Origin of the sequence: Neobacillus niacini, assembly GCF_031456445.1 — a bacterium.
Classification (GTDB): domain Bacteria; phylum Bacillota; class Bacilli; order Bacillales; family Cytobacillaceae; genus Neobacillus; species Neobacillus niacini_I.
The window spans coordinates 1-226,077 of record NZ_JAVDUQ010000004.1; the positions used below are offsets into that span (position 1 = coordinate 1).

187 protein-coding genes, 14 tRNA genes, 2 rRNA genes, 11 pseudogenes and 1 riboswitch are annotated in these 226,077 nt (G+C 39.8%); of the genes and pseudogenes, 73 read left to right on the forward strand and 141 right to left on the reverse strand.

What is annotated here, in order from left to right; genetic code table 11:
- A partial coding sequence (locus J2Y67_RS05915; protein ID WP_157761917.1) for an IS3 family transposase occupies positions 1-87 on the forward strand: 87 nt, incomplete at its 5' end.
- A gap of 69 nt (positions 88-156) precedes the next feature.
- Here the strand turns inward: J2Y67_RS05915 and J2Y67_RS05920 are convergent.
- Complete coding sequence (locus J2Y67_RS05920; protein ID WP_310171748.1) at positions 157-1,542, reverse strand: 4Fe-4S binding protein; 1,386 nt, start codon at positions 1,540-1,542, stop codon at positions 157-159.
- Positions 1,526-1,915 (reverse strand): hypothetical protein, encoded by a 390-nt coding sequence (locus J2Y67_RS05925; RefSeq protein WP_310171751.1) that lies wholly within the window; start codon positions 1,913-1,915, stop codon positions 1,526-1,528. The genes J2Y67_RS05920 and J2Y67_RS05925 overlap by 17 nt, the downstream gene beginning before the upstream one ends.
- A 237-nt stretch (positions 1,916-2,152) precedes the next feature.
- Here J2Y67_RS05925 and J2Y67_RS05930 point away from each other — a divergent pair, with 237 nt between their 5' ends.
- The gene (locus J2Y67_RS05930) at positions 2,153-2,851 is read left to right on the forward strand and encodes a response regulator transcription factor (protein ID WP_310171753.1); all 699 of its coding nucleotides are present in this window, start codon (positions 2,153-2,155) and stop codon (positions 2,849-2,851) included.
- 55 nt (positions 2,852-2,906) lie between these two features.
- Here J2Y67_RS05930 and J2Y67_RS05935 read toward each other — a convergent pair whose 3' ends face one another.
- On the reverse strand, positions 2,907-3,836 hold the full coding sequence (locus tag J2Y67_RS05935; protein WP_310171755.1) for a F510_1955 family glycosylhydrolase: 930 nt from the start codon (positions 3,834-3,836) through the stop codon (positions 2,907-2,909).
- A 175-nt stretch (positions 3,837-4,011) separates the two neighbouring features.
- Here J2Y67_RS05935 and J2Y67_RS05940 point away from each other — a divergent pair, with 175 nt between their 5' ends.
- A complete protein-coding gene (locus J2Y67_RS05940) occupies positions 4,012-5,376 on the forward strand; it encodes a sensor histidine kinase (RefSeq protein ID WP_310171757.1) in 1,365 nt (454 codons plus the stop codon).
- Between the two features lie 223 nt (positions 5,377-5,599).
- Here J2Y67_RS05940 and tnpA read toward each other — a convergent pair whose 3' ends face one another.
- The gene (tnpA, locus tag J2Y67_RS05945) at positions 5,600-6,061 is read right to left on the reverse strand and encodes an IS200/IS605 family transposase (protein WP_310172120.1); all 462 of its coding nucleotides are present in this window, start codon (positions 6,059-6,061) and stop codon (positions 5,600-5,602) included.
- 345 nt (positions 6,062-6,406) lie between these two features.
- On the opposite strand from tnpA, the gene J2Y67_RS05950 reads away from it, so the two are divergent.
- The 3 genes from J2Y67_RS05950 to J2Y67_RS27910 all read left to right on the forward strand — a co-directional run bounded on the left by J2Y67_RS05950 (position 6,407) and on the right by J2Y67_RS27910 (position 9,163).
- Entirely contained in the window at positions 6,407-6,781 is a 375-nt protein-coding gene (locus tag J2Y67_RS05950) for an HTH domain-containing protein (RefSeq protein ID WP_310171760.1), read from the forward strand.
- 704 nt (positions 6,782-7,485) lie between these two features.
- On the forward strand, positions 7,486-8,823 hold the full coding sequence (locus J2Y67_RS05955; RefSeq protein WP_310171763.1) for a C1 family peptidase: 1,338 nt from the start codon (positions 7,486-7,488) through the stop codon (positions 8,821-8,823).
- An 88-nt stretch (positions 8,824-8,911) separates the two neighbouring features.
- The gene (locus J2Y67_RS27910; protein WP_396954048.1) at positions 8,912-9,163 is read left to right on the forward strand and encodes a GNAT family N-acetyltransferase; all 252 of its coding nucleotides are present in this window, start codon (positions 8,912-8,914) and stop codon (positions 9,161-9,163) included.
- A 66-nt stretch (positions 9,164-9,229) separates the two neighbouring features.
- Here the strand turns inward: J2Y67_RS27910 and gmtX are convergent.
- The 5 genes and pseudogenes from gmtX to J2Y67_RS05980 form a co-directional block, all read right to left on the reverse strand.
- Positions 9,230-9,736 (reverse strand): annotated as a pseudogene (gmtX, locus tag J2Y67_RS05960) (gamma-mobile-trio protein GmtX); the annotation flags it as partial.
- Between the two features lie 252 nt (positions 9,737-9,988).
- The gene (locus tag J2Y67_RS05965) at positions 9,989-10,141 is read right to left on the reverse strand and encodes a helix-turn-helix domain-containing protein (RefSeq protein WP_310171766.1); all 153 of its coding nucleotides are present in this window, start codon (positions 10,139-10,141) and stop codon (positions 9,989-9,991) included.
- A 318-nt stretch (positions 10,142-10,459) separates the two neighbouring features.
- A complete protein-coding gene (locus J2Y67_RS05970) occupies positions 10,460-11,386 on the reverse strand; it encodes a cation diffusion facilitator family transporter (protein WP_310171769.1) in 927 nt (308 codons plus the stop codon).
- Positions 11,387-11,526: 140 nt separating this feature from the next.
- Positions 11,527-13,602 (reverse strand): heavy metal translocating P-type ATPase, encoded by a 2,076-nt coding sequence (locus J2Y67_RS05975; RefSeq protein ID WP_310171770.1) that lies wholly within the window; start codon positions 13,600-13,602, stop codon positions 11,527-11,529.
- Positions 13,603-13,638: 36 nt separating this feature from the next.
- Positions 13,639-14,022: an ArsR/SmtB family transcription factor gene (locus J2Y67_RS05980; protein ID WP_310171772.1), complete on the reverse strand. Its 384-nt coding sequence runs from the start codon at positions 14,020-14,022 to the stop codon at positions 13,639-13,641.
- Positions 14,023-14,676: 654 nt separating this feature from the next.
- On the opposite strand from J2Y67_RS05980, the gene J2Y67_RS05985 reads away from it, so the two are divergent.
- Positions 14,677-14,829 carry a hypothetical protein gene (locus J2Y67_RS05985; protein ID WP_310171775.1) on the forward strand — a complete coding sequence of 51 codons (153 nt, stop codon included), beginning with the start codon at positions 14,677-14,679 and terminating at the stop codon, positions 14,827-14,829.
- Here J2Y67_RS05985 and J2Y67_RS05990 read toward each other — a convergent pair.
- Positions 14,822-16,222, reverse strand: coding sequence for an amino acid permease (locus J2Y67_RS05990; protein ID WP_310171777.1), 1,401 nt, complete (start codon positions 16,220-16,222; stop codon positions 14,822-14,824). The two genes, J2Y67_RS05985 and J2Y67_RS05990, sit on opposite strands and share 8 nt — an antisense overlap.
- Positions 16,223-16,918: 696 nt before the next feature.
- On the opposite strand from J2Y67_RS05990, the gene J2Y67_RS05995 reads away from it, so the two are divergent.
- Positions 16,919-17,104, forward strand: a complete 186-nt coding sequence (locus J2Y67_RS05995; RefSeq protein WP_310171779.1) for a hypothetical protein — start codon at positions 16,919-16,921, stop codon at positions 17,102-17,104.
- Between the two features lie 232 nt (positions 17,105-17,336).
- Here the strand turns inward: J2Y67_RS05995 and J2Y67_RS06000 are convergent.
- The 3 genes and pseudogenes from J2Y67_RS06000 to J2Y67_RS27915 all read right to left on the reverse strand — a co-directional run.
- Positions 17,337-17,528, reverse strand: a pseudogene (locus J2Y67_RS06000) (family 4 glycosyl hydrolase); the annotation flags it as partial.
- Positions 17,529-17,658: 130 nt separating this feature from the next.
- Positions 17,659-18,063: an FAD-dependent oxidoreductase gene (locus tag J2Y67_RS06005; protein ID WP_396954052.1), complete on the reverse strand. Its 405-nt coding sequence runs from the start codon at positions 18,061-18,063 to the stop codon at positions 17,659-17,661.
- A gap of 30 nt (positions 18,064-18,093) precedes the next feature.
- Positions 18,094-18,399 (reverse strand): Lrp/AsnC family transcriptional regulator, encoded by a 306-nt coding sequence (locus J2Y67_RS27915; protein ID WP_396954053.1) that lies wholly within the window; start codon positions 18,397-18,399, stop codon positions 18,094-18,096.
- Here J2Y67_RS27915 and J2Y67_RS27920 point away from each other — a divergent pair.
- Positions 18,385-19,603 (forward strand): annotated as a pseudogene (locus J2Y67_RS27920) (MDR family MFS transporter). The gene J2Y67_RS27915 and the pseudogene J2Y67_RS27920 overlap by 15 nt on opposite strands.
- Before the next feature lie 277 nt (positions 19,604-19,880).
- Here the strand turns inward: J2Y67_RS27920 and J2Y67_RS06020 are convergent.
- The 9 genes from J2Y67_RS06020 to secA form a co-directional block, all read right to left on the reverse strand.
- Positions 19,881-21,077, reverse strand: coding sequence for a PDZ domain-containing protein (locus tag J2Y67_RS06020; RefSeq protein WP_310171785.1), 1,197 nt, complete (start codon positions 21,075-21,077; stop codon positions 19,881-19,883).
- A 268-nt stretch (positions 21,078-21,345) separates the two neighbouring features.
- Complete coding sequence (locus J2Y67_RS06025; protein ID WP_310171787.1) at positions 21,346-22,785, reverse strand: S41 family peptidase; 1,440 nt, start codon at positions 22,783-22,785, stop codon at positions 21,346-21,348.
- Positions 22,786-22,996: 211 nt separating this feature from the next.
- The gene (locus J2Y67_RS06030; protein WP_310171789.1) at positions 22,997-24,265 is read right to left on the reverse strand and encodes a murein hydrolase activator EnvC family protein; all 1,269 of its coding nucleotides are present in this window, start codon (positions 24,263-24,265) and stop codon (positions 22,997-22,999) included.
- An 88-nt stretch (positions 24,266-24,353) separates the two neighbouring features.
- The gene (gene ftsX, locus J2Y67_RS06035; protein ID WP_310171791.1) at positions 24,354-25,247 is read right to left on the reverse strand and encodes a permease-like cell division protein FtsX; all 894 of its coding nucleotides are present in this window, start codon (positions 25,245-25,247) and stop codon (positions 24,354-24,356) included.
- On the reverse strand, positions 25,237-25,923 hold the full coding sequence (gene ftsE / locus J2Y67_RS06040) for a cell division ATP-binding protein FtsE (RefSeq protein ID WP_310171793.1): 687 nt from the start codon (positions 25,921-25,923) through the stop codon (positions 25,237-25,239). Before ftsE ends, ftsX begins: the two co-directional genes overlap by 11 nt.
- Before the next feature lie 293 nt (positions 25,924-26,216).
- The gene (cccB, locus tag J2Y67_RS06045) at positions 26,217-26,579 is read right to left on the reverse strand and encodes a cytochrome c551 (protein ID WP_310171795.1); all 363 of its coding nucleotides are present in this window, start codon (positions 26,577-26,579) and stop codon (positions 26,217-26,219) included.
- A 51-nt stretch (positions 26,580-26,630) separates the two neighbouring features.
- Positions 26,631-27,497 (reverse strand): YitT family protein, encoded by an 867-nt coding sequence (locus J2Y67_RS06050; RefSeq protein ID WP_310171797.1) that lies wholly within the window; start codon positions 27,495-27,497, stop codon positions 26,631-26,633.
- 895 nt (positions 27,498-28,392) lie between these two features.
- Positions 28,393-29,494, reverse strand: a protein-coding gene (prfB, locus tag J2Y67_RS06055) for a peptide chain release factor 2 (RefSeq protein ID WP_310171799.1) whose coding sequence is annotated in 2 segments (ribosomal slippage) — positions 28,393-29,421 and positions 29,423-29,494 — 1,101 coding nt in all. Because the reading frame shifts where the segments join, the coding sequence is not laid out codon by codon here.
- Between the two features lie 411 nt (positions 29,495-29,905).
- Positions 29,906-32,419 carry a preprotein translocase subunit SecA gene (gene secA, locus J2Y67_RS06060; RefSeq protein ID WP_310171801.1) on the reverse strand — a complete coding sequence of 838 codons (2,514 nt, stop codon included), beginning with the start codon at positions 32,417-32,419 and terminating at the stop codon, positions 29,906-29,908.
- A gap of 450 nt (positions 32,420-32,869) precedes the next feature.
- Here secA and J2Y67_RS06065 point away from each other — a divergent pair, with 450 nt between their 5' ends.
- The 6 genes from J2Y67_RS06065 (at position 32,870) to J2Y67_RS06090 (ending at position 41,117) form a co-directional block, all read left to right on the forward strand.
- Positions 32,870-34,249, forward strand: a complete 1,380-nt coding sequence (locus J2Y67_RS06065; protein ID WP_310171803.1) for a cytochrome c3 family protein — start codon at positions 32,870-32,872, stop codon at positions 34,247-34,249.
- Positions 34,250-34,274: 25 nt separating this feature from the next.
- A complete protein-coding gene (locus tag J2Y67_RS06070; RefSeq protein ID WP_310171806.1) occupies positions 34,275-35,435 on the forward strand; it encodes a cytochrome c3 family protein in 1,161 nt (386 codons plus the stop codon).
- A gap of 33 nt (positions 35,436-35,468) precedes the next feature.
- Positions 35,469-36,176: a tetratricopeptide repeat protein gene (locus J2Y67_RS06075; RefSeq protein ID WP_310171809.1), complete on the forward strand. Its 708-nt coding sequence runs from the start codon at positions 35,469-35,471 to the stop codon at positions 36,174-36,176.
- 17 nt (positions 36,177-36,193) lie between these two features.
- On the forward strand, positions 36,194-37,159 hold the full coding sequence (locus J2Y67_RS06080) for a 6-bladed beta-propeller (protein WP_310171811.1): 966 nt from the start codon (positions 36,194-36,196) through the stop codon (positions 37,157-37,159).
- 112 nt (positions 37,160-37,271) lie between these two features.
- Positions 37,272-38,942, forward strand: a complete 1,671-nt coding sequence (locus tag J2Y67_RS06085) for a cytochrome c3 family protein (RefSeq protein ID WP_310171813.1) — start codon at positions 37,272-37,274, stop codon at positions 38,940-38,942.
- Between the two features lie 420 nt (positions 38,943-39,362).
- On the forward strand, positions 39,363-41,117 hold the full coding sequence (locus J2Y67_RS06090) for a cytochrome c3 family protein (protein ID WP_310171816.1): 1,755 nt from the start codon (positions 39,363-39,365) through the stop codon (positions 41,115-41,117).
- Between the two features lie 162 nt (positions 41,118-41,279).
- Here the strand turns inward: J2Y67_RS06090 and hpf are convergent, their stop codons facing one another.
- A complete protein-coding gene (gene hpf / locus J2Y67_RS06095) occupies positions 41,280-41,828 on the reverse strand; it encodes a ribosome hibernation-promoting factor, HPF/YfiA family (protein ID WP_310171818.1) in 549 nt (182 codons plus the stop codon).
- Positions 41,829-42,100: 272 nt separating this feature from the next.
- Between hpf and J2Y67_RS06100 the strand changes: the two genes are divergently transcribed.
- Positions 42,101-42,595 (forward strand): spore coat protein, encoded by a 495-nt coding sequence (locus J2Y67_RS06100; RefSeq protein ID WP_310171819.1) that lies wholly within the window; start codon positions 42,101-42,103, stop codon positions 42,593-42,595.
- 39 nt (positions 42,596-42,634) lie between these two features.
- Here J2Y67_RS06100 and J2Y67_RS06105 read toward each other — a convergent pair whose 3' ends face one another.
- From J2Y67_RS06105 to J2Y67_RS06125, 6 genes and pseudogenes are all read right to left on the reverse strand, one after another.
- Positions 42,635-43,351, reverse strand: coding sequence for a ComF family protein (locus tag J2Y67_RS06105; RefSeq protein WP_310171821.1), 717 nt, complete (start codon positions 43,349-43,351; stop codon positions 42,635-42,637).
- 15 nt (positions 43,352-43,366) lie between these two features.
- A complete protein-coding gene (locus tag J2Y67_RS06110; protein ID WP_310171823.1) occupies positions 43,367-44,839 on the reverse strand; it encodes an ATP-dependent helicase ComFA in 1,473 nt (490 codons plus the stop codon).
- Positions 44,840-45,319: 480 nt separating this feature from the next.
- A pseudogene (locus J2Y67_RS27925) lies at positions 45,320-45,466 on the reverse strand (DegV family protein); the annotation flags it as partial.
- Positions 45,462-45,662: pseudogene (locus tag J2Y67_RS27930) on the reverse strand (DegV family protein); the annotation flags it as partial. The pseudogenes J2Y67_RS27925 and J2Y67_RS27930, both read right to left, overlap by 5 nt.
- A gap of 204 nt (positions 45,663-45,866) precedes the next feature.
- Entirely contained in the window at positions 45,867-46,550 is a 684-nt protein-coding gene (locus J2Y67_RS06120) for a response regulator transcription factor (RefSeq protein WP_310171825.1), read from the reverse strand.
- A gap of 91 nt (positions 46,551-46,641) precedes the next feature.
- The gene (locus J2Y67_RS06125; protein ID WP_310171827.1) at positions 46,642-47,775 is read right to left on the reverse strand and encodes a sensor histidine kinase; all 1,134 of its coding nucleotides are present in this window, start codon (positions 47,773-47,775) and stop codon (positions 46,642-46,644) included.
- A gap of 288 nt (positions 47,776-48,063) precedes the next feature.
- On the opposite strand from J2Y67_RS06125, the gene J2Y67_RS06130 reads away from it, so the two are divergent.
- Positions 48,064-48,696: a YigZ family protein gene (locus tag J2Y67_RS06130; RefSeq protein ID WP_310171829.1), complete on the forward strand. Its 633-nt coding sequence runs from the start codon at positions 48,064-48,066 to the stop codon at positions 48,694-48,696.
- 185 nt (positions 48,697-48,881) lie between these two features.
- Positions 48,882-49,889, forward strand: a complete 1,008-nt coding sequence (locus J2Y67_RS06135) for an LCP family protein (protein ID WP_310171831.1) — start codon at positions 48,882-48,884, stop codon at positions 49,887-49,889.
- 62 nt (positions 49,890-49,951) lie between these two features.
- On the opposite strand, the gene J2Y67_RS06140 is transcribed toward J2Y67_RS06135, so the two are convergent.
- From J2Y67_RS06140 to J2Y67_RS06155, 4 genes are all read right to left on the reverse strand, one after another.
- Positions 49,952-50,137 carry a hypothetical protein gene (locus J2Y67_RS06140; RefSeq protein WP_310171833.1) on the reverse strand — a complete coding sequence of 62 codons (186 nt, stop codon included), beginning with the start codon at positions 50,135-50,137 and terminating at the stop codon, positions 49,952-49,954.
- Positions 50,138-50,274: 137 nt separating this feature from the next.
- Positions 50,275-51,327, reverse strand: a complete 1,053-nt coding sequence (locus J2Y67_RS06145) for a glycosyltransferase family 4 protein (protein WP_310171835.1) — start codon at positions 51,325-51,327, stop codon at positions 50,275-50,277.
- A gap of 206 nt (positions 51,328-51,533) precedes the next feature.
- Positions 51,534-52,640: a glycosyltransferase gene (locus J2Y67_RS06150; protein WP_310171838.1), complete on the reverse strand. Its 1,107-nt coding sequence runs from the start codon at positions 52,638-52,640 to the stop codon at positions 51,534-51,536.
- Positions 52,641-52,772: 132 nt separating this feature from the next.
- Positions 52,773-53,495, reverse strand: a complete 723-nt coding sequence (locus tag J2Y67_RS06155) for a WecB/TagA/CpsF family glycosyltransferase (protein ID WP_310171840.1) — start codon at positions 53,493-53,495, stop codon at positions 52,773-52,775.
- 47 nt (positions 53,496-53,542) lie between these two features.
- Here J2Y67_RS06155 and murJ point away from each other — a divergent pair, with 47 nt between their 5' ends.
- On the forward strand, positions 53,543-55,117 hold the full coding sequence (murJ, locus tag J2Y67_RS06160) for a murein biosynthesis integral membrane protein MurJ (RefSeq protein WP_310171843.1): 1,575 nt from the start codon (positions 53,543-53,545) through the stop codon (positions 55,115-55,117).
- 30 nt (positions 55,118-55,147) lie between these two features.
- Here murJ and J2Y67_RS06165 read toward each other — a convergent pair whose 3' ends face one another.
- The 7 genes from J2Y67_RS06165 to J2Y67_RS06195 all read right to left on the reverse strand — a co-directional run bounded on the left by J2Y67_RS06165 (position 55,148) and on the right by J2Y67_RS06195 (position 65,028).
- Positions 55,148-56,458 carry an O-antigen ligase family protein gene (locus J2Y67_RS06165; RefSeq protein ID WP_310171845.1) on the reverse strand — a complete coding sequence of 437 codons (1,311 nt, stop codon included), beginning with the start codon at positions 56,456-56,458 and terminating at the stop codon, positions 55,148-55,150.
- A gap of 62 nt (positions 56,459-56,520) precedes the next feature.
- Positions 56,521-57,321 carry a teichoic acids export ABC transporter ATP-binding subunit TagH gene (tagH, locus tag J2Y67_RS06170; protein ID WP_310171846.1) on the reverse strand — a complete coding sequence of 267 codons (801 nt, stop codon included), beginning with the start codon at positions 57,319-57,321 and terminating at the stop codon, positions 56,521-56,523.
- 18 nt (positions 57,322-57,339) lie between these two features.
- Positions 57,340-58,170 carry an ABC transporter permease gene (locus J2Y67_RS06175; RefSeq protein WP_310171848.1) on the reverse strand — a complete coding sequence of 277 codons (831 nt, stop codon included), beginning with the start codon at positions 58,168-58,170 and terminating at the stop codon, positions 57,340-57,342.
- 181 nt (positions 58,171-58,351) lie between these two features.
- Complete coding sequence (locus tag J2Y67_RS06180; protein ID WP_310171850.1) at positions 58,352-59,554, reverse strand: CDP-glycerol glycerophosphotransferase family protein; 1,203 nt, start codon at positions 59,552-59,554, stop codon at positions 58,352-58,354.
- A complete protein-coding gene (tagD, locus tag J2Y67_RS06185; protein WP_310171852.1) occupies positions 59,547-59,945 on the reverse strand; it encodes a glycerol-3-phosphate cytidylyltransferase in 399 nt (132 codons plus the stop codon). Before tagD ends, J2Y67_RS06180 begins: the two co-directional genes overlap by 8 nt.
- A 216-nt stretch (positions 59,946-60,161) precedes the next feature.
- Complete coding sequence (locus tag J2Y67_RS06190) at positions 60,162-62,390, reverse strand: SH3 domain-containing protein (RefSeq protein WP_310171854.1); 2,229 nt, start codon at positions 62,388-62,390, stop codon at positions 60,162-60,164.
- A gap of 139 nt (positions 62,391-62,529) precedes the next feature.
- On the reverse strand, positions 62,530-65,028 hold the full coding sequence (locus J2Y67_RS06195; protein WP_310171856.1) for an SH3 domain-containing protein: 2,499 nt from the start codon (positions 65,026-65,028) through the stop codon (positions 62,530-62,532).
- A gap of 317 nt (positions 65,029-65,345) precedes the next feature.
- Here J2Y67_RS06195 and J2Y67_RS06200 point away from each other — a divergent pair, with 317 nt between their 5' ends.
- The 4 genes and pseudogenes from J2Y67_RS06200 to J2Y67_RS06215 all read left to right on the forward strand — a co-directional run bounded on the left by J2Y67_RS06200 (position 65,346) and on the right by J2Y67_RS06215 (position 69,466).
- A complete protein-coding gene (locus tag J2Y67_RS06200) occupies positions 65,346-66,551 on the forward strand; it encodes a right-handed parallel beta-helix repeat-containing protein (RefSeq protein WP_310171857.1) in 1,206 nt (401 codons plus the stop codon).
- 185 nt (positions 66,552-66,736) lie between these two features.
- Complete coding sequence (locus J2Y67_RS06205) at positions 66,737-68,959, forward strand: bifunctional glycosyltransferase/CDP-glycerol:glycerophosphate glycerophosphotransferase (RefSeq protein WP_310172124.1); 2,223 nt, start codon at positions 66,737-66,739, stop codon at positions 68,957-68,959.
- Between the two features lie 139 nt (positions 68,960-69,098).
- A pseudogene (locus J2Y67_RS06210) lies at positions 69,099-69,284 on the forward strand (IS5/IS1182 family transposase); the annotation flags it as partial.
- Positions 69,284-69,466, forward strand: a complete 183-nt coding sequence (locus J2Y67_RS06215; protein ID WP_310171858.1) for a hypothetical protein — start codon at positions 69,284-69,286, stop codon at positions 69,464-69,466. The pseudogene J2Y67_RS06210 and the gene J2Y67_RS06215, both read left to right, overlap by 1 nt.
- Here J2Y67_RS06215 and J2Y67_RS06220 read toward each other — a convergent pair.
- The 7 genes and pseudogenes from J2Y67_RS06220 to J2Y67_RS06250 form a co-directional block, all read right to left on the reverse strand.
- The gene (locus tag J2Y67_RS06220) at positions 69,423-69,926 is read right to left on the reverse strand and encodes a LysR substrate-binding domain-containing protein (RefSeq protein ID WP_310171859.1); all 504 of its coding nucleotides are present in this window, start codon (positions 69,924-69,926) and stop codon (positions 69,423-69,425) included. The two genes, J2Y67_RS06215 and J2Y67_RS06220, sit on opposite strands and share 44 nt — an antisense overlap.
- Before the next feature lie 34 nt (positions 69,927-69,960).
- Positions 69,961-70,053, reverse strand: a pseudogene (locus J2Y67_RS27935) (PhnA domain-containing protein); the annotation flags it as partial.
- Positions 70,054-70,085: 32 nt separating this feature from the next.
- On the reverse strand, positions 70,086-72,182 hold the full coding sequence (locus J2Y67_RS06230; RefSeq protein WP_310171862.1) for a sigma-54 interaction domain-containing protein: 2,097 nt from the start codon (positions 72,180-72,182) through the stop codon (positions 70,086-70,088).
- 232 nt (positions 72,183-72,414) lie between these two features.
- Positions 72,415-73,539 (reverse strand): M20 family metallopeptidase, encoded by a 1,125-nt coding sequence (locus J2Y67_RS06235; RefSeq protein WP_310171864.1) that lies wholly within the window; start codon positions 73,537-73,539, stop codon positions 72,415-72,417.
- 32 nt (positions 73,540-73,571) lie between these two features.
- Positions 73,572-75,017: a YfcC family protein gene (locus tag J2Y67_RS06240; protein WP_396954054.1), complete on the reverse strand. Its 1,446-nt coding sequence runs from the start codon at positions 75,015-75,017 to the stop codon at positions 73,572-73,574.
- A 669-nt stretch (positions 75,018-75,686) separates the two neighbouring features.
- Positions 75,687-76,577, reverse strand: coding sequence for a DMT family transporter (locus tag J2Y67_RS06245; RefSeq protein ID WP_310172127.1), 891 nt, complete (start codon positions 76,575-76,577; stop codon positions 75,687-75,689).
- 27 nt (positions 76,578-76,604) lie between these two features.
- The gene (locus J2Y67_RS06250; RefSeq protein WP_310171869.1) at positions 76,605-76,847 is read right to left on the reverse strand and encodes a hypothetical protein; all 243 of its coding nucleotides are present in this window, start codon (positions 76,845-76,847) and stop codon (positions 76,605-76,607) included.
- A 75-nt stretch (positions 76,848-76,922) separates the two neighbouring features.
- Here J2Y67_RS06250 and J2Y67_RS06255 point away from each other — a divergent pair.
- Together J2Y67_RS06255 and J2Y67_RS06260 are read left to right on the forward strand one after the other, a co-directional pair.
- Positions 76,923-77,111: pseudogene (locus tag J2Y67_RS06255) on the forward strand (IS4 family transposase); the annotation flags it as partial.
- A gap of 364 nt (positions 77,112-77,475) precedes the next feature.
- Positions 77,476-78,159, forward strand: coding sequence for a GntR family transcriptional regulator (locus J2Y67_RS06260; RefSeq protein WP_310171871.1), 684 nt, complete (start codon positions 77,476-77,478; stop codon positions 78,157-78,159).
- A 187-nt stretch (positions 78,160-78,346) separates the two neighbouring features.
- Here the strand turns inward: J2Y67_RS06260 and J2Y67_RS06265 are convergent, their stop codons facing one another.
- The 3 genes from J2Y67_RS06265 to J2Y67_RS06275 all read right to left on the reverse strand — a co-directional run bounded on the left by J2Y67_RS06265 (position 78,347) and on the right by J2Y67_RS06275 (position 80,038).
- A complete protein-coding gene (locus tag J2Y67_RS06265) occupies positions 78,347-78,607 on the reverse strand; it encodes a hypothetical protein (protein ID WP_310171873.1) in 261 nt (86 codons plus the stop codon).
- Between the two features lie 68 nt (positions 78,608-78,675).
- On the reverse strand, positions 78,676-78,933 hold the full coding sequence (locus tag J2Y67_RS06270) for a hypothetical protein (RefSeq protein WP_310171875.1): 258 nt from the start codon (positions 78,931-78,933) through the stop codon (positions 78,676-78,678).
- 889 nt (positions 78,934-79,822) lie between these two features.
- On the reverse strand, positions 79,823-80,038 hold the full coding sequence (locus J2Y67_RS06275) for a hypothetical protein (protein ID WP_310171877.1): 216 nt from the start codon (positions 80,036-80,038) through the stop codon (positions 79,823-79,825).
- A gap of 165 nt (positions 80,039-80,203) precedes the next feature.
- Between J2Y67_RS06275 and J2Y67_RS06280 the strand changes: the two are divergent.
- Positions 80,204-80,677 (forward strand): annotated as a pseudogene (locus J2Y67_RS06280) (transposase); the annotation flags it as partial.
- Between the two features lie 142 nt (positions 80,678-80,819).
- Here J2Y67_RS06280 and J2Y67_RS06285 read toward each other — a convergent pair.
- The 7 genes from J2Y67_RS06285 to J2Y67_RS06315 form a co-directional block, all read right to left on the reverse strand.
- The gene (locus tag J2Y67_RS06285) at positions 80,820-83,483 is read right to left on the reverse strand and encodes a bifunctional glycosyltransferase/CDP-glycerol:glycerophosphate glycerophosphotransferase (protein WP_310171878.1); all 2,664 of its coding nucleotides are present in this window, start codon (positions 83,481-83,483) and stop codon (positions 80,820-80,822) included.
- Positions 83,473-84,648, reverse strand: coding sequence for a glycosyltransferase (locus J2Y67_RS06290; RefSeq protein ID WP_310171879.1), 1,176 nt, complete (start codon positions 84,646-84,648; stop codon positions 83,473-83,475). The genes J2Y67_RS06285 and J2Y67_RS06290 overlap by 11 nt, the downstream gene beginning before the upstream one ends.
- 23 nt (positions 84,649-84,671) lie before the next feature.
- Complete coding sequence (gene galE, locus J2Y67_RS06295; protein ID WP_310171883.1) at positions 84,672-85,712, reverse strand: UDP-glucose 4-epimerase GalE; 1,041 nt, start codon at positions 85,710-85,712, stop codon at positions 84,672-84,674.
- Between the two features lie 40 nt (positions 85,713-85,752).
- Positions 85,753-87,906, reverse strand: coding sequence for a bifunctional glycosyltransferase/CDP-glycerol:glycerophosphate glycerophosphotransferase (locus J2Y67_RS06300; protein WP_310171885.1), 2,154 nt, complete (start codon positions 87,904-87,906; stop codon positions 85,753-85,755).
- A gap of 193 nt (positions 87,907-88,099) precedes the next feature.
- The gene (locus J2Y67_RS06305; protein ID WP_310171887.1) at positions 88,100-89,542 is read right to left on the reverse strand and encodes a glycerophosphodiester phosphodiesterase family protein; all 1,443 of its coding nucleotides are present in this window, start codon (positions 89,540-89,542) and stop codon (positions 88,100-88,102) included.
- Between the two features lie 331 nt (positions 89,543-89,873).
- Complete coding sequence (locus J2Y67_RS06310; RefSeq protein ID WP_310171889.1) at positions 89,874-91,466, reverse strand: WG repeat-containing protein; 1,593 nt, start codon at positions 91,464-91,466, stop codon at positions 89,874-89,876.
- 23 nt (positions 91,467-91,489) lie between these two features.
- Entirely contained in the window at positions 91,490-92,557 is a 1,068-nt protein-coding gene (locus tag J2Y67_RS06315; protein ID WP_310171891.1) for a serine hydrolase, read from the reverse strand.
- A 530-nt stretch (positions 92,558-93,087) separates the two neighbouring features.
- On the opposite strand from J2Y67_RS06315, the gene tagU reads away from it, so the two are divergent.
- On the forward strand, positions 93,088-94,017 hold the full coding sequence (gene tagU / locus J2Y67_RS06320; protein ID WP_310171894.1) for a polyisoprenyl-teichoic acid--peptidoglycan teichoic acid transferase TagU: 930 nt from the start codon (positions 93,088-93,090) through the stop codon (positions 94,015-94,017).
- 42 nt (positions 94,018-94,059) lie between these two features.
- Here tagU and J2Y67_RS06325 read toward each other — a convergent pair whose 3' ends face one another.
- A complete protein-coding gene (locus J2Y67_RS06325; RefSeq protein WP_310171897.1) occupies positions 94,060-96,453 on the reverse strand; it encodes a S8 family serine peptidase in 2,394 nt (797 codons plus the stop codon).
- Positions 96,454-96,792: 339 nt separating this feature from the next.
- On the opposite strand from J2Y67_RS06325, the gene J2Y67_RS06330 reads away from it, so the two are divergent.
- Positions 96,793-97,788, forward strand: a complete 996-nt coding sequence (locus J2Y67_RS06330; protein WP_310171899.1) for a hypothetical protein — start codon at positions 96,793-96,795, stop codon at positions 97,786-97,788.
- A gap of 61 nt (positions 97,789-97,849) precedes the next feature.
- Entirely contained in the window at positions 97,850-98,416 is a 567-nt protein-coding gene (locus J2Y67_RS06335) for a hypothetical protein (RefSeq protein WP_310171901.1), read from the forward strand.
- A gap of 63 nt (positions 98,417-98,479) precedes the next feature.
- Here the strand turns inward: J2Y67_RS06335 and J2Y67_RS06340 are convergent, their stop codons facing one another.
- Together J2Y67_RS06340 and J2Y67_RS06345 are read right to left on the reverse strand one after the other, a co-directional pair.
- Positions 98,480-99,334: a CPBP family glutamic-type intramembrane protease gene (locus tag J2Y67_RS06340; RefSeq protein WP_310171903.1), complete on the reverse strand. Its 855-nt coding sequence runs from the start codon at positions 99,332-99,334 to the stop codon at positions 98,480-98,482.
- 320 nt (positions 99,335-99,654) lie between these two features.
- Positions 99,655-99,795, reverse strand: a complete 141-nt coding sequence (locus J2Y67_RS06345) for a hypothetical protein (protein WP_310171905.1) — start codon at positions 99,793-99,795, stop codon at positions 99,655-99,657.
- Between the two features lie 309 nt (positions 99,796-100,104).
- Between J2Y67_RS06345 and J2Y67_RS06350 the strand changes: the two genes are divergently transcribed.
- The gene (locus J2Y67_RS06350) at positions 100,105-101,190 is read left to right on the forward strand and encodes a multicopper oxidase domain-containing protein (protein ID WP_310171908.1); all 1,086 of its coding nucleotides are present in this window, start codon (positions 100,105-100,107) and stop codon (positions 101,188-101,190) included.
- 1,075 nt (positions 101,191-102,265) lie between these two features.
- On the opposite strand, the gene wecB is transcribed toward J2Y67_RS06350, so the two are convergent.
- On the reverse strand, positions 102,266-103,411 hold the full coding sequence (gene wecB / locus J2Y67_RS06355; RefSeq protein ID WP_310171910.1) for a non-hydrolyzing UDP-N-acetylglucosamine 2-epimerase: 1,146 nt from the start codon (positions 103,409-103,411) through the stop codon (positions 102,266-102,268).
- Positions 103,412-103,707: 296 nt separating this feature from the next.
- Between wecB and J2Y67_RS06360 the strand changes: the two genes are divergently transcribed.
- On the forward strand, positions 103,708-104,511 hold the full coding sequence (locus J2Y67_RS06360; RefSeq protein WP_310171912.1) for a M15 family metallopeptidase: 804 nt from the start codon (positions 103,708-103,710) through the stop codon (positions 104,509-104,511).
- 55 nt (positions 104,512-104,566) lie between these two features.
- Here J2Y67_RS06360 and J2Y67_RS06365 read toward each other — a convergent pair whose 3' ends face one another.
- Both J2Y67_RS06365 and J2Y67_RS06370 read right to left on the reverse strand, forming a co-directional pair.
- Positions 104,567-105,745 (reverse strand): toxic anion resistance protein, encoded by a 1,179-nt coding sequence (locus J2Y67_RS06365; protein WP_310171914.1) that lies wholly within the window; start codon positions 105,743-105,745, stop codon positions 104,567-104,569.
- Positions 105,742-106,398: a 5-bromo-4-chloroindolyl phosphate hydrolysis family protein gene (locus J2Y67_RS06370; protein WP_310171916.1), complete on the reverse strand. Its 657-nt coding sequence runs from the start codon at positions 106,396-106,398 to the stop codon at positions 105,742-105,744. Before J2Y67_RS06370 ends, J2Y67_RS06365 begins: the two co-directional genes overlap by 4 nt.
- A 295-nt stretch (positions 106,399-106,693) precedes the next feature.
- Here J2Y67_RS06370 and J2Y67_RS06375 point away from each other — a divergent pair, with 295 nt between their 5' ends.
- Positions 106,694-107,452: an IclR family transcriptional regulator gene (locus J2Y67_RS06375; RefSeq protein ID WP_310171917.1), complete on the forward strand. Its 759-nt coding sequence runs from the start codon at positions 106,694-106,696 to the stop codon at positions 107,450-107,452.
- Positions 107,453-107,524: 72 nt separating this feature from the next.
- Here J2Y67_RS06375 and accC read toward each other — a convergent pair whose 3' ends face one another.
- From accC to pxpB, 4 genes are read right to left on the reverse strand one after another with little or no spacing between them, the layout of a single operon-like run.
- Complete coding sequence (gene accC, locus J2Y67_RS06380) at positions 107,525-108,883, reverse strand: acetyl-CoA carboxylase biotin carboxylase subunit (protein ID WP_310171920.1); 1,359 nt, start codon at positions 108,881-108,883, stop codon at positions 107,525-107,527.
- A gap of 1 nt (position 108,884) precedes the next feature.
- On the reverse strand, positions 108,885-109,340 hold the full coding sequence (gene accB / locus J2Y67_RS06385) for an acetyl-CoA carboxylase biotin carboxyl carrier protein (protein WP_310171922.1): 456 nt from the start codon (positions 109,338-109,340) through the stop codon (positions 108,885-108,887).
- Between the two features lie 14 nt (positions 109,341-109,354).
- Entirely contained in the window at positions 109,355-110,347 is a 993-nt protein-coding gene (locus tag J2Y67_RS06390; RefSeq protein ID WP_310171924.1) for a 5-oxoprolinase subunit C family protein, read from the reverse strand.
- A complete protein-coding gene (gene pxpB / locus J2Y67_RS06395; RefSeq protein WP_310171926.1) occupies positions 110,344-111,078 on the reverse strand; it encodes a 5-oxoprolinase subunit PxpB in 735 nt (244 codons plus the stop codon). The genes J2Y67_RS06390 and pxpB overlap by 4 nt, the downstream gene beginning before the upstream one ends.
- 299 nt (positions 111,079-111,377) lie before the next feature.
- On the opposite strand from pxpB, the gene J2Y67_RS06400 reads away from it, so the two are divergent.
- Genes J2Y67_RS06400 through J2Y67_RS06410 form a run of 3 tightly spaced genes read left to right on the forward strand, consistent with a single transcriptional unit; the run spans position 111,378 to position 114,216 of the window.
- Positions 111,378-112,139: a LamB/YcsF family protein gene (locus J2Y67_RS06400; protein ID WP_310171929.1), complete on the forward strand. Its 762-nt coding sequence runs from the start codon at positions 111,378-111,380 to the stop codon at positions 112,137-112,139.
- A gap of 16 nt (positions 112,140-112,155) precedes the next feature.
- Positions 112,156-113,400 carry an NRAMP family divalent metal transporter gene (locus J2Y67_RS06405; protein WP_310171931.1) on the forward strand — a complete coding sequence of 415 codons (1,245 nt, stop codon included), beginning with the start codon at positions 112,156-112,158 and terminating at the stop codon, positions 113,398-113,400.
- A 24-nt stretch (positions 113,401-113,424) separates the two neighbouring features.
- A complete protein-coding gene (locus tag J2Y67_RS06410) occupies positions 113,425-114,216 on the forward strand; it encodes a putative hydro-lyase (protein ID WP_310171933.1) in 792 nt (263 codons plus the stop codon).
- Positions 114,217-114,284: 68 nt separating this feature from the next.
- Here the strand turns inward: J2Y67_RS06410 and J2Y67_RS06415 are convergent, their stop codons facing one another.
- Positions 114,285-114,449 carry a hypothetical protein gene (locus tag J2Y67_RS06415; RefSeq protein ID WP_310171935.1) on the reverse strand — a complete coding sequence of 55 codons (165 nt, stop codon included), beginning with the start codon at positions 114,447-114,449 and terminating at the stop codon, positions 114,285-114,287.
- Between the two features lie 78 nt (positions 114,450-114,527).
- On the opposite strand from J2Y67_RS06415, the pseudogene J2Y67_RS06420 reads away from it, so the two are divergent.
- Positions 114,528-115,063, forward strand: a pseudogene (locus J2Y67_RS06420) (N-acetylmuramoyl-L-alanine amidase family protein); the annotation flags it as partial.
- Between the two features lie 182 nt (positions 115,064-115,245).
- The gene (locus tag J2Y67_RS06425; RefSeq protein WP_310171936.1) at positions 115,246-116,604 is read left to right on the forward strand and encodes a S1C family serine protease; all 1,359 of its coding nucleotides are present in this window, start codon (positions 115,246-115,248) and stop codon (positions 116,602-116,604) included.
- A gap of 88 nt (positions 116,605-116,692) precedes the next feature.
- Here the strand turns inward: J2Y67_RS06425 and J2Y67_RS06430 are convergent, their stop codons facing one another.
- Positions 116,693-117,598, reverse strand: a complete 906-nt coding sequence (locus J2Y67_RS06430) for an ATP-binding protein (protein WP_310171938.1) — start codon at positions 117,596-117,598, stop codon at positions 116,693-116,695.
- Between the two features lie 493 nt (positions 117,599-118,091).
- Here J2Y67_RS06430 and J2Y67_RS06435 point away from each other — a divergent pair, with 493 nt between their 5' ends.
- Entirely contained in the window at positions 118,092-118,361 is a 270-nt protein-coding gene (locus J2Y67_RS06435) for a hypothetical protein (protein WP_310171940.1), read from the forward strand.
- Between the two features lie 264 nt (positions 118,362-118,625).
- Here the strand turns inward: J2Y67_RS06435 and J2Y67_RS06440 are convergent, their stop codons facing one another.
- A complete protein-coding gene (locus J2Y67_RS06440; protein WP_310171941.1) occupies positions 118,626-124,595 on the reverse strand; it encodes a lamin tail domain-containing protein in 5,970 nt (1,989 codons plus the stop codon).
- 227 nt (positions 124,596-124,822) lie between these two features.
- Between J2Y67_RS06440 and J2Y67_RS06445 the strand changes: the two genes are divergently transcribed.
- From J2Y67_RS06445 to J2Y67_RS06465, 5 genes are all read left to right on the forward strand, one after another.
- A complete protein-coding gene (locus J2Y67_RS06445) occupies positions 124,823-126,031 on the forward strand; it encodes a HupE/UreJ family protein (protein ID WP_310171943.1) in 1,209 nt (402 codons plus the stop codon).
- Between the two features lie 325 nt (positions 126,032-126,356).
- Positions 126,357-126,839 carry a sigma-70 family RNA polymerase sigma factor gene (locus J2Y67_RS06450; RefSeq protein WP_310171945.1) on the forward strand — a complete coding sequence of 161 codons (483 nt, stop codon included), beginning with the start codon at positions 126,357-126,359 and terminating at the stop codon, positions 126,837-126,839.
- 369 nt (positions 126,840-127,208) lie between these two features.
- The gene (locus J2Y67_RS06455) at positions 127,209-127,781 is read left to right on the forward strand and encodes a 3D domain-containing protein (RefSeq protein ID WP_310171947.1); all 573 of its coding nucleotides are present in this window, start codon (positions 127,209-127,211) and stop codon (positions 127,779-127,781) included.
- 228 nt (positions 127,782-128,009) lie between these two features.
- Positions 128,010-130,037: a molybdopterin-containing oxidoreductase family protein gene (locus tag J2Y67_RS06460; protein WP_310171949.1), complete on the forward strand. Its 2,028-nt coding sequence runs from the start codon at positions 128,010-128,012 to the stop codon at positions 130,035-130,037.
- Between the two features lie 196 nt (positions 130,038-130,233).
- Positions 130,234-130,995, forward strand: a complete 762-nt coding sequence (locus tag J2Y67_RS06465; RefSeq protein WP_310171953.1) for an SH3 domain-containing protein — start codon at positions 130,234-130,236, stop codon at positions 130,993-130,995.
- 456 nt (positions 130,996-131,451) lie between these two features.
- Here J2Y67_RS06465 and J2Y67_RS06470 read toward each other — a convergent pair whose 3' ends face one another.
- Positions 131,452-131,985 (reverse strand): GbsR/MarR family transcriptional regulator, encoded by a 534-nt coding sequence (locus J2Y67_RS06470; protein WP_310172129.1) that lies wholly within the window; start codon positions 131,983-131,985, stop codon positions 131,452-131,454.
- Between the two features lie 247 nt (positions 131,986-132,232).
- Here J2Y67_RS06470 and J2Y67_RS06475 point away from each other — a divergent pair, with 247 nt between their 5' ends.
- Genes J2Y67_RS06475 through J2Y67_RS06485 form a run of 3 tightly spaced genes read left to right on the forward strand, consistent with a single transcriptional unit; the run spans position 132,233 to position 135,218 of the window.
- Positions 132,233-133,477: a quaternary amine ABC transporter ATP-binding protein gene (locus J2Y67_RS06475; RefSeq protein ID WP_310171956.1), complete on the forward strand. Its 1,245-nt coding sequence runs from the start codon at positions 132,233-132,235 to the stop codon at positions 133,475-133,477.
- 7 nt (positions 133,478-133,484) lie between these two features.
- Positions 133,485-134,336, forward strand: a complete 852-nt coding sequence (locus J2Y67_RS06480; RefSeq protein WP_310171958.1) for an ABC transporter permease — start codon at positions 133,485-133,487, stop codon at positions 134,334-134,336.
- Positions 134,337-135,218, forward strand: a complete 882-nt coding sequence (locus tag J2Y67_RS06485) for a glycine betaine ABC transporter substrate-binding protein (protein WP_310171960.1) — start codon at positions 134,337-134,339, stop codon at positions 135,216-135,218.
- A 59-nt stretch (positions 135,219-135,277) separates the two neighbouring features.
- On the opposite strand, the gene J2Y67_RS06490 is transcribed toward J2Y67_RS06485, so the two are convergent.
- The gene (locus J2Y67_RS06490) at positions 135,278-135,991 is read right to left on the reverse strand and encodes a DUF421 domain-containing protein (protein WP_310171962.1); all 714 of its coding nucleotides are present in this window, start codon (positions 135,989-135,991) and stop codon (positions 135,278-135,280) included.
- Between the two features lie 195 nt (positions 135,992-136,186).
- On the opposite strand from J2Y67_RS06490, the gene J2Y67_RS06495 reads away from it, so the two are divergent.
- Positions 136,187-136,342 carry a hypothetical protein gene (locus tag J2Y67_RS06495; RefSeq protein WP_310171965.1) on the forward strand — a complete coding sequence of 52 codons (156 nt, stop codon included), beginning with the start codon at positions 136,187-136,189 and terminating at the stop codon, positions 136,340-136,342.
- 607 nt (positions 136,343-136,949) lie between these two features.
- Here J2Y67_RS06495 and J2Y67_RS06500 read toward each other — a convergent pair.
- The 22 genes from J2Y67_RS06500 to J2Y67_RS06605 all read right to left on the reverse strand — a co-directional run bounded on the left by J2Y67_RS06500 (position 136,950) and on the right by J2Y67_RS06605 (position 162,662).
- On the reverse strand, positions 136,950-137,342 hold the full coding sequence (locus tag J2Y67_RS06500) for a VOC family protein (protein ID WP_310171967.1): 393 nt from the start codon (positions 137,340-137,342) through the stop codon (positions 136,950-136,952).
- 167 nt (positions 137,343-137,509) lie between these two features.
- Entirely contained in the window at positions 137,510-138,676 is a 1,167-nt protein-coding gene (locus J2Y67_RS06505; RefSeq protein ID WP_310171969.1) for a Gfo/Idh/MocA family protein, read from the reverse strand.
- 35 nt (positions 138,677-138,711) lie between these two features.
- Positions 138,712-139,635, reverse strand: a complete 924-nt coding sequence (locus J2Y67_RS06510) for a sugar phosphate isomerase/epimerase family protein (protein ID WP_310171972.1) — start codon at positions 139,633-139,635, stop codon at positions 138,712-138,714.
- Between the two features lie 241 nt (positions 139,636-139,876).
- Positions 139,877-140,731 carry an AraC family transcriptional regulator gene (locus J2Y67_RS06515; RefSeq protein WP_310171973.1) on the reverse strand — a complete coding sequence of 285 codons (855 nt, stop codon included), beginning with the start codon at positions 140,729-140,731 and terminating at the stop codon, positions 139,877-139,879.
- A complete protein-coding gene (locus J2Y67_RS06520; RefSeq protein WP_310171975.1) occupies positions 140,728-141,777 on the reverse strand; it encodes a Gfo/Idh/MocA family oxidoreductase in 1,050 nt (349 codons plus the stop codon). The genes J2Y67_RS06515 and J2Y67_RS06520 overlap by 4 nt, the downstream gene beginning before the upstream one ends.
- A 96-nt stretch (positions 141,778-141,873) precedes the next feature.
- Complete coding sequence (locus J2Y67_RS06525) at positions 141,874-142,839, reverse strand: ABC transporter permease (protein ID WP_310172132.1); 966 nt, start codon at positions 142,837-142,839, stop codon at positions 141,874-141,876.
- Between the two features lie 66 nt (positions 142,840-142,905).
- Positions 142,906-144,393, reverse strand: coding sequence for a sugar ABC transporter ATP-binding protein (locus J2Y67_RS06530; protein WP_310171977.1), 1,488 nt, complete (start codon positions 144,391-144,393; stop codon positions 142,906-142,908).
- A 79-nt stretch (positions 144,394-144,472) separates the two neighbouring features.
- Positions 144,473-145,441 (reverse strand): sugar ABC transporter substrate-binding protein, encoded by a 969-nt coding sequence (locus J2Y67_RS06535; RefSeq protein ID WP_310171980.1) that lies wholly within the window; start codon positions 145,439-145,441, stop codon positions 144,473-144,475.
- A 410-nt stretch (positions 145,442-145,851) separates the two neighbouring features.
- Positions 145,852-147,093 carry an MFS transporter gene (locus J2Y67_RS06540; protein WP_310171982.1) on the reverse strand — a complete coding sequence of 414 codons (1,242 nt, stop codon included), beginning with the start codon at positions 147,091-147,093 and terminating at the stop codon, positions 145,852-145,854.
- Between the two features lie 77 nt (positions 147,094-147,170).
- Positions 147,171-147,935 (reverse strand): DeoR/GlpR family DNA-binding transcription regulator, encoded by a 765-nt coding sequence (locus J2Y67_RS06545; protein ID WP_310171984.1) that lies wholly within the window; start codon positions 147,933-147,935, stop codon positions 147,171-147,173.
- Between the two features lie 124 nt (positions 147,936-148,059).
- Entirely contained in the window at positions 148,060-148,938 is an 879-nt protein-coding gene (gene fba / locus J2Y67_RS06550; RefSeq protein ID WP_310172135.1) for a class II fructose-1,6-bisphosphate aldolase, read from the reverse strand.
- A gap of 41 nt (positions 148,939-148,979) precedes the next feature.
- Positions 148,980-149,819, reverse strand: a complete 840-nt coding sequence (gene iolI / locus J2Y67_RS06555) for a 2-keto-myo-inositol isomerase (RefSeq protein ID WP_310171985.1) — start codon at positions 149,817-149,819, stop codon at positions 148,980-148,982.
- 116 nt (positions 149,820-149,935) lie between these two features.
- The gene (locus J2Y67_RS06560; RefSeq protein ID WP_310171986.1) at positions 149,936-150,799 is read right to left on the reverse strand and encodes a sugar phosphate isomerase/epimerase family protein; all 864 of its coding nucleotides are present in this window, start codon (positions 150,797-150,799) and stop codon (positions 149,936-149,938) included.
- A gap of 39 nt (positions 150,800-150,838) precedes the next feature.
- On the reverse strand, positions 150,839-151,876 hold the full coding sequence (iolG, locus tag J2Y67_RS06565; RefSeq protein ID WP_310171988.1) for a bifunctional inositol 2-dehydrogenase/D-chiro-inositol 1-dehydrogenase: 1,038 nt from the start codon (positions 151,874-151,876) through the stop codon (positions 150,839-150,841).
- A gap of 60 nt (positions 151,877-151,936) precedes the next feature.
- Positions 151,937-153,370, reverse strand: a complete 1,434-nt coding sequence (locus J2Y67_RS06570; protein WP_310171990.1) for a sugar porter family MFS transporter — start codon at positions 153,368-153,370, stop codon at positions 151,937-151,939.
- Between the two features lie 19 nt (positions 153,371-153,389).
- Positions 153,390-154,283 carry a myo-inosose-2 dehydratase gene (gene iolE / locus J2Y67_RS06575; protein ID WP_310171992.1) on the reverse strand — a complete coding sequence of 298 codons (894 nt, stop codon included), beginning with the start codon at positions 154,281-154,283 and terminating at the stop codon, positions 153,390-153,392.
- A gap of 15 nt (positions 154,284-154,298) precedes the next feature.
- Positions 154,299-156,209 (reverse strand): 3D-(3,5/4)-trihydroxycyclohexane-1,2-dione acylhydrolase (decyclizing), encoded by a 1,911-nt coding sequence (gene iolD / locus J2Y67_RS06580; protein ID WP_310171994.1) that lies wholly within the window; start codon positions 156,207-156,209, stop codon positions 154,299-154,301.
- Between the two features lie 3 nt (positions 156,210-156,212).
- A complete protein-coding gene (iolC, locus tag J2Y67_RS06585) occupies positions 156,213-157,208 on the reverse strand; it encodes a 5-dehydro-2-deoxygluconokinase (protein WP_310171995.1) in 996 nt (331 codons plus the stop codon).
- 16 nt (positions 157,209-157,224) lie between these two features.
- Positions 157,225-158,040, reverse strand: coding sequence for a 5-deoxy-glucuronate isomerase (gene iolB / locus J2Y67_RS06590; RefSeq protein WP_310171997.1), 816 nt, complete (start codon positions 158,038-158,040; stop codon positions 157,225-157,227).
- A 118-nt stretch (positions 158,041-158,158) separates the two neighbouring features.
- The gene (locus J2Y67_RS06595; RefSeq protein ID WP_310171999.1) at positions 158,159-159,634 is read right to left on the reverse strand and encodes a CoA-acylating methylmalonate-semialdehyde dehydrogenase; all 1,476 of its coding nucleotides are present in this window, start codon (positions 159,632-159,634) and stop codon (positions 158,159-158,161) included.
- Positions 159,635-160,194: 560 nt separating this feature from the next.
- Positions 160,195-161,829 carry a M20/M25/M40 family metallo-hydrolase gene (locus tag J2Y67_RS06600; protein ID WP_310172001.1) on the reverse strand — a complete coding sequence of 545 codons (1,635 nt, stop codon included), beginning with the start codon at positions 161,827-161,829 and terminating at the stop codon, positions 160,195-160,197.
- A gap of 71 nt (positions 161,830-161,900) precedes the next feature.
- On the reverse strand, positions 161,901-162,662 hold the full coding sequence (locus J2Y67_RS06605) for a dimethylarginine dimethylaminohydrolase family protein (protein ID WP_310172003.1): 762 nt from the start codon (positions 162,660-162,662) through the stop codon (positions 161,901-161,903).
- Between the two features lie 184 nt (positions 162,663-162,846).
- Between J2Y67_RS06605 and J2Y67_RS06610 the strand changes: the two genes are divergently transcribed.
- The 6 genes from J2Y67_RS06610 to J2Y67_RS06635 all read left to right on the forward strand — a co-directional run bounded on the left by J2Y67_RS06610 (position 162,847) and on the right by J2Y67_RS06635 (position 168,621).
- Positions 162,847-163,581, forward strand: coding sequence for an IclR family transcriptional regulator (locus tag J2Y67_RS06610; protein ID WP_310172004.1), 735 nt, complete (start codon positions 162,847-162,849; stop codon positions 163,579-163,581).
- A 494-nt stretch (positions 163,582-164,075) separates the two neighbouring features.
- A complete protein-coding gene (locus tag J2Y67_RS06615) occupies positions 164,076-164,345 on the forward strand; it encodes a CD3324 family protein (RefSeq protein WP_310172007.1) in 270 nt (89 codons plus the stop codon).
- 144 nt (positions 164,346-164,489) lie between these two features.
- Entirely contained in the window at positions 164,490-165,140 is a 651-nt protein-coding gene (locus tag J2Y67_RS06620) for a FusB/FusC family EF-G-binding protein (protein ID WP_310172009.1), read from the forward strand.
- A gap of 195 nt (positions 165,141-165,335) precedes the next feature.
- Positions 165,336-165,839 (forward strand): Lrp/AsnC family transcriptional regulator, encoded by a 504-nt coding sequence (locus J2Y67_RS06625; RefSeq protein ID WP_310172011.1) that lies wholly within the window; start codon positions 165,336-165,338, stop codon positions 165,837-165,839.
- Entirely contained in the window at positions 165,836-167,029 is a 1,194-nt protein-coding gene (locus J2Y67_RS06630; RefSeq protein ID WP_310172013.1) for an aminotransferase, read from the forward strand. Before J2Y67_RS06625 ends, J2Y67_RS06630 begins: the two co-directional genes overlap by 4 nt.
- A gap of 110 nt (positions 167,030-167,139) precedes the next feature.
- Positions 167,140-168,621 (forward strand): GGDEF domain-containing protein, encoded by a 1,482-nt coding sequence (locus J2Y67_RS06635; protein ID WP_310172015.1) that lies wholly within the window; start codon positions 167,140-167,142, stop codon positions 168,619-168,621.
- A 98-nt stretch (positions 168,622-168,719) separates the two neighbouring features.
- Here the strand turns inward: J2Y67_RS06635 and J2Y67_RS06640 are convergent, their stop codons facing one another.
- Positions 168,720-169,637 (reverse strand): phosphatidylinositol-specific phospholipase C/glycerophosphodiester phosphodiesterase family protein, encoded by a 918-nt coding sequence (locus J2Y67_RS06640; protein WP_310172017.1) that lies wholly within the window; start codon positions 169,635-169,637, stop codon positions 168,720-168,722.
- Positions 169,638-169,948: 311 nt separating this feature from the next.
- Here J2Y67_RS06640 and gpmA point away from each other — a divergent pair, with 311 nt between their 5' ends.
- Positions 169,949-170,719 carry a 2,3-diphosphoglycerate-dependent phosphoglycerate mutase gene (gpmA, locus tag J2Y67_RS06645; RefSeq protein ID WP_310172019.1) on the forward strand — a complete coding sequence of 257 codons (771 nt, stop codon included), beginning with the start codon at positions 169,949-169,951 and terminating at the stop codon, positions 170,717-170,719.
- A gap of 64 nt (positions 170,720-170,783) precedes the next feature.
- On the opposite strand, the gene J2Y67_RS06650 is transcribed toward gpmA, so the two are convergent.
- A complete protein-coding gene (locus J2Y67_RS06650) occupies positions 170,784-171,260 on the reverse strand; it encodes an acyl-CoA thioesterase (protein ID WP_396954051.1) in 477 nt (158 codons plus the stop codon).
- A gap of 72 nt (positions 171,261-171,332) precedes the next feature.
- On the reverse strand, positions 171,333-173,621 hold the full coding sequence (gene metE, locus J2Y67_RS06655; RefSeq protein WP_310172021.1) for a 5-methyltetrahydropteroyltriglutamate--homocysteine S-methyltransferase: 2,289 nt from the start codon (positions 173,619-173,621) through the stop codon (positions 171,333-171,335).
- 35 nt (positions 173,622-173,656) lie between these two features.
- On the opposite strand from metE, the gene J2Y67_RS06660 reads away from it, so the two are divergent.
- The 3 genes from J2Y67_RS06660 to J2Y67_RS06670 all read left to right on the forward strand — a co-directional run bounded on the left by J2Y67_RS06660 (position 173,657) and on the right by J2Y67_RS06670 (position 175,523).
- Positions 173,657-174,454, forward strand: a complete 798-nt coding sequence (locus J2Y67_RS06660; protein WP_310172023.1) for a hypothetical protein — start codon at positions 173,657-173,659, stop codon at positions 174,452-174,454.
- Between the two features lie 138 nt (positions 174,455-174,592).
- Positions 174,593-174,789: riboswitch (cobalamin riboswitch) on the reverse strand.
- A 127-nt stretch (positions 174,790-174,916) separates the two neighbouring features.
- On the forward strand, positions 174,917-175,216 hold the full coding sequence (locus J2Y67_RS06665) for a hypothetical protein (protein WP_310172025.1): 300 nt from the start codon (positions 174,917-174,919) through the stop codon (positions 175,214-175,216).
- 127 nt (positions 175,217-175,343) lie between these two features.
- On the forward strand, positions 175,344-175,523 hold the full coding sequence (locus J2Y67_RS06670; protein ID WP_310172028.1) for a small acid-soluble spore protein H: 180 nt from the start codon (positions 175,344-175,346) through the stop codon (positions 175,521-175,523).
- Between the two features lie 273 nt (positions 175,524-175,796).
- On the opposite strand, the gene J2Y67_RS06675 is transcribed toward J2Y67_RS06670, so the two are convergent.
- The 5 genes from J2Y67_RS06675 to J2Y67_RS06695 all read right to left on the reverse strand — a co-directional run bounded on the left by J2Y67_RS06675 (position 175,797) and on the right by J2Y67_RS06695 (position 182,806).
- Positions 175,797-177,737 (reverse strand): bifunctional 2',3'-cyclic-nucleotide 2'-phosphodiesterase/3'-nucleotidase, encoded by a 1,941-nt coding sequence (locus J2Y67_RS06675; RefSeq protein ID WP_310172139.1) that lies wholly within the window; start codon positions 177,735-177,737, stop codon positions 175,797-175,799.
- A gap of 144 nt (positions 177,738-177,881) precedes the next feature.
- Positions 177,882-179,360: an APC family permease gene (locus J2Y67_RS06680; RefSeq protein WP_310172030.1), complete on the reverse strand. Its 1,479-nt coding sequence runs from the start codon at positions 179,358-179,360 to the stop codon at positions 177,882-177,884.
- A 334-nt stretch (positions 179,361-179,694) separates the two neighbouring features.
- On the reverse strand, positions 179,695-181,740 hold the full coding sequence (locus tag J2Y67_RS06685; protein WP_310172033.1) for a peptidoglycan recognition protein family protein: 2,046 nt from the start codon (positions 181,738-181,740) through the stop codon (positions 179,695-179,697).
- Positions 181,741-181,928: 188 nt separating this feature from the next.
- The gene (locus tag J2Y67_RS06690; RefSeq protein ID WP_310172036.1) at positions 181,929-182,117 is read right to left on the reverse strand and encodes a Spo0E family sporulation regulatory protein-aspartic acid phosphatase; all 189 of its coding nucleotides are present in this window, start codon (positions 182,115-182,117) and stop codon (positions 181,929-181,931) included.
- A 551-nt stretch (positions 182,118-182,668) separates the two neighbouring features.
- The gene (locus tag J2Y67_RS06695; protein ID WP_310172038.1) at positions 182,669-182,806 is read right to left on the reverse strand and encodes a hypothetical protein; all 138 of its coding nucleotides are present in this window, start codon (positions 182,804-182,806) and stop codon (positions 182,669-182,671) included.
- Positions 182,807-183,249: 443 nt separating this feature from the next.
- Here J2Y67_RS06695 and J2Y67_RS06700 point away from each other — a divergent pair, with 443 nt between their 5' ends.
- Positions 183,250-183,729, forward strand: coding sequence for a hypothetical protein (locus J2Y67_RS06700; RefSeq protein WP_310172039.1), 480 nt, complete (start codon positions 183,250-183,252; stop codon positions 183,727-183,729).
- 36 nt (positions 183,730-183,765) lie between these two features.
- Here J2Y67_RS06700 and J2Y67_RS06705 read toward each other — a convergent pair whose 3' ends face one another.
- The 4 genes from J2Y67_RS06705 to J2Y67_RS06720 all read right to left on the reverse strand — a co-directional run bounded on the left by J2Y67_RS06705 (position 183,766) and on the right by J2Y67_RS06720 (position 186,835).
- Entirely contained in the window at positions 183,766-184,119 is a 354-nt protein-coding gene (locus J2Y67_RS06705; protein ID WP_310172041.1) for a 2Fe-2S iron-sulfur cluster-binding protein, read from the reverse strand.
- A 13-nt stretch (positions 184,120-184,132) separates the two neighbouring features.
- Positions 184,133-184,981: a family 1 encapsulin nanocompartment shell protein gene (locus J2Y67_RS06710; RefSeq protein ID WP_310172045.1), complete on the reverse strand. Its 849-nt coding sequence runs from the start codon at positions 184,979-184,981 to the stop codon at positions 184,133-184,135.
- A 12-nt stretch (positions 184,982-184,993) separates the two neighbouring features.
- On the reverse strand, positions 184,994-185,563 hold the full coding sequence (locus J2Y67_RS06715) for an IMEF encapsulin system ferritin-like cargo protein (protein ID WP_310172047.1): 570 nt from the start codon (positions 185,561-185,563) through the stop codon (positions 184,994-184,996).
- Between the two features lie 159 nt (positions 185,564-185,722).
- Entirely contained in the window at positions 185,723-186,835 is a 1,113-nt protein-coding gene (locus J2Y67_RS06720) for a PepSY-associated TM helix domain-containing protein (protein ID WP_310172050.1), read from the reverse strand.
- A 379-nt stretch (positions 186,836-187,214) separates the two neighbouring features.
- Here J2Y67_RS06720 and J2Y67_RS06725 point away from each other — a divergent pair, with 379 nt between their 5' ends.
- Positions 187,215-189,431 (forward strand): glycerophosphodiester phosphodiesterase family protein, encoded by a 2,217-nt coding sequence (locus J2Y67_RS06725; protein WP_310172053.1) that lies wholly within the window; start codon positions 187,215-187,217, stop codon positions 189,429-189,431.
- A gap of 54 nt (positions 189,432-189,485) precedes the next feature.
- On the opposite strand, the gene kynB is transcribed toward J2Y67_RS06725, so the two are convergent.
- From kynB to kynU, 4 genes are all read right to left on the reverse strand, one after another.
- Positions 189,486-190,109 carry an arylformamidase gene (gene kynB / locus J2Y67_RS06730; protein ID WP_310172055.1) on the reverse strand — a complete coding sequence of 208 codons (624 nt, stop codon included), beginning with the start codon at positions 190,107-190,109 and terminating at the stop codon, positions 189,486-189,488.
- 174 nt (positions 190,110-190,283) lie between these two features.
- Entirely contained in the window at positions 190,284-191,123 is an 840-nt protein-coding gene (kynA, locus tag J2Y67_RS06735) for a tryptophan 2,3-dioxygenase (protein ID WP_310172057.1), read from the reverse strand.
- Between the two features lie 23 nt (positions 191,124-191,146).
- Complete coding sequence (locus J2Y67_RS06740; protein WP_310172059.1) at positions 191,147-192,535, reverse strand: amino acid permease; 1,389 nt, start codon at positions 192,533-192,535, stop codon at positions 191,147-191,149.
- A 193-nt stretch (positions 192,536-192,728) separates the two neighbouring features.
- On the reverse strand, positions 192,729-194,003 hold the full coding sequence (kynU, locus tag J2Y67_RS06745) for a kynureninase (RefSeq protein WP_310172061.1): 1,275 nt from the start codon (positions 194,001-194,003) through the stop codon (positions 192,729-192,731).
- Positions 194,004-194,150: 147 nt separating this feature from the next.
- On the opposite strand from kynU, the gene J2Y67_RS06750 reads away from it, so the two are divergent.
- Complete coding sequence (locus J2Y67_RS06750; protein ID WP_310172063.1) at positions 194,151-194,768, forward strand: TetR/AcrR family transcriptional regulator; 618 nt, start codon at positions 194,151-194,153, stop codon at positions 194,766-194,768.
- 73 nt (positions 194,769-194,841) lie between these two features.
- On the opposite strand, the gene J2Y67_RS06755 is transcribed toward J2Y67_RS06750, so the two are convergent.
- Complete coding sequence (locus J2Y67_RS06755) at positions 194,842-195,462, reverse strand: NAD(P)H-dependent oxidoreductase (RefSeq protein WP_310172065.1); 621 nt, start codon at positions 195,460-195,462, stop codon at positions 194,842-194,844.
- Between the two features lie 120 nt (positions 195,463-195,582).
- On the opposite strand from J2Y67_RS06755, the gene J2Y67_RS06760 reads away from it, so the two are divergent.
- The gene (locus J2Y67_RS06760) at positions 195,583-196,011 is read left to right on the forward strand and encodes a MarR family winged helix-turn-helix transcriptional regulator (RefSeq protein WP_310172067.1); all 429 of its coding nucleotides are present in this window, start codon (positions 195,583-195,585) and stop codon (positions 196,009-196,011) included.
- Positions 196,012-196,106: 95 nt separating this feature from the next.
- On the opposite strand, the gene J2Y67_RS06765 is transcribed toward J2Y67_RS06760, so the two are convergent.
- Genes J2Y67_RS06765 through J2Y67_RS06780 form a run of 4 tightly spaced genes read right to left on the reverse strand, consistent with a single transcriptional unit; the run spans position 196,107 to position 201,206 of the window.
- Entirely contained in the window at positions 196,107-197,453 is a 1,347-nt protein-coding gene (locus tag J2Y67_RS06765; protein WP_310172069.1) for a glutamine synthetase family protein, read from the reverse strand.
- 4 nt (positions 197,454-197,457) lie between these two features.
- The gene (locus tag J2Y67_RS06770; protein ID WP_310172070.1) at positions 197,458-198,636 is read right to left on the reverse strand and encodes a M20 metallopeptidase family protein; all 1,179 of its coding nucleotides are present in this window, start codon (positions 198,634-198,636) and stop codon (positions 197,458-197,460) included.
- A gap of 42 nt (positions 198,637-198,678) precedes the next feature.
- A complete protein-coding gene (locus J2Y67_RS06775; RefSeq protein WP_310172073.1) occupies positions 198,679-200,019 on the reverse strand; it encodes an APC family permease in 1,341 nt (446 codons plus the stop codon).
- Between the two features lie 32 nt (positions 200,020-200,051).
- Positions 200,052-201,206 carry an amidohydrolase family protein gene (locus J2Y67_RS06780; RefSeq protein WP_310172074.1) on the reverse strand — a complete coding sequence of 385 codons (1,155 nt, stop codon included), beginning with the start codon at positions 201,204-201,206 and terminating at the stop codon, positions 200,052-200,054.
- 312 nt (positions 201,207-201,518) lie between these two features.
- Here J2Y67_RS06780 and J2Y67_RS06785 point away from each other — a divergent pair, with 312 nt between their 5' ends.
- Both J2Y67_RS06785 and J2Y67_RS06790 read left to right on the forward strand, forming a co-directional pair.
- Positions 201,519-203,270, forward strand: a complete 1,752-nt coding sequence (locus tag J2Y67_RS06785; RefSeq protein ID WP_310172076.1) for a sigma 54-interacting transcriptional regulator — start codon at positions 201,519-201,521, stop codon at positions 203,268-203,270.
- Positions 203,271-203,544: 274 nt separating this feature from the next.
- The gene (locus J2Y67_RS06790; protein ID WP_310172077.1) at positions 203,545-204,054 is read left to right on the forward strand and encodes a DoxX family protein; all 510 of its coding nucleotides are present in this window, start codon (positions 203,545-203,547) and stop codon (positions 204,052-204,054) included.
- A gap of 100 nt (positions 204,055-204,154) precedes the next feature.
- Here J2Y67_RS06790 and J2Y67_RS06795 read toward each other — a convergent pair whose 3' ends face one another.
- Complete coding sequence (locus J2Y67_RS06795; RefSeq protein WP_310172079.1) at positions 204,155-206,425, reverse strand: TOTE conflict system archaeo-eukaryotic primase domain-containing protein; 2,271 nt, start codon at positions 206,423-206,425, stop codon at positions 204,155-204,157.
- A 275-nt stretch (positions 206,426-206,700) separates the two neighbouring features.
- Between J2Y67_RS06795 and J2Y67_RS06800 the strand changes: the two genes are divergently transcribed.
- Complete coding sequence (locus J2Y67_RS06800; RefSeq protein WP_310172081.1) at positions 206,701-207,210, forward strand: DoxX family protein; 510 nt, start codon at positions 206,701-206,703, stop codon at positions 207,208-207,210.
- 409 nt (positions 207,211-207,619) lie between these two features.
- Positions 207,620-208,444, forward strand: a complete 825-nt coding sequence (locus J2Y67_RS06805) for an aldo/keto reductase (protein WP_310172083.1) — start codon at positions 207,620-207,622, stop codon at positions 208,442-208,444.
- An 860-nt stretch (positions 208,445-209,304) separates the two neighbouring features.
- Here the strand turns inward: J2Y67_RS06805 and J2Y67_RS06810 are convergent.
- Positions 209,305-210,108: a prohibitin family protein gene (locus J2Y67_RS06810; protein WP_310172084.1), complete on the reverse strand. Its 804-nt coding sequence runs from the start codon at positions 210,106-210,108 to the stop codon at positions 209,305-209,307.
- 198 nt (positions 210,109-210,306) lie between these two features.
- Between J2Y67_RS06810 and J2Y67_RS06815 the strand changes: the two genes are divergently transcribed.
- The 4 genes from J2Y67_RS06815 (at position 210,307) to J2Y67_RS06830 (ending at position 211,961) form a co-directional block, all read left to right on the forward strand.
- Positions 210,307-210,501: a hypothetical protein gene (locus J2Y67_RS06815; protein WP_310172087.1), complete on the forward strand. Its 195-nt coding sequence runs from the start codon at positions 210,307-210,309 to the stop codon at positions 210,499-210,501.
- A gap of 4 nt (positions 210,502-210,505) precedes the next feature.
- The gene (locus J2Y67_RS06820) at positions 210,506-210,703 is read left to right on the forward strand and encodes a YwbE family protein (RefSeq protein ID WP_310172089.1); all 198 of its coding nucleotides are present in this window, start codon (positions 210,506-210,508) and stop codon (positions 210,701-210,703) included.
- Positions 210,704-210,915: 212 nt separating this feature from the next.
- A complete protein-coding gene (locus tag J2Y67_RS06825; protein WP_310172092.1) occupies positions 210,916-211,239 on the forward strand; it encodes a BC1872 family protein in 324 nt (107 codons plus the stop codon).
- A 284-nt stretch (positions 211,240-211,523) separates the two neighbouring features.
- Complete coding sequence (locus J2Y67_RS06830; protein ID WP_310172093.1) at positions 211,524-211,961, forward strand: universal stress protein; 438 nt, start codon at positions 211,524-211,526, stop codon at positions 211,959-211,961.
- A 310-nt stretch (positions 211,962-212,271) separates the two neighbouring features.
- On the opposite strand, the gene J2Y67_RS06835 is transcribed toward J2Y67_RS06830, so the two are convergent.
- On the reverse strand, positions 212,272-212,607 hold the full coding sequence (locus J2Y67_RS06835; RefSeq protein ID WP_310172095.1) for a PilZ domain-containing protein: 336 nt from the start codon (positions 212,605-212,607) through the stop codon (positions 212,272-212,274).
- 127 nt (positions 212,608-212,734) lie between these two features.
- Between J2Y67_RS06835 and J2Y67_RS06840 the strand changes: the two genes are divergently transcribed.
- Positions 212,735-213,019, forward strand: coding sequence for a hypothetical protein (locus J2Y67_RS06840; protein ID WP_310172097.1), 285 nt, complete (start codon positions 212,735-212,737; stop codon positions 213,017-213,019).
- Between the two features lie 106 nt (positions 213,020-213,125).
- On the opposite strand, the gene J2Y67_RS06845 is transcribed toward J2Y67_RS06840, so the two are convergent.
- From J2Y67_RS06845 to J2Y67_RS06860, 4 genes and pseudogenes are all read right to left on the reverse strand, one after another.
- A complete protein-coding gene (locus J2Y67_RS06845; RefSeq protein ID WP_310172099.1) occupies positions 213,126-213,893 on the reverse strand; it encodes a TSUP family transporter in 768 nt (255 codons plus the stop codon).
- A gap of 89 nt (positions 213,894-213,982) precedes the next feature.
- Positions 213,983-214,687: pseudogene (locus J2Y67_RS06850) on the reverse strand (NAD-dependent epimerase/dehydratase family protein).
- 463 nt (positions 214,688-215,150) lie between these two features.
- Positions 215,151-216,365 (reverse strand): RNA-guided endonuclease TnpB family protein, encoded by a 1,215-nt coding sequence (locus tag J2Y67_RS06855; RefSeq protein ID WP_310172102.1) that lies wholly within the window; start codon positions 216,363-216,365, stop codon positions 215,151-215,153.
- A gap of 351 nt (positions 216,366-216,716) precedes the next feature.
- On the reverse strand, positions 216,717-217,127 hold the full coding sequence (locus J2Y67_RS06860) for a hypothetical protein (RefSeq protein WP_310172103.1): 411 nt from the start codon (positions 217,125-217,127) through the stop codon (positions 216,717-216,719).
- 442 nt (positions 217,128-217,569) lie between these two features.
- Between J2Y67_RS06860 and J2Y67_RS06865 the strand changes: the two genes are divergently transcribed.
- Positions 217,570-218,136: a DUF6241 domain-containing protein gene (locus J2Y67_RS06865; RefSeq protein ID WP_310172105.1), complete on the forward strand. Its 567-nt coding sequence runs from the start codon at positions 217,570-217,572 to the stop codon at positions 218,134-218,136.
- Between the two features lie 45 nt (positions 218,137-218,181).
- On the opposite strand, the gene J2Y67_RS06870 is transcribed toward J2Y67_RS06865, so the two are convergent.
- The 3 genes from J2Y67_RS06870 to J2Y67_RS06880 form a co-directional block, all read right to left on the reverse strand.
- A complete protein-coding gene (locus J2Y67_RS06870; protein WP_310172107.1) occupies positions 218,182-218,754 on the reverse strand; it encodes a transposase in 573 nt (190 codons plus the stop codon).
- Between the two features lie 140 nt (positions 218,755-218,894).
- The gene (locus J2Y67_RS06875; RefSeq protein WP_310172110.1) at positions 218,895-219,872 is read right to left on the reverse strand and encodes a DUF5776 domain-containing protein; all 978 of its coding nucleotides are present in this window, start codon (positions 219,870-219,872) and stop codon (positions 218,895-218,897) included.
- A 145-nt stretch (positions 219,873-220,017) separates the two neighbouring features.
- A complete protein-coding gene (locus J2Y67_RS06880) occupies positions 220,018-220,461 on the reverse strand; it encodes a VanZ family protein (RefSeq protein ID WP_310172113.1) in 444 nt (147 codons plus the stop codon).
- A gap of 300 nt (positions 220,462-220,761) precedes the next feature.
- Between J2Y67_RS06880 and J2Y67_RS06885 the strand changes: the two genes are divergently transcribed.
- Together J2Y67_RS06885 and J2Y67_RS06890 are read left to right on the forward strand one after the other, a co-directional pair.
- Positions 220,762-221,094 (forward strand): hypothetical protein, encoded by a 333-nt coding sequence (locus J2Y67_RS06885; protein WP_310172115.1) that lies wholly within the window; start codon positions 220,762-220,764, stop codon positions 221,092-221,094.
- A gap of 300 nt (positions 221,095-221,394) precedes the next feature.
- Entirely contained in the window at positions 221,395-222,354 is a 960-nt protein-coding gene (locus J2Y67_RS06890) for a S8 family peptidase (RefSeq protein ID WP_310172117.1), read from the forward strand.
- Between the two features lie 1,336 nt (positions 222,355-223,690).
- On the opposite strand, the gene J2Y67_RS06895 is transcribed toward J2Y67_RS06890, so the two are convergent.
- The 16 genes from J2Y67_RS06895 to J2Y67_RS06970 form a co-directional block, all read right to left on the reverse strand.
- Positions 223,691-223,764, reverse strand: a tRNA-Arg gene (locus J2Y67_RS06895).
- Positions 223,765-223,848: 84 nt separating this feature from the next.
- A tRNA-Asn gene (locus J2Y67_RS06900) sits at positions 223,849-223,923 on the reverse strand.
- Positions 223,924-223,968: 45 nt separating this feature from the next.
- Positions 223,969-224,045: transfer RNA gene (locus J2Y67_RS06905), tRNA-Ile, on the reverse strand.
- Positions 224,046-224,051: 6 nt separating this feature from the next.
- Positions 224,052-224,136 (reverse strand) — tRNA-Tyr (locus tag J2Y67_RS06910).
- Between the two features lie 30 nt (positions 224,137-224,166).
- Positions 224,167-224,242 (reverse strand) — tRNA-Phe (locus J2Y67_RS06915).
- Between the two features lie 26 nt (positions 224,243-224,268).
- Positions 224,269-224,345, reverse strand: a tRNA-Asp gene (locus J2Y67_RS06920).
- Between the two features lie 3 nt (positions 224,346-224,348).
- Positions 224,349-224,422 (reverse strand) — tRNA-Met (locus tag J2Y67_RS06925).
- A 30-nt stretch (positions 224,423-224,452) separates the two neighbouring features.
- Positions 224,453-224,545 (reverse strand) — tRNA-Ser (locus J2Y67_RS06930).
- Positions 224,546-224,583: 38 nt separating this feature from the next.
- Positions 224,584-224,660, reverse strand: a tRNA-Pro gene (locus J2Y67_RS06935).
- A gap of 8 nt (positions 224,661-224,668) precedes the next feature.
- Positions 224,669-224,745, reverse strand: a tRNA-Arg gene (locus tag J2Y67_RS06940).
- A gap of 14 nt (positions 224,746-224,759) precedes the next feature.
- Positions 224,760-224,835 (reverse strand) — tRNA-Lys (locus J2Y67_RS06945).
- A 10-nt stretch (positions 224,836-224,845) separates the two neighbouring features.
- Positions 224,846-224,918 (reverse strand) — tRNA-Thr (locus J2Y67_RS06950).
- Positions 224,919-224,956: 38 nt separating this feature from the next.
- Positions 224,957-225,032, reverse strand: a tRNA-Val gene (locus J2Y67_RS06955).
- A 39-nt stretch (positions 225,033-225,071) separates the two neighbouring features.
- Positions 225,072-225,146 (reverse strand) — tRNA-Glu (locus J2Y67_RS06960).
- A 46-nt stretch (positions 225,147-225,192) separates the two neighbouring features.
- Positions 225,193-225,309: ribosomal RNA gene (gene rrf / locus J2Y67_RS06965) — 5S ribosomal RNA — on the reverse strand.
- Positions 225,310-225,388: 79 nt separating this feature from the next.
- Positions 225,389-226,077: ribosomal RNA gene (locus J2Y67_RS06970) — 23S ribosomal RNA — on the reverse strand; the annotation flags it as partial.

The window sequence follows — 226,077 nt, forward strand, 5'->3', positions numbered from 1 at the left end:
ATCTATTACAATCACTATAGATACCAATGGAATTTAAAAAAGATGACCCCTGTTCAATACAGAGATCATCTTCTTAAAACTGCCTAGGCTTTTTTTAAAATGTCCTTTACAAAGGGTACATTTTAATTGATCTTGTGGCTAAGGTTTTTTTTAGTTTTAGACCCGGTGCATCATTGGAAGGGAGAACAAATAAATATTTGCCACCGCAAGTACTACCATTAATGTGTAGTATGGCATTAACGCTTTAAATGATCCTTTATTACCAATTCGATAAGCTGTATAGATGGAGCCAATCATACCAATCACGATAATGATATACTGCAGCATTTGAACAGATGAAGCAGGTGCGAAGGCAAGATCCCCTCTTGTCACATTCACTCCAAATAATGCCGCGGTGTTATACCAGATGGCTTTTCCTTCTGTAATGATGTGGAATAAGTTATGCGCAAGGTGCCCCGCTAAATCAAGTGGAATAATCGCATAACCGAACCGGATAAAGTTTTTCTTTACCTTCTCAACAGAACCACCTGTTAAAGTAGCAATTTTTGCTGTTGCAAATAAAAGCCCAACCGGGATAGCCATTGAAATAATAAAGGCAACCGTAAAGTTTACATTATAATTATCTGTTCCCGTTACGGCACCAATTGATTTTAAGATATCCTGCCAAATGGCGACCATTGTTATGTTTTGAACAAACACAATTCCCATAATAACTGCGGCTAAGAAGGTATGTTCAATCATTGGCTTTTTAATTCCCCACAATTCGGATGTGGGTACCCTTGGAGAAATCCGTATAGAGTTATTTGGACAAGATTTCACACAGTTTCCGCATAAGTTACAGTCTGCCGATGAATCCATGGTACGGACAAATTGAAACATTGGACACCCTTCAGCCTTATCACTTCCTTTAAAACAGGCCTGAGTTTTACACGTCTTACAAATCTCCGGTGTCCCACGAAGTTCTAGTGAGCCGGAGCGTGAATAGTTACCTGATAATCCTCCTAGGAAGCAAAGAGTCTTACAAAATGTTCTTCTTTCATAGAAAACCGAAGTCCCTACTACCATCGTCACAAGTAAAAGGAGTAAATAACCGGAGCCTCTTGGTGATTCCACAATCCCCCAAATATGATCGCTATAGGTTATGGCGATAAAGAAAAGGTCGATCATCCAAAGCCCGTATTTTCTTAAAAACTTCGGCATCGGTCGATTGCTGCCAATCGTTTTTCGAACGATGTCGCTCAATTTGCCAAATGGACAAATCGCACACCAAAACCTTCCTATTATCAAGAAAAAAATCGGGATTAATGGCCACCATAAAACCCAGGTTAGCGAAGTTCCGACATTTCGCGTTGGATCAACCGTTCCAGCTACTAATTCATAAACAATAACGGAAAAAACGATGAGGACAATCCATTGAAAAATGCCTGGATACCACTGGCTTTGAATAAATTTTTTGACGATGGGTATGGTTAATAGATTATAAGGCTGTTTTTCTTCCATCCTTTTTTTCTCTTTAGCTAATTGATTATTTGGAATTGCCATTGGAACCATCCTTTCTTCTAAACCACTTATTCCATATTCCAATCACAATAAAGGAAAGGTTAACAGCACCATAAGTACCCAAAACCTTTAGGTTGGCCGGTTTTTCAATTACCGGTCCATGTGAGTGACCACTGCCTTCCATATCATGACCATCCGTGCTATGGTCCCCGCTCATGTCCATTCCTTCCATATCGTGACCATCACTGCCGTGGTCCCCGCTCATATCCATTCCTTCCATGTTGGTTTCGGAATGCTCATTTCCATTAAGGCTTGATGTTGATGGCATCTTTTGGTCCCCTTCATGAGCCATAGCCATTCTTCCGCCCGAAAATACAATAACCAACATAATCATCAACAACCATTTAGCTTTCAAAACCATTCACCTCATTCCCAAAATGTTTAAAATAAGATTATTGATTAACATGGTTTCACTTTAATGGAAAAATGTGCAGAAATTATGGTTTTTCCTTGGACAAAATTTGTCTTTTATGAAGACTGAGCTAATTGACACAAAATCGAAATAAAATGATTAAAAAACACTTAAATCTGCAAAGTTTCTTCCTATTTTTTTCTATTATAATGATAGTAACAAGAGTAAGGTGGGAGAGAGATGAAGACAATTTTACTAGTGGATGATGAAACCCGTATGCTCGACCTTTTATGTCTATATTTAGCACCTTATGATTTTAGATGTATAAAGGCTGAATCAGGGAAAGTGGCTTTAACTCATATTAAGAAGGAAAACGTCGACATCGTACTCCTTGATGTGATGATGCCTGAAATGGATGGGTGGTTGACCTGCCGAAAAATTAGGGAATTTTCAGATGTTCCAATTATCATGCTAACGGCTAGAAGTGAAACAGCCGATGTCATCAAAGGATTAAAATATGGTGCCGATGATTATGTTACGAAACCATTTCAAGAAGCTGAGTTATTGGCCAGGATTGAAGCATTGTTAAGAAGAACTAGTCATTCAATCGATCATCATCATAAGCTTGTTTTTAATGGATTAGAATGGAATGAAGAAACGGTGGAGTTAAAATTTCAAAAACAACTTATTCCACTAACACCGAAGGAATTTGCATTAATTGGATTGTTTTTAAAAAGTCCGCAAAAAGTGTACTCCCGAGATCATTTAGTGACAGCCATTTGGGGGATAAATTCAAATATAGATGACCGAACGATAGATTCTCATATTCGAAATTTAAGAGAAAAATTAAGAAATGCAGGATTTCCGATTGACAACCATCTCTTCACCGTTTGGGGAATAGGGTATAAATGGGTAAAAGGAGATCCGGAATTACATTAATAAAACCACTTGAAAAAGCAGCGATTATGAATGCATAATCACTGCTTTTTTTCATTTATTTTAACTTACCGGCTTTAATCATTTGATTCCAATCCTGTCCCTCGTCTTTCGTTTCATATAACGAGGTACTAAAAGTGGAAACAGCTATCTGTTTTTCGTCCTTTTGATTTACAGAAATGGAGGAAGCAGCATCTTCACCTAAATCCAAACCTATTTTCGACCAAGTTTGACCACTATCCTGACTAATCATAACACCAGAAACCATATTGCTCATTGAATAAGCAATAATGTCTTTACCATTAGGCATGACAGTCATAGCAGTGATAAGCCGGGTATCATCAAACATATCCCAATTTTCCCCGCCATCTTTTGAAATCATCACGCCCATTTCAGTACCTGCTAATAAAGTGTCTTTATTGTCTGGTAAAACAAGAAGAGAATAAACCTTCATGAGGTCATTAGGCAATCCTTTTGGTTCTACCTTGGTCCAATTTTTACCTTCATCAGTGCTTTTATAAATACCAGCCCCATATTGTCCCGTACCCATTTGATTTAGTCCATAGATAATATTAGAATCATGATGATAGGTTGTGAGAATATGGAAGTCAATTTTACCAACATACTCTAGCTTTTTCCAATGTAACCCGTTGTCTCTACTCATTAATATCCCGATTGGATTTGGATATTCCGAGTTTGTACCTGGATGTCCACTCGTCATCATCGTTCCGTCAGATCGTAAATGGAATCCCATTAAATCATCCTTTGTTGAGCCGACTTTATTCCATGTTTTCCCTACGCCTTTTGTGGAGAAAAGCCCTTCATGGGTGGCAACATAGGTTGTCCCATCATTTGATACACCTACTCCGTGAATATCTTCAATCCTTTTCCCGCTTTTTACTGGGGTAATTTTAGACTCCTCAGTTGAACTACATGCGGAAAGAAGTAAACTTAAGGACAAAACGGATAATACAACAACTTTTTTCATTACGTTCACCTCAAACAGACTATTTATCTTTAGAAAAAAATTAAATTCTTTATGTGAATAATTTATCAAAAAAGTATCGAGAAATTATGCATTTTATTTCATCGTCACAAATTCTGCAAATTTCCTTCACATGAATAGTTTAAAATGATAGTAATTAAAACAAGAGGTGGCTGGCATGAAGATTTCCATTAAATTAGGCTTATGGTTTTTTTTCTGTATATTGGTGATTGAAATTTTTTCAATGTTTTTTTTACACAACAATTTAGTCCATTCCCAGGTTCATCAGGAGCTAAATTCACTTCAGGCAAGAGGCAATAGTCATCGAGCTGTCTTGGAAATCAATTCAGATGCAGCCACACTTCATCATATTGGATTAATGGAATCCCATACAGATACAGAAGTTGTCATCACAAATACAACCGGTGATGTCCTGCTTTCCTCTAGTAAAATTAACCGGAGCATGAGGGCTATATTAAATAAATCGATCAATAACCTTCCGAGAAATGGACGAGTTCTGCAATCTGATTGGCAAAAGGAACAATATATTGTAACTGTTACAGCCTTTAATAAAAATGGAGAAAAAGCCGGATATGTCTATATGTTCAAGAACACAGATGAAGTTCAAAAGCTAATCTCCCAATTAAATAGACATTTTCTGTTAGCCTCATTGTTAATATTATTCTTTATGATCATTACGATTTTCCTTTTATCGAAAGCTTTAACTAAGCCGCTAATCTCCATGAAGGAAGCGACCAAAAAAATAAGCAAGGGCAATTTTTCTGTTACCCTTTCCTCCCCTTCTCATGATGAACTGGGGGAATTATCGCAATCCATTCAGACTCTGGCAAATGATTTAAATTATTTAAAACAGGAAAGAAATGAATTCCTTGCAAGTATTTCTCATGAACTTCGAACACCTTTAACCTATATTAAGGGCTATGCGGATATTGCGAAAAGAAAGGAATTAGAGGAAACAGACCGTGCCAAATACCTGGATATTATCCAAGAGGAAGCAGACCGCGTCAGCCGATTACTTAAGGAGTTATTTGATCTCGCAAAATTGGATCAAAATACCTTTTCCATTTCGAAAGAACAGGTTGACCTTCATGATTATTTACAATCTATCTTAGAAAAAATTTTACCGGCCTTTAAGGATAGAAACATCCAATTGAAGCTGGAATGCCCTAAAAATTTATCTTTTGATTTGGATCCCATACGGTTCGAGCAAGTTCTTTTAAACCTGTTGGATAACAGCCTTAAATACTCAAAAGAAAATACAACTGCTCTAATAAAAGTTTTTGAAGAAAATGAAGCCGTTCATATGATGATGAATGACCAAGGGCTAGGCATCCCGCAAGAGGACCTTCCGCATATTTTTGACCGTTTATACAGAGTGGATAAATCCCGTTCCAGATCGACCGGGGGTTTTGGATTAGGTCTTGCGATTGTGAAACAATTAGTGGAAGCGCATGGAGGGGAAATATCAGTTAAAAGCGAGTTTGGGAAAGGAACATGCTTTAAAATCATTTTGAAAAAATAAGTAAGCAAAAAAACAACGAGTCATTAAATATATAGTAATATCTATAACAAAACGCAATTGAACCATGATATTACTGGTTTTAGGTTTTGGTATATGTACGAAAACATTTACGAAATCTTATTAAGTAAGTATCCGCCCGTAGAACGGGCGGTTTTAATTTCGCCCTATAAGGGCACTTTACCAACAAAGGGGCCTTAAAATTGACCGTCAACCGTTTACTCTCCTATTTATCTTTGAATGGGTCGACATATTCTCGCTTGCTCATGTTGTCTCGCAAACGGTCCTCTGCTTCTTGCTCTCGAATATATTTTGTGATTGTCTTTTCATTTAAGCCAACCGTACTTACATAATAGCCTTTTGCCCAAAATGTTCGATTTCCATGATTGTATTTCAAATTTGCATGTCTATCGTGGATCATTAAAGAGCTCTTGCCTTTTAAATATCCCATAAAATACGAAACTGACATTTTGGGTGGTATTTTGACTAACATGTGAATATGGTCTGGCATTGCATGTGCCTCAATAATTTCTACATCTTTCATATCGCATAGTTTTCTTAAGATGGCACCTATATCTCTTCTTAATTTCCCGTACACAATTTTCCTTCTATACTTTGGAATGAATACGATATGGTACTTACAATTCCACCTTGTATGTGATAAACTATTGTCGCTCGATTTGAGCAGGACTCCTCTCGTTATTTGAAGTTGGTTTGACGGCCATCTTCTATTATAACGATTGGAGTTTTTTTCTGGTACAACTCTACAAGTTTCGTTTGCACACAGGCAGAGCCTGTGGTTTAAAAAGACTAATAAAAAAGAAACTCGTCATTACGACGAGTTTTTTGTTTTACATAAGATTGAATCTGAATAATAATGCAGCTACGATAATAAGTATTATGATGATAGCAATACTTGCCCCTGAACCAACCATCATGTTATAAAGACAGAAAGAACAATGAGGAAAATAACAGACGAAATAACTACTATGTAAATGTCTTTCTTCTTCTTCATAACTAGCCATCTCCCTTATTGGTTGTTATTTCCATCGTATCAGAAAAAACCCGTCCTGAGACGAGTTTCCTCTATTTAATAAATAAGATTTTATATAAGAATGAAACAGTGTATCCCTATCATCCATTAGAAATTAGTTCTTTCTTGGCACATATTGACGATATAGATGATACACGAAGAATATGTTCCATTATAGATTCATTGCATAGAATTATTGGTATAAGTTATGAGACGTTAGCCGTTTTTGGTGAAGTAGAAACGACAGACTTGGAAGAGTTATTACGAAATCCAGATTCTTTAACAGAAAAGAAAAAGTTTGTATTAGCTGTTAGATTAATGTATCTGTATTTTGTTTTGAAGGAAAAATATACTGTTGACACTAATTCTGATTAAACGCTGTTATTCGTATATGAAGGAGTTTTGTTTAAGTTTGTGAAACATTGTACTTAAACAAACGGGTGCGTTTATGGAGTAATGAAAAATGCGCAATTTCTCAATTTTAATGCTGAGGAATTGGTCTTTTTAATATTGGAATATACTTAACGTTGTAACTGGAGCTTCCTGACGCTACCCCTTATCATAAAATCCCTATTTTATCTACAAAAAAAGATAAAACAGGGATTTATTTCATAACTTTTAAAAAAATGGAATTTGATTATAAATTTTAATGATTGTATTGGGAACCGGATCGAGAAATAAGCTACCACTTTACTAACCAAAATCCCCACAATTACACTTCAACTATATCAAATGGATAATGATGACAAACATATAAATGAGAAATATCAGTTAAAATTGCTAGTGCGAGTAATTCTAATCCTATTTTTCGTTGACGAAATAGAACTGCTAATGCAAGTGAGAATGCACCAGTTGTATGATTAATTGGAAAAGATGCATCTTCTGCGTGTTTAATTAATACATGAACCTAAGTTTTAGAGAGGGGTATCGGATTTGGATACGGGAAAATGAGAAACACAGGATATGATAGTCAAGGTATTTTAATTTCAAACCGGGATGTACTATAACAAGGATCAGAATATTTATTCCTTAATAAACCACTATATAAATAAAGCATAAAAAAAGGTGGTGTTAGTGGCATGAAAGATATTTCTGAAAAAGACATTGAAAAGTTTGCAGAGGGGGTTGACATAACAAGAGAGAATAAAGCATTAAAAGATGCCATTATAGCAAATGGAATTAATGGTGCAACTCTCAATAATCATGCAATTGTAGAAATGAATTATGTATTTTCAGAAGAAATAGAAACTGGAAAAGTCGTAAATCAAAAAAAGAGTGGAAGATGCTGGATTTTCGCGGCCCTTAATACGTTTCGACATAGAATGAGTGAAAAATTGAACATTAAGGACTTTGAGTTATCACAAAATTACATGATGTTCTGGGATAAACTCGAAAAATCGAACTTTTTTTTAGAAAGTATTTTAAAAACATTGGACGAACCCCTGGAAGGAAGACTTGTTTCTTGGCTTTTAACCCAGCCACAACAAGATGGAGGCCAATGGGATATGTTAGTTTCCCTTGTAAAAAAATACGGTGTCGTTCCAAAACAAGTGATGCCAGAATCATACCAAAGCAGCGATTCTCCAGAATTAAATTCAATTCTCAATGCGAAGTTACGGGATTGTGCATTTGTTTTACGAAGTATGCATCAAGATGGAAGAACTGAACATGAGTTAGAAGAAGACAAACTTAACATGCTAGGTGATATTTACAAAATATTAGTGTTTTTACTCGGAGAACCACCAAAGACATTTGATTTTGAATACCGAAATGAAAAAGGTAAATTCCATAGAGAAACAAAATTAACGCCACACACATTTTTTGAGAAATATGTTGGTCTAGATTTAGATGACTATATCAGCATTATTAATGCTCCAACAAAAGATAAATCACTTGGAAAAACTTTTACAGTTAAGTATCTTGGGAATGTCATAGATGGAAGACAACTGAAATACCTCAATGTTGACATGCCGACACTGAAAAGTCTAGCTATTCAACAAATTAAAGATGGAGAAACAGTTTGGTTTGGATCCGATGTTGCAAGATATTCTGATCGTAAGGTGGGGATACTTGATCCAGATCTTTTTGATTATGAATCAGCTTTTGGAATTCGCTTTAATCTTACGAAAGCTGAGCGTTTAGATTATAAAGAAAGCAGTTTAACTCATGCTATGGTTCTAACCGGAGTGAATCTTGTCGATGGGGAACCGAACCGATGGAAAGTGGAAAATAGTTGGGGAGAAGACGTGGGAAATAAAGGCTATTTTGTCATGAGCGACAAATGGATGGATGAATATGCTTACCAAGTTGTTGTACATAAGAAATACTTGAGTAAGGATTTAGTTGAAGCGTATAACCAAGATCCGATTGAACTTCAGCCATGGGATCCAATGGGCTCGCTTGCTTTAGTAAAATAAGCAGATTTTCCGTAGTTTGGATAGGACCGAACACTTTTACCACAACTTCAAGAAAGAGTTCAGGAAGGAATGGTGATAGTAATTCATTGTGGTTTACGAAGATAATCCCAATGAAGGTCCTGCTAAACAGGTTGGTTTTGCTAGGGTTGTATCTGACCTTGTTAGATTTTCTTGGATCGGTGATGTTTTTATACTTCCTGAATATAGAGGTCGTAGACTGAGCAAATGGTTAATTCGTATCAATACAGAGCACCTCTTGAATGGCAATTTGTATATGAGGGTTATAAAATGCAAAAATAACAAAACCAGGCTTTATTTAACGAAAGGGTGCTTTAGTTAAATATGGAATAATTAAAAGAACCTCGAAAGAGGTCCTTTTCTTTTGTACAAAAATCAATATCATTGTTTAACAGAGCCTTAACTTTATTATCAGTTCGAGTAATTTGAAATGATTTTTTTTTGCTGTGACATATCCAGCTTTATATATAGTACGACCTTTATACTTGACTCGCCCTTGTTCATCAGTTGTATAACCCCATTCCGTAAAAAATTCATCGGATATTGCATTTTGTAGTGCTGTAATTTCCAAAGGAAGGAGACTACTTATTTGTGGTAATGCCTCAGTGTTTTCATTGGCATTTAACAAAGGTCGAGCAGGAGCTCTCATATCAATTGTAAGTTTTGTTTGCTGTTTAAGCAGTGAATTCTCACGCTTTAGTTTGCGGTTTTCAGCTAAAACAACGCCAACTAATGCTCGAATGGTCGGGTCAGATATACCTGCAAGTATTTCGTCTAATGTAGTATTTTCTTGTTTGTTTTTTGTTTTTTTCATGGTACCGTTAGCATAATCTGCCCAGCATTGCATCAAAGCCCTATAACCTTCACCCTCCTTATTACGAGTAGTTTGTATGGACGGTCCCTTTTTTACAACTGATCCCCCCTATGGTGATTATAGAAAAGTCCTTGCTGCCACGGTCAAATTGTTCTTTACATATATTATGAATTATTTATTAATTGCTCTGTTCGGGGATGAGGGTGAAAAATATTGGTCGTTTCCCATTCATAGCGAAAGTTGGGTCCAATATCTAACTTCTTTGTAGGACAGCCTTACTTGCATCGGTTTCTGGAAATATTGCTGCACCATTACAAACAGTTTGTATCTGGCTCAGCTTAACGGGTACATCCTCTGAATTCTCCATCCTTCCTTATCGCTGTTTCTGTACGAGTTCGGCAACTTACCTGACCGAATCCATCGCTTGACAGTTTCTTCATGTTTTCCTACAAGTTGGGCTTCTTCTTTAACACTATATTCTTTCATTCGTTGCCTCCCTAAATTCAAACGCTTGTTCCCGGAATATTCGTTCTTATTTTAGCACACCATTATATTGTTGTGAATAATTAGCTTTTTTGGTTTGTTGTGGTAGTAAAATGAGGTCATTTTATAGGTATGTATTAGTAATCATATAACAAATAGTAATCGTATTTGGTATATATTTTGCTCAATATTTCGTTTAATGTTGGAATAAAAAACAGCCCCTTTTATTCCAAAAGAGGCTGTTTTAGCTCATTATTATTAAGTTTTAGTATAAATATTTGCTCTCTATATAGTCATTCGTTGTTTTTTTTTGCTTAGCGATTAAATAGAATCAACCGGGGCTTGGGTACAGTTGAATGTACCTTTTTCAATTTGAATGGTGGTATGTTCAATTCCAAATTGGTCATGAAGCTCTTTATTCAACTGTTGTAGCAATTGATCATTATCCGTAATTTCCGAACGGACAAGGTGTACGGTTAAAGCAGGCTCCGTCGTACTCATTCCCCAAACATGCAAATCATGTACTTCCAAAACCGTTGGTAAATTTTTTAAATAACGATTAACTTTATCGACATCTATGCCATTTGGAACGGCATCAAGAGATAAATTTAATGATTCACTTAATAGGCCCCATGTACCAATGAAAATAACGATGGCAATGATCAAGCTGACAAGCGGGTCAATCCACTGCCAACCAGACCACAGCATAATAAAACCTGATATGACAACACCTAGTGACACTACAGCATCAGCCATCATGTGTAAATAGGCCCCACGAATATTTAAATCATTTTTTCTTCCTGACATAAATAGTAATGCGGTTATTGTGTTTATTACGATGCCTATAAGAGCAACAATGATGACAGTCTTCCCGGCAACAGGAGCAGGAGCTGAAAATCTTTGAATCGCTTCCCAAGCGATAGCACCAATTGCTACAAGTAAAAATACTGCATTAAAAAGGGCAGCAAGAATGGAACTTTTTTTAAATCCATACGTTCGTTTAGAGGTCGGTGCTTTTTTTCCTAACCATACTGCAATCCATGCAATGACCAGTCCGAGAACATCACTTAAATTGTGTCCCGCATCCGCAAGTAATGCTAACGAGTCGCTGATGATTCCATAAATGACCTCAATCAGGATAAAAATTACATTTAAGGTAATCCCACAGCCAAAAGCAAATCCATAATTGGCTGGTTGGTGATGGTGGTGGTGTCCATGATCATGTCCGTGGTGATGGTGATGTCCCAATTTAGTCCCCCCTAAGAGCTCTCAATTACTGTATGATGTAAAGGGCCCTTTTGTTATCTGCACTTCGATTATGTTATTTTTTTCTGATCTATCTTTTTCGATACATCTCACGAAACGCCTTACTAGAAGGAGACCCGCAGCTAATCCTTTACTCTTAGCAGCCTTAGTCCATTCAAAGTAACCAATAGAGTTGTCCCCATATCAGCAAATATTGCAATCCATAGAGTAAGCCAGCCAGGGACGACCAGTAGTAGCGCAACTACTTTAATCACAATCGAAAACGTAATATTTTGCTTAATAATCTTTAATGTTTTACGGCTAAGGTGAATCGTGAATGGAAGCTTCGTCAGGTCATCGTTCATTAAAGCGATGTCCGCCGTTTCGAGAGCTGTGTCCGTACCTGCTCCGCCCATGGCAATCCCGATCGTTGCTGATGCCAATGCCGGCGCATCATTGACGCCATCCCCTACCATGGCAACCCGGCCAAACTGGTGTTTAAGCCTTTTGATAAAATTCAATTTATCCTCTGGAAGCAGTTCAGCTTCTATTTTTTTAACGCCAGTATTTTGCCCAATTGCTTCAGCCGAGGCTTGATTATCCCCAGTCAGTAAAATCGTCTGTTCGATTCCAAGTTGATGGAGTCGGGAAATGACTTCACGGCTGCTGTCACGAACCACATCTGCTACCGCAATCAATGCTAGAACTTCTTTTTGAGCCCCGACCATCATCACCGTTTTACCTTGGCTTTGGAGAACAGTGATTTTTGCCCGAACCTCATCCGGAATCATCTCAAAGAGTTTCGTGTTACCAACCTTGTATTCAACTCCCTCGATTATTCCGATGATCCCTTTGCCTGTATAGGATGTAAACTTTTCAACAGCTATATTCTGATACATCAGTTGATCTGCCTTTTTAAGGATGGCAGCTGCAAGCGGGTGCTGGGACCGGCTTTCAAGTGCAGCAATGATGGCGAGTACTTCATTAGGTTCCTTTTCACAAAAGCTGATAAAATCGGTAACGGTTGGAGTTCCTTTGGTTAAAGTTCCCGTTTTATCGAAGGCAATGGCCTTGATGGCTCCAGCTTCTTCTAGAAAGCTGCCGCCTTTAATCAGCACGCCCTTTCTTGCCGCGTTTCCGATGGCGGTCACGATGGAAACAGGGGTCGAGATGACGAGTGCGCACGGGCAGCCGACGACTAATACGGCAAGCCCCTCATAGATCCACTCTTTCCAATCCCCATGAAATAGAAGCGGCGGGAGGACGGCTGTCAAGGCAGCTATCAGGATAATCACTGGTGTATAGTATTTTGCAAAGCGGTCCACAAACCGCTGGGACGGTGCCTTTTCTCCTTGCGCCTCTTCGACTAAATGAATGATTTTTGCTATGGTTGTATCTTCGCTTAATTTGGTTACCTTTACTTTTAAAAAGCCTTCTTCATTCAGTGTCCCAGCAAACACTTCGTTCCCAACCGTTTTTTCAATTGGAACGGACTCACCGGTGATAGCTGCTTGATTGACTGACGATAGGCCTTCAACCACCACCCCATCCATGGCAATCCGATTCCCGGGTTTGACAGCCATGATGTCCCCTACTTCAATATCCTCTGCCTGGAGGGTGATTTCTACATTATTACGAATAATCAATGCCTCTGTTGGAGCTATTTGCATTAAAGAACGAATGGATGATCGCGCTTTATCCATGGAATAGCTCTCAAGCACTTCGCTAATCGCAAATAGGATAACCACGACTGCCCCTTCCTGCCATTCACCGATGATAGCGGCACCAATGATGGCAATGGTCATGAGGGTTTTCATGTCAAAATCAAGATGGAGTAAATTCTTCAATCCTGTTTTAAAAAGTGAAAATCCTCCTAGTAAGATTGCCGCTGCAAACAGAAGGTTTTCGGAAAAAATATATCCAGTCAGGAGGAAAAGCAATGATAGACTGATTGAAATATATCGTTTCCAAAATGGGATCTTAGGTGCAGGCTGCTGTTTTTCTTTTTCAGGATAAAGGCTTAGTTTTTCAAAAGCTCCGGCTTGTTCCAATTCTTCAATACTGGCATTTCCATAGACTGTTAGCTTGGATGCGCCAAAATTTACACTTGCGTCAACAACACCATCCAGGTGTTTTACGTTCTTTTCGAACTTAGCGGCGCAGCTTGTTCAGGAAAAGCCTTGCACACGGTAAACACTTTTTTCTATTGTTTCACTCATAGCAGTTCACCTCTTTTCTCTGTCATGATTAGGCATTTACTTAACTGAAATGGATTCACGGCCGGCCACCTCTTCCTGATGGGCAAAGGCGATGTGAATGAGCTGTTTTACATGACCGTCATCAAGGGAATAATAAACAAGCTTGCCCTCTTTTCGATATTTTGCAAGACCTAAGCCTTTTAAATGGCGTAGGTGATGGGAAGCTGTTGCGGTTGTTGCTCCCACAATATTCGCCACATCACAAACACAAAGTTCTTCCTCTAAGGTTAGGGCAAAAGCAATTTTCATTCTCGTTTCATCGGCTAACGCTTTAAAGATTTTCGTAACTTCAACGATACTTCGATTTTGCAGATGCTGTTGAATACGGGTAGTTTTTTCGGATTCCACACAGGTTATTTCGCAAACATCCTGTTCCTTCATGCCTTCACCTTCTTATATTCAAATGTTCGTTTGATTATATAATATTCAAATCATCGTTTGAATGTCAAATATTTTATTTGGAGGTTTTCACCTTGGAAAATCTTCAATAAAAACGCTTTAAACCGACAAAACTTTTAAAAACATGTGAAATTTGTAGAAAATACGAGAAAGGGCGAGAAAACCTATTAAAATAACTATAAATCTGAATTTTTAGAGTATTTACAATATAGTGACTTTTTAATATGATTAGGACAAGCAATACATCATACATAGAAAGGAGGTTAAAGAAAAACAAGAAAGAAAGAAGGTGATTCCAATGAAATGAGAAAGGCGAAAGCGTGTTACAAAGACGCTGGGTATTCACACAAGTTATCTTTTTATTAAGTATTTTCCATGTATGCTAAAAAACGCCCCCTTTTCTTTAATATAACGTAACCAACTATGGCAATAGGTAGAAAGGTTAGTAAAAAATAATGAATGAAGAAATAGTATAAGCGGCCTTGTGATTTATAATGGATGCACAAGGCCGCTTACTGTCATTATAACCCATTTTCAATAAAAGAACGATGACCCGCCAATCCCCCTAAATCGAAATTCCGATTTTTCGGACCAATGATTAAGATAAAAAACACTTTAATGTAAAAGATGAACAATATGTCAACATTCCAAGATAAACTTAAGGGTATGATCGGTAAAACAATTATCATAAAAGGGTCTGTCTATCGAGAATTGTTAGAACCCAAAATAAAAATGGAGCTTGTGGCTCCATTTGTCGTAATAGAGGCTTCTATTGTCCTCTTTACTTGATATTTTTGTTTGATAGAAGACTATTTTTATATCCGTAACTCGTATACAATACAAGACCGATGATGAACCATATTGCAAAACCAAGCCATGTTAGGGATGAAAGGTTAACCATTAAGTAGCCGCAGGATAAAATCGATAAGATAGGCAATACAGGTGAGAACGGTACTTTAAACGAGCGCTTTAAGTCCGGATGTGTTTTCCGCAGTACGATGACACCGATTGATACGACGATAAAAGCGAACAGAGTACCGATATTCGTCAAATCTGCTAAATGATTAATAGGAACAAGTCCTGAAAAGATGGAAGCCATTAAAGCTGTTAACCAGATGCTTTTCACCGGCGTCTTTGTTTTCGAATTCACTTTAGACAACCCCTTAGGAAGCAAACCGTCGCGGCTAATAGCAAAGAAAAGTCTAGTTTGTCCATACATCATAACAAATAATACCGTTGTAATCCCGATAATGGCGCCGAGAGAAATAAAACCGGCAATCCAATCTTGGTGAACATATTGAAGTGCAAACGCAACCGGATTTTTCACATTTAATTGTGTATAAGGCACCATCCCTGTCAGAATAGCGGATACGCTCACGTACAGGACTATACAAATGAGTAATGACGAAATAATTCCAATGGGCATATTGCGCTGCGGATTTTTTACCTCTTCTGCAGCTGATGAAACAGCGTCAAACCCGATATAAGCAAGAAATGCGGTAGCTGCCCCGTTCACAACTCCCGAAAAACCAAATGGCATAAACGGTGTCCAGTTTCCCGGCTTCACATACTTTACACCTACAATTATAAATAAAAGTACAACAGCGATCTTCAATAACACCATAACATTGTTTAAACGCGTCGATTCCTTTACTCCTCGAGTTAAGATGAAGGCAAGAATCAAGACGATTACGATAGCCATAACATCGACATATGTTCCCTGTGAGGGATTATAAGCGCTGCTGATAGCAGCCGGCAGATGAATACCAAACCCTGTAAGCAGCCCTTGGAAATAACCGGACCATCCGCTGGCAACAACTGCACAGGCTAGTCCATATTCCAGGATCAGATCCCATCCAAGAATCCAAGCGAGTAATTCTCCAAATACCGCATAACCATACGTATAGGCACTTCCTGATACAGGCACAGCAGAAGCGAATTCAGCATAGCAAAGGGCAGCAAATACACAAGCTAAGCCTGACAAGATAAAAGAAAGAATAATAGCCGGACCTGAATGCTGTGCAGCAACGACACCAGTCAGGACGAAGATCCCGGTCCCAATAACAGCACCGACTCCCAACATCGTTAAATCAAAGGCGCCAAGTGCTTTTTTCAAACTTGTTTCTTTTTGTTCTGCATTAGCAAGTAAACTGCTAATGGATTTTTTACGAAAAAGATTCATTCATGCATCTCTCCTTGATGTTCTTTTATTTTCAAAAATTCAGAAAATTTAAGTCTTACAGTCTCACATTATAGATTTACCAAATCCTAATTATACAAAAATTTTTCGTTTTGGAAGTCCCTCTCTTATCTTGTCCTCCCTATTTAGAGGTCATCCGTAATATAAAAAAACTACATTATTCGACAAAAACACTACAAAAAAAATTTTAAAAGGTTTTTGTGGAAAGGATAGGTATTACAAGAAATCTGTACTACTTGGACTTGGGAATATTTTTAATTCCTTCGGTATTCCGACATTCATTAGATTTTCTCCCCTTTGATTTATCTTATTGCATTCCGATTATAGAATGTTCGAAATATTTTTTCAACCTTAGAAAAGGAGAAAAATACGGTATCCTTTTGTGGAATTTCACAAAAAGATGCCAATTTTGCCGAGGGCACTGAAAATCCTTCGGATTTTTTGGAGGGATTATAGAAGTGGATCAAAAAACGACCCAGAATTTGAATTTCTGAGTCGTTTTTTGTGTGATTGGGGGTCTATATCTCCCTTATTAATGATTCATTAGCTTCAATATTCTTTTTAGATTTACTGTAAATATAGCCATTGCACCCGTTTGCATAATTTTTTACACAACTGACATATTCGTAACATTCAAGTAATATAATTTATCAATCACATCTAAAGGAGGTGGAAGCAATGGATAATCGGTTTTTCTTATTCTTTGTAACGATATTATCTGGTTTTGCACTTATTAAACTTCCTTTAACTGATTCATTTCTTGAAAGCATTTCCCCAGTCACTAATATCCTTGGCATACTTACTGTTCTAGTCTTCTCACTCGTTTTAATTTATAAAGGGGTAAAAAATTTGTTCAGTAAGTGAAGCGAATTCATAAGGAAAGCACTCAATATTAAGCAGTTTTGTGGAGAAACATTGGAAAGAGCATATTAATTTGAAGACCAAATCGCATATGATTTGGTCTTTTTAAATTCCTTGTTATATCCCTTATGTTTGTGAATATTCATTTAAAATCTGCGTCCACTGCTCTATATTATGAAGCAAATAAAATTGTTTAGCTAGAAAAGATGGCGTATACGGCATGACGTGTAATCGGAATGAATGGATAGAGATCCTCACCATTTCTTTTTACTTCCAACAGCCATGCCATATGGTTAATCCCTGCAATCTTTTCCTCAACACCTTCAGAATCCATGCCCAATGATTTGAATAATTCTTTTGTACAAACCTGAACACTGTGGCATAGGCCCACAGTTTTTATAGCTGTAAAACGATTCATCACACCTGTAGTCCAAACCTTCCTAACCTATAGTTTCAGCTTATCAGGATTCCTCATTCATCACTGCGAGTCAATTAAACTAGCGAGATTCCAAGTAAAGTCTCTCATCTTGACACCAATTTTACCTGAAAGAACAAAATCAATGCCCCATTTTTGCGCCCAGACGACCCCATCCGTTGGTCTGAGGCCAATGCAATAAAAGCTTTGAAAATCTCCAGCTATCAATAAGTATTTTACCATTATTTTCTAATGGAAGTCCTAATTTTTGCAGACATGGTTGTGATTTTAATCCAACCGTCCAAATACTATAATGGGATAAAATTTCAGAACCGTCATGTCCTACAATTTTATTCTTTTCGACATGATTCACCTTTACCTTATGGAGAATTCTTACACCCAATTTATTCAACCTTTTTTCAATTTGGCAGCTTACTTTTTTAGGAAGATAAGGAAGCAATCTGGATTGCTGATTAATTAAGACAACCTCTGCACTCGGAGTCTTCAATCCTTTTTGATCTGCCATGTTTTTTACCCATGTGGCGATTTCTGCATAACGCTAAATGATTATCCTTTATTATTCCATAGGGAACTCCGGAAGCATAACTTTCTGTTCAAAACGCGTAGATAAAACCATTATAATTGTTGGGATACCCAATTTGTTGCATGAGTCGCTAAAAGCTTCTAATGTCTCTGGAGACTTTGTGACCACTTTCATCAAATAGTTATATTGACCGCTGATCCTGTATAGATCAATGACATCAGGTGATTGTCTACAAAAGTCTACAAACTGATTACAATTACTAGCTTGGAAGAGAATAAACGCAGTTATTCCCTTTCCTAGCTTTTGTTGAGAGAGAGTTGCCCGATAATTTGTGATAATCCCCTTGCTTTAAATATCATATTAGGGACATTTTTTGCTAGAATGGCAACTTCTATGAGTATTTCTTTTTTAGCTATTTATCTTACAACAACAAAGTCAATATCTCCCCAAACCACAGGTATCATTATAGGAAATAGTTCCCTTGCAGCGGTATTTACTAGTTTTTTCGGTGGGAGTTTATCTGATCGATATGGGAGCAAAAAAATTATATTGAGCTCAATGACAGCATGGATCATTGTTTTTATAAGTTATGGAATAGCGACAAGTATGCTAACATCCCTTGTCCTAAGTGCCTTAAATGGTTGTTGTAGATCCTTCTTCGAACCAGCATCGAAGGCCTTACTTGCTGATATAACAATTCCGGAAGACCGTCTGTTGGTCTTTAACCTTCGCTACGGAGCCATTAACGCAGGTGCTGTAGTTGGTCCTTTAATTGGTCTACAAATAGGAAGTGCGGAAAGTGGCCTGCCATTCTTCGTAGCGGCACTTATATACTCTATATATATGATGAGTTTAATCATTCAGTTTAGAGCTTTTAAAAATACCTGATGACCATAAAAAACAAATCTCACGTATTACAATTAAAAATTCCCTAAGCGTTATCAGTCAAGACAAAGTCTTTCTATTAGCATTACTCGGAATGATATGTATATACGCAGGGTTTTCACAATTGAGCTCAACTGTACCTCAATATCTAGCATTATCAACGAACTCTGGTAAAGGTACAAAATTATTTTCTCAAATAATCATGTTAAACGGTGTAACAGTTTTATTTGTTCAGTACCCACTAACTCGTATTGGAAAGAAATATTCCGCCTCAGTGTCTATCATGTTTAGCGCTCTAATAATGGGTACGAGGTTAATCGGATTTGGGATTTCCGAACAATCTTGGCAAGTGTATGTAGCAACTATTATATTTACAATTGGAGAGGTACTTATGTTTTCCATGTGGGATATATTTATTGATGAAGTAGCTAAGCCTGAACTTAAGGGAACCTATTTTGGAGCTGTAGGATTTTCAGAACTTGGAGGAGTAATAGGGCCATTGGCAGGCGGAATACTTTTAAATTATTATGGTTCTAGTCAAGGAAATATTATGTTTTCTATTCTTTCGGGAATATGCATTCTCGGTTTTCCAATCATGTATTTCGTAGCAATATTTATAAAAAAAAGATCAAAAACTTTAGGCAAAATTTATTCTTAAAATTCTACTAGCCAGTTTTTAAAAAAACTATACGCTGAATATAACCTGTTATACTCTAATTTTCAAAAGTTTTTTCAAAACATAATAAATAATTATTATTCATATATTAACCGCCCAATAAAAACAGCGAGAGAAACAATTCTCTCGCCTAATATTCGATTAACAAATTCGATTGATAATGAAGAATAATCCGAAGAAATATGAAAATTCGAGAGATTTTAGACAAATCAGTTCCGGTAATCTATGAAAGCATTCCGCTTATTTATGAAAATTTCCACTAGCCAATTTTCTCATTCTCAAACTTCCGCTCATCCTGAACAAAAAGGATTCCCAGTTCGTGATGATCGCCATCGTATAAGGCTCTCTGGACGAAGCGTATTTCTCCGTTTGTATCGAGGACCTCGAGTTTACAATGAGCCCGATTTTTTTGCAGTGCTTCATAAAAGGCCTTTTCGTCGTGGGTGGCAACACTATTAACTTTGGTCACAAGCTCTCCAACCTTCAGTTCCATTTTACTTGCTGGGGAATCCGGAATGATTCCAAGAATCATCAAACCATTATTCTTTCTTGAAAAATAAAATGGAAGACCATCATCTTTTAATTTTTGGATTAACGCTAATGATTCACGGCTAATCACGGCTATTGCCGCTACAATAATGGAAATAAGCGGATACCACCAGCCGACTATGGATAGAATTGCGATAATCGAGCCAAGGACGATCACCCGTCTGCCATAAAGCTGAATGGTCGCTTTTGGAAGCATCCCTTGAACTTGCTGTTGAAACCCGATTGCAAATGGAACCAGCATGAGTGAGTACTTTTCAGCACCAACATGAAAAACAGGCCACCAGTCAAACGGAAGGCTAAGGGCATTTCCTGGTACGAGAAGAAACATTGGCAAAAACCATAATCGTTTTACCTCGTGGGCCCCAACACGCTGCCCCCGCTTACTTTTTACAAGTTTAGGAGAGGTTCCTTTGCTGCCGTTTTTTACAATCATTACTCCCTCGGCAATAAATAAGAGAGCCAATAAAACAGTTACTGAAGGATATACCTTCTGATCAAGCGACTCAAAGGATCCCGTAAATATCGGAATGGACCATTTGTTTTCAGCCATGATGATTAAAGTAAAAAATGTAGCCCCAACTGTATATACAGGCGACATCAACCGAATATTAGCCGTAAAGCTCCATAAAAATGTAAAGGCAGCAATTAGAAGAATTGCAGCAAACGGAACCGCGATCCCGGCTACGATCGACACAATCGAAAGCGCGAGACCTACAACCGTTCCCAGAGGAAAAAGCTGCCGAAGCTCAAAATAAGCATCATGAGCCCGAACATGGAAATTTTTCCGTTCCCGCTTTACTCTCATTACCCCTAAAATTCCTGATAAAAATAGAAGATAGTAGAAAATGGGATGAAGAAATAACTTGCCAATTCCTTTTAGCAGTTCTATAACCCATATTTGCGCCAATTTTTTGTCACCTGCCTTTATAAATAGTTCTGCAAAATCTCTTAAACTATATTTTATCAAATTGCAGCTGTAAAACCTATTGCTAGTTTTTTGAAATTGGACAAAAAATACAATTTAGCAGAAATTCAATAGTATTTTGGACAGTTAGGAGTTTAATCGATCAACTCGTTACTATTTCCGCGGAAATTCCCTATAATTCCGCAACAATTTGCGGAATTGTCAGAATTTGTTCACACACAACAAAAACAACGACCAGGGTCGCTGTTTCTCATTTCGCTGCAATTCTTAAGGCAATTTGAAGCTGCAGATCATTTTTCTCTTTTTTCTTTTCCTTAATTGCTGATTCTTCAAGTTTTGCTGCTGTTATCGAATCAATTTTTCCTGATGGCTGTAAACCATTAAATTGCTGGAATCCCTTTACAGCATTGGTAGTTTCAGCACTAAAATATCCATCGTTGCGTCCTGGAGAAAAGCCCAATCCTGTTAATATTTCTTGAGCATTCTTTACTTGTTCATTATTCATATCCTGCTCTAGCGGCTCAGTAACCTGAAGTGGATGGGTATTGAAAATTTCCGGCTGTTTCATTTCGACATCGGGCTTGATTCCTTTTTTATGAATCCAATTTCCATCGGGGGTCAGCCACTTAAATAGGGTTAATTTTATATTGCTGCCATCCCCCATCGAAACAGGCTGTTGAACCGTTCCTTTTCCAAAAGTGGTTTCCCCCACCAGTTGATACCCATCTGCCTCTTTTAAAGCCCCAGCTAGAATTTCGGATGCTGATGCGCTGCCTTTATCAACAAGAACAACCACAGGATAATCCTTTTTCTCTTTTAATGAAGAGAAAAATCGTTCTCTTTTGCCATCTCTCTTTTGTATTTGGACCATTGGCTTATCCTTTGGCACAAATTCTTTTAAAATATCTTCAACGCTGTTTAAATAACCGCCAGGGTTACCGCGGACATCAATAACCAGTCCATTAATATGCTTGTCTTCAAGCGAACTCAATTCCTTTTTAAAATCGGCTGCCGTATTTTCAGAGAAAGAGGTTACCTGAATATAGCCAATTTTTTTCCCGTCCTGATCCTTTGTTGATGCATGTACGGTTTCTAGGGGAATTTCATCCCTCATGACTTCAATTGTAATCGGGGCTCTAAGTGTCTGTCTGGCAATTTCTAATTTTACAGTCGTACCTTTTTTACCGCGGATTTTTAGGGTAGCTTTGTTCAGGTCAAGCCCTTGGACACTCTTCCCGTCAATTTTTAATATTTGATCATTCGGTTTTAAACCGGCTTTTTCAGCCGGAGAATTTTTAAATGGAGAAACGATGACAATTTTTCCATCCTCCATTCCAACCTCCGCACCAATACCTTCAAAAGAAGAATCCAATGTTTGACTAAATTGTTTTGCGGTTTCTTTGTCCATATAAACTGAATAAGGATCATTTAATGTTGAAAGCATCCCTTGAATAGCTCCTTCAACCAGTTTATTTCGATTTACCTTTTCAACATAGCGATTTAATATCAATTCATAGGCCTGATCTACCTTTTGTAAGTTTTCAGTATTATTTGTTACCGATGCATAATCAATGGTATCAAGGACAGAATTCCCCTTTGGCTTTTCTACCCATTGCATTGCAGCATATGTTCCGCCTGCCCCCGTCAGGAGCGATCCCGTCATCATTAAGGCAATCCATTTTCGATTCAAGCTTGTCCCTCCTTTGGCGAAAAGTGCATGTCCTTTTTACAATTTCAAAGCACCCACTGCCTAATGATTAACTTATATGTTAGAAAGGGACGAGATATGAATTTAGATATCAAGAAACCAAAGAAAACTCGCCAATTGGCGAGTCCTCAAGGACGAAACTTAGAAAAGTTACCTATTAGCTAAAAAAATGGAAGAAGCATAGCTTCTTCCATTATAGTGGAACAATACCAACAGGATTGATGGCGTTATGACGGTCCGGTACCCATTGCCCTCGATGAAGTTCAAAATGCAAGTGCTGGCCGGTAGAATCGCCCGTACTTCCCATGATTCCAATTTGTTGGCCCTTCTTCACGACTGCACCTGTCCCTACTAAACGTGCTTCCATATGGGCATAAACCGTCGTATAAACTTGTCCATTAATTGAATGTGAAATGAAGATGCAGTTTCCATAACTGCTAGAATAATAGGAACGAATCACGACCCCATCTGCAGCTGCAAGAATCTGTACATTCGATGCATGGTTGGCAATATCAACACCGAAGTGGAATTCACCTGGACGGAATCCAGGGCGTGTCCCAAATCCGGAGCTTATAATACCCGCAGCCGGTCTTGTAAAGGTACCGCCAGAAATCGCCGGTGCCTTACCAGCACCACCACCACTCGGAGTTGGTGTCTTTGCTGGCGCGGCAGCTGCCGCCTGACGCTCTTTCTCTAATTGGATGGCTTTTTGAATAGCTGCCTCCTGCCCGGCAAGAATCTGCTCCTGCTCCTCTAAAGCTAGTTTTCCTTCATGAACTTCCTCTTCTTTTCGAACAAGTTTTGAAAGCAATTTATTCTTAGCTGTCCGCTGTGAACTCAATTGCTTATTCATTTGTTCTAATTCGCTCTTCATCTCTTGGAGACTAGCCAAATCTTTTTCTACCTTAGTCCGTTTTTCTACCAATTCTTTTTTATCCATATCCGCTTGTTTTAATAATTCCTGATCGGCTTCCATAATCGTTGCAACGGCATTGGCTCTGTCAATAAAATCACTAAAGTTTTTTGCACCCATCAACACATCAATGTAATTGACCATTCCGCCTGTTTCTTGATAATTACGTGCACGCTCTTTTAATAAATTATTGCGCTTTTCCATCCGCTTCACGATTACCTCAATTTCTCCCTGAAGCTGATTGACTTTGCTTTGGGTCTCAACAATTTTAGCTGTCTTATCGTGAATCTTCGCATTGGTATCTCCAATGGCAAAATCAAGGCGTTTCATCTCAGACTTCACATTTGCTTGCTGACCTTGTAAAACATTAATTTTTGTATTTGCATCATTAATATCGGATTTTAAATTTGAACGTTTATTGTGAATTTCATTTTGTTTATCTTTTAGATTTGAAATGGTGGCCGCTTCCGTTACAATGGAACTCCCCGTAAATAAACTGCCCAGCCCCATCGAAGCAGCAACAGTAAGTGCAACAACTGTTTTTTTCATTGTCCGGTCTCTCCTTTCCCCTGAAAATTATGTAAATTTAGTTATCAAACAGGAAGGAAGGGTTACAAAGAACCCTTCCTCTGGATATCTAAACTTTTAAAAATTTTCTTACAGACATAACGCTTCCCCAAATACCAATTAACGCACCCATGAGGATGAGAATACCGGATACTTGGTAGATAAATGGTTCGTACGGAAGAATCTGCATAAAATTGCCGGCAAGTTTTGGAGCCAGATAATCATATGCGTTATAGTAAGCAATCGAGATCAGGATAATCGGCAAAATTGAGCCTAATATTCCCAGCCATAGACCTTCCAAGAAAAATGGCCAGCGAATAAAATTATTCGTTGCTCCTACTAGTCTCATAATCTTGATTTCTCTTCTTCTCGCAACAATGGTAATTTTTATTGTATTTGAAATTAAGAAGATAGCCGTAAAGAATAGACCTAGGATTAAGACGACACCGACGTTTCGGCTTGCCTTAATAAATTTAAATAATTTTTCCACGCTGCCCTGCCCATATTTTACTTTTGCAACAAAATTAAATTTTTCAATTTTTTTGGCAGCCAACATGGTGTCAGTTGGATTTTTTGTTTTTACGATAAAAACATCATTAAGTGGATTATCCTGTTCAAAAAGCTTAAATGACTGTCCTTCCTCACCAAGACCTTTGATTAGGTCCTTTAATTCCTTTTCTTTTGGTGAAAATGTAACACTTTTAACCTCAGGAATGCCCTCAATTTCGCTCTGTAATTTTTGCTGATCTACTTTATTTGCAGCAACATCAATATGAACACGGATTTGAACATCTTCTTCAATGGTTTGGGCAACTTTATTAAGATTCATCATAATCACAAAAAAGACACCGACTAAAATGAGGGTTACTGTTACAGCACTTACAGATGCGAATGTCATCCATGCATTCCTGCCGAGACTTTTTAAACTTTCGCGGGCATGACGGCCAATGGTTCTAATTTTCATAACCGTAGTCACCTCTTTGCTCATCACGAACAATTTTTCCGCCTTCAATAGCGATAACGCGATGTTGGATTGTATTAACAATTTCTTTGTTGTGGGTCGCCATGACAACGGTTGTTCCACGCTTGTTTATTTCTTCGAATATTTTCATGATTTCCCAAGAGGTTTCAGGGTCCAAGTTTCCCGTCGGCTCATCGGCAATGACAACCTTCGGAGAATTCACAATGGAACGGGCAATCGAAACGCGCTGCTGTTCTCCACCGGAAAGTTCAGTTGGCAGCATTCTAGCTTTATGCTTTAAATTAACGAGATCCAATACTTCCATGACTCGTTTTTTAATAAACTTTGGCTGTGCCTCAATAACTTCAAGTGCAAAGGCAACATTTTCATAAACGGTCAAGGTAGGCAAAAGTTTATAGTCTTGAAAGACAACGCCAAGATTCCTGCGAAAAATTGGAACCTTTTTCATTTTTAATTTTGCTAAATTGACACCATTCATGGTGATGGTGCCGGAGGTCGGAATTTCTTCACGATACATCATTTTAATGAAAGTAGATTTTCCCGCACCGCTGGGACCTACCACATAAACAAATTCACCTTGATTAATTCGAACATCAATCCCATTAATGGCGGATACACCGTTTGGGTATTTCTTGTATACTTCTTGCATTTCTATCATTTAATCACCTGTATGAAAGTTATTGTGGACGAAGTAAATTCGACAATAATCTTTTATTTTTTGCAAAAGGCTGCAAAATACTTTACGAACCGTGCAAAATTTCGCATAGCCCTATTATAACATCATCAAACACTAAAAAAAGCGATAAAAATATTACAGTTTCTTTTCAAAGAATACAAAAGCAGACGTTTTTCCCGCTAATTTCACGATTTCAAACGTAACAAACTTCGACAATTTTCTGCTTTTTCTACAAAAAAAAACGTTCTGTGTTAGAACAGAACGTTTTTTTCCATTTACTTTCTAGAGGCAAGCCATGTTGCTACTTGGTCAGCATCATCGCCGGAAATTAAGCCAGCAGGCATTCCGCCGGATTTACCCTTTTTGAGGATGTCTAAAATTTGATCTTTTGAGTACTTAGAGCCAATCTTTGTTAAATCTGGACCTACTGCCCCTTTAAGGTTTTCACCATGGCAGCTTGAGCATTTTTGAGCTGTGATTTTCTCAGCTGCTGCGGCAACATCATTTCCCCCGCCGCTTGTGTCTGTAGTTTTGTTCGTTGTGTCTTTGTCTTTAGATGTGTCCGATCCGCCGCCACAAGCAGCAAGTCCCATTACTAGGGAAGTTCCTAATAATAATGTAAGTAGCTTTTTCTTCACTGCTACTCCCCCTTCAGAAAATTTTACCATTACTTAACTAGTATACCAAGACTACGCGCGTTTGAAACCCTCTCCCAATACTTCCGCAGCATCCATAACCACGATAAATGCAGATGGGTCAAGGGTTTTGACCAATTGTTTCAATTTTGTGAACTCCGTTTGGTCAACCACACACATAAGAACTGGGCGTTCATGGTCAGTAAATCCACCATATGCTGATAGTTTTGTCACACCTCGGTCAATTTTATTCAAAATTCCTGAGCGAACTTCTTCTTGCTTACTAGTAATAATCATGGCCATTTTTGAACGGCCAAAACCAACTTGAATTAAATCAATGGTCTTGCTGGTCACATACAAACCAATGAGTGCATAAAGCCCTTTTTCAATATCGAATACAATTGCAGCGGTTAGTACAATGAACCCATCAATGAGTACGACACATGTCCCAAGTGTAAATCCCGTGTATTTATTAATAATTTGGGCTGCGAGGTCCGTTCCTCCTGTTGAAGCTCTCCCTCTAAAAACAATTCCTAAACCGAGACCAACACCAATTCCTCCAAATAAAGCTCCAAGTAAAGCGTCATGGGTCCAAGGTTCCATATTTTTTGTAAAATAAACAACGAGTGGTAAAAAAATGGTACCGGCAAGTGTTTTTGCGCCAAACTGTTTTCCTAATAAAATTACGCCGGCAATAAACAATGGAATATTGAAGGCCCATTGAACATAGGCTGGCTCCAAACCAAGAACAGTATGTAAGATCGTGCTTATGCCGCTTACTCCACCGGAAGCAATTTGATTGGGCAGTAAAAAGACATTAAAAGTAATCGCAATAATAGCTGAACCAATGAGAACAAATACATAATCAACGGCTGCTTCGATTTTCGGATTCGTTTGTGTAAGTTCCAGAACTTTATTCATTTCGTTATTCCCCTTGTTTTTCTCAATTTCGAGTGTGAGTATAGCATGGGTATTTTTTGGTGTAAATAGCATTGAACTGCCGCGTTGAAGTGAAAATCGGGTAACAGCGGTAAATTAGAGAAATTTCTTCTTCTCAATAATTTTGTCCCAAAAAAACCTTTTTTATAGGCGGTTTGCTTGAGCAAGGTTCTATGCGACTGAATCTGGAGAAGTATCCCTTCCACGGTAGCGTAGCCGGGGTCTATGCGACCGAATCTGGAGAAGAATCCTATCCACGGTAGCGTAGCCGGGGTCTATGCGACCAAACCCAGAAAAGTATCCTATCCACGGTAGCGTAGCCGGGGTCTATGCGACCAAACCCAGAAAAGTATCCTATCCACGGTAGCATAGCCGGGGTCTATGCAACCGAATCTGGAGAAGTATCCTATCCACGGTAGCGTAGCCGGGGTCTATGCGACCGAATCTGGAGAAGAATCCTTTCCACGGTAGCGTAGCCGGGGTCTATGCGACCGAATCTGGAGAAGAATCCTTTCCACGGTAGCGTAGCCGGGGTCTATGCGACCGAATCTGGAGTAGTATCCTTTCCACGGTAGCGTAGCCGGGGTCTATGCGACCAAACCCAGAAAAGTACCTTTCCACGGTAGCGTAGCCGGGGTCTATGCGACCAAACCCAGAAAAGTATCCCTTCCACGGTAGCCTAGCCGGGGTCTATGCGACTGAATCTGGAGTAGTATCCCTTCCACGGTAGCGTAGCTCCCGGTGGCATTTGTTTTTTACTACCCTTCTGTCCTTAAAATTGCTTTATAGAACATTTTGCATAGTAATCCACAGTATTTTGCCCCATAAAAAACAGAAAAGCCTTTGCCGTGTCGTCCGGCAAAAGCTTTTTCATTCATTACGAAATTCTCGATCTTAGATAAGCATCAATAAACGGATCAATTTCTCCATCCATAACAGCTTGGACATTGCCTGACTCAGTATTGGTACGATGGTCTTTTACCATGGAATACGGATGGAACACATAAGAGCGGATTTGACTCCCCCAGCCAATTTCTTTTTGCTCGCCGCGAATTTCCAAAAGCTCTTTTTCCTGTTGCTCAATTTCACGTTGATAAAGTTTTGCTTTTAACATTTTCATCGCTGATTCACGGTTTTTAATTTGGGAACGCTCTGTCTGGCACGTCACCACTACCCCAGTTGGAAGATGGGTAATCCGTACAGCTGAGTCGGTTGTGTTGATATGCTGACCACCGGCACCACTAGCACGATACGTGTCAATTTTTAAATCCTCTGTGCGGATATCGATTTGAATTTCGTCGTTAAACTCCGGCATAACCTCGCATGAAACAAAGGAGGTATGACGGCGGCCCGAGGAATCAAATGGTGAAATCCGAACCAAGCGATGAACCCCTTTTTCCGCCTTCAAATAACCGTACGCATTATGCCCTTTGATCGCTAAGGTTACACTTTTAATTCCTGCTTCATCCCCAGGAAGATAATCAAGCGTTTCCACCTTGAAGCCCTTTTTCTCCGCCCATCTGGTGTACATCCGGAGAAGCATGGAACCCCAGTCTTGAGATTCTGTACCGCCTGCACCCGGGTGGAGCTCCAAAATGGCATTATGTTTATCATACTCTTCACTTAACAGGAGCTGTAATTCAAATTGATTTAAGCGTTCTGTTAGCTGCCCCAGCTCATCTTCCAATTCTGCTTGTAATTCCTCATCACTTTCTTCTTTCACGAGCTCATAGGTCAGCTCCAAATTTTCGTACGTTTCATTTAAATCAGAAAATTCATTTACCTGATCCTTTAATGCGTTCGCTTCACTGATCACGACCTGAGCCGCTTGCTGGTCATTCCAGAAATCAGGATGAAGCATTTGATCGTCTAATTCAGCGATTCTTGCTTCCTTATTTTCAAGGTCAAAGAGACCCCCTAAAGTCCGCTAAACGTTTAGCTGTTTTTTCTAATTCATTGCGAATTTCTGCTAATTCCATTTTGGTCACCTCTATAAAAATTCAGTTTGTATCATAAATATATGCAAATAATTTAGGTCAGTCCTCATCTATTATAACGGCATACCATCGAAAAATCCAAAACTAGCCGTTTTAATAATTTTGGGGATAACTTCTAGACGAATGAAGAAATGGATTGTGGATAACCGAATAATCTAAATTTTTTATCAACATAATAGATTTATTTATCCACATATCCAGTTAGTTATTAACAAATTAACAAAAGATATAAACAATTCAATAAACAATATCCACAGTAATAAAAAAGTTATTCACAATCCTTAAAATAGGAACCCAAACAAAAACAAGAAGCGAAATCTCATATGATTTCGCTTCTTATGAATAAATTCCTAATCGAAACAACGATCCAGCCGGCTTTGTTTCAAAAATCAATTATTTTCCTGCTCCACAGCAGTTTTTGTACTTTTTACCGCTGCCGCAAATGCATGGATCATTTCGTCCTACATCAATTTGCTTCACTTTTGGTTTCGGCTTAACCGGTTCTCCATCCTCCTTCGGATGAACCGCTTGGCCTTTTGCCACTTCTTGACGCTCTAAATTGTTGCGGATTTCTGCCTTCATGATGTACATAGCAGCTTCTTCTTCAATCGAAGTAACCATTGCTTCAAACATGGCAAAGCCTTCCGCCTGGTACTCGCGAAGCGGGTCCGTCTGTCCGTATGCACGTAAGTGGATTCCATCACGAAGCTGATCCATTGCATCAATATGGTCAATCCATTTTGAGTCTACAGAGCGAAGGGTAACGACCTTTTCAAATTCACGCATTTGCTCTGAGAAAAGCAGCTCCTCTTTTTCATCATAACGCACCTTCACTTTTGCAAAAATAGCCTCAGTCATCTCTTCAGGGTCTTCACCTTTTAGATCGTCCAAGGTGATATCCCCTTCAGGAAGAAGATTGGCATGGACAAAGTCCACAACCCCCTGGAGGTTCCAATTTTCTTCATCATCCGCCATTGACGCATGTGCCTCAACATTCCGCTCGATTGTTCGTAAAATCATGCCTTCCACAATTTCACGCAAGTTTTCAGACTCCAGTAATTCATCGCGCTGCGTATAGATGATTTCACGCTGCTGGCGAAGCACATCATCATATTGCAGCAGTTGCTTACGCGCATCAAAGTTATTGCCCTCAACGCGTTTTTGCGCTGATTCCACTGCTTTTGAAACCATTTTACTTTGGATTGGCTGGGTATCATCCATCCCAAGGCGCTGCATCATTGATTTCATATTGTCAGAGCCAAAGCGGCGCATGAGTTCATCTTCCATCGATAAATAGAATTGGGTAATCCCTGGGTCCCCTTGACGGCCGGAACGCCCGCGGAGCTGATTGTCAATCCGTCTGCTTTCATGACGCTCTGTACCAATAACAGCAAGACCGCCTAATTTAGTAACCCCTTCACCAAGCTTAATGTCTGTACCACGGCCGGCCATGTTTGTCGCAATCGTTACTGCACCTTGGTGGCCTGCTTCCGCAATGATTTCCGCTTCACGTCCATGATTTTTCGCATTCAAGACATTGTGGCGGACACCTTTTTTCAATAAAAGCTTAGAGATTAATTCAGACGTTTCGATCGCAACCGTACCGACAAGCACAGGCTGCCCCTTTTGATGGCGTTCCGCAATATCTTCCACAACTGCCCTAAACTTACCTTCCATTGTGGAATAAATTAAATCAGCGCGGTCATCTCTAACAATCGGTCTATTTGTTGGAATTACGATGACATTCATATTATAAATGTTCCGGAATTCCTCTTCTTCCGTCTTCGCCGTTCCCGTCATCCCTGCTAATTTTTCATACATACGGAAGTAGTTTTGGAACGTAATCGTTGCCATTGTCATACTTTCGTTTTGAACTTCTAAACCTTCTTTAGCTTCAATCGCTTGGTGTAAGCCTTCACTATAGCGGCGGCCCTTCATTAAACGTCCCGTAAATTGGTCAACGATCACAATTTCGCCATCTTGAACGACGTAATCCACATCAAGATGCATACTGACATTAGCTTTTAATGCTTGATTAACATGATGGTTTAACGAAACATGGGACATATCGAACAGGTTTTCAATGCCAAAGGCCTTCTCTGCTTTGCTGATCCCTTCTTCGGTCAGCATAACTCCTTTTGTTTTTTCATCATATGTGTAATCCTTTTCTTTTGTCAGCGTACGGACAAACGCATTTGCTTGAATATAAAGAGCCGTTGATTTTTGCGCAGAACCTGAAATAATCAGCGGTGTACGCGCTTCGTCAATTAAGATGGAGTCCACCTCGTCAATGACTGCATAAAAAAGCGGGCGCTGAACCTTTTGTTCCTTATAAAGGACCATGTTATCACGAAGATAGTCAAAACCATATTCGTTGTTGGTTCCGTAAGTAATATCGGCAGCATATGCTTCCTGCTTCTCTTCACTTGTCATACTATTTAGGTTTAAACCAACCGTTAATCCTAAAAATTCATAAAGCTGACCCATTTCCTGAGCATCACGGCTTGCAAGGTATTCGTTGACCGTTACAACGTGGACCCCTTTACCGGAAAGGGCATTCAAATAAACCGGCATCGTAGCCGTTAACGTTTTACCTTCCCCTGTTTTCATCTCAGAAATATTGCCCTCATGGAGAGAAATCCCCCCCATTAACTGTACATGATAAGGGTATAATCCAAGAACACGACGGGCTCCTTCACGGACAACAGCAAATGCCTCAACCAGTAAATCATCAAGTGAATCACCATTTTGATAGCGTTGTTTAAATACTGCTGTTTTTTCTCGCAGTTGATCATCGGTTAATTTTTCCGTTTCAGCCGCAAGTGCCTCTATTTCATTCGCGAGTTTGTCCAACCGTTTTAACTCACGTTTATTCACATCATACAATTTATTTAAAATCCCCATCATGTGATTGAACTCTCCTTTTTATCGAGATTACTATTATAAAGAATTCGCAATATTAAGTACTAAATCCTGCCAAAATGAATTGAATATCACTTTCCATCTTACCACTTCCGCTATGTGTGTGACAACAAAGTTCCCCCCAGGAAAATTTGTGACAATAACTGCCATAATTCGGACAAGTAAGCTCCAGTTTCTTAGCAATCCAAAAATGTATAAAAGCTCTAAAAAATGTATAAAAATTCATAATTATACAGTTAGCCACTACCTCCAAGTTAGTAATTAACCCTTTATTTTTCAAGGTATTCATATTGTTTTTATCATAAAAGGGGTTTGGAAAAATATTCACAAATTGTACATTGGAATATACATATTCAATGTTAGATACTACCTTTAGAGAGGTTTAGATGAAAAATAAAGTAGATAGTTCAATTTATAATGGGAAGGGTGATTAAAATGGGCAGTTGGGGAAAAAAGAAAGGTTCCGAGACTGAAATCGAGCCCGAGTCTCGAGAAAATAGAAAAAAATCCGGCCCCATTCATAGACTCTGGCAAAAGTTTAGAAATATAGATTGGACAAATCCCGTTACTCGTTGGAAATTATTATTTGCATCACTCGTTGGTTGTATCGTTGTATTTGGTGGAGGGTATGGTGTTCTTTCCATCACAAACTCACCAACCTTCTGCTCCAGCTGTCATGAAATGGCGCCGGAATACACCACCTATACAGCCAGCGCTCATAACCAAATCTCCTGTGTGCAGTGTCATATCAAGCCGGGCGTCAAAAACATGCTAACACACAAAGTGAAGTCAATGAAAGAAGTTTACTACCATGTTACCGGTGTTCCAAAACAAATCGTTCAAACAGAAGAAGAAGCTGTTTCAAACGAAAACTGTTTACAATGCCATTCAAAAAACCGGCTTGTCACCGCATCTGGTGACTTAAAGGTCAATCATAAAGGTCATATTGAAAAAGGGATTCCTTGTATCACCTGTCACGCAGGGGTTGTTCACGCGAAGATTGCAGCCCGCGGTTTAAACATAGACAGTGCCCGTGGAGAGTGGACAGAGAAAAATGCACAAAAACTAATTGAGGAAAAATATGTGCGTCCGAACATGGGAACTTGTATCGATTGTCACGATAAAGTAAACAAAGGTGAAAAACCTTGGAAAGATGTCGCATACAATGTACCGCCAAACCCAGAAGAGCTTGAAAAACTTACAGTAGGAAAAACCGAAGGAGCATCCACGGTAACAGGTAAGGAAGGCAAAAATGCCGAAGATATCACAGCAAAACATGATGAAAAGACGCAAGAAATCATTTTACAAGCAATTGGAAAGCAAAAAACAAATGTGAAAGTTTCAATGGAATGTGGAACCTGTCATAAAAAGCTTAAAATACCGCAGTCCCACAAGGCTGCCCTATGGAAACAACAACACGGAAGTAAAGCGGTTCAGGAGTTAAATAAATGTGTAAACTGCCACCAAGATTCCAAATGGGCAAGAGAAATTCCAAAAGAAGACATCATCTCGCTCCTTAAATTAGGTACAAAAAAATCACATTATCAACCTGACATCACTCTAGTGAAAGATCAGTCCCGTATTAATAAGTTTTGCAGCACCTGTCACAGTAAACGTCCTCCTGGACATACGAAAAGCGATCAATGGCTGACAGCTCACTCAACTAAAGCACTGACAGCTGAAGCGAAATCACAATGCTTCGTCTGCCATGACCAGAAAAAACCAAAACCGGGATCAACTGATACGAAAGCACCAACAGATGTATATTGCGAATACTGTCACAGAACTGGATTTAAGAGTCCTGTAAAAAACTAATTTATAAAAAGGGAGGGACTTATTTATGGAAGAAGAACAAAATGAGTTGCCGGCCCCTCCTCGTAATCGCTATAAGTTAATTAAATATATGACAATCACATTGTTTTTTCTAGCCATCTTATTCTTCGCAGGATTTACGGGGCTAGAGGCAACATCCAGCTCGAAGTTTTGCCAAAGTTGTCATGAGATGAAACCGGAGTATTATACGTGGAAGGCATCGACTCATAATGAAGTGGATTGTGTAAATTGCCATACCGATCCGATATTTAAGAAACTGGCGAAAGATAAAGCGGAAGGACTAGTTGGACAATTAAAAAACCATTCTTTGAACGTCACTGCTACTCCTATCCGAATGCCCAACGAGGTGCCTAACAGTGCATGTGAAAAATGTCACAATTTAAAAACCCGTGATGTGACACCATCGGGGGATCTCATCATCCCCCATGAAAAGCATCTAAAAAAAGGGGTAGAATGCGTTCAATGTCATAGCAGCATTGCCCACGGCAAAATCGTCGACAGAAAAATGACCTACCAAACAGATTATGCTAAATGGGATCAATCCGTTGGTACACAAGCAATGTCCGATTTGAAATTTACTCGTCCTGATATGGACACATGTATGGAATGCCATAAGGCTCGGAATGTTTCAACCGCATGTAAAACCTGTCATAAAACGGGAATGGAACCAAAAAGCCATAAAAGTCCTGACTTTAAAACATCCACCCATGGTTTAACAGCTGGCAAGGATCTTCAGAAATGCGACTCCTGCCATGGATATATGTCGAAAGAAAAAATTGAAGGTCTTGAGGCAGTCTCTTCTGTTGAAAAGGTCTTGAAAAATATTAAAACGACTAAACCACATATTACCGAGTTGGATTATGCAAAAGAAAATACTTTTTGTAAGGACTGCCATAGTAAACGCCCGGCAAGTCATAATAGCCGGTGGATGTTGGAACATAACATTCAAGCGTCTAAGGATAAACAGAAATGCTTGGCTTGTCATAACGATCAACAAACAAGTCAGTACCAAACGACAACAGTAGCCTGCTCCTCCTGTCATCCAGCTATGCACAAAGGATTTGACAAGAAAAGGCACCCTATTCCGTTAGCAGCAATTCAAAAGGTGACAAATTTCTGTTATACCTGTCACGTTAAAAGAACCTGTTCTGCTTGTCACAGAGAATAAATGATTTATATTTGCTAGATTAGGAGGGTTAGTATGCAAGCCCATGAACAACCACACAACCATAAGCAAGAGGCGCAGACAGAAAACGCACCTAAGGAAAGAATGAAAAAAACTAAAAAAGATAGATTTAATTGGTGGCAAACACTGCTGATTCTGACTATGACATTAGTTGTTGCAGTTGGTGCAAGTTATTACGTAAGCAATAAGTACCTTTGGCCAAAATACGATATGGACCGGCTTAAACAGCAATTAGAAAGTGCAAAAACCGAAGCAGATGCTAAGCCGAATGATCCAAAGTCCCATGTAGACCTCGGATATGCTTATTTTTTAAATGAGGACAACGATAAGGCTATTAATGAATACAAAATAGCTCTTGATTTAGACAAAAATTACTTTAATGCCTATTTCAATTTGGGACTTGTCTATAATGAGGAAAATCGCCTAAATGATGCCATTAAAATGGCCCAAAAAGCAACTGAAATATCACCTAAAGACTATAAGGGCTGGCTTTTGAAAGGAATGTCTTTCCGAAAGCTTAAAATGTATAAAGATTCGATTAAAGCACTTAATGAAGCAAATCGTTTAATGCCAGCCAATACTGATATCATCTACGAAGTAGGGCTGGTTGCGGAAGATCAAGGAGATAAAAAAAATGCGGAAGAAATTTATAAAACGGCATTGAACTATGACCCTATGTACAAACCAGCCTTGGATGGGCTGAAAAGAGTTGCTAAAAACTAGAAAGGGGTTGGAAACCAATGAAGAAAAAAATTGTGTATTGGTGGATGAGTGGTATTGTTGTTCTCACTATTGCTGCCTTTACCGCAATATACTTTTTTAATATGGAATCAGTTGTAAAGAAGGTTCCTAGTGCGGTTAATCCGGATGGACCTCCTTCCTTTAGCCAAGTAATTTATGGGGATTTTGATAATTCACTGGATAAACCGATGGATGTCGCAAAAATTGGCGAGTTCCTCTATGTTTCTGATACAAACAATAAGCGAGTTCAAGTTTTTGATTCATCTGGAACGCCTGTATTTAAGTTTGGCAAAGAAGGTCAAGGGAAAGGCCAATTTAATTTTCCATACGGTATCGCTGGTGATAAGAAAGGAAATGTGTATGTTGCAGATTTATATAATGGAAAAATCTCTATCTTTGAACCAAAAGGGAAATTTATAAAATACTTTGATGATAAAAAGAAACTATTGAAATCCCCTGCCGGAATCCGTATCTATAATGAAAAATTGTATGTCACCGATGTTCAAAAGAACAAGGTTTTTATCTTTGACCTAAATGGTAAAAAATTGCTTGAAATTAGTACCGGAGCTAATAAACAAGATACCTTTAAAGCTCCAAATTCAGTGGCAATCGACAAGAAAAATAATGACATTTTTGTTTCCGACTCTGGTAACCAACGTGTCCAAGTATACGATAAAAACGGTAAATATATTCGAACCATTAACGGTTCAAAAGATGGTAAGGGCTCCTCCGTATTTGTAAATCCACGCGGAATTGGCGTCGATTCACGAGGCATCCTTTACATTGTAAACAATCTCACTCACATGGTTTATGGGTTTGACGAAAAAGGTTCTGAGGTCTTCCATTTCGGAACAATGGGCGATCAAAACGAACAATTCTACCTGCCAAACGGTCTATACGTTGATGACCATGATCAGGTTTATATAACAGATACCTTAAATGAACGTATTGCAATGTACAATTAAATAAATTCTTTACTTTAAGGAGGTGGTGCCTCAAAAGAGGTTGTATAGGTTTTAGATTTGTAGTTTTAAAAAGAGAGAGTCAAAAAGAGAAGTAACAAGGGAGGTTTTTGGAATGAGTAAGGTCAAATTAGGCTTTTCATTCCTGCTTACATTGCTTTTTGTGGGAATGTTTAGCGTAGTAGCTTTCGCTGCAGGTAGTAACCCTGTAGTTACACCACCCGGGGATCCTGCAGATGTTCAAAATGGTTTGGCTCCAGATGACGCAACAAATGATAACGGACTTATCAACGATAACAAAACTGGTTCTGGTGTTGGCGGTCAAAATGCTAATTTTGACCAGGTTATTAAGTCTAAAGACATGGTTAAAGACAATACTGGTACACACGGAACACAACGTACACACGGTTCTTACATGAACAACACGAACTCCTGTGCCAGCTGTCACCAAACACACACAGGTGCATCTAAGAATTTATTGTTCAAAAATGGCGAATATGCCACTTGTACAGCTTGTCATGATGGTACATTAGGTTTCTATAATGTTTTCACTGGTTCTAACTCTGCTGGTACATTCGGCGGAACGCATGATGGCAATATGTCTGTTCACTTAGCAAACGGTACTGTTGAATTGAAAGCTGCTCCTGGTGGAGATAAAGACGGTACAGGCAACTGGGAAGAAGAATTTACTTGTGCAAGCTGTCACGCACCGCACGGTTCTTACTCTGACCGCTTATTACATGAAAATCCAAACGAAATGGGTAACACACTTGTTAAAGATGGTGGTAAGCGTTTAGAAAACGTTCCTGTTGTATCTGACATCTCATCTAAAGTTACTGGTGCAGACGTTACTTACAAGGATGCAACTGGCGCAGATGTAACAATAAACTATGTTCTTTATCGTTTCGATATTGGAACAACTGTTGATGCTGCTTATTCTGCAAAAGGCTTAACAACTGGCGATACTATTCTTCAATTAATGAAGTGGAACGGCACGAAATATGTAAACGATACAGATCCATGGTTACATGGTTATGAATTCGATGAAAACCATGTCAAACATTACTGGACAGCATTCAAAGATACTACTGGTAAAGAAGTATTCGATACTGATCAATTGAAAAAAGGCGAAATTTTAGGTAACGGTTTTGCCGGGGTTCCTGCTTCCAAAACAGCTTTAGTTACAACTGTTAAATCATTAACTTCCGGTAACGTTGCTCGTGGTTATGTAGTTAAGTTAGACGTTTCAGCACCTAATGCAAATAATGTAACAACAACTACAGCATCTTCTCTATGGGCAAGTAAAAAAGCTGATGGATCTTCTAACCCAGGTTATGTAGCAAACAGAGGGGTTGCAATGTCAACTTTCTGTTCTGCTTGTCACACTGACTACCTAGCTGGCTCTGGAAAAGAAACTGGTACATTTGATCATGCATATCGCCACACCACAACATCAGACAGCTACACTTGCGTACGTTGTCACTATGCACATGGTACTGATGTAACTGTAATGCGTGATGCTCGTGGTTTAACTTACCAAAACATTTTAGACGATACTACAAACTACTTCCCAGGTGTAACAGGTGAAGCTCGTACTACAATGGTTAAAGACTATTTACTTGATAAGAACCCATCTTCTGCTCTAAAACGTTACACGAACATGGCTGTATGTTGGGGATGTCATACCTCTTCTCACTCAGAAGGAACAAGAAACACTGACACTTACCAATACAACCCAACTCCTGGTGTTGATGCAGATCGTAACGGTATCGAGTTTGACTATTAAAAAAAAGCTACCAAATAGCCCCACTATTTGATAGCTCCTGAATGGAGAATATAAATTTTAACTAAAAACAGCTTACTTCGGTAGGCTGTTTTCTTTATTATTATAGGTAGGTATTCACAAATCTGTCAATATTCCCTTCACAAAAGAAACAAATATTATTCACAGTTCTGTTATCCATTTACTTTATCAATAGAAGTATAATAATAATGTAGATTCTCGAAATTTTTATATTTCAATTAATTAATTTGTTTACATTGATAACTGATCTCAGCCTAAAGGAATGAGCCCATTATGAAATCTTTAAAGAACAATAAACAAGTTAATATCCTTTATATAATGATTTTAATCCTTATATACTCCCTTACCTTACCGATTAAAACTCTTGCTGAGGATCCTCCCCCAAATTCCCCTCCTTCTATTTTGATTAACAATGTTAATGTAGATGGAGATGAAACTACGATTACCGGAACTGTTTCCGATGATCAAACCCCCTTAGAAAATGTAACATTACAATTATTTGATTCAAAAGATCAACCACAATTTGATTCTCCATTAACACCATCTGCAGATGGAAATTGGACAATGAAAAAAGTTTTAACGGAAAAAGCTAGCAACTATTATATTAAAGCAAGCGACAGCTCGATTGAATCAGAAAAATACCCGGTAAAAGATGACCGTATTCATATAAAGTCTCTTTCCATTACAGCTTTTATTACACAAAAAAAAGAAATAGTTGATGGAAATGAAAAAATAGAAGAAGTATCCAAATCAATTGATATCATAAAAAATGATGATTTAACACATATCTCGTTGAACCCAACCCTAACCGTTGAAGTTACGAATAACGATGCTTTGGAACAACTTATTCTTGACCATCCAGATCAATATAGCCCAATAGCTGTTTTTAATAATGAGAAACAAATTTCAGGAGACGTCACCATAAATACCCAAAATCAAATAGAGCTAAAATTGAAGGATTTGTCACCAAGCACAACTTATTATATTTTATATAATTCCTCCTATGTGGATGACGAGGGTACCCCTCCATATCCAATTATTAGGAAATTCACAACCGTCAGTACTACTGTAAATAATTTATTTTTATATGATCAGAAATACAAAACTGATTCGGGTGAATTTAAGGACTTTTCTGATTGGACGTCGCAGCCACATGGCTACTACACAAATAATGTTAATAATTGTTCTATTTGCCATAGCCCCCATTATGGGGATAACAAAAGCTTAGAGATTAAAAACAGAAATACCAAAAACTTAGAAAATAGTTATTGTATGGCCTGCCATGATGGTACATCAGCGCCCGTCTTTGAAAATGTTAATTCAGATATTAAGTCGAAGCATGAAACACAGCAAATTACTGGCCATGAGATGAAATCAGGGACGTGTACAGCCTGCCATAACCCACATCTAACTTGGAGTGAAGAGAACCCAAATTTATTACAGGATCATTTTGTATATAAACATGAGGATAAAGATGAGTTTGATGGAGAAAAGGTTGGTGAAATTGACAGCAATCATCAGCTTTGCGAGAAATGCCATGAGCTGAATACGAACTATTATAAAAACCTAGCAAGACAATTGGCATCTGAAAAAGATCCAAAGGATCCTGATCCTTATAAGATTTCTCATTATCAGCGGTTTTCAGCCGTTGGGCAAAAAGATAATTATGACTTATGTTTCACCTGCCATAATAAAGAAAAAGAAGTGAAGGATGGAACAAAGGATATTATTCAATTTTATCAGGATAGCGATTCTAAACACAAAATAACGGCAGTTGATGGCAGTCAGCTGAATGGATACTTACCTTGCTCAGAATGTCATGAAACGCATCAGTCGACCAATCGCATGCTGTTGAAATCAATGTTAGGTCACGAAGAACAAGATACAGCTTTCACCTTTACATCTGGTGATTGGGATGCAAGTAAAGAACGAGAATTCTGTTTAAAGTGCCATAACGGAAAAACAGCCATTTATGGGGTAACGGGTAAAGCACTAGATGATTCCATTCAGGGTCATAAAATAATAAGTGAAGGTACAGAGGAAGAAATCAAAAAGGATATTGAAAGTAAGGCATGTTCAAACTGTCATGGTGGGGAAAGCAAATCCTTTATCGAGGCAGCCCATGCTCCTAAAAAATCAATAGCACCTGCTCCTTAACAAAAAATCGGGAGGTAATTCCTCTCGATTTTTTTACTTACAATAAAAAGGATGATAATGAAAATCCTTACGTCTAGCAACTCTTTTACACTGAATATTCCGAAATCGTATATTGAAATATAAAAACGCAGCCCCAAAGTTTGGAGCTGCGTTCTCTTTTTATTAATGTGCTTCAATTAAGCCATAACGGCCGTCTTTCCGTTTGTATACAACGTTTGTACGGTTCGTATCTGCATTGGTGAACACATAGAAGCTATGTCCAAGCATGTTCATTTGCAGAATCGCTTCTTCACTGTCCATCGGTTTTAAGTCAAAGCGTTTTGTACGAACCAATTCAAGTTCGTCATCCTCAAAATCGTGGGACTCTGTATTTTCTGCCACCGCAAAGGTGATTGGAAAATCGCCTTTTTCGCGGAATTTACGGTTCACTTTTGTTTTATGCTTGCGAATTTGACGCTCAAGCTTGTCAGAAATGAGGTCAATCCCAGCATACATATCTACATTTGTTTCTTCTGCACGAAGAACGAGATGTGGAAGAGGAATCGTTACCTCTACTTTAGAAGTTTTATCTTGATTGAACCTTAGGTTAACATTAACCTTTGCTTCAGGTGCTTCTGTAAAATACCTTTCTAATTTTGAAATTTTCTTTTCAACATACTCGCGAATTGCTGGAGTTACCTCAATGTTTTCACCACGAACGTTATAATTCATAAGTGAACTCCTCCTTTTTTTAAAACTATGTAAATACATTTCTATTTTACCCTATGAATATCCTGCTAAAACAGTACATTATTTTGTCGATTTCATGACAAAAACAATGCATATATAGTAGGAAACATGCGTTTAGTGGAATACGCATGGGTAAATATGGGTAAAATGGATAATTTATTATAACTTGATTTTAATATTATTTAGGACAATTTACCACACATATGCCCATAGAATAGGCTACAAAGGATGAAAAAATGATGGGAGGCATCCTAATGACACTACAAGAAAGACGATTACTTGCATGGCATGAAACAATGGAATTGCACGAAATCGTTGCGTTTCAATCCATTGGATTAATGAAACTAAAAATGTCGTTTAAAAAGGTTGAAGACCAGGAATTAAGCGAACTTTACAGAACATGCATTGGGGAACTTGAAGGAAACTTAAATGAATTGCTCAAATTTTACCCTTCGGCACCAGGATATCAAGGGAGAGATGCAGAAACCCGTCAGGATGTCAGCTTTTTTGCTGCCGATCTGCTGGCCTTCTCTAAAGAGTTAGTCCGCTGCCTGGCTGCCGCCATTACGGAAACGGCAACACCTGCATTAAGAAAAACCTTTACCAATCAGTTAATTGCTGCGATTCATGGGCATGAACGGGCCTATCAATACATGCATAAACACGGTTATTATCCTTCCTATGATTTAGGACCTTTGCTTGGGCAGGATGTTCACAATGCCCAGCACGCACTTAAAATGAAATATTAGCTTTTGAGAAGGTGGCGGCAGATAGACCTGCTGCTTTTTTTATCGTGCAATTGTAAGCGATTGAATGCTGGCTGCACCAGTAGCTTTTAAAAGCTTTGCAGCATGCCTAAGGGTTGAGCCTGTTGTATATATATCATCCATCAAAACAATGTTTTTTCCTTGGATATTGATTTGCGGGTCAATTGCGAATACTTGTGGAAGGTGAATCCGTTCCGATCTGCTCTTTTTGGATTGTTTTTCAGAGTGGACTCGGGTTAAAAGAGCTGTCGGAGTATAGCCTGCCTCTAATAAAAGGGCTTCCGCTTGATTAAAGCCCCGTTCATAAAGACGCTCCTCGCTCAAGGGGATAGGTACTAGCAAATCAACTTCCATTTTTTGAAGTTCTTCTTTAATTCGGTCTGCAAATACCTTTGCCACAATATAATCACCGCGAAATTTATATACCGCAATCACTTCCTTTAAAAAATCATTGTAAAGAAATAATGAGGTGTTTTTAACAAGATTGCCTTGCCACTGCGGGTCCTGCTCCCAACGCAGGCAATCATGACAGAGTTCTCCAAGGCGGAATTTCTCATCCAAATGGCGGAAGGGCCGGCAGCAAATCCTACATATATCACCTGTAATTGTTTCAAGTTTCCCTTCACATCCTGCGCACATGAAATGATCTTTTTCTGCCGAAAAAATCGCCCTCCATCCAATTGCAGGCGGGATGGATTGATGGCAAAGATAACAACGGTCCTGCTGGAAAAGTTTCATCGGTATTCACCCCTTTTAATCAATTAGTCCCTTTTTTACTCCCTCCTGATTCATAAAAACAATTTGCCGCTTTGCTCTCAGCATCTCATCCGTTTTACCATAGTGAAAAAAGGTGACCACCCCATTCGGATGGGCTGAACTCCTACCTGCTCTTCCGGCAATTTGGACAAGCGCGCTTTCTGTAAAAATGTCATCTTCAGCGCCAACCACGGCGACATCAATGTTGGGAAAGGTAACGCCCCGTTCAAGAATGGTGGTCGTTAAAAGCAGAGGGATTTCCTTTGTCCTCATTTTTTGGACTTTTTCCTTTCGTTCCGGATCTTCCGCATGGACGGCCTCAATTGTGGGGGCAAACTGGCGCAGAATCGGGAGTGCTTTTTCCATCAAAGGAATATGCGGAAAAAACACAAGTGCCTGCTTATTGCTTTCAATTCGTTTTTTTATCCATTGGAGCACATTTGCGGGTAGTTTATTTTTATGGAGATTCTTTTGCCAATTACCACACCAGACAAATTGCGGTACTGGGAGAGGATATCTGTGAAATCGGGCCGGAATCGTGGTATAGGCTCTTTTTCCCTGCAGGCATTCTTTCTGCCATTTTTGATTAGGGGTGGCGGTTAAATAAATCATCGCTGAAACCGGCTTTCGTGCCTGGACTGCCGCATGCTGGAGTGACTCTTCGACGGTATATGGAAATGCATCGACCTCATCAAGGATAAGGGTATCAAAGGCATGGTAAAACCTTAGCAGCTGGTGTGTGGTTGCAATCGTAAGCGGGGCGTATAGATGGCGGTCCTTGCTCCCGCCATAGAGTGAGGCAACGGGGATTCCAGGGAAAGCCGCTTGAAGACGTGGAGTAAGTTCGAGAACGACATCGGTTCTCGGGGTCGCAATGCAAACTCTTTTTTGTGCGACAAGAGCGGTCTCAATCCCCTGGAATAAGACTTCGGTTTTACCTGCCCCGCAAACTGCCCACACTAGCAGCTCTTTATTCTGCTGGATTGCCTCTATGACACTTTCTGAAGATACCTGCTGTCCATGAGATAGTTTCCCTTGCCACTCCATGATTTTTGCAGGTAGTTTAGTAACCGGTGGCGGACCATTCCAGCCGATAAGAGGAGTGCATTCACTTATCCTTCCCATCATAATACAGTGACGGCAATAGAGACATATCTCGCCGCATCGTGAGCAGGGAAAGCGGGCGAACCATTGCAGGTCCTTATTACCACAACGGTTGCAAATTGGATGCTTCCCGAGGTAATCAATGCCTTTACGGTAGGTTGCATAGCCGTTCTCATAATGTGCTTGGATTTCATTAGATGGGATGTCGTCTATAAGAAGCTGTTTACCGGTAAGGAGCTGTTGAAGTTCAGGGTTAAAGTTGAAGTGTGGATTAGGCAGTGGCTGGGGTATATTGCGGATGTGTGAAATCGGAAGGGAATCTTCCTTTTGTGGAACGAGGATATTGTTTTTTGTTGCGAAACGCATGGGGGGCACCTTCTTTTTTGGGGTTTGTAGTAGGAATTTGTCGAGGAGATATTGGTAGTTTCGTTTAAAAAATTCGACAGTAACTGATATATTCCTGCAATTGTCGAAAAATCTTTTTTGATGTACCAAGTAGACTATTTATGATCCTTTTGACCCGGTTTATATTCCAAGTTAGGCAATATATGTTCCATTTACCGATTTTTATGTTCCAATCGAATATTTTGGAGTCAAAAAGCCAGGCGAAAGCCTGGCTCAGGTATTTTTCATTCCCTTTTTTTAATTGGTGGGACTATTTTCATGTAGATCCCGGGCATTTTTTAGGTGTGGTTCAACTTTATATACCAATTTGAACGTTATATGTTCCGTTTCGCACGATTTATGTTCCCAGTTAAGCAATATATGTTCCGTTTCGCACGATTTATGTTCCAAGTTAAGCAATATATGTTCCAATTTACCAACTCTATGTGCCGGTCAATTTTCTTATTTCCTCATCCAGCCCATACCCATCGCGCCTTCACCAAGATGGGTGCCAATCACTGCGCCAAAATAACCAATCGAAAACTCAACATTTGGATACAATGCCGATAACTCCGCCTTCCACTCGTTAGCTTCTGCTTCGCGGTTGGCCGACTGGCGGCTGTGATGTAGTTGGCAGACCTTTTTGCTTCACTTCTTGATAAAATTCCTCAGCGGAAAGATCAACTTCTTCTTGATATGCCTCGTTTCCAAAAATAACATTCAACGGGACCATATGTATCTTCCATTTATCACGTAATTCCTTTGGGATGTATGCAGTACTATCCGTGACAACTGCTATTTTCATAACAAAATACCATCCTTGTCTATACTCTTGTTGTTCTATTTTATCCGAAATCCGGCTATATTGTATCATTTTACTAGGTAATAGATATTCACCATATATAAAATTACACTTTATCCGCGAATCAAAAAATTACATTATTTTTAGAATGAATCCAACAAAAAGAACACGCCCGAAAGGCGTGCCCTCTTCAAAAAGTATTTTAATCTATCGAACTTCCACCCAGCCATTTTTAATCGCAACGACAACGGCTTGTGTCCGGTCGTTAACGTTCATTTTTTGCAGGATGTTGCTGACATGGTTTTTAACGGTTTTTTCACTGATGAAAAGGGCTTCCCCGATTCCACGGTTGCTTTTTCCATCCGCCAGCATTTGCAGAACTTCACATTCACGGCGTGTTAACAAGTGCAGCGGCCGGCGGATTTCCACTGTTTGAACGTAAGAGCTGCCAAATACCTTTCCTGCTGTTAAACGGCGGTATTCATTCACTAGATTATGCGTAACCTTTGGATGTAAGTAAGATCCGCCTTCTGCAACGACGCGAACTGCATCGATGAGGGCATCGGCATCCATTTCCTTTAAAAGATACCCTTGAGCACCGGTTTGAAGTGCATGGGTAACGTAATTTTCATCGTCATGAATCGATAAAATAATGATCTTTGTTTCCGGGTATTTTTCTACGAGCTCTCGGGTTGCTTCTATGCCGTTCATTTGCGGCATATTTATATCCATGATGACCACATCCGGATTGAATTCCTTTACAATTCGAACCGCTTCACTGCCGTCATCCCCCTCGGCAACAACCTCGAATGATTTTTCAAATTCGAGAATCCTTTTTACTCCTTCTCTAAACAATTGATGATCATCGATAATGGCAATTTTAGTCGTCAATTTCTTCGCCTCCCTAATCCTTCGTAATAAGATTTCGTTATTTAAATTATTGTAAATTCTTGTTAATGGTTTCCCAAATTCAATCCACTCGTTATTCAGATAGTGGAACATGAATCGTAACAGAGGTCCCCATGCCGATTTTTGATTCAATCATAATCTCGCCATCCAGCAGGTCAACCCGTTCCTTCATGCCAATAATGCCAAATGATTCAGGTTTTTTCTGAGTCGTATCAAATCCGGCCCCGTTATCCTTAATACGAACCGTAATGGCTGCCTTGGTTATTTCTAACGTTACTTTTATTTCGCAGGCATTGGCGTGTTTTAATGCGTTCTGCACCGACTCTTGAATCATTCGGAATAATGCGACCTCGTACTTAGTTGGAAGACGGTGTTCTAGTCCAATATTCACAAAATTAATTTTGGAGTGGTTATGATATTCTTCGATAGTTAACAGGTATTTTCTGAGGGTAGGAACCAAACCTAAATCATCCAACGCCATAGGACGAAGGTCATAAATAATCCTGCGCACCTCGTAAAGAGCCGATCGAACCATTTTTTTAAAACTATGAATCTCTGAAAAAGCAGCCTCAGGTCCGCTCTCACGATACACCCGCTCAACTAAATCTGAGCGCATAATCACATTGGCCAGCATTTGCGCAGGACCATCGTGAATTTCACGTGACAGTCTTTTCCGTTCTTCTTCCTGTGCCTCAATAATTTTTAAGCCGAAATCTTGCTTCGCTTTTGCATCCTCGAGCGCGACGCCCATTTCGCTCATTAAATAATTCATCACAACGGAAATTTGCGAAATCAGATGCTCGGCCCGGTCAATGGTATCATCCAGTGCCAGCAGCCTTCGCTCAAGGTCATCTCGTTTATCCAATAGCTGTTTCTTATATTGCCAATTAATAGTAAGGTCCATTTGAAGCTGGTGCGCTTTTTCGTACGCTTCCCGGACTTCTCCCTCTGAATAATGTTTAATGTTCATACTCACATCAGAAAGCCTTGAACGAGCCTGCCGAACCTGATCCTCAAGGGATTCACCTTCACCCGAAAGTTTTTCCACCAAATGCTTAATGGTCTGTAGCTCATTCCTCATGCTGTCGTAATCCTGGCGGCACTGCTCTTCAATTTGAAAAATATCCGTTTTACTGGAAGTAACGGTTTCAATCATTTTTTCACGAATCTCATCAATCGACTTCATATTAATTTTTTTTATCTTCATAAAAATGCCTCCATAAGAAGCTTGGTGTAACCTGCTTTTCTATCTTTACTTTTCACATAATTTACCCTGGATTGTATCAAAATAGAAATTTGAAGTTGACTGCTTCCTCAAATTCCGTAAAAAAGTTGTATAATAAGAGGACGATACCTATAACTTTTTTACTATTAATAATAAGTTTTAACAAGTTTACACTATTAAACATGACTTATTATACCATGCTAAGGTTACACATATATTAAAGTTATATTACACTAAATATTTTTTCAGAAAAATAGAAGGAGGATCATCATGCTCGCCCGCTACTATACGGTAAAAGAATCCGGAGAACATGAAATTGTTATTCAAAAATCCCGTTTTATTGCCCATATAAAAAGAGTTGAAACGGAAACAGCTGCACAGGATTTTATCCAGACGATTAAGAAAAAACATTGGGATGCTACCCATAACTGTTCCGCCTATCTAATTGGCGAGAACGATCAAATACAAAAAGCCAATGATGATGGCGAACCAAGCGGCACGGCTGGTGTACCGATTCTAGAAGTATTAAAGAAGAAAACTCTGAAGGATACAGTGGTTGTCGTCACCCGTTATTTTGGCGGAATTAAATTGGGGGCCGGCGGACTGATTCGTGCGTATGGAAAAGCAACTTCAGAAGGAATTGCGGCTTCTGGTATGGTTGAGCGAAAATTAATGAAAGTCATGCATGTTACCGTCGATTATACATGGCTTGGTAAGTTGGAAAATGAACTGCGTTCTTCCGTTTATACCATTAAAGAAATTCATTATTTAGATACAGTAGAATTTGAAGTTTTTGTTGAGGAAGGGGAAATTGAGTATTTCAGCACTTGGATGATAGAAATGACCAATGGACAAGCTAGAATCAGCGAAGGGGAAATACTGTACCTGGAGGAAGATGTTTAAACGGCCAATAATCGATTGGTCGTTTTGTCATTCAAAATACAAATTTTTGCAAATTCCAACAATAAACAACATAAAATTTACGATTTACAAAAAATTTCATTTTACCAATCTCCTAAAATATTATAGAATTAATCATGGTTCTGTATGTTTTCATACAGTATTTTACAATGAAAAGGAGATCATCTATGTCTGCAAATAGACAAGACCGTATAAATAATAAATCTAAGAAAAAAAGAAAAAGACTTTTAGCCTGGTTCTTATTGCCTATACTAGTCATTGGATTAGGCGGTGCAGCCTATGCCACTTTTCTTTATAGCAAGGCAGAATCAGTGATGAGTAAATCATACAAACCGATTGAACGGGAATCAAAAAGGGTCTTTAAAAATGTCCCAGTAGAAAACACTTCAATTCTTTTTATTGGAGTCGATGACAGCAGTAAACGGAAAGAAGGCAACCCACGTTCTGATGCTTTGATGGTTGCTACCTTTAATAAAAAAGATAAATCCATTAAGCTCCTTAGTATCCCGCGTGATTCTTATGTTCATATTCCTGAAAAGAATATTTACACGAAAATCACCCATGCACATGCTTATGGCGGTGTAAAACTTACCCTTGATACCGTTGAAGAATTGCTCGATATGCCGATTAATTATTATGTAAAAATGAATTTCAATGCCTTTATGGATGTGATAAACGCCCTTGGTGGAATTGATGCCAATGTTCCATATACCTTTACGGAGCAGGATTCTAAAGACCATAAAGGTGCGATTACCTTACAAAAAGGAATGCAGCATCTGAACGGGGAACAAGCATTGGCTTTAGCAAGAACGAGACATTATGACAGTGATATTTATCGTGGGCAGCGTCAACAAGAAATTATGAAGGCGATTCTTTCACAAGCAACTTCTGTTAAAAATGTTACCAATTATTCAAAGGTAATTGAAGCAGTTGGTAAAAATATGACGACAGATTTAACCTTTGACCAAATGCTATCATTTATTAAATATTTACAAGCGGGAAGCGGCTTAAATACCCAATCACTTACGATTAAAGGTTCCGATGATACAATTAATGGAATTTATTATTATAAATTAGATCAAGTCTCATTAGACGAAACGAAATTAATCTTGAAGAACCATCTTCTTGGAAAAACAAGTACGTCTTCCAGTGATACTACTGGAACAAGTCAATAATAAAAAAGACCCCGGCTGAAGGAATCAGCCGGGGTCTTTTAATGAAAAAGCGGTGCTTTATATTATTGGAGACAAATCTTCTGGTTCATCCTTGAAAAGTGTCCCCTATATGCTCCATTGGCGACAAAATTCTCTTCTTTCCATGAAAAATGTCTCCTACAAGCTCCATTGGCGACAAAATCCTCTTCTTTCCCATGAAAAATGTCTCCTACAAGCTCCATTGGCGACAAAATTCTCTTCTTTCCCATGAAAAATGTCTCCTACAAGCTCCATTGGCGACAAAATTCTCTTCTTTCCCATGAAAAATGTCTCCAATCAGAGACATTCGCCCGAGGCAATATCAAAAAACAAAAAAATAAAAAGGACCTTTCCGAGGCCCTTTCATTTATTGGCGGTTTCTTGCTAATACCTGGACGATTTTTAACAATGGTTTGTAATTCGCATTGATTAAGCCGATGCTTTCCACAATTAGTTCAATTGCCAGCAAAATGATGGCCAGCATTAAGAAGGAACCCCATACTGTTGTCATCGTAAAGATAACCGCTGCTAAGCCGAACATTGCACTCATGGCATAAATCAACAATACCGTTTGCCGATGGGTAAAGCCCAATTTAAGTAAACAATGGTGTAAATGGGATTTATCCGGAGCAGATAACGGGTTTTTATTGTACAGGCGACGCACAATCGCAAAGAATGTATCTGAAATCGGAACACCTAAAATGATGACAGGAACAACGAAGGAGATAAACGCTACATTTTTAAAACCTAATAAGGAAAGCACAGCGATCATATACCCAAGGAAAAGAGCTCCTGTATCTCCCATGAAAATCTTCGCGGGATGGAAGTTGAAGATAAGAAATCCTAATGTACTAGCTAACAATATCGCACCCATTGCCATAACGTACGGATCTTCCATCACAATCGCCATTGCAGAAATCGTAATTAATGCAATTGATGAAACACCTGCTGCTAAGCCATCAAGTCCGTCAATTAAATTGATTGCATTGGTGACCCCAACAATCCAGATGACGGTAATCGGTACACTCATGGCACCAAATTGTATTTCCCCGCCGAATGGCAAGTTAATGCGATCAACATGGACACCACCCCAAAAGACAACAATGAGGGCTGCTGCTATTTGTAACAAAAACTTGATTTTTGCGGATAATTCAAAGATATCGTCTAAAACGCCAGTAGCTAATATAATAATACTCCCAACCACAATAGCTGCGTGGTACGGGCTATTCGGATGCATGAGAAGCAGCCCAAGAGTGAAGCTTACATATATCGCTAATCCGCCTAAGCGCGGCATAATCTTCTGGTGAACTTTACGCTGATTTGGCTTGTCTGTTGCTCCTATTTTAAAAGCCAACTTTTTTACAATTGGGGTTAAAAGAATAGAGCATAAAAAACATAATAAAAAGGTCAAATAAAGCATAAAGACCCTCCTTATGAATATAATGCCCCTTTCTGAACTTTAGAACCAAGGCATATTTTTCTATTAATACAACGTGTATATTATAACACATAGTTTTTGGTTTGGTCTAAAGAAATCATTTTGTAAAAATAATGTCAAAAAAACCGTTTTTTTCTCAAGATAATACGGACCATTTCCAGACAGGGATCCGCGATGGATCCCTTTTTCTATCCAAGCTTTTTATAGGTTGTAAGGACACTATTACGAAAATTTTCAATGGTGAAGTGTGTCGAAGCATGGTTATAAAGATTCATGCCCATTTCTTTTAGTTTACCCATTTCACGACAATGAATGGCTTCTTTTATTGCATGAAGCAGTGGTTCTTTTTGGTTAACAGGGACAATCCAGCCGAACTCTTTTGAAGGGATTAATTCACGAACACCGCCGACATCGGAGGTGATGACTGGTTTTTTTGCACGAGCGGCCTCCAGCAAGACGAGTGGAAAACTCTCACTAAAGGATGCAAGTAATTTGACATCACAGATTTCATATAAAGCATGAACATCCTGACGCTGCCCTAAAAAAAGAATATGGTTCTCGATTCCTAACTGTGAAACAAGCTGTTTTAGTTCTGTTTCTAAGCTGCCTGTTCCTACCACGAGCAATTTGATATTGTCATGCAGATGGCTTAATTCTTTGATAACGTGAAACACGATGGAATGACCTTTTACCGGACATAATCGAGCAACCATGATGATTAAGAAGTCATTGTCCAAGATGTTTAATTCATTACGCGAGATTTCTTCCGTACAAAAGCTTTTTTTAAAATCAATACCATTAAAAATAGAGGTAATTTTATTTTCAGCAATACCTTCTGCGACTAATAAACTTTTAAATCGCTCGGAAATGGCTAAGAAATGATCTGGTTTTTTTAATGCCCATAAATGAAGGGCGGTAAATATAGTACCTGGCAATCCCCGGCCAAGAAAGTCATGGCGCGGGTTGCTATGTAGGGTGGTGATCCAGCTTAGTGTTTGCCTTTTTCTTTTTAAAAAACAGCCGTAAAAATTAGCCCGCGGTCCATGGGTGTGCACTATTTCAATCATTTCTTGATCAATTAAAGATAGGATTTTCTTGAGAAGCGTTAGATCCCATTTTGATTTTTGATTGAAAAGCACTACTTTAATTCTTTTATCTAATGCTTTTTCATACATAAGACCCTTTTCAAAAAGTCCTAAAATGATTTCGGTCTCTTGAATGTTTTCCAGCAAATCAAGAATATGAACCATTCCCCCGCCGGTTTCCACTCCAGCATTTAAATGAAGCACCTTCACCCTTTTCACCCTCTGGCTCAATTAAATTGACGACTTTTTTTGACAAAAAGTTTCATCTATTATTGTTTATTGCCATAACGGCGGAAAATCATGTACGTTAGATTTATCCAACGTGATGAGATGGGTGATAGATTATTTTTTCATCTTTAAAATCTCCACCAAAAACCTAGGCAGTGCTAGCATTCTTCGCCAGCGGGATGGCTGCTTCACAAGCCGGTAAAACCATTCCAGATTTAGCTTCTGCCAAACCACAGGGGCACGCTTAACTTCCCCGGCAAGGACATCAATGCTGCCGCCAACCCCCATGAAAATCCCCTTTGAAAAGGCCGCGTAATGAGCGGAAATCCACTTTTCCTGCCTTGGAAAACCTAATGCCACAAAAACAATGTCAGCATTTGCTGCTTTGATTTCATTGGCAATCTTATCCTCTTTCCCTTTAAAATAGCCATTGTGCGAACCGGCCATCACCAAATGAGGATACTGATTGCAAATATTGGAAACTGCCTTCTTATTCGTTTCTTCCTTTCCGCCCAAGAGGTAAATTCGCCACCCATTCTGGTCTGCTAATTCCAAAAGCCGTACCGTTAAATCATATCCGGCGACCCTTTCCTGAATCGGCGTATTCAGAATTTTAGCGGCTAATATAATCCCGGATCCATCCGGAACGACATAATCGGCTTTTTGGACGATTTCCCGATAATCCACGGCCTCCCGTGCATACATAACAATTTCCGGATTGGCGGTTACGACAAACGTTTTAATCCCCTTAGTAATCCGCTCCGTTAGCAAATCAACAACCTCATTAAAACCTTTATTTAAAAAATTTATTCCCAATATATTCACGTTATTTTTCATTTGTAATCCTCATTCTTTCATATCCTTACATATATCCTGCTCCATTATTGACCATACTGGCTAATGAACCATTTGGCAAGACAAAGACGGTGACTTTTATGAAAATGATTAAATCTGTTGGAATTATAACGTTAATTGCGATTGTCAGCAAGATACTCGGCTTTGGCCGCGACCTATTGATGGCCGCTTATTTTGGCGCATCTACCGTCACCGATGCCTTTTTTGTTGCCTCGATTATTCCCGTCCTGTTGTTTGCCGCTGTCGGTATGGCCATTACCAGCGGAATTGTGCCGATTTATGCGGAAGCAAAGGAAAAAAGCAGGCAGGAGGCTCGCGATGTCATTAGCATCTTGGCAACACTGTTTATCACGCTGTCAATTATCCTGACGTTCCTATTTTATTTAGCAACACCCTTTATGACGAAACTGATTGCACCAGGCTTCAACACCCAGCAAGCTGGGCTTACCAACCAATTAACCATGATCATGCTTCCGAGCTTTTGTTTTTTTGTTCTATCGGCAATCATGACTGGAATTCTGGAATATGAAAAAGTCTTTGCACCGCCCGCTTTTATTGCAATACCACAAAATCTATTTGTCATCATCACGATTATTTTTTTAACTAAACAATATGGGATTTATGGTGTTGCAGTTGCAACGCTGCTCGGCGCCATCAGCCAATTTTTCATACTCTATCCTTTTATAAAAAAGTATCAGGTTTTTTACGTAAATTTCGCCTTTAAAACGTATCAGAAACAAATCTTCGACACGCTAAGATTGTTTTCGCCGATTTTCATTGCCTCTGGGGCCTATCAAATAAATGCTGTAGTGGACCGAATGGTGGCATCCCGGCTTCCAGAGGGCAGCGTTTCAGCATTAAACTATGCCAATAAATTAATGTACCTGCCACTTAGTATTCTCTTATTATCCCTGATTACTGTGATCTTTCCGTCTGTGGTAGATGCAGCCGTTAAGAGGGGCGGAGAGTTTGTCCAGTGGGTTTTCAAAGGGATTTCATTGATTACCTTTGCCGCGATTCCAATTGCTGTGGTAATGCTGATTGAGAGCAGCATTTTGGTTGAACTCGCCTTTAAACGGGGGGCTTTTGATGATTCGGCAGCCAGCATGACAAAACAGGCCTTTTTCTTTTACACCTTTGGAATGGTTTTTATGGCATTAAAGGAATATTTGAATCGTTGTTTTGTTGCCTTAAAAGAAACAAAGGTGACCATGACCTGCAGCATCCTCTCGGTTGCATTAAATATCGTGTTGAGCATTATTTTGGCTCATTTTTTCGGAGTTGGGGGAATTGCCCTTGCCACTGCCATTGCCATGCTGTTTCAAACATTATTATTATTTTTCAGTCTTTCCAAGCATGTTCCTATTGAAAAAACAGCCAAGTTATCCTTTAAGAAAAGCTTGGGGAAATTACTCATCCTGTTCGGGCTTGTCTTTTTGGTTTCAAGACTATCAGCGTTCATTATTCCGGTTACAAATCCTATTCTTCATCTCGGTCTCGTTACACTCATTACCTTTGCTTTATTTACAGCCGCAGCACTTCTCCTAAAATCTCAAGAAATTCTCGGACTGATGCAGATTATAAAAAGGAGAAAACAAACGTAAAGGGAACTCGCTCCTTGGCAAGTTCCCTCATTATCCCAGCTCTCCGCTCCGGTCCTGAATAGTCGTCAGTAAATAAGCCAGCAACAGCCCTAAATACATACTTACCCCTGGGGCTGTTAAAACATGTCCCGCTGTAAAGGAAATACCCAATCCAAGGACGACACCTGTCGAAATTAATACATTTCTTGTCGAAAAACTTTCCGGAAAATAGCGTAATACGTTCCGTACTATTCTGACCAGTATCCAACCCAAAGGGATAAAGAATAAAATAAATCCGAAGATCCCAAGTGAATAAAAAACATCGTAGAAATCCATTTCTATCATTTTTGGCTGTTCTTGATAATTTCCCCCATACCCCATTCCAAACAATTTTTGCAAAACGGGAGCTTCACTAAAATATTGTTTCTGTACCATAAGGAAATTTTCCCTACCGCTTAACACCAGATTTTCCACTTGTACAGCAGGGGCATTTGATTTAACGTCCCCCACGGCTTGCGATTGATTCGATTCCAACCGGTTTAGATGCATATTCATATTTTTAGCAATGGAAGAAAAGGGAAAATAACAAAAGGTTCCGACGAAGAGTCCTAATAGCATTATGGGCCGCAACCATCCGGAATGATTTTTGAATAATCCGTAAAGGGACATCAACAGCGCCAAAATCAAGACGATAACGATTGCCCCAAAACCTACCTTCGTCCCTAAGGCAAATAACGAGTAAATGACAAGCACCACCGAAATCCACGCCCAGTTAGATTTTTGGAGTGCTGCCAGCACCACAACAGGAAATCCCATCGCCAAGATCGCTCCAATTTCATTTCCGGCATAAAACCAGCCAACATGACCTTCTTTTCCCCATGAATAACTGTTAAAAGCGGTTCCGGTTAAGCCAGAAACAACCATTACAGCCCCAATCATAGTCATGGAGATAACAAGAACATCCAAGATTCGAGAAACCCTATTATGTCTAAAAAACACAAAATAAAATAGCAAAGCAACATTAAAATAAAAAAGTTTAACAAAATACTTCGTTTCAGCGGAAGCCGAAAATATAGGCTTGAAAGATTGATTGATAAGTAAGTGAATCATGAAAAAGACAGCCAGAAACAGAAAGTACATTCTCACCGTCTTCGAAAAGAACATGGCATACAACCCCATCAAAATAAGAAAAGCAAAGCGAATCAACAATCCTGCAGTAAAATCCTGTCCTTGCAGCCGAAGCGATAACGACGTAAATAGATCCAGGATCGGCTGCAACATAATGTAAATAAAAACAATTCGACGAATGATTTTCCACCGCCCCCATTCCTGACAAGCACTACTATTACTATTTGCATTCATCAAAAAAAAAACCTAAACGGAAGCTAAGCACAGCTCTCCATTTAGGTTTTTTAAAATTCATCTTAAATTGTCGCAAGGCCGCTTTGTTTCCGTATTACCTCTTCGCGAAATCTCTTCTGTTCTTCTTTGGTCATTTTTTTGTACTTTTTAAGAAATTTTTCATAATCAGGGATAACCTCATCAACGGAACCGAAAGACTTAATTTCCCCATATTCAAGCCATGCCGCCTTTTCACAAAATTCTTTAATTTGAGCCATGGAATGGCTGACAAAGAAAATCGTTTTTCCCTTTTCTTTAAACTCAAACATCTTGTTTTTCGACTTTTCGGCAAAGGCCTGGTCTCCAACCGATAATGCTTCATCGACTATGAGAATATCCGGATTAACCGTTACAGAAATAGCAAAGCCCAGACGTGATTTCATACCGCTTGAATATTTTTTAACTGGTTGATCAATAAATTTTCCAAGATCCGCAAAATCGATGATTTCCGGTTCAAGCTCTTTAATTTCCCTCTTTTTAAAGCCGAGCATTAAACATTTTAATTCAATATTCTCCATGCCTGTTAGATTGTTATCCAATCCAGAGGAAATGGCAATGATTGAGGAGGTTCCATGAGATTCTACTGACCCGGATGTTGGCGGAACGACACCGGCGATAATATTTGAAAGGGTTGATTTCCCGGAACCATTCACCCCAACAAGTCCAATTACATCCCCTTCATTTGCCGTCAGCGAAATATCCTGTAATGCATAAAAATCCTCCCCATATCCTCCTGGTAAAATCACATCCAAAAGTTTTTCCTTTGGAGATTTATGCATTTTATATTTTTTAAAAACATTTTTGACAATAACCGTTTCAGTCATGAAGAATTCACCCCAATTTTACAAGTAATCAACAAAGCGGTTTCTAAATTTCAAATGCAGAACGGACCCGATCAATAATAAAACAAGGACTGTCCCCCAAAAATACAAGGTATATTGGGGATATTCATAGGCATACCAGCCCGATCCAAGTAAGGAAGCCCGATAACCTTCGACAATATAATACAATGGATTCATTTTTAGCAAAATGGAAAAGTCGATCCCTTTAATCATTAAATTGTCTCTATGCCATAGGAGCGGCGTAATATATAGAAGCATTTTTAATATCGAATTCACAATCTGCTGTACGTCTCTTACGATTGTCGAAAGTGTAGAAGTAACAAGTGCAAGAGCTAACAAAAACACCAAAGTGGCCAGCATAAAATAAGGAAGCTGAATAAAATATACAGTCAGTTTATATTTTGTAAATTGCAAAAAGACCGTTACTACTGAAAGCAGCATGATATGAGAATAAAAATTGGCCATGATCACATATGAAGGAATGGCACTCATCGGAAAGCTCATTTTAGAAATCAATTGGATTCTTGAATAAATGGACCGAGATGAATTTGAAATGGCAGGACTAATAAAAAACCAAGCAACCATTCCGGTAACCATCCAAATAAAAAAAGGAACATGCATTCCATTATCCATTTTAATTTCCTGGCCGCCCCGGATCCCCATGCCAAAAATAAACCAATAAATGGCCAACTGGATCGTTGGATTCAGTACTTCCCAAACTCTTCCTAAATAATGATTGGTATTGGCACTTTTTAATTCAAAAGCAGATAGTCTCATAATCAGATAAAAGGAACTTATTTGCTCCTTGATGATGGTAATCATTGACTTCATTAAAATTTGTCCTTCCTTTAACAATTAATAACCTTGTCCATTATACATTAATTTCCCCAAATGAGCATTATAAAATGAAACTTCAAATTGTACGAATTCATAAAATCAGGGGTCCTACTGCCCGTTATTGCGTGATAAAAACAAAGCTTCGAGCGAGAAAATAACTCGAAGCCTTTGCTTATTATAGTAATGCCCTGCGTTGTTCGACTTGAGGGCTTTTTTCTTCAAATAAATAAGAAACTAAATTCTGACTAGAACGGCCATTAGAATATTTGTTCCATTTTTCAGCATAACGATCAACGACGTTTAGATCAAAATCATTGTTTTGAATCAACTTAATAATCGAATCCGTGTCCTTTGCAATGGGGCCAGGGAGATTTTCTTCAAAGCCGTATAACACACCGCGATTCTTTTTATATTCTTCTAAATCGTAGGCAAAAAAGATTATTGGTTTTCGTAATAAGGAAAATTCAAATGGAATGGAAGAATAGTCTGTAATCAAATAATCAGCCACAGCAAGCAACTCATTGATCTCATACTGACTTGAGGAGAAATCGAAAACGAAATCTGATTGTATTTTAGAAAAATCGACCGAATTTCCTATAGCGGGATGCAAACGCAAAATTAACATGTATTCATTTCCAAGTTCCTGGCTCATCTTTTCTACATTCAGTTGAATTGAAAAGTTCTCTAACTCATGGTCGCGATAAGTAGGTGCATAAAGAATCACCTTTTTATCCTTTAATACACGATGTGTTCGTGTCAGCTTTTGAATCGCTTTTTGCTTTTCCTTTTCATTAAAAAAGAAATCCGTTCTTGGAACCCCTGTTGTTAAAATAGTTTCTTTTTTAAGATTGAAGGATTTCATAAAGGTTGCTGCCATGACATCTGAACCAACAACCACTTTATCAAATTGTTGGTAAACCTGTAAAAACCGCTGTTTGGCACGCTCACTTCTGTTTTTAACAGAGCCATCTTCGAGTCCGAATTTTTTAATCGCACCAGATGCATGCCAAAGCTGAACACAGGTAACTTCTTCCTTAAATATTACAGCAGCAAGAAAACCAAAATAGTTATCTACAAAAATATGCTTTGAAGTCGCTAAATGATAAATAGACTTAAACCAATTCAAAAGATGATAGGTTTCAAAAGGAACGCAGGTAAAATCATCATAATCTTTAAAAAGGGCGATACTTTTACCTTTGCACAGGAAAACCACTTCATTTTGAATAGTTTGGCGGCGCATTTCCTCAAAGACATATCGACTGTTGTCACCAAAGCTGATGACAAAGGTGGTTTTATCTTTAAGCGGAATCAAATTAAATACTGAAAATACACACTTAAAGACAAATAGATACAAAGAAATGGCTAGTTCCCTAACCATTTCTCACCATTCCTAAGTCGTCTTTTATTTGTGATGTTGAAATCCCGATTGTTCTTGGTAAGTATATTACTTCACAATAGTCCTTAAGGAAATCGAACTTGCCTTTCCAATCATCACCCATTACGAAAATGTCTACATCATGCTTGATTACATCCTGGATTTTCTGATCCCAAGTATTTTCAGGAATCACTTCATCGACAAAACGAATCGATTCCAAGATTAATTTTCTATTTTCAAAGCTGTGATAGGCTTGTTTGTTCTTACCTTTGTTGAATTCATCTGTTGAAAGACCAACAATTAAATGGTCGCCTAAATCTTTTGCACGTCTTAATAAATTAATGTGTCCGAAATGTAGTAAATCGAATGTTCCGTATGTTAGTACCTTTTTCATTTAGTGTTACCTCCTAATTTATTATGGATCTATTAAAATGTAACTTATTTACACAAAATTCAACTTTAATTTACATCAAATTAACATTACCAACTCATTATAAGACTATCAATCTTAAATTTCAATCCATATCCATTATGTTCCACCAAAATACCTAAATTAGAAAAATGTAAAAAAAGCCGACAACATCATAAATGATGCATGTCAGCTTTTAGTTTAATTAAGTTCTTTTGTGATATAGGCTTTACTTACCCAGCCAGTTTTTCCATCCGCTAACTCAACTTTATACCAATTTTTCGTGCTGTCCATGATGATTTTTTTGTCATCATCTAATACTAAATGAACATATTGGTTTAACTGTAAATAACCAATAACAGCTTTAGATGTGGATGGACCTGAGCGTACGTTTAGCGTCGATGTAGTTACCCTGCCTAAATTAAGAACTGAAATATAGTCCTTGTATTGTGAGAAACGAATGTTTCCAATCCAATCTTCTGTATCATTTACCTGAACTTTCACATTATAATCGTTTGTTTTTTCAAGCATGATAAAAGTAGTTCCTTTTTTAACTGTACTCGTTAAATCCGTTTTCGCGACAGCTTGAATTCCGCTTGGCAATTGATCCTTTCCAGTTGGAATTCCAGGTATACCAGGAACTTTTGTGTTAATGGCCGCTTTATCATAATATTTTTTATCAAATGCCATGATGTTGTTCATATGCCTTGCAATTGCATTGCCCCAGTTTGGATCACTTGCATACCAATAGTTCATTCCGATACTTTTACTTGAAATCCTTGTACCATGCGAATCGTTAGCCCGAAAGCCAAGGAATGCCCCCTCAAAATGGGTTCCATTAGGGTTTAAATAATCGGCTTTCATTTTTTGAGCCACATAATTAATGCAGGCTTCGACGGAAGGAAATCGGTAAGCTCCAAAGAATGGTGCGGCATCATAGGCTCCATAACCAAATAAATTCTTTTTCCCTAAAGAAATACTCGATGTTCCATAGGCACTTTCGTGAATCGCATGGGCTGCTAAATATAAAGCATTGACACCAAATTTTTTCCCTGCATAAATAAAGGCCTGTCCTTTGCCAAGTAACACACTAGGTTTGCCATTTACATTTGCAGCAATATAATTATTAATTTGCGTTGCTGTTACATTTGAAGGAGTACGTAAATCAATAAATCGGTAATCCACATTTTGGGCATATTCCTTTAAATAGGAGCCATAAACATAACCCTTTTTGCCATTATAAGTTACCTGGTACCAGCCATCCGCTGTTTTTGCTCCTGATTTAACAGTTGTACCTAATGCAATAACAGTTAGTACGGTTGATTTTGAATCGGATGATTTTCGTAAATTCAAACTCGCAGTTACTAAGTAGGATTTTGCTTCTTCCGTAACTTTTTCCTCTGGAACACTGTTATTTACTTTTGGCGGTGTTTGCAACGTTGATTTAGGAACATACCCCGTCTTGCCCTTATAGGTTACAGCATACCAATCACCTACACTTTTCGTTGTAGAAATCATGGCCCCTTTTGGAATGCTGATTAGATGTTTATAGGAACTTCCATAAGAGGAATAAACATATGTATTTGTCTTTACCTGATAATTTTTTTTCGCAAAGGTCTTGGATGTCGATTGACTGACATCGCCGCTGGAGATATAAAGGTTTTTTCCGTTAAACGAAACACGGTACCAGGTTTGTCCAACACTATTAACCACTTTTTGCGACGAATACAAGCCGTTATTAGCAGGTAGACTATAGATATACTTATTCTTTGTATCCGGTTGGGAATAAAGCTTCGCCGTTTTTTTCGTAAAATAATAAGCCCCGCTTGTTTTTGTATAACGATAATATTCTTTTAAATAGCTACCGCTGGCCCAGCCGGTCTTGATGACAGGCTTCCCTTTAGAGGTATAGGTATAAGATACTTTATACCACTTGCCGCTTTTCTCATTAGATGTTACTGTTTTCCCTTTAGTAAGGGTCATGATAATCTTATTACTTGTGCTTGCACCCGACCGCATATTTAAGCTAGAAGATGTATAATAGGTTGTTTTTGTAAATTTAACGATCTTCGGAACCGAGGTCTTTGTTAAACTGACCGTTTTTTTCTTTAAATAAGATCCGCTTGACCAACCCGTTTTGGTAACTGTTTTTCCCTTTAATTTGTACGTGTAACTAACCTTATACCAGTTTCCTATTTTCTGAGATGATAGGACCATTTTTCCTTTAGGAATAGTTAAAATGGTTTTATATTTCGTGCCGGCACCTGACCGCATTCTTAAACTAGCGGTGGTTTGATAGGTCGCTGTTTTAAAATGGACAAGACTTGCCGCTTCAGCATGTCCGATATTGATTGGTGCAAACGGAACAGCTATTTCGCTTCCAATCAGCAGACCTGTTGATAAAATAATTGCTTTCCCCATGTTTTTCATTCCATACACTTCCTTTTCTCTCTCTTCCTTTTACAACTGTTTCTATTCCCGCTGTCTAACGAGAACTTCATAACAGAATAGAACGTACGTAAGTAAGAGCGATCGCATCACCTCGAAATCTATTATTCTATTTTCAAAATTATTTAAAATCCTTCGAATATAGTAAACTAGCACTAACCCATCCAGTGGTTCCATTTGCCAATACGATCTGATACCAGCCTTTAGATGCGTCCATCGTTAATGTCCCATCCTTTTTCATAACGATTTGAACAAAATCATTTAAGTATAAAGTTGCAATTGGTGTATTGTTTGTCGACGCATCCGGACGGACATTTAATTTTGCAGATGTCACCCTGCCTAAATTTTGCACGGATAGATAATTCGTATAGGAACTAAATTTAATATCGTTCGTCCAATACTCTTTGCCATCAACATTAACCCTTAACCAGTAATCATTGGTTTTTTCTAAAATGATGAATGATGCCCCTTTACTAATGGTTTTAACTGCATCATTCACTCCTTTATTACTATCAAGGACAATATTACTTTTGGCAATTGCCATGATATTTGCAGGGAACACATCACTGCCCGCAGGGATAACCGGTCTTGCTGGGATGGCAGTATCAGTGCTTGCTTTTGCATAATAAGATTTATCGTAGTGTAGAATATTTTCCATATGCTGCGCAATCGCCTTCCCCCAGTTTGGGTCGCTGGCATAATAAAAGTTCATGCCTTCGCTGGCTTCGTCAATTCTGGTGTTTGATAAGGTTTTTGTGCTAAAACCAAGATAAGCGCCATTATACTTCCAATTTATTGGGTTCAGATATGTAGTTTTGATTTCACGGGCAATATAATCAATGCACACATCAACACTGTCAAAACGATAAGCGGACATAAATGGTGCAGCATCGTAGGCACCAAAGCCAAACAGGTTATTTTTCGCAATTGATATGGCTGAAGTTCCAAACGCGCTTTCATGAATTGCATGTGCAGCTAGATATAAAGCATTTACACCATACTTTTTGCCAGTGTCAATAAATACTTTTCCTTTCCCATGAAGGATGCTTGTCTTACCGCTTGTTTTCTCATATCCTGCAATATAGTTGTCAATTTTACTTGGTGTTACAGGAGATTGTGTCCTTAAATCAATAAATTGGTAGCTATCTCGATTTCCCATTGGATCACCCGTAATTACTTGTGAAAGATACTTTCCAAAAACATAACCGGTTTTCCCTTTGTACAAGACCTTATACCAGCCATCAGAAGTATAACTTGCGGGAATAACAATCGTTCCATTCGGAATTACGTCCAGAACCTTTGACCCTTTATCATTTGACTCCCGAAGGTTTAACTCTGTCAAAACCACATAGGATGCCTTTGCAATCGGAACCTCGCTTGGATCCTCTTTTGCAGGAGGAAGATCTTCTGCCTTTTGGATATAGGTTCCATTGATATAACCGGTCATCCCGCTATACGTTACTTTAAACCAGTTATTGGCGGTTTTCATAATGGCAGTAACCATTGATCCTTTAGGGACAGTCGATAATAGATTAGAAGAGTCTTCCGGATAAACTCTTAAAACGACATCTGTCACTGCAAGATAATCTGTTTCTTTATCCAGCTGTTTTTCAACAGGCACGGTGTACTTTGTAAAATCCTTCGAATCAGCGTAACCGGATTTCCCGTTATAATTTACTACATACCAATTACCTATTTTTTTGCCAGTAGAAATAAGCGTACCCTTTGGTATTTGTACTACCGTTGAAAAAGCTTTTCCAACTGACGATTTAATGTAGGTATCTGTACTCGCTTGATAATCAGTTGCTGAAAAAGATTGAATTGCTGCTTTATTAACATCATTACCATTAAGATAAAGTGACTTTCCATTAAAGGAAACCTTATACCATGTTTCACCAATACTATTTACGACTTGACTCGTAATGAAAAAACCATTCCCTAATGAAACGCTGTATACTGCTTTTTGCTTTGTATCAGCACTTGGATAAAGACTCGCCGTTTTTGTTGTAAAATAATAAGCGCCAGTGATTCCGGAGGTTTTGTAATATTCTTTTAAGTATGTACCGCTTACCCAGCCAGTCACTTTTACGGTCTTACCATTGGACGTATATGTATTAACTACCTTATACCACGTTCCTGCTTTTTCTGTGCTTGAAATCGTCTTTCCTTTCGGGATCGTGCACAAGACTTTATATTTCGTCCCTGCCCCAGAGTAAAGCTTGACACTTTCCATCATTTGGTACGTTGTTTGTTTAAACTTGACTGAAGCGGTTTTAGGAGATGCAGCTGGAGTGATTTTCTTTAGATAGGAGCCGCTTACCCAGCCTATTTTTGTGGCCGTTTTCCCCTTTGAAATATAACGATACGAAACCTTAAACCAATTTCCCGTTTGTTCAAAAGCAGTGACAGTTTTTGCTTTTGGAATCGTTGTAACGATTTTACTTTTTATACTAGGGCCTGTCCTAAGATTAACATTTGCAGATGTTTGATAGCTGATATTTGCAAGCTTCAAGATGCTGGCAGCTTCAGCTTTTCCTAAACTGTATGGAGAAAAAGGGGCTATAGACCCACTAAAAACCAAACTTGTCGATAAAAGAACGATTTTCCCGATTTCTTTCATTGAATAACACCCCTGTAGTATTTCTGTACCCTTTTACGCCAAATCCTTCTATTAAATAGCAATTTTCTACAATACTATTATTATCGCTTATAAATAGGAGTTTTTAAATAGATTTATGGAAATACTTGTTACAAAGAATAAAAAACAGGAAAATCTTCTCATATAAGTTAAAACAGAAAACCACTTTGTCAAAACGCAAAAAATGCCCAAGGCTGCCCAAAATCAAACTAAGAACGATATATACACAGTGAAAATTTCTTGATACAATCCATGTTAATTATGATTTGAATGACCATATTAATAAGGAGGAATTAAAATTGAGGGTAAATCAATGGACGATTTTTGTAGTTGTAATGCTGCTAATCTGCTTTCAATTACCGAGAACATCTTTGGCGGCTTCAAAAACTTATACAATTACACCTACTAGTAAACCATATAAAGGAGGTATGACAAATTTTAGCACCTATAATAAATATACCAAACAGTATTATTTACTCCGTTCATACCTAGAGCATTTAGAAAAAATTGGAGGGGGAACTCTTATCCTAAATAAGGGAACCTATACAATAACTAACACGTTATATGTTCCATCCAATGTGACCATTTACTTTAAAAGCGGCTCAAAAATTCTAAAGGGAAGAGACACTGGTACAAGAAAGTTTAGCCCTTCCAAATCGATATTTCAGCTAGTCAAGCCATCTGACGCCTATAAAAATGGAATTCGCAGCAAATATAATGGCGAAAAAAATATCCGCTTCATAGGGGAAGGAAAGGCAATCATCGATCTCCAATTTGATGAACATACCATTGCAATTGTATGTGGCCATAACCAGAACATCCAGATTCAAAATATCCAATTCCAGCATCTTAATTCAGGACATTTTCTTGAAGTGGATGCTACAGAGAATATGTTAATCACAAATAATTATTTTATCGATTCAAAAGCATCGCCTAAAGAAAATAAAGAAGCCATTAATCTTGATACACCAGATCTTTTAACAAAAGGCTTCAACAATCCTTGGAGTAATCACGACAAAACTCCAAACCGCAATATTACCATTAATAACAATACTTTTAAAAATCTTGATCGAGCCATCGGTACACATAAATATTCGGAAGGAAAGTACCATGATCAAATCATTATCCAAAAAAATGATATAGAGACCACACGTATGGATGCAATCCGGGTTTTGAATTGGTCTAATTCAATCATTGAAGACAATACGATTAAAAATGTAGCAGGACAAAAAGGAACCTTCCGTGGAATTCTGGCGAGTGGAGCGATGAACCCGACGTTTCGCAATAATAAAATTGAAAATACAGCCCGTCCTATTCAATTTATGCCTTGGAAAAATAGCGGGCCTGGCTCAGTCTACCACCCTACCTATAATCATTTGACTAGCGAAAACATTAACAGCCTAAAAACAAACCGTGCGATCAATACGATAGAGTCTTTTATTCGAATCAATGAGGTGTATAATGTATTTGATCGCGATACGGAGAAGATTGTTTTAAATCCATAAGCAATAGGGTTCCATTTGAAAATGGAGCCTTTTATTTATAAAACTGTGTTAATGATGATTGTTAATCATGAACTAGATTGTTCCATTCGACAAAATCAAACAAAATTATATACATTACGACTTTTACTTGTTAAAATCTTTAAAGGGAATTTTTGATTTTCAAGGAGTGTGAATAAGGTCACATGATGAATATAAATAAGCAGAAGGTATCTGTAATAATCCCTTACTATAATTCAATGGAATTTGTTGAAATATGTTTAAACTCAGTTTTGGCTCAAAGCTACTCGGATATTGAAATTATTATTATAAATGATGGTTCTGATGAAGAAAATTCAAACTTTCTTGAATCATTATTAACGGATGACCGTATCGTCTACATTAAAAATGACAGGAAGCGCGGCGTTGCTTTTTCACGAAACATAGGAATAGAAAAAGCAGCCGGTGAATATATCTTTTTTCTTGACAGCGATGACCTTCTTACAAGCGATGCGCTAGAGGTTCTTGTTGAAAATATTCAGGATTCCCCGGCCATATTTGGAACATTAAAACGTTTAGTCCGATCATCGGATATAAATGTGCCTAATGATATTGAAGAATCAAGTGACTCTTCGGAACCAATTGAATCCGAAGAACTACTTAAATGGATAGATGAGCCTAAAGTAATTAGGAAAGAATTATCTCCTCGAAAACTGTTTAAAGGCGGCAGCATTTTAAATGGATTAATTAAAAGTGAATTTATTCGGAAAAATCATATTCGATTTTATGAAGGAACTGAAGGTTATACGGATATTTCCGGAATCATTCCATTTATTATCCATGTAGAGAAATTACCAAAGCTTACTATTCGCACCTATTATAAACGTGCAGGCATCCATTCGATTACCAATCCAGCACTCATTCAGCGTCCAATTGAAGAAAGGGTCCGTGAATTTATTAAACTATATCTAGATTTGAATAAAGAATATGGACAAATTGAAACGGCTAAAAGATTTTTAGATCGGATATTTTTAAGTTATTATCGAAGAACAGTCATCTATATTTTCAAGGACTCCAATAATTTTGATGAATTTTTTAAATTATATGGAAAGGCAATAAAGCTTCTAGATAAATCCCGTTTATCGTCTCAGCCAATGCATATTAGAGGCGAAATAAAACACCTTGAAAGAGGAAATCAAAAGAAATTCCAAAAATTCCTCCGCCTGCATATCGAAGCAAGGGATTTCAGAAACGGGATTAGAGGTGTAAAACGATTCAAAAAGTATGTTTACAAAAAAGCTTTTCAATATATATCGAATTTCCCTGTTAAAAACAATTTAATCATGTTTGAAAGTTTTCTTGGTAAGCAATATAGTGATAATCCTCGAGCAATCTACCAATACCTTAAGGATCATCACCCAGAATACAAAATGTATTGGAGTGTGGATCCTCGCTTTAAAAAGGGCCTCCCACAAACAGGAGTACCTTATGTAAATCGTTTTTCGATTAAATGGCTTTTTTTGACGGCGAGAGCAAGATTTTGGGTAACCAATAGCAGAATGCCTTTGTGGATACCAAAACCAAAAAACACTATCTATTTACAAACATGGCACGGAACACCTTTAAAGAAGCTTGCCCAGGATCAAAAAGAGGTATTAATGCCCGGTACGACAACAGAAAAATACAAGAAAAACTTTCATAAAGAATCAAGAAACTGGGACTACTTGGTTTCCCCTAATCGTTACTCAACTGAAATATTTAGAAGTGCCTTTCAGTTCGATAAACAAATGATTGAATCAGGTTACCCAAGAAATGATGTCTTTTACAGTTCAGTCCGTGATGAAAGAGCCAGCGCATTTAAGAAAAAGCACGGACTTCCTGAAGATAAAAAATTCATTCTCTATGCACCTACTTGGAGGGATAATCAATACCATCAGGTTGGCCAATATAAAATGGATTTAAAGTTAGATTTAGAAAAACTACGAAATGAATTAGGAGAGGAATACATCGTTATTCTCCGAATGCATTATTTGGTTGCAGAAAACTTTGACTTAGATGCCTATCAGGGCTTTGCATATGACTTTTCAAAGCATGAAGATATTCAAGATCTCTACTTAATATCTGATTTACTCATTACTGATTATTCATCAGTATTTTTCGATTACGCCAACTTAAAAAGACCAATGATTTTCTTTACCTATGATATTGATGAATACCGAGGAGATATACGCGGCTTTTATTTTAACTTTGAAGAAGAAGCACCCGGTCCAATCGTTAAGACGACAGAGGAAGTAATTGAAGCAATCAAAAATATGTCCAGAGATCAAGATTCGAATAAAAGGTTCAATGACTTTTATCAACGCTTCTGCTATTTAGAAGACGGACATGCTGCAGAAAGAGTAGTAAAAGAAGTAATTCTAAAGAATAAGTAAATCAATATCCCAAGATAAAGATAAAAGAGCTGCAATTTACTTGCAGCTCTCAGACTGTCGACAAATTCGAATAAATTCGGATTTGTTGGCAGTCTTTTTTGTATAATTAAGATGAGAGAAATTTTATTGGAGTGATGAAATGCTAACTAAAAATACACAGATGAATCGTGACCAAATAGAAATGATAGCTTTAGAACAACTTGTACCTGCGGACCATTTGGTCCGAAAGATTGAGGATGCTATCGATTTTTCTTTTATCTATTCACTTGTTCAAGATATGTATTCATCTGAACGAGGACGTCCGAGTATTGACCCTGTTGTATTATGTTAGAACCTCTTCTTGAAAAGGTAATTGAAAACTGCGGTAAACCGGAAGCTGTTGCAGCAGACGCTGGATATAAAACACCTGCTATTGCCCAATACTTAATTGAAAGTGAGATTCGCCCCGCTCTTACCCTTAGTATCAGCCCCATCCTACGCTTGAACTTTGTTTTAACATCTCAATAAATTTTGAAAGCGCGCTTGTCATTAGACTATCCTTGTGTCGAATAAAAAAGGTTTTGGCGGTGCTGTATTGTTCTGGAATTTCGAAAGAACGTACTAACCCTTTTATTTCAAGTGATAGAATCGAAGACTTTGGCACCAAAGAGGCTCCAAGTCCAGAAATCACACCTTGAATAATAGCATCGGGATGATTGAATTCTAAATATCGAATTTTACCAATCCCTATTGTTTTCAACCAAGTTTCAAGTTGGTCTCGATGTGGACAACCTTTAGTATTCATGAGAAAAGGTTGATGACATAATTCTTCAATATTTTTCATCTCTGGAGCACTGATTAATACGAGTTGTTCTTCAAATACAAGCTCCTGTACGATGCTTTCATCATTCAGTTCATTTTTTACTAATACACCATGAAGTTGAAAATGACGAATCTTTTCCACTAATTCAGCTGAATAATCGGTCATTAACGATAACTCCACTTTTGGATAATTATACTTTTTAAACAAATTCAGATTTTAATCGCATAGCTCCAATACCATCAATTTTGCAATCATTATCATGATCCTCAACCAAACGTATATTTTTTACTTTGTAGTTATTTTTACACCTAACGAACTTTCTTTTCAATTCATTATTTTCTCTTTGATCATTTGTAAAACCTGTATTCCCATAGGAGTGATCGTTGTACCTTGCTTCTTTACACCTATTGCGACACATCTACACCGTTGGAGAATCGATAGCTTATTGCGAATTTGAGCTTCGGATAAGGGACGAGAGAGCAATGAGCATAAAACGGTTCGTCCCACCCGCTCCTGCCGTTTACTGAAACTCCACAGGATTGTCAATATATCCTCATAATCCATTAGGGAACCGTGACGCGACAAGAATTGAAGGATTTCCTCCCTTTCCACTGTTTCCCCTCCGGCTGTTGGAACGTGAGGGAGTGACAAGCTGCTATTGCTATTCAATATACGTTCAGGAATATGTTGTAATTTTACTGTATCTCCTTCTACGATTACCTTCAGATACTTAATGAAATTTTCCAACTCCCGAATATTACCTGGCCAACTGTAGTTTAAAAGAACATTTTTTACTTCAGGTGTAAATTGTAGCTTTCTCCCATTATCATAAAGGAAATAGTCTATGAGGATAAAAAGATCCTCATGCCGTTCTCTAAGATTTGGGATATTTAACGGCAAAACGTTGAGTCTATAGTACAAATCTTCCCGAAAAGCACCCTTCGACACCATACTATTCAGGTTTCGGTTTGTGGCAGCGATCACCCTGACATTGATGGGAATTACGCGATTTCCTCCTACCCGCATCACCTGCCGCTCTTGGAGCACACGCAGCAAGGCGGCCTGTATACTGAGAGGAGCATCTCCAATCTCATCCAGAAAAATGGTTCCATTATGGGCCAATTCAAATAGACCCATTTTCCCTCCTTTTTTTGCTCCTGTGAAAGAGCCCTCTTCGTATCCAAACAATTCACTTTCTGCCAAACTTTCTGTAAGGCCGGCGAAATTGACCGGGACGAATGGGCCATCCCGCCGGGTGGAATACTTATGAATCGCTTGGGCAAATACTTCCTTGCCCGTACCGTTTTCTCCTGTAATCAATACGGTAAAATCACTTTCTGCCAGTCTGACAGCAACCTGTTTGGTAGAGGTGATGGACCCGCTTACACCGATGATATTTTCGAAAGAATATTTTGTCGTTAATCCCAGACGGCTGCTATTTTTGCGGATTTCCTGTTCAATTCGTTGGACAATCGTGACATCTTGAAACGTAACAACGACACCCATCAAATGCCCGTCCAGCATCATGGGAACTTTGGTAACCAGAAGAACCTTGTTCCGTATCTCCAATAATTGATTGGACTCCTCCGCGTGGGATTGAAAAATCTGATTCAGGTTAAACTCAGGGATTACATCCCAGCACGTCTTTCCAAGGCAATTCTGTGCAGACAGACTGAGGATTTTCTCCGCTTCTTCATTAAAAACTGTAATGTATCCCCATTCATCCATACTAATTATTCCTTCATGAACAGCATTAAATACGGATTCCAGCTTTTGATTTAACCGCTTCTCATTGTTTACGGAATTGGCTAAGTTTCTTCCAAGGCGGACAAAATCTCGGAAAAACTCCGCTGTATAGAAATGCGCATTTTCCATAGGAAGATTCAATTGTCGGGCAATATCATAAATCGTTGTCAAATCGATCGGACGTATGCCCAAATCAATCACTTTACCAATTGTCTCCGGGATGAGTTCTTCTAATCCATGTGTAACCGCCACATCGATACCCTCAAGTGCAGGACGGATTTCCGCTGGATGCGGTACATATGGAATAAAGTGCAAATGATCAAACCCCAGGCGATTCAAAAGCTCAATGGCATCTACAATCGTGTCCATACTGTTCGAGACAAATAGACATTGGGTTCCTGGAGCTAAATCCATCAGTTGTTCGAGCTTTGGCAAATGAACGGTTCTTCTAGCAAGCAGTGCCTGCTCATGGAGTAGTTTCGGTAACCGATCCAATAAACTATCGGCGGAAACTAGAATCAGTTCACACTCATCCACTAATTGGCTATCCAGATCCTGGTGCTCATGAACGGTATAAATCTGAATATTGGTACCGAAAAACATTCTCAGGTTATTCTCAAAGGTTTGTGCTAGCTTTTCCCCTCTTGTTAGCAATAAAATGCATGGTCTCTCCATTATTTCTCTCCTCTTAAAACTCCTTTTTTAGAATAATAACCTAAAAACAAACCTAAAACACCTAATAAAAAATTCCTATTAAAGTATTTCAAGGAAGACAGACCGCTATTAGATGAAGTCTTTTATCCCGATAGAAAAATTTGTTCGCTTTTCACGCTTTTTCTAACTTAAACTTTCCTAAGCGGAAAAAATACAAGTACCAAACCGGCACTTGTACTTTTATTTATTAAAATTATAGCTTACGAAGAAGGTGAGAAATCAGAGCGGCCCTAATTGGAAGTTGATTGATTTCAATATGCTCATTTTCGGCATGGTTACCTTCTCCCACTGGACCTAACCCATCTAGCGTTGGAATGCCTAATGCGGAAGTGAAATTCCCATCACTGCCTCCACCCACTGATTCCTCAGTCAAGTGAAACCCTAATTCAGATGAACATGTTTTTGCCAGATTAAACAATTTTTCATTTTGAGCTGTTCTTTCCATAGGCGGGCGGGTAACTCCACCTGAAACCTTTAAGGATATCCCTTCTATATGCGGCTTTAGCCCATAAATGATTTTCGAAACACGCTCTGCCTCACGGAACTGACTGATTCGCAGATCCACAGCCAGTTCCGCTTGTTCTGCTACCACATTTCCGGCGCTCCCTCCTCGTACCGCGCCGACATTTAGGGTTGTATCCAACTCATAATCGGTAAGTGAGTGCAAAAATAAAATTTGATGAGCCATTTCCTGTACCGCGCTGATTCCATCCTGATGATTTTGCCCTGCATGTGCTGCTTTTCCTTTAATCTGGATCGAAAACTTGCCAATTCCTTTTCGGACTGTTTTAAGTGCACCTGTATGTGGCGCTGCCGGCTCCGGAACGAGAACAGCCTGGCTCTTTAAAGCTTCCCGTTCGATTAATGCCCTAGATGTTTTGCTTCCAACCTCTTCATCGCTTGTACATAAGAAAACGATTTGCTTGTGTAAGGAAATCCTCAGCTCACGGAAGGCTTTCAGCGCCCAAAGAGTTTGGATAATTCCTCCTTTCATATCCAGAATGCCCGGCCCATACGCCTTGTTTCCTTCTACTCGGTAGTAAAGCCTTCCCACCTCCCAGACAGTGTCAAAATGGCCTATGATTAAGATTTGGGCATCGCCTTTCCCATAACTAAACCGCAGGTGATTCCCCGCATGCTCTTGGGGAATCACTTCCGCCTCAACGTCAAGATGCTTCTTAAACAGCTGTTGAATCACTTCTCCACATTGATCCACCCGTACTTTCGAATGCGAAGGCGACTCAGCAAGCACAAGTGTTTTTAGATCCTCCAGGATCTCTTCTTGGTGCTGCTTTAAGTATTCAAGTACTTTATCCATATTTCAAATCCCCTATATTTATCGTCTATTTCTTAGAAAGGTCCCCAGTTGATCATCATACCGATAATGATGAAAATAAATCCGAGAACAAACCAAACTGCCGTTAATGGAAGCATGAACTTCAGCCATTTTCCATAAGAGATGCCGCTCATTGCTAGTACACCCATCAGCACACCGGATGTCGGATTGATGGTGTTTACTATTCCTTCCCCAAGCATAACCGCCTGGACAGCTACTTGACGTGTAATATGCAGCAAATCTGCCAAAGGGACAAGAATCGGCATCAACACGGTAGATTCCCCGGAACCGGAAGAAATCAAAAAGTGCAGAGCCGCACTTCCGATATACATTCCAATCGAAGCGGCAATCGGAGACAACGGTTCAAGAAGGTGGACCAGCGCATTGACGATGGTATCTAATATCTTTGCATCACCAAGGATTAAACCCACTGCTCTAGCCATCCCCACAATAAGAGCTCCATAGACCATTTGTTTACAGCCTTGAATAAATGTCAATGCAATGTCATTTGCACTCATTCGCGCGATTAAACCGGCGCCGATGGCAATAAAAATGAAAAGAGCAGCCATTTCATTTTCCGTCCATTTAAATATCTGAGAGAAAATCATAAAGCCTAGCAAAGATAATCCCGCAAACGATAAGATTAGCTTTTGCTGCAAGGAAACCGTTACCGTAGTCTCTACTTCAGCACCTTTCACTGCAATCTCAGAAGTGAACGATTCTGGGCCAAGGATGCTCTTGGTCGGGTCCTTTCGAATTTTGCGTGCATACAAATATACATATAAAAGAGTACCGGCAAGAAATGCTAGGTAGATAATGATCCGGTAACCCATTCCCGAGAAAAGCGGAAGTTCGGCAATACGCTGGGAAAGTCCAAGCGTTTGAGGAGCAAAAACAGGTACGTTCCAACCAGCATAGGTTCCTAGATAGATAAGGGAAACGCCGAAAATAGCATCCAATTTCAATCCGCGTGCGATAAATAATCCTAATGGTATGAAAGCGATTACCGAATTGACCACAATTCCAGTCGTTCCCAAAACAGACAATATGAATCCTACAGGGATAATTAAAAACAGCAAGCGATTCCTGAATCGAGTAAGGGTGGACTTAAGAAACGCATCGATCGCACCCGATTTTTCAATGACAGCTAAGGCTCCGCTTGTAAATAGGATTAGGAAAATAAGCGGTGCACCCATTACCATTCCATTTTGGATCGTAGTAAAGAAGTCTACGAAACCAGTGGGATTTGAATCAACAAAATGAAAACTTCCAGGTACCGTTACGGTGATATCTCCTTTTATTTTACTTTCAAATTCACCTGCCGGTAAAATGTATGTGGCAATAGCGCAGATCAATGCAACAAAAAATAATAGAACATAAGCGTCAAGCTGTACGAATCTTCTTTTCTTCTCTACTCTCTCCTGAGCAGGTGTCTTTTCAACTGCTGCCTCTTTCCTAATAGATTGCATAAAGTATCCTCCCATACCGAAATTCTTTTTTCATCTCGCTCCTCCTATATCCTTTGGAGTTTTCCCCCCGTTATTTTGAGTGGCTCCTCAATAAGCCATCCACCTCATTTCATTGTGCTTTTAAATTCAGAAGTTACAGTTTTTTATTATGCAAGAATTATGCCAATTTTAATTACTACAAATACTCTATTAAATGCCAATCTTCAATACATTTTAGGATGTTTTATTGGTTATTGGATAAACTAAAATATAGCCATTATTATATTATGAACAATGTTCTTAAAACAGATGAATCTCCTCTTCAAAAAGATTTGGTGCTAATCGAAATATTTGAAAGTAAGGTACTCTTGCTGAAAACGCGGATTCGTATTTTGGAAATAAAAAAGACGATTCTCCTATTTTAATGTCAGAAGAACCGTCTTTTGTTGAAGCAAAGCGTCAAAGGCCTATTCAAGTGAGTGATAAAATTTGGAGTTATGCTGAAATAGGTTTTAGGAGCAATCTACCAAAAAAGTAACGGCCTGTAACCTGCTAAATCCATTATTGTCATAATAGAATTAGCTAGGCTAACAGGCCTAAAACATTTTCATAAGTGGTGGCTGCTAAGCCATGGAGTTTTGAGACAACCTCAGATCTCAATAGGGAATAGCAGCAAATGATTTACTCCATATTTTTGCTGTAATTATTTTGTTTTAATAAACTCTTAAAATCGAGTTCAGCAATTAATACACTCAATAAAATAAGTGTTGCCCCAAGGTAACCTTTAAGATCCAGCGTTTCTCCTGTGAAAACATAGGCAAAGCCTGCCGAAAACACCGGCTCTAACGTAAAAATAAGGCCTGTATGTGTAGGACTGGTATACTGCTGGGCAATGATTTGAACAATAAACGTGATTGCAGTGCAAAATATGCTTAAAGCGAGGACTGCAAACCATGATTCAAACGTATCGGGAAGTCTGGGTGTTTCTATAAACATGGAAAAAACGAAGGCGAACAATCCAACAAAACCTAGTTGTAAAACACCAAGGGAAATGGGATCGGCATGCTTAGTCATCGCGCCCGTAACAAGGATATAAACGGCATAGAATAAGGCACATAAAATGCATAACAGATCCCCAAAACCGATCCTTAATTCGCTGTTCAATGTCAATAAGCTGATTCCCACTATGGTCAACAGGATTCCGACCACTACTTTTTTTTCGGGCCTTTTCTTAAAATATACAAATTCCAGTATGGGGATGAATATGACAGTCAGACTCATTAAGAATCCGGCATTCGAAACCGATGTGTACTTTGTGCCAAACGTAGCACAAATATAAACGAGAAACAAAATCAAAGCTAATATAAATGCATATTTGACCGTTTTGAAATCGATTTTGATTAAATGTTTGTAAAATACGATGCCTGAAATGAAAAAGGCAATCAGAAAACGCAATGCGATTAAATTATATTCTTGAATTTGATTGAGGCCAATCTTTGTAAGTAGGATGGATGCACCCCAAAAAAACGTAATCATTAGTAGCGCTAAATCTGCTTTTAATTGCAATTTCATCTCTATTTCCTCGTTCTTCATAAACTATTAATTATTCTGGCGTCCAATCATTATTGACGCAAATTTTTTTCGTGTTTCTCGGATTATGGAAAAAACTGAAGCATGAACATAATCGGCTGCTTTTACTAGAGTGCTAAACGCATGAAGCTCATAACTATGCTTCACCAATTCATCCATGGCAATATTGATGATATCGCTCTTTGCATCTTTCTCTACCACAGCGTTTTCCATAGCTGCCAACCTCACTTGACGGCCTCGATTATCAAACATTTTTACTCTTCGATACTCACGGATCATTGAAATTTCACGTTTACCGTTCCCTGTTCGATGATAAAAAACCGATGTGAGCTACCAGCTGTGTATATAATTAAAGATTATTTTCTGCTTCTTTATCAATCCTTACAATAAAACACCCGGAGAAGTATAAGAACACTCCTCCGTCTGTTCCACCTACTAAAGAAAAACCGACGAAAATCTCACCCATATGTGAAAAAGACAGTCTTTGTTCCATATCTCATAACATCACTTTTGTAACAATCTAAAAATCAAATTAAACAATTAAACAGCTAGCTGGAACCCTCAACATCAATTTTTACGCCTACAGTGTGGGTAAAGAAACATTATTGTTCATGATGAGAAAAAAAAGATGACAAAGGGTTGGTTTAAACAATAGAGAAATGACAAATTTCTTAAAAATACGATAACATAGTACACTAAAATAGTATACAATTCATTTTAAAATTTCTGATAAAAACAAACTTTATTACTTACCTATTCTCTAGTAGGTTTAAAGTTTTGAATTGTTTTGTCCTTTTAGTTAGTTGGAAATGAGAGGAGAAAATAATATAATGAAAAGAAATGATGAGACAATTATTCCTATCCATTAGGTGGTTACAATATGAGTCAGGAAAGTATTCAAAAAGCAAATATGGAGGAACTTGTTTATAAAAAGATTAAATTATCGATCTATAAAAGATTCATCCGTCCAGGTAGTCAGCTTGTGGAAGCGGCAATTGCCAAAAAGCTAAATGTTAGTCGGACACCTGTAAGGGCTGCGATTAAAAAATTAGAGCATGATGGGTTTGTGCAAGTTACCCCTAATAGAGGTGCATTTGTCATTAAACCAACGGCTGAGGAAATGAAAGATGCCTATTCAGTCAGGTTACTTCTAGAAAAGCAATCCGCTGGATTAGCAGCAGAGAGGATTAGTAAAGAACACATTGAAAAGCTTTATAAATTAATAAATGAAGAGGAACGGACATTTGATCATCGAGATACGGATAATTATTATAAGATGAATGACTCGTTCCACTTAATCATAGCTGAAGCATCACAAAACAAACTATTGCTTGAATATGTTAAAGATATTGTAAGCAGAACAACGATTTATGTGATATTGTTCGACCCACTGGATACTTTGGAATTTAACCCATCTATTGAAGAGCATATTGCTATAGTAAAAGCCCTTGAATCAGGAGATAAACTGGAAGCGGAAAAAGCAATGGAGAAGCATTTGAATAGTGTGATAGCTGGGTTGAAATTGGAGGATAGTGGGGCAAATGAGGATTTTCTTTTCCTATAATAACTTACGCAAACGAGAGTTTAAGATGGGGATTGCTGTGGCGATCTTTTTTGCGACGGGCAGTCGCATGGAGTGTTTAACTAGGTTAACACTCTACAAATGGGCTTTCTACAAGACCTGCTCAATCCTTGACGGCCATTATAATGTAGACAATTTTTCAATTGTTAGAAATTCTGATGAAAACTTGTTAAACCACTTCAGGATAAATATCGATGAAAGCTTGCGCTGTTTTACCATGCGGAAGGCAAAAGGGAAAAAAAATAAAAGCAGCCACTTTGGCTGCTCCAGACCGTAAAAATATATACTGTTCCCATATGTTCAATGGGTGCTGTCTAAAATGCGGAACAACAAGTACTATTTTATCAACGTAATCACCCTCTTCAACTGGTTGAGGGGTGCCTAATAACCTATAGGGCATTACCCCATTTTTTGGTATTTCCCCACTCATTTATTACAAAGGCTACTGCTTCGCCTATTAGTAAAATTAAAATTACAATCATATTAAAACGGTAGATTCTAATCTACCGTTAGTATATAACCCAATGATGTTAGATGGTCCTTAACCAGTTTTTCTACTTCATCTTCGGAACTCACTCCAAACTGAGAGTACATGATACGGGTTATAGCAAATATTAGGTCATGTTCTATACCTACCTGCAAAAATCGATCGACAACATAAGATACTATTCTCTTACTTTCTTCCTCAGTTACCCAGTTTGTCATTTGAAAATTTCTTCCTCCAGGATCTAATAAACCAAATTTTGTTGATGTCATCTGTAGAATGATCCTCAATAGGCCATCCACCTCATTTCATTGTGTTATAAAATTCAGAAGTTACAATTTTTTATCAAGCAAGAATCATACCAATTTTAATTACTACAAATACTCTATTAAATACTGATCTTCAGTAATTTTTAGGATGTTTTATTGGTTTTTGGTTAACCTAAAATACAACTATTATTGAAAAAGAAGAATGAGGTTGATACATATTATTCTTGACTAATATGTATCAACCTCTATTTTATAAAGCTATTTACAAATTAAGACTTAATAACCTTGAAAATTGTACCCCTTTGCACCTAGCGATACCGTAGAAAATCTAAGACCAAAGACTATTTGTTCTCTTAATTTATCAATAAAGCCAACTTAAAAGGTTTTCCCTTAAGTTGGCATATCGAGGTACTTGAGGAAGAATATAAGCCCTTACCCGTCATCTTGATATTTAATTAATGGAAATTTCGTCAGTAATTGGTCTTCCGGGTACCTATCATATAAATCTTTAAAAAGCGTCTCCACCTTATTGTAAAAACGCACCCATTAAAGAACTACTTTTTATTATTATGTGAATAATCAATAGAATTAGCTATTTCAACTAAAGTTTGAGGAGTCACTTTATCAGAAACTCTTTTATCAACATTAAGCATATATTGCCAATTATCTCTTTCAAAAACTAGTACATTAAATCCTGATATCGTTGTATAAATGGCTTCATTTCCATTTTTTAGTTTATAGATATTTAAAACATTTATTTCCTTAATAGGTAACTTGTACTCAGTGGGAATAATACGAATAAAATAGTGATTTTTAGCAGTTTTATCGTTTAAGAATTTAACCTCAAAAGAATCATTTATATTGCTAAACCTTCCGAGATAATGTGTAAAAGTTAAAGGGGGACTTTTACGGGTAGTTTCAAGCTTTGATTGGATTGATGTTCAAAAGCTTTTAAAGCTTCTTCAACCGATTGATAACCTATTTCAAAAAGGGTTTCCTCATAAGCTGGCGGTTTATTATGGTTTGAAGTAGCAAAGACTGTCTCACCAATCTTTGGAGTAACTAAAGCACAAGAAATAATTAACATAATGCAAATGTTTCTTTTCATACACACACCCTAACATTTTCAGTTTTTATGTTAGTTTCCCCAAACACACAATACGTATGTATTGGCTTAGTGACAGGGTTCCTGCTGTAGACCGCAAAGTAAAATTGGAGAAATAGACGATAAGGTTGTTTGTTTAATTTGAGAAAATAATAACCAATGATAGCATTACCTTATACACGCCCTCGTACGAAGGAAGGCTACTTGAAAAAACACGACTATGTTTATGATGAGCACTATGATTGCTACATATGTCCGGAAGGACAGGTTCTTAAATATAGAACAACTACTAAAGAAGGGTATCGTCAGTACATCTCCAATCCCATTCAATGTAAGGATTGCCCGCTTCTATCTCAATGTACTCAGAGTCAAAATCATCAAAAGCTCATTCAACGACATGTCTGGGAAGAGTATCTTGAGGAAGCTGAACACCTTCGACACACAGAAGAGAATAAAACTATTTATGCACGTCGTAAAGAAACGATTGAACGAGTATTTGCGGATGCGAAAGAAAAGCATGGTATGCGATGGACAACGTTAAGAGGTCTTAAAAAATTGTCCATGCAGGCGATGTTTACTTTTGCTGCCATGAATTTAAAGAAGATGGCAAACTGGACTTGGATTAGTCCAAAAATGGCATAAAAATTGACCCCGGAGGGGTCTAATTCAAGAAAAAGTTAACGAAAAAATGCTTAAAAATGGAAAAAAGCAACCGAATGGGATCATTCGGGATACCTTTTGTCTACAATCTGAGAGCTGCAATTTACTTGCAGCTCTTTTATCTTTATTTAAATATTTGTTCAATCACTTTACTAGCCGCATGACCATCCTCTAAGCTGCCAAACTCTAAAGAAAACTTTTCTAATGCTTGATCATATTCACTTAATCTTTTTGGTTGATTTAGATAGGAAATAACCTCATCCATTTTCGTACAAACTGGTCCTGGTGCTTTTTCAATAAGATTAAAATACGTCCCTCTACGAGATAAGTATTCCTCCAAATCATAGCAATAAAGAAGGATTGGGCGCTTTAATAATGCATAGTCAAACATAACAGAAGAATAGTCTGTTATCAAAATATCAGCAATTAAATATAATTCCTGAATATCATGATATCTAGATGCATTTATTACATTACGAGGCAAGCTTTGATTAGAAATCTTATCTGAGAGTAAGTAATGCAGCCTTAAAAGCACAATGGAATCTTCACCAATCCCTTTACTAAGGGATTGAATATCTCTTAGCGTTTTTTGGAATGAATCCGGGTCCCAATCACGGAATGTCGGTGCAAATAAAATAATTCTTTTCTCTTTTCCTATTTGAAAGGATTCTCTTGTCTTTTGAATAATCTCTTCAGGCTTGGTAATTAAAAGATCGTTTCGCGGATAGCCTGTCTCAATTATTTTACCTCCGTACCTAAATGCTCTTCTAAAAATAGTTGTACTATAAGAATTGGGGGATATAAAGTAATCCCACGCATTTTTCTGAAACTGAAGTTTAGCAAGTTCTTCTTCCGTTGGCAATTGTTTTTGATCATAGCCCATTCGTTTTAACGGAGTACCGTGCCAGGTCTGTAAGTAAACTTGCTGTTTTCTTTTAGGAGCCAACTTAGCCATTCCTTGGTTGTCGACCCAATACTTTGATCGAACCATATAATAGAAGTGCCTTAAGCCCTTTCTTTTCACTTTAATAGCTGAACCGGGCACTTCAACCAATTCTGGGTCCTCAAAAGACCAAATAAATTTATAATTACGATGCGTTTTACTCATTTCCTCGTAAATATATTTTGGACTGTCACTATACTGTTTTCCCATATGACTCTCAAACAACACCCAGTTTGATCGGATTGGAAGTTTAAGGGAAAAACTTTTTGCATACTTCATAAATAAGGTTTCAAAAAAGCCTTTTTTCTTTTTGGAAATCTTTTTTATTTTAAATGACCATTTTATTTGATCGAGTTTTTTTAGAGATAAAACTTTAACCGCAAACGAGTTATTTTTATTGATATAAAAGAATTTGGAAAACTTGCGATCAGCCACCTTAAGATTCGGCAAGTTACTTATATTCGTTTTTTTAACAATTCGTTTATGTGTATTCCCCTGATGATTTACATACAAATATAGGTAGTATTTCCCAGGAGTCATATTTTCAAGTGAAAGAACAGCCTGATTTGTACCAACTAGCACAGATTGAATCGTTGACTTTGTATCCTTATTATATAACGCCCAATAATAAGAAAGCTCTTTATTGTCAATTGACCCAATGTGAACTTCAAAATTAAATAATAATTTTTCATGAGTTAACTCAAGATGATCGATTGTAAATTTAATATCTAAATTTTGAAAAAGCAGGAATTTTTCATGATCTTTTTCTGATATCGTTGATTTAAAATAATAGGAATTTCCCTTTGAATAAATTCGATTCACTTTTGTTGGCATTCCATTTATATAGAAAAGATAATCTTGGAATGCCTCTTTGTCGCCAATATACAATAAATAATACAAGATTCTTTCTCTCTCAGACAACTTGATAAAGGAATATTCATCCATTACCTCATGCAAATATTCATAAATTAATTCATGAAACTTGCTCTTATACTCGTCATCAAACTGTAAGTAATCATTTGTATATAATTTTAAATCATGGGCTAAGAATTTTTTGTTTTTATGACCTTGATAGAGAATATCGCCATTGTCTTTAAGGAATTGATCAAAAAGGCGATGTGCGGTTATTCGATTTTTAAAGTTTTCAAATTCAAATCGCCGATGTGTAATCGATTTAACATCTGCATTCTCTACTACTCTCCAGAAATAGACGGGTTCTGGAATAATACTTATAGAATCGGCTAAAAAATATGCTTTTCCTGAAAAAACGATATCCTCGTAGTGGATTCCCTCAGGAAACCTCAAGCGATGTCGATCTAGAAAAGAACGCTTGTAAATTTTGTTTACAGATAAACTATCATGTAGAAGTTTTGGAAATTCACGAACATTGATATTTACTCTTTCAATCGAATAAATTTTTTTATGATACCAAATACGATAATTGTTTGTACGAATAACCTGTCCAGCAACAAGTTCAGAATTCGTCCTTTCAATTGCTGCTACCATCTTTTCGCATGCATCAACAGGATACCAATCATCTCCATCAAGAAACATAATATATTCCCCTGTTGTATGTGCAATCCCCGTATTCCTTGGTGTGCTGCAGCCTCCGCTATTTTCTTGAAGATGGATTACTTTAAACTTTGGCTTCCCTTCAATAAACCGTTCAATCAATTCACCAGTACGATCCGTAGAAAAATCATTGACAACAACAACTTCAAAATCATCAAATGTCTGTTCATCCAAAGACTCTAATGCTTCTTCAATATATAGCTCATTATTATAGGCAATGACAACAACCGAGAGTTTAGGCCGCCTTTTCTCCGTATTTATGTTACTTAACATCTCGATGTCCTCCTAATTCTTCAAAAAGGTCGTACCATTGGTTTTTAATCACTTCTTTGTCGAATTTTAAGCTATTTTGAAAAGCATCTTCACTAAACGAGTTAAAAACTTCTAAATCTAGGGCAAGGCGTCTTATATGACGTGCCAAAACCGGGACATCCCCCACTGGAGCAAGATAGCCATTTTTATATTCACTTACAATTTCTCGGATTCCAGGTGCACAATCTGTTGATATACACGGCAGTCCACAAGATTGCGCTTCGATTAAAGACATTGGCAAACCTTCAGCTTTTGATGCGAGAGCAAAAAAACTAGAATTCAATAAGGAAGATTGAACATCCTCCGTTTGACCTTTTAAAATAATTCGTTTTTTCATACCTAATAGGTTAATCAAGGTTTTCAAGGACTTCTTGGCGGGACCGTCACCGTATATATGCAATTTCCAACCTGGAAGATCATCAGCAACACTTGCAAAAGCTTCAATCAACACGTCGAATCCTTTACCATCCACCAATCTTCCAGTTGATATTATTTTTTTAAAGCTATACAATTCTGATGGGTTAGCTCGCTTTCGAAATGGTGAAGGATTATACATCACTCCAACATGCTGGAACCCTAAATCTTCAAAATGTTGAGCATCTTTATGAGTCAGAAGCAAAAATTTTGAAACCTGCCGATAATAGTTAAGAATTCGATTATACCGTCGAGAATTTTGAGCTGCCGCAACACTTTCATGACTTTGACCGATAATCTTTATATTTTCCCTATATAAAAGTGGTTCAAGCCATTGCATGCCCCACACTTGAATAACAATGACAAAAACTTCTTCATTTTTATATGCATCAAAAAATTTCTCTACATCTTTTCTCCTTTTAATTAGCTGTGAACGCCTTTTTAATTCTCCTTTTACGATCCCAAATTTTAAAGCTTTAAGATTTGACAAAAGCTTTTTAGGTGCAGGCGGGCGGTAACCATCTTCGTGAACTACATGAACGGGAATATTTTCGGGAAAATAACTTGATGCATTCTTTTGTTTATTTATACTAAGAACGGTAACATTGTGTCCGTCTGCTTTAAATTCATCAGCTAAAATAGAAGCCACGCGCTGTGCTCCACCGTGTCCATTGTATTCATTTAATACAAAAACAACATTTTTGGTTGTCATATCTTTATTACTCCTTAGTTGCATCATATCTCATGTAGTAAAATATCATTACTCGTTTCATATCCGTTCGGATTATTTCTTTGCCAATTCCACGTATCTCTACACATTTCCTCTAAATTTTTTTCAGCCTTCCAGCCAAGGACTTTATCTGCTTTTTCTGGATTTGCAAAACAAATCCCTATATCTCCTGCACGTCGTTCAACGAATTGATAAGGGATTTTTTGTGAAGTGACAGATTGAAATGTATTGATTAAATCTAGTACGCTATATCCAGTGCCAGTCCCTAGATTAAACGTTTCAATCCCTTCATTGTTTTCCAAGTATTGAAGAGCCTTCAAGTGGCCTCTTACAAGATCAACCACATGGATAAAATCCCTGACTCCAGTACCATCGTGGGTTTCATAGTCATTGCCAAAAACTGAAAGCATTTCTCTTTTTCCGATCGCAACCTGTGAAATATATGGCATTAAATTATTAGGAATTCCATTAGGGTTCTCCCCTATTCTTCCGCTTTCATGGGCTCCAATTGGGTTAAAATAGCGTAATAATGCGATTCGCCAAGTGGAATCGGATACATATAAATCACGTAATATTTCTTCAATCATTAACTTTGTGCGACCATATGGATTGGTTGCAGACAATGGGAAGGATTCATCGATTGGTACACGTTCAGGATTCCCGTACACAGTGGCCGAGGAACTGAAAACAAGCTTTTTCACCTCATATTTTGCCATCACTTCACATAGATTAATGGTACCGGTTATATTATTATGATAATAATTTAAAGGAATTTCCACTGATTCGCCTACTGCTTTTAACCCTGCAAAATGCATGACTGCCTTAAAATCGTATTTGGCAAAAAGGGTTTCCAACTCTCCCCTATTCAATAAATCAATCGGATAAAAAGGAAAATCCTTTCCTGTTAGTTCTTTAATTCGATTGATGGACTCTATTTGACTGTTAGATAAATTATCCAAAAGGACAATATCATACCCATTATTTAAAAGCTCAACTGCAGCGTGGCTGCCAATATACCCTGCGCCGCCAGTAACTAAAATGGTCATAACCATACCTCCTTATTAATCAATAATAAGTATACTATAACTACTCGTCATTCTGCATTTCTCCGAACAGTACCCTTTTAACTACCTTCTCTGTCGATTTACCATCATGCCAGCTGCAGAATTTTTCATAGAAGGCTGCGTATCTCTCGGTGTATTCCGTTTTCAGTTCTTCGATGTTAACAATTGCATCGATGACAGCATCACTGGTCTTTAGAAGCGGACCTGGCGCATCCTTTTCAAAATCAAGATAGAAACCCCTTAATTGATCTCTATATTTATCCAAATCGTAGGTAAAGAACAAAATAGGCCGCTTGAGATTTACATAATCGAAGAAAACTGATGAATAGTCGGTAATTAACAAATCTGAAATCAAATAGAGCTCGGCGATATCATCATATGTTGAAAGATTAAAGGCAAAGCCATCCAGTCCTTCCACATCAATATCATCAGCAATAAAATAATGCATCCTTAAGGCTACTACATACTCATCCCCGAGTTTTTCCTTCATTTTATTTAAATCAAGCTGAAGCTGAAACTTATATTTTCCTGGCTCATAAAAATCATCATCCCTCCATGTTGGGGCATATAAGATGACTTTTTTATCATTTGGAATGCCAATTGCTTCTTTTACTTGTCTAGCCCGTTCCTCCTTGTCAGAAGAATAAAGAATGTCATTTCTCGGATAGCCGTACTCAAGCATATTCTTATCAAACTTAAAAGCACTTGTAAATATTTCAGAAGAATAGCGATTGGGGGATAATAAATAGTCCCACGCCCTTGACTGCAAATAAAAATCTCGCTTATATCTTGGATTTGCCGAATAAACATCCTTCATATCAAATACCAGTTTCTTCAGGGGCGTACCATGCCAAGTTTCGAGAAAGACATTCCCAGGCCTTTTTACAAGGTGAAGCGGCTGGCGCATATTATTAATCCAATATTTCGATACGGCAAAATAATAATAATAGGCAAAGCTGAATCTTTTGACAACCTTTGCATTACCAGGTATTTTTCGATGTTTATTATTAAACACCCAGATACACCGGTAGTCTAAATCATTATCAATAATATACTCGTAAATATTTCTAGGGCTGTCAGAATAATTTTTCCCTAAAAAGCTTTCAAAAATTATATAATTTTCTTTTATTGGCTGTTTAAGGAAAACTTTTATATATATATACCTTTTTAATCTAGTAAGACCCTTTAGCGCATTTTTCAGGTCCCTTGCTTCTTTATGAAACCATAGCCCCTTTTTGTACCGATCCTTGTTTCCTTTTCGAAGATGTTTGATTTCCCTTTTAATGTGGAGGGGTTGTGAATGAATAGAGGAAAGGTCTAACACTTGGACTGCAGAAGCTAACGAATCAAAAGATTCCTCAAAGTGGTTTTCATCCTTAAAAATATTGATTACTTGTCTACGGAAAAACCTTATAAATAAACGATCTAAATACTTTTTTGCTTGTTCAGCTTGTTCAAACTTTTTGACCATTGCTAGATAAGTTTGAACAAAATCTCGCATTCTTTCTTCTATTGGAGATTGTTCCAAGCTAGGGTTTGAAATTGGATCATTTCGAACTCGCTTATAATAGGTACGTATGTTTAAGCTTGGTAATTTTTCAATAAATAATATGAATGGGATAATCCCCGATATATCCGTATAACCTAATGTTCCTTCATAAAATTGGATATTATGTTTATGGATAAAGTCGCTACTAATCAGGACATTTAAAATGCTGCCACCTTTAAATAGTTTTCCGCATGTTCGTTCTTTTATTTGCAATTGTGTTTCTTCCAAAGATGGTTCTAGATCAGAAGGTCTTAATAAACGTTTTATTCTGCCAACGATAGCCGGATGATCTTGAATACTCTCAACAAGTATTTCAATCGCATATTCTGCGAGTAAATCATCACTATCAAGAAAAAAGACATATTCACCCGTTGCCTGCTTAAGTCCCATGTTGCGGGAAAACGCCACGCCTTTGTTCGTTTCATTTTTTAAGTAAATAATTCTGTCATCCGTCACCATCGACTCAATATGTTTTGTATTTTCCTGGTCAGAGCCATCATTAATGATGACTACTTCTAAATTAGTGTAACTTTGAGATAATACAGAATTCAAACAATCTTCGACAAATTCCATTGAGTTGTAATAGGGAATTATTATCGATACCTTATATTCTTGTGTTTTTATCATTCTTCCTTTTTCATCCTCCCTGAAATTCCGACAATATTCTATTAGATTTTAACAATATTTAGCGGTTATGTATAGGGAATGGAAAAAATGGTTATTTTATTATCTGAGATGATTCCATATATAAAAAATAGAGCTATACCCAAGTCCTTTTATTTCGACTAGGTTATAGTTCTTTTTTAAAGCTTTTTTATGGTCACCTTAAATGTCTTTTTAGAGCTGTTTTGTTTACTATTTTAATTGTCCTTTTAGTACTTATGTTCCCCGACATATCCATAGCCGTTACGGTTAAAGTCCTTCCTGCCTTTTGAAAAGACTTTAGTTTTGCACTGAATTTACCTGATTTCCCCGCTCGGGCAGTTGCAATTACCTTTTTGCCGTACTTAACGGTAATTTTTGCACCTGGTTCTGTTTTGCCGGTCACTTTTTTATCATTATTTTTCATCTGATATACGGTAGGGGTCCTTGGAGCTGTTTTATCCACTACTATTTCTATTGTTGCATCACTTACATTTTTAGCATGGTCAGCAGCGGTTACACTTAATTTCGTTCCCGCTTTGAGAGTGCTTTTTAGCGTAATCGTAAACTTACCAGCTTTTGTTATGGCATTAGCAAGTACCTTTGATCCAGCCTTTACCGTAACGGTTGAGCTTGTTTCAGCTCTTCCCGTTACTTTTTTATCGTAGTCATTTATTTGATTGACAACAGGCTTTGATGGGGCGGTTACGTCTTTTACACTAGCCGTTATCATGGCATTTTGACTTTTCTTGCCAATATCAACATAGTTGGTAAAAAAACCATCAATCCCCCAGCTAATTAGTTTTTTCATATCAGTTTCATTATTAACAGTCCAACAATGAACAAGTAAATGGTTCTTATGAGCATTTTCAACAAATTCCTTCTTCATAGTTGAATAATTTGGCCCAACGCCATCAGCATATGTAGCAATCTCCGCCAGATTCATTTCTTCAGGATAATCACCTAATTGTATGAGAACGAGATTTGGGTATTTTTTATGAATCATTTTAAGACTATTACGATCAAATGATTCAATTATTACCTTCCCGCGAATTGCATTATTTCCTATTAATTGATGGGATTCCAAAACTTTAAGTAAGTTATCTGTTATCCCCGGATATTCTTCTGGATTTTTTATTTCAATGTAGTAGTTGATTGAAGTCCCAAAATGATTAATCACATCTTCTAAAGTTGGGATTTTTAGTCCGTTATATTCTTGTTTTGCTTTATCAGGAAATTTTTCATTAAACCAAGAGCCTGCATTTAACAGAGAAATTTCTGAAAGAGTCAGAGAATTAACCAACCCGCTCCCCAAAGTGGTCCGATCAATGGTGTCATCGTGAATGGCTATGAGGTGTTCATCTTTAGTCAAGCCTAAATCTAATTCAATATAATCTGTCCCCTGCTCTTTGGCTAAATTATAAGCCGCCATTGTATGCTCAGGCGCATACCCTGAATCCCCTCTATGAGCTATGATTAACACCTTATTATTAGTTGTTCCAGCTGCTTTAGCAGTTCCCGAAAATAGAGTAAAACACAATACAAGAACTATAAGTATAGATTTCATATCATCACCATCGTCATTATAACATAATTTTTTTATAATATTGGGTACATCCACGCCCCTAAAAAGACCGTAATAGACTCTTATAAATCTCTTCACCTTCTCGCTTTTTCGCTAAAAACGTCAATCTCCCCAAAAATTCATCACAATATGATGTTTTGGATTATATACCTCAAATGTAAAACCCTCGAAAAAATTCGAGGGTTTTTTTTGTTGCCCACCCGCATAGCAGATGGATTAATGTTTCGCCTATCGGCTCAACTGACTAAAGTCGTAATAAAAAAGGGTCTACAGAAAGTCAAATTGACTGTTATCTGTAGACCCTTCTTAATTAGTAGATATTCCTATATAGTTTAAAACTTAAACTTACATGGTGGTTTTTCTGGGATTAATTATAAATTAATTTCAGTACCACTTTTCCATTTTTATCAATAAATCCTGTTTTTCCATCCTTTTTTACGTAAACAAGTCCCTCATGGAAATCTCCGACGCGATCATATTGAGGTTTGATCACGATATTTCCCTTGTCATTTACAAAACCAAATTTGCCTTTATAATTAATAGCTGCTAAATAATAATTTTGCTTATAGAATAGTTCAATATTATCGTATTTAGGTTTTAACAAGACTTTTCCCGAAGAGCTAAGCATTCCGTACTTGCCCTTTTCCGTCACTTTAATAAGGCCTTTATGTTCAAAAGGATCGAGTCGGTCATATTTGGCCTTGATAATCACCTTGCCTTTACAATTAAGGGCGCCTTCTTTGTTATTTTCTTTAAAAATAACAAAATCACCGCTAAACTCTCCGTCGGCATAGGTTGGGAGTCTTAGATAATTATATTTGGACTGCACGACTACTTTCCCATCGACAGTGATAAAACCATATTTTTGATCCTTATAGATAATGGCTAAGCCATATTTATTAAAAGGACCAATCCAGTCATAGGTAAAATCAACTAAAACTTTCCCCTGTGTATCTATGACCCCGTATTTACCGTTTTTAATCACTACCGCAGCATTTTGCCAAAATTCTGGTGTGTCATATTCCATGGCATATTCTGTTTCGAACTGTGCGGGGATGACCATTTGTCCTGTTGTAGACAAGTACCCAATTTTCCCGTCCTGAACCACTGCCGCTAAACCTTTTCGGAACACGTAAACATCTTCAAAAATCGGTTCAGAAATAATTCTCCCCTTTGAACTAACGAATCCTGATTTACCGTTTAAAACGATTTCAGCAGCACCGTTAAAAAATGAACCAATCCGATCATATTTTGGCTTGACAATGATTTTTCCTTTTGTATCGATGAGGCCAGTTTTTCCGTTTAACTTGATGTGGGCGAGCCCATGCTCAAATGATCCGATATAATCATAGGTTGGTTCTACGATCACCTTTCCCTTTTTATCGAGCATACCATATTTTTTATTCTGACAGATGGTGATCACGCCGCCAGTGATATAATTGATTTTTTCATAAGTTGCCGGAAGGATCATTTTCCCTTTGTTGCTTATGACTCCGTACTTACCTTTACTTATAAAATAGGCGATACCACTATTAAAATTACTGATTTCATCATATTTTGGTTTTACAATTGTTTTACCACTTGTGCTGATCAAGCCATATTTTTTACTTTTAATGACTGTAATCGGATTTTCAAAGCCCACATCAGCATAATTGTATTGAGGCTTTACCAACACTTTCCCTTTTTGATTAATAAAACCGTACAAATTATTCTTTTTCACGCGGATTAAATTGGTGCGTTTTGACTGATCAATCTGCTGGTAAATCGGCTGGACGACAACCTTTCCCTTTTTATCCATCAATCCATATTTTTTGTTTTGCTTGAAAGTGACTAAACCATTGATAAATTGGTATTTTAATATTTTTTTGTTACTTGCAGCTAAAGTGCTCGGTTGAGATGTACTAAACAACAAACCAAATAAAATACCAATGCATAGTACAAATTTTATGTAATTTTTCACCTTCAATCCCCCTTTCTTACTCCTTAGATTATACCATAATTTACTAATAATGTACTATAGTGTAAATTTGTTGTTTTCAAAAATGGAACCATTCCTCCAAAATAACAAAAGGCTAACCGATAGGGGTTAGCCTTTTTCTGATCATACTTTTTTTTCTTAGTTGGCAGTGGAATTTTTGTTTTTGAGTTCTTTAGATAGACAGTAACATCTGTTTTACTCTTAAAATATTTCGCGGCTGTTTTTGCTTTGTGATATTTATATACAATTCTAGCTAGATCAGCAATGACCCTTTGAGATTTCTCATAGGAAATATTTTTTGTCATAATGGCTAATGTAAAGGGCTGCTTGTTCTCATAGACTATAGCCACGTCGTTATACACTTTGTACATCGGGATCATTCCTACCTTATGGGCAATCGATACACCCTTTATCCCGCGGGGAATCGTTGTATTATAAATCGTCTTTTTCAAATATCCAACAAGCTCCTTGCCATATTTACTTTTATTCGAGAATTGGTAGAGCTTTTTTGCATAGATTGTTAAATCCTTTGAAGAAGTTAGATTTTGTCCATTCGGATAGGTATATTTACCGCCAAGGCTTTTCATATATTGGATGAAATTTCCCTGACCTACTCGTTCTTTTAACATGATAAAAGCAATATTATCACTATAGATAATTGCTTTTTTAACTAAGTCACGAATCGTATAACGGGTTCCCACCTTCTGATATTGAATCACGCCGCTTCCGCCGTAATAATGATACCTTTTGTAGGTCAGCTTTTGATTTAAATTAATTTTTCCTTTAGATGCCTGCTCCATGATATAGAGGGTAAGCGGAAGCTTAATTGTACTTGCGGCACGGCCGCTTGTTTTCCCTCTAATTTGCAAGCTGTCATCCGTTATTAAATCTTGGTATTGAAGGGTAACTGTCCCTCCAGCCTTTTTTATGTATCGATTTAATTCTGCTAGTGCCTTTTTCGAAAAATCCTTCTGGGCCGTTAATTCTGCCGCACTTGCGCTTTGACTTGGCAGCATCAAAGCAGCAATCATGAAAAATGCCAAAATTCCTTTTAAAAAAATTCCTGCCTTCAACCTTTTTCCCCATCCTTTTATGTCTAATACACTATAATTCTAGCAAAAATATCCATATAATTATATAGAACTAAAATATTTCCTCGTTTCCCCATAGAAAACAGTCAATTTGGTTCATATAAAAGATTTATAAATAGGGTGTCCTCAAATTGGACACCCTTTGGTTATCTATAAAGGTAAGACGTATAACTTAATCCATCATAAGTATAATAAACTTTTATAATGCTATTATAAGTAAAATTCGTAACTGATTTTTTGGGGTAAAAGTAGAAGGTTTGGTAGGTACGTCCCACTGTTATCCAGTTCTTTGGATAATTTGTGTACACTACTTTTCCACCCGTACTAGCAGTCCCTACTACTGCACCTGTGTTTGAGCAATATCCGCTTGTGTTTTTTTGGAAATTACCAGTGCGGATTTCCAATAAAAAGCGGCGATTCTCTCGATCCAAATTCAAATATTTGTATATAAATCTGCTCAAATCTGTTATTCTAGTAGTTGTTTTAAAATATTTATACTGGAGGAAAATTTAATGAGAGCTGGTCAACATAAAAAGAAAAAGAAACCATGGCTCCGTGTCACTGGAATTGTATTGTTAGTCCTCTTGGTCGGTATTGGTATTTATGGATTTTCCGTATATAAATCATTAACAAATGCGGTCGAAACGATGCATCAACCATTAGACCGGAAATCAGATAAACGGGACGCAGAGGTTTCGTTAACGAATAAGCAGCCATTCTCCGCGCTTATACTCGGGGTTGACCAACGCAAAGGCGACAAAGGTCGTTCTGATACGATGATTGTATTAACGGTAAACCCGAACAATAATTCTGTAAAAATGTTGAGTATTCCACGTGATACGAGAACGGAAATTGTCGGTCACGGCACTGTGGATAAAATTAATCATGCCTACGCTTTTGGTAATGAAGAAATGGCAATGAATACAGCGGAAAACTTTTTGGACATTCCGATTGATTACTATATAAAAGTAAACATGGAAGGTTTTAAGGATATCATTGATGCTGTGGGCGGCATTACCGTTAACAATGACCTGGATTTCAGCCAAGGGGGCTATCATTTCCCCAAAGGGCAGGTAACGTTAGACGGGAAAAAGGCGTTGGCCTATACGCGAATGAGACATGAAGACCCTCGTGGAGATTTTGGCCGTCAAATACGCCAACGCGAAATTATTAAGGGAATTCTTCGAGAGGGAGCAAGCTTATCCTCGCTGACAAAATATCAAAGTATTTTTTCTGCTCTAGGCAACAATGTTAGAACAAACCTTTCGTTTGATCAAATGATGGATATTCAAAAGAATTATAAAAGTGCTGCAAATAATGTGGAGCAAATGAGCATTAAAGGAAACGGAACAATGATCAATAAAATCTATTACTATATTGTTCCAGATGCTGAAAAACAACGAATTCAAAACGAGCTTAAAGCGCAACTAGAATTGAAATAAAATGGAAACGAGGGTCTCCTAAAAAAAGGAGCCCTCGTTTTTTTATTCCTTAATATGAATGATTCCGGTAAAGACTTGCGATAGCCCGTATTTGTCTACTAGCGTAATTTTATATTGATAGTCACCACTGGAGACAAGTGCGTTTGTGCTATTTGTTCCATCCCATTGGAACGATTGATCTCCAAAGTTTTTGATAGATTTGATGAATGTTTCCCCTTGAGTAACGTCAATCGTTACTTTCCCTGCTTTACTTACTGTATAAGCAATGGGCTTCATGTCTTGTAAGGTTAAAGAAACATCCTTTTCCGCCTGGATGGTTGGAACGCGCCAATCCTGCAGCGTAAAGAAATTGCTTTTGATGGTCGAAAGATTTCCAGCCGGATCCTTTAACTGGACAAGGTAACGGTAGCGCCCCTCAGGAACAAATTGTTTTTTAGCATTCATTCCATTCCAGGAGAAGGTAGCTGTTTTCGCTTGTTTGTAGAATAGTTGTTTCACAATGTTACCCTTTTCATCGATTACAAACACATGAACTTTCGCTGTTTCCGTCCCTTCCAGTGCTGCCTTAGCTTGGTTTTTCGTATCCATTTTAAACACGGTCGATGACAGTGTAAAATTTCCGGATGGTCGAATGGTATCTATTTTAATAAAGACCTTTTTCGTTTTTCCTTTTTTATTATGTGTGTCTTTTAGGGACATAACTAAACGATAGGTCGAATCCTTCATGCTATGCCCCTTGCTGTTTTTCCCATCCCATATAATGGAGTGCTTTCCCGTTGACAAGGTTTTCCCTATCATGATGTTTTTGACGCCCCGACCAGTTTTATCTTGTACAACAGCCGTAACCTTTGCTTTCTGCGTTAACTCATAGGGAATCTTAACGGTTTTTCCTGTCTTAGGGGAAAACGTATAATCGCCTTTTACTAAAATAGCCGCATACGTATGATTCACAACCTGAATCATAGCCGTTTTTGAGAGTGACGCTCGTCTGTTTGATGCTTTAACTACTGCCTTATAAGTACCCGTTGGAACAAATTTTCCATTCGACGCTTTTCCATCCCAAACGACCGATTGTTTTGTGCCAGAGACTGTTTTTTTCAGTACTTCCTTAACGGTTTGACCGTCCGCATTCTGAATAATCAAGGTAACCTTGGCATGACCTGGAAGCTTCAAAGCGAGCGCCGCTTTATTTTTTCCCGTCATAGTAAAAGTTTTCGGAGCGGTTATGTTTGCTTTCGGCGATGGCGTGTTCGACACAGCCTTATAGGCGTCAATCCTGCCGTAACCGTAATAATCATCCCGGCCCTTCGTCCCCAGGTCAACGACTGAATGCTTCATAATACTCTCAACCTGATCCGGAGTTAAAAATGGATTCTTTGAACGGACTAAAGCGGCAACACCTGATACAACCGGCGATGCCATCGAAGTACCGGTTAATTGTGCATAGGAACTTCCATCGATGGTGGAATAGATATTACTCCCAGGAGCCGTGAAATCAACAAAGCTTCCTTTATTGGAGTAAAAGGCAACATGATCGTGACTTGTTGTTGCACCCACTCCCACAACTGAATCAAGCGCGGCCGGATACGTTTTTGTAAAGGTTCCATCATTTCCAGCAGCGGCAATGAGGATTACTCCTTTAGATTTTGCATACTTTGCATAATAGTCTAAAAGAACGCTATAGTTCGGGCTTCCCAAACTCATATTAATGACGTCTGCATGATGTTCGACCGCATATTTAATCCCAAGGGCGACTGCGTAATCACTCGCTTCCTCCCCGTCAAATACATTAATCGGCATGATTTTTACATCAGGTGCAATCCCGGCAATTCCCGTTTTATTGAAGCTGGCGGCGATAATTCCTGCCACATGTGTTGCATGTTCTTGGGGTGTATACCGTGCGTTTCCAGTTACCGCATTATATGGGCTGACGATTTTCCCCTTCAGATCAGGGTGGTCCTGCTGCACCCCATCATCAATGACAGCAACTGTAATACGGGAAGATCCTTTTGTGACGTCCCATGCTTTTGGCATTTGAATTTTATTTAAGTACCATTGTTTGGAGTAGTCAGGTTCTTGCGGAATATAGGTGCTTTTCACCTTATAGTTTGGTTCTGCCCATACGATCTTTTTTTGCGCCAATAAGCTCTGGGCTGCTTTTGTTAAATCTGTCCCTTTAGGAAATTTGATAAAAGAAAAGGCTCCATCCCCTAAATGTGCTTCTTCTGTTCCATTTACTTGTTTTAAGATGGAATTTCTTTCTGTTTTCGAAAGATTCGAGCTGAACTTAACGATTAATTCCTGGTCATTAAATGCATTGGTTTCCATATTTGTTTTTGGTAGATTCGTGTTGGTGATTAACTCGTCAGCAAAGGCAGCTGTTCCCATCCATGACATGCAAAGCAGCATCACGCCCAATGACCATAAATATCTCAAATCGTTCGCCCCTTTAAAACATATTTTATTTATATATTACCACCTCGGGACTAGATTCGGGAGATTCGGTAGAAAATTAGTATAATAGTCTCCATGTTTAAAAAATGAATGCTTTGCTTCTAATAGTATCCCAGAATTCGGAAGTAATGGGGAATATTATATTTATATTAATTAGTATTTAACCTTTTTTGTAAAAAGTAACCATTATCATGAGACTTTATATCGCCTTCAACCTTAATATACCAATCCAAGAAAATCCTACTAAATTACCTCGTTCAATATTTTTATATTTGATAGCCTACTATTAGTGTTGAATCTATCAAAAAAAGGGGAAAAAAAATGAAATTTGTAAATTGCTGTCGAATGAATCTAAGTAAAGGAATGTTTTTGTTAGGTGTGCTGATTGTTTTGGCATCTGCTTCCCTAATCACATCGCCTAAAGGTGTAAGCGCTGCTACTACACCATCTTCCGCTGTCAGTTATTATATGGATACAATCGATACGGGAACCTTCTATAACATGGGTTACCAAAAGGGAAGAGCGGACTATTATAAATCAGGAACCCAAAGGAGTATCGTGATTCTTGACTTTGGAGGACAGCCGTCAAGTACAACTGTATCACTCCGAGGCATGCCGGATGCGAGTTTATACCAGGTAGAAAAGGCCATAGAGGAATACTCTCACGGTTATTGGAAAGGTGCTGGATCCGATAAAAGCTCGATGGTACATATTATCGTTGGTACAAACAATTCTTATACGGTAACCTATGAAGGCGGACAGAATTTCGCAAAAATGATTAACCGCATTAACAGTCATAACAACACTTATTCTTATTCGGATCAAGTCGAAGTGGATGGCGGAAATGATATGGAACCTGGCTATGATGATCCAACCAGTACACGAGCTTGGGTAAAAGGGTATGATTCTGCCAACTACTATTCGCTATATAATTATGGCAGTGCCGATGGCTGCTATCATTCCAATACGAATTCCGGAACGATTAACTATTCATGCAATAACGGCTGGGATTATGAAGATCTTTACTATATTTCATGGGGAGCAGCCCCAGCAAGACCAATTCCGCAAATATATGACAATAGCGGACATATGGCGGAGCAGTGGCAAAATATTAACAAATACTCTGTAGTTACACATAATGCTTATATGGATTTTTCAGGCGAGTTAACCCAATATGGTGCCTGCCAGCAATCCGGATGCAACTATTCACTTGATAATAATCCTTCGCAAGGCTGGAACCAATTATATAATGAATTGAATAGTGACCCGAAAACAGCCGAGTCCGTCATTTTATCAACAGATATTAAATGGCATTAAGAAAAGCGCAAGCTGCGAGGGCCGAAAATTAAAAAAGAACATACAGAAAGGATGAAGAAAGATGAAAAAAAAACTTATGACAACACTTTTAACTGCAACGATTCTTTGCGGAATTGGATCAACCTATTTTCACGTTTCTGCCTCTGATTCTAAATATGACCAATTGCCAAAAGAAAAAAAAGAAATACAAGAACGGAAAGATATTAATAAACTACGTGCCAAAAATGACAATATCACGAAAAAGGATAGTAAAAATGGTCCTCTAGTCGTTCAACACGACCGTGAAGTGACGACTCAACTATTGAATCATATTGAAGACCCTTTTAATGACCAAACGATAAAATTTACAAACGGCTGGATTAGTACGGTTAAAAATAATGAGATGAATGGCCGCATTGTAACAGTTGAGGCAGGCTCTTTAATTAAAGACCCTTCCCAAGGAATTGTAATTGTTATGATAGATGGAGCAAGCAGAAAGTTTCAAGGTGTAAAAACATATAAAACTCCTGAAAAACATGGAGCGGTTAAAATAATTGGTTATAATGGTTTTAACATAAAGCTTAAAGCAAAGGATGGAAAAGTGTGGACTTTTAACGTCCCATCAGGAAAATTCCAAAATTCAAATTAATTTTACCCAAATCAATATCCAAGTACGGTGGACAATAAAACGGGGATGCCATAATGGCATCCCCTAATCTGTGAGCTCAATCGATTGTTGCTGTTGTGTTTTTTCAAATTTTAAAAGAATAATATGAAGAATAAAGGCGGATAAGGCAAAGGTTTCAACAGCATAATGGAAATAATTCCATGAAAAAGTGGTCGTAATATCGTAAACTGAGTGAACGATAACCGTCACCCATAGGCTTCGTGTCCACAATAGAATGAGTCCTAAGAGCAGTCCCATATTAGCAAAAGTTACAATCGCGCCAATCCTTACTGGCCATGTTTGGACGGTATCCAATGTATGGTCGATGCCGAAAAGAATCGAGGTAAAAAAGAGCGCGGATAGAATAAATAAGTCCCTTGAACCGTTTTCCCAGCGGCGGGGGAAAATCTTTTTGCAAATAAACAGAAAAAGAACGATATAACCTAGGCGCCAAACCTCTTCAAGTCCGGCCAGCAGATCATTATATAAATCGGAGCCAACACTATCAATCGCTGAAAAAAGCGCAGAAGAAGCTCCAGCCGTGGCAGTTTGCGGATCGGTGTACACTTGAACATATTGATCGTAATTCTTGTTAAAGGCTGGGAAGACTATATTCGAATAAATATTGATAATTGTGCTCCCAATAAAAAAAACGAGAAAGGCACCGGTAAATTGTAGGGTGCGCTGGCGCTTTGTCAGTCGTCCGCATCCTTCGTCAGCGAGCCTGCGATTCAATTTCCAGCCAATAAAGAAAGACGAGACCATAATGGCATCATATAAAGTACCAGCCAAATAACTGTATCTCATAAAATACAGAACAATTTCAGCACCAAACGTGATGAAAAGGATGGCCGCCAGCATTTTTTTTGAAAGCGGCTCCGTTAGATTTGTTGTCATCATGTGTCCTGCCCCCTCTCCTATTTATCCTATACCTCTTATCTGCTGAAAAAATGCACTGCGAAAATCCCAACGCCATTTAAGAAAAGAAGAAAGAAGGAACAGGCAATTAGCCACTTCCATTTTCGTGCCATCAGATTTTCCCCTTTTTTAGATTGTAATACTAATAACTTACCATATGGATGGGCAAATATCTCTATCCTTATCCTTATTTTATTCATTTTTGATTCTTAATTGTTAGAAATATAATGGTTGGATTGGAAGTTACCTCCCAAATAGCAATGAACCCCCCCTTTTAGCCAAAAGGGAAGATTTTTTTAATCCTATTCTTGATCCTGTTCTTCACTTGGTTTTGACTCGTTATCCCCGATGATTTCCTTTAGCTCCCCCGTGTCCCCTTTTGCATTGATTACTTCAAATATTTGATTTAGCCCTTCACTTGTATTGTCCTGCTCTTTTTTCATGCTGACTCCTCCGGATTTTCAAATTTACACTATTAGAATGACCTAAATATTGCTTATTCACACTAACAATATACCTATGTTTTTCACTATGTTTACCTTGCTCACTATTTCACAATTTGTTCACTGAGCACCTCTTTTTAAGTGACCTATATCACTCGTGCCACATCCCCCCGAGAATACAATGAAAATGTAATCAGATTACAAGAAAAGCTGAGAAGCCAAGGATATTAGGCGCTAAAGTCATACAAACAACGACATACAAAACTATTATTTTTTATAAAAAAATAAAGCTTAATGGAGGAGATTAAAATGAAAAAAGTGGGGAAAGTTGCAGCGGTGATGATGACTTCTATGTTGGTCTTAAGTGCTTGTAATACAACAAATTTGAAACTTGAAAAAACTGCCAATAAAACTACCCAAACGAATGCTTCTGCTAACCATGATAATATGGCAGGTATGAGTAATATGAAACATGGTAAATATGTGAATGAAAATACGATTCTACCTACTCAAAAGAAAATTAACGAAAAAGCTACACCTGCTAAAGTTGAACGTATTGGTGAGCATGAGGTTAATGTAACCATGACCTCAACTGTTACGGATGTACAAGTAGCACCCGATGTATTATATAAAGCTTGGACATACAATGGTCAAGCGCCTGGTCCTGTAATTGTTGTGAATAAAGGTGATACGATTCACTTTACATTAGAGAATCATGACCCAACTGTCATGCACTCAATGGACTTCCATGCTGTGCATACTTCACCTACCAAAAATTTTGCTGATGTTAAACCGAATGATAAAAGTACATTCACTTATAAAGCAAGTGATGTTGGAGTATTTATGTATCACTGTGGTACTGCTCCTGTTATGATGCATATTGCGAATGGTATGGTTGGTACAATCATTGTTAAGGATAATGCTAACCCTTATCCTAACAAAGTAGATAAAGAGTTTGTTGTCATTAATAACGAATGGTTTGATAGTGGTAATGCTGAAGATATGAAGCAAGGTAATCCTTCTCATTATACGATGAGTGTTCGTGAATTAGCAAATGGTAAAGTTGGCGATACTCCATTCGTTGCTAAAGTTGGCGATAAGGTTCGTATATACTTTGAAAATGTGGGTATGTCACAACCTGTTTCCTTCCACATTGTTGGTACAGTTTTAGATGATGTATATCTTGATGGTAACCCTTATAACCACCTTAAAGGAATGCAATCCGTCATGATTCCTGCCAGCGGCGGGGCAGTAGTTGAATTTACCGTAGTAGAAGAAGGAACTTACTCCGTATTGTCTCACCAATTTGATCAGGCGATGAAAGGTTCAATTGCTAAATTAGTTGTCACTAAAGATGGTAAGCTGCCTGCACAACCTGATGTAGCTAAACATTAATAAGTAGGTGCAGAAGCTTGAAAATTAGTTTATTAACCCCTCCCCCAAAATATAGCGAAAGAAGGCTGGTCCACTGGGCCGGCCTTCTTTATGTATCAGATGTTGTCGAAAAATTGGCGGGCTTGCTCAAGCTGCAATTTTGTCCAGAAGTTTGATTTTTAATTGAAAAAGCGGAAGCAGTCCATTTACGGGTGCTGGTGCTGGACAATTCTCATAGTCGAAAATTTAATTTTAAAATAACCATAATGAAAGCCTAGGGAAATTTCCCAGGCTTTTTGTCATCATCAAGATTCATCACATTAGTGCGCCAGTTCAATGGCTTTACTATTGTGGTAGGTCGCTTTGACCTTCAATTTTGATTTTAACTCCTCGCAGAGACAGTACTGCTGAAGCAATTCATTGTGGCGGTATTGGAATAAATGCCAATAATACCTTCCTTTTTTCATAGTCTGAACAAATGATGGCAACATGGTGGATTTTTAGTAATTTCATAAAAAATCCCCTCTCTATTTAGGGTTTTAGTCTTTGGTTAATCATCTTAAATGGTGATATCATAGCAATTGGTCACAAATTAAAGTAAAATTTAAATTTTATCTGCGCAGATAGACCGCTTATCTGCGATAAAAGTAATTTTATCTGCGCAAGTGATCATTGGCGACAGTTTGACTACTCCTAGCAGCAATTTTGTCACCTATCGAGGCCATTGGCGACAGTTTGACTACTCTCTACAGCATTTTTGTCGCCTATCGGGGCTATTGGCGACAGGTTGACTACTCTCTGCAGCATTTTTGTCGCCTATCGAGGCTATTGGCGACAGTTTGACTACTCTCTGCAGCATTTTTGTCGCCTATCGAGGCTATTGGCGACAGTTTGACTACTCTCTGCAGCATTTTTGTCGCCTATCGAGGCTATTGGCGACAGTTTGACTACTCTCTGCAGCATTTTTGTCGCCTATCGAGGCTATTAGCGACAGTTTGACTACTCTGAACAATATTTTTGTCGCGCCTATCTAGTCTTTTCAAAAAAAAGGCTGTTTCAAAAAGCTACATTAGTGGCTTTTTGAAACAGCTTCTAATTATTTTTCACCAATGCTAGCCGGCCTTTCCTTTTTAACACCAAAATGATAAAGAATTGCCTCGACAATTCGTTCGGAGGCATGGCCGTCTCCATATGGATTTGACGCCTTCGCCATTTTATCATGGGCCTGCTGGTCAGTTAAAAGTTCATCGGCAAGTTGAAAAATTGTTTCCTCTTCGGTTCCGGCAAGCTTTAAGGTTCCTGCCGCGACACCCTCCGGACGCTCGGTTGTGTCTCGTAAAACAAGAACCGGCACGCCTAATGATGGTGCCTCTTCCTGAACGCCACCTGAATCGGTTAAAATTAAGTACGCTCTTGACGCAAAATTATGGAAATCAATCACATCTAGTGGTTCAATTAAGTGAATTCGATTATTCTCCCCAAGGATCCGACCGGCAATTTCACGAACAACCGGATTCATATGCACCGGATAGACAACCTGGATATCCTCGTGCTTTTCAACTAGTCTTCTGATGGCGGTAAACATATTTTCCATTGGTTTACCGGTATTTTCACGGCGATGGGCCGTCATTAACACTAAACGGCTGCTTCCTAGTTGATCCAGTACCGGATGGGAGTAATCTTTTTTCACCGTAGTGCTAAGTGCATCAATGGCTGTATTCCCGGTAACAAAAATAGATTCTTCCTTTTTATTTTCAATTAAAAGATTTTGTTTGGATTGGGCTGTCGGCGCAAAATGCAGGTCAGCCAAGACTCCCGTCAGCTGACGGTTCATTTCCTCGGGATAAGGCGAATATTTATTCCTCGTGCGTAGCCCGGCCTCGACGTGGCCAATGGGAATCGAATGATAAAAAGCAGCAAGGCTGGCAACAAAAGTGGTGGTTGTATCGCCATGTACGAGTACAATATCCGGCCTCACGTTCTGGAATACCTCATTTAAGCCTTCTAAACTGCGCGTTGTCACATCAAGCAGCGATTGCCTCGCTTTCATAATGTTTAAATCGTAATCAGGAGTAATCTGAAAAATATGTAAAACCTGGTCCAGCATTTCCCGGTGCTGTGCTGTTACCGTCACAATCGATTGGATTTGTTCATGGTTTTTTTCTAGTTCCTTGACAAGTGGAGCCATTTTAATAGCCTCAGGCCTTGTACCAAATACGGTCATTACCTTAATTTTCTCCATATAAGCCTCCAAATTGTATCTACTGGCAAAATCGTCCAACCTCATGATACCAAATTTTATAAAAAGGACAAAGGAAATGAGGTCTTGGACCCGGTCTTTTGCGTAGGATATATTCTATTTTTGAGTCGAATTTTCCATTTAAACTCAGATGTTTTTTTGTTATTCTATAGGTTGTCTTCCCTGTTACAAATATTCGATATATAATGTGGTAACTTCGTCATATTATTTTCGTCAAAAGCATAGAGGGCATTCATGCAGGATCACTTGTACTATTTTATAAAAAAGGAAGTTTTGAGATGTTTAAATTATTGTCAGCAGGAGTATGTAGTCTTTTTCTAACCGTTTCTTTAGCAGGCTGTGGATCATTCGGTCAGAATGCAGAACAAAATTCAAAGGAAACAAATCCGCCAAAGACGGAGCAAACAACTCCTCCAAAGTCCAATTCAAATAATGGGACAAGCCAAGAATCAGAAAGCACAAAAAAACCGAAGGGCGATAGCATCCAAACGGTTTCAAATCCAGAGAGCATTCCGGTTCTAGTGAATAAGCAAAATAAACTGCCGGATAACTATAATCCTAAAGACTTAGTTTTTACGAAAGTAGATTTTGTCGGGGCGCCGGAAAATTCTGATAAGCGGAAAATGCGTAAGGAAGCAGCGGATGCACTGCAAAAGCTGTTTGACGGGGCGAAGAAGGATGGGTTGACGTTTTTAGGTGTGTCGGCCTACCGTTCACACGCCACTCAAGTTGCTCTTTTTAATACCTATGTGAAACGAGATGGCTACGAAAAGGCTCGGACCTACAGTGCGCTGCCGGGCACGAGCGAGCATGAAACAGGGCTTGCTATTGATGTGACGGGGGGAGATGGAAGATGTGCTGCTTCCGATTGCTTCGGTGGAACAAAAGAAGCCGTTTGGCTAGAGAAGCATGTGGCAGAGTACGGCTTTATTATCCGTTACCCTAAAGGGAAGGACTCGATTACTGGCTACCAATACGAACCTTGGCATATCCGTTATGTGGGCAAAGAAATTGCCACCAAAATTATGAGCAAGGGAATTAGCTTGGAAGAATACTATAATGCAACACCAGTAAACAAATAGAGGGATTCGACAAAAAGTCGGGTGGTGCCAGACACCACCCGATTTTTGTCGCAGGTTATTTCCCCTTGATTTCGAGGAGTTTTAGTCTTAGGTCATTTTCCATCGCGGCAAGTTCTTGTTCGGCGATGCGACGTTTGTTTCGCCCTTCTTCTTGAATGCGCATAGTTTCTTCAAGTGTGGTGATGAGGCTTTCTTGCGTTTTCTTTAAGGTTTCGATATCTACGAGACCGCGTTCATTTTCCTTGGCGGTTTCAATTGTATTGGTTTTCAGCATTTCGGCATTTTTTAATAATAGCTCGTTGGTTGTCTTTGAAACCTGTTTTTGTGCCTCAACGGCATGGCGCTGTCTGATTAACGTCAAGGCAATCGCCACTTGATTTTTCCATAGTGGAATGGCCGTCACAATCGAGGACTGGATTTTTTCCACAAGGGCTTGGTTTGTATTTTGAATCAGCCGGATTTGCGGTGCACTTTGTATCGTAATTTCGCGGCTCAACTTCAAATCGTATAAGCGTTTATCCAAACGATCAGCAAATTGGAGCATATCATTTACCTCTTGGAATTTCATCTGATCATTGGTTGCTTCTGCTGTTTTCCGAAGCTGTGGAATGCTTTTTTCATGCATTTCTTCGAGCTTGATTTCCCCAGCAGCAATGTACACATTTAACGCATGAAAGTATTCTTTATTCGTCTCGTAAAGCTGCTCGAGCAATTTGATATCGGACATCAGTACATTTTTGCTGCGTTCTAGTTTTACGGTGATTCGGTCTATCTGCGCACCTGTTTTTTGATATTTGGATAGCACCTCTTGCATCGAGCCTGAAATTTTTCCGAACATACGGGCAAAAAAGGACGGCTTGCCCTCCTTTAGTTCATCCGGATTTACCTGGTTTAGGTGCTTCATTAGATCATTAATGATCTCGCCGATTTCGCCGACATCCTTCTTTTGGACGTGCTCAAGCATCGTATGGGAGAAGGATAACAGCTTCCCCTGTGCCTGCGTTCCATATAAAATCATTGCCTGGTGGTTGGTTGGGTCTATTTGCTCGGCAATCTGATAAGCCCTTGCCCGATTTTCTTCGGGGATTACATCAATTAGTTTTACCGGCCTGTCGTCTGACTGGACCTTCTGAAGTGCAGGTTTCGGCACTTGGGCAGCTTCCAGATCACCAAACGGATCCGCCAGAATATCGTCCAATAAATTCCCCTGTTTATTTACATTGTTTTCGTTCACTTCAACCACCTGTTTTCTTCATGGAATTTTGCTTCTTTTTCTTTCTTAATCGTATGCTTTGCCACATCAATTTCGAAATTCAAATGATCGATATCATCGGAAATCAGCTTATACAAATCCTCTTCCAACGTTTTGTTTAATTCATTTACCGTTTTCCTCGTCTCGGCTAACGATCGTTCGAGTTCCGTATTCTTTTTCGGCTGCGTGGAGAGGAATCCGTAGGTTTCAGAGAGCTCTACCACAGAATCAAGATGGGAAAAATAAAAGGGCTCCGCTTTATAAAAACGCTTTGGTTCCTTCATGGTGATTTTAAATATTTTTTTTGAAATCCGGATAATTTCAATTCTTTGTTTAACGGAAGCAATATCGCGGACGCCAAAAAGCGCCTTGTTCAAACGGCGGATTTTTCGCTTAGCCTCCGATAAATTTTTCATAATATAAAGATATTCTTTTCGGGTAAGGCGATGTTTTTTCAAAAACTTCGTTTGCATATATAAGCCAAGGAATAAATGGATGATGACTCCGGCAGCAATGGCAAATGCACTGGAAAGCAAGAAGGGTTGATTGAACGGAAAAAAGCTAATCAACCAAACAATAACTGTCATTGGTACGGCTACCAACGATCGAATAATCAACGAAAGGATAGGGTTCATGATAAATCGACTCCTGACTTTAATAGTCCTCTTTAATCATACGAGAGATGTGGATGGTTTGTTTCATTTTTATTGTAAAATTCACATGGAATCAAGTGCTGCTCTTCCATATTTCAACAATACACGAAAAAAATCCTGCTTTCCATTGACCTGGAAATGTAAAAAAGACTAAGACCTAAGACGTATATTTTAGCATATGAGTCAACATAACGAATATTAATGAATCTACCTACAATCCCTCCTAAAAATTTGATATTATAATAGGAAAAGCTTTATTTTTAGAGGGAGATAAACGATGAATCATAAAAATAAAACGGTTGTCCGTTCAATGGATATTTTAAATTTATTTAAAGACCGTGCGGCATTAACCTTTCAAGAAATGATTGATCTGTCAGGGATTCCGAAAACTTCCGTTTATCGAATGTTAATGTCTTTAGAAGAAATGGAGTTTTTAGAAAAGGGACCGGATAACAAATACCGTTTAGGGTTGCTCTTTCTTAAGTTCGGTCATCTTGTTTCATCCAGACTCGATATCCGAAAAATTGCCTATCCGATTATGCAAGAGCTACATGATGATGTAGGGGAAGCGATCAACCTCATCGTCAAACAAGGAGACGAGGCAATCTATATTGAAAAAATTGATACAAACCAAAAGGTTCGATTATATACAGCCATTGGCAGAAGAAGCCCCTTGTATGCGGGTGCTTGTGCTCGTGCGATTTTATCTTTTTTACCCCAGCAAGAAATTCAAACCTACTTGGATTCAGCTGAGTTGAATTCTTTTGCAAAGGGAACCATTATCGATAAGGATGAGCTGTTTAGCTCCATTCGCCAAGCGCAAGAAAATGGGTATACAATTAGTTATTCGGAATTAGAGGATCACACAGCAGCCATTGCGGCACCCATATTTGACCATAAAGGTGACGTCATTGCCGGTATGAGTGTTGCGGGGATTGAGGCAAATTATCAAAACGAAAACATCTCTATTTTTGCCGAAAAACTAAAGGCAGCGACAGAAGAAATTTCCAAGCGGTTAGGATATAGTCAGACGTAAAAAACATCCTCTATATACCTGGGTTTCAGGAGAATAGAGGATGTTTTTTAGAGTTTATTGTGTCCTGCTTCCTTAACCTTCTACGATCTCTAATGGATAGGTTTCAAGAAAATTCGTATTAAATTCGCCGCTGGTAAAGACCTCATTTTTTAGCAGTGCTTGATGGAATGGAATCGTTGTGGCCACGCCTTTTACCGTAAACTCATCTAAGGCACGAAGCATTTTCTTTATTGCTTCGTTTCTGGTACAAGCATGGACAATTAATTTTGCCGCCATTGAATCATAGAATGGCGGGATTTGATAGCCTGCATAAATAGCAGAATCAACCCGTACACCAAAACCGCCCGGCAATCGATATTCTCCTATTTTACCTGGTGAAGGCATGAAATTTTGGACGGGATTTTCAGCATTAATTCTGCATTCAATTGCCCAGCCGTTGAGGGTAACATCCGCTTGCGTCATCCCAAGCGGCTCGCCTGATGCAATACGAATTTGTGCTTGAATCAAATCAATACCTGTAACCATCTCTGTGACCGGATGTTCTACCTGAATCCGGGTATTCATCTCCATAAAATAGAAGCGATCTTCCTTATAATCATAAATAAATTCAACCGTTCCCGCCCCGACATAATCAACCGCTTTTGCTGCTTGAACAGCCGCCTCTCCCATCATTTCTCGGGTTTTCTCCGAAAGGGCTGGCGATGGGGTTTCTTCTACAAGTTTTTGCATTCTCCGCTGAATCGTACAATCCCGTTCCCCTAAGTGAATGACATTTCCGTAAGAATCTGCGAGGACTTGAATTTCAATATGACGAAAATCTTCAATAAATTTCTCTAGATACACTTCCGGATTCCCGAATGCCGTTTTCGCTTCTTGCTGGGTCATTTCTATTCCCTTTTTTAATTCTTCCTCGTTGTAGGCGACACGGATTCCTTTTCCGCCCCCGCCCGCCGTTGCTTTTATAATAACCGGAAAACCTATTTTTCTAGCAATCTCTAAACCTTCCGCAATCTGTTTTATCGTTCCAGTTGAACCAGGTACAATCGGGACACCGGCTGTTTTCATCGTGTCTCTCGCGACATCCTTGATGCCCATTTTTCGAATCGATTCTGGAGAGGGTCCGATAAATTCAATGTCGCACTTGCGGCAAAACTCGGCAAAATCAGCATTTTCCGCGAGAAATCCATACCCTGGATGGATTCCATCTACCTTTGTTAAGGTAGCAATACCGAGAATATGCTCCATATTTAAATAGCTTTCTTTTGAAGGGGCTCTTCCTATACAATATGCTTCATCAGCAAGCTTCACATGGAGCGCCTCTCGATCTGCTTCTGAATAAACAGCAACCGTTCTAATGTCCATTTCCTTGCAGGCACGAATAATTCGGACAGCGATTTCCCCGCGATTAGCTATGAGGACTTTTTTCAGCAAATCAGCCACCAACCTTCACTAAAAACAAAGGTTGTCCAAATTCAATAATTTGTCCATCTTCTACTAATATTTCAACGATTTCTCCCGCAACATCTGAGACCACTTCATTAAATAGTTTCATAGCTTCCAAAACACATACCGTTTGATTTTTTTCAATCACCGACCCTACTTGTACAAAGGATTCTGCCTCCGGATTGGAACGGGAATAAAACGCGCCGATCATGGGAGACTTGATTTGGTGAAAACCATCCTCTTTTTTTGCAGCAGGTTTTTCTGGTTCCGGTTCGGCTGTTGCAGACTCAGCTGTTGACGTAATCTGCTCATTCACATCAATGGTTACATTTGTGGCATTGTGTTTTTGAAAGTATAATTTGATATCCTGATTCTCTACCTTTAAAATATCCAAAGAAGATCGATTGAGTACTTCGATTAGTTCCTTCAGTTCGTTCAATTTCATGATTTATTTTCCTCTCATCCAAGTATTTTAAAGCGGATTCCTACTTTTATTTCATTGATGATTTTTTCCTTCGCCAATAGTTCTTTTTCCGCTTCTTCATGGGAAATTTCTTTTAATTGGATAACAGCATTCGGCTGCAGTTGACCCATGCTTGATAAATCAACGGAAATAATCTGTCCTATTTTGGGATAGCCCCCAGTGGTCTGCCGGTCTGCCATTAGGACAATTGGGTTTCCGTTTGGCGGTACTTGAATCGTTCCAAACGTTACCCCTTCAGACAATAATTCAAATTGCTTTTCTAAAGAAAGATGAGGACCTTCGATTCGATAGCCCATCCGATCGGATTGGATCGTTAGCCTAAACGGTTCATCAAACAGGCCTCTCCTACTTTTTTCATTAAAAAGGTTAAACTCTGTGCCCCGAATGACACGGATGGTCTGGGTTTGCTGCAAATTGACCAGTTTTGTAAAATTGATGGACCAGGTTGGATTTCTTTCCGTTTGTTCAAGCTTTGTTACTATCGATTGATTGAGTTCATTCATTTCACCGAACCCAAGAACATCCTCTTTTTGCAAGGCCCTGCCCTTAAATCCGCCAATTCCTGCGCGAAGATAGGTGCTTCTGCTGCCCATTACTTCGGGAACAGCCATACCGCCAGCAAAAGCAACATAGGCCCGGCACCCATTGATAGCGGATTTAAATTGTAAAACAGAGCCTTTTCTTATCAAAATCGGTCGCCATGTTGGAGCTTTTTTTTCATCAATCACTGCCTGTAAATCCCCGCCAGTTATCGCAATGACCCGATCTTCCTCAAACAAAAGGGAGGTACCAAATAATGTGACTTCCAGGGCACCTTCATTTTCTTTATTTCCGACGAGCAAATTTGCAGCCCTCAAGGAGTAGGAATCCATTGCACCGCTGACAATAACACCATATTTTTGCGACCCATATCTTCCTAAATCCTGAATGGTGGTTAACAATCCTGGGTGAAGTATTTTTACCGTCATCGGCTCCCCTCCTTATATGAGTTATATTCCTCCGGAGAAATCGAGAAAAATTTGATCTTATCTCCCGCTTTTAGTAGGGTTGGAGGATTCAAATCAGGACGAAATAATTTAAGCGGCGTACGGCCAATAATTTGCCAGCCGCCAGGGGTTTCCAGCGAATATATGCCCGTTTGCTTTCCGGCGATTCCAACTGAACCGGGTACAATCGCCGTTCTTGGGCTTTTTCTTCGGGGCGTTGCAATTCGCTCGTCCATTCCCCCCATAAACGGAAACCCTGGAGCAAATCCAATCATATAAACTAGACATTCGCTTTCGGTATGGATTCTGATCACTTCTTCAGTTGTTATCTTATGAAACGAGGCTACATACTCTAAATCCGGACCATATTCTCCTCCATAGAGGACAGGAATTTCCACCAGTCTACCCTCAAAAACCTGCTGATCATCCATTTGCTGTAGTAATTCATTGAGCTTTGCACTCACTTTTTGAAATGGAGTCATGGGTTGGGTAGTCACGATGGAATGATGGACAATCACCGGATTGTAATAGATGGTTATATTCGTAAAAGCAGGCACCGACTCCACAAAACCCTTAAATGGGTGATTGTTTAGCAATGCTGAGAACGCTTGAACTTTTTGATGAATGACCGGGTTGATTTCGTCTCCAAACTGTACAATCAGAGCCGAATCACCTAAAGGTTTGATGACGGTTTCATTTATAAGAGAACACATGTAAAAACCTCCGACTAGTTTCGTTATTCGGAACTTATGTTTTAAAAAACGGATATATGATCATTATAATATTCAGAATTCAAAAAACAAGCTGTTTATTGTATAAAAATTAATTATATTTATATTTTTAGAAAATTCCTGATTTCTGTCTACTCAGATTTTTTATTTTATGATAGAATGAATTTAAATTTCAAAACTTCAATTCCTTAATTCGGAACTAAACTCCAATTTTTAAATGAAAACGCTTTATAAAAGTAGGGTTTGAAGGTTCCATCAAAAAATAAAAGGAGGTTAACATGGTGTTTAAGGTAGATTTAAATTGCGATATTGGAGAAAGTTTTGGCAGATATCGCTTAGCTGAACAGAAAGAAATTTTAAAATATGTAACGTCCGCAAATATTGCCTGCGGTTTTCACGCCGGTGACCCTAGTGTCATGAGAGAAACGGTCAAGCTAGCAATTGAAAATCAGGTAAAAATCGGTGCGCATCCTGGACTGCCTGATTTAAATGGCTTTGGTCGCCGTGAAATGAAGATCTCACCACAGGAAGCCTATGACATGGTTGTCTATCAAATTGGGGCTCTTCAAGGATTTTTATCCGTGTGTAACGAGGGTATGCAGCATGTAAAACCGCACGGGGCACTTTACAATATGGCAGCAAAAGATGCCAAGCTCGCAGAGGCCATCGCCCAAGCGGTCTATGATGTTTCCCCTGAATTGGTTTTATTCGGCCTTGCCGGAAGTGAATTGGTGAAAGCTGGAGAAAATCTTGGCCTTACCACCGCACATGAAGTTTTCGCTGACCGAACTTATCAGTCGGATGGTACGTTAACCTCTAGGTCGCAGCCGGATGCCTTAATAACAAATAAAGAACACTCGGTCGCACAGGTCATCAAAATGGTGACAGAAGGCAAAGTCACGTCACAGCAGAACACCGAAGTTTTATTAAAAGCAGATACCGTTTGCATCCATGGTGATGGTGAACACGCACTTGCTTTTGCCAAATATATTAAAGAAACATTAGAACAAAACGATATCTCTGTATCATCTATCAACACATAGAATGGGAGGAAAGGAAATGATCGCGAAAAAAGTTGAAGTAGAAGAAAATGTTGCAACAGAAAAGGGAAAGAAGAAAAAGAAAGTCAGCAACAGTGTTTTACTTGGAGCCGCTTTTTTAATGGCTACATCCGCAATTGGCCCCGGTTTTTTAACTCAAACGACAGTATTTACTCAACAATTGGCAGCAAGTTTTGCCTTTGTCATCTTACTATCCTTACTTCTAGATGCTTTTGCACAGATCAATATTTGGCGGATTATTGTGGTTTCCGGATTGCGCGGTCAAGAGATTGCCAATAAGGTTTTACCTGGATTAGGCGTTTTTTTAGCGGTTATCATTGTTATTGGCGGTCTTGCCTTTAATATTGGAAATGTTGCCGGCGCAGGCCTTGGATTAAATGCGATGCTTGGACTAGACCCGAAAACCGGCGCCATTATTAGTGCCGCGTTTGCGATTTTTATTTTCCTTGTAAAAGAAGCAGGCAAGGCGATGGATAAAGTGGCGCAAATTGCCGGTGCCATCATGATCCTCTTAATGATTTATGTTGCTTTCATCACCTCTCCTCCTGTTGGGGAAGCTATAGTCAATACGGTTGCACCAGAAAAAATCAGCATTTTTGCCATCGTAACGCTGGTTGGCGGAACCGTAGGCGGATACATTACCTTTGCCGGCGGACATCGTTTGTTAGATGCTGGAATCAAAGGGGTTGACGCCTTACCAGAAGTAACAAAGAGTTCTGTAACCGGCATTATTGTAACAGGTTTGATGCGTGTCGCCTTATTCTTAGCTGTACTAGGAGTTGTCTCAAAGGGACTTCATATTGATGCAGCAAATCCTCCTGCTTCTGTATTCCAGCTGGCTGCAGGGCAAATCGGTTACCGTATGTTTGGTATTATCATGTGGGCTGCCGCGATTACTTCCGTTGTAGGAGCAGCCTACACTTCGGTCTCCTTTATTCGTTCTTTCAGTCCGGTGATTGAGAAATATCACAATTGGATTATTATCTTATTTATCTTAGTTTCTACCTTAACGTTTACGTTGGTTGGCAAACCGGTGAAAATTTTACTTCTAGTCGGTGCCCTCAATGCACTGATTTTACCAATTGCATTAGGAACCTTGTTAATTGGGGTCTATAAGAAAAATGTAGTGGGCGATTATAAACATCCACTATGGCTTACGATAACAGGCGGATTAGTGGTACTTGTCATGGGGTATTTAGGAATCGATACATTAATCGAACAAATTCCATTGCTTTTTAAATAGGGTTTGATAAGGAAGGGATATAGAATGGTTGGGTATGAAAATATGGCTCCAGCTGAAATCAGAGAACTGATTCGCAATCAAACGATCACAGGACCGACTGCGGGGATGTCAAAAGGATTCACACAAGCGAATCTAGTGATTTTAAAGAAAGAATATGCGTTTGATTTTCTGTTGTTCTGCCAGCGAAATCCGAAGCCATGTCCCCTGCTGGATGTAACGGAACCTGGGTCTTTTATTCCTGGTAAAATTGCTCGCGGTGCCGATATTCGAAAGGATATTCCTAAATATCGTATCTATCAAGAGGGTGTTTTTACCGAAGAAGTAACCGATATTACGGAGTATTGGGAAGACGATATGGTTGGCTTTTTACTTGGCTGCAGTTTTACATTTGAAACACCGCTCATGGAAAGCGGAATCCCGGTTCGTCATATTGAAGAAAATTGTAATGTTCCGATGTATAAGACGAATATTCCATGTGAAAGAGCTGGTATGTTTGAAGGACCAACGGTTGTCAGCATGCGACCGATGAAACCTGAGGACGCCATTCGCGCCGTTCAAATCACTTCACGTTTCCCAGCTGTACACGGGTCTCCGATTCATATCGGTGATCCGAGTCAAATTGGCATTGCTGATATTTCTAAGCCTGACTTTGGCGATTCTGTTACCATTAAAGCTGGTGAAATCCCAGTGTTCTGGGCTTGCGGCGTTACACCACAAGCGGTTGCCATCCAAAGCAAACCGACCATCATGATCACCCACGCACCTGGACATATGTTTATCAGCGATGTTCGGGATGAGAAGTTTAGTGTTTTATAATGAAAATAAGTATATTGGTTTAAGGCATTGAAAAGAGTGGGCCATCAGTCGGCCCACTCTTTTATTTGTTAATTTTTACTCTTATCGATCACTTTCCAGAATTCTTTTGCTACGATTTGGTAGCCTTCTAGGCTTAAATGTATATTTGTCGGGTTAGGAATGTATTCTTCGTAGTGCTTTGCGATGAGATCTTCTGTTGGTACAAAGGTATCGCCACGGGCGGTGCCTGTCACTTTAACCTGCTTTTTTCAGTACGATGGACCTATAGCGGGAGTTTGACCTTTTACATATAAAATAAAGAGGTGATAAATATGGTCAAGATATTTGTTGACCCCGGTCATGGTAGAAGTGACCCGGGAGCAGTCAGATATGGTTTATCCGAAAAAGATGTCACTCTTAAAATTGCCACAAGAATTCGCGATATTTTACAGGACGAATATAAAAATGCCACAGTCAAAATGAGCAGAACCGGCGACCAAACGGTTTCCCTAGAGGAACGGACTGATATGGCGAATGCTTGGGGTGCTGATTTTTACTTAGCTGTTCACATAAATTCGGGGACGGAACCGGCTACGAGGATTATATCCACGATCTTCTTTCTAATCATTCGCGGACAGCGGAAATTCAGCGGGTTATTCATAATGAAGTCATTAAATTAAACGATCTTATCGATCGTGGTACGAAGAAAGCAAACTACCACGTTCTTCGGGAATCTAACATGGATGCCATGCTGTCGGAAAATGGTTTTATTGACAATGGGGATGACTTGGCAAAGATGAAGGATCCAGCTTGGATTAACGATGTAGCACGCGGTCATGTAAATGGTCTCGCTAAAGTATTTAACCTCCATAGAGTGAAAAAAACAAATTAGATATGTCCATCCCATACGCACAAAACAACCAAAAATTCCACGAACGGTGACAGGCGCCCCAACGAGCTTTTCATTTATTTTTTTTGTGTACAAAACTACATTTTTCCAACCCCTGAATATATTGCTGAGGTAAAAATTCATTAAGGGGTGCTTTCTATTTGAAAAAACGGGCTATTTTTACGATTCCAATCAGTGTGCTGCTTATCGCTGTTATGGTTACTTCCTTCTTTCTAATGAGTATTAAGCCGGCCACTGGAAATTTAAAGACCGGGCAAAAGCTAGCAGAGTACATCCGTCCGGCTGTTGTACGGATTGTAAACTATGCCGTTATTAGCTGGCAATATAACGGCTATAACACAGATATCAATGATTATTTAAAAAAATTAAATTATCAATCCGTCATTGGCGGATCCGGGTCCGGTGCGATCATTAGTTCAAATGGCTATATTGTAACCAATGCTCATGTAGTAGAAATCTCCAAGATGGAAAAAGGTGATGTCGCAACTGAAGCAATGAAACAGCTCGCCGAACAAATCGCCACTGCTTATCATTACGATTATAACGCTGTCGTAAATTATCTCGCTAAAAATAACCTCTACACAGACGTTCAGATGGTGACAAAAGTAATTTTACCTGGCGGGGATATTCTCGATGGCGAAATTAAAGCTTACGGCGCCCCTATCAATCAAGGCAAAGACGTTGCTGTTCTTAAAATTGAAGGGAAAAACTTCCCTACCTTAACGCTTGGAAACTCTGATAATATCCAAAACCAAGACAATATCTGGGTCAGCGGGTATCCAGCGGCTGCCGACTCTGATCTATTATCGCCTGATTCCTCGTTAATTTCGACCACAAATGCCGGCCAAATCACCACCGCTTCAAAAAATACCAAGCAAGGCAGTCCGGTGATTCAACTAAATGCTGCCGCCACCCACGGAAATAGCGGCGGACCAGTCGTGAATGAAAAGGGAGAAATCGTTGGTTTATTAACCTTTAGAGGCGACACTGTCAATGGTCAGGAGGTCCAGGGCTTTAACTTTGCCGTTCCGGTTAATACCGTGAAGGAATTCGTTAATGATGCCGGCGCTAAAAATACGAAGAGCGAAACCGACACCCTCTATAAAGAAGGACTGCGATTGTATTGGGGCGGCTATTACAAAAATGCATTAGACAAATTTGAGGCTGTTCAGCGGATATACCCAAATCATTCAGAAATCAAGCAATATATTACCAATGCCGAGAAAAAGGTCGACGACAGTAAAATCCTTTGGTCCGATTACCGCACCTTATTCTATATTGTCGATGGCGTTTCAGGACTGTTGGTCATACTGTTGTTAGTCTTCACCTTTGCCTTTAGACCAAAACAGCAGACTCTTGTGGCAGCAGCAAATCCATCTCCGGCCCCAACACCGGATAGCATTCTGGCTGACTTAAATAAAGAAGGAAAAATTGATGTGCAGGACCTCCTAAAAGCCTTACAGGAGCAGCAAAAAAATCAGAAAAAAGAAGATGAGTAAATCCGAAAAGGGATGTAGAATGACGCTTCTGCATCCCTTTTCCTTTATAAAACAAGACTGCTTTTGCGTCTTCCACTTACACCTGAATTTAATTGTCTAAAAACAGGACTCCTCGATGGGCAAGCGATATTTCTCCCGGTTTCGGGAATGTTCCTCCGCCAATAATCGAAACAGACGAAGCAGAATGGTGAGGGTTTCGAAATGGAGGCATTTTCGGGGCAGCAATGTTATACCCTCTCAGTTGGTAGAGGCTAATCATTTCGAGTTGGGCATCCCTTGTCAAAACAGGTAAAATCGTCGGAAAACACTCCGCTAGCAAGCTTTTCCCACAGCCTGGAGGTCCGGAAATCAGCACATGGTGCTCACCTGCGGCTGCTGTTTCTAAGGCATTTTTTGCATAGCGCTGGCAGATGATCTGTGCAAAATTGAGATAGGTTGTCTCGGTTTCAGGTTGCTCAGGCTCCTGATGGACGGTTGGCTGCCATCCGCCTTCGAGATAGGAGATGGCTTCATTTAATGAAGAAACAAAGATGAGATCCATTTCGGGAAACTTCAGGTAAGGCAGTTTTGCATCGTAGGGAAGGTAAAGCTTCCGCAGGCCAAGCTTTTTGGCGGCTAACACGGCGGCTAACATTCCCTCGAAAGGCTGGACCAGCCCATCTAGGGACAGCGCGCCAATAAAACCGATTTCTTCCGGGATGGTGACAGTCAGTTCTTTTAGGCTTAAAAGCACACTTATGGCCATCGGAAAGTCAAATGTCGGACCACTTTTTTTCTGTTCGGCTGGAGATAAATTGATGATGATGTTCTGGCTGGAAAGAATATACCCGAGGGAACGAAGAGCAGCAAGAATGCGGAGCTTGGATTCTTTCACAGCCGCATCGGGAAGCCCGACAATTTTGATTGAATCATTGCCAACAAATGCCCCGACCTCCACATTCACAACATACCCCTCGAGTCCTTTTAAACCGATATTGGTTACTTTTGCGCACATTTAGTTAGTCTTCCTTTCAAAAGATTTCTTCGAAAAATTATTTTGCTGCTTCATCGATAAATGGCTTTTTGATAAATTCTCGATAATATTTGATTGGTGGATTTGGGAAGTAGGAAAAGATCTGATTCGTTTCGATATGGTTGGGTTCACCAAGAAGGTATGCGTGACCACTCCTTTTTTGAAGGTTCATTTTGATAAGAAGGTTGATGGAAATGGGGATGATTGGTGTAGTGATGGTAGCAAATTTCCTACCATAATAATAATTCGGTTTCTAGTTTTAAAGTCCTTCTTTATATCTAAAAAAATTGTCGATTCCTAGCCTAATTCTTAATCGGGTATTCTCCTTGACCAACCAAAGGAAGGCTGGGACTCTTCCACCCTTTTTTGCTTATTCCCCTTTAGTTTTAATTTGTAATGAAATGGAAATGTATAAATATCCCATAGGGGTAATATTCATTTTATATACGGGATTTTTAGCCTTTTTCTAGGGGGAATGGCACTGAAAACTTTGAGGGTAATTTTAAAAGTGATTAGCGGCCTCTTTTTCTTGGATGGCATTTATCTAATCGTAACTGGTGAGAAGTTCCCGGGGATTGTAGCAATTATCGTAGCCCTTTTATTTTTCCCCGGCGGTGGAAATGGAAACCAAAATGTTAAAAGTAATGATCATCATGACAAAACCAACTCCTATGAAAGGGAATACTCTTCTGAAAACCATTATTCAGATGGGGATCAAGGCTCCAATGGGGACGTTGGGGATTAGTATTCATGCAGAAAAGAGATGAAACTTATTTCAGGTATGATTAATGATAATGTACACACCCTCTTCCCCATTACTCTTCATTATATTTTCCGCTTTCAAATCAACAGTGTCATCGAAAATCTTCTCCGATCATTTTGATTTTGACAAAAGCAATTTATCCCCTATCTACTTAAATATCCATATAAAAGCAAACCGTTCATGAGAACAACGTAAAGAATAAAAAACAGCGGGTCGATTTTTTACCCCGCTGTTTTTTCCTAAAGGTTATTTCCCTTGGTTCCCCTTCGGCACAGTAACCGTTGCAGTTGTTCTAGTTGTATTCCCTGCTTTGTCCTTTGCCAGATAGGTAATCTTATAAACTCTACCATTTCCGGTACCGTTTCTTTCAGAACGCAATTTAAATTCTGTATCCCGAGTTCCATAGCTTGCATCCTGAATGTCGTCTGCCGAAGTATTTGTTTCGTTAACCGTAATCGATTCTAGTACAACAGAATTGATCCCCGATAATGTATCTGAATCATCAAGATTCACTTTAATAGTTTCCATTTTATGATTAGGGGTTGAAAGAATCGGTTTATCCACTGTCACCTTCAGAACAGGAGCGGTTTTATCAATCGTGAAGTGAACGGTTGTTCCATTTCCAGCGCCGTCCTTTACTTCCAGCGTGTAAGTTCCTTCTTTACTGACTTTTGTTCCACTTTCGAAATCTTCACCATTTAATGTCGCGGTTCCTTCATTAAAGGTTATCAGAACATCTTGATTGTAAAGACCATTGTCGGCTGCGCCTGTTACTTTTGGGGCTGTTTGATCAATGGTAAAAATAACGGTGGTTGCATTTCCATATTGATCCATTACCACTAGTGTATAGGTTCCATCTTCACTAACTTTTGTTCCAGTTTCAAACCCTTTACCATTTAATGTGGCCGTTCCTTTATCGAAGGAAATGGTCACATCATAGTTGTAGGTATGATTGTTTTCTACCCCCGTTACTTCGGGTGCTTTTGCCGGTGTGCCCACTAACTCTTTTGTATCACGGACACGAATCCGGTCGCCTTCCGCAAACTTACCAGAAAGCCCGATAGCTTCCAATGAGTCACCCGCTTTAAGAGTTGGAACCGGACCGCCTTGGTTCACAATGTATCCGTCCGTAAATACGAGCACATTACCAGAACCATCATTGATGACATAAGAATTGTCATCATATTTTTTAATGACAGTCCCCTTTACTTTCACAAGCAGCCCTTGGTTTGCGTCAGATGTTGCTTCACCCGTCTTAACTGCTTTTGGCTCAATGGGTGACCCGCTGCCAATTTTAATCACATCTGTTGCAAAACTATTAAACTCAAATTCTTTGTTATTTTCAAAGGTTTTAAGGTGGCCATAAACCCGGACCTTATCCCCAGCTTTTAAAGAACCATCTGGAGTTTCTTTAAATGCCATAATACCGCCAGTTTCATCCTGAAGGTAGAAAGCATCAAAGAATACACCGGCACCTGTTGTAACTGTTCCTTCAATAACAGCTTCCTGATCGTCAGCTAATTTACGAACATCCGTAATGTTAGAAACTTTCGTATCGCGGTGGGCTAGCCAGTTTACAGCATTCAACGAAAACTCGTCATTACCCTTTGGCTCATATGACTCATCCATCTGCTTATCATTAAAGATGTTCATACCAGAGACAATCACTCGTCCCTTGTCGCCAATCTCCTCAGATGCAATGAGTGGTATTGCCGATCCTCCTGTTTCATCCGACACGGCATCATAGGTATATCCACCTTTAATATTACCTTGGTAAGATGTTTCATTTCCTTTTGCTAAAATAACCACTTTGCCAGTTTGGGTTAGCGGTTGATTATTGGCTCCTGATAAACTTGCCCCGCTATAGTAGTCAATAAACGAAACACGGTCCGTAATATAGTTGGATACAAGATCCTGGTGAACCCGTACAGCCCACGGACTGACTTTCGGATCGGACCAGAAGTTACCCGTCTTACTGTCATCAAAAACTCCGTCATTACCCATGCGAATCGCTGTACCAATATCACTTAATAATCCGTTATTAATCGTAGGATCAGAGCTATTATTGCTCTTTCCTGCCATTAATAGGGAACCGCCATTTTTTACAAACTTCGCAACAGCTGCATTTTCGTCTGCCGTGAGAGCAGTTCTTGGAGCAGTCATCACGAGTACTTGAACCTTGCTCAACACATCATCTGTAAAGGCTGTTTTATTTTCCGATACCGTATATCCTTCTTTTTGCAGTTCTAAAGTAAAGGATTTCAAGTTATCTTTGTATGAACCACTGTCGCCCGAGGTATTTTCGTTACCATGATTCGCATCAATCAATACTTTAATGCCAAGCGGATCTTTAATTTTTACCGGTAAAGAGAATTCAACATCCCCAATATCCAGTCCATCCTTTGAGGTGACGACTGCGATTAGCTTATGGTCACCTGTTAAAGGATTATCCCATGTTGCCGATGCAGACGAGGAACCTTTGCTTAAAATCGATGGAACATCATTGGTTCCGATGAAATGCCCTTGGTCGACTGAATCATAGTAAAAATCAACCTTCAAGTTATTCACTGGCTGTGTACCATTATTCGCAACGGTTGCGGTTAATTTTGCTGGATTCCCGCCGATAATCACGCCGCCATCAATATCAATGCTGTTCACTTTTACATCAGCAGGCTGTTCTTTTGACCAGATTGGTGCAGAATAAATTCTTTCTCCGTCCATCTGCGTTACTTTTACAACAAACCACTGCTGACCGCTTGTTACGGTATACTCAGGCTTCCAGTTAAACTCTTTTTCCATAGGCGTAATAGAATCCACTACTTTTCCACCGCTTGTAATCAATTCGACCTTTGCAATGCGGTCATCTGATTTATAGCTTGTTGGCAGGTAGTTGTAGTCGCTATCATTATGAGTTTCAGCTACTAAGTCACTTCCTTTGATATCAAACTTTAATGTTTTGCTATCAACGGTTGAACCCATGTAATAGCCATTGGCTAAAACATCTAAGGTGAAGTTTGGATCTTCTTCCATATATACACGCATATTCCGCATCGAGTGCATTAATGATTCTTGAGAAAGGTTATCTGCGACGATAACGGTTCGCTGATTAGTTTGACCCCATGTTCCTTCATGGTTGTCCTCGCCATATGTAGGGGCAACGTGCCATCCTAAATCTAGTGCAGAGAAAAATTTCGCTTCGGCATTTGCATATCCATAGTGTCCGGATCCATTTCCTACTTCCAGCATCGTAAATAATTTATCTACATTCTTATTGTACGGCTTGAAATTATTAAAGGCATTTGCCGACATGCCCGGGTGGTTGAACTGACCAACGATATCATCATAGGTCATAACCCAAGCATAATATTGATTCAAATCCTGGTATTGCCCGCCATTAATTTTTCGGTCGATAAAGTTATCGGTTCCAAAAATATTGGAGTGGCCCCATGTTGTCGATGTCATTTCAAATGCAGGGAAGACGACATAATCGCTTGTTGTGTATTGTTTCGCAAGGTCTTTTTCTAATTGCCATTGTTCTCCGCCTTTGCGCTCCTGCATTCCTTTATGGTCTACAGTATCTTTGCCAAGCAAATTGGGATCAATATCATGTGAGTGGTCTGAGAATGCAAACCAATCATAATGATGAGCTTTTCCTGCTTTTAATGCATCTTCCGGGGTACCGGCAGCATCGTGAGAAATACTGGTATGGTTATGTGTTGTACCACGATAGTGATGTCCGCCAGTAAAGCGCGGTACAACTTCAAAGGTCCACTCTTTTGTATTGGTATTTCCCTTTTCGTCTTTTGCCGTTACTCTTACTGTATGTGTTCCGATTGCAAGGTCTTCAGAAGGTGTGTATTTCACTTGTGTTTTACTAATTGTGGCATCAGAATTGGTTAGATTCTTCCCATCTAATAAAAATTGTACGGAGCTTTCATCCACGCCACTTGGATCATTAATTAAAACACTAATCTCTGGATGAGGTGTTTCCACTTTGTCTCCATTTTGAGGGGTTTCACCGCTAAATTCTGGTCCAACTGTATCCTTAATCACTTTTACAGTATAAGGCTTATCACTTGTACCAGCAGTTTTCACCTGCCCGCCCGCTTTTGCTTCAATATAATAATCAAAGCTGTCCTGAGGAACATTGGCTTTATCCAATGTTGCCGTATAGCGGCCTTCACCGCCTTTGGTCATTGGCAATGCTGTGTATTTGTCAGCACCCGCAGCCCTGTAGTAAACCGTAACAGACTCGGCACCAACGGCATTTGCTTCAAAAAGAACATTTGTATCTTCATAGACTTCTGTTAATGCTGTATGGGTAATTCCTAGAATAGGTGCAATATCTTTTACGTCACGTGGATAAATTTGGTAGCCTGAAGTTAATTGCGTTTTATTCGTCGTATATTGCCCTAATACACCCGTAACGGTGTAGCTTTTTCCAATAACTAAATCGTTATCTGGAACGATTCCGGTTGCACCCATAACCCTTAAGGTAGTCGCTTTATTGTTTTCATCCACGAAGGTTACATTGTAATTAGCACCCGTAACGGCCACAGCAGATACTTTACCGGTAACGGTAACAAGGCTTCCTTCAAGTGGTTCTGCCGTAGCGAAGGTTGTTGAATCAACGATGGATAAAACCTTTGGTTCCGGAATTGGATTCCCTTCACTAATTTTAACAATAGAAGTGGGTTCAAATTCTAGTAATCCATTGTAAATAAGAACTTTACCGGTAATCTTTAATTGATCCCCTTTTGTAACTTTGAATGGAGTATCGTAAGAACCGCTAAAAATATTGATTCCACCTGTCGCATCTTGCAAATAGAAGTTTTGCTTCTGTGTTCCGAGAATTTGTGTGTCAACAGTTGCGACACCTTCAATCGTAAAGGAATTATTTAGATTTGAAGGCTGTCCGTTTGAATCATATGCTCTTACATCCTTAATCGGTGTAACAACAGTCGTATCTGCCTTTGTGACCGAAACTGGAACACTTTCTAGCATGATTCCTTTGCTCGAGCTTGTTGTCTGTGTTACATAAACCTTATCAGGAGCATTTTTAATCGTGGTAGAAAAATCACCTGATGAGCCTGCCTTAACTTCTTGGCTGTTTAATTTTGTAGTGGCAGTATCATCTGAATAAACATTTATGATCGAATTAGCCGCGGCAGAGCCTGTACCGCCAATTAATGTTCCGACTCCCTCGCTGATCGCATAGCTTAATTTAGATTGGACAACTAATGCACTTGCTATTGCTGCCTTGATTTCAATTGCTGCACTTTCCGCAAGGTCAGTCTGTGTAGATGCTACATAAACAGATGGGAATGTTTTATCTGTTGTAAAGTCAATTGTAAAAGAACCATCTGCTGAAGCAGTCGTTTTTGCAAGATCAGTTCCCTTGGTTGCGCTTTCGTAAATCTTCACAGTTGAATTTGGCTCAGCTGCATCAGCAGCTCCTGTTACCTTGACTGAAGTACCATCTTGTAAAAATTGAATATTAGTTCCTTTCGGTTGCAAGCTTATTGCCGGAACCATTGGGTCTTCTGTTGGACTTGCTGTGTTTCTTGGAGTTGCAACAGGTCCTACGTAAAAGTCTGCTGCGTTATCGTCGGTGTCCCAGGCATTACCTTTTCCCGGTGCCGGGTCAACATTTGCGTATGGGCGGCGTTGGGCGCTTGTAGTGTTGGATGTAGTTTTAGTCGCTGCAGAACCTTCAAAAGCATTTGCTGAACCTACACCAACAAAATCGATTGTCTCTGAAGGTTTTGCACCAGCTGCTGCAGTAGTTTTATCTTTAAATAAAGCTACTTTACCGCCGGTTCCACCCATTGATATAGCACCAGATACATCTGGAGTTGGAAGATCTACTCCATTTCCCGCACCAGCACCCTCAGCAACAAGATAATATCCATGTGCCTTAATAGTCCCGGCTAATGGGGTAACCTGCCAAGTAGTTCCTCCTGTGGAGCCATACTGGACAGACCATCCTTCGAGAACAACATCCTGGTCCGTAGGATTGTATAACTCAATAAAGTCATTTTTGTACGGGGCTCCACTATTACCTCCTCCTCCAAAAAATTGCGAAATCACCACATGTTCCGCCATATCAGCATGCGCCCTGCCAATTAAACCGCTTGGTAAAAACGTGCCGACAAGGAGCAAAGCTGCCAGAAATGAGCTTGTCCAGCGATTAAATTTTTTATTTCTAAAAACCACTTTCTAACCCCCTTTTAATATTTTTTTAATACTCTTTAATTCTACAAAAATTTGGTATTTTTAGATATATAGAAATAGAAATTATTATATGAATAATTTGTAAATTATTTATTAAGCTGTATACAAACGTAAATGAAATGTGATTATATTAAGGTGATTTGATTACTCTTAAAAAAATCGGTATATTCATTAAATTATTTTAATATAGTAATTTAGGAGGTTTTTAAGTGAACATATTTTCAGGAGAAAATCGACTAGATCAGACGTCTACCATATATAGATTTTTTCTCCCTATTTTTATATTCGGATTGTTTATATCTAGTGTTTACCAGCCCCTAACAGCAGAAGCACACGCCTATAGTGCTAGTTATACGCAAATAACAATGGATCAAAACAAAACAGAAGTGGTATTTTCCATTGATACTTTGTCGATTATCGAATTAATTGAGGGTATTGATAGAAATAAAGACTGGGTTCTCCAACAATCGGAAATTGATCAAGAAAAGCATCATATCGAAGAGCTTCTCACCGAAGGAATGGCCCTCGATAAAGACAACAAGGAGCAAACGCCGGAACTTGAAAAAATGAAGATTGTGAAAAAATCAAACAAAATATTTCTTTCTATTTTTTTAAAGTACCCAGTTTTTTCGCCGGGTGAAACGATTAGCTTTAATGATGGCTTTTATGCCAACGATCCTGCGACCAATTATGTAAATTTAATATCGGCGAATTATCAGGGGGAAACAAGTGAAGCGGCCTTGCAGGGGGATAATCGAACCTGGACAATGCTGTTAACCGAGGTTCAGCAGGAGCAACAATCCGATAACGGTCAAACCGTATCAGATCAATACCAGAAAAAAACACCGCCAGAGGCGCATGTTCAGTCTACAACCTCAACCTGGTTTTCTTTTTTCAAACTAGGGATGATGCATATCTTAACCGGTTACGATCATTTATTATTTCTGCTTGCACTGTTGTTAAGGAAGCAAACCTTTAAACAATATGCAGCCATTGTCACCTCGTTTACGATAGCTCATAGTATTACGCTAACGCTGTCGGTATTAGGTTTGGTGACACTTCCTTCCAGATTTGTCGAGGCAACGATAGCCTTTAGCATCTGCTATGTAACAGTTGAAAATATTTTTCGAAAAGAAATCCGGCACCGTTGGTCAATTACATTCCTATTCGGCTTAATTCATGGGCTTGGTTTCGCAACTCTTATACGGGAAATGGCGATTCCAAAGAAGGACCTTGCAGTTGCATTAGTGAATTTTAACCTTGGAATTGAAGCCGTTCAATTGACCATTGTTCTCTTACTGCTACCGCTCTTAACTTATATGTTCAAGCAAAAGATTTCCGGAAAAATGGTTCAATATGGATCGATTGTGATTGCCGTTTTAGGTGCAATTTGGCTTATACAACGATTGTTTCTTTAATGATGGATATTTTCGAAAAGCAACAAAGTATACGAAAAAGAGCCTTAATAGTACATGAATGGGACTGTCGAAATCATGACAGTCCTTTTTTCGCCATTCGAAAAAAATTCGGGTAGTGTCAGGGACCTGTCGAAAATCATAGAAAAACCAGCTTAAAAAAGCAAAACCTCCTCCAAAAGTGAATTTTCCAACCCCAATAATGAGTTTCTATCCTTATTTTCCCTTCAAATTTGAAAAAGGACGGTTCGATGGAAAAAGCTTTTCCCGTTATGGTAGAGGTACCCGGGAATAAAAGGTGAAGCGCGCTTTCTGAAAGGATTTCCCCTTGGAAAGCTTTGAACAGTTGGTTGTCCAGTATAAGCCAATGATCCATAAAATCATTCACACACTACACATCTATAAAAATCGGGAAGAATTTTACCAACATGGTCTGATTGCCCTTTGGCAGGCAAGTAATCGCTTTGACCCTCAGAAAGGGAACTTTACCAACTATGCCTATAACTATATCAAAGGGTTTCTTCTATTAGAATTGAGTAAAGCAAGTAAGTATGAAGAAAAATGTGTCCTACCAAAAGAAGAATTCTGGGAAACCGTTGAAGATATCATCATCGATCATCCCTTAGAGGAAGAATCCATCTTGTCCTATTGCACTGCTTTAACACCCAACCAAAAAAAATGGGTGCTTTACACTACACTAAACGATCTTTCGATTAAAGAGATAGCCAAAAAAGAACAGGTCTCCATGTCTGCCGTTAAAAGCTGGCGTGCGGGGGCAAAGGAGAAGTTGAAGGAGAGGATCATCGAATAACTTTAAAGAAAAACTCGCCGATTGACGAGCCCCTAAGGGCGGTTCATGAGGCGTAGTTGCACTACGAAAGGGAGCGACCCATACTAGGTCGTTCCCTTTCCTATGATATTTAAACAAAAAGGACTGCTTTTCAATAAATTTCTAGTTATTTTCGAGGCGCCCTGGCAACTATGTGATTTTTTTACATCCCCTTTTCTTCGTATTTTTGGCAATATCCCCCACTATATTCCAAATTAAGGGGAACATTTCACGATTTCGTCATAAAAAGCCGTTTTTTAAGAAAAATGTCATTAAACTAGTAAACGATTGAAATATAACTGTAATACTACTATGGTATCTTTTTAGTATCAAAGAAAAGGAGTTTGAATTATGAAAAAATTCCTCACAACAATCAGTCTTGCAGCATTTCTCTTGCTAGCACATAATAGTGGCGCATCTGCAGCATCTAATACATATACGGTTAAAAAAGGTGATTCTCTTTATAAGATTGCTAGAACGACTCATGTTTCAATTGTTAATCTGAAAAAATGGAACAACCTTAAATCTGATTTAATTCATCCAAATCAGAAATTAAAGGTTACCAAACCTGCAGCTAGTAAAGTGACAGCAACAAAAACTAGCAAAGTAACTACAAAGAAGTCTCAAAAAGCAGTGAAAGTCATTACGGTGAGTGCCTCTGCATATACGGTTAATTGCGCGGGCTGCTCAGGAAAAACATATACTGGTCTTAACTTAAAGAAGAATCCAAATCTAAAAGTAATTTCGGTTGATCCTAAAGTCATCCCATTAGGCTCAAAGGTCTATGTTGAGGGGTACGGCTATGCGGTTGCTGCTGACAAAGGCAGTGCCATCAAAGGAAAAGAAATCGATGTATTCATGCCTTCCTATAAAAAAGCCATTCAATGGGGAAGAAAAACGGTGAAGGTGAAAATATTAAAATAAGAAGAGATAAATGAAATCCCAAGTACATAATCGGTACTTGGGATTTTTTTGCTCTTGGAGGGGCTCAAAAAAATGATTCCCCCTTTCCCCTCAATTCTTTTCCAATTGAAATTTTCCTAGATAAGTAGGATTTATTGAATGCGAATCAACAACAGATGGTAAAATTAAGAAGATGATTTTAGAATACAAGGAGAATTTGTCAAACTACACCTGAAAGGAGTTTTATTCATGAACCAAAACGGTATTATTAAGGCGGTTTGCCCGCTTGATTGTCCGGATCAATGCGGCTTGCTTGTTCATAAGAAGAACGGGAAAATCATAAAGGTTGCGGGAGATCCTGATCATCCGGTAACGCAAGGTCATATTTGTAATAAAGTCCGTCATATGGCCGACCGTATTAACGATGAGAATCGCTTGAAATATCCCTTGAAACGCGTCGGACCAAAAGGCAGTGGCCAGTTTGAGCGGATTACTTGGGGGGAAGCCCTTGAAACGATAACTGCCCATTGGAAAAACCTTATCCAAACCGACGGACCGGAGAGCATCCTTCCTTACAGTTTTTATGGCAATATGGGCAATCTCAGTGCAGAAGGCATGGACCGCCGCTTCTTCCACCGTTTGGGCGCTTCCCAACTGGACCGTTCGATCTGCTCCTCAGCCGGTTCCGCTGGCTATAAATATACAATGGGCGGCAGCTTCGGTGTTGACCCGGAAGACACGATCCATTCAAAACTCTTCATTTTTTGGGGCATCAATGCCGTCAGCACCAACATGCACCAGGTCGCTCTTGCCCAAAAGGCGCGCAAACAAAACGGTGCTAAAATTATCGTCATTGACGTTCATAGAAACCAGACTGGCAGATTAGCAGATTGGTTTATTCCGATACTACCAGGAACCGACAGCGCCCTCGCTCTTGGCATCATGCATATTTTATTTGCGGAAGACCTGGTCGCTGAAGACTTTTTACAAAAATATACCGTCGGACAGGAAGAACTGCGAGAGCATGTCCTCCAATATGACCCGAGCACCGTTTCAGGAATCACCGGCGTACCCGTCGAAGATATTTATAAATTGGCGCGGATGTACGGAAAATCATCCCCTTCTTATATTCGAATCGGCAACGGTCCGCAGCACCATGACAATGGCGGTATGTTCGTCCGCACAGTTGCATGTCTTCCGGCACTCACCGGTCAATGGCTTGTAAAAGGCGGCGGAGCCATCAAGGGAAATGGCGGCTACCTAGCCCATAATGAAATCCGTCTGCAGCGTCCGGATTTATTAAAAAACAAGAATACCCGTATCATCAACATGAACCTGCTTGGCGATGCCCTATTAACACTGGACCCACCTGTAAAATCCCTATTTGTGTACGGTTCAAATCCGGCAGTAGTGGCGCCGAATGGCAACAAAGTCCGGGAAGGTCTAGCACGGGAAGATTTATTTACGGTCGTCCATGATTTATTTTTAACCGACACGGCCAAATACGCCGATATCATTTTGCCGGCAACTTCATCTTTTGAAAATACAGATTTTTACACATCCTACTGGCATCACTATATCCAGCTTCAGCAGCCTGTCATCGAACCCTTTGGGGAAGCAAAATCGAATGTAGAGGTCTTTCGACTGCTGGCGAAAGGTATGGGTTTTGACGAGCAGGCTTTTGCTGAGACAGAAGCGGAAATGATTGGTGCAGCACTTGATCATCCAAGAAATCCTTATTTAGAAGGAATTGATTTTGAGGGGCTGGCGGAGCATCATTATCTTAAAGCCAATGTAAAACCGTTGTTCCCAGGAAAACTTCCAACACCTAGCGGGAAAATTGAGCTTTATTCAGAAAAAATGAAAGCCAATGGACATCCTCCATTACCAACCTATATACCATTAAAAGAGGACGGTGATTTCGACTATTCATTTGTTCCAGCGCCGAACCATAATTTCTTAAACTCTACTTTTTCAAACAATCAAAAACATACAACACTTGAAAAAGAACCACGGCTGCATATGAATGTTCGCGATGCCGTTGCTGAGGGAATTGAGGATGGTACGAAGGTCCGCGTCTGGAACCACCGCGGTGAATGCGTTTTAAAGGTAAGTGTAGGCGAAAACGTCCTACCTGGAGTTCTTGCCACCCAAGGTCTTTGGGCCAACCAAAAAGGTACCCAGCAACTAGTAAACTCCCTAACCCCTGACCGAATCGCCGACATGGGCGGCGGCGCCACCTTCTTTTCAGGCAGAGTAAAGGTAGAAAAAATCTAATCGACAAAAAACGGGTGATGCCTGTCACCACCCGTTTTTTGTCGAACCACACCTCCCCCATTCAAAACTCTTCAATCTTCTACATTTTCCGGGAAATATTTCGAATAAATTGTCTGAATATTTGTTATTTTATTGGGTTACCCCTCTTTTCCAGGTTCGTTACAATGATAGTAATAAAGGAAATGGAGGGGTGGCTTTGAAAACTCTATTGAAATTAACGATCCTACTTACTCTACTATTAGGAACCTTTCTTCCATTTAATATCCCTGCACAAGCGGTTACCAAGTCGACCGCGACCGTAACGGCAAGTATATTAAATGTAAGAGAAAAGCCGAGTCTTAGCGCAAAAAAAATAGGCACTTTAACAAAAGGCACCAAGGTCACCGTCTATTCCAAACCAAATCACGGAAAATGGTCCGAAATTCGCTATAAATCGAAAAAGGCCTATATTTATACGAAGTATCTGAATTTCAAAGCTGCAAAACGCACAAGCTTTCTACTCGATAAAACCAAGATTTATACCTATATAGGTCAAAATGGAACCTTTCAATTAATCCCCACCGGGAAAAAGTACAACCAAATCTGGGACAAATGGTACTACTCTTCTAAGGCAGATGGGAAGCAATTATTTATTGTAAGCGAAAACAGCAAAGGTCTCTACACTGGATATATTGACTCTGAATACTATATCGATATCAAATATCCAGCAATGGTCGGTCAAAATTGGGACATCGGTTACGAAAGCGAAGGCAAAGCACGGATCACCTCGATCACGAAAACCGTCAAAACCACGGCTGGCACATTTAAAAATTGTGTCGTTGTAAAAGAGGATTCCGGATATGTCTCCTATTTTGCCAAAAACATCGGACTCGTAAAGGCGACCAATAATGGGAAAACGGTTACCATTTTAAAAAGTTTGAAGAAGAGTAAACGCAGATCACCTGCCATTGGCGGGTGATTATTTTATGTTGGATTTCTTTTATACTGTTCTTTGAAATGGGTTTGTGGGGACATTTTTCTTAGTTGCGCTCCTTATTTTGTCTCCTATCGAGCTTATTGGAGACACTTTTTCTTGTTGCTCTGCTAGTTTTGTCTCCTATCGAGCTTATACGCGACACTTTGAACCGGGGCGTTGTCGTTTTTGTCTCCTATCGGGCTTATACGCGACACTTTGGACCGGGGCGTTGTCGTTTTTGTCGCCTATCGGGCTTATACGCGACACTTTGGACCGGGGCGTTGTCGTTTTTGTCGCCTATCGGGCTTATACGCGACACTTTGGACCGGGGCGTTGTCGTTTTTGTCGCTTATCGGGCTTATACGCGACACTTTGGACCGCTCATTTTGTCTCTATCAAGCAACCTTCCATATAGAAAAAAGAAACCTCATCAAAAAGGTTTCCTCCTTACAACAAAATCTATCTCTTTTTCGGTATCAACTCAAATATCTCCTCAGACTCAAAACTATCCACTAACCGGTTCAGCCAGTCATAGTATTCAAGTGCAGCGGTAAGTTTTTCAATATCCAGCCGTGCCTTCTCTTTCGTTTGCTCCTCGACACTCTCATCCTCCACCAGCAGCCTTAATTCCCGGATTGATTTTTCCATCGCCGAGACATTAATCGAAATGCCGGCTCTCCACTTAATCGTAAAAAAATCAATAAACGTTTGGTACCAGTCCGGCTCAGCCTGATAGAGGTCCTTCCTGACTCCTTTTCGCCAAACCTTCCCGACCATTTTCAACTCCAAAAGATTTCGGACGGATGTGCTCATACTCGTTTTGCTCATCCCAAGCTCTTCTTTCATATCATCTAATGTCAAGGGGCCTTCTTGAAAATACAATGCCCCATATAAACGTCCAACGGATTCTGTAACCCCGTATAAATTCATATTTTGAGAAATCGCCTCAATCACCCGCTCGCGGGCCTGCTCAAGCTTCAGTTCTCCATCCATCATCTTATTCACACTCACTTTATAATCGTGTCCTTTATAAGATTATCATGAAAAATTGAAAAGTAAAGGAGCCAGTTGGGGAGGATCTGGGAGCATTCCAGAGGAATTGTAAGAATAATACGAATACACTTTGTAAAGTTTTTTCTGTACGTACTTTATGAACAGATTTGACGTAATTCCAACATTGCCCAATAAAACCAAAATAACCTACAATAGGAAAGACAGTTGGAAAAATCGAGGTGAGTCAATGAATAACCATTTTAAAATTCAGGTCCGTAATGTAACAAAGGTTTTTGGAAAATCAAAAACGGCCCTTCAGCTTTTAAAGGAAGGGGAATCAAAACAAAGCATTTTAAAGAAAACGGGATCAACAGTTGGGGTCAACCAAGCCAATTTCGAAGTCGAAGCAGGTGAAATTTTTGTCATCATGGGCTTATCCGGAAGCGGTAAATCCACATTGGTGCGATTGATCAACCGTTTGATTGAGCCCACATCCGGCGAAGTCCTGATTGATGGGAAAGATATTGTAAAAATGAACAAAGAACAGCTTCGGGGCGTACGCCGTAAAAAAATCAGTATGGTCTTCCAGAAATTTGCGCTTCTTCCCCACCGGACGGTTTTAGAAAATACCGAATACGGTTTGGAGGTTCAAGGCGTCGCAAAAGAAACCCGCAAACAAAAAGCACTGGATGCCTTAAAGCTAGTCGGGCTCGAGGGCTATGAAAATCAGTACCCGAAACAACTGAGCGGCGGAATGCAGCAACGGGTTGGATTAGCGCGGGCGCTTGCCAATGATGCTGATATCCTCCTGATGGATGAAGCCTTTAGTGCTCTCGACCCCTTAATTCGCAAAGATATGCAGGATGAGCTGCTCGAACTTCAAGCCACCATGAAAAAAACGATTGTTTTTATCACCCATGATTTAGATGAAGCACTGAGAATCGGCGACCGCATTGCCTTGATGAAGGATGGATCGATTGTCCAGATTGGAACGCCGGAAGAAATCCTCATCAACCCGTCAAACGACTATGTTGAGAGATTCGTAGAAGATGTGGACCTATCAAAGGTATTAACAGCCGGACATGTGATGAAACGGGCTGAGTCTGTTTCGATTGAAAAAGGTCCGAGGGTTGCCCTAAAAATGATGAAGGAACTAGGAATCTCGAGTATTTATGTCGTGGATAAAAAGAAAACCCTGCTCGGGGCGATTACTGCCTCCGATGCAAAAGAGGCGCTTGAACGTGGCGCGTTACTCCAAAACATTTTACAAAGTGATGTTTCAACTGTCGCGCCCGATACTTTATTAACCGATTTATTTGAAAAAGTCTCGACTGCCTCCATCCCGGTAGCCGTTGTCGAGGAAAATAAGCGATTAACCGGGATACTTGTCAGAGGGGCCGTCATCGCTGCGCTGGCAGGAAACAACGGAACGATTCATCCATTAGAAACCGCCAAATCCGAAGTCGCAGCCGTTCAAGAAAGTAGGGGGTGAAAAAACAATGGAAAAATGGTTTCCAAAAATTCCGATTGCCGATTGGGTGGATGCTTTTGTCAATTGGCTAACGACCGCCTTTGCGGTGGCTTTTGATGGAGTTTCCAAAGTGCTACAATCCTTTGTCGATGGATTGGTCGCAGGATTTGGCTATATTCCTTCCTATATCTTTATGATTCTATTAACACTGCTTGCCTGGAAAATAGCGAATAAAGGAATGGCTCTTTTTACGTTGATTGGTTTGTTTTTAATCGCCAATCTCGGCTATTGGGATCCAATGCTCGAAACATTGGCACTCGTGTTAACGGCCGTCATCATTTCGATTGTTGTAGGAATACCGCTTGGCATTTGGGCTTCACAAAAACAAGCAGTGAAACAAACCGTTACACCAGTTTTAGATTTTATGCAAACGATGCCTGCCTTCGTCTATCTGATTCCAGCCATTTTCTTCTTTAATATTGGTGTCGTTCCAGGCGTTGTCGCATCGGTCATTTTTGCGATGCCGCCGACGATCCGCTTAACGATTCTCGGCATCCAGCAGGTTCCCGCCGATATTATTGAAGCCACAGAGGCGTTCGGCTCGACAACCGGGCAACGCTTGCTAAAAGTCCAATTGCCTCTGGCGATGCCTACCATCATGGCGGGGATTAACCAAAGTATTATGCTTGCGCTATCCATGGTCGTCATTGCCTCCATGGTCGGAGCTCCTGGTCTTGGTGCCGATGTATACCGGGCCGTGACGCAGATTCAAATTGGTAAAGGATTTGAAGCCGGTCTTTCGATCGTTGTCATCGCTATCATACTTGACCGGATTACGCAAAATATTGGAAAAAATAAGAAACGAAGGAGAACTGCCTAAATGAAAAAGTGGATATTGATATTACTCGCAGCTCTATTGACCGCGGGACTTGCCGCGTGTGGATCAGATAAAACAAATGGTAAGGCAAAAACTGTGGGAGATAGTGTGGATTATAAGATTATCGGGATTGACCCGGGTGCCGGACTGATGAAAGCATCAGCCAAAGCCCTCAAAGATTACGGGTTGGATGATTGGACACTTGTGGAAGGTTCCAGTGCTGCCATGACTGCTGCATTGAAAAAGGCCTACGACAGGAAAGAACCTATTATTGTTACTGGCTGGACGCCGCATTGGATGTTCTCCAAATTTGATTTAAAATATTTAGACGATCCAAAAGGGTCATTCGGGAAGGATGAAACCATTCATACTCTTGCACGAAACGGTCTAAAAGATGATCTTCCAGACGCTTATAAGATTCTTGATCAATTCCACTGGACTCCGGATGATATGGGTGTCGTGATGAACAGAATTGAGGATGGTGACAATCCGGAAGATGCTGCCGCTAAATGGGTAAAGAAAAATGGGGATAAGGTAGCTCAATGGACAAAAGGTGCCAATAAAGTATCCGGCGACAAAATCACCATCGGCTATGTCGCATGGGATAGTGAAATTGCCAGCACCAATGTCATTGGCAAAGTCTTAACCGACATGGGCTACAAAGTCACCTTAAGACAAGTGGAAGCAGGCCCAATGTGGACTGGCGTTGCTGACGGCAGCCTCGACGCCTCCGTAGCAGCCTGGCTCCCATCCACCCACGCCGACTACTACAAAAAATACAAAGGCAAATTCCAAGACCTTGGAGAAAACTTAGCCGGAACAAAACTCGGCCTCGTTGTTCCAAAATACATGGATATCCATTCAATTGAAGATTTGAAAAAATAAATTCAACAAAAATCGGATGGTGCCTGGCACCACCCGATTTTTGTCGAATGAACTCCACCCTATTCTTTGTCCACCGGTGATTTCAAATGATCCTGGTAGAGGTCAATAAAAAAAGAACCATTGGTTCCGACTACGGCATAGTGGATATCTTTTATCTCTACTCCCCTATGGTCCAATTCCTTTCCGAGCCATTGCCTAGAGTAAGAAGCATTCAGGTTTTTATCAATGACAACTCCATCCATTATCAGTTCTACTGGAAGGCTATTTTTTTGATTAGGCTGAGCAAGATTTAGATCCTTTTTTGTTACAGGCTGATAGGCTGATTTTTTTAATACCGATAAATTCCCGCTTACTTCAAGCAAGGCATATTCCACCTCAACAATGTCAAAAATCCCCTGCTCCCTTAATTGCAGATTCAAATGATCGAGAGTGTATTTTACCTTCTTCATGTTTGAATCCAAAAGCTTGCCATTTTCGATGATGACGGTTGGCTGTCCTGAAAGCCACTTGCGAAAACGTCTGCTATTGGAAGAAACAGCGGACATGATAAAGTAAAGAATAACAAGTGTAAGGAAGGCTGCCAGCATCGGGAAAAATTTAAGATTGGTATCAAAGCCCATATTTGCAATAAATGAACCTAATGTTATGGATATGGCAAAATTATTATGATTTTTATGAGCGTTCACCTGTTTCCCAAGGTGGTACGTGACCACCATTAAAATAAAATAAGAAACAATGGTACGGAAAATTGATAAAGTTACATAATGTTCCAACGTATTCATCCTTCACATCTATAATACTCTTGAAGTCATTATTTGCCATTGTAACTGTAAACATGCGAAAAAAACCATGTGAAATTTTCACAATCACTTTCACCTTATGCCCATTTTTAGTGAGATTTGCTCCTTTACTATCCATTATTCATATTTCTAAAGTGTGGGTATAAATAAATGAAAGCAGGTGTTCATATGAATCGAGTTTTTGGTTATCCAATCATCGGTGTAGGGTATAGTCCGTATATGTATGGTGGATATGGGTTCCATCATCATCATCATTACCCATTCTTCGGCGGTTTTGGCTATGGATTCCATCATCCATGGCACCATCATGGCTATGGCTGGTGAATGAGGAACGGCGAAAAAATTTCCGAAAACTTATATTTTTGGGAAAAAAGCTGAATCATAGCGATTCAGCCTTTTTATGTTTTTTAGACAACATTTGGGTCGTACATTTTTTGCAATTAGTTATTGCTATGCAACTATTCCTATAACGTGAAATTATGAGAAAATCCTACCTTTTACTCGATATGTTCCGATGTTGTCGCTTTCATGGTAAATGTTCCCGTTTTCACTGTCTTTGTCAAATAATCCTGAAACGACAATAATAAAGGCATAAATAAAATAAGGAGGCAATCTAAATGGAAAAACTAGTACGGTTCATGGCGAATACATTGAAGGCTTACAGGAAAGCAGCCGATTCCTATGGAAATGCTCGTATTAAAACCTATTTAAGGTAAACAAATTTAACCTAAGGGATTCAATACACTACCGAGATAAGGAAGGTCTTGATGAAAATAAAACTTGAAAAGAATAGAACAATAATCAACGCCAACAAATAGGGAATTAGCGTTTATTATTATTTTATTTAATCAATCTGCGGTTAACTTTACAAGATAATGGAGACAAATCCGTCTGAAAATGCCCAGTCTCTCATTTGTGAATATCCTAGTAACTAATCTTCCATTCTTTCTTCCACAAATTGCAGCATTTCCCCGTTCGGTCCTCTAAAACGAATGGTTTTACGGCCATTGATCCCATGTTTGGGTTCACTCGTTTCAAAAACAATCCCCGATTGTCTATAGGAAGAAATAGCTTTTTCAATGTCTTCAACAACAAATGCTAGATGATTAACTAACCCATATTCCGAATATTGGACACCTTGTTGAAGATCACGAATGAGTTCAATTTCAAATCCTGGTAACCCCTGATGGGATAAAAAAGTGAGCTCTTTATCTCCATTATTTCTTCTTACACGAACCTTAAAATCAAGTAGAGTTTCGTAAAATTTTATGGAACCCTCCATATCCGAAACGATAATCCCAACGTGTTCAACTCTTTTTATCATCTTATCCTCCCAATATCCGATAATTTTTTAATTTAAACAGAAGTTGATCTCTTTTATCCTTATTGGGCCTATGAAGCTTTCTAGAGTCTAAGATTAAAAATGAAATATAACAAAAAGGTCTTTGAGATCGTTATATCTAAAGATCCTTTTGAAATTGTCACTTACGTTTATAGATATTCAACCCATACAGCGCCATTATCCGCAGACCGTACACAGTTCTCCACCCAACGGACACCTTCTACTCCTGCCTCAATTCCTGGGTACCAAACATTTTCTAACGTTTCTCCACGATCTACAGTCGCCATAGCCTTGGCAAACCGAGTATAAAGATTTGACCATGCTTCAAATAACCCTTCAGGATGCCCGCCGCCGATACGGTCATTCGCTAAGGCTTCAGGATAGAGATAGTCCATTCCGCGTTCTATAATCTGCACCGGTTTTCCTTGAATTTCATAACGAAGCTGATTAGGCTGTTCATCCCACCATTCAATACTAGCCTTGGAACCGATAACACGGATCTTTTGTCCATGCATGGAACCAGCATTTACACATGAGGACCATACAGTCCCAACGGCGCCATTATCATATTCCATGATGGTATAGGCATTGTCTTCCAGTGGGGCACGGCTCTTAACAAAGCTTTGGCGAGTACACATAAGCTTCCTAATTTTTAAATTTGGCAGCATAGCTTCCGACAAGTAAAGAGGATGTGTTCCCAAATCTCCTAGAACATAACTTGGACCTGCCATTTTTGGATCTACACGCCATTTTGTACTAGCATTATTTTCTTCAACGGCTCCAGAGTGGAACCCGTGTGCAAACTGCATATTAAGAATACGTATTTCCCCTAAATCATCATTCGCAATCATCTGACGGGCCTGCTCAATGACTTGGTGACCGGAATAACCATATGTAATACCCACCACACGATTTTTCTTTTTCGCTAGGTCCTCTAATTCTTTTGCCTCTTCGGTCGTAAAACACAAAGGTTTTTCACAAACAATATGCAGACCCGCATTAAGCGCAGCTTTGCAAATCTCATAGTGGGTGCCGTTTGGAGTTGCAATTGAAACCGCTTGAATGCCATCCTCACGTTTTGCCTCTTCTTCAAACATCGTTTTGTAATCAGAATAGCAACGATCTGGATCTACATGTAAATTTACTCCAAAATCTCTTCCGCGCTCCGGATCAATATCAAAAGCACCTGCAACCAATGCAAAATTATTGTCACGTAATGCAGAGGAACGATGAATATAACCAATTTGACTTCCGCGTCCTCCGCCTACCATTGCCCAACGTATTGGTTTTTCCACATTTTTTTCACCATATATCATCTTTAAATTCTCCTTTTCTAAAAATCTATTTACCGTTAATATCCAACACTTATTAAATAGTCCACACTCTGCTTTACATCACGCAAACTAGTATCTGCGTTTCGAGGGTCCCGTTCCTGTTCAATCGTAATATACCCATGGTAATTTATCTCTTTTAATAATTGATGAATCGAATTGTAGTCAATAATCCCCTGTCCGATTGGACAAATGACCCCTTTGCCGCAAGCATCAAAAAATCGAATATGTTCATCCATCACTTGATGATAGATTTCTAGATCAATATCCTTGAAATGGATATAATCCAGCCGATCCTTGTTGTCTCTAAGCCACTGCGCTGGATCCATTTTTGAATAATATAGATGCCCGGTATCGAGGCAAAGTCCTGCGGTTTCATAAGGAATATCTTCTAATAGTTTCTTAATTTCGTCTTCAAATTCAATATAACCCCCGGCATGCGGATGGATGACGGGCCGTACGCCATACTTATTCCACGCCCGTTCTGAAAGAGCACGAATATGGGTCATCATATTGTTCCAATCCTGTGTGGATAATCTTGGTGCCCGATCGGGATGGCCGGCATTGTAGTCCCTTTCATCATGTCCCCAATCGATAATAACCAAATAAGGGGTCGGAAATTTTTGACCTTCTTCCTTTGGAGAAGGGGGAAGTTTCGTTATTAATGAACAAATATCATCTACCTGTTGTAATAAATTCTTAAAATTACTCTCTGAGACTAGATCATCAAAAATCGTCCCCGCAATAATCGTCAAATCATTTTTAGAGAGTTCTGCTTGTACTCTCTCAATATCCATAGGTATGTATCCATATGGCCCTAACTCAATACCTTTATACCCAGCTTGTGATGCCTCGTTTAGCACCCTCTCCCATGGAGGCAGATAAGGATTTTTGGGATCATCCACACCCCAGCAGCAAGGGGCTCCTGAAATTTTTATACTCATTTGATACACCTCCAAAATTTATGACTTCATTATAATTTTATTTAGAATAAAGCGCTTTCGTAATCTTGTTGAATTTAAGCGGACTTTTTTAACTATTTTAGTAAAACTTTCACTATCTTGTTTTTAATCGGTAAAGACATTAGAAAAAAAGGGAATAACTCCCCTTAAGAGCTATTCCCTAATGATATAATGATGAAAAATATTTACCTATTAACTAGCTAGACCTGGCCGGCTCCATAGTTCATTTTTTAATCCATAATTGTCGGTATTTTTTTGGAGACATTCCTACAGTTTTAGAAAAAAGGGTTGTAAAGTGGCTAGTATTATCATAACCAACCATACCGGCTATCTTGGTAACACTTTCGTTCGTGTTAATCAGTAATGACTGTGCTTCCCCAATTCGGCGTCGAATTATATATTGAATGGGGGAAAACCCCGTATATTCCTTAAAGACATGCACCAAATAAAAGGAACTGATGTGAAGTTTTTGAGAAAGAAAGCTCAATGAAATATCTTCCAAATAATGCTCATCAATGTAAGATTTTATGTTATTGGATAAAATAGATTCTTCTGATTTTGATACCACGAGGTTCTCCTGCGGAATTTGCAAGATATGCGTGATCAGTGCCCGAAGCAAATAGATGCAAGTTTCCTCCGCGCCAGGCTTTTCCTCCGAAATTTGTGAATACATCATTTCCATTAATGATTCAATATTCGAAGCATACTCCCCACTGCGCAAAACATAGGAAGAATCTTTTGAAACCAAATGATTTTTAGGTAATCCAGATAGCTTTAAATTTTTAATTCCACAGCAAAAAACGCTCATATTATTATCTGGATCTCCATATTCATCGTGAAGCACACCGCTATTATAAATTAAAATATCACCTTTAAGGGTTTTATAAGGCCGATCGCCAATTAATTGACCACCGCTTCCCTCTTTGATAAAAATAATTTCCAAAATATCATGATGCATGTGCATCGTACGAGGGAAGCTTGTATGAGTTGAATCAACGTTACAAATATAGAGCAGTTTCGGAATGGAACCATCCTCAAAGCTAGAATGAAAGTCTTTGTTAACAAAATATTGAGTCATTTATTGATCCGTGTATGATATGGAGATTGAACTGTAATCAACTCTCCTGTTTCAAATGATTCTTTGCAAGCATAGCCAAGAGCTGTTGATAACACTCCATCTTCGACTGTAACGCTTGGCTTTCTATTTTCCCTAACACAAGAGATGAACTCCTCAACTTCACTTAAATAAGCCTGTTCGAATCGTTCTAAAAAACCATCTGAGCATTCCTGTACTGCACCTGTTTCATCAAAGACAGTAACCATATTTTTTTCAGGAACCGTTCCAATTCGTAACGTACCCTTTGTACCGATAATCTCTGTTTCAATATGATAGCCATGGGCACTATTACGACCGGCTACAAAAATCCCCATTTTATGATCCTCAAATTTTACCATTGCCGCACCCGTTTCAGCATCATTTAACTCTGAAAATTCGGGATAGGCATAGGCACCGCCAATAGCCCAAACTTGTTTGGCTTCTGCGTTTAAATACCATCTGGCAAGATCCAGATCATGAATTGCCATATCAAGGAACAAACCGCCGCTATAATTGTTTTTTGCAAATTGCATAAATCCGTTGATGGCTTTTGCCGGGTCAAGACCATAGCAGCGAATTAAAAATGGCTCCCCAATTTTGCCTTCTTCTATTTTCTTTTTCGCATATGCATAGGATTTATCATATCTGCGCATAAAACCAAGCATAAATACTTGTTCCTGATGTTCATCTACTACTTTTCGAATACGGAGGGCTTCTTCTAAATACAATCCAAGTGGTTTTTCGCTAAACACGTGGAATCCAGCATTTAAAGCTTTCTCAATTTGCTCACAATGAAAACCGGATGGAGAGGCAATAAAGATGGCATCCAGTTCCTTATTTTTTAGCATTTCATCATAATTCGTATAGGCATAGGGAATATTCCAATCTTTTTGAACTTGTTCCACTTCCTCGGGGATTACACTGCAAACTGCTGATAATTCACAATTTGGAATCCGAAATGCCAAATTTTCTGCATGCAGTCGACCTAATCTTCCTAAACCGACAATACCAACCTTTACCCTAATCATCCGAAATCTCCACCTTTTATTATTTTAGGAAAACCTTTTATCTTGTTTCATAAAATGGGCCTGACCTCTAAAAGTCAGACCATCTGTTCTTCTCTATTAAGCTTTTTTGTTTTTTCGAGAATCAATTAAAACAGCACTTACGATGATCGCACCCTTTAAAATTTGCTGCCAATAAGAAGATACTCCTAATAAATCAAGGCTATTGTTTAAAACGCCGATTATTAAGGCACCAATAATCGTTCCAGGAATGGTACCAACCCCACCCGCTAAACTAGTTCCACCAATAACGGCAGCAGCAATCGCATCAAGCTCAAAGGATACTCCCATACTTGGCTGCCCGACACTTACCCTTGCAGTTAGCAGCATGCCGGCAATAGCAGATAACAATCCTGCATAAACATAGATTAAAATTAGGTAGCGGTCAACATTGATCCCACAGATTTTCGCAGCTTGAACATTACCGCCAATCGCATAGGTATACTTACCAAACTTTGTTTTAGCTAGTAATACATGAGAGACAATCCCTACTAGAGCAAATATTATAATTGGAACCGGAATTCCGGCAATTACCCCCCTGCCTAAAAACATAAATGAATCAGATAAGTTCGGAATTGGTCTTCCGTCACTATACAACAAAGCCAAACCTCTTGCTGCTGTCATCATCCCAAGTGTTGAAATAAATGGCGGAATTTTACCCTTCGTTGAAATAATCCCGTTTATTGCTCCACAGGCTACCCCAACCCCTACTCCAATCAATAATGATAGGATCAGAGAGTCCCCAGGGTGTGCAAAACTCGCTACCATAACGGAAGTCAATGCAATAACTGAACCGGAAGATAAGTCAATACCGGTTGTAATAATAACGATGGTAACGCCAATTCCGACAATACCAATAAATGAGATTTGCCTGACAATGTTTAATAGGTTTTGTGTTTTAAGAAAGGACGGTGATAGAAATGACATGATAATAACCATCGCAAGTAAAACAAACACAATTCCATATTTACTAATGAATGGGCCAATCTTTTCTTTCCAAAGCTTTTTTTCACTGCTTTGATTTATGGCTGAAACAGTACTAGTTGATGGACTACTCAATTTGAACCCTCCTCTTCCATTCCCTAAAAAATATTAATGATAAGCGATTTCTAATATTCTTTCTTGGTTTGCTTCCTCTCGCCCTAATTCTCCCTTTTTATTCCCCTCATGCATGACAATAATTCGGTCGCTCATCCCTAAGATTTCCGGCATTTCGGAAGAAATCATAATAATGGCTTTTCCTTGCTGTGCGAGTCTAGACATTAGCTTATGAATCTCTGATTTAGCCCCTACATCTACACCTCTTGTCGGTTCATCCAGGATGAGAATATCCGGATCATTCAGAAGCCATCTTGCCAGTAATACTTTCTGTTGATTTCCACCGCTTAAATTCATAATGAGCTGATCGAGGTGAGGGGTTTTAATATTTAACAGCTCGACCTGTTCATTACATTTTTCTTTCACTAGGCTATTATTGATATAACCACTCTTTAAAAAACGATTAATATTTGAGATAATCATATTTTCCCTAATAGATAGAGGAAGAAAGGCACCCGTTAATTTCCGGTCTTCCGTTAACAGCGCCATTTTATTTTTAATGGCATCTTGCGGATTTTTTATTTTTACCTTTTTGCCTTTTATGTAAATCTCTCCGGTATCAGGAGGGTCAATTCCAAAGATGCTCTCAATGACCTCTGTTCTCCCCGCTCCCATTAGTCCAGCAATTCCTAAAATCTCGCCTTTACGAAGTTCAAAATTAACATTTTGGAACTTCCCTTTCCTGGAAAGATTTTTGACTGCTAAGATGACTTCTCCCAATTCAGCTTTTTCTTTATGAAAAACTTGCTTTATTTCCCGCCCAACCATCATCTGAATCAATGTATTTTCATCTATTTCTTTTGCTGATTTTGTACCTATATATTGGCCGTCCCGAAAGACTGTTAATTCATCACAGATTTTAAAAATTTCATCCATTTTATGTGAAATATAAATGATAGAAACCCCTTTGACTTGCAAGGAACGAATAATTCCGAAGAGTTGATCAACTTCTTTATCTGTAATCGCCGATGTTGGCTCATCCATAATGATTAAATCAGCATTATATGAAACAGCGGTCGCAATCTCCACCATTTGCATATTGGCAATACTTAAATCTTTCATTTTCGTGGTAGGGTCAATATTGATATTCAATGTTTCAAAGAGTTTTCTGGACTCTTCTACCATTTTTTTATTATTCACCCAGCCGGTCTTTCCAAATGAAAATTCTCTACCTAAAAAAATATTCTCAGCCACCGTCATATGCGGGACAGGACTTAATTCTTGATGGATCATGGAAATCCCATTTTTCACCGCTTCTTTTGGCCCGCTTACTTTTAATTCTTTACCTTTGAACCGAATGGTGCCTGCATCTGGAGTATAGATCCCAAAGATAATCTTCATTAGAGTGGATTTTCCTGCCCCATTCTCACCCATTAGGCCGTGAACAGATCCTTTTCTTATCTTTAACTGGATATTATCTAATGCTTTTACCCCGGGGAACTCCTTTGTAATGTTTTCGAGTTCGAGAATATAATCACTCACCCTACGTCACCGCCTAGATTAAGATTTTTGTAAAGGGGCCGCTCAGAACTCGATTCTGAGCGACCTTTACAATAGGGCATTACTTTTCCCATTTTTTGATAAACTCGTCAACATTATCCTTTGTCACTAATTGGAATGGGATATTAATAAAGTTATTTTTTAATTTTTTACCTTTTACAGCATCAATGGCTGCTTCAATGGCTCCTTTACCTTGACCAAATGCATCTTGGAAAGCGGTAACATTTAATTTGCCTTCTTTAACGTATTTTAACGCATCGATTGTTCCGTCAATTCCAGCAACAATAATGTTTCCACGCTTACCAGCTTCATCAAGAGCTGCAATCGCTCCGATTGCCATTTCATCATTATTTGCAACAATGGCATCAAAATGTTTTCCAGATTGGATCCAGTTTTCCATCAAGGTCATCCCTGTGGATCTTTGATAATCAGCGGAAGCTTCACGAACAATTTTCATACCTGGGTTTTCTTTTACAACATCTTTGTTACCTTGTGTTCTTTTTACTACTGATTCTTGACCCAATGTACCATTCATTAGACCAATATCGCCTTTTCCACCTAGTAACTCAGCTACCTTTTTCATTTGAAGTGTTCCAGCCTCAAGGGACTCCGATCCAACATATGCATAGATTTTTTTCAGAACCTTTTTACTTGGCGCTCTATTTACAATAATCACTGGGATATTAGCATCATTTGCAGCATTGACCATTGGTTCAACTGCATCTGTATCAACTGGGTTAATAATGATTGCATCTACGCCTTGAGTAATGAATGTATCAACTTGAGACATTTGCTTACTAGAGTCATTTTTGGCATCTACCATTTTGACTTCAACATTTTTATGTTCTTTATCATATTGATTAATTCCATCATATAAGTAAGATAGCCATTTATCGTCGAATACAGGCATCGCGGCACCAATGACAATTTGGTTTTTATCCTTACCTGAAGTTGTTGCCGATCCACAACCGGCTAGTAATCCTGAAAGTAAAACAAAAGCCATCAACAAACCCATTAATTTCTTATTCATCACCAATAATTCCCCCTTATTAACATTCATTTTTATGTAAAGATCTTAGGAGTTTTTTAGCCTAGTTATTCGGACATAGGTTTTTCGAAAATCATTCACCTCCTAAAGTAATGAAGAGCCAATTTCAAATTCTCAATTCTTTGTTAACTATTGGTTATATAGTGGGTAAATATAGTTTTATTGCCGCGTATATTACCACAATACATTACTTTAATTCCCATTTTAACTTTTATTAAAAATTAACTTGTAACGTATTGGTTAACTTTTGGTTAATTTAATAATAATTTGTTAAGCGTTTTCAGTCAACAGATTTTTTTGTATTTTCTAATAGTTTCGTATTCCTATCTATTTCAGAATAATATCTAATAGAAAAAGAGCCATCCTATGACTCTTTTTTATTAGGTATAGTTTTATAGATCCAATCGATTTCTTATTTTTACTGCTGTTCTGAAGGGGTTTTTTCTCTCCCAAAAACAAATTAAAATAACCGCCAGCAGTCCGATTGCGGCAGTGAAATAAAAACCAGCCGTAATCCCCAAACGGGAATTCAATATTCCAGCAAAAAAAGGTCCTGCAAAGATCCCAGTGGCATAAATGGCTTGATAGGCTCCCATTGCTGTGGCTCTTTTGACATGTGGAATCGTTTCGATCGACATCCCTAACAACAAGGGAAAAATAATCCCCAATGAAAACCCATTAAAAACCTGTACGAGATAAAATAGGTCCTTTATATGAATAAACGGAACCACAAACGTGAAAACCGAAGCCAGCAAGTAAGAAATTTTTAACGTTCCCCATTTCCCCATCAGCGGAACCAATATATTTCCCATATAAAGAGTGGCAACAGCATGCGGAATCATAAACGAAAGAATAACAAGAATTAAGTCCGCTGCCCTGAAACCAATATGTAAGGCATAGGCCGGAATAAAGCCAAACATCGTTGAAAAAATAATGCTATGAGCCAAAATCGACAAAGAAGAAGCTTTTAATAGCATAGGGTCCTTTACTACCGAGGTTAAATCTTTTAATTGAATGGGATTCCTTTCTATGCCATCTTTCGGTTCAAACACAAAGAAAGACAAAATCACACCAATAACCGCAATTCCTCCCCCCATCCAGAACGGCGCATGCCAGCCCCATTCTTCAACAATATAACCGCTCAGTCCCATCCCAAGAAGCTGGGCGAATACAACAATGAAGGATATCATGCTCATGGCCCGATGAACTTCACTATCTGAAAAATAACTTGAATACAGGACTGTAAAAACAACCCACGTTGCAGCCGCAATACCAGCAAGGCAGCGGGCAACAAGAACCCATATTAAATGATCCGTTACCGAAAAGATGAAACAGCTTAACGCGCTGACCATCATTCCGAAAATTAGAAAGGGCTTTCTTACTTTTCTCATATCCGAAGAGATTCCAATCGGTAAACGGAATAATAATTGCATCAGCCCATAGCTGCCTAATACAATTCCGATAAACGTATATTTGCCCCCAATCGATTCCATATAGGGGGACAAAATCGAAACATAAATAAAATGGGAAAACCATAAGATGAATGAAACTGCTAAAAAAATGGTTTTATCCCTAATCGGATTAAAAGTACGCAATGAACCACTCCCATCCTTTTTCAGCTGGCATTTTTTCATTAGAAAGACAAAAATAAATAAACCATGGACAAACGTTCATGGTTTTTACATTCAAACTGCAGTACTTTTTCTTATGTCTAATCTTGGTCATCTGCAATGACAAGTTGAATCTCATTTCGATTGAAATATTCCTGATACTCCTCCCGGGGGATCTGATCGGTCACAACATAGTCGATCTCTTCCAAGCCACAGTAGGTCATCAGACCATATTTATCAAATTTATATCCATCCACCAATAAATAGACTTCTAAGCTTCTTTCCACCGCAATCGTTTTCGTTTCGCTTTCTAGCGGTGAGGCATTAGTAACCCCATTTGTTAACGAAATACCCGTCGAAGCCATGAAAGCTTTGTTGATATTATAGGATTGCAGCAAATTAAATTGTTTCAGGCTGATAAAGGAATTCGTTTTGCGTTCCAGTACCCCGCCGGTAGAAATAACATTTAAATTCTCATATGGAAGGGCATTGATCATAAAATCAAGATTATTCGTAATAATCGTCAAATTTTTCGTTTTGATATAGTCAATCATTTCTAATGTGGTTGTTCCGGAATCGATAAAAATGACATCCCCGTCTTCCACATAGCTTGCGGCAGCTTTCGCAATTAATTCTTTTGATTGTTGGTTTCGCGTTTTCCGGTCGCTAAAGGAAACAAGTGCCTCAGCATTGACAGCAACCCCGCCATAAACCTTTTTAATTTCCCCAAGTTCAACCAATTCTTGAATATCACGTCGAATGGTATTTTTAGATACATTAAAAACATTACAAAGCTCGTCAAGAGAAGCGGTTTGATGTTCAAAAATATAATCCTGTATCTGTTTTATCCGTTTTGTCTTAATCAATTCTCCCCACCTCCTCTTACTTCTGATTATACGTTCAATTAGTATAATTTTACTATATAATAAAAGATCAAATGGTATCAATAGGGGATGCCTTAGCCATGTTAGATAAGACACCCCCTGTTCGTCAAGCCTTTTGGTTTGACTTAAACAATCTGATCTTTTCTTTGATTGTTTCTACAATCGCATCTTTCCCCGGTGTAAGAATCGTCCTAGGGTCATAGACTTTATGATCATGATCCAAAAGGACACGGACTGCATTGGTCCAAGCTTGGATACATTCTGTATTGACATTAATCTTTGCATGGCCGAGAGCGATCGCCTTTTCAATTTGATAATCTGGAATCCCAGAACCACCATGTAACACGAGCGGTATACCAGTCATTTCAGAAATTTGCTTCATTTCAGCAAAGCCAAGCTTTGGCTCCCCTTGATAAGGACCGTGAACGGAACCGAGTGCAGCAGCTAACGCATCGATTTCCGCCTCTTGTACAATCCGTAAACATTCATTGGGATCCGCATAGTGGATTCCGCCAATTAAGCCATCTTCCATTCCACCGACAGTACCAACCTCTGCTTCTACGGATACATCATACGTTCTTGCATACTCAACCACTTGCTTTGTCATTGCAATATTCTCATCAATGGGAGAGTGAGAACCATCGATCATGACGGAGGTAAATCCGGCATCAATGGCCTCTTTACATCTTTCCACACTTCTGCCATGATCCAAATGCAAGGCAACAGGAACCGTAATCTTCATTTGTTTCACTTGCTCTTTCACCATTGCCGCAACCATCCGAAAACCACCTAAATAATCGACAAGGCGATCGGATGCAGCTAATATAATCGGTGACCGTTCCTCTTCCGCTGCCTGCAGTGTTGCCTGGACCCAGTGTAAGCCATTAATGTTAAATTGGCCAATAGCATATCCGCCTTCTTTTGCCTTAAAAAGCATCTCTTTCATCGGTACGAGAGAATGTTCTTTCACAGATACAATCGTCATCAATCATGCACCTCCCCTTTTAAAAAGTTTCTTACCATTTCTTATTCGAAGTCGAAATATTTAGAAACTACTCGAACTGTCGTTTCTTTAGCCGTCCTAATGTTTTCTTCTGCATCCAATTGATAATATTCTGGTCGGAACAACTCTACAGATGCTACATCGGAATATCCGATTTCTTTTAATGTAGATAAAATGTCTTCTAAATCAATCGCACCTAATCCAGGCCATACCCGATCATCATCAGTTAAAAAGCCAATTGGGAAATCCTCAGTATCATCCATATGCAAAATAAAGATTTTCGAGCCGTCTGCATTTTTCAAGTCTTCCATTTTAGAGCCCATTGCGTGGAAATGGAAGCAGTCAAGGACTAATCCTACATTCTCACGATTAACAGTCTCAACAATTTCATAGGCTTGACCGAAAGTATTTACGGTACATTGCGGGTGTCCGACAAATTCAACCGCAATTTTCATTCCATATGGTTCTGCAAGATTAGATAACTCTGTTAATACTTCTACACAGCTTTTTTTAATCTCTTCTTTTAAAATCTTTTGTTCGGTTACAAGCGGAACCGCTACCACATACTTCACACCTAATTTTTTGCCTGCTTCCAGCATGCCTTTGAATTCATCAATAATGGCAGCATGGCCTTCTTCATCACGATTATTAAAAAATACTAAGGCATTAAAGGCTAATGGTTTAATATGATGCGTTTGGAAATAATCTGCTAAAGTCTCAATCGAATTTTCCTGTAAATACTCTGGAAGTTTATCCATTGTGCGGATTTCGATATAATCATAGCCGAGTTTTTCACAAATCTCTAAATCCTTTTTAAGATTAGAGTTTTCAAGTGTAGTAGCCTGATTAAAACATAATTTCATAAGGAACCTCTCCGTTTCCATTATTTCATCTATCGAACGTCTATAAACTATAATTGGAAGTTTTCAGATAAAGCATTGTTATAATTTCTTTTAACAATGCTTATTTGAGAATAAACTTAAATATATAATCCCTCTTTAATGGATTTCATTGTTACATCATTTGACCACTCTGGTTTATCTGGATATGCGAATACTGAATTCGTTACAATTCCGTCAAATTTCATTTCTCTTAATTTTCGATATAACGCATCAAAATCTACTTCCCCTTGACCTGGATTCAAATGCTGATGAATCGTTACTTTGGCATCTGGCGGATTAATGATATAGCGTAATCCAAATGCTGCTTTATGATTAAGGGTATCCGCAATAAGGACATGTGCAAGTAAATCCCCTGCTTCGTCTAAATGTTTGGCTACATCGCCAATACCATCATCATAAAAGAATGCATGTGCGACAGAATAAACCAACTTAATCCAATCTTTATCCAGGGCACGAATCATTTGGATAGCTTCTGTGTTCAACTCAATAAAATCATTCGGATGCGATTGAAGATTCAGCTTAATCCCTTCTTTTTCAAAAAGCGGCATTAACTCTTCCATTGATTTAACAAATGCCGCTTCGCTATCAACTGGACGGCTTTTGTCGCCGGCAAATTCACTGTTCATCAAATCTACTCCTAATTCAGAAGTGATTTCGATACAGCGTTTCCAGTTTCTCACTGCAGCTTGTCGTTCTTCTTCAATGGGTGATGACCATTGTTGAACAGGAAGTACGGAAGAGATTTTGACGCCGGCATCTGCACAATATCTTTTTAAATCTTTTATCAGCTGCTTATCAACCTTTGGGTATTGATTAAACCAAATAAAATCTTTACGTGGAGATAACTCTACCCATTCATAGCCTAATCTTGCAACGGCATCAATCGTATCTTTTAAATTAGTATTGTCACGAAAATGTGACGGATCATATGCTAAACGCATTTGTTTTTATCCCCTTTCACTGCTTTTCCATCTCTAAAGTCAAACAGTTGTGCCAATAGCATTTTCACTATAAAATGCTGGTCTTTCTTGAAGTGTAATCGATTCCTTTTCCCCTGTCTGTTGTGCCTTCACACATACATCTGCAGTGACAGCTGCAATATAGCCATCCCATGCAGTCGGCCCATTAGGCTCTCCCGTTTTCTTAATAGAATCCATAAAGTCTTGCAATTCTACGTCATAAGCATCAATAAAGCGATCTTTCCAATCCATTAATAGATTCGTCCCTAATCTTGCGTCTTTACGGTAGCCGATACTTAACGGTTCAGGCAAGGTCACAACTCCGTCTTCGCCAATTACTTCACACTGAATATCATATCCAAATCTGCAGTTTACAAATACCTCTACATTGATGACGATACCGCCCTGTGTCTCAATCGTAAACAATTGCGGATCTTGCAGATGAGCTAAGGCATATTTGGTTTTCCTTGGATACACGACTTGGACAGATTTATAATCATCATTTACTAACCAGTGAAGGCAATCAATTTCATGAATCAAAGTATCAACAACAGCCATTTCCGTTGTATATTTTTCATCAACAGTTGGATTACGGTGAGCAGCTTTAATCATTAAAGGTGCGCCAATAAAACCATTATCGATTGCTTCTTTCATTTGTACATAGCCGCGGTCATAACGGCGCATAAATCCAACCTGGACAAGACGCTTGCCATGCTTGATTTCAGCTTGAACGATACGCATGCAACCTTCGGCAGTCGTTGCAAGAGGTTTTTCACAGAAAACATATTTTCCTGCTTCAATTGCTGCCAATACCGTTTGCTCATGTGCGGGACCCCAGCTAGTAACAAGTACTGCATCAACATTTTCAGCCTTTACTAGTGTTTTATCATCAGGATAGACAACGGCATCCAAGCCGAATTGTTCGACGGTTTGTTTGGCAGATTCTTGATTCACATCGGTGACAGCGACAATTTTTCCGCCTGATAATGTGTTGGTAATTCTTTTAATATGTTCACGGCCAATGGCTCCAGTTCCTACAACACCAAATCTCAAAGTCATGATTAAGTTCCTCCCGGTTATTATAATAATAGTCTTAAAGAGTAATCGCTTACGATAAAATTACTGAGCTACTTTGCTCGAAACATCTGTAACCCCTTTTTGATCAAAGGTACGGAAATGATGTTCCAATTCTTCAAGGGAACGGCCCTTTGTTTCTGGTAAATATTTTTTTACGAAGGCAATGGCCCCAATTCCAAGTACCACGAAGACGAAGAAAGTGGTTGATAGACCAATCCCGGCGAGTAGTACTGGAAATAATAATCCAATTAAGAAGTTCGTGATCCATAAGCAAAATACCGTTGCTCCCATTCCAATTCCACGCAATCGAAGCGGGAATATTTCCGAGAGCATCAACCAGGTTACGGGTGAAATCGCTCCTTGTTGGAATGCAAGGAATGTTACGGTTAGCGAAAGTACCACATATGGAAGTGCAGGAGATCCCTTTAACACAAGCGAGAATATCCCAATTAAGAGCAATGCTGCGGTCGTTCCGATTTGTCCAGTCAATAACATCGGGCGGCGGCCAACCTTGCCTAGCAGCCAGATTCCAACAAACGTGGCTAGAACGGAGACGGCACCGTTTGCAATATTACCAATCAGCGCTGCCTCTGTTCCGAATCCTGAGTCTTTTAGGATTTCCGTTCCATAATACATAATGGAGTTAACACCGGTTATTTGCTGAACCACGGCAATTCCAACTCCTAGAAAAACAATCCGGCGAATCCACGGCGTATTTAGATCCTTAAAGGTTGCTTGTTTTACTTCTTTTTCCTCAGAAAGAGCTGCTTTAATTTCTTTCAGCTCGGATTGAGCACGATTTTCTTCACGGATTTGCTGCAGTACTCTTAATGCATCGCCAATTTTCCCTTTAGATGCCAGCCAGCGCGGGCTTTCCGGTACAATTAGCATCCCAAACCATAAGACAACTGCCGGTAGCGTCGCAATCACAAGCATGAACCGCCAAACATTGCCGCTTTCCCCAAGTGTGGTCCCGATAATGGCGTTGAAAGTAAAGGCCAAAAATTGTCCAGTAACAATCATCAACTCATTTTGGGTGACCATTCGGCCCCGTCGTTCCATCGGAGCCATTTCCGCTAAATAGGTTGGTACTGTTACCGAAGCACCCCCAACTGCTAAACCAAGTAAGAAACGAAAGACAATCATAATAGATGCGTTTGGCGCAAGCGTACAGCCAAGCGTAGCAATAAAGAACAGAACTGCAAGAGTAAGAATATTTTTACGACGGCCATTTTTGTCTGATAATCTGCCTCCAAACATCGCCCCAAGTGCGGCTCCGAAAAGGAGTGAACTCGCAACAAGCCCTTCCGTTGCCGGAGTCAGGTTTAACTGATCCGATTTAGACATGTATGGCAAGGCGCCGTTGATCACTCCCGTGTCATAACCAAAAAGCAAACCCCCGAAGGTCGAGACTAAAGTAATTGTCTTTAAAAATGACTTCTGATTTCGAGGTTTCACCGTTCCCTGTTTTGTCATATCGTTGCCCTCCTCTTGATTAAGCGTGCACTAATAGTTTTTCATCAATATACTGACGAGCAATGAGAGCATATTCTAGGGGGTGTGCAATGGATGGGTCTTGTTCCGCTTCTATCACAATCCATCCTTGGTATTCATTGTTGATTAGCGTCTCGTAAACGTTTGTAAAATCGATGCAGCCATCACCAGGTACAGTAAACATGCCGCTTAAGAAGGATTGTAAAAATGATTTGCCTTCCTGCTTACATTTTTCCAAAACTTCTTTTCTAACATCTTTAAAGTGAACATGCTTAATCCGGTCTAGATGTTTATTTAATAGTGTTAGATAATCTCCATCAGAGACGAAGATGTGGCCTGTGTCATAAAGTAAATGAACATGGTTGGGATCCGTATTTTCCATGAGCCGATCAATTTCTTCTAGGGTTTGAACACCGGTTCCCATATGATGATGGAAGACGAGTTTTAAATCATATTGTTGTGCTATTTTTCCAAGTTCATTTAGTCCTGCACACAATGTGTTCCATTCATCATCGGTAAAGTAAGGCTTTTCCTTGAAAACATTCTTTCCTGTCCCCTGGATACTATAAGTTTGCTCTGATACAACCGCAACGCTGGCATGAACTTCTTTTAAATACTGACAATGCTTATGAAAGGCTTTAGCTGCTTCTTCTATACCATCCCGAACAATGAAACTACTAAACCATTGTCCTGCAATTTTTAAGTTTCTTAACTTCAGCTCTTTATTCAATACTTCAGCTTCCGGAAAAAATCCGCCGACTTCTGTTCCTTGAAAGCCTGCTACAACAATATCACTTAACAAATGAGATAAGGTGTTCCCTGCTCCAATTTCCGGAATATCATCATTCCGCCAGCCAATTGGTGCGATTCCCCATAGAATAGTTTGTTCCCCCATAAGATCCTTCTCCTCTTAATATTGTTTTGCTGTTTCTAGTTTCTGTTTTCGGGATTCATACGCTTGCTGAATACTTTCCTTATTAGAAACTTCAGCAACGCCCACATTCCACCAGCTGTCATAACCATCTGTCATCGTCTTTGGCAGCACTTTCATTTCTATTAAAGTAGAAACCTCTTGTTTCTTCGCATCCTCTAAGGCTGCTTTCAATTCTTCTACTGTATTGGCACGGTATACTTTAGCCCCATATCCCTCTGCTACTTTCGCATAATCAATATTGAGGACTTTATTGTCATGGGTTCTAAATTCACAATAGTAGCTGCCGCCGCCATGATCCATTTGTAGATTATTGATACAGCCCCATCCTGAATTATCAAATAGAAGAACATTAATTTTTTGATTATATTGGATGGCTGTAATGAGCTCAGAGTGCATCATTAAAAAGCTGCCATCGCCTACAAGGGAATAAACTTCTTGATTTGGTGCTGCTAATTTAATCCCTAATGCACCTGATACTTCATAGCCCATACAAGAGTAACCGTATTCTAGATGATAGGTTTCCGGCACAGTTGGATTCCACACCCGCTGCAAGTCACCAGGAAGGGATCCGGCTGAACTAATCACAATGCTGTCTGGATTTACAATGTCATTGATCGTGATTAGTGCTGTTGTTTGAACAAATTCCGTTTTTAACGTATCGGCATATTCATTTAGTACTTCCTGTGAGAAGTGGTTCTTGACTTCAGGAATAAAATTCTCACGGCTGAAAGTGACTTTACTTAAACGGTCACGTTCCGCTAACCATTCCGTTTTTAATTCTTCAATCATTGGACCGAATTCGCTTTCGTATCCATCTAACAATGGTGCCAATTGTTCTAATGTTGTTCTTGCATCAGCTACTACCTGGAAAGCATCTAATTTATAAGCCTGCAAGCGGCTGACATTAATATTTAAGAATTTAGCATTGTCAAAATCGAAGGCGGTTTTTGAAGAAGTCGCAAAGTCCGTATATCTTGTACCGATTCCGATAATAAGATCTGCCTGGCGAGCTGCCTTGTTGGCTGCTAATGTTCCGGTAATCCCCATACCGCCTAAATTATTTTTAAAGGTAAATTCTACGGTTGATTTACCGGCTTGGGTTTCGACTAAAGGAATATTGTGCTTTTCGGAAATCTTCATTAATATATTGCGTGCACCTGAATATCTTGCACCGCCCCCGACTAAAATCAACGGCTTTTTGCTTGCTTTAATCAGTTCCGCTGCTCCCTTTAATTCACGGTCTACAGGAGATTTACGGTCAAGGTAGTGTACACGTTTTTCGAAAAATTTCTCGTCATAATCAAACGCTTCACCTTCTACATCCTGTGAAATACAGATCGTCGCAGGGCCTGCTTTACCCGGGTCTGTCATCACTTCAAATGCACGGAGCAGACTGGACATCAATTGTTCAGGACGGGTAATGCGGTCCCAATATCTTGAAACTGGTTTAAGGGCATCATTGGTGGTCACAGCTGCACTGTATTCTTGTTCAAATTGCTGCAGGACCGGATCCGGCTGTCTCGTTGCGAACGTGTCCCCTGGGATTAACAACATCGGAATATTATTTGCAAGAGCAGTTGCTGCTGCTGTTACAAGGTTCGCGGAACCAGGACCTACGGAGGTGGTTACAGCATATATTTTTCGGCGGAGCATTTGTTTACCGTAAGCCATCGCAGCAAGGGCCATCCCTTGTTCATTTTTTCCTTGGATGACTTTTAAATGACCGGCGTCCTGTTCAAGTGCCTGCCCGATTCCTAGGACATTCCCATGGCCGAAGACAGCGAAAACCCCTTCAACAAACAGATATTCTTGACCGTCTACATGGATATACTGTTGGTTTAAAAATTTGATTAAAGCTTGAGCGGTTGTTAATCTAATTTTTCCCACGGTTTATTTCACCTCAATCTTTTCCGTTCTTTCGGCAATTAATTGTTCAATCTCTAATACAATTGGCATTGCTTCGGACGAACTGTGTTTGCTGACAACAATTGCAGCCGATGCACTTCCATATTTTAAGGCCGTTTCAATTTCCTTGCCTGTTAGTAAGGCATAAAGGAAAGCAGAGGCATAGGAATCACCAGCGCCAAATGTTTTTAACACTTTGGTCAGATAAGCATGACCTTTAAAGGTTTCCCCTGATTTAGTGTAGGCGTAAGATCCTTCGACACCATGCTTGATAACGATTAGTTCCGGAGAATGCCGGAATAAGTAGTTGATCGTTTCTTCGTTGTTGCCTTCTAGCTTGTTTTCAAGCACATCGTATTCATCACGAGTGCCGATCACGACATCGGATTGCTCGGCGACTAATTGATAATAGACAGATGTCTCTTCAACGGATTCCCATGAATATGGACGGTAATCTAATTCAAAAACAACCTTCACATCGTTCTTTTTGGCAAGACCTACTGCTTTTAATACCGCTTCACGTGACGGGCTTTTCGATAGCGCAGTCCCGGAAACAAGCAGGATTTTTGCCTTTTTTATGTAATCTTCGTTGACTTCGGATGGGGCCAAATAAAGGTCGGCCACATTCTCACGGTACATTAAAATGCTGCACTCTTCCGGACTTTTAATCTCGGTAAATGCTAAGCCTGTTTTATGACCTTCTTGGTCGACGACCATATTGGAAGTATCGATGCCAACACTGCGCATATAGCTTTCAATAAAACGGCCATGCTGATCATCAGCAAGTTTCCCAATGAAACCGGCTTTCAGGCCCAGTTTGGATGAACCAATCGCGACGTTAGCCGGGGAACCGCCTACATATTTGGAAAACGTCATCGTTTCTTCCATTGGCCGGTTGTATTCAACCGCATTTAAATCGATGCAGGCACGGCCGATGGCAATGAGGTCGTATTCTTTTTCTTCATTAAATAGATATTTCATTTTCGAAAACAGCTCCTTACCGGTTTAAGATCCATTCGTGATCAGGATCGTTGTAGAATTTCCAAATACGTTTTGGTCCTGCCATGACATTTAAATAGTAGGAAGTGTAACCATCCGGTACACCTACTGGATGATAACCAGCCGGTACAAGGACGACATCGCCGTGTTCGACCGTCATAGTTTCATCAAGGGAACGGTCATCCGTATAAACTCGTTGGAAGACGAAACCTTGCTGCGGATTCATTTCATGGTAGTAGGTTTCTTCTAAAAATGATTCGAGAGGCAAGTTGTCTTGGTCATGTTTATGCGGCGGATAGCTCGACCAGTTTCCTGCTTCAGTATAAACCTCTACAACTAGTAAACTATTAGCAGAGGGATCGGAATCAGGTAAAATATTGTGTACCAGACGATGATTGCTGAATTTGCCTCTATGTTCAATGCCGTTATCAGAAGCTTTGATCAGCTTGGTTGGTAATTGCTTTTCTGATGGGGAATAACAGAGAACCACTCTTGCTTGTGTCACCGCTTCTACTTCAAAACTTCGATCATTAGATACATAAACACTATCGGTTGGTTTTTTTTCAAAAACACTTTCACGCGTGCCAAGGTTTTCAAATGTTTGTTCGCCATCTGTCACATGTATTTTTCCTGTTAAAACGACAATGCAGCATTCTTTATTGCCTAATTCTTCTGAATATTCAGCGCCTGGAACAAGATCAACGACTTTAAATCCAACATATTCTAATGGAGAATTTTGTTCTGTTACATCGTGGACAATCGAGACTCCTGATGCGGTTTCATTTTTAGTTGGTTTGCGAAGTAATTTGCTCATTTGTATACCTCCAAAATAAGGGGGTCTGTCCCCCACCACATTAACACATTACCACGATGGGGGTCTGTCCCCCATTCCTTTAACGCATTACCGCAATGGGAGTCTGACCCTTTTTAGATTATTCGAATGTTGGTGCTTTATAGCGAGCAGTCACAACTTTTTTACGAGTAAAGAAGTCAACGCTGTCTTTTCCATTTGCATGTAATGTACCGAAGAAAGAGGATTTCCAGCCAGAGAATGGAAAGAACGCCATTGGTGCTGGTACACCTAAGTTCACTCCGAGCATACCTGCATCAATATTCTCACGGAAGTAGCGGATGGAAGAGGCATTGGTTGAGAAAATGCAAGCACCGTTCGCGAATTCAGATTGGTTCGCAATTTCTACTGCTTCTTTTAAGTGTTTCACTTTTACGACCGATAATACTGGAGCAAAAATCTCATCTTTCCAGATGGTCATGTCTGTTGTTACCTCTTCAAAAATGGTTGGTCCAACGAAGTAGCCTTCTTCTAGAACACGTTCACGTCCATCGAGTGCTAGTTTTGCTCCTTCTTCGACACCTTTTGCAATATAACCAATGGTACGTTTTTGGTTTTCTTCACGGATCACTGGTCCTAAGAAGATACCATCATCTAAACCGTTACCCATTGTAATTTCTTTTGATTTTTCAACTAGCTTAGCTAAGAATGCATCATAGACGCCTTCTTCAACAGTTACAACAGAAGTTGCCATGCAGCGCTCGCCGGCAGAACCGAATGCTGAGCCGATAATATTCGTTACCGCATCATTAAGATCAGCATCATTTAGGACCGTAACATGGTTTTTCGCACCGGCTAAAACTTGAACACGTTTTAAGTTTTCGCTTGCACGCTTGTACACATATTCACCAACTGGCTTTGAACCAACAAAGGAAATCGCTTTTACTTCTTTATGGTCTAAGATGCCGTTTACCACATCATGGGCACCGTATACGACGTTGAATACACCTTTTGGAAGTCCTGCTTTTTCAAATAACTCGACAAATTTTTCTACTAAAAGCGGTGTTTTTTCAGATGGTTTTAAAATAAAAGAGTTACCCACTGCAATCGCCATTGGGAACATCCAGCATGGAACCATCATTGGGAAGTTGAATGGTGCAATCCCGCCAACAACACCGATTGGATAACGATAGTTGGTTGCTTCAATATCTGTTGCAATGTTTGTGAGGGAATCACCCATCATAAGCGTTGGAGCGCCGGCAGCAAATTCTACATTCTCAATCCCGCGAAGAACTTCTCCTCTTGCTTCTGTCAGGGCTTTACCATTTTCGATGGTGATTAAACGCGCTAATTCTTCTGCATTTTCTTGTAATAATTGATGGAAGTTGAATAAAACTCTTGCACGTTTTTGAACCGGAACGTCCTTCCATTTTTCAAATGCCTTTTTCGCAGCTTCTACAGCTAGTTCGACATCTTCCTTTGTAGAATGTGGTACTTGAGCCATTACTTCTTTTGTTGCCGGATTATAGACATCTTCATATTTGACTGTGTTGCTTTCAACCCATTCTCCATTTATGTAGTTCTTAATGGTTCTTACTTGTGTCGCTACTTCTGCCATGATTTCTTCCTCCTTAAAAAGTCCATTTAGTATCTATTAGGTAATGATTTAAACAATTTGGTAATCTCTTAATAACTTACCAACACAATCAAAGATGGTGACTCTTTTGTCTACTTGTTGTAATGTTTTGGTTAAGTGTTGGTTATATTTGATTCAATAATAATCCTAAAAGCGTTTTCAGTCAATAATAATATTTCATTATTTTTAATTATTTAAATTTGTCAGATTGTTTACTTTGATACAATAAAGTTACTACTCTATGTCAACTTACGTGATAAACCTAAATTTTACGGGTCTTGGAAAGGAAGGTTTTTCGGATTTAAGTAAATATTTATCAGGAAAAGCCTCTTTGAATGATTACGTTCATCGCATAAGCCAAAATGGCTCTTCATTTCATATTCATTATTGGGGAGTCATGCCAAACTACAAGAGGCCTATCATTGGAACAAATAGAGGATATTTTTAAATCGGCAAACTAATTTTCTATAAGAAAAAAAAAGAGGGTGTCCCAAAAGTATCATCAACTTTTAGGGGTACCCTCTTTTTTTAATTTGGCGATGTTATTTACATGGTACCTTTCCCTTAGTGCTGTTCTTGGAAATCGCTTTTATTAACTCCTTCACAAGCACGGGAACTTCTTCAAACGCACTCTTCATATGAAGGCGTTCAGTTCGTTTATGGGCGTCTTTTCCGAAGGGTCCTACGTTCAGTACGGGTGCTTGGAGCTGTTTCATTTCCTCGAATGGGATGCTGTAGCTGTCTCCCCAAACAGGTGTATTCGCTACAAAGGAATTCCAACCCTCGTTAGCATCGTTGTAATTCACATAGCTTAGGTCGCAAATGCCATTGAAATAATGGATTTGTCCCACTGGCAATCCAAACTTCTCCATCCCCTGCTCTTTTATATGCTTCACACATTCACGGATAAATTCACTATCAGACGAATTGACGGCTGGATAATACGGTGGTGCATAGAGCAAAATCATCGCCGGTGCCAGCTCTTGGCACTCAATCATTAATGTATCCGCAATTTGGAAGGACTTATCGCGGTCATCCCATTCATTGTTCTCAAGAACCTTGGCTTTCACCAAATCCACGAAATCTTGACCAAGTTTCCTAACAGCATGCTCCAATAATTGTTCATAGCGGAGCACACGAACTTCCCCTACCGGCTTCACACCTTGGGCTGTACAGATTTTTTGATAAGCCGTGTTACAAGCCTTCGCTGCATCTCCGGCAATCTCTTCAAAAATACCCATGATTTCCGCTGCATTTCGCTTCATTAAAAACACATTATACAAGGCGGACGCACGGAATGGCGTCTGTGCCGAGTACTCCATCTTCAAATCCTTTTGCTGCAGGGTGACCGGAAGCGGGGTTTTCTCGCCCATAACCGTTTCCTGGAGCTTGATGTTCCACTCCATCTCCTGCGTCATAAACGAAGCAATATAATTCGCAGTAATCCCGCTAAGTGGTTCGCCGACATGGGTTTCACGGCCGTAAAAAAGGACAGACGGCATAATTTTTCCGATTGAGCCTGAGTAGACATAAAAATTGCGGTCCCCTGGCTGCTGCGTAAATACCGGCTCTCCATTTAAAAATAACTTATAAGTGAGTCCATGTTCTTCACGCATTCCTACTAATTTCACGACGGCAGCCCGCATTCCCGCCGAATTGACTTCTTCATCCGGGACGGTCACTAAAACAAGGTTAATCGGCCATTTTTCGGCGGAAGCCTTTTCAATTAATCCCATATGCATGACGAGACCCATTTTCATATCCATCGTACCGCGACCAAACAAATACTCACCGGAAAGAAGATCCTCCCGTGCATCCTCTGGTAGGCTTTCGATTCGGCTGTGTAGCAATTGGGTCAATTCCTCAGGTTTAAAGGCGAATTCCTCAATATCCCCGTATTCCTCTGTAAAAACCGTATCAAAATGGCTAATGAGAACAATGGTGTCCTTCGCTTCAGGATGTTTGTATAGAGCGGTGACGAATCTTCTTTCCAGATCCGCATCATGAAGACCTAAGTAGTCAGGGTTTTCTTGAAAATAAGGCAAACTCTGCAGTTTCGCTGCTAGCTTCTCAGGGAATTCCCGTTCTCCTAGCGTCAGCGTCCGGCTTTCCCAGCCCACGACCTCACATAACAAACGGCGTAGCCCTTCTTTTGTTGCCCATTGATATTCTGTCATGCCTTTCATCTCCCTATTTTAGTGAAGCTATTGCAGCACATTTAACATAAACGTACTGCAACAAAAAATTTTTAGAAGCGCAATGACAAGCAGCTTAATCCGCCGTCTAATTTACGGAACTCGGTTGTATCGACCTCGATGGTTTTGAAGCCTGCGTTTTCAATGTTTTTCTTTGTTTGCGGGAAGCCGGCTGGAACGATGACATAATCATTGACGCGAATGCAGTTGGCTGAGTACTCTTCTTCCGGCGGAACGATGATTTTTTTATAGGAATTGAAATCAGCATGGTCGACGAATTCACCGGCAACAGCAACGGTTCCTTCTCCTAAATAAGTGATTCCGGTTTTTAAGTGGAAAAACTTTTCGAGTTCCACAATCGTAGCCTTGTAGTTTTCGGATTCAAGGATTTGTTTTAATTGCTTGGCGCCTTCGTGGTTGGTTCTTGTTGAAACGCCAATGTAAAAATGATCCTCGATCTGTAAAATATCTCCGCCCTCAAGAGTTCCAGGCGCTTCAATATGATAGATTTTGTCATAAAACTTCTTTAATTCCGGCTCCATTTCGATGATTTCACCGTTTCGGGTTGCCGCCCCCGGGTTGGTGACCACGGCGAAGCCAGGGGTAATAACAGCGGTGTCCTCAACAAAGGTGGAATCAGGGTAGTTTTCGTTTGCCAAAAGCTCGGTTACCTCCACACCGCATTGTTTAAGGGCTTCTATGTAAGATATATGTTGTTCAAGTGCCTTTTCTAAAACCGGTGCTCCAAGATCTGAAGTGGTTAATCCATTTACATATGTTTTCCCAGGGGTTTTAACGATAACATTTTTAAACATGTGAGCAACCTCCATTTTTTCATATAGTGGAATTTTATTTCGTCAAATGAAATTTATAATTTGATAGTAATGCAGTTTAATAATCGTGTCAATGTTTTTAATTTTTAAAAATTAAGGTATAGTAAGAATAATGTTCCATAATGCGGAATTTTAAATCATTATTTAGAAAAATGGAGTGGGGAAAATGCAAACGATCGATCGAGCGATGGAAATTATCGGGATTATTTCCGGCAGTGAAGCGGCAAAGTGGCTGTCGATTACGGAAATATCGAAGGAGTGTGACCTGCCTGTTAGTACGATCCACCGCCTATTGCAATCCATGAAAAAATATGGGTTGATTCAGCAGGATCCAAACTCGAAGCATTATACGCTGGGGAATAAATGGCTGGAATATGGTTTGCAGTTATATGACAGCTTTGATTTTGTCGGTCAGATTCGCCCTGAAATGGAACGGTTAATGAACGAGGTCGGAGAAAGCATTTATTACAATAAGCCATTTGGGCTGGAGTCGCTTGTCGTTGAAAGAATTGATTGTCCGACCAACCCGATTCGGATTTACGACCAGCTTGGCAATCGGATTCCAATGCATATTGGTGCGGCAAACAAGGCGATGCTCGCGTTCATGCCCCATGACGAGGCGCTGAGAATTGTTGGATCACTGGTTGCCGTGGCGGAACAGGAAGTGTTTTTAGAAAAATTGCAGGCGGTGAAATTGCAGGGGTATGGCATCAGTCATGGGGAGAAAACAAAAGGGACTTCAGCGGTTGCGGCCCCCATTTTTAACCAGATGAATGAGCTGATCGGCGCCATCAGCATTGGGTATGTCAATTTCCAAGTTTCGGAGGATCGAGAAAAGCTATTAATTGACAAAATAGTGGAATATGGAAGAAGGATTTCAGCGAAATTGGGGTGGAGGTAAATAATATCCGAAAACAAGAGAAAAGGAGACTAGTAAGCATTCACTGAGGTGCCTGCCACTCATGGGTGACAGGCACTTTTTGTTTTGATCCACAAGGGCTGTCAGTTTTGCGATTCGCTGATTGAAGAGGAGTTTTCGCTGATTGGCCTCTTCATTTCGCCAATTGGAGACCGTTTTTCGCCGATAAAACCATCAAAACCGCTGATAGCCACGAAGCGTCCACACCAAGCGTACAAAATCACAAAGGACCTGTGAAACATCAAGCCTCTTCCGCCATGTGGGAAATTTTGATATAATAACAACAGATTGAGGGAGGTGCATACAGATGGAGAATCACTTACGATTGTCTGGTACTTCTGCCACTCATGCAAAGCCTAGTATTGGAAAGGCGATACTTTGCATGGGGCGAATCATTTAATTTCATCGCCATAGCTTTTCTAATATTTCGGCTTTGCACCTTATTTTTTCAAAACCAAAATAAGGGGCTGGCAAAAGTGAAATATATCAATGCTAACAATGTTTTACCTGAAAAGCTGATCATGGAAATCCAAAAATATGTCCAGGGGGAAACCCTTTACATTCCCAAGCCGGAAAAGGAATATCGGAAATGGGGAACTTCAAGTGGTGGAAGACGGCTGCTTGACCGCCGCAATGCTGCGATTAAAAGTTCTTTTATTAGCGGCAGCAGCATCCAGCAATTAGCCGAGGAACATTACCTCTCCACGGAAACAATCAAAAAAATTGTCTATTCGAAAAAGAAATAAGCTAACAGCACTGGTGAAAATCCTTCATCAGTGCTTTTTTATGTCAAAAACATTTCTAAGTCATTTTCTCCATTTTAAACACTTACTGGATTTATTAAAATAAAGGGCATAGAGACACTGGTAAAATGTTAGGAGATAAACAAGATGACCGAAAAATTTATTAAAAACGAACAATTTAATTTTATAAAAAATCAGATCGCATTGATTAAGGACAGCAGAAAAAAGAATGTGGCTCCAACCGTTTTGGCCGCTGTAATTGACCTGGCCAATGCCAAAATTTTGGACCTTTTTCCTCATGCAACACTAGAGCAACAGGAACTGCTGGATCTTTCCAAACTAAAAACGGATGCCGAGTATGATCAATACACCCAGTATCTTTCCGCTTCCGTGGCACCTTTTCCCAAAATTACTGAGCAGCAATTAAAAAAAATGTTTCCAAAAATTAAAAAATTAAAGCTGCCTGATTTATCAAAAGTGGATCACGACCAGCTGACCTATTTGAGCTGGAACGATCTTAGTTCCAATAAAAAATTGATTGTCTATGAGCTTGACGGAAAAATCACCGGTATCGAATGCAAATTTACTCCGACCAGTAAAGATAATCTTTGTTCCTTCTGTAATCGGTTTGGCCAGGTTGCATATATTTCCACCATAACCAAAGCAAAAAAATCCAAAAACCCGGACTATTATAAAGCCATCGGCAATTATATTTGCACCGATAGTTCCGAATGCAATAAAAAAATAACCAATGTCGACTATTTAACAGCTTTTCTGAAAGAATCGTTAGGAATGTGAAAAAATCACAATGGCCCTATTACCATTGTGATTTTTTCACGTTTTTCTTTTTCCATTAATTTTAATAAAAAAATAATGCTAATTGAATTGAGCGATTTTTCAAAATCACCTATTATAGTAATATTATCGACTATTTTCGATGATTATCGCCAATCTCCTATAAACTGGAGGTTGTATACTTTGAGGAGGCTCGTTATGAAACTGAGCAATGAGGAAATTGAAATTTTAAAAATACTTGAAGAGGACCATCAATTATCGGCGGCCACCATCGCATCCATGGTCATGAGCGACGAAGAAACCGTCAAAAACACCATCAAAAAATTAGAAGATCAAAAGGTCATTATGAGTTACCCGACATTGATCAACTGGAGTAAGGTTGAAGGCGAAGCTAATATTGTTGCCATGATTGAAGTAAAGGTTACTCCTAAGCGCGGCGTTGGTTTCGATGAAGTAGCGGAAAGAATCGCTCGTTTTCCGGAAGTATCCTCTCTATATCTGATGTCCGGTGCCTATGATCTATCCATTACGATTGAAGGAAAAACGATGAACCAAATTGCTAACTTTGTTTCGGAAAAATTATCAACGATTGAGCATGTTATCTCCACTACCACCCATTTCATGTTAAAAAAATATAAGCATGATGGGGTTATTTTTGAAGGTGGCGACGAGAAGGATCGCAGGATGGTGGTTACACCATGAAAAACGAGTATTCCTCTTATTTTTCGCAAACAGCAAAAGAAATCCAGCCATCGGGGATTCGCAAATTTTTCGATTTGGCCGCCAGTATGGAAGGCGTCATTTCGTTAGGTGTCGGGGAACCAGATTTCGTAACACCTTGGAATATCCGTGAAGCAACGATTCTATCGCTCGAGCAGGGCTTCACCTCCTATACAGCCAATCCTGGATTGCTGGAATTAAGACAAGAAATTTCGAATTACCTAAGGAATCGTTTTGCAGTGCAGTATGACCCGAAAAATCAAGTAATTGTAACAGTCGGGGCAAGCCAGGCGATTGACCTTGCTTTCCGCGCGATTTTAAACCAAGGAGAAGAAGTCCTGATTGTCGAACCGGCTTTCGTCGCGTATGCCCCATTGGTTGCATTGGCCGGGGGAAAACCAGTTCCCGTTTCAACCTCACCAGAGAACGGATTTAAGGTAACACCGGAGCAAATCGAATCAGCCATCACGGAAAAAACAAAGGCGATTTTGCTGTGCTCGCCAAACAACCCGACAGGCAGTATGCTGACAAGGGAAGATTTAACGGCACTCGCGAAAATCATTGAAAAACATGACCTAATCGTCGTTTCCGACGAAATTTACGCGGAACTAAGCTACGACGAAACCTTTACAAGCTTTGCAGCCATCGAAGGGATGTATGAGCGGACGATTTTGATCAACGGTTTTTCCAAAGGCTTCGCGATGACCGGCTGGCGCTTGGGGTTCCTTGCAGCTCCGGTGGAATTTGTCGAGGTGATGCTGAAAATTTACCAATATACAACAATGTGTGCACCGCATATGCTGCAGATTGGAGCAATTGAAGCCCTTCGCAACACCTATCATGAAGTGGAAGAGATGCGAAATAGCTACCGCAGAAGACGAAACTTTATGGTGCAGGCCTTAAATGAAATCGGACTCGATTGCCATGTCCCAGGCGGAGCCTTTTACGTCTTTCCGTCCATTCGTTCTACGGGCCTCAGCTCAGAGCAATTTGCCGAAGAGCTGCTGATAGCGGAAAAGGTCGCTGTTGTACCCGGAAACGTCTTTGGCGAGAGCGGCGAAGGCTACGTCCGATGCTCCTACGCCACCTCCCTGGCGCAGCTCCAAGAAGCATTGAAACGCATGCAAAGATTCGTGGAATCACGGAAAATGGTCCTGCAGGGAAAATCCTAAATATGGTTTTGACAGAATTCGGGTGGTGCCTGGCACTACCCGAATTTTGTCGACAGCCACCTTATGACTATGCTAAACTACTTCCGATACAAAGCTAAAAGGATGATACGATGGGAAAGTCATTCACTATGCGTCTTCTAAATCGGACGGGAATACGCTCGAGTTCTGATCGGGAGTTTTTTATTTTCAATGATGATGTTTTATTTGAGCGTTTGAAGCTTGTTTCATATATGTTGATTTTCACCTATCCCACATTTTTCATTGTCGACTTCTTCTTATTAAAGGGGCTCTCTCATCCGGTCTATAAAACGATATTGGCTGCGGTCCATATCACGGGGCTTATTATTTCGCTTATTTTTATCATGATTTACCGTTATTTTCGGCAGAAGAGCAGGTCAAAAGGGTCTATTATCAAACTCTATGTCTTTCTTTATTTATTTATTGGGGCAGTTTCCTCTCTTAATAGCCAATTACTGACCGGAAATATTTATGCCTATCTCATTATCTTATTTGGGGTCGCTGTCTTTTTCCCGATTCAGCCGAAAATTCTACTAACGAATTTGATTGGGACTCATTTACTCTTTGTTATTGGGCTTTTCTTCCTTGAACAAGACCGAGTCTCCTTTTTAATCAAGCTCATTAATTCAACCGGGGCCGCTGTGATTTCATTTACGATTGGTCTAGCATTCTATTCCTTTCGTAAAAATGATTTTTCAAATAAAAGCAAGCTTAGCCGGAACGAGGAAAGTTTTCGCAGATTATTTAATCTAAGCCCCAATCCCTTAATTCTTATAAAAACGGATACCAATGAAATTTTGCTCATGAACCGCCAAGCGCTTGAATACTTTCAACTCCAAGGTAAAGGCACCGATGCGAGTTTCCTGTTTCGAAGTGCTCAAGAAAAGATCGACATTATAACAAGACTGAAGGAACTGGAAAGTGTGAAAAACCTTGTGGTGGAACATCAAATTTCCACTGATATCCGGAAATGGTCCATGCTTCATTTCGAGCTGGTTGATTATTTGGATGAAACCTGTATGTTAATGGGGGCAACGGATATTACCGATATCAAGAAAACAGAAGAAGAGCTAGAAAAGCAGGCTTCCTATGATATGCTTACCGGTGTCAGAAATCGAAGAAGCGGCATTGAGCAGCTCCGCAAACAAGTTTCCGGTGGTCCGGAATCCAAGGAATTTTTTCTTTGCTTTATGGATATTAATGATTTGAAAAAGGTGAATGATCGTCTCGGCCATGCGTTTGGGGATGAATTGATTAGGACCTGCTGTGAAGTCTTTAACCGGTATAATGATCATCACGATGTCCTCTTCCGTCATGGCGGAGATGAATTCATCATGATCTTTTTTAAAAAGAAAATGGAAGAGGTCGAGCGGATTTGGGACAATATTCAGCGGGATTTCCATGTCTTGAATGAATTAAAACAAAAGCCCTTTCACCTTTCTGTCAGTCATGGACTTTACCACTATGTGCCCGGGGCTCCCATTACGGTAGAGGAAATTCTTGAAACCGCGGATCAGGAAATGTATAAGGAAAAATCTCTTTATAAAAAACAAGAAGCCTCCATCAGAAGGTGACTGTCCAGCCTTTATGGAAAAAACCTGGTGAAATGTCCAGTTCGGTGACAGGAACTATGTGAATTCTTTACATAGTTCCTGTCACTCATCCCCCAAATTTATTTCAAATCATTTAGACTTAAATAGTCTGTATAGATTCCCGAAACACCTTGGTTTAATAGTGTTTTAGCTTCCACTTTATTATTGATGGTATGGACATACACCGAAATCCCTTGCCTCTTTAACCTCTCAATAAATGACTCTTGGGCTTGTCTCTGTGATAAAGTTACTACCTTTAGATCGCTTTTCCTCGTAAAAGCAAGGACATTTTCCTGGCTCATGCTTGATCTATATAAAGTTAAAATCAGATTTTCAAAAGGATAAATTTCCTTTATTTTCCGATAATCCTCCGGACTGTATACCTGGGGAATCACTCTCTGCAACAAAGATCTATCTACTTTTGAAAATTGAGCTGCAACCTCAGCAATAACCCTTGCATTATCCAATTTTGTATCGGTGACAAAATAAACATCCGGGTATTTTTCCATTAAAATGATGAGGTCATATACCGACAGCGGCTCCCACCCTTTGTGTATTTTTAAGCCTTTAAACTCTTGAAGTGACAGTTGATCCGCTTTCTTTTCCTGACCTAAAAACGGATACATATATGTATGCCAATCATGCCTGGCAACTAAATGACCGTCCGTCGTAAAAACTAAATCCACCTCAAAAACACGGATGCCCTTTGTATAGTTGTATTGAAAGGCTTTTAAACTATTGGTCACTCTTTTCCCTTCAACGCCTCCCATCCCGTGAGCAATTATTTTATTTTCCTTTACCCATTCATAGGGAGTGACTCTGACAGGTCTAAAGGGGGTGCCCTCCATTATACTTATAGGTAATTCCATCGGGAGCGGTCCTTCATTCTCGCCATGACCTTTCATGTTGAATACCGTAGAGCTTTCAGACCTTCCTGCAAATCCAATGAGTAAAAAAAATAAAACAATAGTTGTACATTTAACAGATAATCTATTCATTGGTTACCAACATCCTAAATGGCAAATCGTATTGCTCATCCGTATTTTCCCTTAATTCCCTTCTGATTATTCAATGATTCCTTTCACAAGGTGGCATCAAACGGCGGCACATTACTCGGTGATCGGCATGGCCACATCATTGAATTTGCAGCCTTGCAGGCATTCACTTCAGGTGGCTGCTTTTTTTAAAAAGGAACATTGGATGGTGGCGAAACAAGTATTGGGCTTAAATCTAGTAATCCTTCTCCGATCGATAATTCACTCCCGAATAACGCATAATAAATAAAAACTAATTTCAGGTGGTTAAAACAGTGAAAAAGATCGTTTTTATCCGGCATGGTCAAAGCTTATATAATCTTGAAAACCGCTTTACCGGATGGCTTGACGTCGACCTCACCGATGAGGGTTATAATGGAGCCCGGGAAGCCGGTGCGATTTTGAAAAAGCATGGCTTTACCTTCGATGTTGCCTATACCTCCGTTCTCAAACGAGCGATTCGGACTTGTTGGATTCTCCTTCATGAAATGGATTTAGTGTGGATTCCAGTCCAAAAGTCGTGGCGGTTGAATGAAAGACATTACGGCGGTCTGCAGGGGTTGAACAAGGATGAGGTAATTGCTCGATTTGGAGAAGAACAAGTAAATGAGTGGCGGCGCTCCGCCAGTGTCCGGCCGCCAGCCCTGTCCGAGGAGGGTTACGGGAAATACTTGTCAGATCCGAAATACGCAGGACTTGCGGCTGATGGGATTCCTTTTACCGAGAGTCTCCTCGATACTGAAAAACGCGCTTTGATCTATTGGAATGAAGAGATTGTTCCGGATTTGCAGCAGAACAAACGCGTAATTATCTCTGCACATGGAAATACACTCCGGGCATTGGTGAAATATCTCGACCAAATTCCCGACGAAGAAGTCACAAGTCTAAACATCCCCAACAGCATGCCGCTCGTCTACGAACTCGACGATGACTACCTAAAACCCGTCCGGCACTACTATCTGTGTAGCAAAGGCGAAGCATCGGCAGACAGTATCCCTCGGCACCTTAATTTGGATGATCCAAAAAACTGCGAGTGGATAGGGTGAATTAGTTCAATAAAAATCGGGTCGAGACAACTCCACCCGATTTTTGTCGAACAAACACAATCCCCTATCGGATTGCCGCCCGTAATTTCCGGTTTTCCTTACGAGCTAGGGCAGTTTCAAATAGTTGTTTTTCTTCTTCGCTTTCCGGGTATACACCCGGAACCGGTATGGGTTTCCCCTCTTGATTGACTGCTACCATAGTCAGGAAAGATTCGGTTGTTAAGTTCTTCTTGTTTGTGATAAGGTTATGCGCCGTTACCTTTACGTACACTTCCATTGAGCTTCTTCCGGTATACGTAACAAACGCCTCTAACGTCAATGCATCCCCTACCTTGGCAGAAGAAAGAAAATCAACCGAATCAATCGATGCCGTCACAACTGCACAATTCGAATGCTTCATTGCTGCGACTGCCGCGATCTCATCAATATAGGCAAGCACCTTCCCGCCAAAAATCGTATCCAAATGATTCGTATCCGGCGGAAAAACTAAACGAGTCTGAATCGTCCTTGAATTCTGTATCGGTAATTTTTCCAGAGTCACGAAAACCCCACCTCCTAATCATTCTTTCGACAAAAATCGAGCGGTGACAGGCACCACCCGATTTTTGTCGAATTACTTAAACCATTCTAACACAGTCATCCGTTCACGAACCAGACGTGTGGCTTCCACCATATGCTTCAGGGATTGAATCGTTTCTTCGGCGCCTCTTGTTTTTAGGCCGCAGTCGGGGTTGATCCAGAATTGGGCTGGGTCTAGGGCGGCTAGACCGCCCGCGATGACATCGACGATTTCTTCACAAGAAGGTACCCTTGGGCTATGTATGTCATATACACCAAGGCCAATCCCTTTATGGTAGGCATTTTTGTGGAATGTAGTGATCAGTTCCCCGTGACTTCGTGAGGTTTCAATCGAGATTACATCCGCATCCAGCTGATTAATCGGCTCTATAAAATCGTGAAAGTCGCAATAACACATATGGGTATGAATTTGCGTCATATCCGCTACCGTCGAGGTCGTAATCCGGAAGGCTTTTACCGCCCATTCTAAATAGTGGTCCCAAGCCGATTGCTTCAGCGGCAGCCCCTCCCGAAGCGCCGGTTCATCTACCTGAATCATTTTAATTCCTGCCGCCTCAAGGGCTTCCACTTCTTTTCTTAGTGCAAGAGCAATTTGGAAAGCAACCTCAGAGCGCTGTAGGTCATCACGGACAAATGACCAGTTCAGAATGGTGACCGGCCCTGTAATCATGCCCTTAACCGGTTTCTCCGTCAGCGACTGGGCATATACACTTTCTTTTACCGTCATTGGCAGTAAAAATTCCACATCCCCATAAATCACGGGCGGTTTCACACAACGGGAGCCGTAGGATTGAACCCAGCCGTTTTCCGTGAACGTAAACCCGCCTAATTTTTCTCCAAAAAACTCCACCATATCGGTCCGCTCAAACTCACCATGAACAAGCACATCCAAGCCGATTTCCTCTTGGATTCCAATCCATTTACGAATCTCATCTTGAATAAACGAGTCATATTTCTCCGTCGCCCACTCTCCCTTACGCCATTTTCTGCGCGCTTGCCGGACTTCTAACGTCTGCGGAAAGCTTCCGATTGTCGTGGTCGGCAGCAGCGGAAGATTCCAATGCTTTTGTTTTTCGCGGCGTTCCTCAAAGGTGGCATCCCGTTCAACCTGCTGGTACTGAATCCGCGACACCTCCTCCTGAATCTCCCCACAGTTTCTTGCCGGGGATTGGTTCAAACGTTTGAGTGCCTCTTCACTTTGGACGAACACCTCTAACGCATCCCCGTTACGAACACTTTTGACTAGACACTGAACTTCTGTTAATTTTTCATCCGCAAAGGCCAAGGCCTCTTTCACAATCGAGTCTAATTGCCCCTCATGTTCCACCGTTACCGGAACATGCAATAGGCTTGACGAAGGCTGTAGCCATAAACGTTCCTGAGGTACGATACGAGTAATCGTGTCAACCAGATTTCTTTTTTCAGATAGATGAGCACGCCAAATATTCCGCCCATCAATCACCCCGGCTCCAAGGATTTTATCCTCTGGAAATCCAAATCTGGCAATAGCTTGCAGATTTCCTTCCAAACCATGGACAAAATCCAGTCCAATCCCGGCAACAGGTAAATCGATAATATCCTCGTACCACTCAACACCATCAAAATAGGTTTGCAGCATAATTTGCAGTTTTGGCGCGGCTTCCTGCAGTTGTTGGTAAATATAAGCTACAGTTTTCATTTCATCTTTTGTGACCGATGTAACCAGGATTGGTTCATCGATTTGAACCCATTCCACACCCTCGTCCGCCAACTCTTGTAAAACTTTCGCGTACAACGGCACAATTTGCAAAATAAGTGCAGGTAATTGCTTCGGTTCATATCCCTTTGAAAGCTTTAAGAACGTGTAGGGTCCAACTAAAACAGGCTTTCCCTGAATACCAAGCTTGTCTCTTGCTTCCCGGTAGGCTTGCAGCGGCTTATTTTCGGTTAACCTAGATTTGATCTCCCCTAGTTCTGGAACAATATAATGGTAATTCGTGTTAAACCATTTCGTCATTTCACAGGCGATCGCTGTTTCACTACCGCGAGCCATCGCAAAATACGTTGAAAGCGGGACCGGACCACTGCCATCATAGTCGTATCTTTTCGGCACGCAGCCAAACATCACGGCGAGATCAAGCATATGATCATAGAAAGTAAAATCCCCGACCGGAATCCACTCGATTCCCAGATTCTTTTGCTTTTGTAGGTGGCGGAGGCGAATTACCTCCATTTGTTTGAGAAAGTCTGACTCCGCTAGTCGACCGGCCCAAAATCCTTCTAATGCCTTTTTCCATTCACGATTTTCCCCAATCCGCGGATACCCCAGATTACTGCTTTTCATCTTACTTCCTCCTATTCTTTTAAAAAAATACTTTTATGTTCTTAGCGATTGTTTATTGGCAACATTTTGGCTTGTTGCGCATCGGTTTTTGTCGCCTATCGGGTTTATTGGCGACATTTTGCATCGTTGCGGGTCCATTTTTGTCGCCTATCCGGCTTATTGGCGACACTTCTACTCGTTGCGGGTCCATTTTTGTCGCCTATCCGGCTTATTGGCGACACTTCTACTCCCTGCGCATCTGTTTTTGTCGCCTATCGGGCTTATTGGCGACACATTTACTCCCTGCGCACCTGTTTTTGTCGCCTATCGGGCTTATTGGCGACACTTCTACTCGTTGCGGGTCCATTTTTGTCGCCTATCCGGCTTATTGGCGACACTTCGACTCCCTGCGCACCTGTTTTTGTCGCCTATCGGGCTTATTGGCGACACTTCGACTCGTTGCGGGTCCATTTTTGTCGCCTATCCGGCTTATTGGCGACACTTCGACTCCCTGCGCACCTGTTTTTGTCGCCTATCGGGTTTATTGGCGACATTTTTGCATCGTTGCGGGTCCATTTTTGTCGCCTATTCGGCTTATTGGCGACACTTCTACTCCCTGCACACCTGTTTTTGTCGCCTATCGGGCTTATTGGCGACACTTCTACTCCCTGCGCACCTATTTTTGTCGCCTATCCGGCTTATTGGCGACACTTCTACTCCCTGCACACCTGTTTTTGTCGCCTATCCGGCTTATTGGCGACACTTCTACTCCCTGCGCACCTATTTTTGTCGCCTATCCGGCTTATTGGCGACACTTTTCCCAGATCAGCACCTCTTTTTGTCCCCAACCCTAGAAAGGTATTTTTTTCAAATAAAAAAAAGCATCTCTAACGTTCCAATAGAAAGTTAGAAATGCCTAATATCGACAGCGACATACGTCGCCCTGTTATCAGCAGCAGCCAATCTAACACCTCCCTATCTCCCGTAGGTCTTCAGCGTTGTCGAAACAGGCAGGTCTCCTGACTTAAGGATCATCACCAGCCGCATACCTTCCCAATCATCTCGATTAGTGGCAAAAAACTGCGTTGATTTCCCTTTTACAGTGGCGGGACCGTGTCGGACTTGCACCGAGCTTCCCTTTTCATCCCTGAACATTATGCTTCAAGGAACCTGTTCCCACTTATTCAATTAAACAAGTACTCTACCATCATAATGCAAACTGTCCAAAAATTGCAATTTTTAATGAAATTCTAATCGATGATTTTTCAAGTCTCTTAATATAATAAATCACTATCGAAGCAAGGAGGAAAATAAATATGGACAAGAGATTGTGGGAAATTCAGCAGCGGATTTCGAAGGAACACAAAGACCTTGGTAAGTTCGTACAGCATGTCCTCGACGAGTTCGATAAAAAAACGGATGAACATCGCCGTCTAAGTTCCTCGAATGCCTTAGCCGGAATCAAAACTCCCGGAATCGCAGAAAAAGCCTTCTATGACACCGTAACCGAAACAAAAAAATGGGTCCTCGACGTCCTTGAGCGCACCGTCCAAGACTTCGAACACTCCGGCGACAAACACTGGAACAAAAACTTCAAAGACGGGGTGAAGGAGTAAATAGATTTTTACAAAATTCGGGTGGTGACAGCACCACCCGAATTTTGTTGAATCATCACCGCCCACTCCAATTTGCGTATATACATGGCTATTGTGCAAATACTATAAAGGAAAAGGAGGTTCGATTATGGACACACAAAGAGCTCAAGAAATTGCCATTTCAGCTACGATGGCAAATGTTATGTATGATGGAAAAAAGATCTATATTGAGCATGTTGACCAGCAAAATGGCACGGCTACTATTCATCCTTTAGATCAGCCAAACCAAAAGCAAAGCGTTTCTGTTTCAAGTTTAATGGAATCTTAATCGTAAAAGGGTTGCACATCCGTGTAACCCTTTTACATTATAAAGTTTGATAAAGCTTAGTATAGAGCATAAGTTCTTTTAGTAATTCGTCCACAAGCTCTAAACTTTCCTTATTTAGTGTGTTCTGTTCGTAATCAAAGCAGTGCGGGTCGAGTACGAGTTGTTTTGGAATAGCATTGGCGGAGGATATTCCACCTCAGACTTTAGGCGTAGACTGATTAAAGCCGACTTACAAAAAAGTGCAAACCTCTTAAAGGTCTGCACTTTTCCTTGTTATTCCGTCAAACCCACCGAATACTTCGCAAATCCGCCCTCGGATGGTCCTATATATTTGATATGTGGAAATGGTCCAAGGTATTTTTGAGCGTTTGGCGAAGAGTCAAATACAGGAATCGCTGTACCTTTAATTTTTACAAGCGACCAGTTTTGGTCCGCTGCAGGATTCAAAGGCTTGTGCGCCTGAATATAATTTGTCACGATCTGCCGGTTTTCATCCGGTGCCTTTAACACAATATCACCCTGACTTACACCTGGGAAGGTCGCACTGGAAGCTCGATAATTATTGGTGGCAACAATAAACTTTTGGTCGGCAGCAACCGGCTTCCCTTGATAAGTTAAATTGACGATCCGGCTTGAACCAGCGTTCACCACATTCCCGTTCGCATCATATTTTGCCGGTTTTGTCACATCAATTTGGTACAGTACACCGTCAATCACATCAAAATTAAACGATGGAAAATCAGGATTAATTAACGGCTGTTCGCTGCTGGCAGGATTGATTTGATTAAATTGCCCTGCACTCATTTCCAGCCACTCTTTCAACTGGGCACCCGTTACCATTTTTGCCTGGAGGGTATTAGGATACAAATATAAATCCGCGACATTTTTGATGGCCAGTTTTCCTGCTGGAATATCGGTATAATACGTCGGACCGCCGCGCCCGCCTGCTTTAAATGGCGCTGCTGCTGAAAGAATCGGAATGCCCGCATATTTTGGTTCTTCTTTTAATGCCCCGGTCACATACTCTGTTTGTGCATTATTGACGATTTGTACCGAAGGATCGTCCTGAACAAGGGCAAAATAGCTATAAATCGGAGCAGTTGTTTCTCCGACCGGCTGGTTAACATACTTGATTGTCGCATCATGCTCATCTTTAATCACCTTCATTAATGTCTCATCGGTTGAAACGAGGGATTTCCCCGCAGCATCGACAATTGGCCGTAAAGCAGCCTTACTGTCAACCACCTTCCACTTGCCGCGCTTTTTCTGCAGCTGCAGGTCAATCACGCCAAGATGACTGCCAAATGCCCCGGCCATTACCACTGGTTTCCCATTTATGGTCCCCTTTTCAAGATTGGTATTCGGCAGATCCTTGTAGATTGGGCCGGGGAAAGTGTTATGTTGATGACCGGTAAATACCGCATCAATGCCCTTCACTTGCGTTATGTAGTAACCCGCATTCTCCATTCCGGGCTGATAGGGCTCCCCGCTGATTCCCGTGTGGGCAAGAGCCACAATCACATCAGCGCCCTGCTTTTTCATCTGCAGAACATATTGTTTCGCCGTCTCCACAATCGATCTGGTCTCCACTTTTCCTTCTAAATTGGACTTATCCCATTCCATAATCTGCGGCGGAACAAAACCGATCACACCGATTTTAAGATTATGCTTTTTTCCGCGTTCATCGACCACCGTCTTTTTCAAAATGACAAACGGTTTAAAGTATGGCTCCTCGGTTCCGGCCTTTACGATATTCGCATTGACCACCGGCATTTTTGCATCATTCAAGGTTTCCTTTAAATAATCCAGTCCATAGTTAAATTCATGGTTCCCAAGCGTGGTCGCATCATACCCCAATAGATTGAATGACCGGTAAACAGGGTGGACTTCCCCCGGCTTTAATCCCTTCACTCTAGCCATGTAATCACCTAAAGGATTCCCTTGGAATTCATCGCCATTATCAAACAGCATGGAGTTTTTCACTTCACTCCGCGCCTGTTTGATGAGGGTGGAGGTCTTGACCAAGCCGACCTTGTCATCCTGCTTAGTCTGGTAATAATCATAATTCGCCAAAAACACATGGATATCCGTCGTTTCAAGCAAGCGCAGCTGAACTGTGCTGCTCGGCTTTTGCTTTTTCGCCAATATTTGTGAAGGCAGGGCCTGCACCGCAAGCACCAGCACCGAAACCGCGAATAACATAAATTTCTTCACCAACTAAAAAATCCTCCCTTATATGAAAATCATACAAACGAGGATAGTATTTGTATCCACAAATGGGATTATTCTACAAAACACGGGTGGTGACAGGAACCGCCCGTGTTTTGTCGGATTACATGAAAGTCATCCCAGCCGTCATTATAGCTCGATTTCACTCTCATTATTTGATAAATTCTGGCTGTTAACAGGCAAGGTTCGAGCAACCGCCCAGAAGTAATAGATGGCTCCTATGCCAAATACCACCGCAAGCAGTAGTGGAATTGAGTAATTGATGTACCATGGTTCATTTGGAGTACGCGGCCATGCAAGGTTCAGGATGACAAAAACTCCCCATAAAGCGGCTAGGATGTTAACAGGCAGACCCCATTTGCCAAGGTTCCACGGTGAGCTCGTGGAGTTCCAGCCGCGGCTCCTCGCAAAGATGGCACCAAATGTTACACTGAAGTAGGCGATATACATGCCAATGGTGGCAATACTGACAATATAGGTATAGGCTGTCGCCGATAAAATCAACAATACTGCAAAAATTCCGCTAAAAATAATCGCATTTGCCGGAGTTTCGTATTTTGGTGAAACCTTCACCCATAATTTTGAACCTGGAATCTGTTTGTCTCGTCCAAAGGAATAAAGCAAACGGGACGCAGCCGCTTGAATCGCAGTGCCGCACACAAAAATCGCCAAGACGGCAAGGAACACAGCCGCATTTGAAACCCCTTTACCAAGATTGCTTTCTAATACATAGGATAATGCCACACTTGATTTCATCGCTGTGCCCAAATCCGGAATGGCCAAAACAAAGGCAAGGAGGGCCACCCCGCCGACGATACCAGTCAAAACAAGTGAAAAGATCATGGTTTTCGGGACGACAACGCGGGGATTAATAACCTCCTCCGCTAAACTTCCCGCGGAATCAAAGCCTAATAAAACGTAAATCGACATGAGCATCGCCATCATGAACACCGGCAGATAGCTTCCATGCCCAGCTGCAGTTCCGGCTGTTTCAAAGACAATATGGAATGGCTGATGCATTCCAGCCGCAATTAAAACGACCGCTAACACAATCATCACGACAATTTCAGCAATGACTCCGATATTATTTATTAGTGCCGTTAATTTTACCCCAAAAGCATTAATGAATGTTTGAATGACAATAATGGCCACGGTAATCCAAAAGAGAGTCATTGAACTCCCGGTGTCCATTCCCAATATCTGAGCTACATAAGGAGCACCGCCATAATCAACGGCAGCGATTAAAATGAGCAAGGAAATCAAATAAATCCATCCGGAGAACCAGGCATAGGTTGGATTAACTAGATTTTTGCTCCACTGATAGACGGATCCGGCGATGGGAAAATGCGAGGCAACCTCTGCCATCGTTAGGGCCACAAAAAGCTGCCCCATAAACACGACGGGCCAGCTCCAAATAAACGCAGGGCCTCCTGTCGATAACCCGGTTCCAAACAATCCGAAAATTCCCGTCGTCGCCGAAATAAACGAAAACGCAATGGCGAAGTTTGAGAAGAAATTTAAGTTCCGCTTTAATTCCTGATTATACCCCAAACTTGCTAAGTGTGCTGCATCCTGGTCATGATGTGAGTGTTGATGATTTTTCCCCATAAAATCCACCCCTTTGTTTTTAAAAAATAGAAACTATTCAGATAATTACCGGTACACTGAATCTACTATCAAAAGATGAGTCACCCTATCCTCCTTTTTCCACAAATTCATAACATAGGAAATAGATGCAAGAATAGTGCCAACTATACGGAAAAGTCATTTTTACCACTATCAAAAAGCCAATGTATTTTTCACATTGGCTTTTGAATGATACTTCTTATTCGAATTGTAATGAAACGGAATCATTCAATCCTGCATAAGAAATGCAAAACTGCATGATTTTTTTGATGATTCGAGCGGTCACAACAGCACCACTTCTATCGCTTTTCTACTTCTAATTTAAATTCCCTTTGGACACCCATACTTTTTTTCCGCCAAAAGATCCGTAGTACCATAGGCAGGTTCCAACTTTTTCAGTGGCGGTGGAGGTGAAGGTTTTTCCTTTATAGGTGGAAAGTTTACTATAAACAATATCTTTTTTGCCGCCCCATGGCTTGCTATAGGCGCTGCCGATTCCTTTTATCACGAACTTCTTGGTCTTTTGATCCACCTGGGTGTGGCTATATGTGGAAGTATCGGATGCTTTTGCCCAGCCGATGACTCCCTTACTGCTGCTTGGCTGTGTACTTAGCAGGTAGTAAGTTTCTCCGTTTAAGACAGCTTGTTTTTTAATGTAATAAACCGTATCCGTATACTTCGTTCCAGCCTCAAAATCAGTCGAAAGATCACCAACCTGTTTATAGAGGACTGTACTGCTGCTTTTAACCCGGCCGATTCGGCTCGTACTGCTTTCCCTAATCGCGTTCAGGGATTTCGAAGGGATCCAGACTGTTTTGCCTGCCAGATTCCCGCGGTACCAATAGGCATCTCCTGTTTTTGCAGTCAGTTCTGCCTTGAACAATTGATCCTTATACACCGAGAGATTGCCGATTGAGACATCCTTGCTTCCACCCCATGCCTTTTTATAAGCAGAGCCGCTTCCTTTAATCGTAAACATTTTTACATTTTTATCGACTTCAGTATAGGGTACCGTAGTTAAATCGGTAGATTTCATCCACCCAATGACACCTTTTGTACTGCTTGCCTGCGTGCTAAGCAAGTAATAGGTTTTGCCATTTGCTGTGGCTTGTTTTTTAATATAAAGAACGGTATTGGTATAAGTGGAACCCGCTGGAATAGCAGACGTTACATTCCCAATGCTCTTATAAATCTTTTCACTGGCATCCTGCACAGTTCCTAGTCTACTTGTGCTGCTCTCCTGGATGGTCGTTACGTTACCGTAATAAACCCAAACCGTTTTACCACCTAACTTCCCGCGGTACCAAGTCGAGTTTCCGATTTGCTCCGTTAAGTTGACCTTGAATTCTTGGTCCTTAAATACTGAAAGAGTCGAGAAGATGGCGTCTTTACTCTGACCCCATTCCTTGCTGTAACCCTTTCCGATTCCTTTTATAATAAAGGTCTTTGATGCTTTACTTACGGTACTATATGGCATAACGGATAGATCCGAAGACTTTACCCAGCCTAAAGTTCCATTTTCATTACTTAATTGGAAATAGATTTGACCGTCTTCAATCGCTTGTTTTTTTATGTAATAAATCTTACCGGTATCAGTGGAATCTGCCGTAGTAACAGTAGAATCATCACCAATTTCTTGATAAATCTCTATGTTTTCATTTTTGATATATCCTAACAGATTCGTATCAATGACGACAGATAAGGAATTATATCTTTTCGTGACCAATTTTACAAATTCGCTCCATGTATATCCATAGGTCGAAAAATAACCGATCGGGTCGGTATGGGTTGTACCTCCAAGAAATTTGGAAACAGCATTATGGGACCACAACGTACCTTTGCCGGTCTTTTCAGCGTCGATCACGCCAAGGTTGTATTCAAATAGAAGATAGGCCAGATAGTTGGCATAGTTGTTAATCGAACGGGCAAATTGATCAAAGCTGTGAACCCGTACTAATTCAACTTGCACAAATCGCTGATTCGCATACGGACCAGCCCCCCATGCCCCATAATTGGGTGAATGGATTTCAATTACATGCAAGCCATCTACAAAAGCATGCACAAATGCATTATTGTAGTATTTCGTCATATAGGCGATTTCACCATATATGGTTGAGCTATTATTCGCCGTTTCATGGGCAACGACTCCCTCAACCATCCCAAAACCATTACGATAATTAAAATTAGGAAAATTGCTAATATGCTGTGCTTCCATTTTAACAGGTGTGAGTTTTTTTGAAGCGATATAATCATTCACATCCGGATATTTAGCCTTCGCAAAGACCTGTCCCCCCGTCAGCCAATGAGGGAAAATCGTCGAACACATCAACAAAACCACTACTAAAATAACTGCCTTTTTCATACTTCCTCCCCATATTTTTATTCTCGAAATATTTCTATAAGACAATTATACTATTTATTTACTACAAATTTTAAGAGATTTTGAGATATTTTGTGATATTTTGAAAGTTTTTTGTAAAAAAAGGGGAGATTCGACAAAAATCGAGCGGCGCATGGCACCACCCGATTTCTGTCAATGAGATAGAGAGTCTACTGCAAATGGACTAATTTTTCATCAAAGTATTCGTTCATTAGGAAATTGAGTTTCAGTGAAAGTCTGATGTAGTCGGGGGTGCTTGGACCTTTTTCCAAGTAGAGTTTTTGCATTTTCATTTTAAGATCACGGATTTCCGTTAGAAGTTTCAGGTTTTCGTTTAGAGCAGATTGATTTAATTTCATCATCCACACCTCTATTAAAAATTTTTGATGGTTTTGGAAGGTAATGATGACTGATTCAATTTATTGTTCTATTATTCGATAGGCACAATAATTCCAAAACCAAATTAATCGTATCATAGTCCATTTTTCATGTGAACAAAGAGAGCAAAAGTAGAAATATTGAAAAAAAATAGTAAATAATACTGATATATCAAGTAAATGAGTACAAAATCTATCCGAACTCCTTAAATCTAACCATTTGAATGTCCATCAATAAAAAAACACATTATTTTGTCATAACATCCTCTCAAAAAATAAAAGTATTTAGAAATCACTAAAAATTCGACAATGTCCAGCTGGTGCCCGGTACTGATTGAATTTTGTCGAATACATAAAGAAAACTCGCCGACTGGCGAGCCCCTAAGGGCGAAGACAGAGGCGTAGTAGCACTTATGCCTGATAGGAAAGGTATACTTTCCTATCGGCAAACAAAAAAAATGGTCATTTTATTCTCAATGAAATAAAATGACCGCTTTTATGTTTTGGTATACATGATTTTTTTCTCCATATTGTTATTGGTCCCCCAGTTTTTCTTCGATCGATTCTGGGAGCTGATCACAGAGTTGATTAAACAAATAGATTAGATAGGAATGAAGTTCAAATCGGTCTTCCCTTACAAAATGGTCAAACAAGGTTTTATGGTTCTCCACGGTTTTTTCTCCTTTCTTTTCCTCTTAATAATTCGATCATTAGATTGTTTTTTCCAGCCTACAAGCTTCCCTACCTAGTAATCAATTACGAACAGTATCGGCCCCACCCTACGCTCAATACCATGATGGCCACGCGCGCCATCCACCTATCCTTATTATAATTGAAAACGTTTACATATTCAAAGAATATTATATTACAAGTTTTGACAAAGTAAACAGAGTATAGATAAATTGCCTATTTAGACAAGCTCCTAACGAATCCCCCTCAGAAAAATATTGTATAAAAATTCACAAACATTTCTTAATATACTAACTGAAAGCTTGTACGACTAGTAGGGAACGATACTGCTTGTTCCATAATTTAGTTATTAAAAATCCAGTTGACAATGATTCTCATTATCTTTAGAATAACTCATATAAACATATTTGCGAGGGGGATCAACATGTTTAACATGCTATATGGGTTGAAGGATATTCACACGGTTATTGCAAATCAGCGTAAAATCGGTGGGGCAGCAGAGGCAGAGTCTATCCGCTTATCATCCGGTGAAATCTATCAAAACCCCGTGTTTACGAATGTTGATATCTCAAAAGGTCAATATGTTTCTGTTGGCTTTGTCGATGAAGAGGGAGCAAATATTATCGCACATGTCGACCAAATTGCTGTGATAAAAGGGTTACAGCATAAATTAATTTGTCAGTTGAATAATACTTATATTAAACAATTATGGTTACGTGATACCATGCAATATTTACAAAAATTATGTGAAATTAATTCAGGATTTGTTACCCAATCCTTTAAAAAGGAAGCCCTAAAGCTTATTCGGGATATTAGTGTAAAAGAACTGCAAAATCACAATATCTCGCTACCATTCCCTGTTGAAGAAAAACTCGTTCATATACATGATCGTTTGCGCGCCTAAAAAAACGAAGTCCAAGGTGATTTGGACTTCGTTTTTTTAAAGAATTTCCGCCTGGCAGGCCAAGCGAAATCCGTTTTTTATTTCTTCTTTTAGCTTATTTAGCTCTTTTTCATTTGGCTTTGTTAGCCCTTGAGCCTCTAGGACTCTCACCGCACATTGCCCACAGGTTCCTTTCCGGCATTTATACTGCAATGCCGCTCCTTGATTTAGAGCTGTGTCCAATAATTTCCCTTTTACAGGCGAAATCTCAAATGTACGACCGTTTTGCAGGAGGATGATTTTATTTGCTTGTTTTTTTACAGTTTTTGGAGTTGATAAGGGTGCCTGAGCCTGCTTTACAATCATCCTTCCCGGAATCAGTGAACCTACCGTGAACACTCTTCTCGTCATTGCCTCTGTCCCACTAATCCCCTAGAGCTTCAAGCGTACAGATGGACGATGGACGTTTGATCCGTAAAACAACGGTTTCATAAACCCGGAATGGGTGATTCATCCCTTCCTGGCCCATATAGGCTGTATCAAAATCCTCTGAAACGGCAAGATCTAAGTTATTTCTTCCCGTATTGAGAATAACTCCTGTTTTCCCTTTTAAAACAGGTGATTGGAATACTCCATCCGTTACCAGCTCACGAATATGTTCAATTTCCAGCACATTCGTATCTTTATGTACCCGATGGATAAGTGAATAGAGCTCCGGAGATAAGACAAGAGCAAACGGTCCATTATGCTTCATCTCAAGCAGCTTATTCCGGGCATCCACAATATCCTGAAAGGCGTTACCGGATTCATACCATTCACTAAGTAAATGGGTTAAACGGCCTTGTACATTCATTAATCCAGGTATATCAAATTCCGGTGCACCGTGAAAAATCATCTGATCTTCTAAGATCGCCACATCGCGGGCAGCATTGGCTGCCGGAGAAAAATCTATGGGAATATTGAGTACTTTTGCCTGCTCTAAATCACGCCAAAATAAAACGAAATCTTTATAAAGCAAGGGAATCGTCAGGTTTACCCTTTTACTTGACTCAATATCGGTATCAAAAGAGCCTTGGAAATCCATTTTGGCTTCGAGGTTTTCCGTAAAAATATCATTAAAGATGCTTTGGACCCCACGCCCTAAGGGACCATATAATTCGATAAAACGCCGCCCCACCAATTGTCTCCTTGCAGCATCAATAACGGTTTGATCCAATTGAGCGAATTCTTGATCGGATATGGGTGAATCGGGATATATTTGAGTTTTGTTCATTTTCTTCCCCTCCTAAATTAAACTTCCAACGGTAAAACCTTTTCTATATGTAGACGGTATAGACTGGGCAGCGGCCGGTGTTGATGCTGATCGATCTAAATGTTCATGATCTTCATCGTGATGCGCATGCGGGTCAATATAGTCATGATCAAATCGCCGATTGATCTCATTTAGCATTTCTTTTACTTGCTGATAATCCTGATATGTTACTTCCCTTAATTGATTGAGCATGGTGCTCCGTTCCTCATCCGTAAATCGGAACAGGGCTAAATCAAGGTGCTCAACGAAATTATGTAACCCAAATTTTTCAAGGTTTAGTTCTTGTAAGAGACGATTAAACTCATTATTCGTTGGAGTAAAATCTTTGTCGTCTTTCTCCGCTTCAAACTTGCTGATGAGCGGAATGAGCACCTCTAAACGAGACAGCCGCTGTTCCTCTTCTTCATAAATATGGTGGTAATATAATCGTTCGTGGTCATCGCTGGCATTTTGAATGACCGGATCAAGCATATTCATAAATTTTTCAATAGCTTCACGTGTTGTGGTAAATAACCGGTAAAAAATCTCTAATTCCTTTTTCAAATTCTCCCCCCCAACAGTAGTCTACTCGTCATTATTGCCGCTCCAATTCATTTTTAAAACCTTTCATTTAATAAAATAAAATCGACAAAAAACGGGTGATGTCAGGCACCACCGTTTTTTGTCGATTACTTAAATTACTCACATATTACAACATGAGGACTATGCAGCAAGCACTGAACTCTTTTTTTGTTTTCTTTTTTTCTTTTTATAGATCCACATATATGTACCGGTGAACATTAGAATCAATGGAGTAAGACCGCCGGCTGCATATAAAATTTTGGTAACTATACCTCCAAAACTACCTGTATGTAGGGGAAGATGCCATATTTGATAAAGCAGCCCACTGTTTATTTTTGGATCCAGTTTACCTGCTATTTTTCCGCTAAATGAATCTACCCATACACGGATGTTTCCATATCCCGGATCGTAAGAACGACTTAGACGAATTTCAAGAGCCTCTTCGGACATTCCATGCCCCTTTTTTTCTGGTACTCGAACTTGAGTTATAACTCCCTCAGGTACTTCTTTTTCAGCAATACGTAATAGTTGATCCAGCGGAAGCTTCCCCGTTGGAAGAGGTTTAGAGATAAGGTCCTCTTTTGGCAGTTCAACCTTGGCATGTCCGCCAAACCAGCCGAAGATCGTCTCATCGAATGCAAACAAAGCACCCGTTAATGAAACAATCAATAGAAATGGAATGGCTGCTCCTCCAATGACTTTATGTAAATCATATTGCTTTACGTAAGGGTTTTTACTGTGTCTCATTTTAAAACCATTTTTCCATTTTTTTATCCCTGGCCACCATAAATAAATTCCTGACAACGTGATAAAGAAGAATAGAAATCCAATGATCCCAACAATTTCTTCACCTTTGAAATTTTCTAGGAGCAGAGATTGGTGAAAAGTATGGATGGTATTTAAGAACGCTTTATCTCCCAATGTACCATTAATCTTTCCTGTCCCCGAATCCACATAGACGGTTTCCCGTTTCGGGCCTTCTTTCAGTTGAAACACGTAAACACCTCTGGCATCTGGTCCATCTGGTGTATAGATTCTGTTAATTTCTCCTTTTGGAAATGAAGAGGATACCGTGTTCAATACTTGTTGATACGTAACTTTCTCACCCTCTGTAACTTTATACAAATTTGGGTGTAACAGGTGATTTAGTTCCGGTTCAAAAACAAGTAAGCTTCCGGTTAACCCAATCAATACAATAAAAATACCTACTACCATACTCAACCATAAATGAATTTTCCCAATGACTTTCCTCATAACATAAAAACCTGCTTTCTAACAAATATTCATAAAAAATTGGATTAAATTGGTCCTATTATTTTTATCACCTCACTCCTTATGGGTAAAATTTCCAAAATAAGCGTGGTTATAAATTCAAAACCATTTATACATTGATAATGATTATCATTTTAAATGAAAACGATTATCATTTTCAACTACTTTTTTAAATTTTTTTTGATTTCCGCGGAATGTTTTTCATTCGACAAAATCCAAGTGGTGACAGGTACCACTTGGATTTTGTCGAATTTACCATTTTTGTTAAATTTACCAAACGTTTATAATCTATTAAAAGTCACTTTACAATTCTCCTATAACTTTAAGTAGGAATACATAACTTATAGGAGATGAATGAAAAATGAAAAAGAGTTTAGTAGCTGGATTGGCTTGTCTTTCTCTATCTTTATCCTCCACCGCTCCATGGGCCGTTTTAGCAGCACCGCACGAAACCGTTACGACTGACAATGGACAATCCACCTTACAGCCAATCACTTCTAATGTAGCGGTCATCGCCCACCGCGGAGCATCTGCATACGGGCCGGAACACACGCTGGCTGCCTACAAGCAAGCGATCAAAATGAAAGCTGATTACGTAGAATTTGACTTACAAATGACCAAGGATGGTCAATTGATTGCCATGCATGATGAAACACTGGCGAGAACGACTAATGCGAAGGAATTATACCCGAACCGGGCACCTTGGCGGGTGAAGGATTTTACGCTGGATGAGATTAAACGTCTTGATGCCGGTTCATGGTTTAATGCCGCTCATCAGGAGCTTGAGAAGAAAGAATACATTGGGCAGCAAGTCCCTACCCTAGATGAAGCCATTCAATTTGTGAAAAAGCACGGGCATGGAAAAGTCGGCCTCTACATGGAAACCAAGGCCCCAAATGTTTATCCGGGAATGGAAGAGAAATTGATTGAAATCTTGCAAAAAAACAAGGTGTTAGTTAGCAAGAATCTTTTTCTAGAATCCTTTAGTGAAGATAGCCTTCGCAAGTTGAAAACGCTGGCGCCAAATGTTCAGTTGATTCAGCTGTACACTGGCGCAATGCTGAAGGGCAAAGACATGTATCAGGAATTTAAAAGAATTTCTGATTATGCCTCTGGTGTGGGTCCTAGCAAAGAACTCGTTGTACCAAAATTCATGGAAGCGGCACATCAAAATCAACTGCTTGTCCATCCATGGACAGTGAATTCCCAGGATGATCTAGCATCCCTTCTTTCCCTCGGGGTAGATGGCGAGTTTACCAATAATCCTGATAAAATGGTTGAACTAGTAGACAAGCCATTTATTTCTCATGGAGTTGCAAGCGGGGATGTCACCGATACATCAGCGATTCTTTGGGCGCGTACTAGTGGCGCAACGAATGTCCAATTTGAACTTTCTACGGACAGCAGCTTTAAAAAGCCGTTTATCGTAAAAACTGTTCATGCCGGGGCAGAACATGATTATGCGGTACAGACTAAAATGGATGGCTTGAAGCCGGATACGACATATTTTTACCGTGCACATGCTGTTTCCAGCAGCTATACCGTGAACGGATCATTCAAAACGGCACCGGCCGAGAACAGCTTAAAACCATTGACGATGGTCTGGGGCGGAGATACCGGCGGCCAGGGTGAAATCCCGCCATATAACTCCTTTAAGGCGATGTCGGATTTAAATCCGGACTTCTTCCTGTTTAGCGGTGACACCATCTATGCCGATAATAAAACGCCAGCTGTTCCAAATCCTCCATCTCAATCGGTACAGGATTTTTGGGCAAAATATAAGGAAAATCGAACGGATGCTGGATTACGCAGTCTTTTACAAAAAACGGCTACCTTCTCGATTTGGGATGATCATGAAGTGACGAATGACTTTTCGGGACCATCTCAGCCATTGACACCGACTGGTTTGAATGCGTTCAAAGACTACTGGCCAATTTCGGATGACCGTAGTAACGCGGACAAGCTGTACCACACCTATTCTTATGGGGATACCCTTGATATGATGATCCTGAACAACCGTGGTTACCGCGACCCAAATACCCAGGCAGATGGTGCGGATAAAACAATGCTTGGCGGAGAACAGTTGGATTGGTTGAAGAAACAGCTTCTGGATTCCGATGCAAAAATTAAACTGGTTGCTACTTCCGTGCCCATCTCCGTTCCAACTGGAAAGGCAAATGCCAGGGATGGTTGGGCAAATGGCAATCAAGTAAATCCAAATGATCCGACCGGATATGAGAATGAGTTCAAAAAAATCTCTGATTTTATCATGGAAAAGGGAATTAAGAATGTATTCTTTGTTACAACAGACGTCCACTTTGCCCAAGTGATTAAATATGATGCAAATCATGACGGCAAAACCGATTATCACGAGCTCATCAGCGGCCCAATCGGCGCCGTAAAAATCAATCCCGGCACATTGGACCCAACCTTCAGCCCGGAGAGTATGTATGCAGAAGGTAACTTCTTCAACTTTGGTGTATTTAAAGTAGATCCAGCAACAAACAAGGCTACAGTAGAAATACGCGATGAGAATGGAAAAACTCATTTCAGCCATGATTTCCAGCTTGAGGATTAATAGGAATTCGACAAAATTCGGGTGGTGCCAGGCACCACCCGAATTTTGTCAATTTTAGATTTTCTGCATAACGGCACGAACTGGGCTTCCGTCTCCTTCTACTAATGGAAGGGGGAGTGCCGCTAATTCGTATTCTCCCGGTTCTATGTGGTCTAACACTAATCCTTCTAAGATATGGATTCCGTGGCGGGTTAGTTCGTGGTGTGCGGCGAGTTCTTTGCTGTCGATCGGGTCGACGGATGGTAAATCGAGCCCAAGTAGACGGACGCCGAACTTTGCTAAATAGGAAGCTAGTTCGGGTTCAATCTCTGGAATCGCGCTTGGGAACTGATGCCGGTCCTCCCATGCATCGGTTCGGATTATTAGGCGGGTCACCCCTTGGAGATCGTATCCAGACAGTTCCTGTATTCCAATTGATGATGGTTTCGGAAGATGGATCACCCGGGTCTTGCCAATATAAAGATTTACATCGAGATCAATGACCTTTTTTCCCTCGTTATCAAAATGGAACGGTGCATCAATATGGGTGCCGGTGTGGGTGCTCATCGTGATTTGCCCAACATTGACCGAACCGCTTTGCTCTTTACTCCAAGTGACTTTGTAGGTAAAAGGGGTGTCCCCCGGCCAGACGGTGATTTGGTTGTCGAGCGGTTGTGAGATATCAATCCAGGGATTCATACTGAATGTCCTCCTAGTTTACTTTTTAAATAGCATTTAAGATTACACTTTCCTTCTATTTTTGAGCTTTATTTGCGAATTGCAGCAACATATTTGCGAATTTATGAGTTTTATTTGCGATTTTAACCAAATTATTTGCGAATCTATAAGCTTTATTTGCGAATCAATAAAACCCTACAGCTTCGTCCGCAAACTCAACAACTCAGGGAAAAATTGCTGATCGAGCACTCTTTTTAAATAGGTTACCCCTGACGAGCCACCCGTTCCCATTTTATGTCCAATAATTCTTTCCACAGTCGTCATATGATTAAAACGCCAAAGCTGTTGCTGGTTACCGATATCGACCAGCTTTTCCGCTAACTCATACAAATCCCAATATTGATCTGTATTTCGATACACGGTAAGCCATGCCGCCTCCACACTCGCATTTGGTTCATAATTTTGCGACCAATCGCGGTTCAGCGCTTCTTCATCAACCGATAAACCGTGCGCGACAAGCGCAGAGATCGCGGCATCATAAATACTCGGCTCATTTAGGGCCTCCACCATCACCGGATACAGCTCCGGTTGATGCTGATAGACGGCAAGTGTCCGAGCATTCTTATTTCCAAGCGCAAACTCAATCAAGCGATTCTGATAGGATTGGAATCCCGAGGAATGCCCCAATTTATCGCGGAATTGCATATACTCAGCCGGCGTTAGCGTCGAAAGAACACTCCACGACTGAATCAACTGCTGTTGAATGCGTGAAACCCGCGACAACATTTTAAACGACGGCTCCAAATCATTGCGGCGGATGCAGGCGATGGCTGCATTCATTTCATGCAAAATCAGCTTCATCCACAGCTCGCTCGTCTGATGAATGATGATAAACAGCATTTCATCGTGGTGGTCCGAAAGCCGGTGCTGGCTCGATAAAATTTGATCAAGGTGGAGATAATCACCATAGGACATATCCTTTTTAAAGTCTAACTGAATGTCCTTTTCTAAGTTTTTATTCTCTGAGTTTTCCATTTTGTTGACCTCCTAAATAATCTTTAATCTTCTATCACAATATCCTGTTGGGAAGCTGCATTCACTCTTTTTTTATGAAAAAAGAAGTACACAACCGTTAAAAACACTAGCCACGGGATGCCGAACTGAAGCAAAATTTTAAAAGGCGTAAACCAGGTGGTAATCATCAGACTTACTAACAGAACCGCTCCCAAAACGGTTAAATAGGGAAAACCGATCATTCTTACCGGCAGCTTGCGACCGCCTGATTTTTCCCACATTTTTCGAAAAAATAAATGCGAGATAAATACCATTAACCAAGTAAAAATTGCTCCAAACATGGAAATTCCCATCATGAAAGCGTAAGAGGTTTCCGGGAACAAGGCACTGACTACTGCCGCTACAATAATTCCGACAGCGGAAATCGCTAGAGCTGCTGATGGGACTCCTTTTTTATTGACCTTTCCAAAAACAGCAGGGGCAAATTTTGACTGCGACAAGGAAAACACCATTCTGGTCGAGGCATACAATTGACTGTTCATCGCCGATAACGCCGCGGTTAAAATAATAAAATTCATAATTCCGGATGCACCAGGGATGTTCAAAATTTCCATGACTTTTACAAATGGACTTTTATCCACGCCTGCATTTTTCCATGGAACGATCATCAACATGATGGCGAGTGTCAGGACGTAAAAGGTAGAAAGACGGAATACCGTTGCCTTCAAGGATTTGGGAACCGCAACATCAGGATCCTTTGCTTCACCTGCGGTTACCGCAATCAATTCGGTTCCTAAAAAGCTAAACAGTGAAATGAAAATGGCAACCCAGACACCCTTAAAGCCAAACGGAAGAAATCCCCCGTCATTTGTGAAATTTTCAGGACCCAGCTTCGAACCGCCGGTGGCTCCGAATAAAACATAAGCTCCTAGTAAAATAAAGCCGATAATCGCACTGATTTTGATCATTGAAAACCAGTATTCAAAGGTGGCAAAGGTATTTACACTGGTAGCGTTTACATAAATTAACACAGCACCAAACAGCAAAATCCAAACGATTCCCGAAACACTTGGGAACCAATATTTCATATAGACGGCAATCGCACTGACTTCGACGCCAACCGCCAACACGTTGGCAATCCAATACGAATAACGGACAAGGTACCCGGCCATCGGGTGAATGTATTTTTCTGCGATGAGTCCAAATGATCCAGATGACGGATGTGCAACGGTCATTTCCGCCAAACAGCCCATGAGCAGCAGCACAATAAACGCACCTACCGCATAACTAATCAGCACACCCGGTCCTGCCGTACTAATCGCAAGGCCGCTGCCGAGGAACAGCCCGGTTCCGATGGCACACCCCATCGCAATCATCGTCAGCTGCTTTGTTTTCAACTCCCGCTTTAATCCCTTTTCCATCTTATTCTCCATACGTCCCCGCCTTTCCTTTGTTCGGAAGTGTTTTTTGAAGCCGCAACGTCACTTTTTGGCACCGCAGCTTTTTTAAAAGTGTAAAATTACACGGTATCCGCGGATTCCTGGAGTTTATCCGCGAATCTGCACCTTTTATCAGCGAATCTTGGCCCTTTATCAGCGAATCCACCCCCTTTATCAGCGAATCAATCTACGCTACAATTTCCCGTTCATTCGCAAACTTCTCATATTGTTTTTCAAGCATAATCTTTTTCAAAATTCGAACGACATTCCAAACGTCTTCATAGGAAGTATATAGAGCAATCGGTGCAAGACGGATCACATTCGGAGCCCGGAAATCCGGTATAATGCCGTTTTCTTTTAACGACTTACAGATCCGTGCCGCTTCTGGATGTTCGAGACAAACATGACCTCCTCGGCGCACATCGTCTTGCGGATTTCCAATCACAAACCCGAGACCAGCTAACTCCACATCAATCATATCCATAAAATACTGATTAATCTCAAGTGATTTTCTTCGAATATTTTCAATCCCTGCTTGCACGTAAATTTCCAGAGAGCCCAAGAGCGGCGCCATGCTTAATACATGCGGCGTGCCAATTTGATAAGCCCCCGCCGTTTCCGCAGGAATGAAAGTATGCTCAAGATCAAACTGCTTATCCTTACGGGATCCAAACCAACCGGCTAACCCGGGGTTCGTGCCAAAATGCTGGCGGTTGACGTACAATCCGCCGACACTTCCCGGTCCTCCGTTTAAATATTTGTAATTGCACCAATAGGCAAAATCAACCTCCCATTCACTAAAAGAATGCGGAATCGCACCAACAGAATGGCAGCCGTCAAAGCCAATTAAAATTCCGCGCTTATGGGCTTCCGTCGTTAACCTCTTCATATCAAGGATTTGCCCGCTGCGGTACTGAACCGTTGGAAGAATAATTAAAGCCACCTCATCGGTCATCGCTTCAATAATATCCTCCTCTTCAATCATGCGGCCGTCCCGGCTTTTTACGCGGATCAAATGCTGGTCCGGATCATATCCGTGGATGCGAAGCTGGCTTTTTAGCGCATAAATATCGGTTGGAAAATTCAGCTCATCAGCTAAGATTTTCGTCCGCTTTCCCTGTGGCTGAAAAAATGTCGCCACAAGCTGGTGCAGATTAACCGTTGTGGAACCGGTTACAATTACTTCTTCAGTAGAAGCTCCTACTAGCGGTGCCAATAATTCTGCTAATCTCTCAGAAAGGTCAAACCATGGGTGATTCCCCTTTGTCCAGCCATCAATTCCATGTTCCTTCCAATCCTCTACTGATTCCAGAAGGGTCCGTTCCGCCCGCTTCGAAAGCAGCCCTAATGAGTTTCCGTCCATATAAATCGTGCCTGGCTTTAGATAAAATTCCTCGCGAAACCGCCTTAGCGAGTCCTCGGTGTCCAACTGTTTGGCGTATTCTAAAGTTGTTTGCATCATTATGATATTCCCCCTTTTGATTGCTTGAGGAAAATATACCAATAAATATGACATGGTGTCAATATTATTTTTCAGAAAATTATTAATGTTGTACTCGCTATTATTTTTAGATATTCTTTAGGTTAGAGAGTACAGGAGGAAACGGAAATGAATGAGAAACATGACGTGGTTGACAAACGCCATTTACGGTCCATAAAGACAAAGCAAAAGTTGCTGGAGGCGGCTAGAGAGGTGTTCCTTGAGGAAGGTTTTCAAAAAGCAACGATTTCACAGATGATAAAAAAAGCGGGGGTTGGATATGGCACCGCTTATGTTCATTTTGAAGGCAAAGAGGAAATTTTAATGGTCTTGATGGATGATGTCATGGAAAAATTCTATGAAATTGCCGAAGTGTCATTTTTTCCAAAAACAAAGGAGGAAGCCCAGCGGATCATTCTTTCGCAGGCTACTGCCTTTTTAAAAATGGCGGAGACCGAGCGAAGCATGATGCAATTGTTCGAGCAGGCCATCGGGATTTCCCCATCGATTTCAACCAAATGGAAAGAAATTCGCGAAAAGTTTATTCAACGAATCTCGAAGGACATCGCGTTCGCTCAAGCTAACGGTTTGGCCAGAGCCGAACTAAACCACGGTCTCGTCGCCAGAGGCTGGTTCTTCACCAACGAAATGTACCTATGGGAAATCGTCCGCAACGAACACCAAGGCACCGTTGAAGAAATCACCGAAACAATGACCGCTGTCTATACAAAGGGGCTCTATAACTAAAAAGCCAGGAATCAGCTGCATTTTTGCACTGAGACCTGGTTTCTTTTATTCTACAAAATTCGAATTGTGTCTGTCACTTGTCGAAATCGACAACTCTCGGAGGGTTTCTGTAGACCAGCTCTTTGAAATAACGGTAAATTTTCTCTAGTTTTTTTACCTGTTTTCCGTTTGGGCTTTCCATGTTACCAAATTCAAAAAACTTTATGTTTTTAATGCCTACAAAATTAAATAGCGCTTTTTTCATTAGGATTTTATGGGCATTGTTTAACCAAAGAAGGGGATAGTGGGTAGGTCCTTTCATGGTGGATACACAAACAACAGACTTTCCTTTTAACAGCCCCTCTGGAAGCAGTCCTTTTTTATCCCGATAAGCAAAATTTGCTGCAAATAATTGGTCAATATATCCCAGCAGCATGGCCGGAGGTCTTCCCCACCAGATTGGATAGACAAAGACCATCTGATCCGCCCACATAATTTGTTTTTGATATTTATCAATATTAGGATCACGATACATATCGCGTCTTCGTTTATGTTCATTAAACACGAGAAGTGGATTAAAATTCTCTTCATATAAATCAAGGACTTGAATTTCCTCAACGTTAGGATTTTCATTGCATCCTTCGATAACTTTTTGTAAAAATGCATAGCACAAACTTTGGTGATTAGGATGTGAATAAATAACCAGTGTTTTCATAACGCACCCCTTTTACTTATCATTTGATAATAAAACAATAGCATCCTTTCTGTTTAGTTGTCAAATGATAATTGTTATTTGATAACATTTTTGTTATCTTGTCAGTAAGAGGTGAGAGTTATGGACAAAAAAGCTCTTTTTTTAAAATGTGTGTCCTTTACAACCGCAGTTCATCGTGTGACACACGAATTAACACAAAATGCCAAAGCAGATTCCATTACGCCCGTTCAATATAACATTCTTGAGTATATAACGGTCAGTCAGCCTGTTTCTCCAAGCGAGATTAGCGATTGCCAACATATCTCCTTGCCAAATACGAGCCGCGAGTTGAAAAAATTGGAGGAAAAAAATTTAATTAAAAAATTCACTGACACAGAAGACCGGCGCAAACAATATATCAGTCTCACTAAAGATGGTGAAAAGATGATGAACGAGGCCTTTGCAACGATCGAATCTCGTTTTCTTAACCGCATCGAAAATACATCCGAAGAAGATTTAGAAAACATTAACCTCGCTCTAGAAATTCTAAAGGAAAAATTATTTTATTAATCAATTCTACAAAAATCGGGTGGTGACAGGCACCACCCGATTTTTGTAGAATTCTCACTCCTTAAAGTTATTAGGTATGTTTCTTCTCCTAAAAACTAAAATCTTGTAGAGAAAATATTCCGCTCCCAATCACTTACGTAACGGGAATATTTATCCCACTCATTTCTCTTAATTTTGATAAACTCTTCCCAAATGGATCTGCCAATGGTTTGCGCCAAAATCGAATCCTCGGCCAAACAATCAATTGCTTGATGTAAGCTTCGTGGCACCCAGTTGATTCCTCTTTCCTTCAATTGAAACTCACTTGCTGCGCTCACGTCAAATTCAACGGGTTCTCCGGGATCACTTCCGGTTTGAATCCCGTGCAGACCGGACGCAACAATACATGCAGCGAGAAGATAGGGATTACAGGTTCCATCTGCCCCCCGATACTCAAATCTCCGTGTCCTCCTTTTTTCAGGAATCCGCACTAACACAGAACGGTTCGCGGAACCATAACAAATATGGGCCGGCGCCCATGAACCAGGCTGCATTCTTTTATAGGAATTGATGCTTGGAGCACCGATGGCAATTAAGGAAGAACCATGCTTTAAAAGACCGCCAATAAATTGATAAGCCTTCTCTGACATATCAAGACCACGCTGGTCGGTAGGATCCTCAAAAAGATTTTCCCCTGCTTCATCATATAGACTGATATGAACATGAAGACCGCTACCTGCCAAATGTTGAAATGGCTTTGGCATAAGCGTTCCAATCATGCCCTTATCGCGGGCAATTTGTTTGAACAAGTGAGCAAACGTAACCTGGTCGTCCGCCGCCTTCAATGCATTCGTATACTTCAAGTTAATTTCTAACTGTCCTGGACCAAATTCACTTGATATTTGCTCGGTCTCTACCCCCATCTCTTCAAGGGCATAGACAAAATCTTGAATAAAATCCTCCTGAATATCTGCCCCTTCAGAAGAAAAACAATGACTATTGTCGGCCGTTACCAATTGCCCGTCGGCCTCCTTTAATAAATAGGCCTCTTGTTCAAATGCCATATTCACTTTACCACCAAGAAGCGACTCTACTTCCTTTAAAAGACGTTTAAGCGCATTCCTCGGGCAGCCATGCCAAGGGTCTCCATTCATATCCACTAAATCACACAACATCCGAGCGGTATTTTTCCGATAAGGCAAAATGGCAAACGTATTAGGATCTGGAACAGCAAAAAAGTCACCATCATTCGATCCATAGGCAGGATTCGGAATATATTCATCAAAAAGGTCAAAGCTCATGATGGCTGTACTAAAATTAATCCCTTTTTCCATCGCACTTTTTAATTGGGCAGGTCGAATCGTTCTCCCTCTTGTGACACCTGCATAATCTAAAAACTCAAAACGAATAAATTCAATTTTTTCCTTTTTTACCATATCAAGCACGTTTTCTATCGTCATCATCTTATTAAACTTCCTTTCGTAATCTCTTGAGGACCGACCATGTGAACACCTCTACCCCAACAGAAATAATTTGCTCGTCAAATTCAAATTGTGGATGATGAAGGTCATAACAAGCCTCATCCTCTTTTTTAATCCCTAAGCGAAAATAAGTGCTTGGAACACGCTCTGCAAACGAACCGAAATCATCCGCCCCCATAGAAGGTTCATTTAAACGAATAACGGCATTTTCACCATAAAGCTCAAGAGCAGCTTCCTCGACTAATTGCGTTACCTGATCTGCATTAATTACGGGCGGGTGTCCATCGGTATATATCACTTCCACCCTTGCTCCGTACGATTCTACAATTTGCTGAACAAGCTGAATCATCCGCTCCTTCAACCTCGTCCTAGTTTTCATTGTCAACGCTCTTGTTGTTCCTTCTAAAACTACCTGATCAGCAACCACATTGGTTGCCACTCCGCCATTAATTTTACCAACATGGATTATCACCGGGTCGATTGGATTATTTTCTTTTACCACAAGATGGGACAATGCTTGAATGACCTGAGTGCTGATGGCAATCGCATCAATCCCTTGATGTGGCCTGGCGCAATGGCCGCTTTTCCCTTTAATCACAATTTTGAACTCATCACAAGAAGCTGTAACGGCGCCGTACCGGACCCCAATCGTTCCAAACGGAATATGTGGCCATAAATGAAGGGCAAGCATTTCATCTACCTCGGGATTACCGAGGACCCCGTGCTGAATCATTTGTTCCGCAGCGCCGTCATCCTCTTCCCCAGGCTGAAAAACACAGCGGACCCGACCGGCAAATTGGTTTTTATATTGGTTTAACAAATAAACAGTCCCTAAGAGAATCGTTGTGTGACCGTCATGACCGCAGGCGTGCATCACACCCAAGTTTTTCGAGCTAAACGCTAATCCCGTTTCCTCTTGAATCGGCAGGGCATCAATATCCGCCCGAACACCGATATGACTTCCTTCCCCTTTTTCACCGACGATATCAACGATAATTCCTGTCTCCCCAATCTGCTGGGACGGAATATTCCATTCTTCCAAACAGGAGCGAATATATGCGGAAGTATTATATTCGGCAAAAGAAAGCTCGGGATACTGGTGAAGCTGTCGGCGAATCGTGACGAGTTGTTCAAAAAGCTCACTGCAGACTTTCACTTTTTCCATGAAATTTTCCTCCAATAGATGCATTTCACTTTTTCAAAAATATCACAATTCAAATGTCGTCTCTTTTACCTTAAACACTTTTCCCATAATAAAATTGTAAACAATCCCGATCAAAATCCAGGAGAATCCAACCTTTAGTGCTAAATGATCCATGCCGTATAAGACATAGCCAATAACGAGCAATCCGATAATCGGGAAAATCAAATGTTTGATAAACTGCTTTGATTTTTGGCGAATCGTATAATGGTTGATAACGGACACATGGAGCAAAAGAAATCCAGTCAAGGCGCCAAAGTTAACAATATTTGTTAAAATATCGATATGGTTTTCGAATGCCAACCCGACAATTAACGAAATAATCGCTACCGTAATTGTACTGATATAAGGTGTTTTAAATTTAGGATGGACCTTAGCCAAAGCATGCGGCAGTCTGCGGTCACGTCCCATCGAAAAAAGAAGCCGAGAAATCGCCGCTTGAGAGGCAAGGGCACTGGCAATTCCCCACGAAAATGCCGTAGCAAGAATCGTTAAATTTTTCAACCATTCCCCGCCGGCAAGCTCCGCGATTTGATAGAAAGCAGTATCCATATTATCCAGCTTAAGACCTCTGCCAAGGTCACTCGCAATCCATGTTTGCACGATAAATAAGAATCCGGCAACAAGCAAGGCGGCAACCGTTGCTTTTCCAATCAGCTTCCTTCCTCCTTTTACTTCTTCGGAAAGGGTCGAGATGGCATCGAAGCCTAAGAAGGAAAGGACAGCAATTGATACGGCTCCCATAACCAGTTGCAAATTAAACTTACTAGAGTCATAGAGCGGCTTAATCGATAAACTAGTATGATGAACACCTTTATTTAGAGCAATCAACCCGACAACAACAAACGTAAGTAACACAATAAATTCCAAAACAAGAATAACTTTATTCGCTTTTGCGGTAAATTCAATTCCACGAATATTAATGAGTGTATTAAAGACAATAAATACCGCTAACCAAAACCAAATAGGCAGACCATGAATAAATGCATGTAATGAAACAGCACTAACGGCATAAGTGAGCGCCGGAATCAGGATATAATCCAGCAGGATCGCCCAGCCAGCAATAAAACCGACATAAGAACTAATTCCATGTTGAGCATAGGCGTAAACAGACCCCGCAATCGGGAAGGCTTCTGACATTCTTGCATAGCTAAAGGCGGTAAAAATCATTCCAACCATTCCAATGATATAAGCTAATGGGACCATTCCTTGAGATGCATCGGCAATATAGCCATATACACCATACGGGGCAATCGGAATTAAGAAAATTAATCCATAAATCAATAAATCCCAAAATGATAGCGACCTCTTCAATTCCTGTTTATATCCAAAATGCTCAACTGACATAAATTGTCCTCCTTTTATTCTTCATCCTATTTTTATAGATATTTTTGATAGACATTTTCGAAATTGCGGTAGAGCACCATTTCTCCAATGACCCTAGCAGTCTCGGCGTTCATGTAATCCGCATCCACCCAGGAATTCAAAACCTCTTCAAAGCATTCTTTAAACAAATGTACGCCCATCCAGTTCATTTCCGGCACCGTAAAGGCATCCGAGCCGTACATCACCTTGTCAAACGGGGCAAATTCAAATACCTGTAATAGAATCCGCTTGACGCCGTGACCGCTGAACGGATTCTGCAAGGAAATATCCATGTAGACATTTGGTAGAATACTAACAATAAACGCTGCCTCTTCCACCCATGGGTAACCGCCATGAACGAGGTGAACTTTCGTATTTTCATATTTTGGATCCCTTAGCATATCGATCAAGAAGCTTGGACTGGCTTTTTGAAGGACAACCTCGCCATCCCCAACTCCTGTATGAATATGCATAACTTTATCTGCCGCCGTACATTCCTCCATCGCGATATGTAGACAGTAATCCCGGAACCCTTTCACTTTGGCTCTGGTATTTGCGCGAAACTCCTCATACTCCTCGGCTGCCAAGCTTTCATTCATAGAAGCAATTTCGAGCCCGCTGCGGTAAGCAATAATGGATTTTAAGCCGATGGTTCCTTGTTGTTTCAAAGCTTCAGCCAGTTCCGCACAATATTTTTCCTTAAATTCAGCAAAGGTTTTGCACTCCCCGCTTAAGCGAACCATGACCGGTTCAATTCGGTAGACCTCCCAAATGCGGGCACCGGATAAATCCTCATATTCTTCTTTGCTAAGTGGCGGCTGCGGGTAACCAAAATCACCCACCACTCCAGTGAGTTTCGCATCTTGAAAAAGTTCGCGGGTGAATTTCTTAAAATCTTTTGCTTTCTCGTTACGATGCTTTACAACCGCTTCAAGGGTAGGCTCACATGAAAAATATTTTGCGAGGCGCTGGGTTAAAATTTGCACCCACATATTACTACCCGGATATGGCTGGTTTTTTACCCATTGATAATGCTCTGGAATTTGGTTAGGTATTACCGCCAATGATAACTTCCTTACATATTCATCTACTGAATACGGTTCCATATTTGCCAAGTAGGGATGCGCATGAACATCAATCGCCTGACAATCCTTTAATGTAACTTTCATCTTAAATCCTCCTTTTTCGCTTTGTAAAAGGTAAATGCAAAATCTGTGCCAATCATTTATAATTTGCAGAATATTTTAAAAATGATTGTTTTGAAAGGGTTTTTCCGATTTAGTAGTGTGAAATTCATCGAAAAATATTTTTCGATGGAAAAATTCCTTTCGATGAATCTTTTTCTATTTTCTCAATTTCACTGAATTCATTTTCAACTCAGATAATTTATGATAAAATTTTGAAAAATCAACTGGTGACTTGAATTGACCGAAAAATTTTTTTCGCTCAATATTTTTCACTTCAGGCAGGTGCAATATGAAATGCTGACACAACCATCATTAATAGACATATGGAACCATTCCTTTGACAGCATTATGATTTTGAATGAAGAAGGAACAATTTTATCGTTAAATCGACCAGCTGCCCGATTGTTTCTGGGAAGCCCTTCGACATTAACCGGTTCCTCCATCTATGAACTGATCCCTTCAGAAGAATTTAAAAATAGTCTGCAAAAAAGAACCCAAACGGGAATCCCGATTTCATTAGGAACGAAACAAATAGTCGCGAATATCCTCTTTTTCGAAAACCCTGATTCTAGCAAACATTATCTATTATTCTTAAAAGATCTTTCTCAAGTTCAGCAATTAAACAATCAAATCCAGCAGCTAAATAAAACGAAGCAATTATACGATGGAATCCTCGACCAACTAGAAGAAGGCATCTGCGTGATTGATGAGCACGGAATGATTCTTTTTTATAATCGGAAGGCTGGCGAAGTTGAAACGTTGGAGCCTGAGGCAGTTAGGGGAAAACGAGTACATGATATCTGGGACGTGGACGATTCCACGAGTACCTTGCTGAATTCGCTTAGAACCGGACGCACCCTCAATCAGAGAGAAACTCAGTTTTCTTCACACGGAAAAGCGATTACCACCCTTGTGAGGACTATACCACTGTCAATTGGGGAACAAAGAGTCGGAGCGATGGAAATATCCAAAGACATCAGCGAACAAAAACAATTAACCGAAACCATCATGCAGCTTCAAAAGCAGCCAAATGGTGAAGCAACAACATTGGCACCGCTTCCTACCCATAAAAACAACACAAGATTTCAATTTGAAAACATTGTTTTTTCCAGCCGCGAAATGGCGCTAACCGTTGAACAGGCCCGCCGCTCGGCAAGATCCCGCTCGAATATTTTGATTGTTGGAGAGACCGGGACAGGTAAGGAGCTTTTTGCCCAAAGCATCCACAATGAAAGTCCAAGAAAAAACAGTCCCTTTATCGCTCAAAACTGTGCAGCCCTTCCGGAATCCCTGCTGGAAAGCCTGCTCTTTGGTACGGCGGTCGGAAGCTTTACAGGTGCTGTTGACCGGGCTGGATTATTTGAACAAGCAAACGGCGGAACCCTGCTCCTGGATGAGATTAATTCCATGGGGACAGGTTTGCAGGCAAAGTTATTAAGGGTTTTGCAAGAAAGGAAAGTACAACGGCTTGGGTCTTCCAAATTAATGAATATAGATGTCAGAGTAATTGCCACGATGAACGAGGAGCCGCTTAATGCGATCGACCACGGTCGACTCCGCGAGGATTTGTATTATCGACTCGGCGTCGTGAATTTGGTCATTCCTCCGCTTCGAACTCGGAAGGACGATATTCGAATTTTATCTGAACACTTTATTCACAAGCATGCAAAACTTTTAGATGTAAACGTGGGAGGCCTTGAGCCGGATATCTTTCAACTTTTTTTAGATTATCATTGGCCTGGAAACGTCCGTCAGCTTGAGCATGTTATCGAAGGCTGCTTAAATCTTGTCTATGATGAAAAAACGATTGGTTATGATCACCTGCCTCCTATATTGAAAATGAAGCTTCAGCATCAGGAAAGACCGTTGAATCTTGAGGCTTCACAGCAATTCTCTGGCAGCCTACCGGAGCAGATTGAAAAACTTGAACGCATCATGATTGAACAGGCAATGAAAAACAACAATGGCAACATTACAAAAGCAGGAGAACAGCTGGGAATCTCCAGACAAAACCTTAACTATAAACTGAAAAAATTTAAGATTTAAGAATAGATTTTAGCTTTCGGAACACTACGTTGTATGAACAAACCAATCCCTAACGGTAGCACCACAATAAGCAGGAACGATTGCACCTTAACCCGAATCTTTATTGGGATGAGGTGCCTTTTTATTCCACAAAACCCCTTCGTAATAATTTGTTCAAACCTTTATTACATATTTGTGAAATAGTGAACAAATAACTCTTATTTCAAGATAAAGGGATTATAATATAAGTGTAATCAAGTTATTAATAAAACTTTTTCTAAAAGGGGTCTTTTATATGTTTAACCAATTTTTAAGAGAGAACAAAGTTGCTGCTGCCGTTCTTACTGTCATTCGGTTATACCTTGGTTATGAATGGATGATGGCCGGTCTTCACAAACTTACAGGTGGATTTGATGCTACGGGCTTCCTAAAAGGCGCCATTGCCAACCCAGTCAAAGGTCCGGATGGAAGCATCGTCTACGCCACATACGTTGGATTCTTAAAACATTTTGCCCTTCCAAATGCGGATCTTTTCAATACGATGGTTCCACTAGGTGAGTTCCTTGTTGGTTTGGGATTGATTCTTGGATGCTTGACAACGGCTGCTGTATTCTTTGCACTAGTCATGAACTTCGCTTACGTCATGGCTGGAACGGTTTCTAGCAACCCAATGGATATTTTACTAGGGGTTATCATTATCGCAGCTGGTTACAACGCAGGCCGATTCGGGCTCGATCGCTGGGTGTTACCGTTTATTCGTAGAACAACTGTGAAGGGAAATAAAGCGGTGAACCATACCGCTTAACGCAAAAGCACCTCAACCCAAATCTTTATCGGGATGAGGTGCTTTTTTATTCGACAAAAATTGGGTGGGGACAGGTACCGCCCGGATTTTGCCGAACCAATTAAAACAATTTCATCTGCTCCGATACATGCTTTCCATCGCCCAACACATATCCCATCGAATTGTATCCGCTAAGCCGTTTTTCGTACATCGCTTTTAGTATCGGGACTTTTTCATCTACATAATCATAGACTTGGACTTCCTGTTTGCCTTCGTATTCACGGTGAAGGCGGCCGACATATTGCTTTAGTGTGCCCGTCCAGGAGATTGGCATCGTTAAAAATAAGGTATCCAGCCTAGAATCGTCAAAACCTTCGCCAATATATTTTCCAGTCGCGATAATAAGTCTTTCCTCGTTATCCGGTATTTTTGCTAACCGCTCAAGCTCTTTTTTCTGGTCTTTCTTCTTCATATTCCCAGCAAGCACAATAATATTTTTAGCAAACCGATTGAATTGTTTTTTCAAAGTTTCCAAGTGTTCAAGCCGTTCTGTTAAAATAATTGGGCAACGTCCTTCCTCCAATGCCTTAAGCACATCATCAAAAATTAGAAGATTCCCCGCTTCGTCCGCAGTCAACTCCTCATAGATATCGTGAAATTCTGTTTTCTTCGTAGTAAATTGAGTCTTCCTCGTAATCAACCGATGGCCAAACGGTCGAACTTTTGCCTGAGATTTCGCATCGATTTTACAACGGATGGGACCGCACTGCATCGTGATAATCGGATGCATCCCATCCTTCCGTTTCGGCGTAGCGGTCAGTCCTAATACATATTTGGGCCGTATTTGTTTTAGGATATTTTCAAATGTGACCGCTGAAATAATATGGCATTCGTCTACAATAATTTGCCCATACTGGGTGATGAATGATTTCAACTGTCCACCGTAATTCAAGCTCTGAATTGTTGCAACATCGACTTTTCTCGTAATATGATTTTTTCCGCCGCCAATTTGGCCAATCTCCTTTGGAGAAACATTCAAAAAGTTTGCGAGTCTTTCCACCCATTGCTTCATTAATTGCGTGCGATGGACAATGATGAGTGTGCTCACCTTTCTTTTTGCAATGATGGCTGTGGCTACAACTGTTTTACCAAAGCCCGTAGTTGCCGAAAGCGTACCATGATTATCTTTTACCAAAGTGTCTACAACCTCTGACTGCTGTGATGATAACTTCCCATGGAAATCAACAGCAATGCCTTCACCTTCATACATACGATCAATGATTTCCACTTTAATGGATTGCTTTTTAAGTAAATCTAGTAATTTCTCCAAACTGCCCCGCGGCAGCACCAAATTGTCCTGTTCATAATAAGCAGATTGAATGGTTCGCGGGATCCCTTGAGTAGAAAATCTTTTTGCCTGAGCTTTGTAAAACTCTGGATTATTAAAGGAAGCGATATCGGTGATTTGCGATACCAAAGAAGAAGGAATTCCGCTCTGCTTAATATGAATTCCCTTTTTTAATTCAACTTGAATTACCTCCGGTGGTGTCACTGGTTCATCCATCTCTTCACGAATAACCGTCCGAATTTCTTCCTCCGTCATTTTACGGACTGTTGATAAATACAGCCATTGATCTGGATACGGTATAAAATGTTCATCAATAAAAAGACTGTTTCCTTTTTGCCCAGGCCCCTTTTGAAGCGGCAAGGCAATAAGATTACCGAATCCACCTTCTTCCAAAGCATCTTGGTTGGGAAACATCCGATCAAACGATTCCAGGGTAAATCCATCATTCTGCTCTTTTGTTTTTTTTAAAAGAAACCTTCCTAATCTTCTGGCGGTCGCAGCAAAAATGGCTGAAGAAAAGAAAATCCATACATGGGCACCGTTTCCCGACCTGGATCTTTCAATATGGTATGGAATTTTTAAGTTCTTACAAGTTTCCGAGAATGCTAAAACATCTTGCTGCCATTGTTTTTTATCAAAATCAACTGCTAAAAACGTACAGGTGTTGTCTTGTAATAAAGGATAAATTCCAATTGTTTTTTTGCCGTTAATGTGGGCAATAAGAACCTGATCTGTTAACGGAAGGAGCTTGCGATGCTGACATTGATTGCATGGTAGATCCGGTTTTTGACAAATCGGTTTCTGCCATTCTAGTGCACACGCGGGAGCATACCCCTTACCGCCCTTTTTAGATTCCCAGCGCAGCGCATAAAAATCTGTCCTGCCTGTAAATAAACTTTTAAAAATTGCTATTTTATCTGCTAAAGGAGACTTCTTTGTCACGATCTCACCAGGATGAATCCTGCTATGGTTATGCATCATCTTAACCATCAGTTGTTTTAAATAATAGTTTTCCTTCCTCAGATGTTCTAATTGTTCCTCCATCTCGATCCCTCAGTCTACATTTTGAATAATACTATTATAGCCAATTAGTTTAGGAGAATATCAAAGAGAAGGTTCATAGGTATTCGACAAAATCCGCGCGGTCCTAGGCACCGCCTGAATTTTGTCGAACCCCACCCCCTTGTAATAATTTGTTCAAACCTTTATTACGTATTTGTGAAACAGTGAACAAATAACTCTTATTTCAAGATAAACAGATTATAATATAAGTGTAATCAAGTTATTAATAAAACTTTTTCTAAAAAGGGGTCTTTTATATGTTTAACCAATTTTTAAGAGAGAACAAAGTTGCTGCTGCCGTTCTTACTGTCATTCGGTTATACCTTGGTTATGAATGGATGATGGCCGGTCTTCACAAACTTACAGGTGGATTTGATGCTACGGGCTTCCTAAAAGGAGCTATTGCCAACCCTGTCAAAGGTCCGGATGGAAGCATCGTCTACGCCACATACGTTGGATTTTTAAAACATTTTGCCCTTCCAAATGCGGATCTTTTCAATACAATGGTTCCACTAGGTGAGTTCCTTGTTGGTTTAGGGCTAATTCTTGGATGCTTAACAACGGCTGCTGTATTCTTTGCACTAGTTATGAACTTCGCTTATGTCATGGCCGGAACAGTTTCTAGCAACCCAATGGATATTTTACTAGGGGTTATCATTATCGCAGCTGGTTACAACGCTGGTCGTTTTGGGCTCGATCGCTGGGTGTTACCGTTTATTCGTAGAACAACTGTGAAGGGAAATAAAGCGGTGAACCACACCGTATAACATTAAAGCACCACACTCCCGGATTTTTAAAAGGAGTGTGGTGCTTTTTACATTGGACAAATTTCGGGTCGTGCCTGGCAATAAAAGGATGTGGGCAGCCTGACGAAGGTTTCTTTTAAGCGTTAAAAACATAAGTAATAAAAAAGAAACAATCAATGAGGAAATGATGATTTTCTTTTCTTTCGACATAATTCGACCTCCCTCTCGCAGAAGTATGTCCAAAATGAGAAATATTATTATTTCTACCGGTATTAAGTTTTGAAAAAAAATATTTCGCAATCCTAAATTCTATACTTTCCCGCTGCCACTGAAGTATAATAAACAGGAGATTTGGGGCGTTTTTCCAAAATTAGAGGGGAGACTACCTTTGAACTCGTGAAACAAATAAAAGGCAAAGGAGAAAGTTCGAATGAATTTTGTTACTTTAAATAACGGTGTAAAAATGCCGCAGCTTGGATTTGGTGTTTGGCAAGTTGCCGAGAACCGGGCAACAGCTACCGTTGCCAAAGCAATTGAAGTTGGTTATACATCCATCGATACAGCGATGATTTACAAAAATGAAGAAGGCGTGGGAAAAGCGATTAAAGAATCTTCCGTTCCGCGCGAAAACCTCTTTATTACAACAAAAGTTTGGAACAGCGATCAAGGCTATGAAAACACATTGCGTGCCTTTGACGAAAGCCTGGCAAGATTAGGTCTTGATTACGTTGATTTATATTTAATCCACTGGCCTACACCTCAATTCGATCAATACGTTGATACATATAAAGCCTTAGAAAAGCTCTATCAGGATGGCCGTGTGAAAGCAATCGGTGTTTGTAACTTTGAAATTGAACACTTAGAGCGCCTTTTAAAGGAATGTGAAATAAAACCTGTTTTGAATCAAGTGGAGTGTCATCCATACAATGCCCAAAATGAATTAAAGGATTTTTGTGCAAAACATGATATTTTTGTAGAAGCGTGGAGCCCGCTTGACCAAGGCGGAGAAGCATTACAAGATGAAGTGATTCAAAAGATTGCGGAAGCACATAGCAAAACACCTGCTCAAGTCGTGCTGCACTGGCATTTACAAAACAACACGATTGTCATTCCAAAATCGATTACTCCATCAAGAATCGAAGAGAACTTTAACGTATTCGATTTCGAACTTACCGCAGATGAAATGCAGCAAATCAACCAGCTAAACCGTAATCGTCGTAAAGGTCCACATCCAAACGATATGAATATGCGATAAGATTTTACGTAAAAAAGCCCGTTCCAGCCAGCCGCTGGAATGGGCTTTTTTCACCTATCTTTTTGGAACACTATTCCTCATGTAACGCAAAATAAAGCATCTCTGTTATGGCTGCCACCGCTCCTAAATGAGCGTATTTTTCTTCCCAAATTTCCTCATCAAATTTTTGCATAAGACAACTCTCCCTTTTTTTGATTTCCATCCTTACTAATCAATATCAACCATAATGAAAGATTCTAATCAGTTACTTGAAGAATTTTTAAAAAATTCACAAATTAATAAGTTCTCAACAACTGAAATACCCGGAAAGGTTTGATTCAAACACAAAAGCCCCATCTCAGCAATCTGCTGAAATGAGGCATTTTTGGCTTTCAAAATCAGTTCACTTCGGCAACCGAACACCTTTTTAACAACAAGGATAGTACCCTGGATGGCAACAAGGATTATAGGCAGGGAAGCAGCATGGGTTATGCATTGGAAAACAACACGGATCTGGCATCGGGTAACAACAATCGTGAAAATATGGAACCATACAGTGTTGCGGTTGCACTTGCGGAGCTACGTAAGGCATTGGGGTTGGAATATTTGCAGGTAATACATTGGGTGCAATATTAGGCGCAATGTTTGTAGGCATCACATTCGGCAAGTTGGACATTACATTCGGCATATTGGACATTACATGCGAACTTCTATAAATCATATTTTCCATTTTCCTCTCTCCTCATCTAACAAAATTCAAATTCAACATAGTGTATGTGTCCAATAAGAGAGAGGAATAGACATTCCCCCATTTTATAAAAGAACATTCCCAATCGACAAAATTCGGGTGGTAACAGGCACCGCCCGAATTTTGTCGAACATTATTTCTTCGTGATTCCATTCACATCAATAAACGGAGTTGCTCCGCCTGTAACGCTTGGCAGCTTTCCGTCCCATTTTTCGAGGGCTTTTTCTTGGACTTCGATTTGTTTGAGTTGGATGAGTTCTGGTGTTACTTCGAGTTTTTTCAGCTTTAAGGCTTGTGCTTCTGCCTCCGCTTGGGTGACTTGCTGCTGGGCTTCGATTTTGACTCGCTCTAAATCCCGTTTAGCCTTGAGCGCATTTTGTTCCGCCGTTTGTTTGGCTTCAATCGCTTTATTGAACTCCTCACTAAAAGCGAATTCCTTAATATTGATATCTTCTAATTTCATAAAATACTTCGTTAGCTTTTTGCCAAGCATCTCCTTCACTTGTGCCGAAACCTCCGGTCGTTTGGAAATGAGTTCTTCCGCTGTATACTGAGCCGTTATCGCTTTAAGTGACTCGGCAATCGCCGGATCCACAATCCGGGAACGATAATCCAACCCGATTTCTTGGTAAAGTTTATTGACCGCTTCGGGATCGACTGAGTAGTTGACCGCCACCTTGGTCGTGACGATCTGAAGGTCTTTCGAAGCAGCCGACTGCGAGCTTTCTTCTTTTTGGACGCGAACCTCAATCTCCTGGACCGTTTGCATGAACGGAATCCTAAAATGAAGCCCTTCTGATAAAATCGTCGGTTTCACCGCCCCAAATTGCAAAAGGACTCCCCGATTACCTGATGACACTGTCGTGAGGGAAGAAAACACAAGAATCAAGACCACAATCGCCACTAGACCGCCTACTATCGACTTTCTGTACTTCATTCTTTCGGCCCCCTCTTTAATTGGCATTAAAATAATCTATGAGTGTCAATCCACATTTATGATGGTTTTTAGTTGTTAACAGAGTGGTCTCATAAACAAAATGACAACATTTTTAATCTCATCCCTAATCCATTTCCTTAATGACCGAAAATAGATTATACTGGACTAACTACCACTACTAAAAAGGAGGAAATCCCCATGACAGAGAACCATCAAGCTGAAGCACCAAAAAAGAAGATTAGCCTGCAGGAGGCAATGAAACAGCAGCTCGAAAACAAAAAGAATCAGAACTCCGCTGGTAAAGGAAAAGCAACTGGCGACCTTTCCGCAAAAAAAATGAAAAGCCAGCAAACGAAGAAACCTAGCAATACCCGTAGAAAAATGGGCGTTTAGTGTAATGAACGGACAAAATCGGAAAGACGTATTACCGGGATTGACGGTTGATATCGTTTTAAAAGCAGATCAAAGAACAGGAAAACGAACTAGAGGCATCGTAAAAGATATCCTCACCAAATCAGCCACCCATCCTCACGGAATCAAAGTAAGGCTGACAGACGGAAAAGTTGGACGCGTCCAAGTCATTCACAATCAATAAAAGCATTCAGGGTCTGCACCTTGAATGCTTTTTTATTTTTTAAAAAATTTGGGTGCTAACAGGCACCGCTCGAATTTTGTCGAATGAAAATATGAAATTTTCACCAAAAATGGTGGTCGTTTTTTATCTTCGTGTTATATAATATTATCAATCAATTAAAACTGTTATATAATACAACTATTTAAAAAATACTTATAAAAGGGGTTTTAAAGATGAACAAAACAGACTCTATTGCACGTAGAATTCTAGGTTGGAAATTAAATCGATGGGATCGTTGGTATGATTATGAAAACCGTACTTTCATCCATGATTCCGAATTTCAACCGGAGCATAACCTTGATCATGCGATGCGCATCGTGGAAAGATTAGAACAGTTCGGGTATACCTTTACGACAAATGAAAATTCAGAGGCTTGCTTTAATGATGTGCGTGGGACCGGCGTAACGTTGGCACAGGCAATTACGAATGCAGCCTACGCCATTATTGAAAACAACTCAATCGTCAGCAGTTCAAGAGTATGGCAGAAATTATGCTAAAAACACATTTCACCTTGTGAGGGAGGAAGATTTTCCGGCTCCCTTGAGTAATGGTGTCCTTCATTGTCTAATGAAGGACACTTTTTTTTATTTATGAAAATCCTGTCCTTCCGACACCTGTCGAATATGGAAAATCCTTAGTTGTGATAAGGCACCAAAATGGTCCCAAAACCACTTTTACATCGCCTTAATATTGTCAAATCTTAGTGGGTTATAGATTCATATATGCTGATACAATGAAGGCAAGGAAGAGAAAAAGATTATTTTCTAGGAGGATGATGGAGATGTTAACGATTTGCTCAAGAATTGTGGTTCCGTATGATCAATCTGAATTAAGTAAACAGGCGTTGGAAACAGCGATTACTCTGGCCAAACAAGACGAAAGAGTGGAATTGAATGTTATTACCGTTATAAATACTCAAACGGCGGTCTATAACTACGTTACTTTTGACAGTGATCCCGTGCGTCAAGCGCAGCTGGCTGAAGCCAAAGAAATGCTCAATGAGGTAAAAGAAAAGCTATCAGGCCTCCCAAACAAGGCAAGAACCTTTATCATTGAAGGAAGCCCTGCCATGTCAATTGTGGATTTCATTGTGGAAGAAAACGCTGATCTTGTTGTGATGGGAAGCCGTGGATTGGGTGGATTAAAAGAATTATTCCTTGGAAGCGTCAGCCATTACGTAGTACAAAAATCTCCATGCCCGGTATTTATCGTTAAATAACATCCAATTACTATCATTAACCAAGTTTTTTCCGCTTATAAACACAATCCACCCTATGCTTTCGACAGCGTAGGGTGATTGCATATAATTGCCCCATGATAATTACAAATGGATAATAATCAGGCTATTCGTTTCTATCAAGAAGCATTTAAATGGGCAAATCGTTTAATGTTCGATTAAAAGCTATAAATCTTGATCGTGAAGGATTAAGGAGGAGTGCTTGATTGGAACTTCTCCTGTTTATTTTTGAATGTTTACCCCAAATTATTGTCAAATATTGGAATACAGAATAGCTAAAATGACTTCATCCTCATTCTTTTTCTTCAGAATAACTAAAATTAAAATTAATACCATATACAAAAAATTGATTTACAAGATTCCTTTTTCTAATAATTTTCCCGTACAGAACAAGATCTTTATTGCTTAATTTCAGCTTTATTCGATACATGCTTAAAAAATTAACGGTAAATTCAAATTTGCTAGCAAATTTTAACCCGCTGGCACTCATATCGATGACATAGATGTCCTTTTCCCCAGATGTTTTAAAATCAGTATTAAATGACATGGTAATAAGTTCAATCGATGCCTGTATTGGCTTCTTAAATTCGACTCTATTAAATTGTCTGCGATTAATTCCCTTATTCATGGATTCTCCCGAAGCCGCAAAAAATGATAAACATCTTTGATCCTAAGCCTTTTTCTCTGGGTTATTTTTCTATATTATAATCTATCATTGTCTTAAAAAATAGAAAAAAAATAGGAAGTACCCACTTTTGTCCGATTGTATTTATTTTCCCCGTATCAGTTTAGAAAATGGAGGTTTTGGCGATGCTGATAGCAGAAGCCAAATACAAATAAAAGTAGGGAATGGAGAAATGAGTAGAGATTTAACCAGTATTTATCATGAACTTACGGTTATGAAAACACTAGATTTAGAGGAATGTAACCGGGAGCTTCAGAAAAACCATACCGATACCGTAAAAAAAGCCTTAACGGTCTATAAAACAGAACTACTCGAATGCCTGGAAATGTATGACCATTATTTGAGTAGTAGATAAAGAAAACTCGCCGATTGGCGAGCCCCTAAGGGCGAAGACAGAGGCGTAGTTGCACTTATGCGTAATAGGAAAGGACCTTGTCAAAAGGTCCTTCTTTGCATTCTAATTAATGGAAATAATCATAGGTATTCTTCGCTAGCAATAAAAAAGTGACGGTAATGAACAGGGCGCGGACGTAGCCGCTTCCCCGTTTAATCGCAAACCGCGAGCCGACAATCGAGCCCGCTATTTGAGCAATCCCCATTGGAATCCCATAAGCGTAATGGACTTGCCCCAAATACATGAACATGATCAGGGCTGCAATATTACTGCCAAAGTTCAAAAACTTCGCATTCCCCGCAGCCTTCAAAAAATCAAAACCAATCATCAAAAACGCGAACATTAGAAAGGAACCTGTCCCGGGACCGAGAAATCCATCATAAAAACCAATCGTAAAAATGGCAAAGATAAAAAGGGCCATGTGCTGGAAGGATAATTTTTTAACGCTGGAAATACTACCCCAATCTTTTTTGAAAATGGTATAAATCGCAACAGCCGCGAGCATGACCAGCATCAACGGCTTCAACAATTCCGGATTCATTAAATGGACCGTCCAAGCGCCGATCATCGAGCCGATAAACGTGAGCGGAAATAGCTTATACACAGACTTTAAATCAAGCTTGCCGGAACGATAAAACATAATCGTACTCGTCAAAGAGCCGATTGTCCCTGCCAATTTATTCGTCGCAACCGCCGCCGCCGGCGTCAGACCCGTAAACAACAACGCAGGCAACGCAATCAGCCCGCCCCCGCCAACAACCGAATCAATGAAAGCCGCTAAAAAACCAAAGACAATCAAAATAACCAACAAAGACGGATCAAAATGAAAAAACATCTAATCAACCTTTCAAATCACAACTACTAGCATTCGACAAAGTTTGAGGCGATGCACTGTCCCCGCCCAAATTTTGTCGAACCAAAAAATCAATACCTTTGCTTCTGATGCCACTCCCATGCCGTGGCAATGATTTGCTCTAAGTTCCCTTCCGCTTTCCACCCTAGTTCGGAATAGATTTTTCCAGATGATGCTACAAGTCTGGCCGGGTCTCCTGCACGGCGGTCCGCCATTTCCAAATTCGCCTTCAAACCGGTAACTTTTTCACAGGTTTCAATCACTTCTTTTACCGAATAACCAAGCCCGTTGCCAAGATTATAGACCTCTGCTGATTTCTTCCCTGTTAATAAAGCTTCAAGCGCACGGATATGTGCATTTGCCAAATCGGTCACATGGATATAATCGCGGATACAAGTGCCGTCATGGGTATCATAATCGGACCCAAACACCGCGACCTTCTCCCGAGTTCCCAATAATTGTTGGAGAACAATCGGGATTGAGTGGGTTTCCGGGTTATGGCTTTCACCGATTTCTCCCAACTCATGCGCCCCTGCCGCGTTAAAGTAACTAAGCACCACATAATTCAAACCGTAAGCATTTCTAAAATCAGCAAGAATTTAGCTTGAAAAAATCATGTTCAGATCTTCTTCACCCTTTACAAAAATCGCCCTTTGGTCCACTGCCTCCCGATGCCCCGTCTACAAGTTATCCAGCACAAGCACATCTTCCGTTTCCACCAATTCCTTCACAAGATGACTGCCAATATACCCAGCCCCGCCAACAACAAGAATCATGCTGATTATTTCCTTATCCTAAAATTCATTTGAAAAAAATCCTTGCTCCATTATAACAGTTTATCGATGGGCCAATCCAATTTTCCTTTTCTAGTCATATGAATTTACGGCACCAAACTGCTTATTTTTTAATAAAATAAAATTCTGACCCCAAAATTGCTTTTGCTATTTTGGGTTGATAAACTAAATTTACCTCGAGATGAAGAGGGGATTTCCGAAATGATTAATAAAATTGGTAAAGTGACAGTGTATGTAAATGTTGAACCTCTCATGACTGAAGTCACGAGATTCCTGCTTCATTGGGAACTGCACCACACTATGTAGCGTCTTACACTCCCTCCATTGCCCAAAAGCTCGACAAACAGCATCTTGAGATGCTGACAGGCACAACCCGTAGTTCCTACGGTGGGGGAAAAATACATATGTTAATTAAAAATTAGGCTACTTCAGAACTAGCATATAGTTAGTTTAAAATACGAATACCTTCCTCTTTAATATTCTTAGCTGCATTCACATCTCTGTCATGTTTCGTTCCGCAATTTGGACACACCCAATCTCTATCAGAAAGAGATAACATCGTGTTCTTCTCATGACAACCATTACATTGCTTAGAAGAAGCAAAGAAACGGTCCACAGGAATGACTTTTTTATTTGCCCAATCAGCTTTGTAGGAAACAAACGTTTTAAACATGGACCAACTAACATCCGCAATACTGCAAGCTAACTTTTTGTTTTTAATCATACCTTTTACATTTAAATCTTCTAAAACAATGACTTGGTTTTCGTTCACTAGTTTACGAGATTCTTTATGTAAAAAGTCTTTACGCATATTGGCAATATGAAGATGCAATTTACTTATTTTTTGTTGTAGTTTTTTATAATTGGAACTACCAATTTTCTTGTTTTTCAATTGACGTTGTAGTTTCGCTAATTTCTTTAGTTTTGTTTTTAAAAACTTTGGATTATCTACCTTTTTGCCATTGGAGTCAATGTAAAAGTGGTTTAATCCTAAATCTAATCCGATAATTTTATCTTCTGAAACAGTAGAAAAATCTACTGTTTCAGGTAAATCGATTATTTCTTCAATTTTTAAGGAGACGTAATATTGACCACTACTATGGTATTTAATTGTAGCTGTTTTAATTTTTCCTTTTAAACCATTTTCTTGAAACATCTTACAATGTTTCTTTGAAAGACGAATTTTTACTTTCCCTAACTTAGGTAGTTGAACCATTTGGTTTTGAATATCTAATTTAATATTTCCATTGGTTTCTTTGGTCGTATAACCTTTTTCAGATTTATGTTTGGATTTGAATTTTGGGAATCCATTTTGACCTTTAAAAAAGCGTTGAAAGGCATCTTCTACAGATTCCATCGCTGTTTCTAAGGCGAATTTGTCAGCTTTTTTTAGCCAATTGAACATAGGATGTTCTTTTAGAACATTAAATGATTTTTTAAAATCACCCACACTTAATGTTTCATTAGTTAGTCGATACACTTCTTTTCGTTCGCCTAAATAGAAGTTGAAGGCAAAGCGAGAACATCCTGCTGTTTGATGGATTTGTTCCTTTTGTTTTTTGTTTGGTTCCATTCGGAGTTTGAGACCATAATGACGTAGTTTTAAACCATCTTTAGCTAATTCTTCATTCTTTTCTTTGGTTGTTTTTCTTTTTGCCATTTGACTCACCTCCATTTGCTAAGAATATTTTACCAAAAAACCAGAACACTTGTCCTGTAAAACACTTTTATTTTCAAAAAAAATATGCCCTAAGTCACGACTGAAGTCACGAGTGTGCGGGCATAAATCATCAAACTGAATGTGGACCAAAAAGATATGGAGAAGGCATAGAAACCTGGGGACGTTTCTTCTTTAACTGGACTACGTTATGGACAGTTAGAATAAGAGTTTGGGAGATGAAAGGGAATAAACTCCCCTCTAGTGGATTTTTCTCAAACACACCAATGGCCGGAGGTGTTCCTTTGATCAGCTGAAGTAAAGCTTTTAAAAATATAGAAAAGGTGCCTGCATTTACTTAAAATATCCAAACACATACAAATAGAATAAGGTAAAAAATATGGATAGAATAATTGCTCCTATTGGCTTTTTAAAATGTAATCTCAGCATAATGAACATGGTGAAATCAAACAGAATGGACCAGCCTAAATTCCAGCCATGCTCATAGCGAACATGCTGAAACTGATAAAGCACTACTTCTCCTGCAAAAAAAATGGTAACCCATTTCATAATGTAGAATACTTTTTTCCGCAATGTTCCCTCAGGAAAATTAGATAAGTAAAGAAAGGTTGCAAATGTATTTACGATGAAAACATGCCATAAAAAAATCCCCGTATGACCTTTAAAGAAAAAATCTTGGGAATCAAACCTCCATAAATAAAATTTGCTTGAAGCAAAGAATTTGTATAAAAGATTTGCACACACAATATGAGCAGGAATGAAACACTCTATGGACCTCGTTCGACACATTTCTCGCATAATCCATTCAATCAAACGTTTGATTAAAACCCCAACAATCCCTTTTGAAAAATGAACTCCGTCTAGTTTCCGGGGAAGTTCTTGTCGATAAAAAAGCCTTTGTTATCTTTACGAATTTCCCATCGTCGCAAAAATATTTTATCATTCAACAAACTTCGACCAGCTCCCCCAATTCCGGCTTCCAATCAAACGATTGATTAAAAACAAAGTAACCACTTTTAAAATGGGACATTTCCCCTCCAAGGCTGTAAAAAAATTGTCGAAGGGTGATATGTCGGAATTTCGACTTAGGCAACTCTACCATTTTTCTATAAACATATAGCTAGTACACCTTATAATTTTCTGTTAAGTTAGAATTATCCAATTATTTTTTTAGGAGGTATTAATAGTGAAAAGAGGTTTAAATTTAACCACTACTCTTATATTGGCTTTTCTTTTCATTGGGGGGCTTGCCTTTTATCAATTTAAGGACAATTCCTCAGAATATGAGAAGAAGCAAAATAAATTGGAAGCGAATGCTGTTGTGGGAAAAGATGCAGCAGCGAAAGAGAAAGAAGAACAGACCGGTTATATTGGCGGAGTCCAATACGATATCGGTATTGATAAAAACAGCTCCCAAAAGGCTGTGATAGAAGTCATGCACAAGATGACGCACCAAAAAGTAAAGGCGGCAGAAAAATGGGGCGCAATTCCAATGATTCCAGATACCATTAATCAAGTTTACAACATTGTGAAAAACAGTCATTTCGAGCTAAAGGACGATTTACTAGGCATTCTTAAGAAATGGAAAAAGGGTGATTTTGAAGAAATAGCTGAAGATCATAACTATTTCTGGCAGCACCAAGGCGGCACCATCGGGAAGGCATATGGAAAAATGACCAAAACAGAAGAAGAAACCTTCATTCTTAACAACTTTGGCGATGAAGTAGCAAAAGAAGTAAATGCAAAACCATGATGACCCCCTTCCCCGACAAAATGCAAATTTTCTCGCTTTACCGCTTTAAACTTTAGCGGAGTGGGGGTCAGACCCCAATAAATTCGTTGCTCCTTCAACAAATTTACGGTAATAATCTTTTTGCGGCTCCGGGAAAAACGATAGTATTGTTTCCGTTTTGATATGAAGATTACGAGAATTTGTGACATAAGCGGAATAACTGCTCCAAGGATAGGCTTCAGGGGATAGTACCATGCTGGCTTCGAGAGGATTTAAATGGATATACCTACTAGCATCCAATAAATAAGCCATTGTATCAACAAGTTTTGCTCCATAACGGCCTTGAAAAACATGTCCCTCAAGCTGGTAACGTTTGTTAAAATACATTGCATAACGGGAATTAAGCTTTTGCATGATATCTTTGGGATGATGTTGGATTGTTTCAATAAGGAGATGGAGATGATTGGTCATGAGGCAATAAGCATGGAGATGAAAAGGATATAAACAGCGAACCTCTTCCAATAATTTTAAATAAACTAGATAATCTTGATCATCATAAAAAACCGTAGATCTTCGATTACCACGATTGGTAATATGATACGCAGCACCAGGAAACCAAATACGGGGAGGTCTAGACACCTTGCATGACACCTCTCTTCAAATTTAAAATATTCCAAATCCATTATACAACAACAACCGCCAGATTCCTTCTTATTTCGATAAAATATTTAAAGTGTAATTGTTACACTTTAGCCCTTTAAACTTTAGTAGAGTGGGGGTCAGGATTCGATTACTTTGTTGTTTCCTAGATAAATAGCTACGTGCCAGATGGTATGGGTACCTGGTTGATAGTAGAAGATTAAATCGCCGCGTTGGCGCTGGCTATAGGGCACATGTTTAAATTTTTTCGAGGCAAACAATTTACGGCTGTTCCATTCGTTACCCGGATGCGCATGTTGAATACTCGATACCGGTACCGGATTAATCCCAGCAGCATACAATGCCTGCGTCACTAATCCACTGCAGTCAAGACCATACGTTGGAGACGAAGACGCTCCCACAATATAAGGATTTCCCATATATTGATAAGCCTGCTTAATCATTGCCTCAATATGAGCAGTACGACCGTCCCAAGCATATGCCTTTAGTGGTGCTATATAGCTGTCGATGCTATACCAAGAGCTTTCACTAAACCCTAAACTCTTCCAGGTTTTCACATCCATATTCCCGGTGACCGCCAATTTATGATTCACCTGAAAGCTTCGAACCGCAAACCACGTCGCATTGTTATACTTTGCATATCCATGTGTTCCGATAATCCCTAGTTTACGCATGACTTTCCACGTTTTAACACCTTCAAAGCCGCGTGCTAAATTATAGCCCACTTTCCCTGTCGGCTTAATTTGTTTGTATTGGACCTGGTAATAACGCTTTGGATTTTGATACCCTCTTGTTTTTAAGACCTTTAGTTTATTGGCCGTTACATATTTTCCGTTGGTTAACAGTAAACGTGGTTTGCCTTTATCTGTTTTTACCAAACGTTTTACATGTAAATAGGTATCCTTCTTTTGTAAGGCAATCTTTTGGGTTAATTCAATGTCCTTATATGTATAAGTTGGAATTTTTACTTTTATAATGACAGGATTGCTTGTGTAAAACGATACTTCTTCCGCATGCGCATTGGTTTCAGATACTGTCATACCAAATCCTAAGAGGGCAGCTGTTACTACTAAACTATTAAACCATTTAATTTTCATTCACCTACCTCCCCACAAATATAGTTTTCTAGCAGTTATTAGAAAATTCAAAATTAATCTTATCATACGATTTAAACTCTTACAATGCTTAAGAATATGGGTCAAACCTAAAAGAATGCTCCACTAATAATCCTCGACCATAGAATCATAATGATCCAGCCTCTCTTCTCCGCCTTCTTATTAAAAATATAAAAAATAAAACAATCAGCGCCCCGCTCCCATCAATTAATACATCCTTAAACGAAGCCATTCTACCCGGCATAAAGGATTGGTGCCATTCATCTGTCATGGCATATAAGAAAGCAGCAAGCCACGCAAAGAAATAGGGGAATCGATAGTTGCTCATGACCTTAAAAAACAGAAAAGCAAGGATTCCAAACCCAGAAAGATGACTTGCTTTTCTCATGAGAAAATTCAGCATGTCTATCATTCCTTGACCGGTGCCGGTCGTATTGTGCTCTTTTGTAACCACTTCGTTTAACGCCGATGCGGTACGCTCTCCAGTGAAATAAGGAAGCTGTGTCACCAAAAAGATAATCAACATCCAGATCAGTGCACCAACCAGCCACCATTTTTTATTGTCCTTCATTTTGCTTCACCCCTGATTAATTGCCTTCTCTCCAATAACACTTTATTTTATCAATTATACAAAAAACAGAAAAGGCACCCGATTCTGATTCATATCAATACGTCTCACCATTTTTATTTCACACTTCACCGCTTTAAACTTTAGCGGAGTGGGGGTCAGACCCCCAAATTCTATTCTTTCCGTTTATGCTCTTGCATATAGTCTACATATATACAATTAAATTCAGCTAGAATCTTCCCCGCCTTCATTCCAATTGCCTCCTTATGTTGGTTAACACTTTGTAAAGGATGTGTAAGCGAAATGGATTTAAATTCTTTTATCAAAATATATCAGGAATTTTTAAAAGAAAGTGAGCAAAAGGGGTGGGTGACCAAGGTTCTTATAGAAGAATTCGGAAATCATCTCGCATTTATTAAAAATAGGGAAGGAATAGAAGTGGAATTCTTTATTGAGTTGGACTCGGAAAATGGTGTACAGGTCCGTGATCAATTGCATCCAAGCAGACTGAATTATGGGGTGATCAGACAGGATGGAAAAGGAAACTCATTTGCCAAGGAAGTATTGGATGCATTCAACGAATATTGGGCAAAACATTCTCGCAATCGGAACACAATACATCTCTATAAACCATAAATAATGCCTCCAAAACCATCACAAACGGAGTCCTTTTTGAAAATGGACTCCGTTTATTGTAAAACTCAAAAAATCGCTCATCACAAATCAGGCCTCTCTAATGCCCCAATTAAATTGTCTATGAAAAAAAATCCCCATCTAACCCAGTAAAATGGTATTACCTTTTTCTGATCATAAAATAATAGGATATCCAGCCTATATGGAAAATAATTCTATTTAACCTATTTATCTCTCTATCAAAATGATATGATTTCTCTAACACCACGTTCTGACTTCAATTAAAAAATAGGAGGGATTTTTATGAAAGATTCTGTCTATCTGATTCCCTACAAAATGATTGAGCAGTTAGAAAACGTGAACGAGATTCCAAAAGGTGTTGAATTAATTCGAGCCCCCGAAATGTGGGAGCAATCAACTGGAAAAAACATAACCGTAGCGATACTCGATACCGGCTGTGATACCGATCATCCGGACCTGCAAAACCGAATCATCGGCGGACGAAATTTTACACAAGATGACGGTGGAAATCCTGCTATATTCGAAGATTACAACGGTCACGGCACACATGTCGCAGGTACCATTGCAGCCACTCGAAACAACGCTGGTGTAGTAGGGGTTGCCCCGGAAGCAAATCTCTTAATCTTAAAGGTTTTAGGAAAAGATGGTTCTGGACAATATGACTGGATTATTAACGCCATCTATTATGCAATCGAACAAAAAGTCGATATTATTTCGATGTCATTAGGCGGACCTACAGATGTAAAAGAATTGCATGATGCGATTAAGGAAGCAGTAGTGAACCATCAAATTCTTGTTGTGTGTGCTGCAGGTAACGAAGGGGATGGAGATTCCTCAACCGATGAGTTTGACTTCCCTGGCAGCTATAACGAAGTGATTAGTGTAGGGGCGGTTGACCTGGACCGGCATTCCTCTTATTTTACGAATTCCAACAATGAAGTGGACCTTGTAGCACCAGGTGAAAAAATTACTTCTACTTATCTAAATGGGTCCTATGCAACCCTGAGTGGCACTTCAATGGCTACACCACATGTTTCAGGGACACTCGCCTTATTAAAAGATCTTTCTTCTAAACAGTTTGAAAGAGAGCTGACCGAGCCAGAGTTGTATTCTCAATTGATAAAAAGAACGGTTCCATTAGGAAATTCCCCGAAAGTAGAAGGAAACGGGCTAATCTTTTTAACGCTGTTAGATTTTATTAAAAAAGTTTATGAACAGCAGGATACCAATGTTTTGATATAAAAAATACGCAACCCCTCTGATTCTTCTTTTTCAGAGGGGTTTTACTAAGTTTACAAAAATCTACATCTTGTAAAAAAAAACGCTCGAACGATTGTCCAAGCGTTTTTTGATCATTTCCCTATAAAAAAAAAGATAAATCGCTCAGAATCGTTCTGAGCGACACTCTTACTTTAATTCGTTGTATCTATTGTTAACGGCTTATAAAATTGAAGCAAAGCACTAGTTAGCAAAAAATTTACAATAATTGATTTTCTTTTTGATTTATTATTACTTTTTCAACAAAGTATTGATACCAATAAATAATGATTGCTAAGAAAACACTAATGTTAAAAAAATGGATTGGTCTCATTTTCTTAAATTCGAATACTCTTGCTTTAGTGAAAAATTTAACGATAGGGAATGAAAGTAGAAAATCGAGTACAATATTTAATGTTAAATACTTTATGAAGTTACCATATGTTAATTTAAACACCCAAAGTTATGAAAAATAAACCTAATAAATATGAATAATCTACAGCAGAATACTTAAATATCGGATTTTTAACTTTCCAAAGTTTTTTTCTGTCTGCAACAACACTAAATAGACTTATAATGTAATTAACAAAAGTGGTAGCAGGTAGGAAACGTACAAATGATTTCTTCCCTATAAGAGGAACTGTTAACCAGGGAACGATTAAAATACATAATGACAACAATTTTCTTTTATCAAGCATGTGACTTATCACTGATCCTTTCAAAAAGGAACCTACTCGTTTCCTAAAATGAATAACTTTTTTGTTCATATTTAAGATGTTCATTTGTTTGAAACATTTTTCACCTATCTTCTGCATCGAAGTGGACGATGACGTATAAAACAATAATCAATTTCATCTGAGAAACTAGCAGCGACGCACAAATTTTCATTAGGGAAAAAAATGCGAGTGAACTTGCTAGGTAGGTAGTGGTGGGGGAATTATTAAAGCAACGTGAGAGGAACGCTTTTAAGCACTTCAAACGAGTTAATTTTGTTTGGTTGCTTTCATCCATTCGAGAGAGCCAATCATAAACGGATTCTGCCTTTATTTCGTCCAAGTATGTCAATCCCGTGATCTCTGCAAAATGATTCGCATAAATAGAGTAATCGGTTGTTGTCAGGTTTTATGGGATTTGATGCAAAACCCGTTTTATTCTCTGAAAACAGATCCCAAAATCCTCCGATATTTTAAATACATCCTTCTTTTTTGCAAAAAAAATAACCTCCTTGGATCACTCCTAATTTTAGTCAAATTCGGCTTTTGACCGTTTCATTAGGAACCCAAGAAGGTTTATATATAGCGATTTTCAAAGGAATTAGGTACGCGCCTTAGAGGATTCGAACCTCTGACCGTACGCTTAGAAGGCGTATGCTCTATCCAGCTGAGCTAAAGGCGCATGAAGTTATGTTTTTCGAAGATTTATTACGGGTTATCCAATCTTCACTTTTAGCTGGGGTGCCAATTCCCCTAAAAAATAAAATGGCTCCGCAGGTAGGACTCGAACCTACGACCGATCGGTTAACAGCCGATTGCTCTACCACTGAGCTACTGCGGAACAATAAATATTATGGTGAGTTACTTTGCTATTGCAAAATAACTTTGGTGGGCCTAAATGGACTCGAACCATCGACCTCACGCTTATCAGGCGTGCGCTCTAACCAGCTGAGCTATAGGCCCTTAAAATGGTGGAGGGGGACGGATTCGAACCGCCGAACCCTGAGGGAGCGGATTTACAGTCCGCCGCGTTTAGCCACTTCGCTACCCCTCCAAATAAAAAAAAGAGAGCATAAAATTTTAATGGTGGCTCAGGACGGAATCGAACCGCCGACACAAGGATTTTCAGTCCTTTGCTCTACCGACTGAGCTACTGAGCCACAAAACAACGATGAATATGTATAAATGGCGGTCTGGACGGGACTCGAACCCGCGACCTCCTGCGTGACAGGCAGGCATTCTAACCAACTGAACTACCAGACCAAATTGCGGAGGCAGGATTTGAACCTGCGACCTTCGGGTTATGAGCCCGACGAGCTACCAGACTGCTCCACCCCGCGATAATAAAAAATGCTGAAGATGAAAATTTATGGAGGAGGAAGAGGGATTCGAACCCCCGCGCGGTTTAACCCGCCTGTCGGTTTTCAAGACCGATCCCTTCAGCCGGACTTGGGTATTCCTCCGTGATTAATTAAAGCCTCATACCATTGGAAAACTTGACTGGTCGGGAAGACAGGATTCGAACCTGCGACCCCTTGGTCCCAAACCAAGTGCTCTACCAAGCTGAGCTACTTCCCGATAAACAATGGCGCGCCCGAAAGGAGTCGAACCCATAACCTTTTGATCCGTAGTCAAACGCTCTATCCAATTGAGCTACGGGCGCATTGTTTTATTAAATGGTGAGCCATGAAGGACTCGAACCTTCGACCCTCTGATTAAAAGTCAGATGCTCTACCAACTGAGCTAATGGCTCAAAAAAGTGATGCCGGCTAGAGGACTTGAACCCCCAACCTACTGATTACAAGTCAGTTGCTCTACCAATTGAGCTAAACCGGCATACTTTGAAGATTGTTTTCACATTCGTGTAAAAATAATGGTGGAGGATGACGGGATCGAACCGCCGACCCTCTGCTTGTAAGGCAGATGCTCTCCCAGCTGAGCTAATCCTCCAATTTAATGCAAGTTATTTTCACTCGTACAAAAAAATTTTGGTGACCCCTACGGGATTCGAACCCGTGTTACCGCCGTGAAAGGGCGGTGTCTTAACCGCTTGACCAAGGGGCCGTTGTTTAAAAAAACAACAAAAATAATAGCCCCATAAAAGGGCTTAGCCTGGCAACGTCCTACTCTCACAGGGGGACAGCCCCCAACTACCATCGGCGCTGAGAAGCTTAACTTCCGTGTTCGGTATGGGAACGGGTGTGACCTTCTCGCCATTATTGCCAGACTATTTTTTTGAGGTATCATTCCCTCAAAACTAGATAATACAGAAGAAGTTTTAGTAAAAACGAGTTCACCTAAAGACTATGGTTAAGTCCTCGATCGATTAGTATCAGTCAGCTCCACATGTCACCACGCTTCCACCTCTGACCTATCAACCTGATCATCTTTCAGGGATCTTACTAGCTTGACGCTATGGGAAATCTCATCTTGAGGGGGGCTTCATGCTTAGATGCTTTCAGCACTTATCCCGTCCGCACATAGCTACCCAGCGATGCCTTTGGCAAGACAACTGGTACACCAGCGGTGCGTCCATCCCGGTCCTCTCGTACTAAGGACAGCTCCTCTCAAATTTCCTGCGCCCACGACGGATAGGGACCGAACTGTCTCACGACGTTCTGAACCCAGCTCGCGTACCGCTTTAATGGGCGAACAGCCCAACCCTTGGGACCGACTACAGCCCCAGGATGCGATGAGCCGACATCGAGGTGCCAAACCTCCCCGTCGATGTGGACTCTTGGGGGAGATAAGCCTGTTATCCCCAGGGTAGCTTTTATCCGTTGAGCGATGGCCCTTCCATGCGGAACCACCGGATCACTAAGCCCGACTTTCGTCCCTGCTCGACTTGTAGGTCTCGCAGTCAAGCTCCCTTATGCCTTTACACTCTGCGAATGATTTCCAACCATTCTGAGGGAACCTTTGGGCGCCTCCGTTACTCTTTAGGAGGCGACCGCCCCAGTCAAACTGCCCACCTGACACTGTCTCCCACCCCGAT

Excerpts from the sequence above, each read along its gene's own strand:
- J2Y67_RS06285 (WP_310171878.1), bottom strand. The coding sequence starts at position 83,483 with ATGTTAAGTAACATAAATACGGAGAAAAGGCGGCCTAAACTCTCGGTT.
- J2Y67_RS06820 (WP_310172089.1), top strand. The coding sequence starts at position 210,506 with ATGAACGGACAAAATCGGAAAGACGTATTACCGGGATTGACGGTTGAT.
- J2Y67_RS06640 (WP_310172017.1), bottom strand. The coding sequence starts at position 169,637 with ATGAATAGATTATCTGTTAAATGTACAACTATTGTTTTATTTTTTTTA.
- secA (WP_310171801.1), bottom strand. The coding sequence starts at position 32,419 with ATGATGGGGATTTTAAATAAATTGTATGATGTGAATAAACGTGAGTTA.
- J2Y67_RS06540 (WP_310171982.1), bottom strand. The coding sequence starts at position 147,093 with ATGAAAAAATGCCAGCTGAAAAAGGATGGGAGTGGTTCATTGCGTACT.
- J2Y67_RS06275 (WP_310171877.1), bottom strand. The coding sequence starts at position 80,038 with ATGAAAAGAAACATTTGCATTATGTTAATTATTTCTTGTGCTTTAGTT.
- J2Y67_RS06660 (WP_310172023.1), top strand. The coding sequence starts at position 173,657 with ATGTTCTTAGCGATTGTTTATTGGCAACATTTTGGCTTGTTGCGCATC.
- J2Y67_RS06740 (WP_310172059.1), bottom strand. The coding sequence starts at position 192,535 with ATGGAGAATAAGATGGAAAAGGGATTAAAGCGGGAGTTGAAAACAAAG.
- J2Y67_RS06670 (WP_310172028.1), top strand. The coding sequence starts at position 175,344 with ATGGACACACAAAGAGCTCAAGAAATTGCCATTTCAGCTACGATGGCA.
- J2Y67_RS06155 (WP_310171840.1), bottom strand. The coding sequence starts at position 53,495 with ATGAAAAATAACGTGAATATATTGGGAATAAATTTTTTAAATAAAGGT.
- galE (WP_310171883.1), bottom strand. The coding sequence starts at position 85,712 with ATGACCATTTTAGTTACTGGCGGCGCAGGGTATATTGGCAGCCACGCT.
- J2Y67_RS06470 (WP_310172129.1), bottom strand. The coding sequence starts at position 131,985 with ATGGATGGAGAACTGAAGCTTGAGCAGGCCCGCGAGCGGGTGATTGAG.
- J2Y67_RS06705 (WP_310172041.1), bottom strand. The coding sequence starts at position 184,119 with ATGACGAGAAGAGTGTTCACGGTAGGTTCACTGATTCCGGGAAGGATG.
- J2Y67_RS06375 (WP_310171917.1), top strand. The coding sequence starts at position 106,694 with ATGAATCATAAAAATAAAACGGTTGTCCGTTCAATGGATATTTTAAAT.
- J2Y67_RS06880 (WP_310172113.1), bottom strand. The coding sequence starts at position 220,461 with ATGAAGGACAATAAAAAATGGTGGCTGGTTGGTGCACTGATCTGGATG.
- wecB (WP_310171910.1), bottom strand. The coding sequence starts at position 103,411 with ATGGAGAAAATTAAGGTAATGACCGTATTTGGTACAAGGCCTGAGGCT.
- ftsX (WP_310171791.1), bottom strand. The coding sequence starts at position 25,247 with ATGAAAATTAGAACCATTGGCCGTCATGCCCGCGAAAGTTTAAAAAGT.
- J2Y67_RS06290 (WP_310171879.1), bottom strand. The coding sequence starts at position 84,648 with ATGACAACCAAAAATGTTGTTTTTGTATTAAATGAATACAATGGACAC.
- J2Y67_RS06390 (WP_310171924.1), bottom strand. The coding sequence starts at position 110,347 with ATGACGGTAAAAATACTTCACCCAGGATTGTTAACCACCATTCAGGAT.
- J2Y67_RS05940 (WP_310171757.1), top strand. The coding sequence starts at position 4,012 with ATGAAGATTTCCATTAAATTAGGCTTATGGTTTTTTTTCTGTATATTG.
- J2Y67_RS06075 (WP_310171809.1), top strand. The coding sequence starts at position 35,469 with ATGCAAGCCCATGAACAACCACACAACCATAAGCAAGAGGCGCAGACA.
- J2Y67_RS06680 (WP_310172030.1), bottom strand. The coding sequence starts at position 179,360 with ATGGGGAAAAATCATCAACACTCACATCATGACCAGGATGCAGCACAC.
- J2Y67_RS06405 (WP_310171931.1), top strand. The coding sequence starts at position 112,156 with ATGATCGCGAAAAAAGTTGAAGTAGAAGAAAATGTTGCAACAGAAAAG.
- J2Y67_RS06475 (WP_310171956.1), top strand. The coding sequence starts at position 132,233 with ATGAATAACCATTTTAAAATTCAGGTCCGTAATGTAACAAAGGTTTTT.
- kynA (WP_310172057.1), bottom strand. The coding sequence starts at position 191,123 with ATGGAAAACTCAGAGAATAAAAACTTAGAAAAGGACATTCAGTTAGAC.
- J2Y67_RS06760 (WP_310172067.1), top strand. The coding sequence starts at position 195,583 with ATGGACAAAAAAGCTCTTTTTTTAAAATGTGTGTCCTTTACAACCGCA.
- J2Y67_RS06430 (WP_310171938.1), bottom strand. The coding sequence starts at position 117,598 with ATGTGCGCAAAAGTAACCAATATCGGTTTAAAAGGACTCGAGGGGTAT.
- J2Y67_RS06620 (WP_310172009.1), top strand. The coding sequence starts at position 164,490 with ATGACCGAAAAATTTATTAAAAACGAACAATTTAATTTTATAAAAAAT.
- J2Y67_RS06690 (WP_310172036.1), bottom strand. The coding sequence starts at position 182,117 with ATGAAATTAAATCAATCTGCTCTAAACGAAAACCTGAAACTTCTAACG.
- J2Y67_RS06070 (WP_310171806.1), top strand. The coding sequence starts at position 34,275 with ATGGAAGAAGAACAAAATGAGTTGCCGGCCCCTCCTCGTAATCGCTAT.
- tagD (WP_310171852.1), bottom strand. The coding sequence starts at position 59,945 with ATGAAAAAGGTACTAACATACGGAACATTCGATTTACTACATTTCGGA.
- J2Y67_RS06460 (WP_310171949.1), top strand. The coding sequence starts at position 128,010 with ATGAACCAAAACGGTATTATTAAGGCGGTTTGCCCGCTTGATTGTCCG.
- J2Y67_RS06605 (WP_310172003.1), bottom strand. The coding sequence starts at position 162,662 with ATGTTTAAAAATGTTATCGTTAAAACCCCTGGGAAAACATATGTAAAT.
- J2Y67_RS06885 (WP_310172115.1), top strand. The coding sequence starts at position 220,762 with ATGGATTTAAATTCTTTTATCAAAATATATCAGGAATTTTTAAAAGAA.
- iolE (WP_310171992.1), bottom strand. The coding sequence starts at position 154,283 with ATGGGGGAACAAACTATTCTATGGGGAATCGCACCAATTGGCTGGCGG.
- J2Y67_RS06855 (WP_310172102.1), bottom strand. The coding sequence starts at position 216,365 with ATGGCAAAAAGAAAAACAACCAAAGAAAAGAATGAAGAATTAGCTAAA.
- J2Y67_RS06140 (WP_310171833.1), bottom strand. The coding sequence starts at position 50,137 with ATGGGAAAGAAGAGAATTTTGTCGCCAATGGAGCTTGTAGGAGACATT.
- J2Y67_RS06875 (WP_310172110.1), bottom strand. The coding sequence starts at position 219,872 with ATGAAAATTAAATGGTTTAATAGTTTAGTAGTAACAGCTGCCCTCTTA.
- J2Y67_RS06890 (WP_310172117.1), top strand. The coding sequence starts at position 221,395 with ATGAAAGATTCTGTCTATCTGATTCCCTACAAAATGATTGAGCAGTTA.
- J2Y67_RS06520 (WP_310171975.1), bottom strand. The coding sequence starts at position 141,777 with ATGATTAGGGTAAAGGTTGGTATTGTCGGTTTAGGAAGATTAGGTCGA.
- J2Y67_RS05985 (WP_310171775.1), top strand. The coding sequence starts at position 14,677 with ATGTCAACATTCCAAGATAAACTTAAGGGTATGATCGGTAAAACAATT.
- J2Y67_RS06030 (WP_310171789.1), bottom strand. The coding sequence starts at position 24,265 with ATGAAAAAAACAGTTGTTGCACTTACTGTTGCTGCTTCGATGGGGCTG.
- J2Y67_RS06635 (WP_310172015.1), top strand. The coding sequence starts at position 167,140 with ATGGGAAAGTCATTCACTATGCGTCTTCTAAATCGGACGGGAATACGC.
- J2Y67_RS06455 (WP_310171947.1), top strand. The coding sequence starts at position 127,209 with ATGAAAAAATTCCTCACAACAATCAGTCTTGCAGCATTTCTCTTGCTA.
- J2Y67_RS06510 (WP_310171972.1), bottom strand. The coding sequence starts at position 139,635 with ATGAGTATAAAAATTTCAGGAGCCCCTTGCTGCTGGGGTGTGGATGAT.
- J2Y67_RS06195 (WP_310171856.1), bottom strand. The coding sequence starts at position 65,028 with ATGAAAGAAATCGGGAAAATCGTTCTTTTATCGACAAGTTTGGTTTTT.
- J2Y67_RS06505 (WP_310171969.1), bottom strand. The coding sequence starts at position 138,676 with ATGATATATGGTGAAAAAAATGTGGAAAAACCAATACGTTGGGCAATG.
- J2Y67_RS06755 (WP_310172065.1), bottom strand. The coding sequence starts at position 195,462 with ATGAAAACACTGGTTATTTATTCACATCCTAATCACCAAAGTTTGTGC.
- iolB (WP_310171997.1), bottom strand. The coding sequence starts at position 158,040 with ATGAGCAAATTACTTCGCAAACCAACTAAAAATGAAACCGCATCAGGA.
- J2Y67_RS05995 (WP_310171779.1), top strand. The coding sequence starts at position 16,919 with ATGGATAATCGGTTTTTCTTATTCTTTGTAACGATATTATCTGGTTTT.
- J2Y67_RS06135 (WP_310171831.1), top strand. The coding sequence starts at position 48,882 with ATGTCTGCAAATAGACAAGACCGTATAAATAATAAATCTAAGAAAAAA.
- hpf (WP_310171818.1), bottom strand. The coding sequence starts at position 41,828 with ATGAATTATAACGTTCGTGGTGAAAACATTGAGGTAACTCCAGCAATT.
- J2Y67_RS06770 (WP_310172070.1), bottom strand. The coding sequence starts at position 198,636 with ATGGAAAAAGTGAAAGTCTGCAGTGAGCTTTTTGAACAACTCGTCACG.
- J2Y67_RS06835 (WP_310172095.1), bottom strand. The coding sequence starts at position 212,607 with ATGAATAAGGGAATTAATCGCAGACAATTTAATAGAGTCGAATTTAAG.
- J2Y67_RS06495 (WP_310171965.1), top strand. The coding sequence starts at position 136,187 with ATGAATCGAGTTTTTGGTTATCCAATCATCGGTGTAGGGTATAGTCCG.
- J2Y67_RS06825 (WP_310172092.1), top strand. The coding sequence starts at position 210,916 with ATGAACAAAACAGACTCTATTGCACGTAGAATTCTAGGTTGGAAATTA.
- J2Y67_RS06700 (WP_310172039.1), top strand. The coding sequence starts at position 183,250 with ATGTTTAACATGCTATATGGGTTGAAGGATATTCACACGGTTATTGCA.
- J2Y67_RS06340 (WP_310171903.1), bottom strand. The coding sequence starts at position 99,334 with ATGATGACAACAAATCTAACGGAGCCGCTTTCAAAAAAAATGCTGGCG.
- J2Y67_RS06765 (WP_310172069.1), bottom strand. The coding sequence starts at position 197,453 with ATGATGACGATAGAAAACGTGCTTGATATGGTAAAAAAGGAAAAAATT.
- J2Y67_RS06595 (WP_310171999.1), bottom strand. The coding sequence starts at position 159,634 with ATGGCAGAAGTAGCGACACAAGTAAGAACCATTAAGAACTACATAAAT.
- J2Y67_RS06600 (WP_310172001.1), bottom strand. The coding sequence starts at position 161,829 with ATGACAGAATATCAATGGGCAACAAAAGAAGGGCTACGCCGTTTGTTA.
- J2Y67_RS06785 (WP_310172076.1), top strand. The coding sequence starts at position 201,519 with ATGCTGACACAACCATCATTAATAGACATATGGAACCATTCCTTTGAC.
- J2Y67_RS06410 (WP_310171933.1), top strand. The coding sequence starts at position 113,425 with ATGGTTGGGTATGAAAATATGGCTCCAGCTGAAATCAGAGAACTGATT.
- metE (WP_310172021.1), bottom strand. The coding sequence starts at position 173,621 with ATGAAAAGCAGTAATCTGGGGTATCCGCGGATTGGGGAAAATCGTGAA.
- J2Y67_RS06830 (WP_310172093.1), top strand. The coding sequence starts at position 211,524 with ATGTTAACGATTTGCTCAAGAATTGTGGTTCCGTATGATCAATCTGAA.
- J2Y67_RS06330 (WP_310171899.1), top strand. The coding sequence starts at position 96,793 with ATGAAATTTGTAAATTGCTGTCGAATGAATCTAAGTAAAGGAATGTTT.
- J2Y67_RS06220 (WP_310171859.1), bottom strand. The coding sequence starts at position 69,926 with ATGACCGATTATTCAGCTGAATTAGTGGAAAAGATTCGTCATTTTCAA.
- J2Y67_RS06235 (WP_310171864.1), bottom strand. The coding sequence starts at position 73,539 with ATGGATAAAGTACTTGAATACTTAAAGCAGCACCAAGAAGAGATCCTG.
- kynU (WP_310172061.1), bottom strand. The coding sequence starts at position 194,003 with ATGATGCAAACAACTTTAGAATACGCCAAACAGTTGGACACCGAGGAC.
- J2Y67_RS05965 (WP_310171766.1), bottom strand. The coding sequence starts at position 10,141 with ATGAAAGAATATAGTGTTAAAGAAGAAGCCCAACTTGTAGGAAAACAT.
- J2Y67_RS06175 (WP_310171848.1), bottom strand. The coding sequence starts at position 58,170 with ATGAAGTCAATGATTACCATCATCAAGGAGCAAATAAGTTCCTTTTAT.
- J2Y67_RS06345 (WP_310171905.1), bottom strand. The coding sequence starts at position 99,795 with ATGAAAAAAGAGCAGGACAATACAAGTGAAGGGCTAAATCAAATATTT.
- J2Y67_RS06270 (WP_310171875.1), bottom strand. The coding sequence starts at position 78,933 with ATGACATCAACAAAATTTGGTTTATTAGATCCTGGAGGAAGAAATTTT.
- J2Y67_RS06625 (WP_310172011.1), top strand. The coding sequence starts at position 165,336 with ATGAAACTGAGCAATGAGGAAATTGAAATTTTAAAAATACTTGAAGAG.
- J2Y67_RS06085 (WP_310171813.1), top strand. The coding sequence starts at position 37,272 with ATGAGTAAGGTCAAATTAGGCTTTTCATTCCTGCTTACATTGCTTTTT.
- J2Y67_RS05930 (WP_310171753.1), top strand. The coding sequence starts at position 2,153 with ATGAAGACAATTTTACTAGTGGATGATGAAACCCGTATGCTCGACCTT.
- J2Y67_RS06570 (WP_310171990.1), bottom strand. The coding sequence starts at position 153,370 with ATGACAAAACAGGGAACGGTGAAACCTCGAAATCAGAAGTCATTTTTA.
- J2Y67_RS06560 (WP_310171986.1), bottom strand. The coding sequence starts at position 150,799 with ATGCGTTTAGCATATGATCCGTCACATTTTCGTGACAATACTAATTTA.
- J2Y67_RS06630 (WP_310172013.1), top strand. The coding sequence starts at position 165,836 with ATGAAAAACGAGTATTCCTCTTATTTTTCGCAAACAGCAAAAGAAATC.
- iolG (WP_310171988.1), bottom strand. The coding sequence starts at position 151,876 with ATGACTTTGAGATTTGGTGTTGTAGGAACTGGAGCCATTGGCCGTGAA.
- J2Y67_RS06215 (WP_310171858.1), top strand. The coding sequence starts at position 69,284 with ATGTTAGAACCTCTTCTTGAAAAGGTAATTGAAAACTGCGGTAAACCG.
- J2Y67_RS06815 (WP_310172087.1), top strand. The coding sequence starts at position 210,307 with ATGACAGAGAACCATCAAGCTGAAGCACCAAAAAAGAAGATTAGCCTG.
- J2Y67_RS06720 (WP_310172050.1), bottom strand. The coding sequence starts at position 186,835 with ATGAGGAAAGTCATTGGGAAAATTCATTTATGGTTGAGTATGGTAGTA.
- J2Y67_RS06665 (WP_310172025.1), top strand. The coding sequence starts at position 174,917 with ATGGACAAGAGATTGTGGGAAATTCAGCAGCGGATTTCGAAGGAACAC.
- kynB (WP_310172055.1), bottom strand. The coding sequence starts at position 190,109 with ATGAATCCCTGGATTGATATCTCACAACCGCTCGACAACCAAATCACC.
- J2Y67_RS06775 (WP_310172073.1), bottom strand. The coding sequence starts at position 200,019 with ATGTCAGTTGAGCATTTTGGATATAAACAGGAATTGAAGAGGTCGCTA.
- J2Y67_RS06205 (WP_310172124.1), top strand. The coding sequence starts at position 66,737 with ATGAATATAAATAAGCAGAAGGTATCTGTAATAATCCCTTACTATAAT.
- J2Y67_RS06685 (WP_310172033.1), bottom strand. The coding sequence starts at position 181,740 with ATGAAAAAGGCAGTTATTTTAGTAGTGGTTTTGTTGATGTGTTCGACG.
- J2Y67_RS06245 (WP_310172127.1), bottom strand. The coding sequence starts at position 76,577 with ATGAAATTGCAATTAAAAGCAGATTTAGCGCTACTAATGATTACGTTT.
- J2Y67_RS06485 (WP_310171960.1), top strand. The coding sequence starts at position 134,337 with ATGAAAAAGTGGATATTGATATTACTCGCAGCTCTATTGACCGCGGGA.
- J2Y67_RS06145 (WP_310171835.1), bottom strand. The coding sequence starts at position 51,327 with ATGCTTTATTTGACCTTTTTATTATGTTTTTTATGCTCTATTCTTTTA.
- accB (WP_310171922.1), bottom strand. The coding sequence starts at position 109,340 with ATGAAATTGAACGAACTGAAGGAACTAATCGAAGTACTCAATCGATCT.
- J2Y67_RS06435 (WP_310171940.1), top strand. The coding sequence starts at position 118,092 with ATGGCACTGAAAACTTTGAGGGTAATTTTAAAAGTGATTAGCGGCCTC.
- ftsE (WP_310171793.1), bottom strand. The coding sequence starts at position 25,923 with ATGATAGAAATGCAAGAAGTATACAAGAAATACCCAAACGGTGTATCC.
- J2Y67_RS06065 (WP_310171803.1), top strand. The coding sequence starts at position 32,870 with ATGGGCAGTTGGGGAAAAAAGAAAGGTTCCGAGACTGAAATCGAGCCC.
- J2Y67_RS06480 (WP_310171958.1), top strand. The coding sequence starts at position 133,485 with ATGGAAAAATGGTTTCCAAAAATTCCGATTGCCGATTGGGTGGATGCT.
- pxpB (WP_310171926.1), bottom strand. The coding sequence starts at position 111,078 with ATGTGTTCTCTTATAAATGAAACCGTCATCAAACCTTTAGGTGATTCG.
- iolC (WP_310171995.1), bottom strand. The coding sequence starts at position 157,208 with ATGAAATATCTATTTAATGAAGAAAAAGAATACGACCTCATTGCCATC.
- J2Y67_RS06130 (WP_310171829.1), top strand. The coding sequence starts at position 48,064 with ATGCTCGCCCGCTACTATACGGTAAAAGAATCCGGAGAACATGAAATT.
- J2Y67_RS06230 (WP_310171862.1), bottom strand. The coding sequence starts at position 72,182 with ATGGAGAGACCATGCATTTTATTGCTAACAAGAGGGGAAAAGCTAGCA.
- J2Y67_RS05990 (WP_310171777.1), bottom strand. The coding sequence starts at position 16,222 with ATGAATCTTTTTCGTAAAAAATCCATTAGCAGTTTACTTGCTAATGCA.
- J2Y67_RS06810 (WP_310172084.1), bottom strand. The coding sequence starts at position 210,108 with ATGAAGTACAGAAAGTCGATAGTAGGCGGTCTAGTGGCGATTGTGGTC.
- J2Y67_RS05935 (WP_310171755.1), bottom strand. The coding sequence starts at position 3,836 with ATGAAAAAAGTTGTTGTATTATCCGTTTTGTCCTTAAGTTTACTTCTT.
- J2Y67_RS05955 (WP_310171763.1), top strand. The coding sequence starts at position 7,486 with ATGAAAGATATTTCTGAAAAAGACATTGAAAAGTTTGCAGAGGGGGTT.
- J2Y67_RS06805 (WP_310172083.1), top strand. The coding sequence starts at position 207,620 with ATGAATTTTGTTACTTTAAATAACGGTGTAAAAATGCCGCAGCTTGGA.
- J2Y67_RS06265 (WP_310171873.1), bottom strand. The coding sequence starts at position 78,607 with ATGAGTGGGGAAATACCAAAAAATGGGGTAATGCCCTATAGGTTATTA.
- J2Y67_RS06795 (WP_310172079.1), bottom strand. The coding sequence starts at position 206,425 with ATGGAGGAACAATTAGAACATCTGAGGAAGGAAAACTATTATTTAAAA.
- J2Y67_RS05920 (WP_310171748.1), bottom strand. The coding sequence starts at position 1,542 with ATGGCAATTCCAAATAATCAATTAGCTAAAGAGAAAAAAAGGATGGAA.
- fba (WP_310172135.1), bottom strand. The coding sequence starts at position 148,938 with ATGACGATTGTATCTGTGAAAGAACATTCTCTCGTACCGATGAAAGAG.
- J2Y67_RS06725 (WP_310172053.1), top strand. The coding sequence starts at position 187,215 with ATGAAAAAGAGTTTAGTAGCTGGATTGGCTTGTCTTTCTCTATCTTTA.
- J2Y67_RS06100 (WP_310171819.1), top strand. The coding sequence starts at position 42,101 with ATGACACTACAAGAAAGACGATTACTTGCATGGCATGAAACAATGGAA.
- tagU (WP_310171894.1), top strand. The coding sequence starts at position 93,088 with ATGAGAGCTGGTCAACATAAAAAGAAAAAGAAACCATGGCTCCGTGTC.
- J2Y67_RS06360 (WP_310171912.1), top strand. The coding sequence starts at position 103,708 with ATGTTTAAATTATTGTCAGCAGGAGTATGTAGTCTTTTTCTAACCGTT.
- J2Y67_RS06110 (WP_310171823.1), bottom strand. The coding sequence starts at position 44,839 with ATGCGTTTCGCAACAAAAAACAATATCCTCGTTCCACAAAAGGAAGAT.
- J2Y67_RS06780 (WP_310172074.1), bottom strand. The coding sequence starts at position 201,206 with ATGAAAGTTACATTAAAGGATTGTCAGGCGATTGATGTTCATGCGCAT.
- J2Y67_RS06080 (WP_310171811.1), top strand. The coding sequence starts at position 36,194 with ATGAAGAAAAAAATTGTGTATTGGTGGATGAGTGGTATTGTTGTTCTC.
- J2Y67_RS06165 (WP_310171845.1), bottom strand. The coding sequence starts at position 56,458 with ATGAATGCAAATAGTAATAGTAGTGCTTGTCAGGAATGGGGGCGGTGG.
- J2Y67_RS06370 (WP_310171916.1), bottom strand. The coding sequence starts at position 106,398 with ATGAACCCTATCCTTTCGTTGATTATTCGATCGTTGGTAGCCGTACCA.
- J2Y67_RS06535 (WP_310171980.1), bottom strand. The coding sequence starts at position 145,441 with ATGAATAAGAAATTAATGGGTTTGTTGATGGCTTTTGTTTTACTTTCA.
- J2Y67_RS06610 (WP_310172004.1), top strand. The coding sequence starts at position 162,847 with ATGCAAACGATCGATCGAGCGATGGAAATTATCGGGATTATTTCCGGC.
- J2Y67_RS06125 (WP_310171827.1), bottom strand. The coding sequence starts at position 47,775 with ATGAAGATAAAAAAAATTAATATGAAGTCGATTGATGAGATTCGTGAA.
- J2Y67_RS06790 (WP_310172077.1), top strand. The coding sequence starts at position 203,545 with ATGTTTAACCAATTTTTAAGAGAGAACAAAGTTGCTGCTGCCGTTCTT.
- J2Y67_RS06250 (WP_310171869.1), bottom strand. The coding sequence starts at position 76,847 with ATGTTTGATAATCGAGGCCGTCAAGTGAGGTTGGCAGCTATGGAAAAC.
- J2Y67_RS06260 (WP_310171871.1), top strand. The coding sequence starts at position 77,476 with ATGAGTCAGGAAAGTATTCAAAAAGCAAATATGGAGGAACTTGTTTAT.
- J2Y67_RS06180 (WP_310171850.1), bottom strand. The coding sequence starts at position 59,554 with ATGGTTAGGGAACTAGCCATTTCTTTGTATCTATTTGTCTTTAAGTGT.
- tagH (WP_310171846.1), bottom strand. The coding sequence starts at position 57,321 with ATGACTGAAACGGTTATTGTCAAAAATGTTTTTAAAAAATATAAAATG.
- J2Y67_RS06800 (WP_310172081.1), top strand. The coding sequence starts at position 206,701 with ATGTTTAACCAATTTTTAAGAGAGAACAAAGTTGCTGCTGCCGTTCTT.
- J2Y67_RS06300 (WP_310171885.1), bottom strand. The coding sequence starts at position 87,906 with ATGATAAAAACACAAGAATATAAGGTATCGATAATAATTCCCTATTAC.
- J2Y67_RS06750 (WP_310172063.1), top strand. The coding sequence starts at position 194,151 with ATGAATGAGAAACATGACGTGGTTGACAAACGCCATTTACGGTCCATA.
- J2Y67_RS05980 (WP_310171772.1), bottom strand. The coding sequence starts at position 14,022 with ATGAAGGAACAGGATGTTTGCGAAATAACCTGTGTGGAATCCGAAAAA.
- J2Y67_RS06500 (WP_310171967.1), bottom strand. The coding sequence starts at position 137,342 with ATGATAAAAAGAGTTGAACACGTTGGGATTATCGTTTCGGATATGGAG.
- J2Y67_RS06105 (WP_310171821.1), bottom strand. The coding sequence starts at position 43,351 with ATGAAACTTTTCCAGCAGGACCGTTGTTATCTTTGCCATCAATCCATC.
- J2Y67_RS06050 (WP_310171797.1), bottom strand. The coding sequence starts at position 27,497 with ATGAATAAAGTTCTGGAACTTACACAAACGAATCCGAAAATCGAAGCA.
- J2Y67_RS06335 (WP_310171901.1), top strand. The coding sequence starts at position 97,850 with ATGAAAAAAAAACTTATGACAACACTTTTAACTGCAACGATTCTTTGC.
- J2Y67_RS06515 (WP_310171973.1), bottom strand. The coding sequence starts at position 140,731 with ATGACTCAATATTTTGTTAACAAAGACTTTCATTCTAGCTTTGAGGAT.
- J2Y67_RS06710 (WP_310172045.1), bottom strand. The coding sequence starts at position 184,981 with ATGAACAAAACTCAAATATATCCCGATTCACCCATATCCGATCAAGAA.
- J2Y67_RS06350 (WP_310171908.1), top strand. The coding sequence starts at position 100,105 with ATGAAAAAAGTGGGGAAAGTTGCAGCGGTGATGATGACTTCTATGTTG.
- iolI (WP_310171985.1), bottom strand. The coding sequence starts at position 149,819 with ATGAAATTATGTTTTAATCAGGCTACTACACTTGAAAACTCTAATCTT.
- J2Y67_RS06190 (WP_310171854.1), bottom strand. The coding sequence starts at position 62,390 with ATGAAAAACATGGGGAAAGCAATTATTTTATCAACAGGTCTGCTGATT.
- J2Y67_RS06845 (WP_310172099.1), bottom strand. The coding sequence starts at position 213,893 with ATGTTTTTTCATTTTGATCCGTCTTTGTTGGTTATTTTGATTGTCTTT.